Raw genomic sequence first — 201618 nt, forward strand, 5'->3', positions numbered from 1 at the left:
GCCGCCGTATAGGCTGACCCTGCGGTAGGCAGGGCGGAGGTCAGTTCCGCGTAACACAGGGCGCTGAGCGCCGCCGCCAGCCCCGCCACCACGAACGCCAGCACCACTGCTGGCCCGGCCAGCGGCGTCGCTACGCCAAAGATGAAAAAAATGCCCGTGCCGATGGTGCTGCTGACGCCAATGAGCGCCAGCCGCGTTACGCCCAGCGTGCGCCGTAACGGGCTCTTTTCGCCGCTCTCGGCGTAAACCGCCGCCACGCTTTTGCGCCGGAAAAAATCTGGGGCGGCTGCTGGAGTGCGGGCATCCCGCGCAATGTTGACCATGCCGGTATCCTGAAGTTAGCCATTGAGCCCCCCTCAGAGCCACGCACGCGACTGCCCCCGCCAACGCAGCGCGTGACGGCGCGCGCCCTCAGGCGCCGCCGGTTGCGCGCGACGCCTCCTTGGCGTCGTCACTTTCGGCAAAGACCTGCTTGCCGTCGATATGGCCAAGATCACGTTCTGGCGCGATCTGGTCGCGGATCCGCTGCTTGAGCACCTTGGCGTCAGGAAAGCCGCCATCGCGCTTGCGCTCCCAGATGTCGACGCCATCAACACTGATGCGGAATGTCCCGCCGCTGGCGGGCCGCAACGCCACCTCGCCCAGGTCCTGTCCAAAGGTCGACAGCACCTCCTGGGCCATCCAGCCGGCGCGCAACAACCACTGGCACTGGGTGCAATAGGTGATCTCGACCCGTGGCCCGGGCTGGCGCACGATGCCCGGAGCCGCCTCGTTTGCCTGCATCTGTTGGCCGCTCATGAGCTGTCTCCCCTGCGCGCTGGCAAAGCGCATGACCGATGGGCGCCGGTTGCGGCTTTATTGCCGCTGGCTGGCGCTCCTGCCTGCGCAAGCGCACTCTCGTTACGCCACCAGGCGCGCCCTGCCCAGCCGCCAGTTGCGGACGTCGCGGCGCGTGGCCGCCTCAACCACCGCGCCATCCGCAGCCCGCGGGTGAGGCCGCGAGACGACTGGCGACGCCGCGGTGACCAACAGCCGGATCATGCGCCATGTTCCGCCTGCGCGCCAATCCGCGCGCCGGGCGGTTTGGCTGTGGGCGGCGCGACCCGGCTTTCGGCCGGGCGGCGCTTCCAGATATCCATGTCGATGCGCCCGGCCAGCTCCGGGAACGCCGCCGGATCGAACTCGGGATCGCGGCCTGCGTCGCGCTGGCCGAGATAGTCGCGCGCCAGTCGCACCACGAGGCCCGACAGCAGCAGGATGGCGGCGACATTGATCAGCGTCATCACCCCCATGGCGAGGTCGGCGAGGTCAAACACCGTCATCACCGGCGACACAGCGCCCCACAGCACGATCGCCAGCAGCAGCATCCGCAAGGTCCACAGGCCAAGCGGCCGGTCGAGACCGAGATAGACAAGAGCCCCCTCGGCATAAGCGTAATTGCCAGCGATGGAGGTGAAGGCGAAGAACAGGATGGCGAGGGCGACGAAGCCAGGCCCCCAGGCGCCAAAATGCACGCTCATCGCCTGTTGGGTCAGCTGGATGCCCGTCAGACCCGAGCCAGGCGCCACCTTGCCAGACAGCAGGATCAGCAACGCCGTGGCTGTGCACACCAGCAGCGTGTCGACGAATACGCCAAAGGCCTGGACAAAGCCCTGGGAGCAGGGATGGTGCGGATTGGGCGCCGCCGTGGCGGCGATATTCGGCGCCGAGCCCATGCCCGCCTCATTTGAAAACAGGCCACGTTTGACGCCATTCAACAACGCCGCCATCAGGCCGCCGATCATGCCGCCCGCCGCCTGATCGAGACCGAAGGCGCTGGACACGATCAGCCGCAACATGGCGGGCACGGCGCTGGCGTTCATCAGCAGTGCGCTCAGCGCAAGAAGCAGATAGGCGCAGGCCATCACCGGCACCACCAGCTCGGCGAAGCGGGCGATGCCCTTGACGCCGCCCGACACCACGAGGCCGGCGCATACGGTCACCACGAGGCCGGTCCACAATGGCGGCGCGCCAAACGCTCCAACCATGGCTTCGGCGATTGAATTGGCCTGAACCGCGTTGGACACAAGGCCAAAGGCGATGATCAGGCAGATAGAAAAGGCTACGGCGGCGGCGCGGGAGCCAAGGCCATTGGCAATGTAAAACGCCGGCCCGCCACGGTAGCGGCCGGCAGCGTCGCGCACCTTATAGGCCTGGGCCAGGCTGCTCTCGGCAAAGGCGGTGGCCATGCCGAACAGCGCCACAAGCCACATCCAGAACACGGCGCCAGGGCCGCCCAGATAGATGGCCACCGCCACCCCGGCCACATTGCCAGTGCCGATGCGGGCGGCGAGGCTGGTGCACAGGGCCTGAAATGGCGATATCCCCGCGGAATCGGCCTGCGCCGGCTGGGCGACCGTGCGCAGCATCTCCGCAAAGCGGACAAATTGCAGCCCGCCCAACCGCACCACAAAAATCACGCCGGCCGCAAGCAGCAGAAACACCAGAACATAGCCCCACAACAGCCCGTTCAGCTCAGCAATTAGCAACGCCAGGCGATCCATCAATGTTCATCCCTATAATTGCCCAGCACATATAAACAGAACAAGGCTCTGCTTCTCACGCTGCCGGAAAATAATTTTGCGTATGTTGAGGAAAATCAAAAATAATATCTGAATATTACGTTACGTATTCCGTAACGCCTCGTCAATGGGCGTCGCCGACTCAGGGGCACGCCCTGCGGCGGCGGGACTGGCGACGGCTGGCCAGGAGGCGCTTGAGCCGGCGGCGCTTGGCCAGAAGGCGCCTGGCCAGGAGGCGCTTGAGCCAGGAGACGCTTGGCCAGGAGGCGCTTGGCGAAGACCCGAGCGCTTGCCACTATGCGGCCAAAGGCAAACTGGAGAACGCCCCATGACGAACACCGCGCCGCGCACCTGGCTGATCACTGGCTGCTCAACCGGATTTGGCAAAATCCTCGCCCAGGCCGCGCTGGATCGCGGCGACAATGTCGTCGCCACCGCGCGCAAGCCGGAGACCCTCGCCGATCTGCGGGCGCAGGACGGCAAGCTCGCCATCGCCGCGCTCGACGTAACCCGCGCTGGCGACGCTGCAGCAGCCGTGGCGCTGGCGGAGCGGCAGTTCGGCCGGCTCGACATCCTGGTCAACAACGCCGGCTATGGATTTGTCGGCGCAGCTGAAGAGGCGACGCCGGACGAGTATCGCCCGATGTTCGAGACCAATGTGTTCGGGCTCATCGAGACGACGCGCGCCGCCCTGCCGGCGCTGCGCCGCTCGCGCGGCGGCCGCATTATCAATCTGTCATCGATCGCCGGCATCGTCGGTCGCGCCGGCTTTGGTTTCTACAACGCCAGCAAATTCGCCGTGGAAGGTTTCTCGGAGGCGCTGGCCCAGGAGGTCGCGCCCTTCGGCGTGCGCGTGCTGATCGTTGAGCCTGGCCCGTTCCGCACCGAGTTCCTTGGTCGTTCGATCAACGCCGCAGCCACTGTCATCGACGATTACGCCAGCACCGCCGGCGCCACCCGCGCCTATGCGGCGGCGGACGACGGCAAGCAGGGCGGCGACCCGCACAAGGCCATCGCCGTGATCCTCAAGGCCATGGACGCGGAGAACCCGCCGCTGCATCTGGTGCTGGGCAAGGAGGCCTATCCGCGTGCCCGGGGCAAATTGCAGGCGTTTCTGGCTGATCTCGACGCGTGGGAGGAATTTGGCGGCGCCGCAACCCATTACGTTGATTGATACCAGGATGCGAGGATGCTGACGCATCCGCATCCTGAAATGCTCAGGCGCCGCACGGGCTTAACCAGAACCCGATGAGTCATACGCTGCGGGTTCTGGTATGAGCGATGGCGCGGCGGCAACGGCGCGTCCACCGCCAGCCGCCGCGCCCGGAGGGGCGCGGGCGCCTCCGTCACGCGGCGCCACATATTCGCCTCCAGCGTGCGCCCGGCACGGAGCGGCGACAACGCGCAAAGGCAGCGCTTGTCCAGGCCATTGCCCACGCCTGTGCCCTTGCCAATTCCTTTCCCAAAGTCCCGTGCCTGCGACTTTTTGCAAGTGCACCTCGGAGGGCGGCCCGACGATCGCCCTGTAGCGCAGTTTTTGGGTCAAAAGCTCCGGCCCCGCCGTCCGCTGCGGAACGCAGCCCGCGCAGCTGGTGAGAAAGGCTTAACCTGAACGGTTGTTCACCATTGGCCGTTAACGTTCTGGCGAGGACAGGCGGCCATTGTGACGGCGCAACAGGAATCCCTTCCTGATAGCGGCGGGATGGCGCCGGGCGCCGGCGCCTGCTGGCGGGAAGGGATGCGATCCAGCGCAGGCGGCAAGGCGGGGGCCACGCCGGCTGCGCTTATGCAGGGGGATGTGGAGAGCGTGATGATTGCACAGGCCCTTGCGGCGTTTATCGATGAGGCGCTGGACGCCGCGCGGCTAACGGAAGACGACGTGGACCGCCTGACGCGGCAGGCGCTGCCGCAGGGCGTGCGCAATCGTGCTGAAGCCGATGCGCTGGTGGCGCTTGACCGGATGATCACCGAGCGTCCGGCATCGTGGGATGATGCCTTCGTCGATCTGGTGGCCACCTATGTGCTGGCGGAGACCACGCTGGCGGGGCCAGCGAACCGCGACGTCGCCAACTGGCTGATGACCAGCCTCGACGCCGCCGGCGGCGTCACCGACAACGGCCTGCGCATCGCCATTGAGGTGAGCCGCGCCGCGGCCCAGGCCGACCAGACGCTGATGAGCTTCGTGCTGCAGGCCATGCAGGCGCGGCGGCCAGCGATTGCCCAGGAGGCGGCGACGCCCTGCGCCCGGGTCGCCGCCTGAGGCTGGCTGCTAATGCAGCCACGCGCCTCCCTTATTTCTTCAGCGGGCTGACCATGTCTTCGGCGCGCACCCAGCGGCTGAAGTCCGCATCGCTGACATGGCCGAGTTCCAGCGCCGCGGCGCGCAGCGACAGGCCCTTGCGATGGGCGGTGAGCGCGATCTCGGCGGATTTCTCGTAGCCGATATGCGGATTGAGCGCCGTCACCAGCATCAGCGAGTTTTCGAGATTCTCGTTGATGCGCGCGATATTGGGTTCGATGCCCACGGCGCAATGGTCGGTGAAGGCGGCGCAGGCGTCGGCCAGCAGGCTGGCTGATTCCAGCACATTGTGCAGCATCACCGGCTTGTAGACGTTGAGCTGGAAATTGCCCTGGGAGCCGGCGAAGGCGACCGCGTGATCATTGCCGAACACCTGCACGCACACCATGGTCAACGCCTCACACTGGGTGGGGTTGATCTTGCCCGGCATGATCGATGACCCAGGCTCGTTCTCGGGAATGCGCAGCTCGGCAAAGCCGGCGCGCGGCCCGCAGGCGTAGAAGCGCACGTCATTGGCGATCTTCATCAACGCCCCGGCCAGCGCCCGGATGGCCCCGCTCGCCACCACCATTTCGTCATGCGCCGACAGCGCCGCGAATTTATTGGCGGCGGAGACGAAGGCAAAGCCGGTGTCGCGCGCCAGATTGGCGGCGACCAGATCGCCAAAGCGCGGATCGGCGTTGAGCCCGGTGCCGACGGCGGTGCCGCCGATCGCCAGCTGCAACAGACCCTGCAAGCCTGCCTCAACGGCGGCCATGCAGAAATCCAGCTGCGCCACCCAGCCCGACATCAGCTGACCAACCGTGAGTGGCGTCGCGTCCTGCAAATGGGTGCGCCCGATCATGACGATGTCGGCGTATGCGGCCGCCTTGTCGTTGAGCACGTCGCGCAACCGCTGCGCCGCCGGCAGCAGCTGGCGGGCGATGGTCTCGACCGCCGCCACATACATGGCGGTGGGGAAGGTGTCGTTGGACGACTGGGCGTGATTGACGTCGTCATTGGGATTGATGGGGGATTTCGAGCCGACGACGCCGCCCGCCAGCTGGATCGCCCGGTTGGCGATCACCTCATTGGTGTTCATGTTGGTCTGGGTGCCCGAGCCGGTCTGCCACACCACCAGCGGAAACTGGTCGTCGAGCTTGCCGTCGATCACCTCCTGCGCCGCCTGCACGATCAGGCTGACCTTGTCAGCCGGCAGCTCGCCCAACGCGCCATTGGCCTCGGCGGCCGCCTTCTTCAGCAGGCCAAGGGCGCGAATGACCGGGCGTCCCCAGCGGAAGCGGTCAACGCCGATGGGGAAATTACCGATGGAGCGCTGGGTCTGGGCGCCCCACAGCCGGTCGGCGGGCACCTGCACCGGCCCAAGCGCGTCCTTTTCGGTGCGGAAGCCCTGGGCCCCAGCGGCGGGCGATGCGTCATGGGCGGCGCCTGTCATGGCGAACTCCTGTGTTGCGGCGTCTGCGGCGCCCGGAACTGGCCGCCGCGCGCCGGCGGATGCGCGGCGATCATCGCAGAGTGTGGGGTGCAGCCTGCTGCTTTACCAGGCCCCTGGCCTGACCGGCTCAGGGCTGGCGAACCATCAGCCAGTATTGCCCGGATTGTGCCCGAGCCGAACCACACGACAACGCTCTCTTCCGGGATCGGCCTGTAATCCAGACAGGAGAACAGCTCAAGCAAAAACGGGTAATTGTGCATAAATTGTAGATCAGCGCCAATTTATATTTAGACGTATTACAAGTAAAACCTCGGCAGCTACGTCACGAGCAACCAAAGCAGACGCCCGGCCAGCGAGGCGTGCGAACGGCGGGTCGCCAGCAATTTCGGCGGCGCGGGCACGCCGCATTTGCTATCCTTGCCGCCAATCAAAACATATGCCGGAGCAAACGCCTTGCAATCACCCACACAGAACCGTGAAATCCGCCTTGCCGCCAGGCCTGTCGGCATGCCGACGCTGGAGGATTTCGCCCTCGCCGCCACGCCGTTGCGCCAGCCGGGCCCTGGCGAATTGCTGGTGCGCAACCAGTGGATGTCGGTCGATCCCTATATGCGCGGCCTGATGGTCGACCAGAAAAGCTATGCCGCGCCCTTCCAGGTGGGCGAAGTGCTGAATGGCCGCGCTGTCGGCGAGGTCATCGCGTCGCAACATCCGGATTTCGCCCCGGGCGACACGGTGTTTCACATGCTGGGCTGGCGCGACTACGCTACGGCTCCGGCAGAGGCGTTTGAGAAGATCGACGTCAGCCAGGCGCCGGCCCAGGCCTATCTCGGCGTGCTCGGCGCGCCAGGCCTCACCGCCTACACCGGCCTGTTCCGCATCGCGGCGCTGAAGGATGGCGAGAGCGTCTTTGTCTCCGCCGCCGCTGGCGCCGTTGGCTCCGTCGCCGTGCAATTGGCCAAAGCGCATGGCTGCCGCGTGGTCGGCTCAGCTGGATCCGAGGCCAAATGCGCCTGGCTGCGCGAGGTGGCGGGCGTCGATGTGGCGATCAACTATCGCACCTGCGGTGACCTTACCGCTGCCGTCGCCGCAGCATTCCCCAACGGCATCGATGTTGTCTTCGAGAATGTCGGCGGCTCCCATCTCGAGGCGGCGCTCAACCAGATGAACGTCGGCGGCCGTGTCGCGTTGTGCGGCATGATTGAGGGCTACAACAATGTTGAGCCTGCCCCCGGGCCGTCGAACCTGGCGCTGGCGATCATGCGCAGCCTGCGGATCGAAGGCTTTGTGGTGCGCAGTCACATGGATCTGCGGCCGCGCTTCCGCGAGGAAACCATCGCGCTGATCCGCGATGGCCGCATGCATGCCCAGGAAACCGTAGAGCATGGCCTCGCGCAGGCGCCGGCGGCGTTCCTCAAGCTGTTCACCGGCGAGAACACCGGCAAGATGCTGGTGCGGCTGGCGGATTAAGACCAGAACCCGATGAGCATGACTCATCGGGTTCTGGCCGGGTTCTGGCTAAGCGCGTGCGGCGCCTGAGCGTGCAGATCGCGCATGCATCGGTATTGTCGCGGTCAGCCAGAGGCAGGCGTTGTCCGCGCCATGGCGGACATCAAGGGCGGTGGGGCGCCACGGCCAACACATGGCGCGCAGTGTCGCGGCCCGTTACGTCACAGTTGACGTGCGTCATCGCCAGTTATCGACCACACATGGCGCCGCCTGTGCGCCATAATACAACAAGTGCTGGGGATTAGGCGGCGCGAACACTTTCGCGCCGCCATGGCCATGGCTACGCTTCATGCGCGCGCCATGGCCCGCCGTCAGCGCTCATCTGCGGCGGACGGGCGCGGAAATTGTGGCCATGCGCCGCCAGGCGCTGCTGGACGCCAAAGGATTACCCATGTTCCGTTCCCTGCCGCCGTCTGGCGCCCTCACCCGTCTGCGCGCTCGCCTCGTGTCGACTACCTGCGCCATTGGCCTGGGGTTCGGCGTGCTGGGCTTCGGCGCGCTTGCGCCGGCGCTGCCGGTTGCGCCCGTGGCCGAAGCCTGCACCAGCCTGCTGATCCCGACCAGCGACGGCAGCTTTGTCTACGCCCGCACCATGGAGTTCGCCGTCGACCTGCAAAGCCAGGCCCTGGTGATCCCGCGCAACTTCGCCATGAGCGGCACGGCGGCTGGCGGCAAGCCCGGCAAGCAATGGACGACGAAATACGCTGCGGTGGGGCTCAACGGCCTCGGCTTCAAAATTCTCGCCGATGGCATGAATGAAAAGGGCCTGGTCGGCGGCATCCTGTATTTCCCGGATTTCGCCGGCTATGTGGCGCCGGAGAAAGCCGACCCGGCCAAATCTGTCGCCCCATGGGAAATGCTGACCTGGGCGCTGACCTCCTTCGCCAGCGTTGATGAGGTGCGCGCCGCGCTCGATGGCATTGAGATCGTGGCGCTGAAGCCCGATTCCTTTCCGATCATTCCGCCGTTCCACTACACCTTCCATGACGCCAGCGGCCGTTCAATCGTAGTGGAGCCGGTGAATGGCGTGCTGAAGGTCTATGACAATCCCTATGGCGTCATGACCAATTCGCCGTCCTTCGACTGGCACCTGACCAATCTGCGCAACTATGTGAAGCTGTCGCCCAACAACGCCCCGCCGCTGACCGTGCGCGGCCATGTGATCAATTCGCTCGGCGAAGGCTCCGGCCTGCTCGGCATGCCCGGCGACGCCACCCCGCCGTCGCGCTTCATCCGCGCCTTTGCTTACGCCATGAGCGCCAAACCCGTGCCAAGCGGCGAACAGAGCGTGCGCCTCGCCGAGCACATCATCAATAATTTCGACATTCCCAAAGGATGGGTGCGTGGAAAGGGCGGTCAGCAGCCGGTGCTGGAATATACCGAGTGGTCATCCATCGCCGACATCAAGAACCGCAAATATTATGTGAAGACCTACGACAACCAGTCGCTGCAGGTGATCGACATGGCGCAGCTCGATCTCGACGCCAAAACGCTGCAGCTGGCGCCGCTGGCCCCGGCCAAGGCGCCGCAGGTCATCAGCTTCGGCAAATGACGCGGGCGGGCGCCGCCGGCTGTGTGGGTGTTCCCTCGCAGCGTGGCGGCGTCGACCTGGGTGTCGCGGTCGTGGCGCGTTTAGGCATTTTGGGGCGGTCTGGCGCGTGGGACTGTCTGCACGCGGATCGACGCCAATGGACGGCGCTGCCAGTGGACAAGAGCGTGGATGCCCGTGACGCGCACGGGCATGACGGCGCATGGGGTACGTCATGGGCGCGGGGTTGGCGTGGGTGGGGTGACGTTGCGCGATGTCATTGGCCGCCGCCTGGGGCCCGGTGAAGGCTAGGAGGGGCTTACCTGACGTACGGATGAACGAAATGTAATGTGCCGGCATCTTGCGGCAGGCATGGACATTCTTCGTCAGTTTTGAATCACTATAATTTATAGGGACATAGCAGCGGTTGACGCCAGCCTGACGAGCCGTCACAACACCGGCGCGTTCACCCACCAGAGCCATTGGTCCATCAGCTCTGGTCAGACCAGCCGCCAATGCTCTGGCGGCGCAGGCGTTTATCCGAATTGTCCATCCCCACCGACATCGCCAGCCCAGACGATTATGAGGCCTACGCCCGCGCCCGGCTGCCGGCGGCGGTTCAGGCCTATCTCGGCGGCGGCGCTGCGGACGAAATAACGCTACGGAACAATCGCGCCGCCTTTGCGGCGAGTCAGCTCTATGCCCGTGGGCTCGCCGACATCCGTCACGCTCATGCGGGTCGCCGCCTGTTTGGCTGCGACCTTGTGGCGCCGCTCATCGCCGCGCCCATGGCGTTCCAACGCCTGGCGCATCCGGAGGGCGAGACCGCCATGGCGGTGGGCGCCCACGCCGCCGGCTGCGGCATGACCGTCAGCTGTCAGGCCAGCCAGGACCTCGCCGTCATCGCCGCCGCCGCCCCGGCGCCATTGTGGCTGCAATTATACCTGCAGCCAGAGCGCGCCGACACGCTGCAGTTAGTGCGCAGGGCGGAGGCCACGGGTTATCGCGCCCTCGTGGTCACCATCGACGCGCCGGTCAATGGCGTGCGCTATGGCGAACAGCGCGCAGGTTTCGCGCTGCCGCCTGACGTCAGCGCCGTCAATCTCGCCGGCTTTCGTCAGGCGGTGGCCAGCCGCGCTGCGCCCGCCCGCAGCCCGGTGTTTCGCGGGCTGCTGGATCATGCGCCAGGCTGGGACGACATCGCCTGGCTGCGTGACCAGACCGCGCTGCCGGTGCTGATCAAGGGGATCACCCATCCGGACGACGCTGCAAGGGCGCTGGCGCTGGGCATGGACGGGCTGATCGTCTCCAACCACGGCGGCCGCACCCTCGACACGCAGCCCGCCAGCCTCGATCTGCTGCCTGCCGTCGTGCGCGCCGCAGGGGGGCGGGCGCCGGTGCTGCTCGATGGCGGCGTACGGCGTGGAACCGATGTGCTCAAGGCGCTGGCGCTCGGCGCCTCCGCCGTGATGGTGGGTCGGCCGCTGCTCTGGGCGCTTGCCGTCGCCGGCGCCGCTGGCGTCGCCCATGTGCTGGCCCTGCTCGCCACCGAACTTGAGGCGGCGATGGCCCTCACGGGCCGCGCCAGCCTCGACGCCATTGATGACACAGTGCTGTTCCGCGACGGGCCAGCTGCATGACAACCTCCACGGGAGCCTCACCCATGATGATTTCACGCAAAGCCTTCTGCGGCATGCTGCTCGGCATGGCTGCGCTCGCCGCGACGCCCCTGGCCGCAGCGCCAGTCACCGTGAAGCACGCCTCCGGCGAGACGGTGCTGAAGGACACGCCGAAGAAGGTGGTGGTGTTCGATCTGACCTCGCTCGACACGCTTGATGCGCTTGGCGTCGAGGTTGCTGGCGTGGCCACCGGCGGCAAGCCAGCCTATCTGGCCAAATACAATGATGACAAGGTCGCCAAGGTCGGCACGCTATTCGAGCCGAACCTTGAGGCGGTCAACGCGCTGCAGCCAGACCTGATCATTGTCGGCGGCCGTTCCCAGGCCAAATACGCTGACCTCGCCAAGGTGGCGCCGACAATCGACCTCACCGCCGACAACAACAAGCCGCTTGAGAGCGCCCGCGCCAATATCACCCAGCTCGGCGCCATCTTCGGCAAGGACGACAAGGCGAAAGCCCTGGTCGCCGATATTGATGCAGGCGTTGCTGCGCTGAAGCAGAAGGCGCAGAACCTCGGCAAGGGCCTGCTGGTGCTGACCGTCGCCAACAAGATGAGCGCCTATGGCCCTGGCTCGCGCTTCGGCATGTTGCACGACGTGTTCGGCGTGCCCGCCGCCGTGCCAGATCTGAAGATTGGTCGCCATGGCCAGCCGGTGACGTTCGAATTCATCCAGAAGACCAATCCGGACTGGCTGTTCGTGATCGACCGCGACGCGGCGCTCGGCAAGCCGGACAATGCGAAGAAGATGCTCGACAACGAGCTGGTGGGCCAGACCAACGCCTGGAAGAGCGGTCAGGTCGTCTATCTTGATGCAGCCAACTGGTACCTGATCGGCGCCGGCGCCCAGGCCATGAAGCAGAACATCGACCAGCTCAGCAAAGCGTTTGACGCCGCGAAGAAGTAAGGCGCGCCGACCCGCAGACGGCGCGGGGCCTGCCGCGCCGAATGTCTGCGGGAGCCAGATCTCCAGATATTCCGCCCGGGCCTCGCCATGCCCGGGCGATCGCATTCGCCAGTGGCGCGCGCCGCGCGCCCTTTGTGTGTTCCAGCGCGCCACGGCCCGCCCCCAGACCAGACAGCGCATGACCAGGATCAGGACGAGGACAGGGACGACGACAAGGACGCTTGTGGCGTTTGGCGTCTTCCTCATTCTCGCGATCGCCAGCCTGTTCATCGGGGTCGGCGATCTGTCTGTCGCGGACGTGTTCCGCGGCGACGCCGCCGCCATCCAGCTGATGCTGGCCAGCCGGGGCCCGCGCACCGTCGCCATCATTCTGGCTGGCGGCTCCATCGCCATCGCCGGGCTGATCATGCAGATGCTGGCCCGCAACCGTTTCGCCGAGCCGTCCACGTCGGGCACGGTCGACGCCGCCAGCCTCGGCATGCTGTGCGCCACGCTGCTGCTGCCGGAGCTGCCGGTGATGGGCAAGATGATGGTGGCGGCAGGCTTCGGCCTCGGCGGCGCCTTGCTGTTCATGGGCGTGCTCAGCCGCATTCCGCTGTCGTCGCCGCTGGTGACGCCGCTGGTCGGCCTGATGCTGGGCAATGTCATTGGCGCGGCGGCGACTTTCATCGCCTATCGCACCGACATGCTGCAGACCTTCCTCGTGTGGACCAATGGCGACTTCTCAACTGTGCTGCGCGGACGCTACGAGATGCTGTGGGTGGCGTTTGCGCTGGCGGCGCTGGCCTGGTTCACCGCAGACCGGCTGACGGTGGCCGGGCTCGGGCGTGATTTCAGCGTCAACCTCGGCCTTGGCTATCGCAGCACATTGTTTTTCGGCCTCAGCATCGTCGCCATGGTGACGGCGATGGTGGTGACCACCGTCGGCATGATCCCGTTTCTCGGCCTCGTCGCTCCCAATCTGGCCAGCCTGGCCCTGGGCGACAACATGCGACGCGCCATTCCCCTCACCGCCATGATCGGCGCCGGCCTTGCGCTGGTCTGCGATCTGCTCGGCCGCATCATCAACTACCCGTTCGAGGTGCCGATCGGCACGATGACGGGCGTGCTGGGCAGCCTCGCCTTCCTCGTCCTGCTGCTGAGGAGCCGCGCCCGTGTCGGCTAACCCATCCGCCTTTAGCTGGCCGCAGCGCCTTGGCGAGCGGCAAGTGCTGCTGCTGTTACTGGCTCTGGCGCTGATCGCCTGCGCCGTATTCATGACCATTGGCGTCAGCGGCGGCTGGGCCTTCGTGTTGCAATTACGCTCGGTCAAGCTGGCGTCGCTGGCGCTGGTTGGCTGCGCCATCGCCCTGGCCACGGTGATTTTCCAGACGGTGACGGCCAACCGTATTCTCACGCCGTCGATCATGGGTTTTGACGCGCTGTATCTGCTGATCCAGACGGCGGTGGTGTTCGCCGTCGGCGCCAGCGGCCTGAACATGCTCGACAAGAAGCTGATGTTCGTCGGCCAGGCCGCCGTCATGACTGCCTTCGCCGCTTTGCTGTACAGCTGGCTGTTCAGCGGCGCGATGCGCTCCCTGCACCTGTTGCTGCTGGCCGGCGTGGTGCTCGGCATGCTGTTCCGCAGCATCAGCTCGGTGTTGCAGCGGATGATCGACCCCAATGAATTTGTGGTGTTGCAGGACCGGTTCTTCGCCAGTTTCAACACCGTCGATCAGGCGCTGCTTGCCGTCGCCGCAGTGATTATCGCCATCTGCGCGGCGCTGATCTGGCGCATGCGGGCGGCGCTCGACGTGCTTGGCCTCGGGCGCGATACCGCGATCGCCCTCGGCGTGCCCTACCGGCGCGTCGCCATGGCCTGCCTGTTGCTGACCGCCGTGCTGACCGCGACCTCCACGGCGCTGGTCGGGCCGGTGGCGCTGTTCGGCCTTCTGGTGGCCAACATGGCCTATGCGCTGATCCCCTCGCAGCGGCATGGCTTTACGCTGCCGGCGGCGGCGCTGATCGCCGTCATTTGCCTCGTGGCCGGCCAGACCATCCTGGAGCGCGTCTTCGCCTTCAACACCGCCCTCGCCATTATCGTGGAGTTTCTGGGCGGGCTTCTCTTCCTCTACATGCTTGTGCGGGGCGCCGTCCGGTGATCGAAATCCGTCATGTGTCCAAGAGCTATGGCGACGCCAAAGTCGTCAATGACGTCAGCCTGACCCTGCCGCGCGGCGGCGTCACGGCGGTGATCGGCCCCAATGGCGCCGGCAAATCCACGTTGCTGACCATGATCGGCCGCCTGCTGCCCATGGACAGCGGCCAGATTCTCGTCGATGGCCTCGATGTCAGCGCCACGCCCAGCGGCGTGCTGGCCCGGCGCCTCGCCATCCTGCGCCAGGACAATCATATCGCCGCCCGCCTCACCGTGCGCGATCTGGTGGCGTTTGGCCGCTATCCGCATTGCCGCGGGCGACTGGGCAAGGACGATGACGCCCAGGTGGCGCGGGCGCTGGACTTCCTCGGCCTCACCCAGCTGTCGACGCGGTTTCTCGATGAGTTGTCGGGCGGCCAGCGCCAGCGCGCCCATGTCGCCATGGTGGTGTGTCAGGACACCGATTACATCCTGCTCGACGAGCCGCTGAACAATCTCGACATGAAACATGCGGTCGGCATGATGCAACTGATGCGGCGCATGGCCGACGACCTGGGCAAGACTGTCGTCGTCGTGCTGCACGACATCAATTTCGCCTCGGTCTATGCAGATCACATCGTCGCCATGCGCGATGGCCAGCTGGTGCGCCAGGGCGCGCCGGCCCAGATCATGACGCCGGAGGCCATGCGGGCGATCTACGACATCGACATGCGCATCGAGGATATCGCCGGCGACCGCATCGGCGTGTTCTATCGCCAGCCGCAGGCGGGCTGACAGCGGGCCGGGTCAGGCGTCTTTGCCTGCTGCGGCGCTGCTATGCCGCCTCCGCGCGGGCCAGAGCTTCGGCGCCGAGGCTGGCCAGCGCCGGATCGTCATGGGCGGCGAGCGCGTCGCCCATGGCGCGCCAGAAATCGGGAAAGCCGTGCTGCAGCGCCTTGCGTAGCCACGGCAGCGCAAGCGTGGTCTCGCCCGCCGCCGCCAGCAGGCGGCCGAGATTGAAAGCGCCCCAGCAATCGCCGCCATTGGCTGCGGCGCGATACAGCCTGGCTGCGGCGCGCAGGTCCGGGGGGCCGAATTTGCCGTCTTCCTGAAACAGGCCGAGCATGTTCAGCGCCTTGGCGTTGCCGCGTCGCGCCGATTCCGCATAGAGGTCGAAGGCGGCGGCGTCATCGCGCGCGACCCCATCCCCGCGCATGTACAGATCGGCCAGATTGAACATGGCCCAGCCATCGCCCATCGCCACGGCGCGGCGATAATAGCCCGCCGCAGCGACGGCGCTGCGGCTGACGCCCCAGCCATGCTCATGGCAGCGGCCCAACATGTTGAAGGCGCGGGCGTCGCCGCCGCGCGCCGCCGAGCGAAACCATTCCAGCGCGGCCTGGCCCTCGCCGCGATCGAGCGCGCTCTGGCCCAGGGCCAGCTGCGTCTCAATGGTCATCGCGGCGCGGTCTTCGCTCACAGGTCGGCCCAGCGCCGCAGCAGATTGTGGTAGTGGTTCACCAGCCCCAACGTCACCGGACTGTCGTCGCCCAATTGCTGGCGCGCGCCCATCACCGACACATCGAGATCGTACAGCATGGCGCGCTCGGTGTCGTCGCGCACCATGGACTGGGCCCAGAAGAACGACGCCCAGCGGCTGCCGCGCGTCACCGGCATCACCCGGTGCAGGCTGGAGGCCGGATAGACCACCATATGCCCGGCCGGCAATTTCACTGAATGCGTGCCGAAGGTGTCTTCGACCACCAGTTCGCCACCGTCATAGTCATCGGGATCTGACAGGAAGATGGTGGTGGAGACGTCGGCGCGCATGCGTGAGCCATCGGGCAGCATGCGGATCGAATTGTCGACATGGGCGCCGAAGGTCATGCCGACGTCATAGCGGTTGAACATGGGCGGTAGCACCCGCAGGGGCAGCGCCGCCGAGGTATAAGTGGCGTTGCGGCCCAGCGCCCGCAGAATGAGTTCACCCAGCTGGCGCGCCTCGGCGCTGTCGGTGGGGATCTGCAGATTGTTCTTGGCCCGCGCCGCCTGATCGCCAGCGGTGACCTTGCCGTCGACCCATTGGCTGCGCTCCAGCGTGTCACGGCAAAGTTTGACCTCGTCCGGGGTGAGAACGTCAGGAACCTGGACCAGCATGGCCGACCCTCCTTGCAGATGGCGCGCCCGCAAGCGACAGCTCATGCCAGGAAGCGAAGATGCTGACGCATCCGCATCCTGACGTGCTCAGGCGCCGCACGGGCTTGGCCGGCGCCCGGTGGGTCATGCCCATCGGGGCGCCGGTATGAACGAAAACGCCCGGACCAGGGGCCCGGGCGTGACAGTCAGGGCCTTCGCAGCCAGGGCCGCGCGCTGACCTTACGATACCTCGCGCTGGCCAGGCGACGGGCCTGGCCAACGCGCATGGCGTCAGAACGAGTTGAACGTGGCCGAGACGTTCAGCAGCACGGTGCGACCGGAGGCCGGCACGGCGCGCGCGGCGTTAAAGGCCGACACATAGTTCAACTCGTCGGTCAGATTATAGGCGTTCACCGACACGCGGATGTTCTCGTACTTCCAGGCGATCATCGCGTCGAGCGAGAAGGTCTCCGGCATGCGGGCGGTGTTGGCGTTGTCAGCCCAATAGGCCGAGGCATACTGCAGGCCGCCGCCGATGGTGATGACGCCCGGAATCTTCGTCACGTCCTGGGTCAGGTCGTAGCTGGTCCACAGCGTGAAGTTGTTACGCGGCGTGCCAGGAGCGACATTGCCAACCGTACCGTCGGTGGTGCGGGTGATCTTGCCGTCGAGGTAAGCGTAAGCCGCATTCAGCGACCAGTTCTCGGTGATCTTGCCGGAAGCGCCCAGCTCGAAGCCCTGGACGCGACGGCCCTGGCCGGCTTCGCTGAAGCCCGAGACGATCTCACCGGAGAGCGGATCGATGGTGTAGGAGTTCTTCTTGTCGACGTTGAACACTGCGCCGCTCAGGCCCAGCTTGCCTTCAAGCAGATCGACCTTGGCGCCGATCTCGAACACGTCCGAACGCTCTGGCTCAAGATTGGCGCCCGCCTGCGGCACCTCGCTGGCGACGCCGCCGACGGCGACGGCGATGTCAGCGCCAACCGGACGATAGGCCCGCGAGAACGAGGCGTAGATGGTGGTGTTCTTGAAGGGTTCCCAGATAGCGGCGACCGAGGGGCTGGTCTTGTAGGACTCAGCCGAACCACCCATGGTGTAAGGCACGTTGTTGAACTTCGAGCGGAAGTAGTCCCAACGCACGGCGGCCAGCACCGAGAACTGGTCGTTCAGCCACAGCCGGTTGTTGGCGAACACGCCGACATTGGTCGAATTGGCCAGGCGGCGGGTGGCGCCATAGGTCGCATACGCCGTCGGATAGGCATATTGCGGGTTGATCACGGTCTGGTTGCTGAAGCGGTTGGTCCACGTGCCAAGCTTGCGCTCGTCGTCCTGGTAATTGGCGTCGACGCCAACGATCAGGCGGTTGCGCATGCCGAGGATGTTGAAGTCAGCCTTCGCCGACAGCACGTCCTGGATGGCCCAGCCCTGCTGCTTGTAGGTCATGCCGCCGCCAGCGCCGTAGCTCATGGCGTAGTTGCGACCAGCGAAGATGGCGTCAGCGCAACGACCCGCGCAGGCGGCCGGATTGGTCGAGGACCAGTCGCGGTTGAACCAGGTGTAGCGGGTGTCGTTGGAGATGGTCAGCCAGTCGTTGACCTTGTGCTTGAAGTTCGAGGTGACGGCGTGAACATTGCTGTCGTCGCGGTCGGTGCTGCGCACATAAGACGTGCTGCGGCGGATGCCCGGGATGCCATATTCGGTGATCGGGCGGAAAATGCCGTCCTTGCCTTCCAGCATCGGCACGCCCTGCTCGGGCACGTCATTGTTGTGCTGGAAGCGGTAGTTGAGGCGCCATTCGGTGCCCGTGCCGATGCCGGTGGCGAAATCAAGCGCGAAGCCGGTGCGGCGGTTCTTGACGTGATCGCGGTCGGCGACATCCTGGTGGTGGTAGACGCCGTTAACGCGCACCGCCGTGGTGTCATTGATCTTGTAGTTGCCGTCGACCTGGGTGCGTGACAGCAGGCCCGTGCCGAGACCCTGCTCGACCGTGAAGAAGTTGCTGAGCTTGGCGCGCTTGGACGTCTGGTTGATCAGGCCGCCCTGATTGCCGACGCCAAAGCCCTCGCCCGACGGGCCCTTGATCACTTCGACGCTTTCGGTGTCGAAGCTGTCACGGACGTAAGCGCCGAAATCGCGCAGACCGTCGATGTACATGTCGCCCTTGGCCGAGATGCCGCGGATACGGAACTGGTCGCCGGTCTGGCCGCCATTGCCCTCACCCGTCGACAGGGTGATGCCAGGGACGTTCTTCAGCGCCTGCGCCAGGGTCGAGGCCTGCTGCTGCTGGATCAGCTCCTGCGAGACCACATTGATGGTCTTCGGCGTCTCACGCACGGTGTCGGGCAGCCGCGAAATGCCAAGGCTGGCGTTGTTGGCGTTGCCGGTAGCGGCGCCTGCGCCCTGCACGGTGATGGTGTCGAGCGCAACGTCAGCGCCGCCAGCCGCCGGGGCCGGAGCGTTAGCGGCGGCGGTCTGCGCCTGGGCGACGCCGGTCAGGCCAGCCATCACGCCAGTGGTCAGCGCCAGGCCAGACATCAAAGGGCGAAGGGAAGTGGAGGCGCGCTCCGCGGACATACAGCTACTCCTGGGCAAAACGACAGGTGCGAGCGAATCCGCTCGCGCATTGGCCGCTGCTTAGGAAGCCTGGCAAAGGGAGGCAAATGCTATGTTTGAGAACCGTTCAAAGGTAGGGCTTTTGCAATGGTTGATGGTCCTGACGCTACGTCGCTGACGGCGCCGCGCGACGCCCTGCGCCAGTCCATAACTGTTCCAGTTTGATCAAAATAGGGCGCGCCATCAGGCGGTTGATCCAACCATTACGCATGGGAATGCTGACGCATTGATGTTCGACGCGGTTACATGTGACGATTTCGCAACAATGACCAGAATAAGACGTAAAGGCGCCGCGCACCCATCCGCTGTGTGCCGACGTTGCTGCGTCGCCTGACGGGCGCGCCATCGCCAGATCTGGGCGCCCGCTATGCGGACAGACCAGGGCGCGTCTCCCATTGCGTAAGGGAATGCCCCCATGTTCATGGCTGTGCCAGCTGGGCCCGTTTCCGCTATCGTGCCGCGCTGGAGAGTGGGTGAGACATGGCGACGACAGCGCACGACGACGCGGCAGGGCGCGACGACGTTATTTCGGTTCTGCTGGTTGAGGACGATGCGCCGACGCGCGAGCGGCTGCGCGACGCGCTGGCCCGCGACCCGGGCTTCCATGTCCGGGCGGCGGCGACGCTCGCCGAGGCGCACGCCGCCCTCGGCCAGGCCGTTCCGCGGGTCTTGCTGACCGATTTACAATTGCCTGACGGCCATGGCGTCGATCTGATCCGCGAGACCCGCGCCGCTCATCCCGACACCGAGATCATGGTGATCTCCATTCTCGGCGATGAGGTCAGCGTCATCGCCGCCATCAGCGTCGGCGCCACCGGCTATCTGCTCAAGGATGCTTTCCCAGATGACATCGCCGCCACCGTGCGCGATCTGGTGGAAGGGCATTCGCCAATCTCTGCGTCCATCGCCCGCTTTATTGTGCGCCGCGCCCAGCGCCAGCCAGACGTCGCCGCGCCCGCCCAGTTGAACACCGCCCGGCTGACGCCACGTGAGATTGACATCCTGTGGGGCATCGCCAAAGGCTTCAGCTATGCCGATATCGCCGCGCACCTCGGCCTGTCGCGACAGACGGTGCCAGGCCATATCAAGAGCATCTACCGGAAGCTCGAGGTCAACACGCGGGGGGAAGCGGTGTTTGAAGCGGTGCAACAGGGGCTGATCAAGCTTTGAGCCTGGCCACGGCAGGCCGCGCCTCCGCCACTGCCGCCAGCGCCGCAGCCATGCTGGCGCTGCTGCAGGGCGCGCTGCTGCTGGTCTGCCTCCTTGTGGTGGCGACGCCGCTGCCGCAGCCTGATGGGCGCTACATGGTGCGACAGGCCGTGCTGCCCCTGCCAGATGGCGGCCAGCAAACGGTCAATCTGCCCGCCAGCTTTCCGGAGTTCGCGCCGCCGCAGGTCATTGGCCTTGCCGCGACGTTCCAGCTCGATGAATTGCCTCATGACGACTGGTCGCTGTTTCTTCCGCGCTTCACCAATGCGGCGGAGGTGTCGGTCAATGGCGCGCTGATCCTCGACACGCGGCGCATCTCCCACAACAACCGCATCGGACGCAATTCGCCTGACCTTGCGGTGATCCCGGGCAAATTGCTGCGTCCTGGCGTCAATGAGCTGGCGATCAAACTTGAGGTGTGGGGGCCGGTCAGCGGTTATCTGGACGCCATCTTCGTTGGCCCAGATACGGATCTGCGGCCGGCCTATAACACCCGGCTCGCCCTGTTCGACACGCTGCCGCTGGTGTTCTCATCCTGGCAGATGGTGCTGGCGATCGTGCTGGGCATCATGTGGCTCAAGCGTCGTCAGGACGCGGCTTACGGCGTGCTGGCGCTGGCGCTGGCCTTTGGCGCGGTGCATCCGTTCCTGACCCCGCCGGATGCTGGCAGCTGGCTGCCAGGTCTCAGGGCGGCGATGATTGGCACGGCCCCGCTGGAGAGCGGGCTGCTGCTGATCTTCATCATGCTGTTTATCGGCGTGCGTCTGACGCCGCTGACGATGGCGCTGGCGCTGGCCCCCGGTCTGTCGATCGTGCTGGCCGGGGTGTTCGGCGGTCCGGAGGCGGTGCGGCTGGCGTTTCTGGGCATCGGATTCCCCGCCATCGGCCTCAGTCTTGCGACCATGTGGTGGCTGACCAATCGCGCCGCCTGCCAGCGACGCACCCTGCTCAACATCCTGCTCGCCTGCGCTGCAACCATCTTGTGCGCCAGCTTCCTGTGGGACGTGCTGACAGTGGCCAATGTTCTTGCGGGAGAACGGATTTTCGTGTCGCGCAGCGCCTATGCGGTGGTGCTGGCGGTGATCGGCGGCTGCCTGACATGGCGCTTCGCCAGCGCATTGAACGAGGTCGACAGCTTCGCCGGCCGGCTGGTTGAGCAGGTGCGCGAGGCCGAAGACAAATTGCGCGCCAGTTTCGCCCGCGAAGAGCAGCGCAAGCGCGCCGCCGCGCTGGCCAGCGAACGCACCCGCCTGACCCGCGACCTGCACGACGGTCTGGGCGGACAATTGGTCAGCATCGTCGCGCTGGCCGAACGCAGCGACGTCAATGGCGCGCAGATTGGCGAAGCGGCGCGCAACGCCTTGCGCGATCTGCGCCTCGTCATCGACGCCATGGACGATATCGACGGCGATCTGATGCTGGCGCTCGGCGCGTGGCGCGAGCGCACGGCGGCGCGGCTCAGCCCGCACAATGTCCGACTGGAATGGCGGCCATTGTCGCCCGAAGGCCTGCCGCTGCATGAGGAGTTGCGCCCGTGGCACGTCATTCAGCTGCTGCGGCTGATGGATGAGGCGGTGACCAATACGGTCAAGCACGCCGGCGCCCGCTGCATCACCGTGAGCTTCGGCGCTGTTCGCCCCGAGGGCGCTGGCGCGGAGGCGCGGCCCCATGGCCGCATTATCATTCAGGACGACGGCCATGGCTTTGCGGCGGCGAGCGACCCGGCCCAGGCCGCCGCTGGTGGCAATGGTCGCGGCATGACCAATATGCGTCGGCGCGCCGAGCGCTGCGGCGCCAGCCTGCAGGTCGACGGCGACGTCCACGGCGTCAGGATCACCATCGACCTGCCGGAGGTCTTCCCGGAGAGCGAGGCCTGACGGCCAGCTCCTGCTGGCCGCGCAGCCTCAGAATTGGCGCGTCAGAACCTGCCGACGCGATCCACCGGACCGCCGCGATTGGTCGGCGTGCCGACAGGCGCGCGATAGGCTGGCCCGACCGGGCGCGGCGCAACCACGCGCGCTGGCGGCGCCACCACCACCGGGGCGGGCGCAACGACGACGGCGCCAGGCCGCGCCACGCACCCCTTGGGCACGCCGACAGTCTTGCAATACACCACGGCTGAAGCCGGCGTAGCGGCGGCGCCAGCCGCCATGAGCGTCGCCAGCAGCAGCCCGGCGCGATGCACGTTGATCTTCATGTTTCCCCCTCCAGCGCATTTATCCCGGAAATGTCAGAGATCCTGGGCCGATGCGCGCACAACAGGTCGAATGGCGCGTGATCCGCTACGGCGCTGCGCAGCCGCCAGTCGGTGGCCATTGCAGGCGCTGTCTGACGGGTCAGCAGACGCATGATCCTGTATCTGGCCAGACCGAGGCCATGCAGTCGCCCGGGCGCCATTCGCTCCGGTTCAGACCAATATGGACCATGACATCGGTGGTGCGCCGCGCCATAAATATGGCATAGGCTTGGCCGCACCCTCCGGTCATGGTGCCAGACGTCGTGGATGGGGCGATGGTCGCCCCTGCGCCGCGACCACCTCCAGATCGAAGCCAGGGTCAGGCGATGACCTCCCGGAGATCACCGATGCGTAAAGTCCTCATTCTCGCTTTCGCCATCGCCGCCGCCAGCAGCGGCGCCGCCCTCGCCGACGCCCGCTCGGCCTGCAAGGCCGACGCCCAGAAGGTGTGCTCCTCGTCCATTGGCGACAAGAACAAGGTGCTGTCGTGCCTGAAGGCCAACAAGGACAAGATCAGCGACGGCTGCAAACAGGCCATCGCAGCGCTCTGATCCGCTCCGTGCTGCCGGCGCCCGGCCTTCTGAGCCGGCTGCCCGTTGGCTGGCGGCAGCCCCGCTGGTGAGCGGCAGCCGCTTCTGGCAGGCGTGATGTCTGAAAGCCGGCGGCGCGCTCGCTTCACGGCTGGAGATGATCACTCTGGCAGCCGCCGCCGTTTCTGTTCCTGCGCGCGCCTTCCGCTCGCGCCATCTGGCCCCTTGTCGATGCGTCTGTTTCACCGCAGCCTGCTCGTTGCGCTCATCACCTGCGCCGCAGCCGCTTTGGCCGGCTGCGCCGGCCCCAGCCGGGGCCTGCTGACGCCTGTCGCGGGCGCTGGGGCGGCGGCGGAGCAGCGCGCCATTCTGGCGGTGACCACACGGGCGCCCGCCGCCCAGACGCCGCCTGGCTATGTGTTTTCCGGTGAGCGCGGCGCCGGCGTCAGTTTCGCCCGCCTCAACTTCGCCTTTCCGCCACATCGCGCGCCAGGCGAATTGCCAGTCGACGCGGATCATCCCGATCCGCAAAAGCATATCACCCTGGTGGATGCTGCGGTGCTCGACGCCCCAGGTTTCGCGCGCTCGCTCAACCAGATGGCCGCAGGCGCGCCGGCGCCGCGCAAGGCCCTTGTGTTCGTGCATGGCTACAACACCAGCTTCGACGCTGCGGCGATGCGGCTGGCCCAGATCGCCAAGGACACGGGCTTCAGGGGCGTGCCGGTGCTGTTCAGCTGGCCGTCGCGCGGCGGCGTCACTGACTACGGCTATGACCGGGCCTCCGCCGATTTCAGTCGCGACGCGCTCGAGGCGCTGCTGCGCCAGCTCAGCCGCGATCCGCGCATCAGCGGCGTGGACATTTTCGCCCATTCGATGGGCAACTGGCTGACCATGGAGGCGCTGCGCCAGCTCGCCATGTCTGGCGACGCCAGAGCGCTCGGCAAGTTGCAGAAAATCGTGCTGGCGGCGCCTGACGTGGATATGGACGTGTTCCGCAAGCAGACGGCGCGGCTCGGGCCGCTGGCCAGCAATATGACAGTCTATGTCTCGCGGGACGATTATGCTTTGCGGGTGTCGCGTCGGCTGGCTGGCGACAAGATACGCGCCGGTGAGAATACGGATATCGCGCAATTCACCGCCCTAGGCATGGACGCCCATGACCTGAGCAATGTCGCCGGCGGCATGGGGCGCAACCACGGCAAGGCGTTCGGCGACGGCGCCACCATCGCCGGCATTGGCGCGGCCCTGGCCAGCCCCCCGGAGCACCGCAAATCGGGCGAGCTGTTAGCGGGCGGACTGCACAGCCTCGGCCAGTCGGTCACCACCATCGGTCAGGCGCTATTGCCTGGCCAGCATTAGGCGGGGCGATCAACCGCCGTTGATCATCGAACGGCTCACGCTGCTCGCCTCTCGCCCGCCGGTTGCGAAAGCGCGTCTGTGTTTCGGCGCGATGGCGACGGCGTGCCGACGGCGTTGCAGTTGAGGGCGGATGCGAACGCCAGATGGATGCGCCGCTTTGGGTTCAGTCGGGAACGATCTGCGTAATGCCTGTGCTGCGAGATACTTGCGTCGCAAGAAAAATCCAGAATAACTGCGTAAGCGCGGCCACGGTCGACGCGGGGCGACGGCCCTGGCGGCTGGCGTCGGGGCGCGCAAAGGCTGGCGCGACGACCTGTTCTGATGGGGCGCAAGAACACTCTTGTGCAAACGCGGGGTCGCCGGCGCTGTATCGGGCATAACAATCAGGTCCGCCACGGACCATCGACGTCATCACGGCGTCAGCGTCGCCCCGGAACACTGCGGGCGTGGAACCAAAGCCCCTGGGGAGGCGTGTGTTGAGTACGAAGTCTGTGATCCGTTCGGCCGTACGGGCCCCCGTCGCTGTTCTGCTCGCGGCCGGCCTGCTGGCCGCCTGCAAGGACAGCAAGACAGCCGCCGCGCCGCCGCCGCCGACCGTGCTCACCGCAGCGCCCGTGGACCGGGTCGTCACCCAATATATTACCGCCACCGGCCAGGCCGTCGCCCTGCAGCAGGTCAATCTGGTGGCGCGCGTCCAGGGCTATCTCGACGCCATCAAATACAAGGACGGCGCGCTGGCGAAAAAGGGCGACGTGCTGTTCGTCATCGAGCAGGCCCAGTACAAGATCAGCCTTGATCTGGCCCAGGCGGCCCTGGCCCAGCAACAGGCGCAGCTGAAGAACGCCGAAACTGAGCTCGACCGCCAGAACCAGCTCTACGCGAAGCAGGCCGCCTCCGCCGCCGCCCGCGACGACGCCATGACCAAGCGCGACGCCGCCAAGGCCGCGGTGGACCAGGCCGCCGCCCAGGTGCGCCAGGCCGAGCTCAATCTGTCCTATACCGAGGTGAAGGCGCCGTTCGACGGCATCGTCACCAACCACCAGGCGGACATCGGCGCGCTGGTCGGCGTCGGCGGCCCCACCACCCTCGCCACCATCGTCGAATCCGTGCCGATCTATGTCGAATTCTCGCTGGACGAGCACCTCGTGCAGCGGATTCGCGAGGCGCAGCGGGCGCGCAACATCGCGCCAGGCGCTGCCGGCGGGCTGCCGGTCGAGATCGGTCTGATGGCCGAAAAGGGTTATCCGTGGCCGGGCAAGATCGATTACGTGTCGCCAGCCATTGATGGCACGACGGGCACGCTGATGGTGCGGGCGCTGGCGCCCAATCAGGGCAATGTCATCCTGCCAGGAAATTTCGTGCGTTTGCGGATACCGCTGCCCAACCCGGGCAAGTCGCTGCTGGTTCCTGACAGCGCGCTGGGCACAAGCCAGGGCGGGCGCTATGTGCTGCTGGTCGGCAAGGACAATGTGGTCGAAGAGCGCCAGGTGGTCCCGGGCCAGCTGGCCGACGACGGCATGCGCGTCATTGTCGATGGCCTGAAGGGCGACGAACAGGTGATCGTTGGCCAGGCCCAGGGCGCCATCCCCGGCGTCAAGGTCGCGCCCCAGGCCGCCGCTGATGCGAAAGCGGCCGGCAAATGACCAAATTCTTCATTGAACGGCCGATCCTGGCCAATGTCATCGCCATCCTGACCGTGCTGCTCGGTCTGGTGGCGGTGTTCAACCTGCCGGTGGCGCAATATCCCAATGTGGTGCCGCCGACGGTTCAGGTGACTGCGCGCTATCCCGGCGCCAGCGCCGAGGTGGTGGCGCGCGAGGTCGCGCTACCCATTGAGCAAAAGGTCAATGGCGTCGAGGGCATGATCTACATGTCCTCGATGAGCACCAGCGACGGCAATTATACGCTGACCGTCAGCTTCGCCATCGGCTCGGATCCGGACAAGAGCCAGATCCTCGTCCAGAACCGCGTGGCCACCGCCCTCGCCCAATTGCCCAGCGCGGTGCAGAGCCAGGGCGTGCAGACGGTGAAGCGCTCGACGTCGATCCTTGAGATCATTGCGCTGACGTCGACGGAGAAGCGGCACGACAGCCTGTTCCTGTCGAATTACGCCACCATCAATCTGGTGGATGAGCTGTCGCGTCTGCCAGGCGTCGGCTCGGTCAGCGTGTTCGGCGCCGGGCAATACGCCATGCGCGTCTGGCTCGATCCACAAAAGATGCAGGCGCGTGGGCTGACGCCCTCGGATATCGCCGCCTCGATCAACGCCCAGAACCGCGCCGTGGCCACTGGCCAGCTTGGCGCGCCGCCGGTCGCAGGCAAGAACGCCTTCCAGTACACGCTGACCGTCGAGGGCAGGCTGGAGGACGTGAGCCAGTTCGAGAACATCATCATCAAATCCGCCAATGACGACGGCGGCCGCGTCACCCGTCTGCGCGACGTGGCGCGGGTGGAGCTGGGGGCCCAGACCTACAGCCAGGACTTCCGGCTCAATGGCCAGGCCTCGGCGGGCGTCGCCATCTTCCAGTTGCCCGACGCCAACGCCCTGCAGGTGGCCGAGACGGTCAACGCCCGCATGACGGAGCTGGCCAAGGAATTTCCGCCTGGCATGAGCTGGTCGGCGCCGTTCAACACGACGCTGTTCGTTCAGGCCTCGATGACCGACGTGTACCACACGCTGGTGGAAGCGGCCGTGCTGGTGCTGCTGGTCATCCTGATCTTCCTGCAGGACTGGCGCGCCACGCTGGTGCCCGCCACCACCGTGCCGGTGACGATCATCGGCGCCTTCGCCGCCATGGCGGCCATGGGCTTCACCGTCAACATGTCGACGCTGCTGGCCATCGTGCTGGCCATTGGCATTGTCGTCGACGACGCCATCGTGGTGGTGGAAGGCGTGTCCAAGCACATGGAGCGTGGGCTGTCGCCGCACGACGCCACCATCCTCGCCATGAAGGAGCTGACCGGGCCTATTCTCGGCATCACTTTGGTGCTGATGGCCGTGTTCCTGCCGGCGGCGTTCCTGCCAGGTCTGTCGGGCCAGATGTACCAGCAGTTCGCACTGGTGATCGCCGCGACCGCGCTGATCAGCGCCATCAACGCCATGACGCTGAAGCCAGCGCAGAGCGCCCTGTGGCTGCGGCCGCCCAAGCATGTGCACGAGCGCAATATCGTGTTCCGGGTGTTCGAGCGCGGCTATCAGGCCTGTGAGAACGCCTATGTGCGAATGATGGCGCGGCTGGTGAAGCACTATCGCGTGGTGTTCGCCGTCACCCTCGTGCTGGTCGGCCTCTCTGGCTACGCCCTGAGCCGGGTACCGACCTCGTTCCTGCCGGTGGAGGACCAGGGCTATTTTATCGCCTCGGTGCAATTGCCTGATGGCGCAACGCTCGACCGCACCCGCCAGACGCTGGCGGTGCTGTCCGAGCGCTTCCAGAAGACGCCGGGCGTCGAGCAGGTGATCGCCATCTCCGGCATCTCCGCCATGAATGACAGCGCCAGCCTCGCCAATTCTGGCGTGCTGTACATCATGCTCAAGGACTGGAGCGAGCGCGGCAAGGATCAGGGCCTACTTGGCATGTACAAGAGCCTGTCCGCCACCGCCAAAAACCTGCAGGATGGCGCCGCCACGGTGTTGCCGCCGCCGCCCATCCAGGGCATCGGCAACGCCTCCGGCTTCACCATGAAGGTCGAGCTGCGCGACGGCACCTTCGATTACCAGAAGCTGCAGCGACTTGCGGACGGCATCGCCTCGCGCGCCATGGCGAGCGGCGACTTCGCGTCGGCGGTCAACACCTTCAGCGCCCAGGCGCCGCAGGTGAAAGCCAATATCGACCGCACCCGCACGGAGACGCTGGGCGTGCCGTTCAGCGCCGCCGCCGACACGCTGGGCGCCTACATTGGCTCCAGCTATGTCGGCCAGTTCATCAAGTTTGGCCGGGTGTTCCAGGTCTATACCCAGGGCGACGCCAGCCAGCGCATGGACGCCGACGTGATCGGCGGGCTCAAGGTGCGCAGCACCGAGGGCAAGATGGTGCCGCTCGGCGCCATCGCCGATGTGACCAACAGCGTCGGCCCGTCGCTGGTCAGCCTGTACAACATGTATCCGGCGGCGACGGTGGTGGGCTCGCCGGTGATGGGCTTCAGCTCCGGCCAGGCCATGGCCGAGCTGACGACGATCGCCGATGGCATTCTGCCGCCGGGCACGGGCTTCGACTGGAGCGCCCTGTCCTACCAGGAGGCGGCGGTGGGCAACCAGATCTTCATCGTCTACGCCATCAGCCTGCTGCTGGTGTATCTGGTGCTGGCTGGCCAGTATGAGAGCTGGTTTGCGCCATTGGCCATCATGCTGTCAGTGCCGCTGGCGCTGCTCGGCACGGCGTCGGGGCTGCTGCTGATCGGTGTCGCCAGTAATCTGTACACGCAGATTGGCCTCATCCTGCTCATAGCTCTGTCCGCCAAGAACGCCATCCTGATCGTTGGCTTCGCGCGGGATCTGCATCTGAAGGACGGCATGCCCGTGGTTGAGGCGGCGGTTGAGGCGGCGCGGTTGCGCTTGCGGCCGATCATCATGACCTCGCTGGCCTTTGGCCTTGGCCTTGTGCCGCTGGTGATGGCCGACAGCGCCGGCGCCAACGCCCAGCGCTCCATTGGCTTCGCCACGCTGACCGGCATGATCGGCTCGACGCTGCTGGCCATTACCGTGGTGCCGTCGCTGTTCATCGTGCTGCAGAACATCGAGAACCGTCGCAAGGCGCGCAGTGCGGCGAAGGCGACGCCCGCCAGCGTCTGAGGCTTAAAGGTCGCGGAGGCGGCGGCGTCTTCGCGGCCTGGTGACGAGGGCCGCAGCCAGCAAAACCAGAGGGCCCGCCGGCGAGACCGGCGGGCCCTTTTATGATCTGTAATACCAGGATGCGAAGATGCTGACGCATCCGCTTCCTGAAATGCTCAGGCGCCGCACAGGCTTAGCCAGAACCCGATGAGTCATGCTCATCGGGTTCTGGTATAAGGGGCGCTTTTGAAGTGCCCCTTCAGCGCAACCCGGCGCCAACCTCGGCCCGGCCAAGCGCGCCGCAGAATGCAGCCATCATTCGGCGGACGTCAGCAATGTGACGACGCCCAGCACGGACACGCAGATCAGCGTGGCGGCGGCGACGGTGCCCATACCCATAACATCCTCCGTGGCGCTGTTGCGACCACGGCTGTTGTAGGCCTGCGGCGAGGTGTGACCGGTGCGTCGGCGCACGCAGATAACGCTACGTAGTGGGCGGGCGCGCGAGCTATGTTGGCCGTGGACGCTGGGGGGCGCATGACGGGTTTGATCAACGCAGACAATCTGACGCTCAGGCTGGGACTGGCGCTGGCCATCGGCCTGCTGGTCGGGCTTGAGCGCGGCTGGCGTGAGCGCGCCGAGCCCGATGGAGGGCGCACGGCTGGCATTCGCACCTTTGGCGCCATTGGGCTGTTGGGCGGCGTGACGGCGGCGGTGGCGGCGAAACTGGCGGCGCCTTCGGTGCTGGCGCTGGGCCTTTTAGGTTTCGGCGCCGTGTTCGCCTGGTTCCGGCAGCGCGAGGGCGCGGCCGAGGGCAGTTTCAGCGTCACCAGCGTCGTCGCCGCCTTGCTGGTCTACACGCTCGGCGCGTTGGCCGCCGTGGGAGAGGTTCAGGCCGCCGCAGCCGGCGGCGCCCTTTTGGCTCTGCTGCTGGCCAGCCGCGAGGCCCTGCATGGGGCGGTGCGGCGGCTGAGCTGGGTTGAGGTGCGTTCGGCGCTGACACTGGCGGTGATGACCGCCGTTATCCTGCCCTTGCTGCCCAATCGGGCAATTGACCCCTGGGGCGGCTTTAACCCTTGGGAAGTCTGGCTGTTCACGGTGCTGATGGCGGCCATCTCCTTCATGGGCTACATCGCCGTGCGGCTGCTCGGTCCGTCGCGGGGGCTGGTGGTGAGCGGCGTCGCCGGCGCGCTGATTTCGTCAACGGCAGTGACGGTGGCGCTGGCGCGCAAGGCGGCTGGCGGAGAACCGGCCATGCCGCTGGCCGGGGCCGCCTGTCTCGCCGCGATGACCTCGCTGCTGCGGGTGACCGCGGTGGTGCTGGCGTTACAGCCCGCAGTGCTGACGGCCATGGCGCCGGGGGCGCTGGCGGCGGCGCTGACCTTTGCCCTGTGTGGCGGCGCCATGCTGTGGCGCGGCCAGGGCGGCGACCTTGAGGCGCCGCAGCGCAATCCGTTCGATCTGCTGGCGCTGCTCGGCTTCGCTCTGGCCTTCGCGGTGATTTCCACCATCAGCGCTGCTGTGGTCGGACGCTTTGGCGGCGGCAGTCTCACAGCTACCTCGGCGCTGTCGGGCATGTTTGATGTCGATGTCGGGGTGCTCAGCGCGCTACGCCTGATGGGCCAGGGTATCGCGCCTGGCCAGATCGGCCTCGCCGTGTTGGCGGCGCTCGCCGCCAATGGCGTCGGGCGGCTGGCGCTGGCCATCGCCGCCGGGCCAGTGCGGTTCTGGGCGCCGCTTGGGCTCGCTTCCGGCGCGGCGACCGCCGCCGGCGCCATGGTCTGGCTGGCGACGCCGTCTGGTTGACCAGCATTGGCTCCGGCCCGGCCAGCGCAGTCTGATGGCGGAACGTGTGGCGCCGCAGGGATGAGGCACGGCGGCACAGAATGGCCAACATGCAAACAGCGCCTCCCGCGAGACGGGGGCGCTGTTCAGGCAGACGCGCGGATCATGGCCGCAGGATGCTGACGCGTGTGCAGCCTGTAATGCTCAGGCGCCGCCTTGGCCCGACCAACCCTATGTGCGTGGCACATCGCGATCTGGCCCAAGGCTGGCGCGCAGCAAGACCGACCTGTCAGTCTGCCCCATCGCCTGATGCCTAAGTGCGGTGAGCACGACTTATCGCACTATGGTCAAACCCGTGCGGCGTCTGGGCAATCCAGGATGCGGATGCGTCAGCATCTTCACATCCTGGAGTGAACCGGGCGGACATCCTGCTTACTCGGCGGCCTGGCGGGCCGGCTTGGTCTGGAACACCTCGAAGCCCTCGAACTCCGGATGACCGGTGGTCATCGGGCCATTGCCAGGCTGGGCGGCGCGCTGGTGCGATTTCTTGAACTGGTCCGACTGGGTCCAGGCGTCAAAATGCGCCTTCGAGGCCCACAGTGTGTAGGACGCGTACAGGATGTGATCGTCCTTTTCAGCGCCACGCAACATGTGAAACTCAACGAAACCGTCGAGCTCATGCAGATAGGATTCCCGGTTCAGCCAGACCTGCTCGAAATCCGCCGCGCGATCCTTCAGAACCTTGAAGCGGTTCATGCCGATATACATACGTTTCTCCTGGTCGCCGGACGCGTCGTCCGTTGGGACAGCGTCATCATCAACATCCCTGACCGCCACTCAGCATACAGGGTGAAATCCATTGCGAAAACAGGCGCGGCGCGCCTGCCGTCGGCTTTGCTCAGTGCGAGGCGAACTTCACCGTCAGGCCGGCCTTGGCCTGCAGACCGGCGCTGGAGGTGTAGTTCAGATATTGCACGTAACGCTTGTCGAACAGGTTCTGCACCGAGACGTCGGCGCGCACCATGTCGTTGAACTTGTAGGACGCGAACAGATCCACCAGCGTGTATCCGGCGGTGGCGAGGCCAACGTCAGACGGCGCCAGATCGCGCCGGCTCTTGTCGAACACGCCGGTGACGCGGCCGCCAACCGTCAGGCGGTCCTCAAGGAAGCGGAAGCCGAGCGTGCCGCCGATACGGTTAGGCGGCACTGATGACAGGCCGTAACGGGTCTGCAGATCCTTGCCGCTGGTGGCCGTGCCGGTCACCGTGGCGAAGCCCCAGCCCCAATCGTAGGCCGCCTCGACTTCCGCGCCGGTGATCCGCGCCCTGGCGATGTTCTGGTACTGCTGGTCTGGCATCAGGCCGCACATCCGCGCCCGCAGCGATGGCTGCAGGAAATTGCAGACCATGTTGGGCATGCCCGGGATGAAGGCGACCAGGGTGGAGGTGGCGGCGTTCTCGAAGCCAATGAAATTGTCGATCTCGTTGCGGAACACCGAAATCTTGCCGCGGAAGCTGTCGCCGGCCCGGAGCACGTCATTGAACTTGAGGTTCACGCCGGCTTCGAGATTGTGCGCAACCTCAGGCTTGAGGTTGGGGTTGGGCAGCATTCGGAACGCCGGGAACGGGTGATAGCCCTCGATCAGCGTCTCGGTGATGGTGGGGGCGCGATAGGCCTCCGCATAGGTGCCGTAGAACTCAACGCCATTGAAGGGCGTCACGCCAATGGTGATCTTCGGCGACACCCGGCTGCCTTCGGCGCTGTTGGTGGCGCTGGATAACTCATAATGGTCGTAGCGCACGCCGCCGACCACGCGCAGCCAGCTCTCGAAGCGGATCTCGTCCTGGACATAGGCGCCATACATGCTGCGCTTGCCGCCGGGGGTGAAGGCCCCGCCATAGCCAGCGGCGGTGTCAAAGGTGTCGACCTTGTCCCAGACGCCGTCGCCGCCATAGGTCAGAGTGTGCGACAGGGCGCCGGTCTGGAAGCGCGAGGTGTTGAAGATGTCGAAGCCAGTGGTCTGCTGGTCGTAGATGATGCGGCTCATGCCAGGCACGGCCCCCAGCACCGAATAGGTGCGGTTGGGCGAATCCGCCATGTAGCGCTGCGACATGTGCGAGTCGGAGGCGTAGACCTTGACGTTCAGGTCGATCAGCTTGTTGTCCGGGCTGGCGAAGCGATAGCCGAGCGTATAATTGCCGGTGTTCAGCGTGTCCTGGAAGCGCGCGCCCTGGTTGCTCGAGCCGCTGTTGGAGAACTCATACTTCTGGCGCAACGCCGACACGGTGATCTCGTGGCCATCCGCCGGGCGGATGCTGGCCTTGAACAGGCCGGAGGTCACCTCATTGCCAGTGTCGTTGATGACCTTGCCGCCGCCATCCTTGTAATTATAGGTGTGGCGCGTGATGAACTGGCCAAACAGATCGACTGAATTGTTGATGCGCACGCCCGCCGAGGTGCTGGACATCAGGCCCGCGCCATTGGTCCCGCCGACAATCTTCTGCTGCACGCCGATCTTCTCATCTGGCTTGAGCAGATCATTGACGCCACGGGTATTGAACAGCACCACGCCGCCAATGGCGCCCGAGCCATAGATCGACGACACCGGCCCGCGGGTGACGTCGATGGTGCTGACCAGCTCCGGATCAAGATAAAACTGGCCATTGGCGTTGTGACCGCTGACCGCATAGTTCTGGCGGGCGCCGTCGACGAGAACTGCGACGCGGCCAAAGTCCTGAAGGCCCCGAATATTGATCGACTGCGCCGGGTCATTGGCGTTTTCCTGGGTCCAGACGCCGGGGATTTCACGCAACACGTCCGACAGGCGGCCGGGATTAAACCGCTCGATCTGGGTGCGGTCGACCACGCTGGAGGCGGCGAGCTGGTCAATAGCCTTCTGCTCGACGCGCGTGCCGGAGACCGAAATGGTGTCCAGGGCGATGTCTTCAGCGGTTGCAGCCGAAATCGCCAGCATTGAGCTGGTCAGGAGCAAGGCTCCGCAGGTCGCCGCGCGCATGGCAGGTCCTCATGATCGTCGTGTCAGGCCGCCGGCGGACAGATGCAAGGGTCCGGGCGGCGCACGACCACCCCTATGACCAAGTAAAATGGCTGTCAAATTCAATGTTTTTCAATAAATTGTAATGATTTTAAACTGATATAGTTGTTTTGAATCGTTTTAATTTAAACAAAGGGGGATAGTTGAGAACCAATCTAAAATATGACGCATGTTGAACGCCACGTCGCGCCACCCGACGGCGCGAACGCGCACGCGACGCGGCGGCGATGACCGCGCCGGCGACGTCGGATCATCACATTGTTTTGTCTAAAGAAATAGCGACTTAGACCCCACGCCTTGCTGACGCTCCACGCACTTTATCTGGCGCCGCCGCGCGGCGGCGAAGCAAAGTTTAATTGTCAGCGACCTCAGCTTTTCTGTATGGAAGCGGCGGCGCAAATTTTTCCCCAGCGCGCAACGGGACGCTCCTGATGACCCGCATGATGATGCTCCGCAGCAACACCTCACTCCGCCAGCCGACCCGACGTGCGCTGATGCGGCTCGCCATGGCCGGCGTGTTGGCGCTTGGCGCGCCCGGCGTGGCCCTCGCAGCCGACGCGCCCAAGCGACTGGTGACAGCCGGCGGCGCCGTGACCGAGATCCTGTACGCCCTGGGCCTCGATGACCGCATCGTCGGCGTCGACACCACCAGCACCTATCCGGCGTCGGCGCTCAAGGACAAGGCGCAGATCGGTTATGTGCGGATGTTGTCGCCAGAGGGCATCCTGTCGCTGCAGCCAGACGTGCTGCTGCTGCAGGAAGGCGCAGGCCCGCCATCGGCCGTCGCCATCGTCGAGCAGGCCGGCGTCCGCGTGGTCCGCGCCCCGGAAGCCTCGGGCGAGAAGGCGGTGATCGACCGGATCAATCTGGTCGGCCATCTGATGCAGGTCAGGGACAAGTCGGACGCGCTGGCGAAAACGGTGAGCGACAAGTTTGCAGCGCTGGCCGAACGTCGCAAAAAGATCACCAAACCCACCCGCGTGATGTTCATTCTCAGCCTGCAAAATGGCCGCCCCCAGGTCGCCGGCAAGGGTTCAGCTGCTGACGCCATGATCGCGCTGGCCGGCGGCGAGAACGTTGCGACCTACCATGGCTACAAGCCGATGACCGATGAGGCGGTGGTGGAGGCGGCCCCGGATGTCATCCTGATGATGACCGGTGGACCGCGCCAGCATGCAACCGAAGACATGCGCAAGCTCCCGGCCCTCGCTGCGACCCCGGCGGTGAAGAACAACCGCATTCTGGGCATGGACGGGCATTACCTGCTGGGCTTTGGCCCGCGTACGCCAGACGCCGCCAATGAGGTGTTCGACGCGCTTTATCCTGAGCTGAAGCAGGCCCGGTAAGCCGGCGCCCTGTCCGGGCCGCCCAAGTCCCGGACGAGCCCCATCGCGCCGCCACCGGGGGCGGCGACCCCAGACGTTGAGAACGGCGCGTCGGCGCCGGGATTGTGGATCATGCAGGTTTCGGATGCGGCCCCCTTCAGACCGGGACCGACACTGTTGTTCGTTGCACTGGGCGTCGCCATCGCCGCAGCCGTCCTGCTGTCGCTGGGCGCGGGCGCGGTGGACATCAGTCCGCTGCGCGTGGCGCAGATCTTTGCCGGCAAGCTCGGGCTGGGCGACCAGACTGCGACAGCGCGCGAGGCGCTGGTGCTGTTCGACATCCGGCTGCCGCGCACCCTGCTCGGGCTTTTGGTCGGCGCAGCTCTCGCCATGGCGGGCGCGCTGATGCAGGGGCTGTTTCGCAATCCGCTCGCTGATCCGAGCCTGGTCGGCGTGTCTTCCGGCGCAGCGCTTGCGGCGGCGTCCACCATTGTGGTGGGCGACCGCATCATCGCCGCCATCTGGCCAGAGGGCGGGGCCGTGCCCTTCGCCATCCTGCCCGTCGCCGCTTTTCTTGGCGGCCTTGTCACCACCGTGACGCTGTATCTGATCGCCACCCGCCAGGGCCGCACCTCAGTGGTCACCATGCTGCTGGCTGGCGTGGCGCTGGCGGCGCTTGCAGGCGCCCTCACCGGTCTGCTGGTCTATATCGCTGACGACCGGCAGCTGCGCGATCTGACCTTCTGGTCGCTGGGCAGCCTGGGCGGCGCCACCTGGGGCAAGGTCGCCGCCACCGCGCCCGCCGTGCTGCTGGTGATCGTGGCGGCCCCTGCCCTCGCGCGCGGCCTCAACGCCCTGTTGCTGGGCGAAGCCGAGGCCTATCACGTCGGCGTCGCCGTACAGCGCCTGAAACTCCTCGCCATTCTGCTGACGGCGCTGGCGGTCGGCGTCTCGGTGGCGGCCTGCGGCGCCATCGGCTTTATCGGTATCGTCGTGCCGCACGTCATCCGCATCGCCTGCGGGCCGGACCATCGTATCCTGCTGCCGGCCAGCGCGTTGCTTGGCGGCGCCTTGCTGGTCTGCGCCGATGTGCTGGCCCGGCTTCTGGTGTCGCCAGCGGAACTGCCCATCGGCATTCTCACCGCCGCCATTGGCGCGCCGTTCTTCCTGTGGCTGTTGCTCAGCCGGAGCCGGGGGACGTTCGCATGAGCCTGTTGTCGTTGCGCGGCGTGGGCTACGCCGTGCGTGGAAAGGCGCTGCTCTCCGGCGTCGATCTCGATCTGACGCCAGGCCGCCTGACCGTGGTCATCGGCCCCAATGGCGCCGGCAAATCAACCTTGCTGCGCGTCTGCTGCGGCGAGCTGACGGCGACCTCCGGCGCGACCCTGTGGGCCGGCGCGGACCTGGCGAAGACCCCCGCCTGGCGCCTCGCCGCAGCCCGCGCCGTATTGCCCCAATCCTCCAGCCTCAGCTTCCCGTTTACGGTAGGCGAGGTGGTGCGGCTCGGCATGGAGACGGTGGGGCGCAAGCTGCCCCGGCAGATCGTCAGCGAGATCATCCAGGACAGTCTGACCCGCGCCGACGTGCGGCATCTGCCGCATCGCAGCTATGAGACGTTGTCGGGCGGCGAGCGCCAGCGCGTGCATTTCGCCCGGTCGATCGCCCAGCTGGCGGCTGGACGCGCAGCCGCGGGGCGCTCCGACCAGAAGGCCCCGTCGCAGCAGTTTCAGCTGCAGCAGGCTCTGTTTCTGGATGAGCCGACCTCCAGCCTCGATATCCACCACCAGCTGTTGCTGATCCGCGAGGCGCGCAAGCTGGCGGATGAAGGCATGGCGGTGATGGCGGTGCTGCATGATCTGGCCCTCGCCGCCTCCTGCGCCGATGAGGTTTTGCTGTTGCGGCTTGGCCAGACCGTGGCGAAGGGAGCGCCGGGCGAGGTGTTGACCCCGGCCCTGCTGCGCGAAGTGTTCGGCGTCGACGCCGAGGTGCTGCAGGGGGCGCGCGGCGGCGCCACTTTCGCTTACAGCCTTCCGTAGCATCGCATGGCCTGACAGGGGCATGGCGCAGGCGGCGCTGTCCGGCGAGCCGCAGCTGCTGGCTGGCCTGAGCTGCGTGCGATGGGATGCGGTGGACAAGCCCCTTTCGCCATGCACAGACGCACGGCGCGTCCGTTCGCCTTGAACTGCCTACCAACTGAGCAATTGCTTTCCCGGCCAAATCTGCGAACCATGCCCCCAACGTACAAGGCTTAAGGGTTGTCATGGGGAAGCGTATCAAGCGGCTGATGGTCGCTAACCGGTCGGAAATCGCCATTCGCGTCTTTCGCGCCGCCACGGAACTGGGCATCGAGACCGTCGCGATCTATGCCGAGGAGGACCGGCTGTCGTTGCACCGGTTCAAGGCTGACGAGGCCTACCGGGTCGGCGCGGGCAAGGGGCCGCTGCAAGCCTATCTCGACATTGGCTCCATCATTGAGGTGGCCAAAAAGGCGCGGGTGGACGCCATCCACCCTGGCTATGGCTTCCTGTCGGAGAGCCCCGAGTTCGCCGAGGCCTGCGCCGCCGCCGGCATCATCTTCATCGGCCCCTCGCCAGACACCATGCGCCAGCTCGGCAACAAGGTGGCGGCGCGCAATCTCGCCATCTCCGTTGGCGCGCCGGTGATGCCGGCCACCGATCCCCTCCCCGACGATAACGCCGAGGTGCTGCGCCTTGCGGCTGACGTCGGCTACCCGGTGATGCTGAAGGCCAGCTGGGGCGGCGGCGGACGCGGCATGCGACCTATCACTGCCGAAGAGCAATTGCTCGACGCCGTGGCGGCGGCCCGGCGCGAGGCGGCGGCCGCCTTCGGCAAGGACGAGGTCTATCTGGAAAAGCTGGTGCGCCGCGCCCGCCACGTCGAGGTGCAATTGCTGGGCGACGCCCATGGCAATCTGGTGCATCTGTTCGAGCGCGACTGCACCATCCAGCGCCGCCACCAGAAGGTGATCGAGCGGGCGCCTGCGCCCTATCTCGATGACGCCGCCCGGCTGCGGCTGGCCGAGGCCGCTCTGGCCATCGGCCGCGCCGCCAATTATCGCGGCGCTGGCACCGTTGAGTTCCTGATGGACGCCGATAGCGGCGATTTCTATTTCATCGAGGTCAATCCGCGCATTCAGGTCGAGCACACGGTGACGGAGGTCGTCACCGGGCTGGACATCGTCAAGGCGCAGATCCGCATCGCCGAGGGCGGACGTATCGGCGAGATGGAAGAAACCGGCATTCCGCCGCAGGAGAAAATCCGCCTCGCCGGCCACGCCATGCAGTGCCGCGTCACCACTGAGGACCCCGAGCGCGGTTTTGCGCCGGACTATGGCCGCATCACCGCCTATCGCGGCGCCTCGGGCTTTGGCGTGCGCGTCGATGGCGGCACCGCTTATTCCGGCGCAGTGGTAACGCCCTATTACGACGCCATGCTGGAGAAGGTCACTGTCTGGGCGCCCAAGCCGCAGGAGGTGATCGCCCGCATGGACCGGACGCTGCGCGAATATCGCATTCGCGGCGTCGCCACCAATCTGCCGTTCCTTGAAGCGGTGCTGGCGCATCCTGACTTTCAGGCGATGAATTACACCACGCGCTTCATCGACGACACGCCAGCGCTGTTCAATCTGACGCCGCGCCGTGACCGCGCCACCAAATTGCTGCGCTCGATCGCCGATGTCACCGTCAACGGCCACCCCGAAATGAAGGGCCGCGCCATCAATGGCGAGCATTTGCGCACGCCTGTGCCGCCGGTGTTCCAGGGCGAAGCGCCGGCTGGCACGAAGCAATTGCTCGACCAGCTCGGCCCGCGCGACTTCGGCCGCTGGATGCGCGAGCAGAAGCGCATCCTGATCACCGACACCACCATGCGCGACGCGCACCAGTCGCTGCTGGCGACGCGCATGCGCAGCTACGACCTGATCCCGGCGGCCAGCGCTTACGCCACCGGCATGCCCAATCTGCTGTCGCTGGAGTGCTGGGGCGGCGCCACCTTCGATGTGGCCATGCGCTTCCTCACCGAGGATCCGTGGGAGCGGCTCGCCGCCATCCGCGCCCAGGCGCCGAACATTCTGCTGCAGATGCTGCTGCGTGGCGCCAATGGCGTCGGCTACACCAATTATCCCGACAATGTGGTGCAGTTCTTCATCCGCCAGGCGGCGGAGGCTGGCGTCGATCTGTTCCGGGTGTTCGACTGCCTGAACTGGGTCGAGAACATGCGCGTCGCCATCGACGCGGTGGCCGAGGCGGGCAAGATCGCCGAGGGCGCCATCTGCTACACCGGCGACGTGTTTGACCCGGACCGGGCCAAATATTCGCTGAACTATTACGCCGGGCTGGCGAAACAGCTCGACGCCGCCGGTTGCCACGTGCTGGCGATCAAGGACATGGCCGGCCTGCTGCGGCCGCCGGCGGCGCGGGCGTTGATCGCGGCGCTGCGCGACGTCACCGATCTGCCGATCCATCTGCACAGCCATGACACCTCGGGCGCCGCCAGCGCCACGGTGATCGCCGCCATCGAGGCGGGCGTTGATGCGGTGGACCTCGCTTCCGACGCCATGTCTGGCGCGACTTCGCAGCCCTGCCTCGGCTCGGTGGTTGAGGCGGTGCGCGGCACGGAGCGCGACGCCGGGCTCGACGCCGACGCCATCCGCCGCATCAGCTTCTACTGGGAAGGCGTGCGCGCCATGTATGCGCCGTTCGAGAGCGACCTGCGCTCGGGTGCGTCCGAGGTGTATCTGCATGAGATGCCCGGCGGGCAATTCACCAATCTGAAGGAGCAGGCGCGCTCGCTCGGCCTCGAGAGCCGCTGGCACGAGGTGGCCCGCGCCTATCGCGAGGCCAATGATCTGTTTGGCGATATCGTCAAGGTGACGCCCTCCTCCAAGGTCGTCGGCGACATGGCGCTGATGATGGTGGCCCAGGGGCTGACGCCGGAGGATGTGCTCGACCCTGAGCGCGATATCGCCTTCCCCGGCTCGGTGGTGGAGATGCTCAAGGGCGATCTCGGGCAGCCCGTCGGCGGCTGGCCAGAGGCGCTGCAGAAGAAGGCGCTACGCGGTCAGCAGCCGATCACCGTGCGGCCAGCCTCGCTGCTCGGCGCGGCGGATCTTGCGGCGGCGAAGGCCAGGGCCGAAGCCGATGTCGGGCGGCAGATCGACGACCAGGAGCTGGCGTCGTGGCTGATGTATCCCAAGGTGTTCACCGACTATGCGAAGATGGCGGACGCTTATGGCCCGCTGGCGGCGCTGCCGACGCCGGTGTTCTTCAACGGCATGAAGCCTGGCGATGAGATTGTCGCGGAGATTGAGCCAGGCAAGTCCCTGATCATCCTGCTGCAGGCGATCGGCGAGCCTGAACCCGATGGCCATGTGAAGCTGTTCTTCGAGCTCAACGGCCAGCCGCGGGTGATCCGGGTCGCCGACCGCAGTCGCGTGGTCGCCACGGCGCGGCGCAAGGCCGATGATGGCGACGCCAGCCATGTCGCCGCGCCGATGGCCGGCGCCGTGTCGTCCATCGCCGTGCGCAAGGGCCAGAAGGTGGAGGCTGGCGCGCCGCTGCTGACGCTGGAGGCGATGAAGATGGAGACGACGCTGAACGCGCCGCGCGCTGGCGTCGTCAGCGATATTCTGGTGGTGGTGCGCGACAGTATTGAGGCCCGCGATCTGCTGCTGGTGCTGAGCTAAGTGGTTTGGGGGCGGCTGGCGATGCGCCGCGCCGCCCCCACGTCCGACATTGCGGACGCGGCGCCGCCTGAACGGGCGCAGTTAATGGAAACCGTGGCAAAACGCCTTTGAAAAAAAGCTTGTCCAGAAAGACACATGCCGGTCCGAAGTCGCGCTTTAAACAATTGATTTTTAACAATAAATAAACAACCTGCCGGCCAATAATCCCCCTCTAATTTATCGGTTTCCGCCAAGGCGTCTGGTGCCAAACCGCACATCAGCAATGGCGCGAATCCGGTTGTATCGCCTCAAGCAATAATGCTTCCGGGGATCAGAAAATGAGCGCAATCAAATCCATTGGCTCGATCATGTTTGCAACGCCCATCGGCTGGGCGATCATGGCTGCGGCCCTGATCGTGGTGTTCGCCATGCAGCGTTGAGCGCCCCCGCGCTGCCGCCAGTGTGCATGGGGCGAACGTAGGCGCACAGGCGCTCGCCCCAACGCTAACGGGCTGGAACGGCGGTTGTGCGGGGTCACGCGCCAACCCGTCTCGCGCGACCCTTTGGACGTCTGCGCACCCCGCCAGGTCATCTGCAACGCCTCTGCAACTCCCGCTCCCTGTCTGAATTTTTTGTCGCGAGGGCCGTCGCCAGCAAAATCTGGCGACTGCGCCCACGCAGACAGCGGGTATTTTTCAAATAGTTTGCAAGGGGTTGATCGCAACGCCAACCGCCGACCACACTCCCTCCAACCCGCCAGCAGCGGGCGGTGTGGCAAGGTCGGGAGACTGGGGCGATGGCGCGCAAGGAGCAATTGCGGCTCGGGGCATTTCATTATCTGTCAGGCCATCACATCGCGGCGTGGCGGCATCCGCAGGCCTCCCGCGATGACACTCTCGCCGACCTGGTGCGTTTCGCCCGGCTCGCCGAGGAGGCCAAATTTGACGCCGTGTTTCTCGCCGACAGCGTCGACGTCAGGCTGCTGCATCCGGAAGGCGCCGCCCGCAAGGCGCACACTGGCGCCTCGCCCTTCGAGCCGCTGACGCTGCTGTCGGCGCTCGCCGCCGCCACCAGCCGCATCGGGCTGATCGGCACCGCCTCAACCAGTTTCAGCGACCCATACAATCTGGCGCGGCAGTTCGCGTCGCTCGATCATCTGAGCGGCGGACGCGCCGGCTGGAACCTCGTCACCTCCAATGACCCGGAGGCCGCGCTCAATTTCGGCCACAGCGCGCCCATAGCGCACGCGCAGCGCTATGCGCGGGCTGAGGAATTCGTCGACGTGGCGCGTGGGCTGTGGGACAGCTTTGAGGACGGCGCCTTTGTGCGCGACCGCGATAGCGGTGTGTATGTCGAGCTCGAGCAGATGCATGTGCTCGACCACCAGGGCGCCCACTTCCGCGTCAAGGGGCCGCTCAACACGCCGCGCCCACCGCAGGGCCATCCAGTGATCGTCCAGGCCGGCTCGTCCGAGCCCGGCAAGGAGCTGGCGGCGCGCACCGCCGAGGTGATCTTCACCGCCCAGCAGACGCTGCAGGAGGCCCAGGCGTTTTATGCAGACGTGAAGAGCCGCCTCGCCCGCTACGGCCGCCAGCCAGATGAACTGAAGATCATGCCAGGGGTGTTCCCGGTGATCGGGCGGACCCGGCAGGAGGCCCAGGACAAGTTCGACCAGTTGCAGGCTCTGGTGCAGCCGGACGTTGGCTTTGAGCTGCTGCGGGTGCAACTGGGCGTCGACCTGCGCGGTCACGATCCCGATGGGCCACTGCCGGAATTGCCGCCGACCCTCGCCAGCCAGAGCCGCCAGGCCCTGGTGGCGGAATTGGCTCGGCGCGAAAACCTCAGCATCCGCCAGCTCTATGAGCGCATCGCCGGGGCGCGCGGCCACTGGCAGCTGGTGGGCACAGGCGTCGATATCGCGGACCAGCTCGAAGAACGCTTCGTCAATTTTGGCGCCGATGGATTCAACCTGATGGCGCCGACCCTGCCTGGCGGGCTGGTGGATTTCATCACGCTGGCGTTGCCAGAGCTGCGCCGTCGCGGACTGTTCCGCACCGAGTATGCCGGCAGCACCCTGCGCGAGCATCTCGGCCTCGTGCGCCCGCCCAACGCCCTCGCCGCCCGCAAGCGTCGTGACGCTGACGCCGCCGCGTGACGCCGACCGTCGCGCCTCCCCGTCCAGAGCGGCGCGCCTTGCCGTGCCTTGCCTTGCCTCCGCCTTACAGTTTTTCGGGGACCCGCCATGTCCATTGCAGTCAATACGGTGCACGCGCTCAACAGCGCCAGACCAGATTTCCGCGCGCTGTTTGCTGACATCCGCGCTGGCGCAGCCCAGCGCGACAGTGAGCGCATCCTGCCGTTCGATATGATCGACAGGATCAGGTCCAGCCGGATCGGCGCGCTGCGCCTGCCCCAGGCCATCGGCGGCCACGGCGCCAGCAGTCGCGAGCTGTTTGAGGTGGTGATCGCGCTTGCCGCCGCTGACCCGAATGTGGCGCATATCCTGCGCAACCATCTGTCTTTCGTCGATCGCTTCACCCTGCCGCGCGGCGCCAGCGATGCGGCGGTGAAATATTTGCCGCAGATTGCAGCGGGGGCGATTGTCGGCCTCGCCATGACCGAGCAGGGCGCGGGCAAGGTCGGCGGCGGCGTCAGCACCTACGCCACGGCGCTGACGCCAGACGGCGACGGCTTCCGCCTGAACGGTCGCAAGTTTTACAGCACCGGCGCGCTGTACAGCGACATTCTGCTGGTGCGCGCTACTGGACCGGATGGCCGCAATCTGTCGGTGTTGCTGCCGTCTGACCGCACAGGCGTGGAGCTGGTGGACGACTGGGACGGCGCCGGCCAGCGCCTCACCGGCTCGGGCTCGACCATTTTGCACAATGTGCGCATTGAGGCGGATGAGGTGTTGCCCGACGAACCCGGCGCTGGCTTTGGACTGGCTTACAGCAATTCGCTGGCGCAATTGCTCGTCACCGCCATCGTCGCCGGCATTCTGCGCAATGTCGCCGAGGACGCCCGCGAGCTGGTGCTGAGCCGGCGCGACCGCAATTTCTATTATTCCAGCGCCGACAGGCCGCAGGATGATCCGCTGCTGCAGCAGATCATCGGCCAGCTCGACGCCGACGCCTGGACTGCGGAAACGGTGATCCTCGCCGCCGCCGACGCCCATGATGAACTGGCCGGCGCACGCAGCCGGGGCGACGACGATGAGGAGCTCGCCCATGCCTTCGCCGTGCAGTCATCCCGCGCCAAGCTGATCGTGGATGAGCTGGCCCTGCGCGGGGCGACGAAGCTGTTTGACGTCGGCGGCGCCTCCGCCACCCAGCGGGTGCGCAACCTCGACCGCCACTGGCGCAACGCCCGGACGCTGGCGTCGCACAATCCGACCACGCTGAAGGCCCAGGCTCTCGGCGCCTGGCGGCTCAGCGGCGAGCCATTGCCGCGCCTCGGCTTTTTCTGAGCCGGCATGGGCGCGGCAAGGCCCGCGTCAGCATCTTCGGGCGCGCGCCTCGCGCTGCGCGCCTGCCCTGTCGCACACGCATGCGGGAGACCCAGGCCATGGGCGAACGTCAGCTGCATCTTAACGTCAATATTCTCACCGCTGGCTTCTTCAACTCGGCCTGGCGGGTGACGCCCCAGGGCGCGAGCGCCTTTATCGATGTCGACCATTATGTGCGCGTGGCGCAATCTGCCGAGCGCGGCGCCTTTGACGCCATTTTCCTGGCCGACGTGCCGGCGATCACCGAGCGCCCGGCCTATCGCCCGTTTTACGCGCTGGAGCCCACGGTGGTGCTGGCCGCAGTGGCGCGGGCCACCAGCCATATCGGGCTGATCGCCACCGCCTCCACCTCCTACAATGAGCCGTTCAATATCGCCCGGCGCTTCGCCAGCCTCGACTTGGTCAGCAAGGGCCGCATCGGCCTGAATGTGGTGACCACCGCCGACCCGCAGGCGTCGCAGAATTTCGGCTTCGACACCGTGTCCGGCCATGCCCTGCGCTACCAGCGGGCGGCCGAATTCACCGAAGTGGTCAAGGGCCTGTGGCACAGCTGGGACGACGACGCCTTTATCGGCGACCAGCAAAGCGGCGTGTTCGCCGATGAGAGCCGCATTCACGAGCTGAATTTCCGTGGCCAGTTCTACACGGTGCGCGGTCCGCTGAACGTGCCGCGTTCGCCTCAGGGCCATCCAGTGATCGTGCAGGCCGGCGGCTCCGCTGATGGCCGCGAACTGGCGGCGCAGCACGCCGAGGCGGTGTTCTCGCTGGCCAACACCATCGCCGAGGGCAAGGCCTTCGCCGACGACATCCGCGCCCGCGCCGCCCATTATGGCCGCACAGGGGACGACATTGTCATCCTGCCCGGGCTGGCCACCGTGATCGGCGCCACCGAAGCCGAGGCGCGGGCCCGTGAGGACTGGCTCTGGTCGCTGGTGCCCGATGACGCGGCGAAATACCGGGTCGCCAGAATGCTTGGCGTCGCGCCGGAGGTCCTCGACCTCGACCTGCCCTTGCCGGCGGATCTCCAGATTGAGGCGGATGGCTCGCAGACATTCGCCCGCGCGCTGATCGCCCTGTCGCATGAGAAAAAGCTGAGCGTGCGCGCGCTGTTGCGCCATATCGGCGGCGGCATTGGCCATCGGCTGATCGTTGGCACGCCGCAACAGATTGCGGATGACATCGAGGCCTGGTTCCGCGCAGGGGCAGCCGATGGCTTCAATCTGATGCCGGATGTGACGCCGGATGGCCTCGACGTCTTCGTCGACGAGGTCGTGCCGCTGCTGCGCCGCAAGGGCATCTTCCGGCATGGCTATGACGGCGCGACGCTGCGGGCGCATTTTGGCCTGGCCCGGCCAGTGGCGCGGCGGGCGTCGACGCCAGCGGCATCCGCCGCAGCGTGACCTTGAATTTGTCCCCGACGGCCAGGACAAAATCGTGTGGCGACCAGCGGGACCCTGTGCCGCCGCAGATGCGAAAGTTGCGTTGACAGAGTAGCGGCGGCGCATGACTTGCCATTACAGTTGCAACCCTGAACGCCCAGCGCCAGGGAGGCCGCCATGACACGCCTGACCGCCAAGGACTTTCCAGCAGAACTGCTCGAACTCTACGACTTTTATGCGCATGGACGCATCAGCAAGCGCGACTTTCTTGAGCAGGCGGGGAAATTCGCCATTGGCGGCATGACCGCAGCGGCGTTGCTCTCCAGCCTCAGCCCGAACTATGCGCAGGCGCAGCAGGTTGCGTTCACCGACCCGGACATTATCGCCGAATACATCACCTACCCCTCGCCCGAGGGACACGGTGAGGTGCGCGCCTATCTGGTGCGTCCGGCAAAGGTGGAAGGGCGTGCGCCTGGCGTCGTCGTCGTGCACGAGAACCGTGGGCTCAACCCCTATATCGAGGATGTGGCGCGCCGCGTGGCCAAAGCCGGTTTCATTGTTCTTGCGCCAGACGGCCTCACCTCAGTCGGCGGCTATCCTGGCAATGACGAGAAAGGGCGCGAGCTGCAGCAGAAGGTCGACCCGACCCGGCTGATGAATGATTTCTTCGCCGCCATCACCTTCTTGCGCGCCGACCAGCGCGTCAACGGCAAGGTCGGCGTCACCGGCTTCTGCTACGGCGGCGGCGTGGCGAATGCGGCGGCGGTGGCCTTTCCGGAGCTGGCGGCCGCGGTCCCGTTCTATGGTCGCCAGGCCCGCCCCGAAGACGTTCCGCGCATCAAGGCGCCGCTGCTGCTGCACTTCGCCGAGAAGGACGCCAACGTCAACGCCACCTGGCCCGCCTATGAGGCGGCGCTCAAGGCCAATGGCGCCGTGTATGAGGCCCATATCTACCCAGGGACCAATCACGGCTTCCACAATGATTCAACGCCGCGCTACGACGAGGCGGCGGCGAAGCTCGCCTGGGAGCGCACGATCGCGTGGTTCAGGCGTTATCTGAGCTAGGGGGGCGGCGGGCTGTCGGCGACGCCGGAACGGGTGATGGCTGAGGGGCTCATCGAAATGCTCGCGGAGACAAGGGGTTGCGCCAAAGAGCGAACCGATCTCGCTCTGGCCAGGTCGTCAGCGACACGAGGATTTTCCGCATCGTAAAAGCGGATCGGTCGCGCATCTCCGGGGTTACCCAGAATCTCACCGGACGCACGTTCTGTCTAATGGCCCCTTGGCTCAGGCCAGGCCTTACGGCGCTAGCCGCCAGCCCGCTGGGCTATTGTTGCGGCTGCTCCCCTTGCCGCGCTGATTGTGCGTAACCAGTCAGCCCAGCGCCGACAACGCGTGGATGCCCGTGACAAGCACGGGCATGACGGAGGTTCCGGCGATCTGATTGAATGCGCAGAGCGAGCCATTTGGCCCAAACGTCGGCGACAATGTCCATGCGCCCGACGGCGGCGCCAGCGGCGCGCGGCAAAGGCGGCGCGCGGCAAGCGCGGCGCGCGGCAAGGGCGGCGCGGGTTGATCGACTGGCAAGCGCGAGACAAGCCAGTGTGCAGATCAGAATGTCAGGGCTGGATATGGATGGCGGAGAGGGGGAGATTCGAACTCCCGATAGGGTTGCCCCTATGCCGCATTTCGAGTGCGGTGCATTCGACCACTCTGCCACCTCTCCGCAAAACACGAGGTGCAAACCTGTGGTGTGGGCGCTAGGTACACGACGCTCCGGGAGGGATCAAGGGGCTTTGTGACGGGGGCGACACTTTCCCACATTCGCACACAGCTTCGCCCTGAGGCGCTGCCTGCAGCGCGCCGGCATGGGCCGCTCGTGTGCGCCACCATCGGCGCGGCGTTGCGAAGGCGCGCCGGGTCAGGATCCGGAAGGGTTGAGCGCGGGCTTCGCTCTTTCCCGCGCGCTCGTCCACGCCTGCTCGTCAGACCTACGCCTGTGATCAGCCGCGCGTGGTTCGGCGCGGGGCGGCACATGCATGCGCTGGCCTTGGGCAGCCGATCAAACTTACTGGCGCAAGCGCGCATTTCGGGAGCTGTCGTGCGTCAGGCGGCGTCAGAGCGGCGTCATGGCGACGGCGCAAAGGCCGCGGCGCCGATTTCACGGACGCCGTCCATCAACGCGCGCACCATGAAACGGTCTGGCCCGACCAGTGACTGGCTTTCATTGACGAACAGGCCGTTGATGCACACGAGGTCAACAGCCATGGCCGACAGATCCTCAATGCTAAGCCAGCCGACGCCATAACCGGCGACGCCAACGCTGAGGCCGAGAGCCTTCATCACTGCGAAATGCTGGGCGACGGCGCGCGGATCAAGGACGGTGGCGCGGCGCCCTGCGATGGCGGCCGCATGTGGGCCAGCGGGGTCATGGTTCACCCCGGAGACCGCATCTTGCTCCGCCGCGAGGACGTGCGACGGCGTATGCGCGGGTTCTGCGCCAGAAGGCGACGGCCGGAAGGCGCTCTCATCAAGGGTGATCGACAGCCGCCGCCCGACGCCAGGATTGGCCGCCAGCCACGCCGCAACGGCTCCGCGCCATTCCGCGCTCATCAAGGTGGTGGCCGCGACGCGCAGCATGATGTGGGCCGTTGCGTCCTGGGCGAGTAACCGGACCGCCTGCTCCAGCATGCGCTGGTCAAGCAACAGGGACAGGCCGGCCTGCCCGGCCGCCGGAACCAGAACGCCAGGACCCATCATTGCGCCGGCCTGTCCGCCGGCGCCCGTGGCGCAGCCGGCGATCGGCAGCGCCTCTTCCAGGCGCAGTCCGGCGCCGCCGAGCTCCACCATGGCGCGACGGCGCAAGCTCACGCCACGTCCGTTGAGCAGAGAAATCAGATTGGGAGCGACGGCTGGCTGGCGCGCTTTGGCGCGAGGCCGCGCCTGTGGCGCGAGCACTGCGAGCATCTGGCTGCCATCAGCCGCGATGCGCGCCGCCTGCTGGGCGCGCTCCAGCATGGCGCCAGCGCCAACCTCCCCCCCGGAGGCGGTGACAAGGCCGATATGGGCGACCACGTGCTCACAGCTGCCCTCGATACTGCGCGCGACAGCGATGGCGGCCTGTCGGCCCTGGCTGTCGTCGCAGCCATTGAGAATGATGGCGAACTGGCCGGGGTCGAGCGCCGCCACCACGTCGGTGCGGCGCAAGCGGCGCGAAATGGCCAGCGCTGCGGCGTCCATCACCTCAGGCGACGAGACGGTGACGCCAGGCTGCTGCGGCGACAGCAGGCAATGCGCCACCGAGACCGATCGCAAGCCACGCGCCGGATCATGCAGCATGGCGGCGAGGGTGCGCAGCACGATATCGCGCGACGGCTCCAGCCGGCGGGTCAACAGTTCAGGCTGCGGCTGCCGGCCGTCGATCGGCGAGGCCCGCATCACGCCCTCGGCGCGGAGCGGGCGGCCATCGGCGCCGGCAAACCAGCGGCCACGCTCTTCGATCAGCGTCAGGCCACGACCATTGTTAATGACATAGCGGCAACGAAACGGCGCGCCCTCGCCATGGTCGACGCCGTCAGCGCCGTCGATCACCGCGCTGCGGCTTTCGCCCGACCCCGGCACAATCAGCGCGCTCCATGCCTTGCCGCTGGATGGTTGCCGCCGCGCCGCGAGCGCCCGCGTCGCCGGGCCCCAGATCAGCTCATCAGTGGCGAGGTCCCATTCCCACGTGGTCATGTGGCAGGCGGCGAGGCCCTGGCGCGGATCGAGCGCCCGCTCTTCCGGCATGGGCGAAACCGGGCGTCCAACGGTGGCGGCGCTGGCCGCAGCCGCCGCGCCTCCCCCATCGCCATGTGGCTCGGGTCGCCTCAGCTGCAAGGTATGGCTGATTTTTCCGAATATGCCGCGCATCACCTGATCCCTTCGCAGGACCAGGGCGCCAGACGGTGAAGCGTCGCGCCGTCAGGGGGATCGCCGCCCCCAGTTGGTCATGCAAGATCCGCATGTTGGCCAGCGCAGTGCTAACAGCCCGTAAAGGCCTGGAAAAAACCACATATTGTCACCGCTGTCCCCTGGGCCGGCGGCTTCACAATCTGCTGAGAGGCTGAATCTAGCCTCAGACCATCATGCCGCCGCATTCCCTGGCCCGGCAGGCGGCGCAACGCCGGCGCGCCGCATGCCGCGCGGCACGCAAAGAAAAACCCCGCACGCGGAGCGGGCGGGGCTGACATGTCGGCCTCCCCAGGGACGGAGAGGCTTGCGGCGCGCGCGCCGGATCAGGCGTCCGAGCGGGCCTTCAGAACCTGGCGACCACGGTACATGCCGGTCTTCAGGTCGATGTGGTGCGGACGGCGCAGTTCGCCAGAGTCCTTGTCCTCGACATAGGTCGGGGCAGCGAGGGCGTCGGCGGAGCGGCGGAAGCCGCGCTTCATCGGCGAAGTCTTGCGTTTTGGAACGGCCATGTGAATCTCTCGAAGCGTTACAGTAACGTCGGCCCGTGCGGCGCCGTTACTGCGACCGCGATCAGAACCCGTTTCAATGGGGATGCGGGCTTATACAGGCTTCACGCGCCCTTGACCAGCCCCTCGCCCCTGAGCGCGCGATTCATTTGCCGTGCGGCGCGCGTCACGTCAAGTCGCAGGCGGCCACGCGACCGCCGTCACAGACATGGCAGGGTCTGCTGTCGCGCCCGCGCGGCGATCCGGCCAGTCCGCGTCGCCACATAACGCGATGGCTTGCCGGCGTTGTAGATGAGGGGATTGGGCAGCACGGCGGCGAGGCGCGCTGATTCCTGCGGCGTGAGCTGGCTGGCGCTTTTGTTGAAATAGCGCCGCGCCGCCGCCTCGGCGCCAAACACCCCATCCCCCCATTCGGCGACGTTGAGGTAGAGCTCCATGGTGCGGCGTTTCGACCAGACCAGATCCGCCGCCATGGCCAATGGCGCCTCCAGCGCCTTGCGTAGCGGCGAGCGACCAGACCACAGCAGCAGGTTCTTTACCGTCTGCATGGTCAGCGTCGAGGCGCCGCGCGTCGGCAGGCCATCTTCGTCCAGGGTTTTCAGCGCGTTACGCATCTCCACCCAATCGACGCCGCCATGCTGACAGAAGCGGGAATCCTCAGAGGCGGCGACCGCCAGGGGCAATGACGGCGCGATCCGTTCCAGCGGCGTCCAGATGCGGTTGACCGGTTCGCCAGTGAACCAGCGCGCCAGCATCAGATTGGAGACCGGCGGCGCCACGGCGTAGAGAAAAATCAGCCCTACAGGCACGGCTACAAGAATGGCGAGCACCAGCATCACGGCTCCGACCGCACGGCGCAGCAAAGAGCGTCGTCGTGGATGGCTCATGGGGCTTGCGCCGCCGTCCGTGTCGCTGCGTGCGTCGTCGCCTTGCGTCGCCGCCACGCGCGGCTGTGCACGGGCGCTGCGTCCCGCGCTGCTACGTTTAGCTGGTTCGCCCTGTTTTCTGGCCGCCACAAGCTGCCGCGCCTCCTGTCCATCAGCCTGATGGCTTCTGAAAGAAGCTCATCGGCGCCTTAAGTTTTTGCGATCGCCTGCAGCGTGGCGCATGTGCGCCCGAAGTCACCGCCAGCGCACCCCGGGTGCCCCCCGCAGCCGCTTTGCGCGGCCTTGGCCCAGCACGGCGCCACGTTCCGGCAAAGGAGGCCGCTCGCCTGCGGGAACTATGGCGGATCCGCCGGCGCCGTCCGACTTACGAGCGGCCTGCGAGCGACTTGCAGCCGACTTGGGGCCGAGGTTACGCCGGCCATTGCGCCATTGTCTTGCGTAAATGGCTGGCGTCCTTAACCCGGCGCCGCAACGGCATCGACGATGATACCAGGCTGCGAAGATGCTGACGCATCCGCATCCTGCAATGCTCAAGCGCCGCACGGGCTTGGCCAGAACCCGATGAGTCACGCTCATCGGGTTCTGGTATGTGCCTGGGCTTGACCCCATAACCGGGGTCCGGCAAGCCAGTGGTCTGCAATGGAGTTCCCCCCGTGTCGGCAACCAGTTCAAGCGCCAGTCCGTTCCACGATCGCCTCGCCGGGCGCGCTGCGATGATGGAGCGCGTGCTCGCGGATATCATCGCAAGCCACGGCGCCGCCCATCCGCGTCTGCGCGCCGCGATGCAGCATGCGGCGCTGGGCGGCGGCAAGCGGCTGCGGCCATTCCTGACCATCGAGGCGGCGGTGTTATGCGGCGCATCCGCAGAAAGCGCCGCGCCGGCGGCGGCGGCGACCGAGCTGCTGCATTGCTACTCGCTGGTGCACGATGATCTGCCGTCCATGGATGATGACGACCTGCGTCGCGGCCAGCCGACCGTGCACAAGGCCTATGACGAGGCCACGGCGATTCTGGCGGGCGACGCCTTGCTGACCCTCGCCTTTGAGGTGTTGGCCGGCGACCGCGCCCATCCCGATCCGGCGACGCGCGCAGCCCTGGTGCTCGGACTTGCGAGGGCAGGCGGCATGGCGGGCATGGTCGGCGGCCAGATGCTCGATCTGGGCGCCGAGGGGCGCTGGGGCGCACAGGGCCTGTCAGCCGCAGAGATCATGCGTCTGCAGGCGCTGAAGACTGGCGCCCTGCTGCAGTTCGCTGTCGAAGCCGGTGGCCTTGTCGCGGGCGCCGACGCCGCGACGCAGCAGCGTCTGGCACGTTATGGCAAGGCGGTGGGCGGCGCCTTCCAGATCGCCGATGACATTCTCGATCACGAGGCTGACGCAGCCACCATGGGCAAGCGCACCGGCAAGGATGCGGACAAGGGCAAGGGCACGCTGGTCACTTTGCTAGGCATCGACGGCGCCCGCGCCGCCTGTGATGATTTGATCGATGAGGCGATCACGGCGCTCGACGCCTATGGGCCTGAAGCTGAGGTGCTGCGCGAAGCGGCGTATTTTGTGGGTGCGCGGCGCTCCTGAGGCGGCGCGGCGAACCGCCGGATCGTCTGCAAACAATAAAGGGCCAGGTGCGATGCCTGGCCCTTCTGTATGTGTGGCGCGCTGCAGGCCCAGTTTGACGATGCCTGCGGCCGAACATCGCCTCAGGCGGCGAGGATTTCCTTCGACGCCACCGTGGTGTCGGCGTTGAGGCGGTAGACCAGCGGCACGCCGGTGGCCAGCTCCAGACCAGCGATGGTGTCGGTGTTCAGGCCATCCAGCACCATGATCAGCGCGCGCAGCGAATTGCCGTGCGCCGCGACCAGAATGCGCTCGCCGCGCATCACGGCGGGCAGAATCTCACGGATGTAATAGGGCAGCACGCGCGCGGCGGTGTCCTTGAGGCTCTCACCGCCGGGCGGCGGCACGTCGTAAGAACGGCGCCAGACATGCACCTGCTCCTCGCCCCAGCGCGCGCGGGCGTCGTCCTTGTTCAGGCCAGACAGCTCGCCATAGTCGCGCTCATTCAGGGCGATGTCGCGAGTGGTCGGCAGGTCCGACTGGCCGAGCTGGCCGAGGATGAGACCGGCGGTCTTCTGGGCGCGGGTCAGGCCCGACGTGTAGCAACGATCGAACGACAGGCCCTTGGCCTTCAGCCGGTCGCCGGCGGCCTTGGCTTCGGCGACGCCGAGTTCGGTCAGGTCCGGGTCTTTCCAGCCGGTGAACAGGTTCTTGAGGTTCCAGTCGCTCTGGCCGTGACGGGCGAGAACAAGAAGACGCTCGGTCATAGCTTACTCCGGTTGCGGCGCGCTGGCCGCGAGGCGCGGCGCCGTCTGTCTGAATGCGGGGGGCGAAGGCGTTGGCCAGCGAGGTCTTAGCCCACGCCCAGTACGTCTGCCATGGAATACAGGCCCGGGGCCTGGCCGCGGCTCCACAGCGCCGCGCGCAGGGCGCCGCGCGAAAAGATGCCGCGATCCTCGGCGTGGTGTGACAGGGTGATGCGCTCATGCGGTCCAGCGAAAATCACGCTGTGGTCGCCAACCACCGAGCCGCCGCGCAGGGTGGCGAAGCCGATGTCGCCAGCGGTGCGTGGGCCGGTGTGACCGTCACGCACGCGCACCGAGCGCTGGGCCAGATCGATGGACCTGCCCTGAGCCGCCGCCTCACCGAGCAGCAACGCCGTGCCGGATGGCGCATCCACCTTGTGGCGATGGTGCATCTCCAGCACTTCGATGTCGAAGTCCTCGCCGAGCGCCGCCGCCGCCTGGCGCACCAGCGCCGCCAGCAGGTTGACGCCAAGGCTCATATTGCCGGAGCGGATGATCACCGTGCGCTGCGCCGCGTCAGCCAGGGCGGCGAGGTCTGTCTCCGACATGCCGGTGGTGCCGATGACATGCGCCACCCTGTGCTCCGCCGCCAGCCGGGCCAGCGCCACCGTCGCCACCGGCGCGGTGAAATCGATCACCGCATCTGCGCCGGCGAGCGCCGCCGCAATGTCGTCGCTGACCGTGACGCCGAGCGCGCCGACGCCCGCCAGCACGCCTGCATCCGCGCCGATGGCGTCCGACCCTGGCCGGTCGGCGGCGGCGTGCAGCACGGCGCCAGGCGTCTCATGCACCGTGGCGATCAGCATGCGCCCCATGCGACCGGCGGCGCCGGCGATAACCAGCTTCATGTCGCTCATGACCAAAATCCCTGAAAACTCATTCGCCCGGTTGTGGGCCGTCATAACCTTCGATGACCACCATGTCGGCGACCGCATGGCCGTCGCGCAGCGCCTTGGCGCTCTGGTACTCCGGCGAATTCCAGCAATCGAGCGCCGCCTGGCGGCTGGGGAATTCAATCACTACATTACGGGCGCGAGCGCCGCCTTCGGCGATGTCAAAATCACCGCCGCGCACCAGGAATCGACCGCCAAATTTGGCGAAGGCAGCGCCATTGGCCGCCACATAAGCCTTGTAGGCGTCAGCGTCCGAGACATCGACCCGCCCGATCCAGTAACCCTTGGCCATCACATCGCCCTTTCGTTCAGCGCCTTTGCGCGCGTGCTCAGCTGCGGGCCAGCGCCGCGCCAATATCGTCGATGATCGCCGCCGCCACAGCCTGGGGATCGGCCGCTTCCGTCACCGGGCGCCCCACCACAAGATAATCGGAGCCATTGGCGATGGCCTGCCCAGGCGTCACGGCGCGCTTCTGGTCGCCCAGCGCTGCGCCGGCCGGGCGGATGCCCGGGGTGACCAGCAGCATGTCGTCGCCCGCAACAGGGCGGATATCGGCCACTTCTTCTGCCGAGAGGATCAGCCCATCAATGCCGGCGGCGCGGGCCTGAGCGGCGCGCAGCGCCACGGTGGGGCGCACGCCCTGGGCGTAGCCCGCCTCCAGCAGCTCCGCGTCGTCATAAGAGGTCATGACGGTGACGCCGAGAATTTGCAGGGCGCTGTCGCCGCGCCCGCGCGCCGCCGCCTTCATGGTCTGCGGGTAGGCGTGCACCGTGAGAAACCGGCCGCCAAGGCTGGCGATGCGCGCCGTGGCCTTTTCCACCGTGTTGGAAATGTCGTGCAATTTCAGGTCGACGAACACCTGCTTGCCCATGTCAGCGAGCTCGCCGACAAAAGGCAGGCCGCCGCCATAAATCAGCTCCATGCCCACCTTGTAGAACGACGCCGTGTCGCCGAGGCGGTGGACCATGGCGCGCGCCGCTGCGACGTCGGGAAAATCCAGCGCCACGATCAGGCGGTCGCGGGCAGGGATGGCGGAGCGGGGCGTGGAAGGAGCGCGGTGCGAAGTCATGACGCCTCATCGCATGGATGCGGCGCCGCGCTCAAGTGTGCGGCGCGACCGCCAGCGGCTTTTTGGCGTCAGCGACGCCCAGCGGCGCGCGCCCCTTCCGGACCGGCCTTGCGATAGGCCCAGACCCGCGCGGGCGGCAGGTTCCACCACACCCGACCCGACGGCTCGGAGGTGTAGTCCTGCGACTTCGGGATCGGCGACACCGGCGAATAGGTGAACTGGATAAAGGGCGCGCCCGGAGCCATGACGCCGAAGGCGTCATTGAGCAAGGCCATGCGCTGCGGCAGGGGTTTGGTGAACAGCGGCAGGCTGGAGACGGTGGCTGCGGCGGGACCGTTGAGCGCGTCTTTCAACAGCTGCGGGAACTTGTAGGCGTCGCCCTGCAACACCATGGCGGCGGGAAAGCGGCGCGCCAGCAGACGGCAAAAGTCCTCATTGTATTCAACGAGGATCAGACGATCTTCACTGACGCCGCGCCGCAGGATGGCTTCGGTCACCGGACCTGTGCCAGGGCCAAGTTCGACCACCTGACCAGGCGCAGACGGATCAAGATAGCTGGCCATGGTGCGGGCCAGCATCTTGCCTGAGGGGGTGACGGCGCCCGTCACCAGCGGCTTCTCGACCCAGGAGCGCAGGAAGCGCGCCTCGTCATCGATGCGAACCGGGGATTTCCCGAAAGTGCGTTCACGGGCCAAGATCAACGGGCTCCAGCGAAGCAGATGGCCGATGGACGGCTGCTGTGGTCGCTCGCATGCATGAGCAATCGGTGATCGCCAGTTGACATGGAGGTCCTTCCATCCGGGTAGAGGCCGACGCTGCAACAATCATTGCAGCGGCCCGATCTGGTTACACCCGTTGCGGGCCGACGCAAAGACCCCGGCTGTCACAAGACTGATGACAGCGGCTGGGTGAAGCGCACGCCTCACCGCCGCGAGGCAATGTGCAAGGCGCTGGCAAGCCACGCGCCGCAGCGCCAGTCGCCCGGCGGCTTCGGCTGTGCTCAGCCGCCGAGGCCGCCGAACAGTTCCTTGACGCGCGACAGGAAGCCGGCGCTCTCCGGATGGGTTTCGCCAGAGGACTCGCGCTCAAATTCCTGCAGCAGCTCGCGCTGGCGCTTCGACAGGTTCTGCGGCGTCTCGACCACAACCTGGATGTAAAGATCGCCGACGCTGCGGCTGCGCAGCACCGGCATGCCCTTGCCCTTGAGGCGGAGCTGGCGACCGGTCTGCGCCCCTTCCGGGATCGCCACCTTGGCCGGCTGTCCGTCCAGGGTCGGCGCATCGAACTCACCGCCCAACGCCGCCAGGGTCATCGACACCGGCGCGCGGCAGAACAGATCAGCGCCGTCGCGCTGGAAGATGGCGTGCGGCTGGATCGACAGGAAGATATAGAGGTCGCCAGGCGGGCCGCCGTTCGAGCCGGCTTCGCCCTCGCCCGACAGGCGGATGCGGGTGCCATCCTCGACGCCAGCCGGCACATTGACCGACAGGGTGCGCTCCTTGGTGACGCGCCCGGCGCCGTGGCAGACGTCACACGGATTTTCGATGACCTCGCCACGTCCGCCGCAGGTTGGGCAGGTGCGTTGGATGGCGAAAAAGCCCTGGGTGGCGCGGACCTGGCCGACGCCGCCGCAGGTGGCGCAGGTCTTCGGCCGCGAGCCGGATTTGGCGCCTGTACCTTCGCAAGTGTCGCAACGAATGGCCGTAGGCACGCGGATCGAGGCGGTCTTGCCGGCGAAGGCTTCCTCAAGCGTGATCTCGAGGTCATAGCGCACGTCAGCGCCGCGATTTCGGCCCTGACGGCCGCCGGCCCGGCCCCGACTGTCCCCGAAGAAATTGTCGAAGATGTCGGTCATGAAATCGGAGAAATCAGCGCCGAAGCCCGGCCCACCGCCGGCGCCGCCCTGCTCGAACGCAGCATGACCGTAACGGTCATAAGCGCCGCGTTTCTGGGGATCCTTGAGGACCTCGTAAGCTTCTGCGATTTCCTTGAATCGCACCTCGGCGGCGGCGTCGCCCTGATTCTTGTCCGGGTGCCATTTCATCGCCAGTTTGCGAAAGGCGACCTTGAGTTCGCCATCGGTCGCGGTTCGCTCGACCTCAAGGACTTCGTAATAGCAGCGCTTGGCCATCGGGCAATTTCCAGACCTGAATCCTGTGACGTGACGCGATATGGGCGCGTTGACTGGCGCGTAAGGCGACCTGCCGCGCCCGGGCGCGTCGTCGGATGTTGCTCCAGGCGTTGTCGTTTTGAGCAATTGTGTTCGATCGCTGCGACGCCCGGCATGGGGCGCGCAGAAATCATGCGGCTGGGGTCTGAGATAGCGACGCCAGGCACGCTGGTAAAGACGCAGGGGGCCGTGCGACGCGCGGCGTGCTTTGGCCGCAACAACTGCCCCGAACAGCGACGGGGCCGCGATAACGCGGCCCCGTCACCATCACGGCTTAGCCGTTCTTCTTGTTGTCGTCGACTTCCTGGAAATCGGCGTCGATGACGTCGTCGTCTTTCTTCTTCGCGCCAGCGTCAGCGCCATCGGCCTCAGAGGCCTGCTGGGCCTCATACATGGCCTGGCCAAGCTTCATCGACGCCTGCATCAGCTCATTGGTGCGCGCCTCGATGGCGGCGACGTCGTCACCTTCCAACGCCGTCTTGAGTGCAGCGACGGCGGTTTCAATGCCAGCCTTGTCGGTGGCCGAAACCTTGTCGCCATATTCGGCCACAGACTTCTCGGTCGAATTGATCAGGGCTTCACCCTGGTTCTTCGCCTCAACCAGCGCGCGACGCTTCTTGTCTTCCTCAGCGTTGGCCTCGGCGTCCCTGACCATCTTTTCGATGTCAGCATCTGACAGACCGCCCGACGCCTGGATGCGGATCGCCTGCTCCTTGCCGGTCGCCTTGTCGCGGGCCGACACATTGACGATGCCATTGGCGTCGATGTCGAAGGTCACCTCGACCTGCGGCACGCCGCGCGGCGCCGACGGGATGCCGACCAGATCGAACTGGCCCAGCGCCTTGTTGTCGGCGGCCATCTCACGCTCGCCCTGGAAGACGCGGATGGTCACGGCGGTCTGGTTGTCTTCAGCCGTCGAGAACACCTGGCTCTTCTTGGTCGGGATCGTGGTGTTGCGGTCGATCAGACGGGTGAACACGCCGCCAAGGGTCTCAATGCCCAGCGACAGCGGGGTCACGTCGAGCAGCAGCACGTCCTTGACGTCGCCCTGCAGCACGCCAGCCTGGACAGCGGCGCCGATGGCGACCACTTCGTCCGGGTTGACGCCCTTGTGGGGCTCCTTGCCGAAGAACTGCTTCACGACTTCCTGGACCTTGGGCATGCGGGTCATGCCGCCGACCAGAACCACTTCGTCGATCTGGCCAGCCGAAAGACCTGCGTCCTTCAGCGCCTTGCGGCACGGCTCGACGGTGCGCTGGATCAGATCGTCAACAAGGCTCTCGAACTTGGCGCGCGACAGCTTGAGCGCCAGGTGCTTCGGACCAGATGCATCCGCCGTGATGTACGGCAGGTTGATCTCGGTCTGCGCCGCCGACGACAGCTCGATCTTGGCCTTCTCAGCAGCTTCCTTCAGTCGCTGCAGGGCGAGTTTGTCCTTCTTCAGGTCGACGCCCTGCTCCTTCTTGAACTCGTCCGCGAGGTACTCGACCAGACGCATGTCGAAGTCTTCGCCGCCCAGGAAGGTGTCGCCATTGGTCGACTTCACCTCGAAGACGCCGTCGCCAATCTCGAGGATCGAGACGTCGAAGGTGCCGCCGCCAAGGTCGTACACGGCGATGGTGCCAGCAGCCTTCTTGTCGAGGCCATAGGCCAGCGCCGCGGCGGTCGGCTCGTTGATGATGCGCAGCACTTCGAGGCCGGCGATCTTGCCGGCGTCCTTGGTGGCCTGACGCTGGGCGTCGTTGAAGTAGGCCGGAACCGTGATGACGGCCTGGTCAACAGGCTGACCAAGGAACGCCTCTGCGGTTTCCTTCATCTTCTGCAGGGTGAAGGCGGAAATCTGCGACGGTGAATAGTCCTTGCCGTCGGATTCAACCCACGCGTCGCCGTTCTTGCCCTTGACGATCTTGTAAGGGACGAGGCCGATGTCCTTCTGGGTCATCGGATCATCGAACGAGCGGCCGATGAGGCGCTTGATGGCGAAGAAGGTGTCTTCCGGATTGGTGACAGCCTGGCGCTTGGCCGGCTGGCCGACGAGGCGCTCGCCATCGTCAGTGAACGCAACGATCGACGGCGTGGTGCGCGCGCCTTCCGCGTTCTCGATAACTTTCGGCGTCGAGCCGTCCATGACAGCGACGCAGGAATTGGTGGTGCCGAGGTCGATACCGATGACCTTACCCATGATTGATCCCTCACTCTTAAAGCAGACCGCCAGGCCCCGAAGCGACCCGGCCATGGCCCAGTCCGTCATCCATTTCGGCATGACGGCTGGAAACCCAGACGGTGTTCCCGTGCTCTTGCGGCTATATAGGAGCGCGCCACTGGCCTCGCAAGCCGATCGGATGCTGCATTTGCGTCATGGCTACCTGCCCCAGGGCAAGCTGGCGTCACGCAAGCGCATGCCTCCTGCTTGCAGGCACAGCCCTGCGTCGCATATTGCCTCCGCCCAATGTGTGGCCGACACGGTTGACGTGCATAGCGGTGTGACGCCTCACGCGTATCGCGTCTTCAACTGGCGGCGCGTGGCGCGATGCGCAAGATGTCGCGCACACATCCTTTCGCGACCGCATAAGGTCAGACGACCTTGCGCATGAAGCGCGCGTTAGCGAAGACGGATGCGCGGTGCGGCAGCCTGATCATCAGGCGGTTGGCTGGCCAGTAAAGGCGGGCGCCGCGCAGCCAACTACGCGCGCGCCGGGCTCATGGCCAGGGCCGCAGTTCGCCGCGGCGCGCCGCGCTGAGCGCGCCGGCGAGCGCTGCAGCGAAGCCCTCGCGCTCTTCTGCCGACAGCGCCTCGGCGACCGGGATCACGGCGCCGCGGGAGGCGAGGCTAAGCCGCAACAGACCGAACTCCTCATCGTGTTCGCGCAGCAGCGTGGTCCACAGAGGGTTGAGGCGCCACTCGGCCTGCTCGCCAGTGTGCGACACCTTGCGCAAAAACAGGCTGGCGTTATCGACCACGATCTCTTCGAACGCCCTGGCCCGATAATAGCTCAGCCGGAAGGCGACAAATAGCGCGAGAAGATCGAGGCCAAAGAAGCCAGCCACTGGCCAGGCGCCGATGAACACGAAAGGCAGGCTGCCCACGACGCTGCTGACCAGCACCAGGGCCATCACCAGCCTGAAGCCACGCGGGCCCAGCGAGCGATGCGGGGTGATGAGCGCGCGGAACTCGTGCACGGGGCCAGAGGCTGGACCGTGCGGCTGCGTGGAAGCGTGAGCGGTGATCATCGTTTCATTTGCCACGGGGCGCCCCCGTTTCGCGACGCTGGAGCATTTACCAGAAAGTGGAGCTTCGTTCTCGCCGGACCCATGCGTCATGGCAACGCGTCCCGACGATGGCTGAGTTTGCGCTTTCACAGCAAGGGGAAAGGCAGGCGTCCGTGCGCGGCGCGCCCAGCTGCCGCAGGCCACCGGCGACGATGACGAAGGCGCTCATTCAGCCTGCGCCAACGCGCCCTGTCGCGCCTGGCCGCCGCGCCAGGGGGCCGCGCCAAGGGGCCGCGCCAGGGGGCCGCGCATTGCCAATCGGCCAGCTCGCGCATTGCCTGTCACGACCGCTTTGATCATAACCGGGCCATGACCATCAGCAAATCCGCCTCCCCGCGTAAAAAGCCTGCAGGGCCACGCCCGCTGTCCAAGGCGGAAATCAATGCGGTGTTCGCGCGTTTTCAGGCCGCCAATCCCGAACCGGAGGGCGAGCTGGAATATGTCAACGCCTACACCTTGCTGGTGGCGGTGGCGCTGTCGGCCCAGGCCACCGACGTCGGCGTTAACAAGGCGACCCGAGCCCTGTTCGCCATCGCCGACACGCCGCAGAAGATGCTGGCGCTGGGCGAGGATGTCGTCCGTGACCACATCAAGACCATCGGGCTGTTTCGCGCCAAGGCGCGTAATGTCATGGCGATGTCGCAGATCCTGGTCGACAGGCACGGCGGCGAGGTGCCGGCTGATCGGGCGCTGTTGGAGGAATTGCCAGGCGTTGGCCGCAAGACGGCGAATGTGGTGCTGAACATCTTCTTCGGCGTGCCGACCATCGCTGTCGACACCCATCTGTTCCGCATCTCCAACCGCCTGCCGCTGGCGCCTGGCAAGACGCCGCTCGCGGTGGAGCTGGGGCTTATGAAGATCATACCGGAGCAATATCTGCTCCACGCCCACCATTGGCTGATCCTGCACGGCCGCTATGTGTGCAAGGCGCGCAAGCCGGAGTGTTGGCGTTGCCTGATCGCCGATCTGTGCCGCTTCGAACCGAAGACCCCGGCGCCCAACGCGCCGAAGGTCGCCATCCCGTTCGAGTCGTAACGCGGGCTCAGCCGAAGACAATCAGGCCGGCGAGGCCGGCTGCGCCAACGACGAGGCGCCAATAGGCGAACAGGGAGAAGCCGCGCTTCGAGACATAATCGAGCAGGCTGCGCACCACGAACAGGCCCGATGCGAAGGCCATGACGAAGCCGATGACGATCAGGGAGCCGTCGTGGAAGGTCAGGTGCTTGTAGTTCTTGATCAAATCCCAGGTGAAGGCGCCGGCCATGGTCGGCATGGCCAGCCAGAACGAGAACTCGGCGGCGGCGCGCTTGGACGAGCCCATCAGCATGGCGCTGACGATGGTGGCGCCGGAGCGCGACACGCCGGGGATCATCGCCAGGCACTGGGCCGCGCCAATGGCGAGATACATCTTCAACGGGAAGCTTTCGGCGTCGTCCTGTCGCACCTCCAGCCTGAGGTTGTCGACCACCAGCAGGATGAAGCCGCCGACGATCAGCGAGATGCAGACGATCCACGGGTTGAACAGCACGGACTTGATGAAGCCATGCAGCAGAACGCCAAGCAGGGCCGCCGGCAGGAAGCCAAGCAACACGCCGAGGATAAATCGCCGGGTCTCTGGCCGCGTGGGCAGGGTGCGCAGCAGGAAGACGATGCGGCCAGCGTAGACGGACAGGATGGCGAGGATGGCGCCGAGCTGGATCAGCACCTCGAAGGTGTGACCCTTGGATTCAAAGCCAAGGAAATGACCGAGCAACAGCAGATGCCCGGTCGATGACACCGGGAGAAATTCCGTCAGGCCCTCGACCAGCCCGAGCACGGCCGCCTTTAGCGCTTCAATGCCATCCATCACCATTGCTCCAGGCGCCAATTGTCCCATCGCGCCGGATGGTCGCCACATTCCGTGGCGATACCGGTTGAATCGCGCCGCCCGTTAACCTGGCGGCCAGCGCCCCCCGTTATCATGCCCCTGTTATGGGGCTGAAAGGCCCAAGGCAGTTACGCCTGAAGCGTTGAATGGACTGTTAATGGCCCCGCAAGACGCTGGAACCGCCAGACCACGATCCGGGACGCTGGTTGTCCTGGTCAAGCAGCCTGGGTATATGGGCGCCTTCCCCGTCACAATCTGGACCGGACGTCGCAAGACGCCGGAGTGGAACCGCCCCTGATGGCCACCCTGCACCATCACGCCTTCTGCCCGCACTCCCGTTTTGTCCGCCTGTTGCTGGGCGAATACGGCCATCAGCCAGAGCTGGTGGAAGTGAGGCCCTGGGAACGCCGGAATGCGTTTCTGATGCTCAATCCGGCCGGGGAGACGCCGGTGCTGCAGGTCACAGGCACGTTGCACCCGGATGGTCGCGATACGGATGACACGCCGCGCAATCTGACGCCGCTCACCCTCAGCGGCGCGGCGGTCATCAGCGAATATCTCGATGAATTGCTGGGCGAGAAGCATCCCGACCAGCGTTTGCTGCCTGGTGGGATTGCGGCGCGCGCAGAGGTTCGCCGCCTGACCGCCTGGTTCAATGAGAAATTCTTCTCGGAGGTCACGACCTATCTGTGCACGGAGAAGATCTACAAGCGCTTCATGGCCAGCGAACTCGGCGGCGGGCCGCCGGACATGAACGGCGTGCGCGCCGCGCGCAACAATGTGCGCTATCATTTGCGCTATATCGGCTATCTGCTGCGCGACAAGCCCTGGCTCGCCGGTGATCGCGTCACCTGCGCCGATCTGGCGGCGGCGGCGCATCTGTCCTGCGTCGACTATCTCGGCGACGTGCCGTGGAGCGAGGACGAGGCGGCGAGCGCCTGGTACGCGCGGATCAAGGCGCGACCGTCGTTTCAGACGCTGCTGCAGGATATGGTGCCTGGCATGGCGCCTGCTTCAGGCTACGCCCGGGTGTAAAACCAGAACCCGATGAGCGTGACTCATCGCGTTCTGGCCAAGCCCGTGCGGCGCCTGAGCATTTCAGGATGCGGATACGTCAGCATCTTCGCATCCTGGTATAAGAGGCTGGATACGCCTTGGGCAGCGCGCGGACGCCACCGCGCAGATGACAGCAAGGGAGCGCCTGACATGCCGTCTGACGTCGTCCCTGACCGGAAAACGCAGCCCCCCCGCCCCGTCGACGCGAACCTCACCAGGCGCAAGGCCAAAGCACCCATTCTTGCGGGCGATGCGCTCAAGCAGGCGGTGATTGCGCGGGCGCGGGCGGAAGGCTTTGACGTGGCTGGCGTCGCGCCTGCGGACGCCGTGCCGCAGACTGGCGCGCACCTGCAACAATGGCTGGCCGCCGGCTATCAGGGCGGCATGACCTGGATGGCCGACCGCATCGAGCGGCGGGTGGGCCCGCAAGGCATGTGGCCAGAGGCGCGCTCGGCGCTGGTGCTCGGCCTGAACTATGGCCCGGATCACAACCCGCTTGACGGGCTATTGGAGCGGCGACGCGGCCTGATCTCGGTTTACGCCCAGCGCCGCGACTATCACGAGGTCATCAAGGGCCGCCTGAAGCAGGTCGCCGCTTTCCTCGCGACGCGTGGCGGCGCCGACGTCAAGGTGTTCGTCGACACCGCGCCGCTGATGGAGAAGCCACTGGCGGCGCGCGCAGGGCTCGGCTGGCAGGGTAAGCACACTGTTCTGTTGTCGCGCGAGCTTGGCAACTGGTTGTTTCTCGGGGTGATTCTCACCAGTGCGGACCTGCCGCCCGATACGCCGGGCCGCCAGAGCTGCGGCTCGTGCCGCGCCTGCCTCGACATCTGTCCGACCCAGGCGTTTCCGGCGCCGTTCCAGCTCGATTCGCGCCGCTGCATATCCTATCTCACCATTGAGCATGACGGGCCGGTGCCGCCTGAGTTGCGCCCGGCGATCGGCAACCGGATTTTTGGCTGCGACGACTGCCTCGCCGTCTGCCCGTGGAACAAATTCGCCAAAGCCGGGCGGGATGCGCGGCTGGCTGTCGATCCACGGCACCATCTGCCGCCCTTGGCCGAGTTGCTGGCGCTCGATGACGCCGCCTTTCGCGCGCGCTTCGCCGGCACGCCGGTCAAGCGCACCGGGCGCGACCGGTTCATGCGTAATGTGCTGATCGCCGCCGGTAACTCGGGGGATGCGCAGCTCAGCGGCCAGGTCGCGGGACTGCTCCGAGACGCGGCCCCGCTGGTGCGCGGCGCGGCGGTGTGGGCGCTCGCGCAGCTGGCGCCGGCCATGCTGCGTGCGCTGGCGCCAGACTTTGCGGCAGAGGATGATGCTGCGGTGCGGGCTGAATGGCGCCTGGCGCTGGATGATACAGCGACAGATATCATCACCCGACAAGCATGACGCGACGGCTAATGGTCTTACCCGGGAGGCTTCTGCGCATTGCTGGTCGCAGATCGGTCAGCAACGTTGCGGCCTGGTATGATGGCTAACCACGAACGGGGAGGCATTTGAGCGGCGGCGGCGCCAGCGCTATGGTCACGTTCGAATGGAGAACGGCGGACATGGCGGAGCTGGTGGTGTTCGGGCTGGGCTTTTCAGCCTCGGCCTATGTGGCGGAATATGGCGGACGCTTTGATCGCGTCACGGCGACCCGCCGCCAGCCGGCGCAGATAGCCGGCGTTGACATCTACGCCTTCGACAGCGAGCAGCCAGATGCGCGCGCCGTCACCGCGCTCGGCGAGCGCCTGACCACCGCCACCCATGTGCTGATCTCCGCAGCGCCAGACGGGGCCGGCGACCCGGTGTTGCGCCATTTCGCAGACGCCCTGGCGATGGCGCCGAAGCTGCGCAGCATCGTCTATCTGTCGACCATCGGCGTCTATGGCGACCATCAGGGCGCCGTGATCGACGAGGATGCGGCGCTGCGGCCGGGCAGCGCGCGCAATCGCCAGCGCATCGAGGTGGAGCAGCAATGGCTGACGCTGGGCGCCGCCGCCAACAAGGCGGTGCATGTGCTGCGTCTGTCGGGCATTTATGGGCCGGGCCGCAATCAGCTGGTGAAGCTGCGTCAGGGGACCGCCCACCGGGTGATCCGCGCGGGCCAGGTGTTCAATCGCATTCACACCGCCGACATCGCCCAGGCGATGGACGCCGCCTTTGCGCGCGCGCAGGTCGAACAGCGGGCATGGAACGTCACCGACAGCGAGCCCTGTGCGCCGGAATTGCCGATTGAATTTGCAGCGGCGTTGCTGGGCGTCGCTCCGCCGCCAGCAATCCCTTTTGCTGACGCCAATTTCTCGCCCATGGCGCTCAGCTTCTGGGGCGAGAACAAGCGCGTCAGCAACCGGCGGATGCGTGAAGAGCTGGGTGTGAAACTGCGCTATCCCAGCTATCGCGAGGGGCTCACCGCTCTGGCGCAAGCCGGCGAGGGACGCTGATCCGCCCTGCCCTGGCTGTCAGACGGCTTGCCTTTTCGGGGCCCGATGACCGGACGCCGCCGCACCGCCGATCAGGCCTCGCCCGCGCCAGTGAAGTGATTGATGTAGCGCTGGCTAATCACGGACACTGGCAGCAGCACCAGCACGTCTGTGGTGCCGAACTGCCGGTCGACCACGGCGCCTGCGCCGAAGCTGGCGCCGAGCCGCAGATAGCCCTTGATCAGCGGCGGCAGGGCATGCATCGCCTTGCGGGGCTCGACCTCTTCCTTGGCCATACGGTTCATCGAGACCATGCGCGACGGCAGCGGCGTCACGTTCCAGTCGTCTGGCGCGGCGGCGAAATGGTGCAGGAAGCTGAGCGGCAAGGCGAGGCGATCAGGATCAATCCCGTCGAAGCTGGCGCAGCCAAACATCGCGTCGATGCGATGGTGGCGCACATAATTCCAGATGCCCTGCCACAGAAGCTCCACCGTGCGCTTGGTGCGATATTCCTTCAGCACGCAGGAGCGGCCGAGCTCCAGAAAACGCAAACCCTTGTGCCGCGCCAGCAATGGGGCGATGTCAAACTCGCTCGCCGTGTAGAAGCCGGAGTGGCGCTCGGCGACTTCCTGCCGCAGCAGGCGATAGGTGCCGACGACTGTCGGCCTGGCGTTGGCGCCTGCCGCAGGGTCGGCGTCGCCATAGTCGAGCACCAAAAGATGGTCGCAAATGGCGTCGAACGCATCCATGTCGCGACGCACAAGTCGCGCGGCCGGATTGGGTGCGGCGGACATCTCCTCGAAGAACACCCGGTAGCGCAGGCGTTGCGCCTGCTTGATCTGCTTGCGGGTGGTGGCGAGACGAACTTCAAGCGCGCCAATGCGTCCGAGCACCGGGGCGATACCGCCCAGGTCTGCGACCTCGTCTGGCAACGTCACATGCCCGGGAATCAGTTTCAGCGCCCCATTTCCTGCACGACGCGCCGGGTACAGCATGGCGGCTGACAATAGCGGCGCAAAACGCGTGATCAGTGGATTCGCCGTGGGGGGCAACGGGCCAGGCCTGTGACTTCTCATGGGAAGACGCGCCTCATCATCGCATCACAGGCCTAACCACGCCCCAGCCGGCGCAAGCCTGTCTCCAGGCCATGTATAAGCATATTGGCTGCGCTGAATTGTGACAATGGCGGCCCTTTGTGCACAACAGGTCGGGCCGCCTTTGCGTCAGCATGTGGCCGGCGCGTGGCGCAGCAGCGGATGATGGCGCAAACACCGGGCCAGTCAGAGTTTTGACCTGCGCCCGTGCCCGTGCCAGATGCGACGCAGGCTGCCCGGGCGCAGCAGGGAGAGGTGGCATGAACACAGATGGCGCAACAGCTTCCGGATGGCGCGGCGACCTGGACGGGCTGCTGGTGGTTTCGGTGGAACAGGCGGTGGCTGCGCCTTACGCCTCCAGCCGGCTCGCTGACGCCGGGGCCAGGGTGATCAAGATCGAGCGCGCCGAAGGCGATTTCGCCCGCCGCTACGACCGGCATGTGCACGGGCAAAGCAGCTATTTCGTCTGGCTGAACCGGGGCAAGGAATCCATCGCGGTCGATCTGCGCGACGCAGGCGACATCGCCATGATCCGCCGCATGGCGCTGAAAGCCGACGTGTTTATCCAGAATGCAGCGCCGGGGGTGCTGTCAGCGCTGGGGCTCGACATGGCAGGGTTGCGCGCCGCCAATCCGGCGCTGATCACCTGTTCGATATCCGGCTATGGCGAAGAGGGGCCGCTACAGCACCTCAAGGCCTATGATCTGCTGGTGCAGGGCGAAACCGGACTGGCCGGCATCACTGGCACGCCGGAGGGCTCCGGGCGCGTCGGCGTTTCGGTGTGTGATATCGCCGCCGGCATGACGGCGCATCAGGCGATCCTTCAGGCGCTCATTGGCCGGGCGCGCACCGGGATTGGACGTCACATCGCCGTCTCACTGTTCCACGCCCTCGCCGACTGGATGAACGTGCCCTATCTGCAGCATGTGCTGGGCGGCGCCGAGGTCAAGCGCATGGGGCTGAACCACCCGACCATCGCGCCCTATGGCGCCTATGCCTGCGCGGGCGACCGGGAAATCCTGTTCTCGATCCAGAACGAGCGGGAGTGGCGCACGCTGTGCGAGGCCGTGCTGGGACGTCCTGAGCTCGCGGACGATCCGCGCTTTTGCGACAATACCGCCCGCGTCGCCAACCGGCCGGCGCTGGACGCAGAGATTCTGGCGGTGTTCGGCGGATTGAGCCGGGAGGCCGTGTCGGAGCGGCTTGAATCTGCGCGCATCGCCTGGGGGCGCATCAATGGACTTGATGATCTGGCCAGCCATGCCCAGGCGCGCTTTATCGAGGTGGAGACCGCCCAGGGCGCGGTGACGCTGCTCGGGCCTGGCGCCTTGCACGACGGCGTCTCGCCTGTGGCGCGGCGGGTGCCGGAAGTGGATGAGCATGGCGCGGCGCTGCGGCGGGAGTTCGCTGGTTAGCGGATACGCCTGCGTCTTCTGGGCTTGCGGCAGGCCCAGGCGCAGTTCGCGCGAGGGATGAGGCAAGAGCGTGGATGCCCGTGACGAGCACGGGCATGCCGGAGAGGTTGCAGCGAGCGTGGGCTGTAGGCGCGACGGTCACGCTGCTGGCGAACGTCGCCTCCGTGTTTGCCCAGGTTTCCGGGCGGCGGTATTTGCCGCCCGTGTTGCCCTTGAGTTGCTCAGTCGATCCAGCGCAGGGCGCGTTCGAACAGGCTGACGGCGTGGGTGTGGAGCTTGTCGCCGGTGGCGACGGGGGCCTTGCCGGCGCAGGCGCGGGCGTGGGTGCCCTCGATGATGATGCCAAGCTTGTAGCAGGCGAGCACGCCATACCATTTGATGTGGGTCAGATCGCGCTTGCTGTGCTTGCCATAATGCTCGATCAGCTCGGGAATGGTCGGAAAACCCTTCCATGGCGTCACCGCCACATCGTCTGGCCGCGGCGTGTCGGTCTCGGACCAGGTGGCCATCAACCAGCCGAGATCGAGCAGCGGATCACCGATGGTGGTCAGCTCCCAGTCAATGATCGCCGCCAGCTCCGGGCTGTCATTGTGGAACATGACGTTGGCGAGGTGGAAATCGCCATGGATGATGCCTGGCTGGAAATCTGGCGGGATGTTGGTCGCCAGCCAGTCGGCGACGCGGGCGACGCCCGGCAGACAATCCGGGCCCGGCCAGCCTTCGTTTTCCTTGTAGCTGTCGAGCTGTGAGCGCCAGCGATCGACCTGGCGCTCAAGATAATTGTCGACCTTGCCGAAATCGGCGAGGCCGAGCGCGATGTAATCCTGGGCGCCAAGCTTCGCCACGGCCTCGACCATGGAGAAGCCCATGCGGCGGCGCACCTCTTCCGAGCCGGCGTGATAGGGCGGCAGGCCGGTGACCGCGTTGAAGCCGTCGATGGGCTGCATCAGATAGAAAAACGCGCCGAGGACGCTGTCATCGTCGCAGGAGGCGATGAAGCGCGGATGCGGCACGTCGGTGTCGGCGAGGGCGGCGAGCATGCGCGCCTCGCGCTGCATGGTCTTGTTGGAGTTGCCGCGCAGGTGCAGCGGCGGGCGACGCAGCACATAGCCGCGACCATCGCGGTTGAAGCGAAGCAGGATGTTTTGCGTGCCGCCCGCCAGGCTTTTGACATCGGTGATGGGCCCCGAGCCAAGCCCCTGGGTCTGCATCCACGCGGCCAGAGCCGCCAAATCAACGCCGTGTTCCATCGCTGCCCTCCCGTTGGCATCCTTCCTGACGACTGGCCAGGCGGCGACGCGGGTTGAGGCGAAAACCTGCCTTACTGCGCGACGCCAGTTTGTTCCAGCTGCAGAGCTTTTCAGCCCCGCGCCAGCTTCTGCTTTTCCATCTCGCGCAATTCACGGCGCATGATCTTGCCGGTGGTGGTCATCGGCATCTGGGTGATGAATTCGATGGCGCGCGGATATTCATGCTTCGCCAGACGTGATTTCACCGTCTCGCGAATCTCCTCCGCCAGCGCGTCCGACGGCTGGAAGCCCTCGGCCAGCACGATGAAGGCCTTGATCGCCTCGGTGCGCACAGGATCTGGCACGCCGACCGCCGCCGCCATCACCACCGCCGGATGGCGGGTGAGCGCGTCCTCGATCTCGCCGGGGCCGATACGGTAGCCCGACGAGGTGATGACGTCATCGCCGCGGCCCTGGTACCAGAAATAGCCATCCTCATCCATGGCGCCCATGTCGCCGGTCAGCAGCCAGTCGCCTGCGTATTTCTCAGCGGTGGCCTCGGGGCGGTTCCAGTATTTGAGGAACATCACCGGATGACCCCGACGCAGGGCGATATTGCCGGTCTCGCCAGCCGGCAACACCTGTCCGGCGTCATCAACGATGGCCGCCGTCATGCCTGGCACCGCCTTGCCCAGGGAGCCGAGGCGCGGCGCCAGCACCTGCCAGCTGTTGCCGATGCAGACGTTGCACTCGGTCTGGCCGAAGCCTTCATTGACCTGGATGCGCAATGCCGCGGTCGCCCAGTCGAGCAGATCGCGGCCCACCGATTCGGTGCCGGACACCACCGCGCGCAGGTTCACATCCTCAAGGTGCGGGGAATTGGCCTGGCGGATCAGCTTCAGCATGGTGGGCGTGAGCATGGCGACCCGCACCTTGTGACGCCCCATCAGGCGCAGCGCCTCGCCTGGATCGAAGCCTGGCGCGCGCCAGGTCAGCACCGGGATGCCGGCGCACCAGCCGCACATGAGGATGTTCATCAGCCCCGCCAGCCACGACCAGTCAGCCGGCGACCAGATCACGTCGCCCTGCTGCGGCATGAAGTCGAGCATATAGGAGATGCCCGGCATGTGACCGCGCACCACCCGGTGGGCGTGCAGGGTGCCTTTTGGCAGGCCAGTGGTGCCGGAGGTGTAGCTGATGAAGGCGGGCGTATCGGGGGTGAGCGGGCGGGTGTCGAAGCTGTCCGACGCCTTCTGCGCCGTATCCCAGAACGGCTCCGCGCCTGGCTCGGCGCCGTCGATGACAAAGACCTGGGTGACTGATGGCGCGTTGAGGCGCGCCTCCACGACCTTTGCGTAATTGGCCCGGTTGGTGATGACGATTTTTACGCTGGCGTCGTTGAGACGATATTCGATGGCGTCGGCGCCAAACAGCACCGAGGTCGGGATCGAAATCGCGCCCAGCTTCCAGCAGGCGACATGGCTGACGGCGGTCGCCGGGTCCTGGCCGAGCAGCACCATCACCCGGTCGCCCTGGCCTACGCCAAAATGGGCCAGCATGTTGGCGACGCGGTTGGCGGCGCGCTGGACGGCGCTGAAGGTCCAGGTCTGGACCTGCCCGTCGCCGAGTTCGTGAATCAGCGCGACATTATCCGGCGTGGCGCGGGCGTGCCGGTCGCACACGTCTTCCGCCATATTGTAGACGGCAGGGATATCGAACTGGAACGCGGCGCAGGTTTCTTCGTAATTATTCTTGCGTACAGGCAACATGTCAGCCCACCAGCAGGGTCTTGTCGGCTGCGCCCGTCATGGGCGGCGGCCTGGCGCAAGCCCTTGCGCTTGCGCCATTTTGCTTCGGTCGTCGTCCTGATCGGTCAGGCGATCAGGGCTTGCTCAGATTTTGTTGAGCCGGCTCAGTAAAGCGTCAGTCCGCCATCGACGACCAGCGTCTGACCGCAGACGTAGGAGGCATAGGGCGATGCGAGGAACAGCGCGGCGCCGGCCATGTCTTCCGGTGTGCCCATGCGGCCGACCGGGATCTTGGCCAGCGCGCCTTCGAGACGCTTCGGGTTCTGGGTGGTGACGCGGGTCAGCTTGGTGTCGACCAGGCCCGGCGCAATGCCGTTGACCCGGATGCCCTCGCCCGCCCAGGCGGCGCCCAGGGTCTTGGTCAGGCTGATGGCGGCCGCCTTGGAGGCCGCGTAAGCCGGATTGCCGATATTGGCGCGCTGGCCGGAAATCGAGCTGACCACGATGATGCTGCCACGGGTTTCGCTGAGCGTCTGGCGGAATTTGCGCGAGCAATCCATGACGCTGTCGATGTTGACGGCCATCACCTTGTCCCAGCCGTCGCGCTCGAACTCGCCGCGCTTGTAGACGACGATGCCCTGGCACAGCACCAGCACGTCGAGCGAGGCAAAAGGCAGGGTGGCGGCGGCGACTTCCTCTGCGCTCGACACGTCGACCTTGCTGTAGCCGAGGCCGGAGAGATCCGAGCCATCCTCTGCAGTGTAGTCACTTGCCGCGGCGCGCGTGCCCCAGACGTGGACATTGGCGCCATGCGCCCGGAACTGCTGCGCGACGCCATTGCCAATGCCGCTTGAGCCGCCCACAACCAGGACGTTACGGCCGGAAAAATCGAAACCGCTCATGTGCGTGCCCCCGTAGCGCCAGGCTGGGCGCCCGGCTCTGCTTATTGGTCTATTGGCGAACGGGACATCCGGCGCCAAATGGTTTATCCAAATGACCTAAACCTGACAGGAGGTGTCGTCAAGGTGGCGGAACATGTTGAAGAGGCGTCCGAAAGCGCGCGCGACACCATCAAGCACGCGGCCTGTGAGCTCTTCGCCCTGCGTGGCGTGGACGGGGTGACGGTCCGCGAGATCGTCGCGGCGTCGGGCCAGAAGAACCATGGCGCCCTGACCTATTATTTCGGCTCCAAGGACAATCTGGTGAAAGAGATTGTCGCGGACGGCGCGCGCGCCATCAACGACGCCCGCAACCACATGCTGGACCAGCTGGAGCAGGCCGGGGGGGCAGAGCTCTACGACGCGATGCGGGCGCTGGTGCTGCCGTCCTTCGTGCCCAATGGCGGTCCCCATGGCGAACGTGGCAGCTACACGCGGTTCATCACCCTGCTCTCGCTCACCCACCGTCGCCTGTTCATGGCGTCGCTGGCCGGCGATCTGAACTCGGGCTATTTGCGCTGCCTCGATTTGTTACGTCGGTTGACGCCAGGCATGGACGACCGGCTGCGCAACCGGCGGCTCGTGTTCATCGAGGCCTCGCTGGGCGCCATGCTGTCGCTACGCGAAAGCGCCCTCGCCGGCGGGCCGCCGCCAGGTCATATGTGGCGCGATCCGCTGGCGGTCGACGATGTGATCATGGCCTGCATGGCCATTCTGACGGCGCCGCCGCCTGGCGCGGCCGATGGCCAATCTGCAGGCGGCGCGCAGCTCTGAGGGAGTGCCCGCCCTGTCCATGGTCTGGTCGTCGCGCCGCGCAAGGCCTTGATCCAGCCTGCGCGCGCGACAGTGCGGGCCGCGCTTCAAACCAGGCCGCGAATATGTTGCGGCATCCGCGACCTGAAATGCTCGTCGGGTGCTGGTATCAGCGCCAGCCAGCGGGAGTGGCGGGAATGGCGACGCCGCGCAGATCGGCGATGGTAGGGAAGCCATTGACCGCCATCAGCAGATCCGCCTCCGCGAGAATGCAGCGGATGACATGGGCGACGCCTTCGACGCCGCCGATGGCCAGGCCATAGGCGTAGGGCCGGCCGATGCCGACAGCGGTCGCGCCAAGCGCCAGCGCCTTGACCACATCGGAGCCGCTGCGCACGCCAGAATCGAACAGCACTGGCGTTGAGCCCGCCGCCTTGACCACGCCGGGCAGCATGTCGATGGCGGCGACGCCGCCATTGGCCTGGCGTCCGCCGTGGTTGGAGCAGTAGATGGCGTCGGCGCCGCCGTCGATGGCGCGCCGGGCGTCATCGGGATGGCAGATGCCCTTGAAGATCAGGGGCAAGCGGGTGAGCGAGCGCAGCCAGGGCAGATCATCCCAGGTGAGCGGATTACCAAACACGCGGCCGAACATGCCGATCGCCGCGCGCGGATCTTCGTTCACCGGCCTGTCGAGCAAGGACTGGAACACCGGATCGGAGAAATAATTGGCGAGGCAGGCGCCGCGCAATTGCGGGAAGTTCGAGGTGGTGAGATCGCGCGGACGCCAGCCGGTGACCCAGGTGTCAAGCGTCACCACAATGCCCTTGAACCCGGCGGCTTCGGCACGGGAAACAAGGCTGGCGGCCAGATCGCGATTGGTCGGCGTGTAGAGCTGGAAGAAGTTCGGCGTGTCGCCAAACGCCTGCGCCACCTGCTCCATGGGATCCTGCATCAGCGTCGAGGCGACCATCGGCACGCCCATCTGGGCCGCCGCTTTGGCCGTGGCGATGTCGCCATGACCATCCTGGCCGCAAATGCCGATGACGCCGACGGGCGACAGGAACAGTGGCGACGGCAGCCTCATGCCGCACAGTTCCACCGACAGATCGCGCTTTGCAGCGCCGACAAACATGCGCGGAATAATGCCCCAGTGGTTGAATGCCGTGGCATTGTGGTCCTGGGTGCGCTCGTCGCCACAGCCGCCGGCGACATAGGACAGCACTGACGGCGGCATGGCGCTGGCGGCGCGCGCTTCTAGGTCGGCGAAACACATGGGCAGTTTGGGAACCTGGCCCATCAACCCGCCGAAATAGATTTCATTCTGAAAATCGCCGAAATGGGGCATTTCCTCATCCCTTTATCTGTTTGTGACGGGATGATAGGGGAGCGCCGCGCCGGCTCAAGTCACTTGTCGCAGCCGGCGGCGCGCCGGACCTGCCATTCACTTGAGCAATGGCTGCGACTGGCGCAAAGCTACGCCATGACTGAAGACGCTCCCATTGCGGCGCCGCAAGCGACGCTCTCCGTATGCGTGACGTGCAGGATGCGCTGCAATGCCCCGCCCGGTTATCGCGAGCCTGGTCGCGACCTCGTGGCCGCACTGCAGCAGCGGCTTGCTGGTTCGGCTGTCGCAGTCCGCGCCGTCCAGTGCTTCGCCGTGTGCAACCGGCCATGCACCATCGCGCTACAGGCCACGGGAAAATGGGCGTTGCTCACCGGCGATCTGACGCTGGAGCGCGATGTCGACGCCATTGTCGCGGTGGCGCTGATCTATGCCGCCACGGGCGATGGCATTGTGCCCTGGGCACAGACGCCCATGGCCTTCCGGCGCGGCGGCATTGCCCGGCTGCCTCCGGCGCCGTCGATGTAAGGCCTCCGACGGCACGGCCTTTTGGACAAGTGCAGTGTGCTGTGCGTCAGACATGGGACAAGCCCGGTTACGCCCAATGCACGTCGGCTGGCGCCGCCCAGTCGGCGTGAAGCACGGTCCGGCCTCTCTACATGGACCGTGCTTCATCCGCCTGATGGCGTCAGACGGCGCGCAATTGTTGCGCCAGCCATGGTCTGGCGAGGTCGAGATCGGCGTTGGTGAGGCCGTGCGCGGCGAGAACCGTCTCGGTCCGCGTGGAAACGCCTGCAGCTGACAGATCGGCGACGAGTTTATCGCGGGAGGTGGCGGGCACGATCGGATCCATGGCCCCGGAGATCACCAGGGCGCTTGCCTCGACTGGCGCGGGGCGGGCCTCATCAGGCGTGAACACCGGACCGGCGAAGGGCGCCATGGCGCGCAGCAGCAGGCCGCCCGCCAGCACGCCGCTGTGACGCATCAGCAGCGCCGCCGCGATATTGGCCCCATTGGAAAAGCCCAGGGCTACGGGGGCCGGGAGGTGGTTGGCGGCGCAGGCGCGCTGGACGAAACCAGCGAGGTCAGCCGCCTGCCGGCGCAGGTCCGCCTCGTCAAGCCGGCCTTCGGCGAAGCGACGAAAGAAACGCGGCGCGCCGCCCTCCAGCACCTTGCCGCGCACCGACAGCAGCGGCGCGCCAGGGGCCAGCTGCTGCGCCAGCGGGATCAGGTCCCGTTCGTCTCCGCCGGTGCCGTGCAGCAGCAGCAACGGTCTGAGGTCTGCGGCGCCGGGCACGACAATATGGATGAAATCTCCAGCCTGGGCGGCTGTGTTGACCTGGGCCATGGCGGCCTCCTTTCTCGTGACGCGGCATGTCACGCGGTTCCGTAGCGCCAGCTTCAACCAGCGCCGTGAAACGCCGGCGAGGCCGCCGCGGCGCGTCTGGCGCTGGTGGGCGCCAGACGCTAACGCGGATCAGCTGTCGCCAAGGCTCGGCAGCGCCGCCTGGATGGCGTCACGGTGCGGTTCGAACTGCTGCGGCAGCTTCAGCGCTTCGCCCAGGGTTTCCAGCGGTTCATCTACCGTGAAGCCTGGCTCGTCGGTTGCGATTTCGAACAGCACGCCGCCAGGCTCACGGAAGTAGATCGAGCGGAAATACTGCCGGTCACGCTGCGCGGTGGGCCGCAGGCCGTGCTCGTCGATGAGCTTGCGCGCCAGTTCTGCCTGCGCCGCGTCATCGGCGGACCGGAAGGCGATGTGGTGCACGCTGCCGCGCCCCTGGTGGCCGCCCATGAAGTTGCCGGCTTCATGCAGATCAACCACCGAACGGCCGGCGCCCTCGCCCACCACATATCGCGTCACCGCGCCCTCGCGCCCGGCCTCGTGGAAGCCGAGGACATCGGTGAGGATGCGGGCGGTCGGACCGGCCTCACGCAGCAGAAGGGTGACGCCGTCAATGCCCGAGATGGCGTTGCTGGCTGGCACGCCGCCACCTTCATCGACAGCGCCCTCGGCGTCCGCGTCCCCCACAGGCTCGCCTGTCGCCACCAACGACAGCAGGGCCCCATCGGGATCCTGGAAGTCGAGAACGGTTTCGCCAAACCTGCGGCTGACGGTTTCGTGGGCGACGCCTTTTTCAAGCAGGCGATGCGCCCAATAGCCGATGGACCCCTGCGGCGCCCGGAACGTGGTGCGCAACGCATCGCCGATGCCGGCCCGACCAGCAGTGGCATTGGCCCAGGGGAAGAAGGTCATCAATGTGCCAGGCGCGCCGGAGCGGTCGCCAAAGTACAGATGCCAGTTCGCAGGATCGTCGAAATTGACCGTGCGCTTGACCAGGCGGAGCCCCAACACATCCACGTAAAACCGGCGGTTGCGCGCGGCGTCCCCTGCGATGGCGGTGACGTGGTGAATACCGTGGTTGGCCATGGCTCAGTCCTTTCATGGCTGGCGACAGTCCGTGTCGCCCGATTGGCTTGGGCGACATTTGAGCAGCCGAGGGCGTGATTGAAAGGTGCGGCTCCTTGCATCGGAGCAAAGCGACGATTGCGCTGGCGCGTCGTGGTTGACCCAGCCCAATCGAAGGCTGCACCAGGGCACTGGTGCTGTCCGGCCATCGCCGTAAGCAAGCTTGACAGCCTGGCAGGCCCATGCACATCATTATGATATAACATATAACAGTTATGGTTTGGGAGGACGCCTGATGCCGAATGTCACCCGCCGGACAATCATGTCCGCTGTTATGTCCACAGCTCTGGCAGTGGGCCTCGCGGCGCCAGGGCTCGCCCAGGACAGCAAGCCGATCCGCATCGGCGTTCCCACCGCAATCCAGCTGCAGATTGGCCGCGACGCCCAGACGGGCGTGCAAATGGCTATTGACGAGATCAACGCCGGCGGTGGGCTGCTTGGCCGCAAGCTGGAGATGGTGGTCGCCGATGAGACCGAGAATCCGGAGCAGGGCATCGCCGCCATCAAGAAACTGACAGCGGATGAAAAGGTCGATGTGCTGATTGGCGGCTACACCAGCGGCGTCACCCTCGCCCAGCTCCCTCACCTTGCCCGGTCCAAGACTATCTACATGGGCATTGGCGCGGCCTCGCCGGCGATCACCGCCCGGGTAAAGAGCGATTACGACAATTACAAATATATCTTTCGCTCCTTTCCGGTGCACGCTGGCCACCAGGCCCGTGGCCTCGTGGACTTCATCAGCGGCAAGCTGAAAGGTGAGATGGGGCTGTCGAAGATCGCCATCGTCGGCGAGAACGCCAAATGGGTGCAGGATCTCGCGCCAATTCTCAAGAAAGGGGCCATCGACGCTGGCGCCGAGGTGACGTTGACGGAGTTCTTCGACACCACGACGTCAGACTTCTCGCCGCTGCTGGCCAAGGTGAAGAACAGCGGCGCGCAATATCTGATCATCGTCCTGTCCCATGCCTCATCAGACGTGTTCGTCAAGCAATGGCATGACGCCCAGGCGCCGTTTCCGATCGGCGGCATCGATGTGAAGGGGCAGGATCAGGATTTCTATTCCCGCGTCAGCGGCAAGGCCCTGTCCGAGACCGTGGCCAATTTCACGGTGCGGGCCGACATCACGCCAAAAACCATCAAATTCTGGGATGAGTTTGTGAAGCGCGCAGGCACAGCGCCCGTCTACACCGGCGTCGGCGGCTATGATGCGGTTCACATTTACGCCGAGGCCGTGAAGCGCGCCAACAGCGTCAAACCTGAGGACGTAATCAAGGAGCTGGAAAAGACCAGCTACACCGGCGTGGCGGGCAAGGTCGAGTTCGATGAGAACCACGACGTAAAGGCCGGTCCAGGCTTCATCAACATGCTGTTCGCCCAATGGCGCGACAAAGGCGAGCGGGTGATCGTCTGGCCGAAAGCGCTGGCCAATGGCGAGATGATCCCGCCGCCCTGGCTCAAGAAATAGCCGGCATCGCCCGACGGCGCGGGCCCTGATCAGGTCGTAATGACCTGTGCGCCCACGCCGGCCGGAGTCGCGGGTTCGCCTGGCGCGGTGAGGCCAGGGGTCATCGCCAGGGGGCATCGCCAGGCGCCCGCCCCCCCGACCATGCTGCTCCGCCGACGCAGCGACACCAGCCGGCGCGACCATGCGGAACGCCGCATTCCACCAGTCGCCCAACGCGCCGCCCGGCGAACCGCAGGCAGGCTGTCTCCCGCATCCTTGCGCCGCCACCAAGGGGTGTTCATGCTCCAGATACTCATTTACGGCGCGGTGACCAGCGCCATCTACGCCATGCTGGCGGTCGGCTTTACGCTGATCTTTGGCGTCGCCCGTATCCTCAATCTGGCGCATGGCTCATTCTACGCCCTCGGCGCCTATTCCGCCTTCTTTCTGACGTCCGTGCTCAGCGTGCCGCTGCTGCCCGCCGCCGTGATCTCGGTGATGTTCGTGGCGTTGTTCGGCGTCGCCATGGAGCGCTTCCTGGTGCGTCCTTTGCGCAGCTCGCAACTGGCGGTTCTGATGATCACGCTCGCCGTGTCGCTGGCCGTCGAGCAGGCGCTATTCCTGATCTTCGGCTCAGAGTATCGCAACGTGCCGTCTTTCGTCGCCGACAAGGTGAGCCTGTTCGGGGTCGACATCTCCGGCCAGCGCCTGCTGGCGCTGGGCGTGGGCGTGGTGGTGCTGACCAGCCTGTGGCTGTTCATTCAGCGCACCCGGCTGGGCGCCGCCATCCTCGCCATCTCGCAGGATGCGGAAGCCGCCCGTTACATGGGCATTCCCACCGATCGCATCTTCTCACTGGTCATGGCGATCTCCGCTGGCACGGCGGCGCTGGCCGGCATCCTGGTGGCGCCGTTTCTCACCGTGCAGCCGACCATGGGGCTTCTGCCCATGGTCAAGGCTTTCGCCATCGTCATTGTCGGCGGGCTTGGCTCGATCCCCGGCAGCATCGTTGCAGCGCTCATGCTCGGCTATTCGGAGACCATCGTGGCCTATCTCATTTCCACAGCCTGGACCGAACTGGTGTCCCTGGTCGCGGTGGTGTTGACGCTGGTGCTAAGACCGGCCGGCATTTTTGGCCGCAGGGCGGCGTTCTGACATGAAGGCGCGCCCTGTTGATCTCGCCGGCGCCGCCGCGGTCATCGCCATCCTCGCCATCGCCCCCGTGCTGGCTGGGTCCAATTATCTCACTGGCGTTCTCACCGTCTGCCTGATTTACGCCATCTGGGCGAGCAGCTGGGATTTCATGTCCGGGCTCACCGGGCGGGAGAATTTCGGCCACGCGCTGTTCATTGGCGCCGGAGCTTACACCGCCGGCTTTCTCAGCAGCATCTGGCTGGCTAACCCGTGGTACAGCCTGCCGTTGTCCGTGGTTGTGGCGGCGGCGTTCGCGGTGCTGGTCGGCTTCCCGACCCTGCGGCTGCGCGGGCCGTATTTTGCCCTCGCCATGCTGTCCACCGCCGCGATCATGCAGCGGCTGATGCTGATTTTCTGGGAATACACCGGGGGCGAAGAGGGCATTTACGGGTTGGAGCCACTGATCCACGATCCCCTGCATTACTACTGGTTTGTGCTGGCCATTCTCGTCGTCACGGTGGCGTTGCTGACCATCGCCGCCCGCTCCAACTGGGGCCTGCTGCTCCGGGCGATCAGAGGCGACGAGGCGTCCTGTCAGGCTTCCGGCATCAACGTCACCTTCTACAAGATCACCTCGCTGATGGTCAGCGCCGGTTTCGCCGGCCTCGGCGGGGCGCTCTACGCCCACTACCAGCTGCAGGTCAGTCCGCCGCTGTTCTCGGTGGTGACATCCATCACGGTGATCATCATGGTCTATGTCGGCGGCATGGGCTCGATCTGGGGGCCGGCGCTGGGCGCCATCCTGCTGACGCTGCTGACGGAGATGCTGCGCGGCTTCGGCGAATACCGGCTCTGGGTCTATACAATCGTCCTGATCCTTATCCTGTTTTTCCTGCCCGGCGGGCTCGTGGCGCCGCTGTGGCGCCGTCTCACAGGAGGCCGGAGATGAGCGCCCCACTTCTTGAAGCGCGCCAGCTGCGCAAACGCTTTGGCGGCCTGGTGGCGGTCAAGGACGTCAGTTTCAGCGTTGATCAGGGCGAAATCGTCGGCATCCTTGGCCCCAATGGCGCCGGCAAGACCACGCTGTTCAACCTGATCACCGGCTTCATTCCGCCCGACAGCGGCGATGTGTTGCTGGAAGGGGCCTCGATCAGGGGCCTCGCCCCGTGGCGCGTCGTCAACCGGGGCCTCGCACGGACCTTTCAGCTCACCCGACCGTTTCTGGGCATGAGCGTCATCGAAAACCTGCTGGTCGCCAGCCAGGCGCCGCGCGTGCGCCACAAGGCCCATGGCGAGGAGCGGGCGCTGGCCATCCTCGACCAGGTCGGATTGCGAGATAAGGCCTACGGCCCGGTTGAGGTGCTGCCCTATGGCGATCTGCGGCGGCTGGAAATCGCACGGGCGCTGGCGACAGAACCGCAATTGCTGCTGCTCGACGAGCCATTTGCGGGCCTGGGTTCCAGCGAGATCACACCGCTGTCAGAGCTTATCCGGCGACTGCACCGGGATGAGGGACTGACCATCCTGATTATCGAACACAAATTGCGGGAGTTCATGGCCCTGACATCCAGGATCATCGCCCTCGACTTCGGCGAGGTCATCGCCGTCGGAGACCCCGCCGCCATCGTGCGCGATCCACGTGTGGTGGAGGCCTATATCGGACGCAGGGAGGGTGAAGGTGACGCTGCTTGAAGTTGCGGGCCTTCAGGTTCGCTATGGCAAGGCGCTGGCCGTTGAGTCCATCTCCCTGAAGGTGGCGGCCGGAGAGCTGGTCGGTGTGCTTGGCCCCAATGGCGCCGGCAAGACGACGCTGCTACGGGCCATCTCTGGCATGCTGCCGTTTGGGGGGCGCATTCGCTTTGATGGCGCTGACATTGCCGGCGTGCCGGCGCACCAGCTGGTGGGACGCGGCGTCTGCCATTGTCCCGAGGGGCGTCGGCTGTTTCCCGAACTGACCGTGCTGAAGAATCTCGAACTGGGCGCCTATCTGCGGAGCGATCGCGACGGCATCCGCGCGGATCTGGACATGATCTACGGGCTATTTCCAGTGTTGCGCGACCGGCGCAGCCAGCAGGCCAGCACCCTGTCCGGCGGCGAGCAGCAGATGGTGGCGATTGGCCGGGCGCTGATGGGCCGGCCGCGCTTGTTGCTGCTGGATGAGCCTTCTGTCGGCATCGCCCACAAGTTGAAGATGCAGATCTTTGACGCCATCGCCGAGATCCGGCGGCGCGGCGCGGCGATCCTGGTTGTCGAGCAGGACGCGGCCTCGACCCTAGCGATCGTCGATCGCGCCTATGTTCTCGAGCACGGTCGCGCCGTGCGCGAGGGCAGCGCGACCGAGATGCAGGGCGATGACTACATCAGGCAGGTCTATCTCGGCGTGTAGCTGTGCTTGCGCATGACCCCCAATCGCCTTTGGCGCCCGCCCCAGGAGCCCTGCGCAACCCGGGGGCGCAGCCTTTGGCAGCCTGCTTCGCGAGGGGCCGCCTTTGCCGGGTCCAGTCCGCCGCCCGCCTGGCCATTTGCGGCTGCCTCTGACCTATTGAATACGCAGCGACGCATCAAAAAAGGCCCGGGCTGATGTGCCCGGGCCTCCCTGTCGTGTCGTGCTGGCGCAGCGTGTTCAGCCGCGCTTGCGGTCCATGAAGGCGTTGAACTCGCCGACGATGCCGCGACGGAATAGCAGCACGCAGATGACGAAGATCGAGCCGATCACCACCGGAACCGGGAGCGACGAGGTCGCGAGGTAGTTCTCGAGGCTGACCACCAGCACGGCCCCGACGATGGGACCCATCAGCGTGCCAATGCCGCCGAGCAGGGTCATCAGCACCACTTCGCCCGACATCTGGAAGCCGACGTCGGTCAGCGAAGCCAGCTGGAACACGATCGCCTTGGTGGCGCCGGCGAGGCCAGCCAGCGCCGCCGAGATGACGAAGGCGCCTAGCTTGTAGCGCGAGACGCGATACCCCAGCGAAATGGCGCGCTGTTCGTTCTCGCGAATGGCCTTCAGGATCGAGCCGAAGGGCGAATGCACCACGCGCCAGATGATGAAAAAGCCGATGACGAACACCGCGGCGACGAAATAGTACATGTTCAGCGAGCTGGAGAGGTCGATGAAACCGAACAGCTTGCCGCGCGGCACGCCCTGGATGCCGTCTTCGCCGCCGGTGAACGGCGCCTGCAGGCAGAAGAAGAAGAACATCTGCGCCAGCGCCATGGTGATCATGGCGAAGTAGATGCCCTGACGCTTGATGGCGACATAGCCGAACACCAGGCCCATGGCGGCGGCGAACGCCGTGCCGCCGAGGATCGCCAGCTCGGGCGGGAAGCCCCAGGCCTTGATCGAATAAGCGCTGATGTAGGCCGCGCCGCCGAAGAAGGCGGCATGACCGAACGACAGGAGGCCGACATAGCCAAGCAACAGGTTGAACGCCGCCGCGAACAGGGCGAAGCACAACACCTTCATGACGAAGACGGGATAAATCAGGAAGGGCGCGACGAGGATCAGCAGCAGGCCGATGATCAGCAGCGCCACCGTGCGCGACGAGGTCTTGTTACCGATAGCCACATCTGCAGCGTTCGGTGAAACGGCTTTCGTAGCCATTGATTATTCCTTCCCGAACAGGCCAGCCGGGCGCAGCAGCAGCACCAGCACCATGATGACGAAGATGACCGTGCTCGACGCTTCCGGATAGAACACCTTGGTCAGGCCCTCGACCAGACCCAGCATATAGCCGGTGACGACGGCGCCCATGATCGAGCCCATGCCGCCGATCACCACCACCGCGAAGACGATAATGACGATGTTCTGACCCATCAGCGGGCTGACCTGGTACACCGGGGCAGCGAGCACGCCGGCAAGGCCAGCGAGACCGGCGCCAATGGCGTAGGTCAGGGTCAGCAGGCGCGGAACGTTGACGCCGAAGGCCTGCACGAGGGTCGGGTTCTCGGTCGCGGCGCGCAGATAGGCGCCGAATTTGGTCTTCTCGATCAGCAGCCAGGTCGCCAGACAGACGACGATCGACGCCACGATCACGAATGCGCGGTACTTCGGCAGGATCATGAAGCCGAGATTGAACGCGCCCTGGAAGGTGGAGGGGATCGAATAGGGCTGACCCGAAGTGCCATACCAGTGGCGGAACAGGCCTTCGATCACCAGCGCCAGACCAAAGGTCAGCAGCAGGCCATACAGATGGTCGAGCTGGTAGATGCGCGACAGCAGCAGTTTCTCGATGACCACGCCGACGAGCGCGACGCCAAGCGGGGCGAGCACTAGCGCCGGCCAGAAGCCGATGCCAGCATAGCGCAGCAGGAACCAGGCGAAGAATGCGCCCAGCATGTACTGCGCGCCGTGCGCGAAGTTAATGACGCGAAGCATGCCGAAAATGACCGCGAGGCCAAGGCTCAGCATGGCGTAGAAAGAGCCGTTGATCAGTCCGATGAGGAGCTGCCCCATCAGGGCCGGCAATGAAATTCCAAAGACGGTTACCATGAGCGGGGCGCCTTACAGACCGAGAGTTTCGTTGAGGCTTTCCATCCGGCCCTCGAGTTCATCCGCACGGAATGAATCGATCATGTGGCCGTCTTCCATCACATAGAAGCGGTCGGCCACCTTGCGGGCGAAACGGAAGTTCTGCTCGACGAGGAGGATGGTCATGCCCTTTTCCTTGAGGGCGCGAATGACGTCGCCGATCCGCTGCACGATCACCGGCGCGAGGCCTTCGGTCGGCTCGTCCAGCAACAGGATATTGGCCCCCGTGCGCAGGATGCGCGCGATCGCCAGCATCTGCTGCTCGCCGCCGGAGAGCTTGGTGCCCTGGCTGTAGCGGCGCTCGGCGAGGTTTGGGAACAGCTGGTAGATCTCGTCGAGCGAAAAGCCGCCATCCGCCACCTTGGGCGGCAGCATCAGGTTTTCATGCACATTGAGACCCGAGAAGATACCGCGCTCTTCCGGCACGAAACCCAGGCCGGCATAGGCCACGTCGTGCAGCGGCATGGCCATGAGGTCCTTGCCCTGCAGGGTTATCGAGCCCTGGCGCTTGCGCAGCACGCCCATGATCGACTTCAGCGTCGTCGTCTTGCCGGCGCCGTTGCGGCCAAGCAGCGTGACGGTCTCGCCGCGATGCACCTTCAGGTCAACGCCGTGCAGCACATGGCTTTCGCCATACCAGGCCTGAAGGCCTTTCACCTCAAGCAATGGCTCAGTCATGCTCGGACCCCATGTAAGCTTCGCGGACGCGCGGGTCCTGGCTGACGGTCTGATAGTCGCCCTCAGCGAGGATCTCGCCACGCTGCAACACGGTGACCGCATCGCAGAGGTCTTCGACCACATGGAGATTGTGCTCGACCATGACGACCGTGCGCCCCTGGGCCGCCTGGCGGATCAGGTCGGCGATATGGCCAATGTCCTCATGGGCCATGCCCGCCATGGGCTCGTCGAGCAGCATCACGTCGGGCTCGAGCGCCAGCGTGGCGGCGAGCTCAAGCGCGCGCTTGCGTCCATAGGGCAGCTCGCCGGCGGTGTGACCGATGAAGCTTTCAAGGCCAACCGATTTCACCAGCTCATAGGCGCGGTCATTCAGCACCGAAAGGCTGCTGTCCGGCTTCCAGAACTGGGTGGCGAGGTTGCCGGGCCGCTGCAGGGCGATGCGCACGTTCTCCAGCACGGAAAGGCTGGGGAACACCGCTGAAATCTGGAACGAGCGCACGACGCCGAGGCGGGAAATCTCCGCCGGCGCAAGGCCGGTGATGTCGCGCCCGCGATAGGTGATGACGCCGCGCGTCGGTTGCAGAAACTTGGTGAGCAGGTTGAAGCACGTGGTCTTGCCCGCGCCGTTAGGGCCGATCAACGCATGGATCGACCCCTCGCGCACCGCAAGATCGACGTCCTTGACCGCAACGAAGCCCTTGAACTCTTTGGTAAGCCCCTTGGCGGACAGGACAATGCCGCCGGCAGCCCCCCCGGAAGCGGAGCCGCCGTTATGATGGTGTGTGTGTGATGTCATCTCAGTTCGCCAGCGGGCAGCCGCTCTCCTTGACGGTCATGAAAGCCTGATCGCCCGGAATGGTCGCCAGGAGTTTGTAATAGTCGAATGGTTTGGTGCTTTCGGCAGGCTTCTTCACCTCGAACAGGTACATGTCGTGCACCATGCGGCCGTTAGGCAGCACCTTGCCGTTGCGGCTGAATGCATCCTCAACCGGCAATTCTCGCAATTTGGCGGCGACAGCATCGGCATTGTCCGTGCCTGCCGCCTCGATGGCCTTGAGGTACTGGCGGACAGCCGAATAGGTGCCAGCCTGGATCATGTTGGGCATGCGGCCTGTGGCCTTCATGTAGCGCTCGCCAAACGCGCGCGCCTTGTCATCAAGGTCCCAGTAGAAGCCCTCAGACAGAACCAGACCGTTGGCGGCTGGCAGGCCGAGGCCGTGCACCTCAGACAGAGTGACGAGCAGCGACGCCAGGCGCTGTCCGCCCTGGACGATGCCGAATTCCGCCGCCGCCTTGATGGCGTTCGACGTGTCCATCCCCGCATTGGCGAGGCCGATGACCTTGGCGCCGGAGCTTTGCGCCTGAAGCAGGAATGACGAGAAATCCGAGGTGTTAAGCGGGTGACGCACCTGCCCCAGCACCTTGCCGCCCTTGGACGTCACGAATTTTGCCGTCTGCTCCTCAAGAGAATGGCCGAATGCGTAGTCGGCGGTGAGGAAGAACCAGTCCTTGCCGCCCTGATCAACCAGCGCGCCGCCGACGCCCTTGGCCATGGCGTAGGTGTCGAACGCCCAGTGAAAGCCGTAAGGGGAGCACTGCTTGCCGGTCAGCTCCGACGTGGCGGCGCCCGTAACGATATTGATGCGCTTCTTCTCGCGCGTCAGCTGCTGCACCGCCAGCGCAGCCGAGGACGAGGTCAGCTCGACGATCGCGTCGACCTTGTCGGCGTCATACCACTGGCGGGCAATGCTGGAGGCGATGTCGGCCTTGTTTTGATGGTCGGCGTCGACCAGCTGCACGGGCACGCCCAGCACCTTGCCGCCCACATCCTCAATGGCCAGACGCGCCGCAGCGACCGAGCCCTTGCCGCCAAAGTCGGCGTAGACGCCGGACTGGTCGTTCAGCACGCCGATCCGGACAATATTGTCGGAGAACTTGCCTGTCTGGGCGCTGGCGCCTGGTTCCGCTGCGGAAGCCAAACCTGTCACCCCGACAGCCAGCGCCGCCGCGCACGCGAATCGACTGACCAGGGCGCATTTTCTGACCATTTCAGCCATTTTTCGCCTCCTCTACGGGCATAGCCCATCCAGCTGATCCGACCAGGGTTGACGTCAGCGCATAGATCAACCGCTTGGTAGAACCCTAATGACCTTGCTTTACAGCGACTTGTCAAGGCAGCCCGCCTTGAATCGGACACAGCTTCGACCAATTGATCAACAGCATGTTATTATTCCGCCGTTCGCCACAATTCGACGTTCTGGTCGGTTGTAAATTTCGGACAATCGTGAGTGCGTCCTGGCCCGTAAGTGATCTGGCCGCGTATTAAGGTTGCGCGATAGCAACCCTGCCCTCAATCGGCCAAAAAATCACGGTTTTGACGATCCGCAGTTTGAGCTTGCCATCGGACAGCCGCCGTGGCGCGCCAGGATGGATGGGCGAAGCGGCTCACGCTGCTGCAAGGGCAAGGGAGAATAGAGTGGCGGACAACAGCAAGCTGGAACCGAAGGCCCCGGCGGAGCCCTCCGCCAGCGCAGGCAAAGCCGCCGGCGCCTCGCCCGCATCGGAGACCAAGGCCGCAAAGCCAGCCGTGGCCGCCGCTCCGCCCAAAGCTCAAGCCGGGCTGACGACTGACCCGAAGGCGCCAACGGACCCCACGCTCCCGACCGCCGCTGGCGCAGGCAAGGCTGGCGCGACCAGTCCCCGCCATGGCGGAAAACCTGTGACCTCAGACTCCGCGACGCCCCCTTCAGGCTCACGCGCGGCAGATGTCGTTTCAGCGGCAGCCGGTGGGAGCGACACATCTGCTGTTACGACAAAGAACCAGGCGCCATCGCCTATGGTCGACGCGCGGGACCGGATCGGCGCTGGCGCAGCGCCGTCCGCCGCCGCAACCGCCACGGAGCCCGGTGCTGACACGAGCGCCCGAACCGAACCTTACAGACCATCGCAGCCACAATCAGACTGGAAGCCGGGCCAGCGCGGGGGCGACGCAGCCGCGTCCGCTCCGGCAAGTGCAGGCGCTTCGCCATCTACCGTCAAACCACTTGCGCTCGGCGCACTTGGCGGCGCCGCAATGGCGCTGCTGATCAGCTGGCTGGCGGCGCCCGGGCAGCCCGCCGCGCCGCAGCCGGCGGGCGACGGCAAGATCGCGACGGCGCTTGAGGAGATCGAGAAAGAGCGCGCCGCTACATCGTCCCGGTCTACTGCGGCTGAGCGTGCGGCGGCGGACCTCGCCGCGCGCATCACCGCCCTTGAGCAGAAGTCCGGCGGCGCCGATCAGCCGTCAGACCGCGTAGCCGCACGCGTCAAGTCCGTTGAAGACCGGATCACCGCGCTGGAAAGCGCTGATAAGGCCCGGTCAGCGCAGCCATCGGCGACGGCCAGCAATAGTCATCCAGACACTGTCGTCGCGCTCAACCGGCGCATTGAGGCGCTCGAGCAGCGCATTGCAGCCCTGGCGACACGGCCTGTGGATCCGTCTGCGCCATCGGCGATCGATCGTGACGGGCCGGCGCGGTTGCCGGCGCCTCCGGCCGCGACAGCCCATGGCGACAACGGCGTTGCAACACAGGCGCTCCGACCGCCAGCGCCGATCCCGGAGCCCCCGCTGACGGCGCCGGCGGCGCTGGTGCGCGGTTGGGTATTGCATAATGTGTCGGGGGGCGTCGCCGTGCTCGAAGGCCGTAGTGCTGGCGTGGTTGAAGTGCGGCGGGGCCAGAATGTCGCCGGTCTCGGCCGCATTATCAGCATCGACCGGCGCGGCTCGATCTGGGTCGTCGCCACCGAACGTGGCGTTATCACCGCGCCGGCCTATTAGAGGCCTCGCGCGCCAACGCCTGTCGCCTGTCAGGATGACAGCGCCAAGGCGCCAAAGCTGCTTGACGCTTACGCCTGTCAGGCGTAAGCCACGGGTACATCGTGGTGATTTGGCCGGCCGGCTTGCAGCCACGTTAAATAATTCGCTAAAGGGCCGTGGACGGTTTTTGATCGACCCGGCTTTTGTCAGGCCGGGTTTTTTCATGTCCGCCCGGGTCGCGGCGCGGAGCGTGTCACACGCTCCCACCCTGGCTCCGACGGAGCGATGCCAGCGTCTGCGCTGGATCAAGGGCCCTGCGGGGCCAAGCTGTCGGGAGACTATTGTGGCTATCAACCGCCCCCTCCGCCCTGAATCCCGTCTGGTGCACGCGGGAACCTTGCGCTCGCAGTTTGGCGAGACCTCCGAGGCGATGTTCCTGACCCAGGGGCATGTTTACCAGTCAGCTGAAGAGTGCGAGGCGCGCTTCAAGGGCGAATTGCCAGGGTTCCTTTACTCCCGCTTTTCCAACCCGACCGTGGAAATGTTTGAGCAGCGCATGGCTGCCCTGGAAGGCGCCGAAGCTGCGCGCGCCACCGCATCCGGCATGGCGGCGGTGACCGCAGCCCTGCTCGCCCAGGTCAGCGCTGGCGATCATGTGATTGCAGCCAAGGCGTTGTTCGGCTCGTCGCGCTGGCTCACCGATGAGCTGCTGCCCCGCTATGGCGTGGCGGTTTCGCTGGTGGATGGCGAAGACCTCGACCAGTGGCGGGCGGCAGTGCGCCCCAACACCCGCACAGCGCTGATTGAGAGCCCGGCCAACCCTACGCTCTCGATCGTCGATATCGCCGGTGTCGCGGAGATCGTCCACGCTGTCGGCGCCACGCTGATGGTCGACAATGTGTTCGCCACGCCGATCTGGCAGAGCCCGCTTGAGTTGGGCGCCGATTGCGTCATCTATTCCACCACCAAGCACATTGATGGCCAGGGCCGCTGCCTGGGCGGCGTCATCCTCGGCAGCCACGAATTCATCAACGCCCACATCTTCAACTTCCTGCGCCAGACCGGACCGGCGATGTCGCCGTTTAACGCCTGGGTCATGCTGAAGGGTCTTGAGACGCTTGCGGTGCGGGTGCGCCAGCAGACCGCCAACGCCGCCGCGGTAGCTGACGCCCTGGCGACGCACCCCAAGGTGACGCGTCTGGTGTATCCCGGGCGCGCCGACCATCCGCAGGCAGACCTCATCGCCAGGCAAATGCGCGCGGGGTCGACCCTGCTGGCGCTGGAGGTTGAGGGCGGCAAGCAGGGCGCGTTCCGCTTCATGAACGCGCTGTCGCTGGTCAAGATCTCCAACAATCTCGGCGACGCCAAGAGCCTGATCACCCACCCCGCCACCACGACGCACCAGCGCTTTGATGACGCCACGCGCGCGGCCATGGGCGTGTCGGATGGCCTGCTCAGGCTGTCGGTTGGCCTTGAGCACCACGACGACCTGATCGCTGACCTGACGGACGCGCTCGATCGCCTGTGACACCGGCCTTAGGGCAAGAGTGGGGCGCCGCCGCCCCTGCGGCTTGCCCCTCCTGGTCAGGCCCGCGCGGCGCTCTTTGCCGCCAGTGCGCCCGCTGTGTTAACACAGCGTGGCGCGCCGGGCCGTCGGACTGGCGCGCCTGTTCGAGCTGGGCGCGCCATGACTTCTGCGGAGCATGGTCCACCCGGCGACCGCGACGGCCAGACACAGGGCCGCAGACCTGACGTCATATGACTGTCGCGCCAGCCTGCCCTCGCGGCATGTGGCGCGGGGCGGCGGGTTCCAGGCGCCACCGTAAAGATGCGAGCCAACGCCATGCAGACCTTCTTCGTTCAGATCAAATGCAAGCTGGGCCAGACCTACGCTGTGGCCAGCGCCCTGGCTGATCGGGAGATTGCATCCGAGATTTATTCCATCGCCGGCGACTTTGATATTATCGCCAAGTTTCACGTCGATCGTGAGGTCGATATCGGCCATTTCGTCGCCGAGAAGGTTCAGCCCATCGCGGGCATCGCTGATACGCGAACGCTGATCACCTTCAAGGCGTTCTGAGCGCAGGCCTCACCCCGGGCTCGTCGGGAAGCCACGGCGGCAGCCCTGCGGGCATCACGGACGGCCACAGAGAGCACGATCTTGCAAGATACTCCCTCGCAGGGCGCCGTCAGTCGCCTGCCGGCCGCGCCAGGCACGATCGCCGACGTCCCTTCGCCGACCATCGCCTTCCTGATCACCGAGGACTGGTTCTTCTGCTCACACTTCCTGCCCATGGCGCGCGCGGCGCGCGAGATGGGCATGGATGTGGTGGTGATCACGCGGGTGCGCGCGCATCAACAAATGATCGAGGCGACCGGGGCGCGGGTCATCGCCCTTGAGGCCGAGCGAAAGAGTCTCAATCCGCTGGCCGTCCTGGCAAATATCGCCCGCCTCCGCGCCATCCTGCGCCAGGTTCAGCCCGATATCCTACATATGATCGCCCTCAGACCGATCCTGCTTGGCGGCCTTGCGGCGCGATCAACCGGCATTGCCCGACGCGTCTATGCCCTCACCGGCCTTGGCTTTCTCGGGGCGCGCCAGGATGCGCTGGGCATGACCGCCGCGCGAGCGATCCGCGCGCTGTTGCGCGGACCACTCGAAAACGCCACGACCCGCTATCTGTTTGAAAACCCTGACGACGCCGTGGGATTGCGGCTGTCGCCCAATGACCCGCGCGTCGTGCTGGTCGGCGGCGCAGGCGTCGATCCAGATGAATTCACGCCGACGCCGCAACCTGAAGGGGCCGCGCTGCGCGTCGCCATGGTCGCGCGCATGCTATGGTCAAAGGGCGTGGATCTCGCGGTGGCGGCGGTGCAGATGGCCCGAAACCAGGGGGCCGACGTGACGCTGTCGCTGTATGGCGCGCCCGATCCATCCAACCCCAAAGCGATTCCGGAGGAGACCCTGCGCCAGTGGAGCGCCCTCCCGGGTGTGACATGGCATGGCCGCACCAGTGATATCGCTGGCGTATGGCGCGACCATCATGTGGCGCTGCTGCCCTCGCGCGGTGGCGAAGGCCTGCCACGCACCTTGCTGGAGGCCGCAGCCTGTGGTCGGGGCATTGTCACCACCGATGTCCCGGGCTGCCGCCTGTTTGTTCGCGATGGCGTGGACGGCTTTATCGCGCCGCCTGACGATGCAAGGGCAATTGCCCACGCACTGACGCGGCTTGCCGATGACCGTGCTTTCACCCTTCAATGCGGCGAGAACGCTCGCGCGCGTCTGCTGTCTGGTTTCACCGAACGCCATGTGATGGATGCGGTGAAGGCTATGTACGCCGGATTGCTGGCGCAGAAACCCGGAGCCGCCTTTTGAACGCCACCACCGCCGCCCGCCTGATCGAGGACCGTGAGGCGTTCATCAGGACCCACACCGAGGTTACGCCAGTTCCGCATGCGCCGGAGATCTCGCTCCATCTGGCGACTGAGGCGACGGAGCTGTGGCGCAAGACTGAAGAAGAGCTTGGCGAGATCGGTTTGCCGCCGCCGTTCTGGGCCTTTGCCTGGGCGGGTGGTCAGGCGCTGGCGCGGCATGTCCTCGACCATCCCGAACTGGTGCGCGGCAAGAACGTGCTCGATTTCGCCTCTGGCTCAGGCCTTGTCGGCGTCGCCGCCGCGCGGGCGGGAGCTGTCATGGTGGAAGCAGTGGATATCGATCCGTTCTCCGCCAGCGCCATCGCCATCAACGCCGCCCTCAACAAGGTGGACCTGCGCGTGCGGACCGACAATCTGCTTGGCCGGTACAGCGGCGGCGGCTGGTCGGAACATGACTGGGTCGATGAGGGCTGGGACGTCATCCTGGCGGGCGACATCTGCTACGAACGTGATCTGGCCGCCCGGGTCATCGCCTGGCTTGAAGCCTTGGCGAACCGGGGGGCGGATGTGCTGATCGGTGATCCGGGCCGCTCCTATTTGCCAAAGCAGCGCCTTGAACAGATCGCTCTGTATGAAGTGCCGGTGACGCGTGAGCTGGAAGACAGCGAGGTGAAGCGCACCTGCGTGTGGCGGCTGAAGCGGGCCTGACATGGAGCAACGCCACAGCTGCTCGAGCTGTCGCCGGGCAGCCGGCGGTTGCGTGGCATCGGGCGGCTCCCCATTGTATCAGCCACAGGCCAAGTTCGATTACCGCTCAAAGGGTGGCACTGGCGAGCGGTTGGCTGCCATTTGGCGGTGACCAGCGATGTCGCGTCTCGCGGCGCGCTGGCGCCACACGGACGCGCGCTCGGGTTCTGTGGTACCGTGTAGGCGGGACTTTGGGCCTAGGGGCAGGACGCCCTTGGGAAGAAAGCCCTTGGCTAGGACGCGCTTGGGTAAAACGCCCTTGGGCAGGCTCGAACTGATGGGACCATGACAATGGGACGCGGCCACAGCGACACGGACCACAGCCCTGCGCCTTCTCAGGCGTCGCAGGGATACGGGTCGCACGGCCATGGTGAGCACTCACACCATAGCCATGGCCCCGATGCCGGGCATGCCCATGGTGACTGCGCCCATGCCGCCGAGCGCGCGGAGCAGGCGCCCCGCGCCCTGGCGGATGCGGAGCGGCTTTGCCTCGAACGCGGCGTCAGGCTGACGGAGCTGCGACGCTCGGTGCTGGCGGCGCTGTATGAGACGCACCGTCCGTTGGGCGCTTACGATCTGGCTGAAATCCTCGCCGACCGTACGTCGAAGCGTATCGCGCCAATCAGCGTCTATCGCGTGCTCGAGTTTTTGACCGAGCAAGGCTTCGTCCATCGGCTGGTGACGCGCAACGCCTTCATCGCCTGCCCGCATCAGCACGCGGCGGATGATGTGACGGTGTTTCTGATCTGCTCGGCATGCGGTGGCGTCGACGAGATTGAATCGTCCGGAATCAATGCCGCCATCAATGGCGTGCTGAAATCGTCCCGCTTCCGGCCTGCGGCCAAGATCGTCGAGATTGACGGCGTTTGCGCCCATTGTCAGGGGCCGGAAGCGCAGGGCACCAGCGCTTGAGCCGAACTGATTGCGCCACATTTGACCGCGAACGAGCAGCAAGGCACAACGCGGCCCTTCATGTTTTGGCGCTGGAAGGGATCGTCGGGATTTTTTCCAACTCTGGTCAGGCGCTACGGACAGCTTCGCTGTCAGATTTAAGTCGATGCGCCGGGAGGGCCGCCGGGCAATCAGCTGGTTTGCTCCTGTCGCCCGGTTATTTGGCTCACGCGCGGCGCGTGACGACAGCCGCTGGACACCATGATCATGCTTTCTCAGTCCGTTTCGGCCACTGGCGCCGCTCACGCAGGGCGGCTTCCGCCCTTTGACGCTGGATTTGGCGTTTATGTGCACTGGCCCTTCTGCGCGTCGAAATGTCCGTATTGCGATTTTAACAGCCATGTCCGGCGCGCGCCGGTCGATGAAGCGCGCTTTGTTGGGGCGTTCAGGACCGAGCTGGCGCATCGCGCCGCTATCGCGCCCGGGCGACGGGTGACCAGCATATTCTTCGGCGGCGGCACCCCTTCACTCATGCAGGGCGCGACCGTGGCGGCGATCATCGACGCCATCGCAGAATGCTGGAGCGTGGCGCCGGATGCCGAGATTACGCTCGAAGCAAACCCCACCAGCGTCGAGGCCGGGCGGTTCCGGGATTATCGCGCCGCCGGGGTCAACCGGGTGTCGCTTGGCGTGCAGGCGCTCAACAATCCCGATCTCAAGCGGCTCGGCCGCCTCCATAGCGCCGAGGAGGCGCTGGCGGCGGTGCGTGTGGCGGCCAGCATCTTCGCGCGCTATTCGTTCGACCTGATCTACGCCAGGCCGGAACAGACGGCGGAGCAGTGGCGGCAGGAGCTGGAAGAGGCGATCTCGCATGCCGTGGAGCATCTGTCGCTGTATCAGCTAACCATTGAGCCAGGCACCTGGTTTGATCGTCTGTACCGCGCCGGCAAACTGACGACGCCAGACGAGGAGCTGGCCCGGGCGCTGTGGGATGTGACCCAGGAGGTTTGCGACCGGCATGGCATGCCAGCCTACGAGGTCTCCAATCATGCCCGCCCAGGCGCCGAAAGCCGCCACAACCAGGTGTACTGGCGCTATGGCGAATACGCTGGCGTCGGCCCAGGCGCCCATGGTCGCCTGTTTGGGCCTGAGGGACGCCTCGCCATGTCGACAGAGCTGTCGCCCGAGAAATGGCTCGATATGGTGGAGGCGCAAGGCCATGGCCTCACCGAGAACGAGCTGCTCGACCCAATCGCCCAGGGCGATGAATATCTGGTCATGGGCTTGCGGCTGCGGGAAGGCATTTTGCCTGCGCGCTACAAGGCGCTATCTGGCAGGACGCTGGACGAGCGGCAGCTGGGCTATCTGCTTGAAGATGGCCTCGTCAGGCTGAACGGTGATCGCCTCGCGATCACCGACAAGGGCTTTCCCCTGCTCAACGCCGTCATCAGCCAGCTGGCGCGGTAGCCTGCCCCCATCATCGCGCCGGGAGCGTGGTCAGACCTTTGTCAGCGCGCGTGAGTCAGCAGGGTTATACGCACCGATCGATGTGGCGCATCCGTCGGATGGGAAAGCGCGTGATCGCCGTGCTATGACTGGCGGCGGGCCTTTGTCGCGCCCGGTGCTGCCTGCTGCAGGCGATAGCGGCGCAGCCGTGCCTGACCAGGCCCCTCGCGATGCAGCACCTCTTTACTTTTCTGGGCAGTGCCTGCGGGCGCCGGAGAGCACATGACAGATTCGGCCAGATCGTCTTCCAGAACAGGCGCTACACGCGAGCAGTCGCCCGCCCGGTTCACCGCCTTCGGCCTCGCCGCCGAGGCCGAGCGGATCGCCCCAGGCCTGCATCTGGTCGCCACGCCAATTGGCAATCTCAAGGACATTTCGTTTCGCGCCCTGTCGACGCTGGCCGCCGCCGACGCCATCCTGGCCGAGGACACCCGCGTCACCCGTGTGCTGCTCGCCCATTACGGCATCACCACGCCGCTGCTGAACTATCACGAGCACAACGCCGCCCAGATGCGGCCAAAGATCATGGCGCGGCTTGAAGAGGGCAAGGCGCTGGCGCTGGTGTCCGACGCAGGAACGCCGCTGGTCTCCGACCCCGGACACAAGCTGGTCGATGAAGCGCTGGAGCGGGGCTTCAATGTCACGGCAGTGCCCGGCGCCTCAGCGGTCCTGACCGGCCTGGTCTTGTCCGGGCTGCCCATGGATGCCTTTTTTTTCGGCGGCTTCCTGCCGACAAAATCGGCGGCACGCAAACATCGTTTGCTTGAGCTGGCGGCCATCCCGGCGACGCTGGCGTTCTTTGAATCGCCGCAGCGGGTCGGCGACATGCTTGCGGACGCCGCCGAGGTGCTCGGCGCCCGGCCAGCCGCCGTGGCGCGCGAGCTCACCAAGATGTTCGAGAATGTGCGGCGGGGAACGCTGGGTGAGTTGGCCCGCCGCTATGCCGAGGACGGCCCGCCGCGCGGCGAGATCGTCGTGGTGATTGGAGGACCGGATCGGGCGCAGGCGGCGCTGGACGCCAGTGCGACGATTGATGATCGCCTGCGCGCCCTGCTCGGTGATCATTCGATGAAGGAGGCGGTGGCGCTGGTCACCGCCCAGACCGGCCTGCCGCGCAAGGAAGTATATGCCAGGGCCCTGCTTCTGGCGCGGGCCAGCGAGACTGATTGATGGCGCCCGCGCCGGCCCGCCGCTCCTCCACTGGGCCGCGCCGGCGCAATGACAGCGCCCTCACCGGTCAGCGTACAGAAGCGTTGGCGGCGTGGCTGTTGCGGGCCAAGGGTTATCGCATTCTGGACCGGCGCTTTCGCGCCGGTTCGGGTGAAATTGACCTGATCGCTGCGCGTGGCGGCACCATCGCCATCGTCGAGGTCAAGGCCCGGCGGCAGATGGATGAGGTGCTCGCCGCCATCAGCCAGGACAAGCTGCGGCGCATCGCCCACGCCACCGCCATCTGGCTGGCCCGTCACCCCAGCCTTGCACAGCGCACTATCCGGTTTGACGCCATCTTCGTCAGCGACGCGTCGCTGCGCGCATTTCTGGATGGCTCATTCCGGCTGCCGCGACACATCCCCAATGTTGCAAGCCTGCCATTGCGCGGCTGATCATGACGGTGGCGGCAGGCATGTGCGCGCTGCGTCCCATGCTCATTGCGCGCAGCCGTGCGGACCGCCATAACTTTCTCAGGCGCCACATCGGCGCAACCGGCAACGCAGTCACGAGAGGCCGACATGGTCCTGAATGTTGCGGTCCAGATGGACCCGATTGAGCGCATCAATATCGCAGGCGATTCCACCTTCGCCATGCTGCTCGAGGCGCAGGCCCGTGGTCATCGCCTGTTTTATTACACGCCGGACAGCCTCTCGATGCGCAATGGCGTCGTCAGCGCGCCAATGCAGGCGCTGCAGGTGCGCGACGTCGCTGGTGACCATGTCACCCTTGGCGACCCCGAGCGCATCCCGGTTGAGCAGATGGATGTGGTGCTGATGCGCCAGGATCCGCCATTCGACCTGGCCTATATCACGGCGACGCATCTGCTGGAGCGCGTTCACCCAAAGGTGCTGGTGGTCAATGATCCCGCCCAGGTGCGCAACGCGCCTGAGAAAATCTTCGTGACGCAGTTCCCGCAGCTGATGCCGCCCACGCTGATCAGCCGCAACAAGGCGGAGATCGAGGATTTCCGCAAGGAATACGGCGCCATCGTCATGAAGCCGCTGCACGGCCATGGTGGCGCGGCCGTGCTGCGCGTTCTGCCGGAGGACCCGAACTTCGGCTCGATGTTCGACCTGTTCTCCGTGACCTTCAAGGAACCCTGGGTCATCCAGCGCTTCGTTCCGGAAGTGACCGAGGGCGACAAGCGCATCATTCTGGTCGAGGGCAAGGCGCTTGGCGCGGTTAATCGCGTACCGGCGCCCAATGACATCCGCTCCAATATGGTGCGCGGCGGCGCGGCCAACGCCACCGAACTGACTGAGCGGGAGCGGGAGATCTGTGAGGTGATCGGCCCGGAGCTGGCGAAGCGCGGTCTGATCTTCGTGGGCATCGACGTCATCAATGGCAATCTGACCGAGATCAACGTCACCTCGCCTACGGGCATCCGCGCCATCCGTCGCATTGGCGGCCCGGATCTTGCTTCTGCGATGTGGAATGCGATCGAGGCGCGCAGGTCCTGATCGCCCGCCATGCAGCGCCAGGCGCCGTGCTGACGGGTGGTGCGCGCCCACAACGGAGAACGCCAGTTGAGCCTCGGGTCTGAAGTCGCCGACGTCGCCACGCCAAAAACGCAAAGTGATCTGTCCGCAGCCGTGATGGCGCTGGCGCAGCACTATGGCCCGGACCACAATGGGCTGCGCAAGGCGATGCTGGCGCTGATCAAGGACGCGCTGGCCGAGGGTCGCGCCGAGGCGCATGCCCGCCTGCTTGAAGAGCGGGACGGCCTGTTGTGCGCCCGCCGGCTGTCACGGCTGACCGACAGCATCGTCACGGCCCTGCACACGGTCTACACCCAGCATGTGTTCCCGGTCAGCAACCCGTCGACCAGCGAGCGCCTGTCGATCATCGCCACGGGCGGCTATGGACGCGGCGCCATGGCGCCTGGCTCCGATGTCGACCTGCTGTTTCTGACGCCGTGGAAATCGACGCCATGGAGCGAGAGCATCGTCGAGGCGGTGCTGTACTTCCTGTGGGATCTGAAGCTCAAGGTTGGGCACGCCACCCGCTCGATCGACGAGAGCATTCGCGAAAGTCGCGGTGATCTCACCATCCGCACCTCCGTGCTGGAGGCTCGGCTGCTCTGCGGTGACGCGGCGCTGTTCGAGGAGATGGAGCGTCGCTACGACGCCGAGGTGGTGCAGGGCACGGCCACGGAGTTCGTCGAAGGCAAGCTGAGCGAGCGGGACGCCCGGTTGCGCCAGGCCGGCGCCGTGTCGCGCTATGTGGTTGAGCCGAACATCAAGGAGGGCAAGGGCGGTCTGCGCGACCTCAACACGCTGTTCTGGATCGGCAAATATGTTTACCACGTGCGCGACGCCCGCGAGCTGGTGCGGGCCGGCCTGTTCCTGCGCCAGGAATATGCCCGCTTCGCCGAGTGCGAGGAGTTCCTGTGGCGCGTGCGCTGCCACATGCATTTCATCACCGGCCGGGCGGAAGAGCGCCTGTCGTTCGACCTGCAGCCCCAGGTGGCGGCGGCGCTGGGCTATACCGACCATGGCGGGTTGAGCGGGGTTGAGCGCTTCATGAAGCGCTACTTCCTGATCGCCAAGGAGGTGGGCGACCTCACGGCCATTGTCTGCGCCGCCATGGAGGCGCAACACGCCAAAAAGCGCCCGATGCTGAACCGCTTCATCACCCGCCTGAAGCGCCCCGCCAGCCTGAAATCGCCGGATTTCGTCATCGACACCGATCGCATCACCGTGCGCACCGACGACGTCTTCCGCAACGACCCGGTCAATCTGGTGCGGCTGTTCTGGCTGGCGCAGCATCACAATCTGGCGCTGCATCCCAACGCCAGCCGCCTCGTCACCCGCTCGCTCAAGCTGATGACCAAGGAGATCCGGGAAGACGCCGAGGCCAACCGGCTGTTCCTGGAAATTCTGACTTCCCCCAACTCGCCTGAGGCCGTGCTGCGGGTGATGAATGAGACGGGCGTTCTGGGCCGCTTTATCCCGGAATTTGGCCGCATCGTCGCGATGATGCAGTTCAACATGTACCATCATTACACGGTGGATGAGCATTTGCTCCGCGCCGTCGGCGTTCTGTCGGAGATCGACGCCGGCCACATGAAGGACGAGCACCCCGTCGCCAATCGCATCATTCATACCGTGCAGAACCGGCGCGCGCTCTATGTGGCGGTGTTCCTGCATGACATCGCCAAAGGCCGCCCCGAAGATCATTCAACCGCCGGGGCAAAAGTCGCCCGCCGCCTGTGCCCGCGGCTCGGCCTGAGCCGTGCCGAGACCGAACTCGTCGCCTGGCTGATCGAACATCATCTGTTGATGTCGATGACGGCGCAGAGCCGCGATCTCGCCGACCCGGTGACCATCAACGGCTTCGGCTCCGTGGTGCAGACCATGGAACGGCTGAAGATGCTGATGATCCTCACCGTCGCGGACATCAAGGCGGTCGGTCCGGGAGTGTGGAATGGCTGGAAGGGCGAACTGATCCGCTCACTATATTTCGAGACCGAAAGCTACATCACGGGCGGCCATGGCGACACCGCGCGCAGCGAGCGCATTCGCAACGCCCAGGAGGCGCTGCGCGCCCAGCTTTCCGACTGGGACGACGCGACCTTCGCCGCCTATGCGGCGCGCCACTATCCAGCCTATTGGCTCAAGGTGAATCCGGAGCGCAAGGCGCGCCACGCCGAGTTCATTCGCCGGTCAGAGGCCGCTGGGCTCACCACCGCCTCGATGGTGGTCACCGACCAGTTCAAGGGCGTCACCGAACTGACGGTGATGGCGCCTGACCATCCGCGCCTGCTCGCCATCATCACAGGCGCCTGCGCGGCTTCAGGCGGTAACATTGTCGACGCGCAGATCTTCACCACCGCTGATGGCATTGCGCTCGACACCATGTTTATTTCCCGGGAGTTCACCGAGGATGAGGATGAGTTGCGCCGGGGCGAACGGATCGGCGAGGCCATGGTGAAGGCGCTGAAGGGCGAAGTGAAAATCGCCGACCTGGTGGCGGCGCGCGGTTCACGCAGCCGCTCCCGGCCGTTCAAGGTCGACCCTGAGGTGGTGATCGATAACAGCCTGTCGAACCGCGAAACGGTGCTGGAAGTGTCCGGCCTCGACCGGCCAGGCCTGCTCTATGATCTGACGACGGCGATCGGCACGCTCAATCTCAACATCTCATCGGCTCATATCGTCACATTCGGGGAGCGGGCCGTCGACACATTTTATGTCACCGACCTCACCAACGCCAAAGTCGTTGCCCCGTCACGGCAGAACGCCATCCGCAAGCAACTGACCGAGGTGCTGGCGAACACCGCGCAGGGCGGCGCGACAGGCGGTCGCAAGACAGTCGTCCGGATTTGAGGTCCTTGATTTTGGGCTGCGGTCATCTGATATGGCCTTCAACACCTCTTTTAACGATCAGAGTGACATGAACCAGAAGCCAAACGATCTTGAGGACGTCAACGCCTCCTCTGCGGCCCCGGAAAGCGCCGAAGCCCATGCCGAAGCTGTTTCCGACGCCGAAGCGCAGCGTGACCCGGCCGATGTGATCGCAGCCCTGGCCGCCGAGAACGCCGAACTGAAAGACCGGGCGCTGCGCGCGCTCGCCGATGTCGAGAACATGCGTCGCCGCACCCAGAAGGAGGTGGCGGACGCCAAGGCCTATGGCTCGACCAATTTCGCCCGCGACATGCTTTCGGTGGTCGACAACCTCAGCCGTGCGCTTGACGCAGCCCCAGAGGCGGATCGGGCGGCGATGGATGAGAAGGCGCGCAGCCTGATCGAGGGCATTGAGCTCACCCAGCGCGACATGCTGAAGACCCTGGAACGCCACGGCGTGAAGATGGTGGCGCCGCTCGGCGAGCGCTTTGACCCCAATCTGCATCAGGCCATGTTTGAGGCGCCCGATGCCTCCGTGCCCAACGGCACGGTGGTGCAGGTGCTGCAGGTTGGTTACACCATCGCTGATCGCGTGCTGCGCCCTGCTCTCGTTGGCGTATCCAAGGGGGGGCCGAAGGCCTCGGCGGAAGGGCAGTCCGGACAGGCCTGAACTGGCCGTGGCTTTTGCCGACGTCGCACAGATCATCACCGCCGATGGCCAAATGACCAGAGGCGCTCCCGGCGGAGCATTTCTGTCCGACCATGCATAAATAGACCACCCGGAGGCTATATGCCGCCGGGTGTTTTTGTTTGGATATCTGACCCCACGCACGTGGCAGGCGCCGGTCGCGCCGCGCCGGGGGGCGGCAGCCATCTGGCTGCGGCGTCAGCCATCGCGCCGCTGGGCGCCTGCGCCAAACCGGCGCTCGATATAGTCCTCAACCATCACACGGAAGTCGCTGGCAATTGTCGGCCCGCGAAGGGTTGTCGCCTTGGCGCCGTCGACAAAGACCGGCGCCGCCGGGCTTTCGCCCGTCCCCGGCAAGGAAATGCCGATGTCCGCATGCTTGGACTCGCCCGGCCCGTTGACGATGCACCCCATCACGGCGACGTTCAGGTTCTCGACGCCCGGATAGCGCTCGCGCCACGCCGGCATGGAGGTGACGATCCAGTCCTGGATATCGCGCGCCAGCTCCTGGAACACGGTGGACGTAGTGCGCCCGCAACCCGGACAGGCCGCGACCAGCGGTACGAAGGTGCGGAACCCCATGGTCTGCAGCAATTCCTGAGCCGTGCGCACCTCGACAGTGCGGTCGCCGCCGGGTTCGGGAGTCAGCGAAAAGCGGATGGTGTCGCCGATGCCTTCCTGGAGCAGGATGCCGATCGCCGCCGATGAGGCGACGATGCCCTTGCTGCCCATGCCGGCCTCGGTCAGCCCGAGGTGGATGGCATAGTCGGAGCGTCGCGCCAGTTCACGATAGACCGCGATCAGATCCTGGACCGCCGACACCTTGGCGGAGAGAATAATCCGGTCACGACCCAGCCCCATCTCCTCGGCGCGCACGGCGGAACGCAAGGCTGACTGCACCATGGCCTCGCGGGTGATGGCGCGGGCGTCGCGCGGCCTCGCGGCGGCGGCGTTCTCATCCATCAGCGCCGTGAGAAGCTCCTGATCGAGCGACCCCCAATTGGCGCCGATGCGCACGGGTTTGTCGTGCTTCAGGGCCATGTCGATGATCGCGCCGAATTGCCTGTCGCGCTTGTCCCTGAAGCCGACATTGCCGGGATTGATGCGATATTTGGCCAGCGCCTCGGCGCATGCCGGATGATCGGCCAGCAATTTATGACCAATGTAGTGGAAGTCGCCGACCAACGGGACCGTGACGCCAATGCGCGCCAGCCGGTCACGGATGCGGGGCACGGCGGCGGCGGCTTCGTCGCGGTCGACAGTAATGCGCACCAGCTCCGAGCCGGCGTTGGCCAGGGACGCAACCTGCCGCACGGTGGCGTCGATATCCGCCGTGTCGGTGTTGGTCATCGATTGCACCACGATCGGCGCGCCGCCACCCACCTGCACGTCTCCCACCATCACTGGCACTGTGACGTGACGCGACGCGGGCCCGGCGACATCAACATCGCTGGCAGCATCGAGAAGCTTTTCGGCAATTGGCTGGTCGGCTTGCATGGTGGCGTTGGTCACGGGAGCATCCTGGTCCGCGTCATGTCCGGGCGCCAGGCTGGCGTCCCCAGGAGCGGAATATGGGCGCGTTATAGCGCTGTTTCGATCGGCGTCACAGGTTTCAGACAGCCCGCCTATGTCGTCGCCGTATGGCTCCGCTCAGGTTTGGCGCAGTCACCCCGTTTATGACGCAAGGTTTTCAGGATTGTATGACAATAATTAACATGAAGAAGCGTCTTGAATCCCGGTTCAGCGCGCACAATCTGATAATCTGGTTCTGATTGTGGAGATGACCATGTCCAACACCGCCTCAACCTCGTGGGAGGGCGCGCGGACCGGGGGTAAAACCTGCCGTCCCCCAAGGCGCGCGCTGGAAATCGTCGGTATTGTCTTTGCGTTTATCTGGTTCTGGCCGCTTGCGGTCGCTTACATCGTCTGGAAGCTGATGGGGTATCCCGTGCCGAACGAATTCGTCGCTTTCATGGAGCGCAATTTCACCCGTTTCCGCGGCTTTCCGTTCTCGGGTAGTCAGGGCGCCTCCGAGACCCGCGCCGCGTCGACGGCTGGCGGTTCGACAGGCAACAGCCATTTCGACGCCTATCGCCGCAGCGAGCTTGAGCGCCTGGAGGCCGAGCGCCGGCGTCTTGACGATGAGGCGCGCGAGTTCCACGCCTTTGTCGAGGAACTGAAGCGCGCCAAGGATCGTGAGGAGTTTGACGCCTACATGCGCAAGCGGCGCGCCGTATCGCCCACCAACATGTGACGGCGACAGCCATCCTTGCCGACCTCATGCGAAAGCCCGGGCCCGCGCCCGGGCTTTCTTGCGTCAGACCTGCCGTCTCAGCGCTGCAACAAGGCGCGCGCGAGGGTCACAAAAGCGCGGGCCCGGTGGGATAATCCGCCGGGCTCACCGTGCGCCACAGCGTTCCAGTCGACGCCATGCTTGGCGTCCGAGTCCATCTCGCCAAAGGTCGCCTGATGCCCGTCAGGGCGGAAGATTGGGTCATAGCCGAAGCCGCGCTCGCCGCGTGGCGGCCACACCAGATCGCCAAACACCCGGCCTTCGAACAGCGCCTGCTCCCCGTCTGGCCAGGCGACGACCAGCGCTGAGACGAAATGGCCACGGCGCCGACTGTCAGGACCGAGGCCTCGGGCGGTCAGCTCATGGTTGATGCGCGCCATGGCGGCGGCGAAATCCTTCTCCGGCCCACCCCAACGGGCAGAGAAGATGCCGGGGGCGCCATCCAGCGCCTCGACGCAAATGCCCGAATCGTCAGCCAACGCCGGCAGCCCGGACGCTGAGGCGGCCGCGTGGGCCTTGATCGCGGCGTTCTCTGCGAATGTGGTTCCGGTTTCTTCAGGCTCGGGCAGACCAAGCTCGCCGGCTGAAACCGCCTCGACGCCCCAGGCCGCCAGCAGCTCCCGCATTTCGACCAGCTTGCCAGCGTTGTGCGTCGCGATCACCACCCGACCCGTCAATGGTCGCGCATTGGCCATATCTGCGTTCATTTGCCGATCGCCTGCTTCTGGATCGCCACAAGCTGGTTAGCGCCGAGGCGCGCAAGGCGCAGGAGTTCGAGCAGCTCTTCATCGGTGAACGGCTTGCCTTCCGCCGTCCCCTGAATCTCAACGATGCCGCCAGAACCCGTGAGAACAAAATTGGCGTCCGTTTCGGCGGCTGAATCTTCTGCGTAGTCCAGATCAAGCACCGGAGCACCCTGGTGGATACCGCAGGACACCGCCGCCACATGGTCTTTCAGCGGATGGGTGTTGATGATCGAACGCGCGCGCATCCAATCAATGCAATCGTGCAGCGCCACCCAGGCGCCGGTGATCGCCGCCGTACGGGTGCCGCCGTCCGCCTGGATGACGTCACAATCGATGGAGATCTGCCGCTCGCCGAGCGCAGGCAGATCAACGACGGCGCGCAAGGAGCGACCGATTAGCCGCTGGATCTCCTGCGTCCGACCCGAAGGCTTGCCGGAATTGACCTCGCGGCGGGTTCGCTGGGCGGTGGCGCGCGGCAGCATCGAGTATTCAGCGGTCACCCACCCCCGTCCCTGGCCGCGCAGCCAGCCGGGAGCGCGGTCCTCGAGCGAGGCCGTGCAAAACACATGGGTTTCGCCGAAGCGGACGATGCAGGAGCCTTCTGCGTAGCGCGCCACGCCGCGTTCCAGCGTGACCTGTCGCAACTCATCGGGGGCGCGTTTAGATGGCCGCATGGCGCATTCCTGTCGGTGGGGAGTTAAAGCACAGGCTTTCTATAGCCGCGCAGCGACGCCCCTGTAAGGGGCAAGCCCGGCATATCATGCGCAACTGCTGGTCGGGCGGCACTGGAGAAGTCCGGCATACCCCACTACATTTGTGGACGGGCTCGCGCGCTGGGCCCGTGGTGCAGCACAGCGCAATCAGTCGGGAGCGATTGGACGGTGGGAGCGTTTCAGGACAGCGCAGCGCACACGACCCTGAACGACAGGTCTCGCGAAATATTTCGCCAGATTGTCGAGAGCTATCTCGCCACTGGCGAACCGGTCGGATCGCGCAACCTGTCGCGCATCATTCCAATGCACCTGTCGCCTGCCTCGATTCGCAATGTGATGTCCGATCTGGAGCATGCCGGGCTGATCTATGCGCCCCATACGTCTGCCGGCCGTCTGCCAACGGAGAGCGGCCTGCGCTTTTTTGTCGACGCCATGCTTGAGGTGGGTCATGTCGCTGACGAGGAGCGCAAGCGGATCGAGCAGGAAATGCGCGCCGCCTCCAACGATAGCTCGCTGGAAACCGTGCTGTCGCAAGCCACGCAGGTGCTATCCGGCCTGTCGCGCGGCGCAGGGGTGGTGCTGACAACCAAAAGCAACGCCCGGTTGCGACAGATCGAGTTTGTGCGCCTCGGGCCGCAGCGTGGTCTCGTCGTTCTCGTCAGCGACGATGGCAATGTGGAGAATCGCCTGCTTGACCTGCCCGACGGCTTGCCGTCGTCGGCGCTGGTTGAAGCGGCCAACTTTCTGAACGCCCGGATTTCAGGACGCACGCTTGACGATCTGGTCAATGACGTCGCCAACCAGCGGCTGGCGATCGAGCAGGAACTCGACACGCTCACAGCGCGGCTCGTGGAGGCAGGCCTCGCCATCGCCGTCGGCGGCTCCACCGAATCACGCCAGCTCATCGTGCGTGGCCAGGCCAACCTGCTCGAAGATGTGACGGTTGGCGCCGATCTGGAGCGGATGCGTCTGCTGTTCGCCGACCTCGAGACCCAGAAAGATGTCATTGATCTGCTGGCGCGGGCCGAACAGGGCGAAGGCGTTCGCATCTATATCGGCTCGGAGAATCAGCTGTTTTCGCTCTCCGGCTCGTCAACCATCGCTGCGCCATTTCGCGACGCCGAAGACCGCATCGTTGGGGTAGTGGGGGTGATTGGGCCGACGCGGCTCAATTATTCGCGCATCATACCGATGGTGGATTACACCGCGCGCGTGGTGTCGCAGCTGTACAGGGGGCGGTGAGCGCCCCATCGTTGGCGTGGTCTTGCGCCGTCTCATCATCACCGCAATAGCGAGCACATCGCGCCCGGCGATGGCCTAAGGGCGGTCGTCGAGGATCTTCTGCATCCACAGCAGATCGATCCAGCGGCCGAACTTGCGACCGACCTGCGGCATCAGGCCGGTTTTCTCAAAACCGAATGCCGCATGCAGCCGGATCGACGCCTCATTGTCGGAGGTGATCGCGCCAACCATGACGTGCTTGCCGCAGGCCCGCGCCGCGTCGATCAGCGGCGGCATCAGGGCGCGCGCGACCCCGCGGCGATGGGAGCATGGCGCCACATAGATTGAGTGCTCGACCGTCGCGGCGTAGCCGTCGAAATGGCGGAAGTCTCCGAAGCTGGCGTAGCCTGCGATAGCGCCATCCAGCTCAGCAACGAAGAATGGGTACCCCCTGGCCGCACGCTCGCGCATCATCGCAAGGCGGTTGTCCAGCGTCACCGGCGTCTCCGTCCAGACCGCGAGGGTCTCAAGCACGGCGTAGTTAAAGATGTCGAGGATGGCCGGGGCGTCGGCCTCCGTTGCGGGCCTTGTCAGAACGGAGGAGGCCTCACCACTCATTGTCGCGCTCTCCAGTAACCTCGCAAGGCGCGGTGCGAGGTCTCACGCCAGAGGATGACGCCGTGGCATGGGACCGGCACTTTGCCCTTGAATCAGGCCGCCACAGACGTGCACATGGAGCAACATCCTGGCGAACGGCCAGCAATAAACGGGCGGGAGGACATATGAGCAAGCTGTTTTCACTCGAGGGGCGCGTCGCCCTCGTCACAGGCGGCTCGCGCGGCATCGGCAAGATGATCGCCAAAGGCTTCATCGACAGTGGCGCGAAAGTCTATATCAGCGCCCGCAAGGCCGCAGCATGCGACGCCACGGCCGCGGAGCTGTCAGCCAACGGCGGACAGTGCATCTCCATTCCGGGCGACATTTCGACGGTGGAAGGCGCGCGCGCCCTCGCAGCCGAGATCGCGCGGCGCGAGGACCGGCTCGACATTCTGGTGAACAACGCCGGCGCCGCCTGGGCGGCCGCGTTCGACACCTTCCCAGAGAACGGCTGGGACAAGGTGATGAACCTCAACGTCAAATCACCATTTTTCCTGACCCAGGCGCTGGCTGAAATGCTTCGCAAGTCCGGGACGGCGGCGCGCCCCGCCAAAGTGATCAACATCGCCTCGATCGACGGCATCTTCGTCAACCCGCTGGAGACCTACTCCTATGCGGCGTCCAAGGCTGCGCTGATCCATCTGACCCGTCGCATGGCGGCGAAACTCATTGCCGACAACATCGTGGTGACGGCCATTGCGCCTGGCCCGTTCAGCTCTGACATGAACACGGCGGCGCGCGACGAGGCGGATGGCGTGGCGAGGCGTGTTCCGGCAGGCCGGATTGGCGATGATGACGATATGGCGGGCGCGGCGATCTATCTGGCGTCACGGGCCGGCGACTATGTGGTGGGCGTCACCCTGACTGTCGATGGCGGCGTCGCCTACGCCAAGCCGGGGTTTGACGGCGACAGCTGGTCCGCCGATCATTGATGGGAATGCGGCGACCGGTCCTGGCTTCCTGATCGGTCGACCGCTCCTTGCATGATTTGGCGGCGCAGGTTCGGCGCGGCTCCAGCTATGTACCCCGCCTTGCCAATTGCCTGCGCGCCGCCCCTTCGCTAGCCCGTCCGGGCTCTACACTTGGCGAAGCCGCCTGACGCTGCTATTGCCCTTCAAGGCCTTGAGCACCTTGTCTGCCGCTGAACTGTCAGCGCCGCAGCAGCCGCCCCAGAGAGAGCATGGCGACCCATCCCTTTGACAACATTCGCAACTTCTCGATCGTTGCGCATATCGACCATGGCAAATCCACGCTGGCGGACCGGTTGATCCAGGAAACCGGAACGGTGGCGGCGCGCGATATGGGCGAGCAGATGCTCGATTCCATGGACATCGAGAAAGAGCGTGGCATCACCATCAAGGCCCAGACCGTGCGGCTTGAGTACAAGGCGCAGGATGGCAAGGATTATATCCTTAACCTGATGGACACCCCCGGCCACGTCGACTTCGCCTATGAGGTGTCGCGCTCGCTGGCGGCCTGCGAGGGTTCGATCCTCGTGGTCGACGCCTCGCAGGGCGTCGAGGCGCAGACGCTGGCCAACGTGTATCAGGCGCTCGACGCCAACCACGAGATCGTGCCGGTCCTCAACAAGATCGACCTCCCCGCCGCCGAGCCGGACCGGGTGAAGGAGCAGATTGAGGACGTTATTGGCATCGACGCCTCCGAGGCTATCGCCGTGTCGGCCAAGACCGGCCTCGGCATCCCGGATGTGCTGGAGGCGATCGTCAGGAAGCTGCCGCCGCCGAAGGGCGATGAGACGGCGCCGCTGAAGGCGATGCTGGTCGACAGCTGGTATGATTCCTACCTCGGCGTCGTCGTGCTGGTGCGCATTATTGACGGCGTGCTGAAGAAGGGCATGACCATCCGCATGATGGGCTCCGGCGCCAATTACGGCGTCGACAAGGTCGGCGTGTTCCGTCCCAAGATGACAGACATGCCGCAACTTGGTCCGGGCGAGGTCGGCTTTTTCACCGGCTCGATCAAGGAAGTCGCCGACACCCGCGTCGGCGACACCATCACCGAGGAACGACGCCTGACCGCCGAAGCGCTGCCCGGCTTCAAACCCGCGCAACCGGTGGTGTTCTGCGGCCTGTTTCCGGTCGATGCGGCGGACTTCGAGAATTTGCGCGCCGCCATGGGCAAGCTTCGGCTCAATGACGCCAGCTTCTCCTATGAGATGGAGACATCGGCTGCGCTTGGCTTCGGCTTCCGTTGCGGCTTCCTGGGCCTGCTGCACCTGGAGATCATTCAGGAGCGGCTTGAGCGCGAGTTCAACCTCGACCTGATCTCGACGGCGCCGTCGGTGGTCTACAAGCTCAACATGGCCGACGGCTCGCAGATCGATTTGCACAATCCGGCGGACATGCCTGATGTGATGAAGATCTCTTCGATCGAGGAGCCGTGGATCCGCGCCACCATCATGACGCCGGACGACTACCTCGGGTCGATCATCAAATTGTGCCAGGACAGGCGTGGCGAGCAGGTCGACCTGAACTATGTCGGCAAGCGCGCCATGGTCGTCTACGACCTGCCGCTCAATGAGGTGGTTTTCGACTTCTACGACCGGCTGAAATCGGTATCAAAGGGCTACGCCTCGTTTGACTACGCCATTTCGGAATATCGCGAAGGCGACCTGGTCAAGATGTCGTTGCTGGTCAACGCTGAGCCGGTTGACGCCCTGGCCATGCTGGTGCATCGCACCCGCGCCGAGGCGCGCGGTCGCGCCATGTGCGAAAAGCTGCGCGAACTGATCCCCCAGCACATGTTCCAGATTCCGATCCAGGCGGCGATCGGCGGCCGGATCATCGCGCGCGAGACCATTCGCGCGCTGCGCAAGGACGTGACGGCCAAGTGCTATGGCGGCGACGCCTCGCGCAAGCGCAAGCTTCTGGACAAGCAGAAAGAGGGCAAAAAGCGCATGCGGCAGTTCGGCAAGGTCGAAATCCCGCAGGAGGCGTTCATCGCCGCCCTCAAGATGGACGACTGATCAAAGGATACCCGGCAAAATTCAGGGGCGCCCCTCCGGAGCGCCCCTTTTGCATTACACAACCCGGCTTACCCCGGCCGGCGCCGATAACCAGCCCGATCAGTCAGGTTCAAATGTCGTAGCTACGCCATTGATGCAGTAACGCAGTCCGGTGGGTGGCGGACCATCGGGAAAGACATGGCCAAGGTGGCCGCCGCAGCGGCTGCAATGCACTTCAGTGCGCACCATGCCGTAGCTACGGTCCTCCGACATCTCAATCGAGCCAGGCTCCGGACTGTCAAAACTGGGCCAGCCGGTGCCGCTGTCAAACTTTTTGGCGGATGAGAACAATTTTTGGCCGCATCCGGCGCAGACAAATGCTCCTTGCCGCTCTTCATGCAACAATGCACAGCTGCCGGGGCGTTCCGTGCCATGACCGCGCAAAACAGCATATTGTTCCGGGGTCAGTCGCTGCCGCCACTCAGCTTCGGTGAACGCTACTGGATAGGATTTGCCGTCTCCGCGCATAATTTGATGCTCCGCATGTTCGGCCTGCGCCCTGAAGGGGCGGCCCCTGATGATGGAGATCATGGTTCACGCAAGCGGATGCAAGTGCAACGCCGTGGTGGCTCAGGACATTGATGTGAGGCAAGGGCAAATGGACCTGCTCGTCTGCAATAGTAGCCAGTCGACGCCGCGCCACGTCCATTGCGCATGCGCCGGAGGCCGCGCGCCATGACCGCCTCTGACGGTCCATTCCGCACGCCGCCAGAGCAACCCAGCCAGTTCAGGCGTCGCCTCGCCGTTATTATGGCGGCGGATGTCGCCGGTTATTCACGCCTGCTCGCCACGGGCGAAGAGCAGGCCCTGGGGCTGTTTAACCAATGCCGCGCCATTTTCGACGCCGAGGTCACACGATACGGCGGCCGGATCTTCAACACGGCTGGCGATTCGGTGATGTCCGAATTCGTTTCGGCCGTGGAAGCTGTGCGGGCGGCGATGGCCATTCAGCACGCTCTCGATGCGGTGAACCAGACCGTCCCAGCCGAGAGAAAGGTATTGTTTCGGATCGGTGTGCATGTCGGCGACGTCGTCGAAAGTGACGGCGATCTGCTAGGCGATGGCGTCAATATCGCCGCGCGCCTCGAGGGCGCCTCGCGTCCGGGCGGCGTGTGCATATCGCGTGGCGTGCATGATGCGGTGGTGGGCAAGGTCTCAGCCGACTTCCGCCCGCTTGGCGCCCTGTCGCTCAAGAACATTCCGACCCCGGTCGAGGCCCATTGCATCATCCTCTCTGACGGCGACCGGGGTGCTTCCGACGCCCCGGTTGTCAACGCCCCGGCTGCGGCCGCGCCATTGCCAACGAGCGCGGCGCGGCGCGGCCAGCGCCGCCGCAAACGCCTTTACCGTCTGGCGCTGATCGCGCTTGCCATCACAATCGCCGTTCCCACAGTCAGATTTGCCCGGCAGCAGCTGGAGACACAGCTGGGGTTGCGGCTGGGCAAGCCCGCTACAGAACGCGCCGTGCAGAATGTGGAGCCGCTGCCGTCGCCTGGCGGTGAACAGCGGGCCGAAGCTGGGAGCCAGCCCAGGCCAGACGCGGCGGCGGCTGCACGGACGCTGTTGCAACGCGGACGCCAGGGCGAAGCGGCGGGTGACGCTACGGCAGCGCGAAAGGCATATGCGGACGCCGCTTTGCTCGGCGCCGGCTACATCGAGCCAGCCTCTAGCCTCGCGGCCCTGGTTGGGGCGCGGGAAGGCGTATCGGCCGCCAGGGACGCGATCTCCAGCCTCGCCGCCAGCGTCAAGGACAGCGCTGTCAAAATGGTCCTTGCCCAGCAGGCGCCAGCTGCCGAGCGCGCAAACCGGCTGAGGCGGTTACTCGACGAGGACAAGGCGTTCTTGCCAGCCTGGTTCGCTTATGGGCTGGCTTTGGGCGACGTGGGCGCGGGGCCCCCTACCCTCGCGCGCCTGCAGGTAGAAAAGGCCGCGTTTGAGCAGTTCCTCGCGGCCGCCCGCCCGGACGCGGCCCACCGCCATTTTCTCGAGGAAGCGACGCTTGAGGACTGGTCCCGGCGCGCCACGAGGCGTGTGCGCGACATTGAGGCGTCGCTCAACGGACGGCAATTGCGCCCGACTCTGTCCTATACGCTGACGCCAGCGCATATCAGTGTGCAGGTCGGGTTGCCGGAAGACGCCAGCGCCGTGCAATACCGTTTGGGAGACAAGGGGCGCTTCTCACGCGCTGACCTCAGTCTATCGAAGGGCGCTGGAACTGCGCGCAGCGCATCCTTCGCTTTACCCGCCAGGGCTGGGAAAACCTCCATCCAGATCACCTATACCGATCAAGGCGGACTACAGGCCGGGCCGTTCGCCTTTCCATTCGACGCAACGGAACTGGCGGGTGCGCAGGAACGCAACGTGTTGACGGCCACATCAGGTTCCTGGGTCACCTGGGCGGCGGACAGGGATGAGCTGTTCTTCCCCTATTTACTTGGATATCGCTGCGTGATCGACACGGCGCTGGTGGGCTTTGACGGCGCGGAGCCGGACATCGCGCTGCCCCTGCCGCGTGACGGCTGCGACCAGGGCCTGCCGCCGCCAGCCGGCGCCCAAAGCAGCATTCCCGCGCCTCATGACGCCAGAAGCGTGCTTGTCAGGCTGACGCTTAACAATGGCGTGAGCCCGCCCGGCGTCAGCCTGAACCGTGATCAGTAGGCCGCCACGCCCTGTTTATTTTCAACCTCTTCAGCCATAAGACAGGGGGCGTGATGGCCTGGCTGCTCAGGCTGGCTGAACGGAGCGTCATCCACCCAAATGCAGCGCATGGCCAGGTCCAGTTCATCTCCTCGATACAGCCTGCAGATGGTCGTCGCCTTGACCTTTGCGGCGATCATTGTGCTGATCGTCGGTGGCCTGTCGTGGCTCAATCACCGCAGCATGGCACAGCTTGCCCATCGGGAAGCCCAGGAGCGTTTCCGCGACATTTCACGGCTGATCCGTGACGAGGCCAACGATCAGCTCGCCACAGCGCATATTTTCCTCAAGACCATAACCGATACGGCCGCTCCATCAGCGCCCGATGAGGGCCTTGGCAAGCTGTTGCTGGGACTGCAGCGCACCCTTCAGGAGACGACGCCAGCCGTTCTGGCCTTGCTGGCCGGCTGGCCAGACGGCTCCCTGGTCATGAGCCAGAGGATCACACGGCCCCTGCCGGGGGCGCCGCCCGCCGCCCAGTACCGCATTCTGGTCACCCGCCCCGATGGCGATGGCGGTCAGTTTCGCCGCACTGGCGTTTACGCCGACAGCAACGGCGGAATCATTGGTCGGTTCACGCCTGAAGCCACTGATTACGATGTCAGGACCAGATCCTGGTATCGTATGGCGATGGAAAGTCGGACGCCGGTGACGCCAGCGCCTTATCGCTTCGCCACAACGCCAGAAATGGGCGTAACGGTCGCGCAAAGGGCGGCGCTTTTGCCTGGACTGGTGTTTGGCATCGACGTGCTTCTGTCTGACCTCGACGATGTTCTGGCGCGAATGAAAGCGCACGCGCGGCAGGAACTGGTGCTGTTCACCGTGGATGGCGAGTTGGCGGCCCATCCGGCTGGACGCAAGTACCGGCGCGGCGATGCGCCTACGGGCCCCAATGGTTTGCCGCTGATCGCCGGACTTGGCTCGCCATTGCTCAAGGCCGTAGCGGAGTCCTATCAACTTGATCGATCGCCTGGCGACCGCATGGTGAGCGCCGGAGGCGAGAGCTATCTTGTGCACTTCGAGCAGGCGCTGGCTGGCACCGGCATGGTCACCGCCATCGCCATTCCGCAATCGGCCATTCTTGGCGCTGCCAATGACATGGCGCGGCGCTTGCTGGCGATGGGCCTGCTGGCGCTACTTGCGGCCTTCCCCATCGTCTATTTCGCTGCCCGCAGCATCACCAGCCCGCTAAAGGCGCTGACCCGGCGGGTGAGCAAGATTGTCGCGTTCAACGGTGATTCAACGCCGCCGCCGCCGACGCGCATCACCGAAATCCAGGAGCTGTCGGGCGCCGTCACGGGCCTCGAACGCGCCATGAACAACTTCATGCGCTATGTGCCGAGCCAGATTGTCCGCAGCATCGTTGCGGACGGCGTGCAACCCACCCTCGGCGGCGTGAGACAGCCGACGACCGTGGTGTTCACCGACATCGCAAATTTCACAGGCATCGCTGAACGGCTCGAGCCTGAGGCGCTCATGCAGCTGACGTCACGCTATTTCGCGGTGATGGGCGGGGCGCTGGTGGATCATGGGGCGACGATCGACAAGTTCATCGGAGACAGCGTTATGGCCTTCTGGAATGCGCCTGAGCCCCAGCAGGACCACGTCAGGCTGGCCTGTTGCGGCGTGCTCGCCGCCGCGCAGGCGCTGCAATGCCTCAACCAGGAGTTCGAACGTGAAGGGTTGCCCGCCCTGCACACCCGCTTCGGCATTCACACTGGCGAGGCCGTTATCGGCCATGTCGGTTCCTATGATCGTCTGAGCTACACCGTGCTTGGCCATACGGTGAACGTCGCTTCTCGGCTTGAGGCGCTCAACAAGCAGTTTGGCACATCCATTCTGGTGACCAAGGCCGTGGTTGATGGCGCAGGCCCAGGCTTCGCGTTCCGGGAAGTGGGTATCGCCACAGTCCGGGGCGCCAGCGAGCGCATCACGACGTACGAATTGTGCGGCCTTGGGAACGATGGAGGTCTGACGACAGGATCGGCGGAGACAACTGCCGTCGAGGATCCGGTCAGCAGCTAGACCGGCATGCTTTTTTTCACCGCACCTGAAAACGATGTTCAAACCAGTGTTCAAGGCGGCGTTCAAGCATGGACGACGTGCAAATGGAAAGCGCGCTAAAACCCACCGATGGCTTGCCTGTGGGTTATCGTCAGCGCTAAACCCATCTTAACCGCCAGATGGGCGCATTTCAGGCGCTGCGTGTTGCGACCACCAGGTCCGGCACAGGGAGATTGACGTGGCGCAACTGCAGCAAGGCCAGTCACCGCGATCGCGTGCCTCTGACATTGAGCGCGCCTGCAAGGAGCGGGGTCTGCGCATGACCGGCCAGCGGCGCATTATCGCGCAGGTGCTGGGCGAGATGGACGACCATCCTGATGCCGAGGAACTGCATCGCCGCGCTATGCAGCTTGATGCGCGCATTTCACTATCGACCGTATATCGTACGGTCCGCCTGCTGGAAGATGCTGGCATCCTCGCCAGGCACGAGTTCGGCGATGGCCGGGCCCGCTATGAGCGTGCGGCGCGCCAGCATCACGATCATCTGATCGATATACGCACCGGCGCCGTCATTGAGTTCCAGTCTGAAGAGATCGAGCGGCTGCAAGCGATCATCGCGCGTGAGCTTGGCTATCGCCTGGTGCGGCACCGACTTGAGCTTTACGGGGTGCCGCTGGGCGATAATGCGCCGGTGGAAGCGGACGATGACGGCCCGGCTGATTGAGCCATGGGCAATTTGCGCGCTTACGCCATCATTGGCGCCCTGGGTGCCCTGACCGTCATTGCAGCGCCGGTGCAATGGCTGGCCCTGCGTTGTGGCTTCAGGCCCGTCTACCGGCTGTTACCGGTCTATTTTCACCGCATCGTCTGCAGGCTTATCGGCATTCGCGTCCGGGTCATCGGTCAGCCTCCCAGGAACCAGGCCACATTGCTGGTGTCCAACCATGTCTCCTGGGCGGACATCACAGCCATATCCAGCGTGGCGCCGCTGTCCTTCATCGCCAAGTCGGAAGTCGCCGGCTGGCCGATATTTGGCGCCTTCGCCAGGTTGCAGCGCTCGGTTTTCGTCGATCGCTCGCGCCGTAGCGCCACCGCTGAAGTGAATGATCTGGTTGCGCGGCGCCTGGAGAGCCGCGAAGCCATCGTATTATTCGCTGAAGGCACAACAGGAGAAGGGCTGAGAGTTCTGCCGTTTCGCTCGGCCCTTGTCGGCGCGGTGCGCGATCAGGCAGGAGCGCAGACAATGCGCCTGCAACCGATGAGCATCACCTATGTGCGACGCAGCGGCCTGCCCCTTGGACGTCGCAATCTGCCCCAGATCGCCTGGTATGGCGATATGGATCTGGCGCCGCACCTCATGGACTTGTTACGACGCGGTCATGTTTATGAGGCTGTCATAAGCTTTGGCGATCCTGTTCCGGCAAATGGCGGCATCGATCGAAAGACGGCGACCCGAACGGCAGAAGGATTTGCCAGAAACGCCGTGCGCGCACAGCGGCGTCTGGGGCGATGATCTGGCGTTGTGCGACAAGAACGCCATCACCTGGTTTGACCTGTGCCAATAGTTGGCGACATACGCTATTATGGCGCTGTGCTGGCGGAGCGCCACAATAACCAGGCCATCGCCACCTTGTTATAAGGCGATCGGCCCAGGCCGCGAGGCATGGCTGGCCAGCCGCACCGGTGCAGGCCCTAATGTGAAAGTGTTTGGCTAACGTGAAAAAAGTTCACGTCAAATCATATGGTTGCCAGATGAATGTCTACGACGCCGAGCGCATGGCGGACGTTCTGGCGACCGAGGGATATGTCGAGACAGCCAGCATTGATGATGCTGATCTGGTGATCCTGAACACCTGCCACATCCGGGAAAAGGCCGTTGAAAAGGTCTATTCGGAACTTGGCCGGGTACGGACCAATAAGGCTTTGCGCGCGCGCGAGGGCAAGGAGACCCGCGTGGTGGTCGCTGGCTGCGTGGCGCAGGCGGAAGGCGCAGAGATCATGCGCCGCGCCCCGGTCGTTGATGTTGTGGTCGGCCCCCAGAGCTACCACCGCCTGCCGGAGCTTCTGTCAGCACGCCGCAAACAGGACGCCGTCGACACCGACTTTCCCGTGGAAGACAAATTCCGGCAGTTGCCGCAGCGTCGGCAGGCGCCGCAGGCGAACCAGCCGATCTCCGCGTTCCTGACGATTCAGGAGGGCTGTGACAAGTTTTGCACCTTCTGCGTCGTGCCTTACACGCGGGGCGCCGAATCGTCGCGACCGGTCGCGGCCTTAATGGGCGAGGTCCGTCGGCTTCTCGGTCTTGGCGTGCGGGAATTCACGCTTCTGGGCCAGAACGTCAACGCCTGGCACGGCGAAGGCCCCGATGGAAAGACCTGGTCGCTGGGGCGACTTCTGCGCCATTTGGCTGACATCGACGGCATTGAACGTCTGCGCTACATGACCAGTCACCCTCGCGATATGGATGATGAACTGATCGCCGCCCACCGCGATGTCCCTCAGGTCATGCCCTATCTCCATTTGCCCGTTCAGTCCGGCGCTGACCGCATCCTGGCGGAGATGAATCGCAAGCATACCGCGGACGAGTATCGTCGCATCATTGACCGGGTGCGCGCCGCCCGACCAGACATTGCGCTGTCTTCGGATTTCATCGTCGGCTTTCCGGGCGAAACGGACGCGGATTTCGCCGAGACCATGCGCCTGGTCAACGACATAGGCTTCGCCAGCGCGTTTTCCTTCAAGTACAGCCCACGACCAGGCACGCCAGCGGCGGGCCATGCGGTCCAGATCGATGAGCAGGTAAAGTCGGATCGCCTTGCCGAGTTGCAGGCCGCGCTTGAACGTGATCGGGCCGCCTTCAACCAGAACATGGTCGGACGCGTTATCGATGTGCTGGTTGAGCGCCATGGGCGGACGCCAGGCCAGATGGCCGGCAAGTCACCTTATCTGCAGGGCGTGCATTTTGATGGACCCGCCAATCTGATGGGCACGAGCGTCCCGGTAGAGATTATCGAGGCAACCGCTGGCAGCCTGCACGGCCGGCTCGCCGGCTGGCAAGCGGCTGCGAGCGGCGCTCCCCAAACCGGCGCGGCGCTGCCGCCCGAAGGTTTTTCCGCGCCGCAAGGCGCGTCCATGCCGCTAACCTCCCAAGGAAGCGTGAATGCCGCGTGATGACGTCGACCACCCGGGCGCTGCGTCCAGTCGTGAATGGTCTCCCCTGCAGGCGGGGGCAAGGGGCGGCCCAGCGTCCCGATCAGGTGAACGCCCGACGGAAGTGACGCTGGCGCTAGACGACAACCGCCTCGCCAGCCTGGTCTTCGGCCAGTTTGACCAACATTTGGCGCATATCGAACGCCGCCTCGACGTGCAGTGCACGGCGCGTGGCGCGAGAGTGGTTATTACTGGCGACGCAGAAGCCGCCAAGAAGGCGCGCAAGGTGATTCTGGCGCTCTATGAACGGGCGCGCCAGGGCGAGGGCATCACCCCTGGCGACATCGACGGGGTTATTCAGGAGATCGCGCTGCAAGGTAATCTGTTTCCTGGCGAAGACGGCGGCGTGGCGCCAGGGAATTTCCGCCAGATCGTGACCCGAAAGCGTGGCGGCGTGCGCGCGCGCAATGCAGCGCAGGATGACTATCTGCGAACCTTGCAAGGCAATGAACTGGTCATCGCTGAGGGTCCCGCAGGCACCGGCAAGACCTGGCTCGCCGTGGGACACGCCGTTTCGCTGCTCGAACAGGGCGTGGTGGAACGACTTGTGTTGTCTCGCCCAGCTGTCGAAGCAGGTGAGCGACTCGGCTTTCTGCCTGGCGACATGCGCGAGAAAATCGATCCCTACCTGCGTCCTGTTTATGACGCCCTGTACGATTTCATGGACGCGCGCACGGTCGAGCGCGGGCTCACCACCGGCATGATCGAAATTGCCCCCCTCGCCTTCATGCGCGGACGCACGCTGACCCGCGCCGCCGTTCTGCTGGACGAGGCGCAGAACTGCACCACCATGCAGATGAAGATGTTTCTCACCCGGTTGGGTGAAGGCTCACGCATGATCGTGACTGGTGATCCGTCGCAGATCGATTTGCCGCCCGGCCAGCAGTCCGGCCTGGTGCAGGCCTCAAGAATCCTCAACGGTGTTGAGGGTGTCGGCCATGTTCGCTTCGCTGACAGCGATGTCGTGCGCCACGATCTGGTTCGACGCATCGTGACCGCATATGAAGACGACGCCCGCGAGCAACTCGTGCGCGGCGCAGGAGCGCCGCCGCCTCGCCGCACGGGACACGCAGAATGAGCGCGGCGATTTCAGTCGACGTCGACGCGGACAGCCCACTTTGGGCAGCATTGCCCGACGCCACGCGCCTGGCTGAGCGCGCGGCGCTGGCGGCTGTCGCTGCGGGTGACGTCGCGGTGATGCCTGGCTCAGAGCTTTCGGTGCTGCTGGCGGATGACGCGACGCTGCGCGAACTCAACCGCACCTGGCGGGACAAGGACAAGCCTACCAATGTCCTGTCGTGGCCGGCAGCAGACCCGGACGATCTGGCTGATTCGCCGGTGCTCGGCGATATCGCCCTGTCATGGGAGACGCTGATCCGCGAGGCCGGGGATGAGGGCAAAGCCGTCGCTGACCATTTCACACATCTGATCGTGCATGGCGTGCTGCATCTGCTAGGCTATGATCACGAAACGGATGAAGAAGCCGACGAGATGGAGATGCTCGAGGTACAGATTCTTGCAGGCCTTGGGGTCGGCGACCCTTACGCAGGCACGGAGCCTGATGGCGGCTCAGCGCCGGAGGCGGTAGCGCGATGAGTGACGACCGGAGCTCACGACAAAGCCGCGCCGCTCAGGGCTGGCTCGATCGCTTCCTGGCTCGCGCAAGGCCCCGCGCGGCGGGATCGGTTCGCGACGACCTCGAGGACGTGCTGGAGCACAGTGCCCCGACAGACGAGTTCTCGGCTACGGAACGCGCGCTATTACGTAACGTTCTTACACTCAACGAGATGCGCGTCGCGGACGCCATGGTGCCGCGCGCCGACATCATCGCCATTCGCGAAGACGCGCGTATAGCGGAGTTGTTGAGCCTGTTTCGCTCGGCGGGACATTCTCGCCTGCCCGTTTACGCCGGCTCGCTCGATGATCCACGCGGCATGGTGCACATCCGCGATTTCCTCGACTATCTGGCGTCCGGGTCTGAGAACGGGCCCGACGTGTCCGCCCCACCCAGCTTCGCCTCGGTCGATCTGAACACACCGCTGACAGACACGCGTCTTGTTCGACCGGTGCTGTATGTGCCGCCCTCTATGCCGGCTGTGGATCTGTTGGTGCGCATGCAGTCCAGCCGCATTCATATGGCGCTGGTGATTGACGAATATGGCGGGATCGATGGCCTGGTCTCCATGGAAGACGTCGTCGAGCTCATCGTGGGCGACATTGAGGATGAGCACGATCTCGAATCCGGTCCGATGATTGGCGCAGTCGGCAACGACGCTTTCGACGCCAACGCCCGCGCTGATCTTGAAGAAACCTCAGTGGCCCTGGGCGTTCAACTCAACGTCGACGATATAGCGGACGAAATTGACACCTTGGGTGGGCTGGTGGCCCATTTGGCGGGTCGCATCCCAACCACTGGCGAATGTATTGCCGGACCACATGATCTGGTGTTCGAGGTGCTTGAGGCTGATCCTCGCCGGTTGAAGCGAATTCGTATCCATCGGGGCGCTGGCGCTGCTGAAAAGCGCGCTGTTACGGAAGCCGGATTGACTGCTCCGCCGACTGATCCGTCTGAACAGCATTGATGCGCGCTTTCATTTGCCGGTACGCTGGCGCCAACCGCTGGCTCCAGCGCGGCGTGATGTTCGCAGCCGGCGCCATGGGGGCGCTGGCTCTGCCGCCCTATAGCTTTTTCCCGGCGCTTTGCGTCGCCATGACTGTCGGCGTGTGGGCCATAGATGCGGCCACGCTCAGCCACGGCTGGCATGTAAAGGTGCGCGCCGCGGGCGCCTCAGGCTGGTGGTTTGGCTTCGGTTATTTCGTCGCCGGGCTGTGGTGGCTCGGAGCGGCGTTTCTGGTTGAGGCGGAGCAGTTCGCCTGGGCGCTGCCATTGGGCGTGCTGGGCCTCCCCGCCGTGCTGGCCCTGTTTCCTGCAGCCGGATTTGCGCTCGCAGCCGCCCTGTGGCGCAGTGGGCCACAACGCGTTCTGATTTTTGCTGGCGCTCTGGGACTCAGCGAGTTTCTGCGTGGCACGCTCTTCACCGGCTTTCCATGGAACGCCTATGGCATGGCGCTCGGCGACCATCTGTGGACCGCCCAGATCGCCTCCATTCTCGGCCTCTACGGGCTGACCACACTCACTGTGGCGCTGGCCGCGGCGCCAGCGACGCTGGTGTGCCCACCAGGAGCGCAACAGCCCGGCGGCCGAATCGCGCGACTGTTGCCGACAGCTATCGCCGCAGCCGTGCTGGCGGGCGTCGCGGCCTATGGGTTCGCGCGCATTCCTCAGGGGCCTGCTCCAAGTGAAGCTGGCGTAAAGCTGCGGATCGTGCAGCCGTCGATCACCCAGGACACGACAGTATTTAATTGGGACAATCGCGAGCGCATTCTCAACCAGTACGTGCGCCTGACACAGGGCCTGCCGGGCGCCTCTTTGCAAACCGCGAAGGTCACCCATGTGGTGTGGCCCGAATCGGCCTTCCCCTTCCTGCTAGCTGACACCCCTGAAGCCCTGCGCACTATTGGCGACATGTTGCCGGACAGCGCCGTCCTTGTGACTGGCGCCGCCCGTGCGGAAGCGAAGGCCCCAGGTGGGCGGCCGAGTGTCTTTTACAATTCGATGCAGGTCGTCGATCACCATGGCCGGGTAGTCAGCGCCTATGACAAGTCGCATCTGGTGCCGTTCGGCGAGTACATGCCTTTCGCCAGTCTGCTGGATCGCATTGGCGTCCGGCAGTTCGTCCAGATACCTGGCGGCTTTACCCCAGGCGAGGCTGGCGGCGACCTTAAGGCTCCGGGGTTGCCGCATGTGAGCCCCCTCATCTGCTACGAAGCGATCTTTCCAGGCTTCGGCCCAGCCCGTGGCCCGTCTGGCGTCATCCTGAATGTCACCAATGACGGATGGTTCGGCAACACGCCTGGCCCATGGCAGCATTTCGCTCAGGCGCGCCTGCGGGCGATCGAGACCGGGCTCCCGCTGGTGCGCGCCGCCAACACGGGCATCTCCGCCGTGGTTGATCCATGGGGTCGAATCGTCAGCAAATTAACTCTTGGAGAGACCGGCTACATCGATTCGCCGTTGCCATCTGCGATCTCTCCGACGACTTATGCCCAAAAGGGCAATTTAGTTTTCGCCTTGCTTCTGATTTTCTGCTTCTCTTGGTGTGTGTTGCCCCCGGGCGCAGGGACAGCGCCCAGACGACTTGATGTTGGTCCATGACGCCAACGGAGACAGATGGTGAGCAAGGCCCGCAATCCTATCGACCAGTATGTCGGCAGCCGGGTTCGCATGCGCCGCATGTTGGCGGGGCTCAGCCAGGAAAAACTCGGCGACGCGCTGGGCGTGACCTTTCAGCAGATCCAAAAGTATGAAAAGGGCGCAAATCGCATCGGAGCCAGCCGGCTGCATCAGATCGCCCTGGCGCTAGAGGTGCCCGTTTCGTTCTTCTATGACGGCGCCACTCCAGCGGCCGAGCGCTCCGGAGGCTTTGCCGAGAGCCTGGGCGCGGACAATGTCAGCAATTTTCTCGCCACATCAGAAGGCCTGCAACTGAACCGCGCCTTCGTCCGTATCAAGGATCCCAGCGTACGACGCAAAATCGTGGCGCTCGTGGAATCCATTGCTGGAGCGCAACCCCCTGCCGGACCTGACACTACTGGCAAACCGGAGAAGGTTATTCCCTCTCCCTGACAGACGCTTGACGTCCTGGAGCCAGTAACCTACGCAAGCGGCGTATCCATTTGGTCTGGAGGCTCGGGTGTCGCGTCAGAACTACCTTTTCACCAGTGAGTCGGTGTCCGAGGGTCATCCGGACAAGGTGTGCGATCGCATTTCCGATACCATTGTCGATGCGTTTCTGGCGGAAGATCCGGAGGCGCGCGTCGCCTGCGAGACGCTCGCCACGACCAATCGGGTGGTGATCGCTGGCGAAACGCGTGGGCCTGCGACGCTGACCCATGAATATCTGGCGCATCTGGCCCGGCTCGCCATTCGCGACATCGGCTATGAGCAGAGCGGCTTCCATTGGGAGAACGCTGACATTGAAGTTCTGCTGCACGCCCAGTCCGCCGACATCGCTGTCGGCGTCGATGCGGCTGGCGAGAAGGACGAGGGTGCTGGCGACCAGGGCATCATGTTTGGCTATGCCTGCCGCGAGACGCCTGAGCTGATGCCCGCGCCCATCTATTACGCGCACAAAATTCTGAAGCGGCTTGCCGAAGCGCGGAAGTCCGGGGAATCGGGCGTGCTCGGCCCGGACGCCAAGAGCCAGGTCACCGTTCGCTACGAGAATGGCAAGCCCGTTGCAGCGACCCAGATCGTGGTCTCGACCCAGCATCTGGACGAAAGTCTGACGTCGCACGACGTTCAGGCCATCATCGAGCCTTATGTCCGCGAAACGCTGCCTGAGGGCTGGATTTCTGACTCCACCGTGTGGCACGTCAATCCGACTGGCAAATTCGTCATCGGCGGTCCGGACGGCGACTGTGGCCTGACGGGCCGCAAGATTATCGTCGACACCTATGGCGGCGCAGCGCCGCACGGCGGCGGCGCCTTCTCGGGCAAGGATCCGACCAAGGTCGATCGCTCGGCGGCCTATGCCGCGCGCTATCTCGCCAAGAATGTGGTGGCGGCAGGCCTTGCTGAGCGTTGCACGATTCAGCTGTCCTACGCGATCGGCGTCTCACGCCCTCTGTCGCTCTATGTCGATCTGCATGGCACTGGCCAGGCTGACGAGGGCAAACTCGAACAGGCCTTGCTGAATGTGATGGATTTGTCGCCGCGCGGCATCCGCAGTCATCTGTCGCTAAACCGGGCGATTTATGCCCGCACTGCGGCTTATGGCCACTTCGGTCGCGCGCCAGAGGCAGATGGCGGGTTCTCGTGGGAGCGCACCGATCTCGCTGACGCGATCCGTAAGGCTGTCGCGGGCTGACAGCACGCTTCATGCCGTGACCTCACGCCGCCTCACGGGGCGGCGTTTGTTTTGGTGCATGAGCACACTGGCAGCGCCTGTCCCTGCCGGTGATCGACGGCTGTCGTTGCGCCGTTGGCGCGCGCGCCGTCCAACTTTACCACTTGCGCCAGCTCCGGAAGGCAAGACCTGATGACGACGGAACAGCCCCGCTCGGGCTTATTCTACGGCCGCAGAAAGGGCCACCCGCTACGCGAGCAGCAAGCCCGCCTCATGGATGAGGTATTGCCGCGCGTACGCGCGCCCGCAGGCACCATTCCCGACATCCAGCAGCTATTCGCCCGCCAGGTGGAGAATGTGTGGCTTGAGATCGGGTTTGGCGGCGGCGAACATCTCCTGCACCAGATGGCGCTCAATCCCGATACTGGCTTTATCGGTTGCGAGCCATTCGTGAACGGTATGGCCAAGCTGATGGCGGGCGAACCCGACCTGTCGCGCATCGCTTTGCATGACGCTGACGCCACCGAACTTCTGCCCCGGCTTCCGGCCGCCAGTATCGAGCGCGTCTTTGTACTCTACCCCGACCCATGGCCGAAACGCCGGCAACGCAAACGCCGCATCATCAGTCCCGAAACTGTGACGCAGCTCGCGCGCGTGCTCAAGCCAGGCGGCGTCTTTCGCTTTGCGACGGACATCGACGATTATGCCGCATGGACCCTGGCGCGGGTACTGGGGTCGGAACAGTTCGACTGGGCGGCGGAGCGCGCGGATGACTGGCGTCTCGCCTGGCCGGACTGGCGCACTACCCGTTACGAGCAGAAGGCCTTCCGGGAAGGTCGCGTTCCAAGCTATCTGACTTTCGTCCGGCGCGAGGACGCCCCGTTAGCTGCGAGCGTCTGATTACTTGCGACCGCCAGACCTGATGCGCCCGGAATATGCCCGTTCATGCCCCATGCGGCGCGTTTGGCATGACCGCATGGGCGTGGGATGCTTCTGCGCAAGTTCTGGCGCAGAAGCCAATCCCGTCCTTGCAATTAGCGCGCGCAAAGCGTATTTGTGGAATATTCCAACATTCCAGAACGATCCGGAAACGGGTCGAGCCGGAGAGTGGGCTCCTGACGGGGTCCGCTCTTTTTTGTTTTAGCCGGTTGAGATTTTGCGGCTGAGGGCCGCATGACCGGCTCGAGGAAGGTCAAAGACGATGGCCGAGTTGTCGGACAAGCGGGTAGTGACGGAATCGGGTGTGGCGGCGCGCGTCGCCGCCATCGTTGAACCGGTGATCGAAGACCTTGGTTTTGTCCTGGTGCGGGTCAAGGTGTCTGGTCTCAATGGCTGCACGGTGCAGATCATGGCCGAGCGCCCCGACGGCACCATGACTGTCGATGATTGCGAGATCATCAGCAAGGCGGCCTCGCCGGCCCTCGACGTTGATGACCCCATCGACCGGGCATATCACCTTGAAGTCTCGTCGCCGGGCATTGACCGGCCGCTCGTGCGCCAGTCGGATTTCATCCGCTGGTCAGACTATGACGCGCGGATTGAGCTGAACGCGCTGGTGTCGGGCAGACGGAAATATCGTGGCGTCTTGCGTGGCGTTGATGAGGGCCATGTTCTGATCGAGCGCCCCGACGCCGGCGCCGATGAAGAACGTATTGCTCGTCTGGCGCTGACGGACATCCTTGAAGCGCGCCTTCTGCTCACCGATGCTGTGATTGAGGAAGCGCTCCGCCGCGAAAAGGCTGCGCGCAGCCTGCGTGGAGAAGATGCTGACGACGACCTGACGCTTGATGACGACGTGGAGGTCCAAATCGACGCCGCGACGGACAAGCATCACTGAACTCGCTCACGCAGTTTGGGCGCCCAGGTTCGCTGGGCGCCCCATACCCATTCACGCTCGCTACGTTTTGGCGTGCGCATACCGTAACGAGCCCGGCGGTGGGGCGTTTCCCCGCGCTGGCTCCCGATAGACGCCCGACCTGCGCAACGCCCCAGGCTAACGCGCAGCCTTGGTAGAGAAGGAGAGGCTCATGGCCATCAGCGCCAACAGGCTCGAACTGCTGCAGATCGCCGATGCGGTGGCGCGCGAGAAGGTTATCGATCGACAGATCGTTCTTGCTGCGATGGAAGACGCCATCCAGAAGGCGGCCCGTTCGCGCTACGGCAGCGAAACGGAGGTCCGCGCGGAGATCAATCCGAAAAGCGGCGAGATCCGGCTGTCGCGCCTCCTGCTGGTGACCGATGACGTCGAGAATGACGCCATCCACATTTCGGTCGACGATGCGCGCAAGCGCAATCCGGCTGCGCAGATTGGCGACTACATCGCCGAGACCCTGCCGCCCTTCGATTTTGGCCGCATCGCCGCCCAGTCCGCCAAGCAGGTCATCGTCCAGAAGGTGCGTGAGGCTGAGCGCGACCGTCAGTACGAAGAGTTCAAGGACCGCATTGGCGAGATCGTCAACGGCCTGGTGAAGCGCGCCGAATATGGCAATGTCGTCATCGACCTCGGCCGCACCGAGGGCATTATCCGCCGTGACGAACTGATCCCGCGCGAAGCGTTTCGCCCTGGGGACCGGGTGAGGGCTTACGTTTACGACGTGCGTCGTGAAACCCGTGGCCCGCAGATTTTCCTGTCACGCACTCACCCGCAGTTCATGGCGAAGCTGTTTGCGTCTGAAGTGCCGGAAATCTACGACGGCGTAGTTGAGCTCAAGGCGGTGGCCCGCGATCCTGGCTCCCGGGCCAAAATCGCTGTCGTCTCCCGCGACAGCTCCATCGACCCGGTCGGCGCCTGCGTCGGTATGCGCGGTTCGCGCGTGCAGGCTGTGGTGGGTGAGCTTCAGGGCGAGAAGATCGATATCATTCCGTGGTCTCCGGACAACGCCACGTTCATCGTCAACGCCTTGCAACCAGCTGAGGTGGTCAAGGTAGTGCTCGACGAAGAGAGCGAGCGCATCGAGGTTGTTGTTCCCGACGACCAGCTGTCGCTGGCGATCGGCCGTCGCGGCCAGAACGTGCGCCTTGCTTCCCAGCTGACGGGCTGGGACATCGACATCATGACCGAGGCTGAGGAATCCGAGCGCCGCCAGAAGGAGTTCGCAGAACGCACCACGCTGTTCATGGAAGCGCTGGATGTCGACGAAGTGGTCGGCCAGCTTCTGGCTTCGGAAGGGTTCAGCTCGGTGGAAGAACTGGCGGTGGTCGATCTGCAAGAGCTGTCCTCTATCGAGGGCTTTGATGAAGACACAGCCCAGGAAATCCAGACCCGCGCGCAGGAGCACCTTGATCGTTTGGAAAGCGAGCGAGACGCACAGCGCATTGAGCTTGGCGTCAGCGACGACCTGCGTCAGGTGGACGGTGTGACCACCGCCATGCTCGTGGCCTTTGGCGAGAACGATATTCGCTCGCTGGAGGACCTGGCTGGCGCAATTCCAGACGATCTGTGCGGCTGGGCAGAGCGCAAGGACGGTGAAGTCGTCCGCCACAAGGGCGCACTGGATGGCTTCGAAGTGTCGCGCGTTGAAGCTGAAGCCATGATTATGGCGGCGCGCGTGCTTGCGGGATGGATCGAACCAGAACCCGTCGAGGAAGAAGTCTCCGAAGCTGATGATGGCGGCGATGATGGCGTAGCTACTGAACAGGACCAGGGCTGATCGAACGCCAGCCCCCTGCGGTTTACGCTGTAGTCTGATCAATACTCTCTCGCGGTCGCCACCTTGGCTCCCCGCGAGAGACGCCGGCGACGGCTCAGCTTTGGCAGTCGGCCCAGTGCAACGCCCTGGTATTCGCCGGGCTCACGGCTTTATCGTCAGCCCGGCGAACACCAGGTCGCCTTTTGACCGAAAAGTCGGTCATCTGCGAATGCACCCTGGCGACCAACAATGGAAATGGGACAGGTATCGGCGTGGCGCACAAGCGCGAAGAAGATGATCGGGGGCCAGTGCGGCTCTGCGTGGTGTCTCGGGAAACCGCGCCGCCCGAAGAGATGCTGCGCTTTGTCGCCGGCCCCGACGCCCAGCTGATCGCCGATCTGAGGCGTAATCTGCCTGGACGCGGGGTATGGGTGAAGCTGTCTGCAGCGCACGTCCGCCAGGCGATAAAGCGCAAGGCCTTCGCCCGCAGCCTCAAACAAACCGTCCACGTCAGCGACGATCTGCCGGAGCAGATCACCACCCAGCTCCGGAAGGACGCAATCCAGGCGCTATCGTTCGCCAATAAGGCAGGCGCTGCGGTTTCGGGTTTTTTCAAAGTGGAGAGCGCGCTGAAGAGTGGGCGGGTTGCAGTGATTTTGCACGCGCAACAAGCTGCGCCGGATGGCGTCCGCAAGCTTCGCCAGGCGATCCGCCGCAGCGCAGAAGGCGGCGCGAGAGACGTTTTGGTCATCGATGAATTTGACTCAGGTGATTTGAGTTTGGCATTAGGGGGGGAACATGTGATACATGCTGCCCTGGAGGCCGGTCCAGCTACCGCAGGATTTCTGACGCGCTGGGCCAGGTTCAACGCATTTCGAGACGAGCCCGAGAATTCGGCGCAGCCTCAGATACAGCAGCCGGGCGACGACAAGCCCGATTGATTGCAGCGTGATCCCCCAATTTGGCGCCCGGGTTTTTGACCCAGGAGCAAAAGACACACCGCCGCTGGCGCGCCTACAGGCGCCAGCAGGACCAGATTTTCAGATTCTGTCGGCCGGTTCATCGAGAACCTGACCTCCGGCAGATTGACAGGCGCATGGTTCAAAGCCATGCACCTGGACGAACTATATGCGGACAGGCGATCCGGCATACGAGCGGCAGGAACGGAATGAGCGATAGCAAGAACCCGGGCGACAAGACGAGCGGCGGTCAGAACAAGACGCTGACGCTCAAGCGCCCGGTCGAGCATGGTACGGTGAGACAGAGCTTCTCTCATGGCCGCAGCAAGTCTGTGGTCGTCGAGAAGGTGAAGCGTCGCGCCGTCGGACCAGGAGAGGCCAAAGAGGCCGCGCCTGCGCCAGCCGCCACGCCGCGTGCCCCTGCCCCGGGAGCCACGGCGCCGAAGCGTCCTGCAAATCAGCGCCAGACCGGCGTGGTGCTTCGCACATTGACCGAGGAAGAGCGGGAGGCGCGCATTCGCGCCCTGGCGCTCGCCAAGGGCCGCGAAGTGGAAGAGCGCAAGCAAGCCGAGGACGAAGAGCGTCGTCGTCTTGAGCGCGAAGCAGCCGAAAAGGCCGAACGCGACGCCGCCGAAACCAGGCGCCGCGATGATGAGGCGCGTCTCGCGGCTGAAGCAGAAGCGGCGAAAACCAGCGCCGCAGCTGCAAAGCCTGCTCCAGCCGCGCCCAAACCTGCTGCTGCGGCGCCGGAAACCGCGCCTGTCCCTGCACCGGAAGCGACGCCACGCTATGAGACTGGCCCGGCCACCCCGACGGCCATTGTGGCCCGTCCGCGTCCGGCCGGTTCGCGTCCTCCTGTGTTGCTCTCGCCCCGCCCACCGGCGCCGCCCAAGCCTGCAGAACCTGCCAAGCCAGCGGCTGCCGCAACGGCCCAGCCCGGGGCGCCCGCGCGTCCTGCTTCGACTGGCGCTCCTACACCTCGCCCGGCTCAGACCGCAGAAGACGACGCGCCTCGCGCCCGGCGCCCCGGCGCCCTGCGCCCGGTCGCCGCGCCGAAGCCTGGCAAGACGGCTGGCGCGGACGAACGCCGGCGCGGTCGCCTGACGATCAGCACGGCGCATAGCGCTGGAGAAGAGCGCACGCATTCCGTCGCCGCTTTCCGCCGCCGTATGCAGCGCATGAACCGCGGCGCTGCGCATGAGCAGAAGGAGCGCCTGTCACGTGAAGTGATCATTCCTGAGACCATTACGATCCAGGAGCTGGCCAACCGTATGTCGGAGCGCGGCGTAGACGTCATTCGTCTGCTGATGCGCCAGGGCCAGATGCACAAGATCACTGACGTGATCGACGCGGACACCGCGCAGCTGATCGCCGAGGAACTTGGCCACACCGTTCGCCGCGTGGCGGAATCGGACGTGGAAGAAGGTCTGTTCAGCGAGAACGACGCTGACGAGACCCGTCTGCCGCGCCCACCGGTTGTGACGATCATGGGTCACGTCGACCACGGCAAAACCTCGCTGCTTGACGCCTTGCGTAAGACGACTGTTGTGGCGGGCGAGGCCGGTGGCATTACCCAGCACATCGGCGCCTACCAGGTGACCTCGCCGCTTGGCGGCAAGATCACCTTCATCGATACCCCTGGCCACGCCGCCTTCACCTCCATGCGTGCTCGCGGCGCCAAGGTGACGGACATCGTCGTGCTGGTGGTGGCTGCTGATGACGGCGTCATGCCGCAGACCATTGAAGCCATTGACCACGCCCGCGCCGCTGGCGTGCCGCTGATTGTGGCGATCAACAAGATCGACAAGCCCAGCGCCGATCCGCAGCGCGTACGTAACGAACTTCTGCGCCATGACATCCAGGTGGAGTCCATGGGCGGCGACACGCTTGAATTCGAGGTTTCGGCAAAGGCCGGCACCAACCTCGACAAGCTGCTGGAGGGCCTGCAGCTGCAGGCTGAAATCCTCGACCTTCGGGCGAACCCAGACCGTTCGGCGGAAGGCAATGTCATCGAGGCCAAGCTTGACCGTGGGCGGGGACCTGTGGCGACTGTTCTCGTCGATCGCGGCACGCTCCGCGTTGGCGACATCGTTGTGGCGGGTTGCGAATGGGGTCGCGTTCGCGCCCTGGTCGCCGACAATGGCGCGCAGATCAAGGAAGCTGGTCCGGCGGTTCCTGCCGAAGTCCTCGGCTTCAATGGCACGCCAGAAGCTGGCGATCGCGTTGCGGTTGTCGAAAACGAAGCGCGGGCGCGTGAAATCACCGACTTCCGCACCCGCCAGCGTCGCGAGAAGCTGGCTGCGCGCGGCGCAGGCGCCGGACGCTCGCTTGCCGACATGATGCGCGATCTGCGCGAAGGCGGCGGCAAGAAGGAACTGGCGATCGTCGTCAAGGGTGACGTGCACGGTTCGGTGGAAGCCATTCGCGGCGCCGTTGAGAAGCTCGGCAATGACGAGGTCACAGCGCGCATCCTGCACGCAGGTGTTGGCGGCATCACCGAATCCGATGTCACCCTCGCCGGCGCGTCCAAGGCGACAGTGATGGGCTTCAACGTCCGCGCCAACAAGGAAGCGCGCGAGGCGGCCGATCGGGCTGGCGTGGAAATCCGTTATTACAACATCATCTACGATCTGATTGATGATGTGCGTGACGCGATGTCCGGCCTGCTGGCGCCGACACTGCGCGAGCATCGCCTCGGCGAAGCGACCGTGCAGGAAGTGTTCGACGTGTCCAAAGTTGGCAAGGTCGCGGGCTGCCGCGTCACCGAGGGTGTCGTGGAGCGTGGCGCTCACGTCCGCATCATTCGCGACAACATCGTCATTCACGAAGGCAAGCTCAGCCAGCTCAAGCGCTTCAAGGACGACGCCAAGGAAGTCGGCTCCGGCCAGGAATGCGGCATGTCGTTCGAACGCTTTGAGGACATGCGCAAGGGCGACATCATTGAGTGCTATCGCGTCGAGGAAATTCGCCGCACGCTCTAAGGCCTTTCGCGGCGCGCATCGGATGCGCGCCGCGCCTTTCTGATCTTTTGCCGCGGAGGCGCTGGCGCGTCGCCAGTCGGCCTGCGGCCTGTTGCAGCCATAGTGTATTCCGGACCTTGCCCGCCGCTAATCCGTGTTTGGTCGGGGATGTGGACAGAACGCTATCTGCCGCCATCCCCCGGAAAACCCATTACCTGATATGGCCAAACGCCCGAATACTCCCGCCACCGGTCCCTCGCAGCGCCAGTTACGCGTCGGCGAACTTATCCGTCATGCGCTCGCGGAAATCCTCGCCCGCGGCGAGGTTCAGGACGACGCGCTGCTTGGCAATGTCGTCACCGCGCCTGAGGTCCGCATGTCGCCGGATCTCAAGCTTGCGACGTGCTACATCATGCCCCTCGGTGGAAAAGACGAAAAGCCGGTCCTCGCGGCGCTTGAGCGGCACAAGAAGTATCTTCGCCATGAGGTCGCCCGTCGCGTGAACCTCAAATTCGCACCGGAACTCCGTTTCCGGCGCGATGAGACATTTGATGAGGCTGGCCGCATTGATCGCCTGCTGCAGTCACCGAAAGTGCGAGCCGACATCGATCGCCGGGCGGACGACGAAGGCTGACGCCATTAGGCCCCTGTCCATGCGAACATTCAGGCAGCGAGCGCCTGCCCCTCATGAGCGGGCCTGAAGGCGACCCTGGCCTCAGACTCATTGCCCCGGGTGATTTCAGACACCCGTCGACTCAACATGGATTTTGAATGACCGAGGAAACCGAAGCCCGAATCGTTGCTTCTGTGGCGCCGCGCCCCAAAAAACGTGACGTCAACGGCTGGGTCATTCTGGACAAGCCTGTCGGCATGACCTCCACCCACGCTGTCGCCGTGGTGAAGCGACTGTTCCGCGCGAAGAAAGCGGGACATGCCGGCACGCTCGACCCGCTGGCCTCAGGCATCCTGCCTATCGCGCTCGGCGAGGCGACCAAGACCGTTCCCTATGTCATGGACGGTCGTAAGGCCTATGCGTTTACCGTCGCGTGGGGCTCTGAAACAAGCACGGATGATGGCGAAGGCCATGTCGTCAGTGAATCCCCGATCAGGCCCGAACCTGATGCGATCGCTGATTTGCTCCCCCGGTTTACCGGGACCATTCTCCAGGTTCCTCCAAAATTCTCCGCCATCAAGGTTGACGGCGAGCGCGCCTATGATCGCGCAAGAGACGGCGAGGACGTCCAACTGCAACCGCGCGCGGTGACGATTGACGCCTTACGGCTCGTGAAACGCACGGACGATCTGGCGCTATTCGAGGCCGAATGCGGCAAGGGGACCTATGTCCGCGCCATCGCGCGCGATTTGGGCAGAGGCCTTGGCTGCTTCGGCCATGTTTCCGCCCTGCGCCGCACCAGGGTTGGCCCGTTTGCACTGGGCGATTGCGTGACGGTGGAAGCGCTTGAGAGCCTCGTCCGTGCATCCGCCGACGGTCTACCCGACGCTGCGCTTAAGAACGTGGCTTGCGCTCTTTCGGAGCTGCCGAGTGTCAACGTCGGCACAACCGAGGCCGCCCGGCTGGCGCGCGGTCAGAGCGTCCTGCTGCGCGGCCGTGACGCGCCGGTTCTTGACGGCGTGATCGCCGTCATGGCGGTGGGGAAACTGGTCGCCCTCGCCGACATGGAGCGTGGCGAATTGCATCCCAGACGCATCTTTAACCTGTGAGCCGACACCTTTCGCCGACGGGTAAGTATAAGTAATAACCGGGCTTTGCCGATGGCCTAGCCAAACAAGGCGATTTAGGGCATAAGCCCGCATTGGCGGGCCTCCGGCCTTTGCGCAGTCGCTCGCCATGTGTCCGACCTTGCTGGACGACATCCCGGCAAGGCCATCATTTCCAACCGAAAGGAACGACTGATGTCGATTACTCCCGAGCGCAAGCAGGAACTGATCAAGGAATACGCAACCACGGCTGGCGACAGCGGTTCGCCGGAAGTGCAGGTCGCCATCCTGACCGAGCGTATTGTCAACCTCACCGAGCACTTCAAGTCCCACGCCAAGGATAACCATTCCCGTCGTGGCCTGCTGAAGATGGTGTCGCAGCGCCGTAAGCTGCTTGACTATGTCAAGGGCAAGGATGAGGCTCGCTATCGTTCGCTGATCGAGCGTCTCGGCATTCGCCGCTGATTTTTCGCGCTTTTCCCGGCCGGGTGGCGACATCTGGCCGGTGACACAAGATGCGCCTGGCGCTTTGACCAGCGTCCGGCGTTCGCCACGTAGGCGCGCTGTAGCGTGGGGCGAAAGCAACCTCCCTGGCGCAATGCCAATGTTGGCGACTGGCGCGGGCAAGATGCTCCGGCCATCTGGTGGCCGAGCCGCCATAGCCGCCACGTGAGTTTGTGACAGGCGTACCCTCGCCGTCAAAGCCGGCTCCGCTGAGCCGCCCCGTAGGGGAACCGTCCCCACCCGATCCGGCCATGCCGGAGCAGGATCGCCGGATGCTCGGGCCGCTTTGCGCGGCCCCACACGAGCATCCCGTCATCTTGCTCATGGCGTACGGCAGCCGGACCGCATCCATGGAAAGAAGATATGTTCGACATTCAACGTGAAGAGCTGATCTGGGCCGGCTCCAAGCTGACGCTTGAGACCGGACGCATCGCGCGTCAGGCCGACGGCGCCGTGCTGGCGACCTACGGCGAGACCACTGTGCTCGCCACGGTCGTGGCCGCAAAAGAGCCGAAGCCTGGCATCGATTTCATGCCGCTGACGGTCAATTACCAGGAGAAGACCTTCGCAGCTGGTCGTATTCCAGGCGGCTATTTCAAGCGCGAAGGCCGCCCGAGCGAGAAAGAAACCCTGGTCTCGCGCCTGATCGACCGCCCGATTCGTCCGCTCTTCGCCAACGGCTGGCGCTGCGACACCCAGGTGATCATCACCGTGCTGTCGCATGATCTTGAGAATGATCCGGACATCGTGTCGATGGTCGCCGCTTCTGCGGCCCTCACCCTGTCTGGCGCGCCGTTCATGGGCCCGATCGGTGCAGCGCGCGTCGGCTACGTCGACGGCCAGTACAAGCTCAACCCGACCTTCGCAGAGCGTGAGTCGTCGGTGCTCGACCTCGTGGTCGCCGGCACCTCGGACGCGGTGCTGATGGTGGAATCCGAGGCTCGTGAGCTGTCGGAAGATGTGATGCTTGGCGCCGTGATGTTCGGCCACAAGCATTTCCAGCCGGTGATCGACGCGATCATCCGCCTTGCCGAGCGGGCCGCCAAGGAGCCGCGCGACATCGCAGTGGCCGACACCTCCGAGATCGAGAAGATTGTGCTCGAAATCGCCGAGGCGGATCTGCGCAAGGCCTACCTCATCACTGACAAGCAGGAGCGCTATGCCGCCGTCGACGTCGCCAAGGCGAAGGTGTTCGCGACGCTGCTGCCAGAAGGTGAAGAGCCACGCTTCCCGGCCGAAACGGTCAAGGGCGTCTTCAAGGAACTTCAGGCCAAGATCGTTCGCTGGAACATTCTTGACACCGGCGCCCGTATTGACGGTCGCGACGTACGCACCGTGCGCCCGATCCTCTCTGAGGTGGGCTTCCTGCCGCGTACGCATGGCTCGGCCCTGTTCACGCGCGGCGAGACCCAGGCCCTGGTCGTAGCGACCCTTGGCACCGCCGATGACGAGCAGTTCATCGATTCGCTGGAAGGCACCTACAAGGAAAACTTCCTGCTTCACTACAACTTCCCGCCCTATTCGGTTGGTGAAACCGGTCGGATGGGCTCGCCGGGCCGCCGTGAGATTGGCCATGGCAAGCTGGCGTGGCGCGCTGTGCGGCCGATGTTGCCGGCCAAGCATGAGTTCCCCTACACCATCCGCCTCGTGTCGGAGATCACCGAATCCAACGGCTCATCGTCGATGGCTACGGTTTGTGGCTCCTCGCTGGCCCTGATGGACGCAGGCGTCCCGCTGCGCGCCCCGGTGGCAGGCATCGCCATGGGCCTGATCCTGGAAGGCGACCGTTACGCCGTGCTGTCCGACATCCTTGGCGACGAGGATCACCTCGGCGACATGGACTTCAAGGTGGCTGGCTCTGCTGCGGGCATCACCTCGCTGCAGATGGACATCAAGATCGCCGGCATCACCGAAGAGATCATGCGCGTGGCGCTTGATCAGGCGAAGGGCGGCCGCGAGCACATTCTCAATGAGATGGCCAATGCCCTGACCAGCGCGCGCAGCGAGTTGGGCCAGTATGCCCCGCGCATCGAAACCATGAAGATTCCGCAGGACAAGATCCGGGAAGTCATCGGTTCGGGCGGCAAGGTGATCCGCGAGATCGTTGAGAAGACCGGCGCCAAGGTCGACATCAGCGACGATGGCACCATCAAGATCGCTTCGGCGGACCTTAAGTCCATTGAAGCCGCGATGAACTGGATCAAGTCCATCGCCTCCGAGCCAGAAGTCGGCGTGATCTATGACGGCACCGTGGTCAAGACCACCGATTTCGGCGCCTTCGTCAACTTCTTCGGCGCCAAGGATGGGCTCGTTCACATCTCCCAGCTCGCGTCCCAGCGGGTCGCGAAGGTCACTGACGTCGTCAAGGACGGCCAGAAGGTGAAGGTCAAGCTTCTCGGCTTCGACGATCGCGGCAAGGTGCGCCTGTCAATGCGCGTCGTAGATCAGGTGACCGGCGAGGACCTTGAAGCCAAGCAGAAGGCTGAGCGCGCTGCTGAGGCCAAGGACTGACGTAGCAGCGACGTCCTCTCACAAAAAAACAAAGGCCGCCCGGAGCATATCCGGGCGGCCTTTTTTGCGTGCTGTCTAGGCAAGGTGATCAGCCGGCCCGGGCCGTGTTACCCAGCTGCCGCAGCCTGGAAACGAGCTCCCGCCCCGAGCGAACCGGCTCTGGAAATGGCAGGCGAGCAATCTCATCCCCCAGACGCAAATCCATTCCTTCCGGATCGACGCCCGTCATCCTCCAGGCGCCTGGCTGCAGGCCAAGTAGCCGTGTGGCATACAGTCCCAGCGCATCAGCGTGGTCCTCGTTCATATGCGCCACAGCGCTCTCCTCGGCCTCGACCAGGTCTTCAGCGCCAGAGAGGTCGGTAGTGAGGTCTGCGGCGCTGAGGTCAACAATCCGGCCGAAACCGGCGACCAGATGTGCGCCCAGTATGGTGAGCTTGCGGAAACTGAAATCCGGAAAGTCGGCGTACATGGCGGCGTCAGGATTACGCGCCAGAAAGCGGCGACGGACCGAGGCCTCGTCGCTTATCTCGACGCGCGCCGATATGCTGATACGCGGCGATACCAGCGGGTCTCCGCCGCCAACGCTCGCCAACAACAAAGAGGCGCGGTTGTCCCGAGCCAAATTCTGCGTGTGAAGGGCCAGGCCGGAAATCAGTGTGATGGGCGAGCCATCCATGGTCGTGGCGAGACTTACCAGAGACGCATAGGGGCTCCCGTCTGCGTTGCTGGTGGCCAGGGCGCCATAACGTGACTCACGCAGGAGTTTCTTGGCGTCGACGATCGATTGACTGATGCTCATTCCCCCTCCACCCAATGATACCGGGCATGTGATAACCGTGACTGGTAAAAATTGTCAGAAACCTTATGATAGAATGCCTGATCAACGGCCAGCACGCGGCGCCTGTCGCAAGTGACGCATCTGGCGTCTTGCGGCGAGTGGGGCGTTGAGCCGCTTTTTCGTTCGGCTCCTGGCTGGTCGCCGCGCCGATGGCCTGGTCCCATGGCTGCACGAAAGTATTCGACCGCCTTGTTTCGGCCTTGTTGGAGCGCAAACTCCAGTTTGATCTCAACCAGCGGTTGGCGTAACGCCAGATCGCGACATCCGGGAACATGACGCCACAATGCCAACGATCGCACTCGTTGATGACGACCGAAACATCCTCACCTCCGTTTCCATCGCTCTGGAATCGGAAGGATACCGCATCCTGACCTATACGGATGGCGCGTCGGCGTTGGATGGCTTCAAGACCAATCCGCCCGATCTCGCCATACTGGATATCAAGATGCCGCGCATGGACGGCATGGAGCTGCTGCGCCGCCTCCGCCAGAAGAGCGATCTGCCGGTGATCTTTCTCACGTCAAAGGACGAGGAGATCGATGAGCTTTTCGGGCTGAAGATGGGAGCCGACGACTTCATCAGGAAGCCGTTTTCGCAGCGTCTGTTGGTTGAGCGCGTGAAGGCGGTGCTGCGCCGCGCCAGCCCGCGCGATCCAGCGGCGATCAGGGAAAGCGATACGCGGGCGCTGGAGCGCGGCGCGCTCAAGATGGATCCAGAGCGGCATACCTGCACTTGGCGCAACGAGCCTGTGACCCTGACCGTCACCGAATTTCTGATCTTGCAGGCTCTGGCCCAGCGGCCCGGCGTGGTGAAGAGCCGCAATGCGCTGATGGACGCCGCCTACGACGACCAAGTTTATGTCGACGACCGCACCATCGACAGCCACATCAAGCGCCTGCGTAAGAAGTTCAAGGCGGTCGACGACAATTTCGAGATGATTGAAACGCTGTATGGCGTTGGCTATCGCTTTAAGGAAGCTTGAGGGCGACGCCCTCGGCGACTGACGCATTTCCTCCTGCCTGGCCGAGTCCAGGCGGCGACCTGTCTGACGACCTCGCGCCATTACGGACGCGAGGTTCGTCCCGAAGGCCCCCGATGGACCAGACATCCCGCAACGGTATGCGCACGAGCGCCAGGTCCACGGCTGCAGACAAAACCGACGAAGCTGGAGAGGACATTCCGCCTGGTCTGGTTGCGCGTATCGGACAGTCAGCGCGCTTCCTGCTTGGCCGGATGTCGTCCAGCCTCACGCGCCGCATTGTCATGCTCAATCTGGCGGGGCTCGTCGTCCTGCTCGTGGGGTTCCTCTACCTTAACCAGTTTCGTGAAGGACTGATCGAGGCACGGGTGCAAAGCCTGCTGACGCAAGGGGAGATCATTGCCGGCGCTATCGCGACGTCGGCGACGGTCGAAACCGATGCGGTCCTCATCGACCCGGACAAACTGCTGCAGTTGCAGGCCGGCGAGAGTTCTGGCTTCGGCGAAGAGGTCCTGTCGCCGCTCGAGTTCTCGATCAATCCAGAGCGGGTGGCGCCGTTGTTGCGACATCTGGTGACGCCGACCGGCACCCGGGCCCGGGTCTACGACCGGGAGGGGCAACTCCTGCTCGATTCCCAGTCGCACCTGGTTCGCGGCGATGTGCTGCGCCTGGATTTGCCTCCCATCCCGCGCGAACCTCCCAGCCTGCCAGACCGTATCTGGGAATGGTTCAGGTCGCTCAGTCGGCCAGGTGGACTGCCGGCGGAGGTGCTCACCACGGCAAGCGGCCGTTCACTGCCCGAGGTCGCCAGCGCCATGGCGGGCAAGCCAGCGTCGGTCGTGCGGGTGAACAGCAATGGCGAGACCATCGTGTCCGTCGCCGTGCCAGTGCAACGGCTCAAGTCCGTGCGCGGCGTGCTGCTGCTGTCGACGCAAGGCGGCGATATCGACCAGATCATTGCAAAGGAGCGCCTGGGCCTCTTGCAGGTGTTTCTGATCGCCGCGCTGGTGATGGTGCTGCTATCCTTCCTGCTCGCTGGCACGATCGCCGGTCCGATGCGTCGACTGGCTGAGGCTGCGGATCGCGTCCGTAAGGGCGCGCGGTCGCGGCATCACATTCCTGACTTCACCAATCGCGCCGATGAGATCGGCCATTTGTCGGGCGCACTGCGCGACATGACCACAGCCATGTATAACCGCATCGACGCCATCGAGAGCTTTGCCGCCGATGTGGCGCACGAGCTCAAGAACCCGCTCACATCACTGCGCAGCGCTGTTGAAACACTGCCGCTGGCCCGCAACGACGAGTCGCGTGGTCGCCTGCTTGAGGTTATCCAGCACGACGTAAAACGCCTCGACCGCCTTATCAGCGATATTTCTGACGCCTCCCGGCTCGACGCGGAATTGTCACGGGAGGATTCCGAGCCAGTTGACCTGGCGAGGCTGGTCACGAGCGTCGCCGCAATCGCCAATGAAGTGCGGCGTGATGATCAGGCGCCGATCAAACTGTCGATCGAACCCAATGCGCTCGGTCAGGACGCCTTTCTCGTCATGGGCCACGGCGGACGGCTGGGGCAGGTGGTGACCAATCTCGTGGACAACGCCCGATCGTTTTCACCCGATGGCGCCAGCGTCCGCATATTCCTGAGGCGGTTGCGCAATGACATCGAGTTGCGGGTCGAGGACGATGGGCCCGGCATTCCGGAGCATGCGCTTGAGCGCATTTTCGAGCGGTTTTACACGGATCGGCCCGAAGGCTTTGGTCAGAACTCCGGGCTTGGACTGTCGATCTCCCGGCAAATCATCTCCGCGCACAAGGGCTCGATCACCGCACATAACCGCATTGATCCACTGGACGAGGACGACATTGACCCGATTATCGCCGGCGCGTCTTTCGTAGTGCGATTGCCAGCCCTGGCTCCCGCCTAGAATTATGCGGCAAACGAGATGTTTGCGTGGCAAGGAGCTGAGAGCCAATGGCCGCCGCTCATGAGGCGCACACCGCTGTTCCTGCAGATGGTCTCGCACTGCACGCCTCTTGCGTCGTGGTGGGAGAAACTGGCGTACTGATCCTTGGCCCAAGTGGCTCGGGCAAGACCAGCCTCGCCATGGCCATCATTGAAGCGGGCGAGACCAAAAGAGCTTTTACGCGCCTGGTGGCCGATGATCGCACCCTGATCAGCCTGCGCAACGGTCGACTGGTGGCGCGCCCACACCCGCTGATCGCTGGCCGATACGAGCTTCGGGGCTCTGGGGTGCGCGCTGCCCGGCACGAAAGCGCGGCCACGCTGCGGCTGGTGGTTCAATGCCAGGTGGAAGGCGCCATGCGGCTGCCGGAACCTGGGCAACTCTGGACATATGCTGGCGTCTCGCTCCCGAGCATCAGCGTCGGCCTCCATGATCAGCGATTGCAGATACTCGAGGCGCTTGTTGGTGATGTTGAGACCGCGCTCTCACAGACTTCCGTGAGGAGAGGCTCGCTATTTTGAGTGAAATGGTCGCACCCGACTTGCGCTTATCCGTGCGATGCTCAAAATATCTGCTCTTCTGGACGCGGCAGGCGCCCCACAGGCACCCAGGGACCGGCGTCGTGAATGGGAAGCTAAATGATCGGTCTTGTGCTTGTGACGCACGGGTGTCTGGCCACGGAATTTCGCTCCGCGCTGGAGCATGTCGTCGGTCCCCAAAAACAGGTTGAAACCATCACCATCGGGCCGGAAGACGATATGGACACACGTCGCCAGGACATCCTGGCTGCGGTGCGCCATGTCGACAGCGGCTCTGGCGTGGTGGTGCTCACTGACATGTTTGGCGGCACCCCCTCGAATCTCGCCATTTCCTGTATGGCTGGGCTTCAGGTTGAGGTCATCGCCGGCATCAATTTGCCGATGCTCATCAAGCTCGCCAGCGTACGTGAAGACTTGCCCCTCGCCGACGCCGTGCTTCAGGCACAGGACGCGGGCCGCAAATACATCAACGTCGCCAGCCGCGTCCTGGCTGGCAAGTAAGGGTTGCGCAGCTTGGATCAGGACCCGGAATTTCCCGCTCCCGCCGTTCCGGATGGCGCGCTCTGGCGTGAGTTGCCGATTATCAATCGCAAGGGCCTGCACGCGCGCGCGTCGGCCAAGTTTGTGCAGACGGTCGATCGCTTCGCATCCGACATTACGGTGAGCCGCTGCGGCGAGACTGTTGGAGGACGCTCCATCATGGGCCTCCTCACTCTCGCCGCCGCCAAAGGCACCAGCGTGGTCGTCACAGCCCTTGGCGACGACGCTGAACAGGCGCTTGACGCATTGGAAGCGCTGCTGGCTGACCGGTTCGGCGAGGAAGAGTGAGCTTAACTGCGTCCGTCAGGCGCCACGCCTGACTGCGTTCGCACGTTGCCTGGAGCCTGCAGCAGGCTACCTGGCGCCGCCAGTCGCTAATGAGGTCGCCGTAGCCGGCTACCGCGACCGTTAGACGCTTGCCGACAATTGCAATCTCTGCACACAGGCGCGTAGAAACCGTGACAGTTTTCTGTCATAGGAACCGCATCTAATTGATTGTTGCGGCCGTCTCTGGCTTGACCAAGCCCACGGAACGGCCCCTCAGGAGGACGTTTCGTGGAAAACGTGGGCGTATTCAATAAAGCGCATGGCGCTGAGAGCTTCGGTTTTCGTGGCCTGAAACAGGTAAACTGGAATCTCGAAGCTGCCCGACTGTACGAGGAAGCTCTTGCTCGCGGCGAGGCTCAGCTCGTGCGCGGCGGCGCTTTGCTGGCCGAGACCGGCGTGCACACGGGCCGTTCGCCAAAGGACAAGTTCGTTGTCCGCGACGCCAACACCGAGAACGCGGTGTGGTGGGACAACAACGGCGCAATTACCCCCGCGCAGTTTGACACGCTCCTCGCCGACTTCATTGCCCACGCTGAAGGCAAGGAGCTGTTCGCCCAGGACCTTTTTGGCGGCGCCGATCCGTCGCACCGCGTCCGCGCGCGGGTATTCACGGAATTCGCCTGGCACTCGCTGTTCATCCGCAACCTGCTGATTCGCCCCGAGCGCAGCGAGGTCGCCAGCTATGTGCCAGAGATGACGATCGTTGATCTGCCGTCCTTCAAGGCGGATCCAGCGCGCCATGGCGTGCGGTCGGAAACCGTCATCGCTATCGACTTCACGCGCCGCATCGTGCTGATCGGCGGCACCAGCTACGCTGGTGAGATGAAGAAGTCGGTCTTCACCTACCTCAACTACGTGTTGCCGACCGTCGGCGTGATGCCGATGCATTGCTCCGCCAACGCCGGGCCTGATGGCGACGTTGCGGTGTTCTTCGGCCTTTCCGGCACCGGCAAGACCACTCTCTCCGCTGATCCCAAGCGCACCCTCATCGGCGACGACGAGCATGGTTGGGCGCCGTCGGGCGTGTTCAATTTCGAGGGCGGTTGCTACGCCAAGACCGTGCGTCTGTCGCGCGAGGCCGAGCCTGAGATTTACGCCACCACCGAGCGCTTCGGCACCGTGCTGGAGAACGTTGTTGTCGATCCGCTGACCCGCGAGCCAGACTTCGACGACACGTCCAAGACCGAGAATACCCGCTGCGCCTACCCGCTCGATTTCATTCCGAATGCGTCGCTCACTGGTCGGGCCGGCATTCCGAAGAACATCATCATGCTGACCGCAGACGCCTTCGGCGTGATGCCGCCGATCGCCCGCATGACGCCAGCGCAGGCGATGTACCACTTCCTGTCGGGTTACACCGCCAAGGTCGCAGGCACCGAAAAGGGCGTCACCGAGCCTCAGGCCACGTTCTCGACCTGCTTCGGCGCGCCGTTCATGCCACGCCATCCCTCGGAATATGGCAATCTGCTGCGCGAGCTTATCGCCAGGCATGACGTCACCTGCTGGCTGGTCAACACCGGCTGGACGGGCGGCAAGCCAGGCGTCGGCAGCCGCATGCCAATCCGCGTGACCCGCGCCCTGCTCACCGCCGCTCTGGATGGTTCGCTGAACAACGCCTCGTTCCGCAAGGACGCGTATTTTGGTTTTGAGGCGCCGGTGGCCGTACAGGGTATCGAGAGCGATATTCTTGACCCGGTGAAGACCTGGGCCGACAAGGCCGACTTCGCCGCCACGGCTAATCGCCTGGTCGGCATGTTCCACGAGAACTTCAAGACCTTCGAGCCGCACGTCGATGCGGCGGTTCTCGCTGCCGCGCCGGTAGCACGCTAACCTGCTGTGGGCGCGGGTTGACGCGCTCACATATCGACAGCAAGCAGCGTCGTTGGCGATCGCCAGATCGCCAACGTTCTGGCCCACCGGGCGCGCACTAGCGGCTATCCGTCATTATGGTGCAAAGGCTTGCCAGAGCCCTGCAGCCCGGCACGACAATTGAAGTGAATGCGGCGCCATCCTGAATGGGTGACGCAATCACGAATGGCATGACAGCCATGGGGGCTTCCGGATCACACGGTCGCTACGATAAGGCCCGCGTCTCACGACGCGGGCCTTAGATTTATCTGGCTATCACTGGTCAGGATCCCCACGCGGACAAGTTTAGTGTCATCAGCAACGCCGTGGCGCGATCGCCATTGGCTTTCCGGTAGTAGCCCTTGCGCTCACCAGTGCGCTCAAACCCGAAGTGGTTATATAGGCTGATCGCTGGCGAATTGCCGTCCTCAACCTCCAGATGCACGGTCTGGACCTGGCGGCCTGCCAGCCGCGTCAGATGATGCTGTAGCAACTGGATCGACAGCCCCCGGCCACGCTGCCTGCCGTCGATGGCAATGGTCAGAATCTCGGCCTCGTCCAGCACACACCGGCTGAGGACAAATCCTGTTGGCGGCGCGTTGACGGCGGTTGCAGGAAACACGCCGGCACTTTCAATCATTGGATCGAGCAACATCGCCGCGATGGTGGGCTCGTCCCAGCCGTGGGCGAAACTCGCACAATGGATGTCTGAGAGGCACGGAGCGTGTTGAGGCGTCAGATCGCCTACAACCATCGACGCCTCCGGGACGGGCCTCCACGGCCAGCGCAATGAGCTCATGTGGCCTCCTGACGTCGCAAACTGCGAGAAGGTCGTCACTGCCGAGGCAGCGCGCCTCCCTCCTGAGGCTTCGCATCCGGAGCACGAAGATAATAGGGTTTCGGCAAAGCGGTCGCCGGATCGGCGACAGCGCCTAGCCGCGCAAGCCACAAAGGCTCGGGGAAGAGCGCGTTCTCGGCCACCTCAGCGTTCATGCCCACGGACCAGGCCTCATTGGCCAGCAGGCCAGCGCCAGAGCCCGCAATCGTGATGTTACCTGAGCCAAGTAGGCGCGCAGCTTCCCGAGCCGGCGCAAGCCGCGCTGGCACGACCACGCGGCCGCCAGGCGCGACCGCCTGAATGAAAACCTGGCCATGGCGCGCGTCGATCGCAGCGACAGCGACCCGATCACCGGCAGTAGCCACAATCGGGCTGAGCAACGCCGACAGACTGGTTACGCCCACCACCGGAACTTTCAGCGCAAGACCGATGGCGCGGGCGGCGGAGATGCCGATGCGCAAGCCAGTGAAGCTGCCTGGCCCAACGGTGACCACAACCCGATCAATCCCGGTAAAACCGCCCGGGGTTCGGGCCATGACCCGCTCCAGCAGAGGCATGAGCGCTTCCGCGTGGCCGCGCTCCATGACCATCGTTTCTCCCGAGATAGCTGTATTTGCCCCCTGCTCGGCGACACAGGCGGAACAGGCGCCGAGCGCCGTATCAATGGCCAGAACGCGCAACCAACTCTCCCCGGCGTAGCGTGTATACGTTTCACGCGCCTTCAGCGTGCGCGCTCCTCAGATCGTCAAACGGCCTCGACAGCCTGCACGTCAGGCAAGAAGTGCCGGAACAAATTCTGGATGCCGTGCTGCAGGGTCGCGGTTGACGACGGGCAACCCGCACAGGAGCCCTTCATCGACAGATACACAGTGCCTTCGCGATAGCCCACGAAGGTAATGTCGCCGCCATCAGCCGCTACAGCGGGCCGCACCCGCGTCTCCAGCAGATCCTTGATCGTCTCGACAATACCGGCGTCCTGCTCATCAAAGAACTCCTCGCCATCCTCGGCCTGGATCGCAGCCCGATCCGTCACCACCGGCGCGCCGGACTGGAAGTGCTCCATGATGGCGCCAAGCAGCGCTGGCTTCAGATGCGGCCACTCCCCCCCAGACTTGGTCACAGTGATGAAGTCGCCGCCGAGGAACACAGCTGCAACGCCATCGACCCGGAACAGTCGCTCAGCCAATGGCGAGAGCGAGGCGTCATCAGCAGTGCGGAAGTCAAGCACGCCATCTGACATGACGGTGCGCCCGGGAAGAAATTTCAGCGTCGCTGGATTGGGCGTGGCTTCTGTCTGAATGAACATAAGGTAACTCCTCACACGCTGGTTCAAGGCCAGCGGCAGGCTTTCGGAACAGGCTTGACCGACACGGGCGCAATTCGTCCCGCCGTTACGACGACATCGCCGTACGCTCCAATAAATATGGTGTCGTCGCGGAATATTGGCAACGCGCCCCAAAACAGGCGCGTCACGAACCGGGCGTCACTGAATGGTTCAGCGGGACCGGATAAAGCCGACGATATCCTTGACATCGCGGATGGTCTGATCGGCGATCGTCCGCGCCCGGTCGGCGCCATCGACCAGCACAGCATCGATATAGGACACGTCAGCCACCAACCGCTGCATCTCCGAGCCGATTGGACCGAGGTGCGCGACAGACAGGTCAACCAGCGCCGATTTGAACACCGAGAACTGGCTGCCGCCAAACTCGGCCAGCACCTCAGCCTTCTGTCGGCCAGACAGGGCCGCATAAATCCCAACCAGATTGTCGGCTTCGGGCCGGTTCTCGAGCCCGGCCTCTTCCGAAGGCAGCGGCTCGGCATCGGTCTTGGCCTTACGCACCTTCTGCGCGATGGCGTCTGGGCCATCCGACAGGTTTATCCGCGAATAGTCTGACGGATCAGACTTCGACATCTTCTTCGCGCCGTCACGCAGGCTCATCACACGGCGCGCTGGCCCCTGGATCAGTGGCTCTGGCAATGGAAAATAGGCATCGCCAAAGCCACTGGCTGCGATGGATTCACTGAAGTCGTTGTTGAACTTCTGCGCAATGTCACGGGTCAGTTCAAGGTGCTGCTTCTGGTCCTCGCCGACCGGAACATGTGTGGCGCGATACAGCAGAATGTCGGCGGCCATCAGGTCCGGATAGGTGAACAGACCAACAGAAGCATTCTCCCGATCCTTGCCCGCCTTTTCCTTGAACTGGGTCATGCGATTGAGCCAGCCCATGCGCGCGACGCAATTGAACACCCACGCGAGCTCCGCGTGTCCGCTCACCTGGCTCTGATTGAAAACGATATGCCGCTTGGGGTCGATGCCACAGGCCAGGAACGCCGCTGTCACCTCCCTGATCTGCCGCGTAAGCTCAGCGGGCTTCTGCGGCACGGTGATGGCGTGCATGTCCACCACGCAATAGATGCAGTCGTACTGCTCCTGCAAGCCAACGAACCGCTGGATCGCGCCGAGATAGTTCCCGAGGTGGAGGTTACCCGTGGGCTGCACGCCCGAAAACACTCGCTGGCTGATCGGCGCCATTCTGCTTCACCATCATCGGCGGTTGCGACCCGGCGGCCTCCCATTGTAGCAGCTGGCAGCTGCTCCATGCGGAAGTTCACCGTTGAAATGTGGGCTCAGATCGCGGCGCTTCGAGCTCAAAGCTGCCGGATCAGGGCCTGATGTGCCTTAGCCGTTACCGGCGCCTGCAATGTGGCGCTGGGCGACGTAAGGCCGTTGATGGCTGCGGCGACGCCTGGCGGCTCGCCATTCCCGACCGCTCTGATCCGGAACAGCTTGCCTTGGGCGGCTATGCGCATCCAAGGCCGTGGTTATGGCCCCCGTGACGGGAGCGTGCAAGCAATAACCCGCGGCGACAGCCTCCAGGGTCCCGGCTTGCCGAAGCTGGCCGACGGCGGCTATGTGCACAGCTCAGGCCCCTTGAAACTGCCCTCGAACGCCTGAGGGCGATGCAGCGGCGACAGGAGACACGCATATGGGTGTTTGGCGGTACGATGTATTGGGCATCGGCAACGCGTTGGTGGACGTCCTCGCCCGCACCGATGAAGCTTTCCTGCGTCAGCACGGCATAGCCAAGGGCAGTATGCAGCTCGTTGATCAGGATGGGGCCGACAGGCTCTACGCCGCAATTGGCGCCACCACCACCGTCTCCGGCGGCTCAGCCTCCAATACCATCGCCGGCATAGCCGCACTCGGCGGCACGGGCGCGTTGATCGCCAAGGTGCGTGACGATGAGCTTGGCGCGGCCTTTGCGCATGATCTGCGCGCCATGGGCGTCGCTTTCCCGACCACTCCGGCCGTGTCAGGCCCCGGCACTGGTCGCTGCATCGTGCTGGTGACTCCTGATGGCGAGCGCAGCATGTCCACCTATCTCGGCGCCGGACAGCAGCTGGGGCCGGATGATCTGGACGAGGATATGATCGCCGCGGCCCAGATTGTGTATCTGGAAGGCTATCTGTGGGACCCACCGCAAGCCAAGGCGGCCTTCCTGCGGGCAGCCGATGTGGCGCATGCCAATGGCGGCAAGGTCGCGATCACGCTGTCAGATGCATTTTGCGTCGACCGCTACCGTGACGAGTTTCGCGATCTGATTGACCGTCGCGTCGTCGACATCGTTTTCGCAAATGAAAGCGAATTGTTGAGCCTTTATCAGACCGCCAGTTTTGAAGCGGCACTGGAGGCGCTGGCCCAAAGTCAGGTTCTTGGCATCGTCACCCGCTCTGAGCAGGGTTGCGTGGTGATTGACGGCGCCAGCCGGCTTGATGCGCCGGCCGAGGCGATCGACACACTTGTCGACACCACCGGCGCCGGCGATCTGTTCGCCGCAGGATTTCTGTTCGGGCTGGCGCGCGGACTACCGCATGCCATCTGCGCCCGCCTCGGCGCCATCGCTGCGGCAGAGGTGATCCAGCATATGGGCGCCCGCCCGATAGCCGATCTCAGGCAACTGGTCAGTCAGTCTGGACTTGATGTCTGAGGCGGGGGACGGCTCACGCGCTGGGACAATAGGGGCGGCCTCTCGGTCGCCCTTTTTCGATTGGCGCAAAATTTATAGCTTGCGCAGCGAAACCTCTTCAATCAGGTGGCTGCGGCCTTTGCGCAACACCAGATCCGCCCGCCTGCGGGTGGGCAGCACGTTCTCGCGCAGATTGGTCAGATTGATTCGACTCCACAGTCGCTCGGCCATCTGCAGGGCTTCGCCCTCGCTTACACTGGCATATTTACGGAAATAGGACTGCGGATCACGAAAGGCGGTCTCGCGCAAATGCATGAAGCGCGTGACATACCAATCATGCAGCAAGTCTTCGTCGGCATCGAGATAGATCGAGAAATCGAAGAAATCGGAGACGAAGGGGATGTCACTGCCGTCGCGCGGCAGACGCGCCGGCTGGAGCACATTCAGGCCCTCAAGAATCAGGATATCGGGCCGATCGACCTGCACTTCCTCACCTGGCACCACGTCATAGACCAGGTGGGAATAGACGGGCGCCACGACGTTACGCTTGCCCGCCTTGATGTCCGACAGGAAGCGCAGCAATTTTTGCGTGTCGTAGCTTTCCGGAAACCCCTTACGCTCCATGAGCCCCTGACGCTCGAGTTCTGCGTTTGGCTGCAGGAAGCCGTCGGTGGTGACGAGGTCAACCTTGGGCGTATTGGGCCAGCGCGCCAGCAGCGCCTTGAGGATACGGGCGGTAGTGGATTTGCCAACCGCCACCGAGCCGGCGATGCCGATAATGTAGGGCGCCTTGGTCTCCTGCTCGGCCAGCAGGAAGCGTTGCGTCGCCTTGAACAGACCCTGCGTCGCCGCGACATACAGCGACAGCAGACGCGACAGCGGCAGATAGATCTCAATGACCTCCTCTAGTGAGATCGGGTCATTGAGCGACTGCAGCTTCATCACCTCTTCGCCGGTCAGGGTCAGCGGGGTATCAGCGCGCAGACGCGCCCACTCGGCGCGGGTAAACTCCCGGAACGGCGAGACCGCCTGCTCAAGATCAGGGAGCACCCCGGCGTGATTTTCTGACGTCATCTTCGTTCCCGCTTCCCCGGCGTCGACCACTGCGTCAGGGCGCCAATGCCGCGGCGCGCCTGCCTCCCACAGCCCGACCACTTGTTTTTGTCATTGAATGAGCCCTGAGGCCCGGGATTGCTCTCCTACCAGGATGCGAAGATGCTGACGCATCCGCATCCTGAAATGCTCAGGCGCCGCACGGGGCTAGCCAGAACCCGATGAGTCACGCTCCCCGGGTTCTGGTATCAGCCTGCGCGCGAGGCCTTCTCCTGCAAACCGGATTGCGCCGTCCGGCGCTGGAGTTCGTCAAGCACCGCCTGCACCGGGATTTCTGCGCCGCGCAGCACCACCAGAAGGTGATACAAGACGTCGGCCGCCTCGGCCGTCAGATTGTCCCTGTCGCCAACCACCGCCGCCAGCGACGCTTCCACCGCTTCCTCGCCCAGCTTCTTGGCTGCTTTCATAGGTCCGTCCACAAGCAGTCGGGCGGTATAGGACACCTCGGGGCTGGCCTCCGCCCGCCTGGCGATAATCAGTTCGAGATCCTGCAGCGAAAATGCGCTCATCAGACGATCCTTACCGGAATGCCAGCCGCCGCCATGTGGCCCTTGGCGTCCCCCACCGTATAGGCGCCGAAGTGGAAAATCGACGCCGCCAACACCGCGCTCACGCCGCCTTCGGTCACGCCTTTTACCAGATCATCAAGCGTTCCGACGCCACCTGAGGCGATGACAGGCGCGGTCACCGCGCTGGAGATAGCCTTCATGAGCGGCAGATCATATCCCGAGCGTGTGCCGTCGCGGTCCATCGACGTGACCAGCAATTCGCCGGCGCCCAGCGACACAACCTCCTGCGCAAACGCAATCGCGTCGATGCCAGTCGCCTTGCGCCCGCCGTGGGTGAAGATCTCCCACTTTGCCGGCGCGCCTTCCGGTGACACCCTCTTGGCGTCGATCGCCACGACAATGCACTGATCGCCAAATTTCTCCGCCGCTTCGCGCACGAACTGGCGATTGCTTACGGCGGCGGTGTTAATGGACACCTTGTCGGCGCCGGCGAGCAACAGCCGGCGAATATCCTCGACGGTTCGCACCCCGCCACCGACCGTCAGCGGGGTGAAACAGGCTTCTGCGGTCCGCTGCACGACGTCGAGCAGCGTGCTGCGATCTTCATGGCTTGCCGTGATGTCGAGGAAGCACAACTCATCGGCGCCCGCCGCATCATAGGCGCGCGCGGCTTCAACCGGATCGCCTGCGTCGACGAGGTCAACGAACTGTACGCCTTTGACGACTCGGCCGTCCTTGACGTCGAGACACGGAATGATGCGAACTTTAAGCATGGTCTCAGTGTCCTGCTGACTTGAGCAAAGCCAGCGCTTCAGCAGGGTCCAGACGGCCGTCATACAATGCGCGGCCAGAGATGGCCCCCTCCAGAATCGCGCAGTCGGGTTGCGTCAGACGCCGTACGTCTTCAATGGACGCCAGACCGCCGGACGCAATGACGGGGATCGACACGGCGCGCGCAAGCGCGAGCGTCGATTCGATATTAAGGCCGCCCATAGCGCCGTCCCGGCTGATGTCGGTAAAAATAATCGCGGCGACGCCGGCATCCTCAAACTTTTTGCCAAGCTCTTCTGCGCCGATCTCGGACAGGCTCGCCCAGCCTTCCACCGCTACCCTGCCGTCACGCGCGTCAATGCCGACGGCGATTTTTCCCGGGTGGAGTCGCGCCGCCTCGCGCACAAACGCCGGATCGCGCACCGCCGCGGTGCCGATGATGACGCGCGACACGCCCTTGCCAAGCCAGCCTTCGACCGTCCGCATGTCGCGAATGCCGCCGCCCAGTTGCACCGACATGCCAGGAGACTGGCTCAGGATGGCTTCGACGGCATCGGCATTGATCGGACGACCTGCGAAGGCGCCGTCGAGATCAACGATATGCAGCCAGTCGAACCCCTGGGAGCGGAACGCTTTGGCCTGGGCGCCTGGGTCGTCATTGAATACCGTCGCCTGGTTCATGTCGCCGTGTACGAGGCGGACACACTGGCCTTCCTTAAGGTCAATTGCAGGAAACAGGATCACGGACGCCACCTGATAAAGTTGGAAAGCAGCGCAAGGCCAAAGCCCTGGCTCTTCTCGGGATGAAACTGGCTGCCGGCGACATTGTCCCGGGCGACAAAGGCTGTGATCGGCCCACCGTAATCGGTGGTCGCCACCACATCGCCGACATGCGACGGCGTCAGCGCATAGGAATGGACGAAATAGGCGTTTCTCGAGGCGCCGCCACCCAGCAGATTGTCCAGCAAGGGGTGGGGCCGCGCCAGAATGAGATCGTTCCAGCCCATATGGGGTATTTTAAGCGCGGGATCAGACGGCCGGATCGGCGCAACGTCGCCGCCGATCCAGTCCAGTCCGGCGGTCGTCTCATACTCGAGGCCACGGGTGGCGAGCAGTTGCATTCCGACGCAAATGCCGAAGAACGGGCGGCCCCTGACCTTCACAACCTCGGTCAACGCATCAACCAGACCATCGACGGCGTCGAGCCCCCGACGACAGTCCGCGAAGGCGCCGACCCCGGGCAAGACCACGCGGTCTGCCGTCATTACGCGCTCCGGATCAGAGGTCACCTCGACACGGACGGCGTCGGAGACGTCAGACGCCGCCTTCTCCAACGCCTTGGCGGCCGAGTGGAGATTGCCTGAACCATAGTCAATAATAACAACGGTGCTCACCGACGGATCTCCGGCTCAGGAAACAGACCAACAACATCGGCTCCGGCAATCGGCGTGCTCCGGACCGCAGGCGCCGTGGCGACATGGTCAGGGCCAGCATCGCGGGCCATCCTCGAAATCAGCGCGTGCTCGGCGGCGCTGTAATTGCGCGCCACGACCACATCGACCATGCTCAATCCCCTGCGCCGCAGCGACCTGCCCCACACAGCGCCGGCTTCAAGGCCGGCGAAGGTGTGCGCAGCAGTCAGGGCGAGCAGCGGGTAGGCAATCGGCGTCTGCAAGAACCGCGCCAGCACGAACAACGCTAACGTGGCCATGAACATCGCCAGCGCTGCTAACCAGCAGCGGTGGTAGAGGAACCATGGAACCGGAGCAATAAACGCCAGCCACGAAAACCCATCTGGCACCACCGTCGCGCGCGCGGCGCGGGTCTCAAGCGCAGCCATCCCGGTCGCAGGGGCGAAGAGCAGAAACGATTTCATAGCCTTGTCACCCGCAGCATGGAGACGCTCAGGTCCGCTTCAGTGGCGGCCTGTCGCCAGGCGCCGAACGCGCCGGTTGCGCCCGCTGGCAGCGACGCAAAACGCGCCGCAGTTTAGAGCGCCCCCTTGGTCGAGGGAATGCGATCACCTTCACGCGCGTCCAATGCAACAGCCTTGCGCAAGGCGCGCCCCAGGCCCTTGAAGCAACTCTCAGCAATATGGTGGCTGTTGACGCCGTAGAACGTTTCCACGTGTAGGGTCAGGCCCGCATTCATGGCGAACGCCTGAAAAAATTCCCGCACCAGTTCGGTGTCAAATGTGCCGATCTTCTCAGACGTAAAGTCCGTGCGAAATACCAGAAAGGGACGCCCCGAGATGTCGACGCAGACCCTTGAAAGGGTCTCATCCATCGGCAGATGCGCGTCCGCATAACGGACGATACCGCGCTTGTCGCCGAGCGCCTGCCTGAACGCCTCGCCAAGCGCGATGCCGCAGTCCTCAACCGTGTGGTGATCGTCGACATACAGGTCGCCCTCGGCTTGCACAGTCACATCGAACAGGCCATGGCGCGTAAACAGGTCGAGCATGTGATCAAAGAAGCCGACCCCGGTAGAGACATTCGCCTTCCCCTCACCGTCCAGATTGATGCTGACCGAGATTTTTGTCTCGTTGGTCGCTCGCGCAATTTCACCCACACGCATCGGCGTGTTCTCCTGTCCGGGACGTCGACCATCGCTCTGGCCGGCCACGTTATAAATCCCCTGCCTTGCAGAAGCCAGCGACAGCCCGCGCCGCGCTTGCGGCGATCCTGGAGCGCCGACGCCGGTTTGGCGCATATCAATGCGTCAATCAACTGGGTCCCGGCCTTAACGACAGATGAACTGGCCGGTCCATGTTGGTGCGAAACACGGTGGCTCTGGACTTATACCAGGATGCGAAGATGCTGACGCATCCGCATCCTGCAATGCTCAGGCGCCGCACGGGCTTAGCCAGAACCCGATGAGTCACGCTCATCAGGTTCTGGTATTACGCCGCGAGGCGCTGACGCATGTCGTCGACCTGTCCGCGCCACCATCCAAACGCCAGATTGATCGCCGCCAGATCATCGGCGGACAACTCGCAGCGCGCCGCCCGTTCGAAGACCGACGCCATGATGTGATCAACCTGCGCCTCGCTCGCCTCCAGTTCGGTGAGCGACACGGCGCTGGACACCGCGTGACCCAGCGACTGCAAATCATGCAGCACATTCATCACCCTGCGACGTCGCCGGATAGACATCTGTGCGGCGATGGCGGTCGCAACTGACGCCAGGCCGCCAGCGACAAAAAAGCCGAGATAAAGGAAATCGCCGTAGCGGTCGAAAAAGCCCACGCTTTCGCCATCACGGAAAGCGCGCGCGCCCTGATGGACCAGCACCGGCGATTCCTCCGGATCGGGAACTTCGAAGTGCTCATAGCCTGGCGCGGCGCGCCGGATTGCCGATCGCGCCGCCAGGAATTGCTGCAACAATGTATACACGGTGCCATCATCGACATTTTGACTGGCAAGCAGGCGGACAGGGATAGCCACAGTGTCCTTTTTCTCTGCCGGGAGGGCGGGATTGCCGCGGAAAATGCCAACTGGAAGCTGAACCGTCTCTATTTCGCCGACGCGTTGGGCTAGCGCTTCAGCATCAGGAATGCCGACGATGGAGTCTGATGCGAATTTCTCGTTAATCCGTCGCACCGCCGCGGCCACAGCAGGCGCAGTCGCTGGCCCCAGCAAAGCGATGACATCAAGCGCGTCGTCAGAAATGGCTTCGGATAGCTGACCCGGCTGGACCACCTTCATGTTGGCGGCGTCCCGCGGCAGGCCATAGAACTCAAGAAAACCGGCGAGTCGCGCAGAGGAATCCATCGACCCGAAAGGCACGATCGCCAGCCGCCTGCCTTTTAGCGCGCTGATTGAGGCGTCGGTCGGCGCGTCGCGCGCCAGAATGATCAGGGCATCGCGCCGCAGCACCAATACGGCTTCTGCGGATGTGTTTGCTGCGCTATCCGGGCGCAGCGCCGCCAGATCAATAGCGCCCGCGCCGAGCGCGGTCGCCACCTCATGGGCATTCCTGTAAGTCACCGTTCTGAGACGAATGGATTTCTTTCGCTCACGGAACACGCCATCAGCAGCCAGCAAGACCTGCCGGCTGCCAGGATCATCTGATGCGACCCCAACCCGGAGGTGTGTTGGTCGTGTGGCGAGGTAAAACAGACCGCTCACCCCCGCGACACACAGCAGGGCAGCGGCGAACAGCATCCTCAGACCCAGCATCGCCCCCCTCCAATGAACTAGCGAAAACTCGGGAAGAGGTCGTCCTGCGCCACGTCCGGACAGACTTAAGCCCGTCCGGACGGCAATTTGATGGTCAACTCAGGTTCGCCAGAGCCGGGGATTAGGCGGCGTCGGCGCTCAGAAGTCCGCCGAGGTCGGACAGCACGGCGAGGTGATGGTCCGCATCGCCGAAGACCGCGTCAATCATGGTCAACCGCTTGAAATAGTGACCAATGGCGAACTCAATGGTGACGCCCACGCCGCCATGCAATTGTACGCCATTCTTGCTGACCACGCGCCCGGAACGACCAACCTGAACGCGGGTTGCGGCCATGGCGCGCGCGCGCTCAACCGCATCCTCATCCTGCGCCATCATGGTCGCGTACATCGCCATGCTGCGCGCCTGCTCCAGCGCGGTGAACATGTCGACAGCCTGGTGCTGCAGCGACTGGAAATTGCCGATGGGCTGGCCAAACTGGCTACGCGCCTTGATATACTCGACGGTCAGCTCCAGGGCGCGCTGCATGCCGCCCACCGCTTCGGCTGCGGTTGCGGCGATCGCATCATCATAAACCCGGCGAATGACAGCGACTCCGCTGGCCTCATCGCCGAGCAACGCATCGGAGCCAACGGGCACATCCGCCAGCTTGATCGTGGCGGCGCGCTGGCTATCCTGGGTCGCATAGCCCTGACGCGTCACGCCAGCAGCGTCTGCGGGCACGAGAAACAGCGCTACGCCGGCTTCGTCCGACTGCGCGCCAGAGACCCGGGCGCTGACCACCAGCACATCAGCGCTGTCGCCATGCAGCACCGCAGATTTCTCGCAGTTCAGCACCCAACCATCGCCGTCACGCGTCGCAGTGGCCGCGACGTTGGCCAGGTTGTAGCGGCTCTGCGGCTCGGCATGCGCCAGCGCCAGCTTGATGCTGCCATCGGCGATCCTGGGCACGAGGTCCTGCTTCTGCGCTGCGGAGCCTGCGCGACGCAAGGCGCCGCCACCGAGCACCACCGTAGCGAGGTAAGGCTCCACGACCAGAGCCCTGCCAAGCGCCTCCATAACGATCATGGTGTCGACAGGACCACCGCCGAAGCCGCCATCTTCCTCGGAAAACGGCAGGCCAAGGATGCCGAGTTCGGCATACTGCGCCCAAATGGCGTCGCTGTAGCCCTTCGGCTCCGCCGCGTAGCGCTTGCGCTGTTCAAAATCATAGCGGTCGGCGACCAGGCGCTCGACGCTGTCTTTCAGCAACCGCTGCTCTTCACTCAGGTCAAAGTCCATAGCTCAATCCATTCACATCGGCTCAACGGCGCGCAGCGCCGGAGCCTGAAACCCGGGGAGGTCAGACCATCAAAGGCCGAGCACCTGCTTGCTGATGATGTTCTTCTGAATTTCGTTGGAGCCGCCGTAGATGGAGACCTTGCGATAATTGAAGAAATTCGGCGCAGAGGTCAGCGCCCACTCCGGCGCAACGCCTGGCTCATTGCGACCATCGCCATCATGATGCGGCTGATAGGCAAGCGCCTCTGGACCGGCCAGCTCCACCATGAGCTCCGTCAGGGTCTGCTGGATCTCAGACCCCTTGATTTTCAGGATAGAGGAGGCCGGATCAGGCTTGCCTTCGAGCTGGGCCATGTTCGCGACGACCCGCATCTGGGTCATTTCGAGGGCCTTCAGTTCGACCTCCACCGCCGCGAGCTTCTCACGGAAGCGGGGGTTGTCGAGCATAGGCGGGTTGCCATGGCGCGATTCAGAGGCGATGCGCTTGATGCGCCGCACGCGCTCCTTTGAGGCGCCGACACGCGCGATGCCGACGCGTTCGTTGCCGAGGAGGAACTTGGCGTAGTCCCAGCCGCGGTTCTCCTCACCGACCAGGTTCTCGACCGGAACGCGCACGTCATCGAAGAACACTTCGTTGACCTCGTGGCCGCCCTCGATGGTGATGATGGGGCGCACGGTGATGCCAGGCGTCTTCATGTCGATCAGCAGGAAGCTGATGCCGCGCTGGGGCTTCGCCGTCGGATCGGTGCGGACAAGGCAGAAGATCCAGTCCGCATGCTGGGCGAGCGTCGTCCAGGTTTTCTGGCCGTTGACGACATAGTGGTCGCCGTCGCGACGCGCTGAGGTCTTGAGCGAGGCAAGATCCGACCCGGAGCCTGGTTCGGAAAAGCCCTGACACCACCAGTCGTCAAGGTTCGCCATGCGCGGCAGGAAGCGCTTTTTCTGCTCCTCTGAGCCGAACTGGATAATGACGGGGCCACACATGCTGGCATTGAAGGCCAGCGGCTCTGGCGCCGGCGCCGCCATCAGTTCCTCGCGGAAAATGTACTGACGCACAGGATCCCAGCCGGTGCCACCCCACTCAACCGGCCAATGGGGAACTGCCCAGCCCCTGGCGTTGAGGATACGCTGCCACTCGACCTGCTCTTCCTTGCTGACGTGGTGGCCAGCCTGCAACTTGGTGCGAATCCGCTCCGGGAGGGCCGAGCGAAAGAACGCCCGCACCTCTTCGCGGAAGGCCTGCTCTTCAGAGGTAAAGCTCAGATCCATCCTGTTTCCTTCCGTGTGCCATGTCGCCGCATCACCAGCTGCAAGCGCCGCCGTGCGACAGTCATTTCTCGCTGTGCGTCAGCCGCCCTGCCGGGGCCCGGGGCGCCGGTCCCTAGCGCCCCAAAAGCAGTATGTCGCCAAACCTCGCTAATGGCGCAGCCACAGCCTCCAAAAACAGCTTCGACGCCAGTGTTAAGCGGGGGCAATGAGCCTGCCAAGTAGCAATTGGACCTGTCACGGGTCATCGCAGGGTCGCGCCTGGCGCAGGCATATGCGTCGCCTTAGCAGGCGCGGCGCATGAAGTTGCGTCTGTAACTCTTGGGAAATATTGCTTCCTGTCCGGTCGATGCGATCGACGGGGGTTGTGCTTCAGCCGTGTCCGGTGCATGTAGCGCCTGCGTCCGCTTTACATCGAATATATCAAATCACATCCCGCTGACGCGGCGGGAGAAACGTGTCGTGATGTCCGCAATCCAGAAGCAGTCCGAAGAGCCCCTGTCCCGGGAGAGCCTGAGCAATCAGGCATATTTTCGCCTGAGGCGCGACATTATGGGCGGACGGTTTCTCCCTGGAGAGAAGCTTAAACTGCGCGACATGGCGGCTGAGCTTGGGGTAAGCCCCACGCCAGTACGCGAAGCCTTGGCGCGACTGGTGGCGGATATGGCTGTCGCCCAACTGGATCATCGCTCGGTGCGGATCCCGCACATTGACCCCGAGCGGTTCAGCGAAATTTGCACCCTGCGGATGGATGTGGAGGGTCGCGCCGCGGCGCGGGCGGCGGAGCTGGCCACCAGCAGCCAGATCGCCGAGCTTGAAGCCATCCATGAGGAGATGATTGCGCTGAAGAAGGCGAAGCAGTTCAAGGAATCCTTCGCGGAGAACCAACGCTTCCACGCTGCATTTTGTGCGATCGCCGACATGCCGCTGCACTATCGCATCGCCGAGACATTGTGGCTGCAGATAGGGCCGCTGATGAACGCCTTGCTTGTCCACCGGCCAACGACCCTGCCCCAGCGCCACCCGCACCACACCCTGCTCGAGGGCCTGCGCAAACACGACCCAGGCCTGGCGCGGGAAGGCGCGGAGATGGATATCCGCATTAATGCCGAGCCAATGCTGGCGTTCTTGCGCAATGTCGACACGGAGCCGCAGAAGCTGGCCTGAGCGCATCAGGCCTCCATCGGGTTGCTGAACAATAATCGCCAGCGTCAGACCCCTGATCGGCGAACTCCAGGGCGATCGCCTCACCGGTTGCAAAAATTCTGTAGGGGAGCTGCTGCGGCAGCTCCCCTTTGTCATGGTTATACTGTGCCAATAGGCGTAGTTGGAGACCCCACTGCGCCAGTCAGGCGAAGGGGCGGCGCGGTGAGGAAGAAGCGGTTGCGGCCATTGGCGCGCAGCCAGTCCGCCAACGGCGTCAGGTGCCACAGTTCGCCCAAATGGACGCCGAGCTTGAACAGGCAGTGTTCATGTAGCGGCAGCATGGCGCAGCAGTCCCCGCCAGGTCGTGCAGGATAGGCTTCGACCGAATAGTTGTCCGCAATCAGCGCCGACAGGCCGCTGTCCGTCACCCATTGCAGCAGGCGCTGGTCGCGGCCATCGAGGAGCGCACAGGCGTTCTCGACCGCAAAGTGGGTCGGATTGCCGCCCAGCTCAAGCAGGAACGCGCCGAAACCGGTGTGCAGGCACACCATATCGCCCGCCTCGATGACGACCTTGTCCGCCTCGATAATGCGCATCAGCTGGTCATAGCCGATAATTTCACGGGCGCGGCCGACATGCGCATGCAGATCGATCATGACAGCCCGGCCTTGCATGCCCTTCACCGCCATGTTCTCCACGCCCAGCTTCCGGGCGCTGGAGGTGCTCGGTCCATGGCCATCCGGCGCCCCAGAATCAGCCGGATTGGGAGAGGCTACGATGTCCTCCCCTGCACGGTAGCCGTTGTAATAGAGCGGCTCAGGCACGCCGTCGCCGTCGGCGTCAAACATTGACCCAACATGAGCGAAGCTGTCCCACTGCGTTGAATATTGCAGATGCAACAGAACCAGATCATCACACAGGACGTCGGTTGCGCCCGTATGATCCTTGCCGAGTTGGTAGTTCATGTTGACCGCTTCGCCGCGCCGCGTCGGTCGCAACACAGGCGGTAGCCGTCGGGGATTGAGGACATTGCCGCCTGGATATTCCAGCGGCAGGCTGAGGCAGAATGACAGGCCTTCACGAATTTCCGCGGCGCCCTGCTTCACTTTGTCTGGCGTGATCAGATTCAGCCGCCCCAGCTGATCGTCTTCTCCGAAGTCACCCCAGGTGGAACCGTCAGGCCGGTGACGCCATCTCCTGTTTTCAGTCAAAGCGATTCCTCTTATTTTTATGCTGTGATGTTTCACGAGAAACATGCGCTCCTCGCGCCCGTTCGCGAAGCGCGCGACCGGCGAGGCTCATGCGCCGCTCACGCATGACCAAAACCCGATGAATCATACTCACCTGGTCCGGGCCTGAACGACGCCCTTTCGTTGTGTTCAGGGCTTCTTAACCAGCGGACAGCGCGATTGCGCCAGCGGTTGAAACGCCTGATCAGCAGGGATCGTCTGCAGAATCTTGTAATAGTCCCACGGCTGCCTGCTCTCTGCAGGAGATTTCACCTCGGCCAGATACATGTCGTGCACCATGCGGCCGTCCTCACGAATACGACCGTTGGTGGCGAAGAAATCGTTGACCGGGGTCTCGCGCATTTTTTTCATCACCGGGTCCGTGGCGTCAGTCCCGGCAGCCTTCACCGCGGCCAGATAGTGCATGGTCGCCGAATAGGCGCCGGCCTGGGACATGCTGGGCATGCGTCCTGTCCGCGCAAAATAGCGCTTGGCCCATGCGCGTGAGGCCTCATCGCGATCCCAGTAGAACGCAGTTGTCAACACCAGCCCCTGGGCCTTGTCGAGACCAAGACTGTTAATGTCGGAGAGAAAGATCAGCATGCCGGCGAGCTTCTGCCCCCCTTGCACCACCCCGAACTCCTGGGCTTGTTTGACCGAGTTGACCGTATCATTGCCGCCATTGGCCAATGCGATGATTTTGGCCTTTGAGCCCTGGGCCTGCAGCAGGAATGACGAGAAATCGAGGGTGTTGAGCGGCGCCCGAACCGAGCCAACGACCTTGCCACCACCCTCCTGCACCACTTTGGTGACATCGCGCTCAAGGTCTGTGCCAAAGGTGTAATCGGCGGTGACAAAGAACCAGCTGTCATAGCCTTGCTTGACTGCGGCGCTCCCCGTACCATGCGCCAGAGCGTAAGTGTCGTAGGTCCAGTGCACCGTGGTCGGCGTGCAGGCCTCATTGGTGAGGCGCGCTGAAGCAGGGCTGGTGAACACCACGATCTTGTTGCGCGGCTTGGCGATCTCGATCACGGCTAGCGACGGCGCGGTCGCAGCCACATCCATGATGGCGTCGACCTTCTGGGCGTCGAACCACTCGCGGGCTTTTGCTGCGGTAATGTCAGGCTTGTTAAGTGTGTCGGCGCTCACAAGCTCAATGTTCTTACCAAGAACCTTGCCGCCAAAATCCTCGATCGCCATCTGCGTTGCGGCGACGGTGTTGGGTCCTGTGATGTCGGCGTAGGGTCCGGACATGTCCAGCAAAAGACCAATCTTGACGACATCGTCCGATATGGCTGCGGCATTCTGAGCGCTGGCGCCGGGAGATAAAGCCAGGACAAAGCTTGCTCCCGCCGCCATGGCGCCACGCTGCGCCAGATTTTTGGTCGACAACACACAATTTAAGAGCGCCGCAAGGCGGCCTTGTGCTTCGGACATGCAACCTCCCATGCTTTGTTATGCTGGAAGTGAAGCAGATCACCTCGAACATATATAGTAAAAATACATTACATCTCCGCGACCATGGGGCGTGGCGGAAAATATCAAGACAATGGCGCGTTTAGCCCTTGATGGAGACGTCGTGGCGCCGCTTCCTGTTGGGACTGAAATGGCTCGTTCGCGCGGTGTCGCCGGCGGCCTTGCGGAAGGGGATGCGAAATCTGGCGCGCCCCCAATGACATACCCCTGCGCTGAGGCGCAGCGCTAGCAATGTTGGAGCCGGCGCCAGAACCGGCGCAGGAGGAATTGATGAGCTTGCCCAAGGTCCTGTCCGAGCGGCTGTCGCTCCCGGCGATCGCCTCGCCCCTGTTCATTATCTCGGGTCCCGAACTGGTGATCGCCCAGTGCAAGGCGGGTATCGTCGGCAGCTTTCCCGCGCTGAATGCGCGCCCAAAGGAACTCCTGGACGAATGGCTGCATCAGATCCGCGAGGAACTGGCGGCGCATGACCGCGATCACCCCGACCAGCCTTCGGCGCCATTCGCCGTCAACCAGATCGTTCATCGCTCGAATAACCGGCTCGATTACGATGTTGAGCTGTGTGTGAAACACAAGGTGCCGGTGATCATCACCTCACTTGGCGCGCGTGAGGATCTCAACCAGGCGATCCATGGCTACGGCGGCGTCACCCTGCATGACGTTATCGACAACCGCTTTGCCCGGAAGGCTATTGAGAAGGGCGCCGACGGCCTCATCGCTGTCGCAGCAGGCGCAGGTGGCCATGCGGGCACCATGTCGCCCATGGCCCTGTTGCAGGACATCCGGGAGTGGTTTGACGGCCCACTGGCGCTTTCGGGCGCTATCGCCAGTGGTCGCTCGATCCTGGCGGCGCAAGCAATGGGCGCGGATCTGGCCTATATCGGCTCGGCCTTCATCGCGACGCGGGAGGCCAACGCCAATGAGAATTACAAGATGGGCATCGTCGAGGGCGATTCCTCGGGCATCGTGTACAGCAATCTGTTCACGGGCGTGCACGGCAACTATCTGCGCAAGTCAATCGAACTCGCCGGTCTGGACCCGGAAAATCTGCCGACGTCCGATCCCTCCAAGATGAACTTTGGCGATGACGGCAAGAAGGTGAAGGCCTGGCGCGACATCTGGGGCTCCGGCCAGGGCATCGGCCCAATCAAGGAGATTCTCGGTGCGGGTGAACTGATAGCGCGCTTCCGACAGGAATATGCAGAAGCTCTGAATGACCTGAACGCTCGGGCTTCGCATTACAGCCGCCTGCCGCTCGCCGCAGAATAAGCGACTGCCTGGCTGCGGCCAGCCGCGTGCGTCGTCAAACGTTGCAGCGCCACTTTCGGAGTCTGCCGGAGCACACCGCCCCGGCAGGCTCTTGCATTGCAGCGGATGATCCTGATCTTGTTGTGCCGCCAGGGCGCGAACGCGCCGATGACAACAATGCGAACTGGCGCGCTACAGGGAGAAACCGCCATGACCGATGAGGTCGTAACGTCTGTGCAGGACGGCGTGCTGCTTATCCGCATCAACCGTCCCGACAAGAAGAATGCGCTTAACCGCGCCATGTACCTCAAAATGACCCAGGCGCTGCAGGACGCGGATGCCGACGCTTCGGTCAAGGTTGCGATCATAACCGGGGTGGCCGACAGCTTCACCGCCGGCAATGACCTGAAGGACTTCCTCGCCGCCAAGCCGGGTGAAGAGAGCGGCGGCACAATTTTCATTCGCGCCCTCCCCCAGTTCAGGAAGCCGCTCATCGCCGCAGTCAACGGTCTTGCCGTGGGCATCGGCGTCACCATGCTGCTGCACTGTGACCTGGTCTATGCATCCACGGACGCGCGCCTGCAGACCCCATTCGTATCGCTGGGTGTAGTGCCAGAGGCGGCGTCCAGCCTGTTGCTGCCCCGTCTGGTCGGCCATCAACGCGCATCAGAATTGCTGCTTTTCGGTGACTTCTTCAGCGCCGAGCGCGCCGAGCAGCTCGGACTGGTCAATGCGGTGACGACGCCGCAGGAGCTGGAGGCCACGGCGATGGCCGCCGCCAGACGGATCTGTGAGCAGCCGGTGGCCTCGGTGCTCGCCACCAAGGCGTTATTGCGCAGCCGCAATACCCTGACCCCGCTGGAGCGCTTCAAGGAAGAAGGCGAAGCGTTCGAGGTTTGCCTGCATTCCCCGGAGTCCCGCAACGCCATGCGCGCCCGCCTCGACCGGAAGCGCGCCAGCTGAAGTTTGGCTTGATAGCTGGATTGATCGACGGTCAGGCCCTACATGCAGGGGCGACAGCTCCTGCATGCGTAGGGATATTCTGATGCACACTGACGGCCCCGCCGTATTTCACGCCACCACCATCTTGATGGTTCGCAAGGGCGACAAGGTAGTTATGGGAGGTGACGGTCAGGTCAGCCTCGGCCCAACCGTAATCAAAGGCAACGCGCGCAAGGTCAGGCGGCTGGCCGGTGGTCAGGTCATCGGCGGTTTCGCCGGCGCTACTGCCGACGCCTTCACGCTGTTTGAACGGCTTGAGGCAAAGCTCGAGCAATACCCGGCGCAGTTGACGCGCGCCTGCGTCGATCTTGCCAAGGACTGGCGCACCGACCGCTATCTGCGCCGCCTGGAGGCCATGATGCTGGTCGCCGACAGGAATGTCAGCCTGCTGCTTTCTGGCACGGGCGACGTGGTGGAGCCTGAAGCGCATCCCGAAGGGTCAGTGATGGCGATCGGTTCTGGCGGAAATTTCGCCCTGGCGGCAGCCCTTGCGCTCCTCGACACTGACAGGGACGCTGAAGCGATCGTGCGCAAATCCATGGCGATCGCGGGGGACATCTGCGTTTACACCAATCGCAATCTGGTCATCGAGACTCTCGACGTCGCCCGCTGACCCAATCGCCACGACACAAGAAGAGCGCCATGACCAGTTTTTCACCCCGAGAGATTGTCTCAGAACTCGACCGTCACATCGTCGGCCAGAAGGACGCCAAGCGCGCGGTCGCCATCGCCCTGCGCAATCGCTGGCGTCGTCAGCAACTCGAACCGGCGTTGCGTGATGAGGTGATGCCCAAGAACATTTTGATGATCGGCCCAACCGGCTGCGGCAAAACGGAAATTTCGCGTCGGCTGGCGCGGCTGGCCGGCGCGCCATTTCTGAAAGTCGAGGCGACGAAATTCACTGAAGTGGGTTACGTCGGCCGGGACGTCGAACAGATTGTCCGGGACCTGCTCGAAGTGGCGATCGGCCTCGTGCGTGAAACGCGTCGACGTGATGTGCTGGCGCGCGCGCAACTCGCGGCCGAAGAGCGCGTGCTCGACGCACTTGTCGGCGCGACAGCTGGCGCCGCCACCCGCGAATCGTTTCGCCGCAAGCTGCGCGATGGCCTGCTCGATGACAAGGAAATCGAGATCGAACTGCAGGCGCCGGCTGGCGGTGCGCCGATGTTTGAGGTTCCCGGCATGCCTGGCGCCTCCATGGGCGCCATTAATATTGGCGATATTTTTGGCAAGGCGCTCGGTGGCCGCACCAAGAGTCGTCGCGTCACCGTCAAGGAAGCGCATGACCCGCTGGTCGCAGAAGAGAGCGACAAGCTGCTCGACCAGGATCAACTGATTCAGGAGGCGATTCGGCAGGTCGAAAACGATGGCATCGTATTTATCGACGAGATCGACAAAATCTGCGTGCGTGAGCACCGCTCCGGCGGCGACGTGTCTCGCGAAGGCGTGCAGCGCGATTTGCTGCCCCTGATCGAGGGCACGACCGTCTCGACCAAACACGGCCCGGTGAAAACCGACCATATCCTGTTCATCGCCTCCGGCGCCTTCCACGTCGCCAAGCCGTCTGACCTTCTGCCTGAATTGCAGGGCCGACTGCCGATCCGCGTGGAGCTGACCTCGCTTGATGAAGCCGATTTCCGACGCATCCTGACGGAGACGGAGGCCAATCTGATCCGTCAGACGGTGGCCATGCTGGCGACAGAAGGGGTAAAACTGACGTTTACGGACGACGCTATCGACGCGCTGGCGCGCATCGCAGTAGAAGTGAATGCGACGATCGAGAACATCGGCGCCAGGCGCCTTCAAACTGTGATCGAGCGGGTGATCGATGACATTTCCTTCACCGCCGCAGATCGGGCTGGTGAGGAGGTGAAAATCGACGCCGCCTATGTTGAAGGGCGGCTGGGCGAGCTGGCTCGCAACGCCGACCTGAGCCGATTTATCCTTTAAGGCTGGAAGCCAACCTCATCTGACGGAGACCTTGGGTAAACATCCATTTTGAGGCAGCCCACTGGGGCGAGTTTCATCTCGGACTGGACGAATTGAGCTTTGGCCGATCGCTGGCGGCCAAAGCGCATGTCTGCCTTATGTCGTCCCGTCTGTGACGAGGCGTTGGCAAGGTGTTCAGCTGGCAGCGCCATCGGGCTGCGCGGAATTAATCAGGTCGGCGACGCAAGCGCGTCACAAACCAGATCACCAACATGGGGGTCAGTACGGCGGCGGCGATCAGCCCGGGCTGGCCGCCCCAGCGGTCGAAAGCTGGCCCCACGACCGCCACGCCGATTGTCTGACCAATGAACAGCGCTGAAGCGAACAAAGAGACAGCTGCCCCGCGCGCCTCGGGCGCCATCTGGGTCGCGTTGGTCTGTAGCGTGTTGTGCAGCATATAGAACGAAAGCCCGCACAACGCCGAGGCGATTGCGGCGCCCGCAAGCACAGGCGTCGCCACAATGGCGAGAAACGCCACCGCCAACCCGAAACCGCCGCCGAGCACAAGCCCACGCTCACCGAAGCGTTTGACCATGCGGCCGGCGTTCAGCGCATAGACGAGGCCCCCCAGACCGAACACGCCGAGGATGGCGCCCGCGACGCCAGCTCCTATGCCGAAGCGCCGCTGCAGTTCGGAGCCCACATATGCCCAACTGCCAAAGACGATGGCCCCTTCCAGAAACACCATGATGATCACCGTTCTCGGCCACCATCGGCCGAGCAGTGACAGCATGCTGGCAATTCCCTTGAGGATATCGCCGTTGCCCGATCTCACCGCTGGCGGGTGATCCTTACGCATCAGGTTGGCGGCCAGGCCTGCAGCAGCCAGCACATAGAGCAGGGCCAGCACCATAAACACCTGGCGCCAACCCATGACCTCGCTGAGCATCCCGCCCACCGCCTGGCCAAACACCAGCCCAAGAATCTGGCCGGTCATGAATTTGGCCAACACTGACTGGCGCTCGGCATAGGGCACCACATCGCCGATCCAGGCCATGGACAGCGGGATGATGGCGGCTGCCGTCGCGCCCGACAGCAAGCGCGACACCGCCAGCACGCCTAGCGATCCGGCGAAGGCGCAGGCCATGACGCCCACAGACGACAGAAAGGTGGCGATCGCCACCATGCGATATTTGCCGAGCACATCGCCGACCGGGCCGTAAACCGCCTGGAGCAAACCGTAGGAGATCGAGAACGCTGCGACGACCATCCCGGCCTCGCCGGGCGTCGTGGAGAACTCCATACCGATGTCGGGCAGCAAGGGATCGGCGACGCGCGCGGTGGCGGCGCTGACAAATGACGCTAGGGCAAGTAAAAAAATGGCGCGGGAGACAGCTCGCGAGGACGTTGCAGCGGAGAGCTGCGCCTCTGCGTTATTCGTTGTGCTCATGATATTCCGGATTCCGGCAGTGAGCGAAGCATGGGCGCCCTGTGCCGCAAACTGCGTGACAGGCGCCCTGCCTGCGATCATAGAATGGCGCGCATGATGCGACATGCATGCGCCTTATCGGGCTGTGGCGCAATCTCTACAGGGCGCAGGCCTGCCTGTGGGGACGGCGTTGCTGACCGCTGCGGCAGGCTGGCGACCCCGAGCTGTTCAGAGACCAGTTTCCTTGCCCCGGAGAACCACCCGATGTCTGACGCAGCGCCGGTTGACCAGCCATGAGGCGCATTCCGTCGAGCGTGGCCGTCGCTGGGGCCGCGATGGTCTCGCGTGTGTTTGGCTATGCCAGAGATGTTCTCGTCGCCAATATTTTAGGCGCGGGCCCGGTAGCCGAGGCCTTCCTTGCGGCGCTGCGCGCGCCGAATGCCCTGAGGCGCATAGTGGGTGAAGGCGGCTTCAATGGCGCCGTCATCCCGCTCTATATGCGGCTCAGGCAGCGCGATGGCAGCGGAGCAGCGGCAGATTTCGGGCGCGACTTTCTCGCGCTCGCCACTTTACTGCTCTCTTTGGCGAGCGCCGCACTGGCCTTCGCCGCCAGCGCAGTCATTGCTCTGTCTGCGCCTGGTCTGGATGCGAGATCGCCGGATTTTGCCCTCGCCAGATGGTGCTTCCTTTTGATGACGCCGTTTATGGCGACGACAGCGCTAGCGCACGTGGCCGGGGCATTTTTGAACGCCGAGCGGTGGTTTTTCTCCGCCGCGCTCGCCCCTGCGGTCGTGAACTTCGCCCTGGTCGCTGCATATCCTGCGATCGGCGCACTCGATCTGCCATCCCGCGACAAGGCCCTGCTCATGGCTGCGGCGCTGAGCGTTGGCGGCGCCTTGCAGTTACTGCTGACCGTGCTGCCTCTGGCGCCTCTGCTCGGGTTAGCGCGTAACTGGTTCAAGCCAGCCGCAATGGCGCAGGTCATGCAGGCGATGCGCCTGCTTGGACCCGTGCTACTGGCGACGGCCAGTGTCCAGATTATTGGTCTGGTCGCCAGCGCCATCGCGTCTTTCGACAGCGGCGCACTGGTCTGGTTCTATTACGCCGACAGGTTGATCCAGTTGCCGCTCTCACTGGGCGGCGTCGTGATCGGTTCGGTAGTGCTCACTGACATGAGCGAGCGGCGACTACTGCTGTCACAAGACGTGGCATCCGTAGACGTGCAGCGGGCTCTGAACGACGCGGTGTCACTGTCATTCGCCTGGGGTATCCCCGCCGGCATCGGGCTGGCGGTTCTGAGTTCGCCAATTGTCGCAACCCTTTTCGGCCATGGCGCGTTCTGCCGGGCAGACGTCGAGGCTACAGCGATGATGCTTGCGACGATGGCGTTTGCCCTCCCCGCCGCGCTGGCGGCGCGCGTGCTGACGCAGGACATGCTGGTGCGGGAAGCAAGTTGGCTCGCAGCGGCGTCTGGCTGGCTGGCGGTGCTGGCTACGCTGATTGCGTGCGTGATCTTTCAGCAGATGGTGGGACCGCTTGGGGTAGCGATTGGCGTGGCCATCGGGCTCTGGACGCTATTCGCCATAACAGCAGCGCTTATGCTGCGCCGTGGCTGGTGGATACCATCGGCGCAGTTAGGATGGCAGATCACCCGGCAAGTCGCCGCAGGAGCCGCCATGGCGCTCGTCGTCGGACTTATGCACCCCAGACTTGAAGCGCTGTTTGGCGGCGGCGCTCACTGGGGGCGCGCAGCCGCTCTTGCCCTTTCCTGTCTCACTGGCGCGGCAGTCTACGGGCTTCTGGCGGTACTCATAGCCGCCATGCCAAAACGCAAACAATCGTCATGACCTTGCGGGAGCGACCAACGGGGATCTGTGAGCCGCCCGTATTGCAGGGCGTGCCACGCTTGCAAGGCCCTGTCGCTCACCAATCCCCCTGGCTCTTTTTGCGCAATCGCACGTAGAGCGCGCCGACACCGCCATGACGTGGATCAGCCGGCTCATAGCCGAGCACAATGTCACGCATGTCGGGCGAATCCAGCAGCATTGGCGTGAGCCGGCGCAATACGCCCCGCGCCTGCCGCTCTCCGGTCCATAGGTGCGCCTCGCTGTGGTCCGCGCCACCCTTGCCAGTGACAATCAGGACGGTGCGGCGTCCTGCAGCGGCAGAACTTATCAGGAAACGTTTCAGAGCGCCGTGCGCCTCAGCCTGTCGCATACCGTGGAGGTCGAGTTTTCCCTCTATGGTGACGCGGCCACGAACGATGGCCCGGCGCTCTTTCCGGGCGAGCATTTGCATGGTCGGCGCTGGTACATCATTTTTTGAGATTTTTGGGTGGGCAGCGGCGACAACAGCAGATGTCGCCAGCGGTTCGGTAGTGGCCTGCGGCGCAGGTAACTCGCTCATAGCTGGCGACGTTGCTGCTCCAACCCGCCGCAGTGGCGTTACCCGGCTGGTCACCACATCCCACAATAGCCGTTCTTCCGGGGCGAGTTCGCGTTTGCGCTTGCGCGACATCTGTCGCTCCTGAGACTGAAACGCCCGGGCGCCGCGTGGCGCAGGCGGCGCCGCATGGGCCGCTGCCGCGGCAGCCGCCTGGCCAATTGGCGCCTGTGCGGAGTGTTCTCACCTCCGCCGACGCTACGCACACTCACATTCGATTACGGCGGCGATACAACATCGAGCAGAACTTCACGCCGGAGGACAACCCAGGTAAGGCGCCTTGACTAACGCTGGCGCGCCATCGATGGCGTATGACCCTGCCCCGGCCGGCGACCAGTCCACCCGGAGCCTTTGTCAGCGTGGCTGACCATATGGCTCAGGCGCTGCCCTCCGTCGCGACGAGGCGCCAGTTCGGATCAGCGCTCCCGAGGGTGCGCGCAAATGTCCAGACATCCGTGACATCGACCACTGCTTCAGGGTCGCCATCAACGATGGCGCCAGAGCGATCCCGTGTGGCGGCAATGAGCTTGGAATTAAACCGCAGCGTCAATTGCGCCACGCCGCCACTCACCTCAGCCTCTGTGATTTCTGGCTGCGCGATCGCCACAAAGGTCGTCTCTGGCTTTTCACCGTTCTTTTCGCGTTCGCTGATCACCCGCTCGAAGCCCTCGTAGACTTCGTCGGACAGGAGCGACTTCAGCGCGGCACGGTCAGCCTGGGAGAAGGCCAGCACAATCGCTTCATAGGCCGACTTGGCCCCTTCCAAAAATTGTCTGGGGTCAAAACCCGGCTCTGCATCGGCGATTTTGTCCAACCCAACAGCGATGGGCGAACCCTTCGGCGCGATGTCGTTCCACTCCGCCCGCGCAGTCGCCCTGTCTCGTTGCGGCGCGCCCGCGCCTGGCAACGGGATCACGTTGTCATCGTTGACAGCGGACGCCGGCGCCTTGTCCTCATTTTTGGCGGAGTCCTTGCGCGTGCAGGGGTCGTAAGGTGGGCGCTCGTTGCCGGTGCGCTGGCCGAGCACGGAGCGGAGTTTCCAGAGAACGAAAACCGCCAGTACCAGAAAGACTATGGTGAGCGGGTCAAACGAATCCTGCATGAAACTGGAAACCTGCTGTTCGGCGCTGGGGCCGGTTGTTGGCGCTGGGCGGACTGACGGGAGACGACGGCGGCCAAAGCCCGCAGGCGCCGACCACACACGATCTTTTCCCAATCATATGGTGTGCTAATCTCTTACATCCAGCCCTTTCAGCTTCTATTCAATTAGAGCCGCCCGGGCTAGCCGTGCGGCGCTTGTACCTGTCACAGTTCCATGTTAGCGCGCGGCAGTTTCGCGGTTCCATGGCGCGACCGCCATTCTCGAATCGCCCTCGCCGCGCCACGGCGGCGCTGCATCAAGGCGAAGCATCCTGGAGAGGATCACTGAAAATGTCCGACACTTCGGTAAACGGCGGCCAGCAGCCGCAAGACGGCGCCCCGCTGCTTAACGGTCTCGCTCAGTATACCCGCGACCTGTCGTTCGAAAATCCCAACGCGCCGCGCTCGCTCACCCCGCAGGAAAAAGCGCCGCAGATTTCCATTCAGGTCAATGTCGGCGCCCAGCAGCTGTCCGAAACGGACTTTGAGGTGGAGCTGAAGCTGGAGGGTAACGCCAAGGTCGACAATGACACGCTGTTTGCGTTCGATCTGACCTATTGCGGCATCTTCCGGGCACAGAACATCCCGGCTGAGGATCTTCACCCTGTCATCATGATCGAGTGCCCGCGCCTGCTGTTCCCCTTTGCACGCCAGATCGTCGCTGACGCGGTCCGCGGCGGTGGCTTCCCGCCGCTGTATGTCGATCCGATTGACTTCGCCGCGCTTTACCGCGAACGCGCCCAGCAGTTCGCAGCCGGCGCCACCCAGGCGCAGTAAGCCTGCGCTGCGGCCCCTAATCGGGTAATCTTGTCAGAGGCGATGGCCACCGGCCGTCGCCTTTTTTATTATTGCGGCGGGGCGTAATCGAGCCAGATGGCTTTATCGCCCATACTGGCGACGAGCGCGCGATGCCGCTCCAGCACCTCCTCCGATAGAGGCGACGCCAATTGCTGCTCGCGGACGCGTGGCGCACTGTCGAGCTGGATGGCCGGCGTGACCACCACGTCTACGACCGTGCTGGCCTCGACACTGAGGTCGAGGCCGGTCTGGCGACCACCGCGCAGCTCCAGATAAACCTCTGCGAGGATCTCCGAGTCCAGCAGCGCGCCGTGCTTGCTGCGCCGGCTGTTGTCGATGCCATAGCGCGAGCAAAGACCGTCCAGGGTGTTATTCGCGCCCGGATGCTTCCGGCGCGCAATCACCAGCGTGTCGACGATCCGCGCTGGATCCAGCGCGGGCAGGCCCAGGCGGGCAAACTCGGCGTTGAGAAAATTCGCATCGAACTGGGCGTTATGAGCGACGAGTGGCGCATCCCCGATGAAAGCCAGGAATTCATCGGCAATCTGCGAGAAGACGGGCTTGTCCGACAGGAACGCCGCACTTAGCCCGTGCACCGCAAAGGCTTCCGCCGGCATGTCGCGTTCGGGATTTATGTAGCAATGGTAGGTGCGGCCCGTCGGCAGATAGTCGACGATCTCGACGCAGCCGATTTCGACGACCCGGTCCCCCTTGTGAGGCTCCACGCCAGTGGTCTCGGTATCGAAGACGATTTCCCGAATTTTGTTCACGGCATACTCCGCTGGTCACTGGCCTCCCGCTGCTTCAAACGCTCGCAATAATCTTTGCCGTCGCATTGCCCTGCCGCGCCGACACGACTGACATGATGTCGGCGACTTGGCGACGCGCATGGTCGAAGCCCTGGCCCGTGTCGATGATGAAATCAGCGCGTCGCCGCTTCTCTGCGTCTGGCATCTGTTTCACGTGAATCAATTCAAACTTTTCGGGCGTCATTCCCGGACGGGCCAACACCCTCTCCCGCTGGATATCCGCCGAGGCAGATACGACGGCGACTGCGTCGCAGCGCTGATCGCCGCCGGTTTCGAACAGCAGCGGCACATCCATCACCACAACCTGGACGTTCTCGCTGACCGCGTTTCGGACGAGTTCGAGCTGATGTTGGCGCAGCAGCGGGTGAACGATGGACTCGAGTTTCTTCAGGGCATCCGGATTACCGAGCACCGCGGCGCCTAGCTTTTCCCTGTTAACCACGCCCTGCTCGGCCACGCCCGGAAACGCAGCCTCAACCAGCTGTGTCGCTGGTCCAGCATAAATCTCGTGAACGGCGGCGTCGGCGTCATACACCCAGGCGCCCATGTCGCGGAACATCGCGGACGTCGCAGATTTCCCCATGCCAATGGATCCCGTCAGCCCAAGAATGAAGGTCATGCCGCCCGTCCAGTCATCTGGTTAATAATCAGGTTTCGCAGGTCATCCGTGACCTCAGGAAGCACGCCGAACCAGCGCAAGAAGCCGGGCGCCGCCTGGTACAAAAGCATGCCCAGCCCATCCACTGCCGTACGTCCAGACACGCGGGCAGTCCGCAACAGGTCTGTCTCCAATGGCGCATAAACGATGTCATTGACCACCGCATCGAAGGGCAAGGCCGCCAGATCAATGTCAAGCGGCGGTTGACCGCTCATGCCTAACGTCGTCGTGTTCACCAGAACATTGGCGCCATCCAGAGCCGTGGACCGGTCATCCCAGGGGATGACCTTAAGGTCGCCACCTGCGCCGTCAGCCAGTTCTTCCGCTAGCTGCCTGGCACGCGCCGCTGAGCGGTTGCAGATAGAGATCGTTGCAAAGCCCCGTTGCTGCAGACCATAGACGATAGCCCGCGCGGCTCCGCCAGCGCCGAGCACCACAGCCTTGTCACGGCGATTGTCCCAGCCCGCCTGTCGGTCATCCAGATTGCCAAGAAATCCGGCGACATCCGTATTGTCGCCGCATAGCGTACCATCCTGCATCCAGACTGTATTGACGGCGCCAAGCGCCTGCGCAGTCGGCGTGCGCTGATCAACCATGCGCGCCACTGCTTCCTTGTGCGGCGTGGTGACGTTGCATCCGGCAAGCTGTCCCTTACGGATGAGGTCAAGAAAATCGGTCAATTCATCTGTGGCGACCCGCCGTTTGTCGTAGGCGCCATCGATGTCGTAGCGCGCGAGCCAATGCCCATGGATCGCCGGTGACCTCGAGTGAGATATAGGATCACCAATTACGCATGCCTGTTTGGTCAAAAGCCGCCTCCCCGCTGCAACATGCATCTCAACGCGCCAGATGTCCCATCGCGCGCATTTCCTCCAGTAGCGGCAACAGCGGCAAGCCAAGCACCGTAAAGTGATCGCCATCGATCCGCTCAAACAGCTGCACGCCCAGGCCTTCGAGCTGGTAGCCGCCCACGCTGAGCAGGACATTGTCTCCAGCCTCTCGCGCGTAGGCGTCAATGAAGCTTTCCGAGAGCATCCGCATTGTCAGCGTCGCCTTACTCTGCACGCGCGCGATCACCACTCCGTCCAGCGCCAGCGCGGCGGCTGCGTGCAACACATGCTCCCTTCCGGAGAAGGTGCGGAGCCTTGTTAGCGCTTCCTCAAGATTCAACGACTTGTCATACTGCTGGCCAGCGCAGGACAGGGTCTGATCCGCGCCAAGCACGAGCCGGCCGGGGCTTCGCGCGGAAACCTCTTCAGCTTTCGCAGCCGCCAGCAGCACCGCTACTTCATCCGCCCCAGCTCCATTGCGCCGGGAATTGGCATCCACAACGCGTTCATCGATATTGGCTACACTGACTTCTGTCGGTATCCCCGCTGCCGCAAGCATCTGCCTGCGGGTCACGCTTCCTGAGGCCAAAAGCAGTGGCGATGTGTTGAGCCACAGTGCGTTCATAACCGGCGCCTTTCGCGCAAAATTGTTAGGGAACATCCCGGCTATCCCACCCGCGGGTTTGCCGCTGTTTATGGTCTCGGTACAGATCCATGATCGCCGCCGCAGTTTCTTCAATCGATCGCCGCGTCACGTCAATGACAGGCCAACGCTGCCGCGCGCAGATGCGGCGCGTCTCGGTGATCTCGGCTGCGACGGCTTCCTGATCGACATAGGCTGATGCGTCCGAGGCATTCAGGCTCAACAGCCTGTTCTGGCGGATCTGGACAATGCGCTCCGCGCTGGCCACCAGTCCGACCACCAATGGTCCCCGCACTGTGGTGAGGTTTTCCGGCAAGGTCGCGCCGGCGACGAACGGCACATTGGCCGTCTTCACGCCGCGATTGGCCAGATAGATGCTGGTTGGCGTCTTGGAGGTCCTGCTGACGCCAAACAGGATGACATCGGCTTCCGCAAGCCCCCCCACCATCTGACCATCGTCGTGCATCATGGTGTAGTTCATGGCGTCGATGCGCTTGAAATAGTCAGCGTTCAACGAATGCTGCGCCCCAGGCCGGCCACGGGACGAAGCCCCCAGATAGGCTTCGAACATATGCATTACCGGCGAGAGCACCGACAGGCAGGGCGAACCGCTCTCCATGCACACCCGCTCCACTTCGATCGCCAGTTCGGGATCAACCAGAGTGTAAAGCACCATGCCCGGCGCGGCCTGAATGCCGCTGATGGCGCGATCCAGTTGGGCTCTTGAGCGAACCAGCGGATAGACATGTTCGATTGCCGACAGGCCCTCATACTGGGCTCCAGCGGCCCGTGCGACTGCAATGAGCGTCTCGCCGGTGGAATCGGAAACGAGGTGCAGATGAAAATAACTGCGCTGCATATGCCACGACCTCCGGTCAGTAACCGGGCGGGGGCAACCCGCCGCGCTTCAAACGGCGCCTCAGCCTAACGCGGTCGGGGCCCGGGGGGAATCCATGTGGAGCCGTGTGGACGGAGGGCCGGTTTCGGGCATCCCGCCGGAAGCCGTTGTCCTGACTCACACATTCGCATCAACACCCGCGCACATGTGGGATGAATCTGGCTGGTGGTCGCCACTTCGTTAACAACTCGTTAACACCCGACCGCCTCATTCGTTAACGAACCCTTAATTTCCCGACGTTTACGAGGCATTAACCATCTGGCGCCCTGGCCCCGTTTTGCGGGCCCGTGATGGGGATGCTATGTGGATCATCTTGGTCGACGGGTCTTCCCACGCCTAACAAGATAAAAAGATTCAAGATTCAGGATTCTCTCTTTTTAAGGATTGCCTGTGCGCACTCACTCCGACGCATCGCTCTTCATGCAGGCCCTGTCAGGCGAGGTCACGTCACGCACGCCGCTCTGGATGATGCGTCAGGCCGGGCGCTATCTGCCGGAATACCGCGCAACCCGTGCGCAGGCCGGAAGCTTCCTCGATCTGTGCTATAATCCTGAACTGGCGACGGAAGTGACGCTGCAACCAATTCGGCGGTTCGGCTTCGATGCAGCGATCCTGTTCAGTGACATTCTGGTCATTCCACATGCCCTGGGTCAGAACGTGTGGTTCGCCGAGGGCGAGGGCCCGCGGCTCGATCCGGTGACACATATGGACCAATTGGCGATGCTAAAACGTCCGGACGATCTCTCGCGCCTTGATCCGGTGCTTGAGACGGTCGCCAGGGTGCGAAAGTCTCTTCGGGAGACCACGGGTGGCCAGACAGCCCTGATAGGCTTCTGTGGCGCTCCCTGGACAGTTGCGAGCTATATGGTGGCAGGAAAGGGTACACCTGACCAGGCGCCTGTCCGGCTGCTCGCCTATCAGGATCCGGATTTCTTGCAGGCCATGATTGATCTGCTCGTCGCGGCCTCAATCAACTATTTGGTGGCGCAGGTAAGGGCGGGGGCCCAGGCCATCCAGATTTTCGAGAGCTTCGGCGCGGCCTTGCCGCCGGCGTTGTTCAGCCGTTGGAGCCTGGAGCCAATCAGTCGCATCGTCAGCGGCGTTAAGGCTGTCGCTCCGGAAGTCAAAATAATTGTTTTCGCAAGAGGCGTAGGTCCGCGGCTCAAGCAGGTCGCTGCGCTTGACGGCGTTGACTGTGTCGGCCTCGACTGGGGCGTGGATGTGGCTTGGGCAGCAGAGGAAATCCAGCCGCACAAAACCGTGCAAGGAAATCTCGACCCGCTCGCATTGATGGCTGGTGGCGATGCTCTCGTGCAGGGCGTGGACGCCATCAGGCGCAGGCTTGGGCAACGCCCGTATGTGTTTAACCTTGGCCATGGAATCCAGCCCACGACGCCTGTGATTCATGTCGAGAAACTGGTGCAACTTGTCCGACAGGCATGAGTGGTTATGCTCTATCTCTGGATCAAGACCTTTCACATCGTCGCCGTGATTTCCTGGATGGCCGGACTGTTGTACCTGCCACGGCTTTTTGTATACCACGCTGAGGCGAGAAAGGGTGGTGAGTCCGCCCGGACGTTTGAAGTTATGGAACGCAAGCTGCTACGTGGGATCATGAACCCTGCGGCCGCCACCTCTGTTCTGGCTGGCGCCTGGCTTGCGTGGGATGCCGAACTATGGCGCGATCCATGGTTCCACGCGAAGGTGGCGCTCGTCTTGGGGCTACTCGCTATCCATATGTTCCTTGCACGGCAAAGAAAGCTGTTTGCAGCCGACCGCAACGTGCTGTCGAGCCGTGCCTATCGGGTGATCAATGAGGTTCCAGCGGTCCTCATGCTCGGGATAGTGGCGCTGGTCGTGATTAAGCCCTGGATGTGAGCAGCGCCTCTTGAAATGTGAGCCTGGTTTCGTTAAGCGTTAACTCCCTCCAGGCCGCCAGCTATAGGCAAGACCTACCCTCAAGCGTCGACGGCTCCAGTTACGGTCCCACTAGGCTGATCAATCCGGTCATCCTGACTGCGCAGATTGCGACCACGTCGCATGCCCGGACCTATCCCCCATCCCTTGCTCCCCTCGGGAGCCCGAATTGATGAGAGTTCCCCCATGCGGGAGATCAAACTTCAGGACCTGAAGTCGAAGACGCCAACCGAATTGCTCGCGTCGGCCGAAGAACTGCAGGTGGAAAACGCGTCCATCATGCGCAAACAGGAGCTGATGTTCGCTATCCTGAAGCAGCTGGCGGCGCAGGAAACGGACATTATCGGCGAGGGCGTTGTTGAGCTGTTACAGGATGGGTTTGGCTTCCTGAGGTCGCCGGATTCGAATTATCTGCCAGGTCCTGATGATATCTACATCTCACCATCGCAAATTCGCCGCTTTGGTTTGCGGACTGGTGACACGGTTGAGGGCCCGATTCGCGGGCCAAAGGAGGGTGAAAGGTATTTCGCGCTCCTCAAGGTAAACACCATCAATTTCGAGGATCCGGAGAAAATCCGGCACAAGGTGCACTTTGACAATCTGACGCCGCTCTATCCTTCAGAGAGGCTGAAGCTTGAGATCGAGGATCCCACGCGCAAGGACTTTTCCGCGCGTATTATCGATGTGGTGGCGCCAATCGGCAAAGGTCAGCGCGGCCTGATCGTTGCGCCGCCACGCACCGGTAAGACCGTTTTGTTGCAAAACGTTGCCCAGGCGATCACTACGAATCATCCTGAATGCTACCTGATCGTGTTGCTTATTGATGAGCGGCCCGAGGAGGTGACGGACATGCAGCGGTCTGTAAACGGCGAGGTCATTTCCTCGACGTTTGACGAGCCGGCCGCTCGTCATGTCCAGGTTGCTGAGATGGTGATCGAGAAGGCAAAGCGCCTTGTCGAGCATGGTCGCGACGTCGTCATTTTGCTCGACTCGATTACCCGTCTCGGACGGGCCTATAACACTGTCGTGCCTTCGTCGGGCAAAGTGCTAACCGGCGGCGTTGATGCAAACGCACTTCAGCGTCCAAAACGGTTCTTTGGCGCCGCACGCAATATTGAAGAGGGCGGTTCGCTCACCATCATCGCGACGGCTTTGATTGACACCGGTAGCCGCATGGACGAGGTGATCTTTGAGGAATTCAAGGGCACCGGTAACTCGGAAATCATCCTCGACCGTAAGGTTTCCGACAAGCGCGTCTTCCCGGCGATCGACATCACCCGCTCTGGCACACGTAAAGAGGAGCTTCTGGTTCCAGCTGACGTTCTCAAAAAGATGTACGTGCTGCGGCGGATTCTCAATCCGATGGGGACGGTCGATGCGATTGAGTTCCTCCTGGACAAGCTGCGGCAAACCAAATCGAATGCTGACTTCTTCGATTCAATGAACACCTAAGCCAGCCGCGCTGATTCACGTGAAACATGATGCCAGGCGAATGCCTGGCATTTTTATGGGCCCAATGATTCACGTGAAACATGGACCTGTAGGCGATTGACATGTCACCCAATGACACCATTTTCGCGTTGGCCACGCCCTATGGCCGCAGTGCGCTTGCAATCATAAGACTGTCCGGCCCCGCTGTTCGTCAGGTTCTGACAAGGATGGCTGGGAAAGTACCTTCGGCGCGCCTGCTGACATTGTGCAAGTTGCGTGCGCTCAATGATGATCTTCTTGATCAGGCTATGGTCGTCTTCTTCCCGGGTCCCAAGAGCGCCACTGGTGAGGATACGGCTGAGTTTCATATACATGGCAGCCTGTCTGTCATTGATGCCGTGTCGGACTGTCTTACGTCGCTGGGTGTGCGCTTAGCTGCGCCAGGCGAGTTTACCAAACGCGCTGTGCACAATGGGAAACTGGATCTCCTTCAGGCCGAGGCCCTCTCGGATCTGATTGAATCAACCACCGAACGCCAGCGTTCACAGGCTGTTTTCCAGTTGTATGGCACCAGCTCTGATCCCATTAACGATTGGCGAAACAGGCTACTCGACGCGTTGGCCTTGATAGAGGTGCTGCTCGATTTTTCAGATGAGGGTGATGTTGACGAGGGCGCCATCTGGCTTTCCGCCCGAGTTGCAGTTTTCCAAATTCACACTGAGCTGGGTCGACAGTTGGCGAGGCCCCCAGTAGGGGAGCGTATACGGGCTGGATTTCGGGTTGTGATTGGCGGTCCCCCCAACGCGGGCAAATCGACGCTGTTAAACTATCTTGCGGGACGGAACGTGGCATTGGTTACACCCTTGGCGGGAACCACGCGAGACGCTGTAGAAGTCCAGTTGGATATGCGGGGCTATAATGTCAGTCTGGTTGACACCGCTGGCATCCGATCGACAAGTGAACCCGTGGAACTGCTCGGTATCGAACGCGCACAATTAGAGTGGGCCAACGCTGACGTTCGTTTGTGGCTTGTTCCTATCGCCGAAGCATCGCCCGGTTTGCTTATGGAAGCAAAGAGCCTGCACCCCGATAGTATCCTGGTGCTCACACAAACGGACCTTGACCCCAACGCATTGAGTTCGATGGAAGGTAGTTTTGACTGTGCCATTTCCGCCCATGCTGCTACTGGTATGGAGTGCCTGGTCGACTCAATTGTTCAGCGGATTCAGGTGGGAGATAGCGAGGAGCCTGTGGTGGTGACTCGGTCGAGGCATAGGATGGCTCTCAACGGGGCTAGAGCTTGGCTCGACGATGCGACGGCGCTGTTTTCGGGCGAGTATAGGCCGGAGAATTTGGCTCTCGCTTCCGAGTGTCTTCGCGGTGCTCTGCACCAGATGGACGTCGTTGTCGGGTTAGTCCGGCCCGACGATGTACTGGATCGTATATTCTCGTCATTTTGCATCGGCAAATGATATGTTTCACGTGAAACACAGGTGAGATCAGTGAGCGCATTCGATGTCGTGGTCATTGGCGGAGGTCATGCTGGCGTTGAGGCCGCTGCGGTAGCCGCGCGCATGGGAGCTCGAACGGCGCTTGTCACGTTAAGCGCAAACAACTTGGGTGTAATGTCCTGTAACCCGGCGATTGGGGGATTGGGCAAGGGACATCTAGTCAAGGAAGTTGATGCGCTGGATGGGCTTATGGGCCTGGCTGCTGACCGGGGAGGCATTCAGTTTCGGGTGCTGAACCGGAGAAAGGGACCAGCCGTTCAAGGACCCAGAGCGCAAGCAGACCGCAAGTTGTTTGCGCAGGCCGTCCGTAGCCTGACTTCAGCTATGGGCAGCAATCTGAGCGTCATCGAGGGAGAGGCTTCACGTCTTAAGTTGTCCGACCGACGGCTTACCGGTGTGGAGCTAGTTGACGGTAGGGAACTTGTTTGCGACGCCTGCGTGATAACCACTGGCACGTTTCTCAACGGGTTGATCCATATTGGCAGTCACAAGCAACGCGCTGGCAGGATTGAAGAAGCTCCATCCGCGCTATTGGCCGAGTCTCTCAGATCACTTAACCTCTCTTTAGGCAGGCTTAAAACTGGCACACCAGCCCGCATCTATCGTGAATCCATAGATTGGGGCTCGCTAGAGATGCAGGCAGGAGACAGCTGCATCGAGCCCTTCTCAAGCCTGACCGATGCGATTACCACGCCTCAGATTGAGTGCGGAATCACACGCACTAATGATAGAACGCATCAGCTCATTCGCGACCATTTGCATCTGGCGCCGATGTACTCCGGTGATATTGTCGGACGTGGTCCCCGCTACTGCCCTTCGATTGAAGACAAGGTAGTGCGATTTGCTGATCGCTCAAGTCATCAGGTTTTTCTGGAGCCAGAGGGCCTTGATAGCCCGCTCGTGTATCCAAACGGGATATCAACGTCGCTCCCAGCTGATATCCAGCTTGAATTCATACGTACTATGGCTGGCCTGGAAAGGGCGGTTATTGAGAAGCCGGGCTATGCGGTGGAGTACGATTTCGTTGATCCGCGTTGTCTGGCTCATGACCTTTCAGTCAAGACTGTCACGGGCCTTTTCCTGGCCGGACAGATCAATGGTACGACGGGTTACGAAGAGGCTGCCGCCCAAGGAGTTGTGGCCGGGATTAACGCTGCGCGTATGGCTGGTGGGTTACCCGCGGTCTATTTCGACAGGACGCAGTCCTACATTGGCGTGCTGGTTGACGATTTGATCACAAACGGCGTGTCTGAGCCATATCGGATGTTCACATCGAGGGCAGAGTTCAGGTTGAGCCTGCGCTGTGACAACGCAGATGAGCGGCTTACCCCCATCGGTATTGAGGTTGGATGTGTGGGAGCCCGACGCGCAGCTGTCTTTCGAGACAAGCTTTCGGGTTTGGAAGACGCCCGGCGTGTCCTCTGCAATTTCACCCTGTCACCTAATCAGGCTGAGGGGTTCGGCATACGGGTGAATAGGGATGGCGTACGCAGGTCGGCATTCGAGCTGCTTGCGCGTCCGGACTGCACTTTCGAAATGATCGCGAAGGCTCACGGTGACATCGCGAGCATCCCCGACAGTCTACGCGAGCAACTTAAGACGGACGCCACATATGCTGTTTATCTCCACCGGCAGTCTTCCGAAATCGCCTCTTTTAAGCATTCGGAAGAAATGACGATACCTCAAGGCTTCAGCTATGAACTGCCCGGACTTTCTGGCGAGCTGCGCATGAAGCTGGAGGCCGTACGTCCGGCGTCTATTGGTCAGGCGAGTAGGGTGGAGGGAATTACTCCGGCGGCGCTTACACTGCTAGTGGCGATGGTTAGGAAATTTGGGCTGGGAGCGTCAGCGTGATTGTTCAGACATTGGATGATGAGGTGCGCCACCAGCTAGGAGAGATCGGAGCTGTTTCACGTGAAACTATAGATAGGCTCCAGCTGTTTGTCACAGAACTGGGGCGCTGGCAGCAGGCCAAGAATCTCGTCAGCGGCCCGACCCTTGCGAAGGTGTGGTCTAGGCACATCATCGACTCAGCGCAATTGTATCCTTTGGCTGGTGGTCGACGCCTCTGGCTAGACCTTGGTTCGGGCGGTGGACTGCCTGGCGTCGTTCTTGCCATCCTACTATCAGAGAGTGGCGGGCATATTGATTTGATAGAGGCCAATGCGCGTAAGTGCGCCTTCCTTCGACATGTTATCAGGCTTACCGGCGCAGCCGGCCATGTGCATTGCGGGCGTATCGAAGACCGCATTGGCGAATTCGCGGGTAAAGTTGACGTTGTGACCGCCCGTGCTTTGGCTCCGCTTCCGCAACTGGTAGACTGGTCAAGAGAGGTGTTGAGAAGCGGCGCTATCGCATTGTTTCCAAAGGGACAAGATGTTGTGTCTGAGTTGACCGCAGCCTCAATATCCTGGAATATCGAGCACGATTTGATTCCCAGTCGTACCGACGATTCCGGTCGCATCGTGCGGATATCGTCTATCTCCATGGCAGGATGAAATTTATGTCGCCTGATGACGTCATTCAAAGAGGACCGGACGAGGCGCTCGTTGATTTGACCAATCGGTTGCCACCCCGCGTGCTGGCTCTGGCCAATCAGAAGGGGGGCGTCGGCAAGACGACCACGGCGATTAATCTCGGCACCGCATTGGCTGCCATCGGCGAACGCGTGTTGATCGTTGATCTCGATCCGCAAGGCAACGCTTCAACGGGCCTGGGCATAGACGTTAAGTCCCGCAAGCTGTCGACCTATGATGTCCTTATGGACGGGGTCGCTTTGGGCGAGTGCGCCCAGCCCACCGCCGTGCCAGATTTATGGGTCGCGCCATCCACGCTAGACCTTCTGGGTGTTGAGCTGGGAATTGCAGCCGATCGGGACAGGGCGCTTCGATTGAAGAACGCGATCCATGGGTTGTCTGATATACAGCATGGGCGCGATTTCTCTTACGTGCTCGTCGACTGCCCTCCATCTTTCAATTTGTTGACGATAAACGCGCTAACCGCATCCGATTCCGTAGTCGTTCCGTTGCAGTGCGAGTTCTTCGCGCTGGAGGGATTAAGTCAGCTCCTGAAGACGGTTGAGCAAGTGAAAGCGGCCTTGAATCCTGGGCTCGCCATTCATGGGGTCGTGCTGACGATGTTCGACCCGCGAAATAACCTGTCCAACCAGGTCGTGGATGACGTGCGGCGGTACATGGGGCCGAAGGTCTACGATACTGTCATCCCTCGCAACGTGCGGGTTTCCGAAGCCCCTTCCCACGGCAAACCAGCTCTCCTGTACGACTTCAAGTGCGCCGGATCGCAGGCCTATCTGAAGTTGGCTTCAGAGGTTATCGCGCGTGAGCGCATGCTGCGCGCAGCGTAGACGGCAAGATTTCAACAGGGACAACTGCCATGGCTGAAGATCCACGCCCACGGCTAGGCCGCGGGTTGGCGGCGCTGATTGGCGACGTCAACGCCGATCCAGTGGTTACCGATGTTGCAGAGGTGAGGGGGCAAAGGCGCGTTGCTATCGAGTTCGTGCGCCCAAATCCCCGTAACCCGAGGCGCAATTTCGCCGAGAGCGATCTCGAAGAGCTGGCCGCGTCGATCGCCGAGCGTGGGATCATCCAGCCTGTCGTCGTGCGGCAGCTGGCTAATCTGCCTGACGCCTTCGAGATTGTGGCCGGTGAGCGGCGGTGGCGCGCCGCACAGCGCGCTGGCCTCAGTGAGGTCCCCGTCGTTGTCATTGAAGCTGACGACAAGCTTTCACTCGAGCTGGCAATCGTCGAGAACGTTCAGCGCGCGGATCTGAACCCAATCGAAGAAGCGATGGGTTATGATCAGCTTATGGGTGAGTTCAGCTACACCCAGAATGACCTCGCCAAGATTATAGGCAAGAGCAGAAGTCATGTCGCCAATACCTTGCGCCTTCTCAAACTACCGGAATCCATTCAGAAACTCGTGAATAATGGAGATCTGACCGCAGGACATGCGCGGGCCCTGTTGTCTGTCGCCAATCCGGAGGCTGTCGCACAACAGATCATTGAACAAGGGCTCAATGTCCGGGAGGCGGAGCGGATCGCGCAGAATGAGGCCGAGACCGCCAGTGAGGGGGAGAGTGAACGTTCACGAGCGCGCGCGCCGAAGGATGCGGACACGCGAGCACTCGAGAAGGCGCTGGAGGAAGTGTTGGGGGCGAAGGTTCGTATCGCCCATAAGGGAGACAATGGCGTGCTCAAGTTGACCTATTCGTCACTCGGTCAGCTCGACATGATTTGTCAGCGCCTGCGAGGCTGATCGCCTCACGCAGGTCTCACGACATCGCCTTCCGGGCACAAGAGCCGAGCGGTGCTCTGCCGCAGCTGCACAGGGTAGCGTGCTGTCTGAACTGTTCCGCCGCGGTGTGTAGCAGGCATGCCGTCATGGCCCCTGCTGGACCGAGGTGTTGTCAGGTGCGCTGGGAACGAGCAGCGGCCCGCATGGCTACACTCCACAGGGCGACCCGGCCGACCTCTGGCGCGACCAGCGCGTTTCTTCTGCTACGCGCTACAGCAGCGGTGAGCTCGCGAACAGCGGCCTGAAGCTCACTCGACGGCCAAATCCGGATCTGGCGTTCGACAGCATCCTTGCGCTTGAAGTGGACACGCGACTGGTCAAGGACGGTTTGAACCGGGACGCCATCGTCAGTTCTGCGGCGCGCCGCAATTAGCATGAGGCCGTGCCTCACCATTGCGGAGAGCAATACGCCGGCCTCGGCGCCATCAGCGAACTGACGCACCGAAAAGTCATCAAGCGCGGCCAGGCGCCCAAGAAAGACGCTGTCCACCAGACCATCCATGGCAAGGACCGATGCGTCGCCGCAGACCGCGTCAATGTCATCAATGGTTACTGTAGCCTGGCCGCGGGCATACAGCGCGAGCTTCTCTATCTCATTGCGAGTCGTCTGCCGATCGGCGCCGAGATAAGTCAGAAGATGGGCGCGGCTATCCCGATCCAGCTTTAACCCAAAATCGCCCATAATCGCGTCAGCGAGCACGGCGAGCTCTCTGGGGCTATCCGAGTAGCAGGGAATGGCTAATGCCTGCCCTGAGCGCTCGCAGAGCGTTCTAAGTGGGGCTGTTCGCGCAAGGTCACCCGCACGGATGAGCGTGAGGGAATCACGTGGCGGCGCTTCAAGCAACGGCTTGACCGCGCCTGTAATGTTCCTGCCGCCGGCCCGGACGATGATGACCCGGCGGTCGCCAAACAGCCCAATCGTATTGGCCTCGTCGGCCAGACGACCGGAATCCTGGACCAGCGCATCTCCATCGATTCGCACGACAGCGAATGGATCGGGGTGATCGCCGAGCGCCAGTCGCATCAATGCAGCTATACGTTCGTCTACGAGGCCTGCATCCGGTCCATAAACGAGCACGACCGGAGCTGTCGGGGGCCTGTTCAAAACGGTGTTGACGTCAGCTGGCTTGACCGCAACCATGATCCACCATTCAGCCGCGAAAACCGGACTCGTGGAGCCGGGCTGCAACCCGGTGGCGAACGCAAACTGTCAGCGCGCTCGCTCCCCAGCCGGATTGCCATGCGTCAGCGCCGCCCGGCGAACCAGCCAGCCATTCTTGTCTGAAGTTGTTCGGCCAGAACCTTGGAGGCTCGCAACTCTGCGTCACGCGCCGCTCGCAGATTCGAGAAACGTTGCGGCGTGCGATCATAGCCTGCTGATGCGGTGGCGGAGCCGCTGGTCAGCACCTGGCCGCCGGCGGCATCCACCAGCTTGTAAGATGCTGTCAGCCGCACGATGGCCGCAACGGCCTGGCCAGTCGCCTGATTGATGGAGGACGTCACCACGTCTTGCGACAGTGACAACTCCAGGCGGTAGGCCTTGGTCACGGGGCGTCCGCTGCCGTCGAGAGCGAAGCGCAGTTCCTGGTCGAGATAATGCGACAAACGCTCCTGGCCCGTGCGGGGGACGATCACCACGTCCACCGATGCAAGTCTCGACGCTACGTCAGCGCCAGAGGCAGATGGACCGTACATCGGTCGAAAGCACCCACCCAGGGCAAGTGTCGCGCATACTGCCGCAATGGTGAGCCACCGGCGGGACCGATGGCTGCGCGCGTCGCGCAGGTTGTTAAATGACGACATTCACAATCCTTTGCGGCACGATGATGATCTTCTTCACGGCTGCCTCGCCAATGGCGCGCCTGACGCTATCCTGGCCCAGGGCGGCGGCTTCAATGGTAGCGCGGTCGGCATCCCGGGCAACGGTAATATCTGCGCGCCTCTTGCCGTTCACCTGCACGGGCAGCACGATCTCATCCTCAACCAGCATGGCGGGATCATGGACGGGCCAAGGCGCCGTGGCGACCAGATCGTCCTGGCCGAGGACTTCCCAACAGCTTTCAGCCAGGTGCGGCATCATCGGCGCAAGAAGCTGGATTAGCACCGCGGTCGCCTCCCGCAGGGCGTCGATCACTTCTGCGGAGCCATCTCCGGCCTCGGTTGCGGCATTGACGCCGGCCTGGATCGCATTGGCCAGTTCGTAGAGCTGGGCGACGCAGCGATTGAACCTCAGGCGCTCAATGTCTTCCGTGACAGCTGCGATAGCCCGGTGCGCGGCCTTGCGCACCGCCTTCGCTGCCCCCGCAGACGCGCCGGGCGCTCCCTGCGGCAGGGACGCAACTTCATTGGCGATACGCCAGACACGCTGGATGAAGCGCCAGGCGCCCTGCACACCTTCATCGGTCCAGATAACGTCACGTTCCGGCGGCGAATCGGACAGGACGAACCAGCGTGCGGTATCAGCGCCATATGCGGCGATGATGTCGTCGGGGTCGACTGTGTTCTTCTTCGACTTCGACATCTTTTCGATGGAGCCGATTGTGACCGGTTTGCCTGTCGTGACGTGGACCGCGCGCCGATCTGCTCCAGCGCCTTCGATCCTCACATCGCCAGGCTCCATCCACCTGCCATTCGCGTCACGATAGGTTTCGTGCACGACCATGCCCTGGGTGAACAGGCCAGTGAACGGTTCATCAAGCTGGATGTGTCCGGTCGCCTTCATGGCGCGGGTGAAGAAGCGCGAGTAGAGCAGGTGCAGGATCGCGTGCTCAACGCCGCCGATATACTGGTCGACAGGCATGAACTTGGCGACCGCGGTTTCGGTGGTCGGCGCATCGGCGTTCCACGGGTCGGTGAAGCGCGCGAAATACCAGGACGAGTCCACGAAGGTGTCCATGGTGTCGGTTTCACGACGCGCGGCCGCGCCACAGTGCGGGCAGTCGACCTTGCTCCATGTGGGGTGGCGGTCCAGGGGATTGCCGGGCTTGTCGAAACTGACGTCTTCCGGAAGCGTGACCGGGAGTTGCTCCACGGGCACGGGGACAACGCCACACGCGTCACAATGGATCATGGGGATAGGGCACCCCCAGTAGCGCTGGCGCGAGATACCCCAGTCACGCAGGCGGAAATTCACCTTGCGCTCGCCGGCGGGCGCGCCAAACAGCTGTACCGCTTCGAGGCGGCGGGTCACTTCCTCACGCGCTTCCGTCACGGTCATGCCGTTGAGGAAGTCTGAATTGATCAGGCGACCCTCTCCGTCATAGGCGTCGCGGTCAATGGTGAAGTCGGCTGGCTCGACATCCGGTGGGCACACTACAGGCGTCACGGGGAGCCCGTAGGCGCGCGCGAAGTCGAGATCGCGCTGGTCGTGAGCCGGACAGGCGAAAATTGCGCCCGCGCCGTAATCCATCAGGACGAAATTCGCGACATAAACCGGCAACTCCCATGCCGGATCGAATGGGTGGGTCACCCGAAGGCCGGTATCGAAGCCGCGCTTGTCGGCCTTGTCGATGGCCTCCTGGGCGGTGCCAGTCTTGCGAATATCGTCAATGAACGCGGCGAGCTCGGCGTTGTGAGCAGCCAGTAACCGCGCCAGCGGGTGATCGGCGGCGATGCCAATGAATGAGGCGCCAAACAGCGTATCTGGACGCGTCGTGTAAACGCGCACTGTCTCGTGCTCGCCTGCGCCGGCGATAGCGCCGCCATTGGCGACGGCGAAGCGCAACAGCAGGCCTTCTGAGCGGCCGATCCAGTTCCGCTGCATGGTGCGGACCTTCTCCGGCCAGCGGTCCAGCCCGTCGAGCGCGCTGTCCAGCTCATCTGCGAATTTGGTGATGCGCAGGAACCATTGGGTGAGCTCGCGCTGCTCCACAAGGGCGCCGGAGCGCCAGCCGCGGCCGTCGATCACCTGCTCATTGGCCAGAACGGTGTGATCCACCGGGTCCCAATTGACCTTGGCGGTCTTGCGGTCCACCAGCCCGGCCTTGAAAAAGTCGATGAACAGCCGCTGCTGATGGCGATAGTAGGCGGGATCACACGTGGCGAACTCCCGGTCCCAGTCGAGCGACAGGCCAATCGGCTTCAACTGCTTGCGCATGCTTGCGATATTGGCCCAGGTCCACTCGCCGGGGTGAACGTTGTTCTGCATCGCGGCGTTTTCGGCTGGCATCCCGAAGGCATCCCAGCCCATGGGATGCAACACCGAGAACCCCTGGGCGCGCTTGTAGCGGGCGAGAACATCGCCAAGCGTATAGTTCCGGACGTGCCCCATGTGGATGCGCCCGGAAGGGTAGGGGAACATCTCAAGCACGTAATAGGCAGGACGCTCATCATCGTTGGAGGTCGCAAACAGCTTCCTGTCTTCCCAGGCAGCTTGCCAACGTGCTTCAGTTTCCTTCGGATTATAGCGCTCGCGCGTCATGTCCTGCCTGGTCCAGTTCATCGTGTGACTGCAACAACGATGGCCTCGCCCCTGGGAACGGACAGAACTTGTCCCGGACGGGCAGGGGCGCGGCGCAACTCGTCAATTTTGCCGGGACTAGGACACGATTGCGATCGGGGGTCAATGCAGGCGGGCGTCCCCGTCAGGCAAAACCCGCGCCGGCGCCGCAGAGCGCCGTTATGCCGCTACGGTGCGGGGGATTTTCCCGAGGGGACAAGGTGCTGTATCTGTCCCGCAGACCCGCTCGCAGGAACCGCCAGATATGAACCCTGACCGCCCGACATCCATGTCGTCTGAACAGGCTGCAACGCTCGAAAGGCTGGCGCAAGTCCGCGCCGGATGCGCGCGCGCGGCGCTCGAAAGCGGAAGAACACCCGCTCAGGTATCATTGATATGCGTATCGAAGACATTCGATGCGACGGCGATCAGGACGGTTCTGGAGGCGGGCCACCGCGTTTTTGGTGAGAACCGTGTCCAGGAAGCTTATGGAAAATGGCCTCAGCTGCGGGAGGAATACTCCAACGTGGCGTTGCACCTCATCGGGCCGTTGCAGAGCAACAAGGCCAGGGACGCGGTGGCCCTGTTTGACGTCATCCATACGCTGGACCGTCCCTCACTCGCGGCTGCCCTGGCGAAAGAGATCGAACGGGCTGGTCGCGCGCCGACATTGCTCATCCAGGTGAACACTGGCGAGGAGCCCCAGAAGGGTGGCGTTGCTCCGCGTGACGCCGACCGCTTTATCCGGCAGTGCCGGGAGGAATTTGGCCTCGCGCCTGCGGGCTTGATGTGCATACCGCCAGCCAGTGATGCGCCCAGCCCCCATTTCGCTCTGCTATCCATAATCGCACAACGAAATGGCCTGGGTTTGCTGTCGATGGGTATGAGCAGCGATTATGAGCAGGCGATCATGCTTGGAGCGACACACGTGCGCGTTGGCAGCGCCATCTTGGGCGCACGCTAAAACAGAGCTCTTTCCTTGCGTTCATGCACAGCGACGCCTCTTCGCGCAAATGTGAAGCAGGCTTTGGAAGGCGTCGTGTGAGTTGCAATGTCGCGCCAGCGCGTCATCGCGTTGGCCACACGTCGATGACCGTATCAACGGTCAGTAGGCGTAGTAGTCGCGACATTCCTTGACGGGTAAGCGCCACGCATCCTTCCGTTGCACGAAGGTCGGGTCTGGTCAGGTGCATGAAGACGGCGCTGCCACGCCCCTGAATGCGCGGACACGTGTTGTGATCAATTTCGACAACGATGTCATAGACATGATCTTCGCGCCACATCGACTCGTGACTGTCCCGGAAAGGCTTTCGCACCAGCCGGTTGTAGGCGCCTGACCCAACGGCGTCGCACCAGCCGTCGTCTGGGCGCAATGGACGTACCGGAAGGCTGGTCAAGGGGCGCGCAACACGATCGGCGCGATAGAACACCCGACGGGGCTGAAAACGACCGATAGGCGTAGCGCCATCCCCCTCCTTTTTGAGGGCCTGCAGCCGCAGTCCGCTCCGCCCTATGACGCATTGTAACTTCAGCCCACCTGCGCAAAGAGTCGCCCTGTTATGGCAATGTAGCGCCGGGTAGAGCATAACATGCGTTACCTTGGTCATATCTTTCGCCAGAGTTGCACAGGCCCACGGCCAGCTGATCTAAGGTTAGGCCAGTTGCTTGGCGAGCCATGGGATGGTTTACCTGATGGCGGGCCCATCCGGGGGAGAATCGCTTGAGTCATCGTAGCCACATTCTCATCGTCGATGACGAGAAAGAATTGCGCGACACCCTGTCCGAGCAGCTTCTGCTCAATGACGAGTTCACGGTCGAAAGCGCAGATACAGCGGGCGGCGCCATTGAACGTGTGGCCAGCCGGCGCGTTGACCTCGTCGTCATGGATCTGGGGTTACCGGATATGGACGGGCGGGACGCCGTGAAGCTGATGCGGCAGAACGGCTTCAAGAGTCCCATCATCGTCCTGACAGGCTATGACACCGACACCGATACGGTGCTCAGTCTCGACGCAGGCGCCAATGATTTCGTCGTCAAGCCATTCAAGTTCGCGGTATTGCTGGCGCGTATAAGGGCGCAGCTACGTCAGCACGAAGCCAGCGAAGACGCCGTGTTTACCATCGGGCCATATACATTCCGCCCTAGCGCAAAGCTGCTGGTCAACGGTCGTGGCTCGAAATTGAAGCTAACGGAAAAAGAAACCGCCATCTTGCGGTTTTTGTATCGGGCGGACCGGCGGGTCGTCACCCGTGAAACACTTCTTCAGGAAGTTTGGGGCTATAACGCCACGGTTACGACCCATACGCTTGAGACACATATCTACCGGCTGCGACAGAAGATCGAGGAAGACCCTGCGCGTGCAAGGATCCTTGTCACCGAAGCTGGAGGATATCGACTGGCGCCCTGAACATCAGGCTGCACCCGTGTCTGCAGGCGAGGCAGGTGTCGTCTGGCTCAGGGTCCTTTCTGTTGATGTCACTTGATCACGAAGTCGCTCTTCTCGCCCGTTGCCCAGCCTTGCGCAGCTATGAGGCTGACGCGCTGCGTCTCGTGGCCTTTGCTGCGGAGCGCCTGTCCTGGCAAAAGGGCGAGGTCCTGTTTCGCCCCGGCGATGTGGCCAAGGGCGCTATCGTTATTCTGGACGGCCAGCTGCGACAGCATACGGGCGATTCCCCCGGCGCGCTGGACCTTGGCCCTGGCGAGGTCATTGACGAAATGGCCATGTATATCGACTGCGAGCGCGGAGATGAGGTCGTCGCATTGCGCGCCGCCAGCGGCATGTTGTTATCGCGGGACATGATCCGCCGCGTACTGCTCGAGTTTCCGCAATCAGCCATCGCTGTCCGGCGCGATGTGGCCGCGCGTCTCGATCATCTCTCGGGCGAACTTGCCACGGTGGGCCAGCGCCTGTCTGCGATAGATGAGGCGGCGGGCTGACCTGCCCGGTAATCAGGTTGGACTTATGCCTCGATGAAGGTGACTTCTGTCCGTCAGCAAGACATGGTCCGCTATTGGCTCGCAGCGCGGCCTACCGCTTGGTCACATCGCCGACAAATCGAGCCTGACCGTGACGGGAACATGGTCGGAGGGGCGCTCCCAACTACGGGCGTCCTTGTCGACCGAATATCCACGCAGCGCCGTAGATACGCTGGGCGACAGCCAAATATGGTCGAGGCGCCGTCCACGATCGTTGACGGTGTGGTCTTTGGAGCGATAGCTCCACCAGGTGAAGATCCGTTCTGGCTCAGGGACGAGCATGCGGATGGCGTCGATAAAGCCGCTGGATGTCCTGAAGCGCTCAAGCGCCTCCGTCTCAACTGGCGTGTGGCTGACGACGCCGAGTAAGGCCTTGTGGTTCCACACGTCGGCTTGATAGGGCGCGATATTCAGGTCGCCGACGAGAATGGCGTTGCGGTCTGCAGGTCGCTCGGTCTCGCCCCAGGTCTGAAGCTCGGCAAGAAAGTCGAGCTTGTGCCTGAATTTGGGGTTGAGTTCCGGATCTGGCGCATCGCCGCCCGCAGGCACGTAAAAATTGTGAATCTCGATGTTGCGAAACGCGTCGGGAAGGCGCACCGCGATATGGCGACAATCGTTCTGGCCACAGAAGGCCATGGTGCTGGTGTCCGCAAATGGCACGCGCGACAGGATCGCCACCCCATGATAGCCCTTTTGACCGTTCATCGCGATGTGGCTGTAGCCCTTGCTGCGGAACACGGCGGTAGGAAAATGATCGTCCGGGCACTTGGTCTCCTGAAGGCAGACCACGTCGGGGCTCACCTCGTCCATGTGCCGGAGGACATGGTCGGCGCGCAGCCTTACCGAATTGATGTTCCAGGTCGTTACGGTCAGAGCCACGGCTTATCCTGAGGTTCAGTCAAATCGGCGCCAGCGCCCGACACGATGGTCAGGCGTGTTCGTGCCTCTAACAATGTTCCTGGCGGCCGTCCAGATTGAGCACCTGCAACTCAGCGAGGGGTGGCTCGCAGATTGTAGAGCGCTACTGTGGTCTCATAGCCTTGAGGATCGACGATATTCCACTGCTTCAGCTGGTTGGCGCGGGAATCAAAGATCAGCGTGATCTTCGACGTGCCGCCTAGCGTTGACGAATCCGACAGCGCGACCCGCACTACGCCCTGGGCGTCGGTTGAGACATTGAGCAGCTTCGAGTCCGACGCCAGATTGACGCGGTCCTTGACGAGGAATTTCAGCGGCGTCTGGCCGATCGAATAGACGTCGTTGGTCCGCAGCTTGCTGTCGCGCACGGCGACAGATTTACCATCAGCGACGATCTCGAGCGTACTAGGCGGGTCGTATTTAAACACCAGCTGGCCGGGCCGCTGCACATATAGCGCGCCCTCAGCCTTCTGCCCCTGGGCATTGTGCTGGACGAACCGCGCCTGGATTGACGCGAATCCGTTGAGCCAGTCGTTCACCCGGGCGAGCGCTTCGGTGGCGCTGGCCGGAGCCGGGTGTGCGCCCGATTGGTTCGCGGCCTTTGCCGCTTCAACGGCCGCCGCCTGTGAGCCTGACGCAGAGTTTCGATCACGCACAGGCGGCGTCGCGGCCGGGCTTCCTGCGACCGTCGAGGCGCCCTGCAAGTTGGTGGGCCGGGGTGGCGGCAAGGGAGCAGACGTCGCCAGCGCTGGCGCAGCTGGTTGAGCCGTCGGTCGTACTCCGGTCGTGGGTGCGGCTCGCGCGCCATCGGGGGGGGGCGTAGACAATGAGGGTGGCGGCGGCGCAACTGGGATGCGCTGGCTGTCTGGCGCAGGTTGCGCCTGCTTGCCGAAGCCGGGTTTGAACGGGTTCCACTGGATTTGCGCGGATGCGGTGTCTGCAAAAGCCGCCACCGCGACCAGCAAGGCCGCGCCACCGGCCAGCCCACGGTGACGGTGCAGGGGAAATCGGCCCCTGGCTGGTCCACTGCCCTTGATTGCGTCACCCGTCACGCTGGATCGTTCCTCGTCAAACCGTGCTGGCGCAGATCTGCGCCAGCAGCCAATCACATCAATATAGGGTTGGCGCAGCCAGATTGTGAGCGGTTCCGTTGCACATCAGTCGTGCTCGTGATCCCCTCCGGCCTGGGCAAGGATTTCCCGCTTGCCGGCGTGGTTGGCCGAGCCGACGATGCCTTCCAGCTCCATCCGCTCCATGAGTGACGCGGCTCGGTTGTAACCGATCTGCAGGCGGCGCTGGATGTAGGAGGTCGAGGCCTTCTGATCGCGCAGAACGATAGCCACCGCCTGTTCGTAGAGGTCGCCAGCGCCTGACGAGCCCATGGCGCTCTGGTCAAACACCGATCCGCCTTCCTCGGCTTCGTTCTCGTCCATGGCGGTGACCGCATCAAGATACTGCGGCCTGCCCTGGGACTTGAGGTGCGCGACGACCTTTTCGACCTCGTTGTCGGATACAAATGGTCCGTGGACGCGCGTGATGCGACCGCCTCCGGCCATATACAGCATGTCGCCCTGTCCGAGCAGCTGCTCGGCGCCCTGTTCGCCAAGGATGGTGCGGCTGTCGATTTTCGAGGTCACCTGGAAGGAGATGCGGGTTGGGAAGTTTGCCTTGATGGTGCCGGTGATCACATCGACCGACGGGCGCTGGGTCGCCAGCACGACGTGGATGCCAGCTGCGCGCGCCATCTGGGCAAGTCGCTGGATGGTGCCTTCAATCTCCTTGCCCGCAACCATCATCAGATCGGCCATCTCGTCGACGATCACCACGATGTATGGCAACGGATCAAGATCCATCGCCTCTTCTTCGAAGATTGGCTCGCCGGTCTGCTTGTCGAATCCCGTCTGCAAGGTGCGCGTGATGATTTCACCCTTGCGCTTGGCCTCGCCGACGCGCGCATTGAAGCCGTCAATGTTGCGCACGCCCATCTTGGACATTTTCTTGTAGCGGTCTTCCATCTCCCGAACAGCCCATTTCAGGGCCACGACCGCTTTCTTCGGGTCGGTCACTACGGGCGTAAGCAGGTGCGGGATACCGTCGTAGATCGACAGTTCGAGCATCTTCGGATCGACCATGATCAGGCGGCATTCGTCCGGGCGGAGCCGGTATAGCAGCGACAGGATCATGGTGTTGATGGCGACGGACTTGCCGGAGCCGGTGGTGCCGGCCACCAGAAGGTGTGGCATGCGGGCCAGATCCGCGATCACGGGCTCGCCGCCAATGGTTTTTCCGAGGCAGAGGCCGAGCCGCGACTTGGAGGAGGAGAAATCCTCGCTAGCTAGCAGCTCCCTGAGATAAACCGTCTCACGGTTGGTGTTGGGGAGTTCGATGCCGATGGCGTTGCGGCCTGGGACAACGGCGACGCGCGCTGAAATCGCGCTCATCGACCGTGCGATGTCGTCCGCAAGAGAGATGACGCGTGACGATTTGGTGCCAGGGGCCGGCTCGAGCTCATACAGGGTTACGACCGGGCCGGGCCGGACGTTGATGATCTCACCGCGCACACCGAAGTCTTCCAGCACGCCCTCCAGGAGCGTCGCGTTCTGTTCCAGCGCTTCGACAGACAGCATGCTGCTGGCGGCGGGCCGGCGCGGCTCGGCCAGCAAGGGCAGACCGGGAAGCTCATAGGCGTCGGGCAGCGGGAACTGGGGCGCCAGGGGCGCGGTGCGAGTCGGAGCCACGCCAGAGGCCGCGCTTTGCGGCTTTGCCGGAGGCGCTGCTCCATCGTCATTGGCCGGTCCCGTCGCCCTCAGGGCCTGCGGCACGCCGACTCGCAGCGAATGGGCGGGGAAGTCGGGAGCGCGCGCCGCAATGGCGCTCGCAGGCGCTGCCTGCGCCGGCGCCACCGAAGGCGCGTCGTCTGGTTCAGCCTGTTCCTCGATCAACTCCGGATCCGCTGGGTCCAGTTCTTCATTGACGTCGTGTGCGGCGCGCTTGCGGTGCAGCACGAATGGGGCCTGAGGCGCCTGCTCCTGCGCGCTGAATTCGGCCTGTTGCGGCGCCTCTGGCTCCTCAAGGTCCGTCGTCTCGTCTACGGCTGGCTGACTCTGCTTGCGGCGTACCCGCGCGGCGAAGCGCGAGGACAGCTCCGCGGCGGCGGCTATCGCCGCGGCGGTTGGCGTCACCTTCTCGATCATCGGCGCGCGGGCCGTCGCAGCGATTGGCGCCATGGCTGCGCCCACGACATCCATTGCAACATCGGCAGCATACTGCGTATCCCGCCGATGGGGAGCTGCAACGGCATCGTAGGCGACGGATTGGGGAGCCGGCGCAGTCTGTTCGAACTGCGTTGCATAAGCAGGGTGTTCCTGCGCAAGCGCCGCCGTCGCCAGGGCAGCGGCTGGCGTTTCGACACGCCGGTTGGTTGGGGCATAGGCCTCGTGCACCGGGAGAGGAGCGCTCTCCTGCGCCCATGGCGCGGCGTCGGCGCGGGATTCGGCGATCTCACGCTCAGGTTGCCAGGACGGCGGCATGCGCACGCGCGACCTCGTCGGCTCTGGCGCGGCCGGAGACTGGGCGGCAGGCGACATTGGTTGAGGAAATGCCGTTGGCTCAATGCGCCCCGGCCGAGCGCTGGGCGACTGCGGCGTGACTGCGCCAGCCATGGCCGCGCCCGTCGCCAGTTTGCGCGATCGGCGCCGTCCAAGCGCCGACTTGAACATCATCATGCCATGCACCAGGGCGCCGAGTGATATGATGCCGATTCCGGGCTCATCCGCCTCGGCGGGCCCGGTCGCGGACCGCCGCCATGACCCGACGTCGTCCTCATCATCCCCTGCTGCGTGATCGTCAAAGCCGTAGCCACAGGCGGCGCTGAGCGCCAGGATCGCGCCCGCTGCACAGACGAGGCCGGTCGCGAGCCGCCCAAGCGCGCCCATGAATCCAAACAAGGTATTGCCAAGGCCAAGCAGCGCGTCGCCAATGACGCCTCCGAGACCGGTCGGGAGGGGCCAGCCACCCGGCGCCGGCATGGCGCTGGCGAGGCCCGCGGCTGCGGCGGAGCCAACAAGCCACAAGGGCACCCGCCATTTCATGCCTGGCATGGATCGGTGGGAGGCTAGCGAGATGCCCCAAACGGCGATCGGCAGCAGCCATGCCACTGAGCCGAGACCCAGCAATTGCATGGCGATGTCGGAGAAAATGGCCCCAGGCGCCCCCAACCAGTTTGAGATCCGGCCTTCAGTGGCATGGGTGAGGCTGGGGTCGCGCACCGACCATGTCACCAGTGCGATCGCCGTGATGATGGCGAAGACGATCAGGGCGATCCCAAGCAAATCGAAGGCGCGCCGCTTCATGAAGCTGCGAAACGCCAACGAGAGATCGTGGGAGGGCGAGGTAGTACGTCTGACGGTGCGCATGCCGACCTGGAGATTGGAGACTCACGACCCCTACGGTAGCCAGGACCGGGTTAAGGCGCGCTTAACCTTGTATGGTAGCTGGCAGAACAAGGGTTAGGGGTGGGAATGGAGCCCATGCGCCTTATGTGAAACCTCCACCGTCTGCGCACAGCGCCATCTGATCTGGCGTGCGTTCGCCTTGCCCCCCAGCAGGAGGCGAGCGCGATCTTGCCCTGGGAGTTAACGTTTGCCGGCGTGGGATTAGGGGCGGGCCGCTAACAGCCCCTCGGACGAAAAGACATCACCGATGCCTCGTCGTTCATGTGCGTTTCTGAAAGTCCGAAAAAACAATCCCCCTCACAGCTGAGCCGTGAGGGGGACCAGGATCGATCCGAACAGGGCGGAGGAGCGCCCGTCGACTGGGATCAGTAGTTGTAAGCCCGTTCGCCGTGATCGGCGATGTCCAGACCTTCGCGCTCTTCTTCAACGGAGACGCGCAGGCCGATCACCAGGTCAACGATCTTGAACAGGATGGCCGAGCCGACACCCGAGAACACGATCGTGAACAAGACGCCTTCGATCTGCGCCCACACCTGCGTCGCCATGACATAAGCGGCGGGCGAAGCCGAGCCAGGATTGGTCGCATAGTCGACCAGGCCGACGCCGCCGAGGGCCGGCGCGACCAGCACGCCAGTGGCGATGGCGCCGACGATGCCGCCGACACAGTGGACTCCGAAAACGTCAGCCGTATCGTCGTACTTGAACGTGTTCTTCACCGTGGTGCAGAAGAAGAAGCAGATCGGGCCAGCAATCAGGCCGAGCACGATGGAGCCCATGGGTCCAGCGAAGCCTGTTGCAGGCGTGATCGCCACGAGGCCCGCGACAACGCCGGAGACCAGGCCAAGCAAAGACGCCTTGCCCTTCACCGCCCATTCGACCAGCAGCCAGCCGAGGCCAGCAGCGGCGGTGGCGAGGAAGGTGTTCAGGAAGGCGAGGGCGGCGCCGCCATTGGCCTCAAGGTTGGAGCCGGCGTTGAAGCCGAACCAGCCAAGCCACAGCAGCGAGGCGCCGATCATGGTCATGGTCAGGGAGTGCGGGGCCATCAGTTCGCGGCCATAGCCGATGCGCTTGCCGATCATCAGGCAGCCAACGAGGCCAGCGATACCAGCGTTGATGTGCACCACGGTGCCGCCAGCGAAGTCCAGCGCGCCCCACTTGAACAGGATGCCAGCATCGGCGTTGACGGCGTCAAGCTTGGCCTGAGCAGCAGCCCTGGCGCTCTCGGTGGTCGCGGCAGCCAGCTCCTTGGCCGCAGCGGCGATGGCGTCGGGGCCAGCCCAGTACCAGACCATGTGCGCCATCGGGAAGTAGATGAACGTCAGCCAAAGCGCGGTGAAGACCAGGACGGCCGAGAAGCGGACGCGCTCTGCAAAGGCGCCGACGATCAGCGCCGGAGTGATGCAGGCGAAGGTCATCTGGAACGCCAGATAGATGTATTCCGGGATGACGACGCCGTTGGAGAAGGTGCCCACGGTGCTCTCCGGGGTGACGCCCGAGAGGAACGCCTTGGAGAACCCGCCGACGAAGTTGTTCATCGCGCCGCCATCGGTGAAGGCGAGCGAGTAGCCATAGCAAACCCAGATCAGGGCGGCGAGGCAGACGATCGCCATTACCTGGGTGAGCACTGACAGCATGTTCTTGGTGCGAACCAGGCCGCCGTAGAACAGCGCCAGGCCGGGGATGGACATCGCCAGCACCAGGATGGTCGAAACCGCCATCCACGCTACGTCACCCTTGGCAGGCGTCGGATCGGCGGCGTAGGCCGCGCCGGTGGCCAGCAGCGATGCGGCCAGGCCCGCCATTGCAGTCGATGCGATCCGTGAGGCCCGCCAGGAGCCCCCCCAATTGCGCATGATGCTCATAATCTCTTCTCCAGAACTGTATGCCGTCGGGCTCAGAGCGCGTCTTCGTCGGTTTCACCGGTACGGATGCGCAGGGCCTTCTCAATCGCCGTAACGAAAATCTTGCCGTCGCCGATCTGGCCGGTGCGCGCAGCGTTGGCGATCGCCTCAACCGTGGCGTCGACAAGCGACCCTGGGACCGCCACCTCAATCTTGATTTTGGGGAGGAAGCTCACGGCGTATTCGGCGCCGCGATAGATTTCAGTGTGGCCACGCTGACGGCCATAACCTTTGACTTCGGTCACGGTCAGACCATGGACACCCATGGAGGTGAGCGCATCGCGCACTTCCTCGAGCTTAAACGGCTTGATGATCGCCACTACGATCTTCATCGCTTTCCCCTGTCCTTTTGAGCACCGGGACAGCGCCTCTGCCAGCCGGTGCACGTTACCCCCATGGGACCCTCCGGATTGGGAGAGTCATGGCTTCAGAAGGCTTCAAGCAAGACAGGCGCCAGTTAGGAGAGCCAGTGCAAAAAAAACGATGAGCCTGATCAGGCGCGCCCGGAATCAACGACTTCCGCCGATGGTGTGAATGGTGAGACGTCGTCGCAACGCGGCGAGGAGGTGTGACGCTCCAAAGCCATGCGCCATGAAAAAGGGCGCCGAAACTTTCGGCGCCCCATGCTCGTCTAATTAATAGGCATTTTGCGTGCGAAGTGCGCAGGCGCCTTGACGCGCTCTAACCGGACCGTGTTTCGACAAGGCCTCATCCGAGGTCGGGGCGCGGGCGGATGAGGCCTTCCTGCGCAACGGAGGCAATCAATCTGCCGTCCCGCGTATAAATGTTGCCACGCGACAGACCACGCGCGCCGCCGGCAACCGGGGTGTCCTGCACGTACAGTAGCCACTCGTCGGCGCGGAAGGGTCCGTAAAACCACATGGCGTGGTCGAGGCTTGCGCTCTGGATGGTGGGTTCGATCACGCTGCGCCCATGCGGAAACAGGCTGACGTCGAGCAGCGTCATGTCAGACGCATAGGCCAGCACGCACTGGTGGATGGCGAGGTCGTCCGGTAGCCGGTTGGCTGCCCTGATCCAGACGCAAAACGGCAGGGTCGTCGGCTCTCGGGCGAAATAGCGTGAAAAATAGTGCTGGTAGTCGACGGCCTTGATCTCGATGGGCTGCGCCGTGGCGTAATAGCGCCGCTGATTTTCAGGCATGCGCGCCAACAGCGCCGGGTCTATGTCCGACTGGCTTGGCAGATCCTCCGGTTGAGGCACGGCTGGAGGGGGCTCGGCGTGCTCAAGGCCTGTCTCGTCGACGTGGAATGACGCAGTTAGTGAAAAGATCGGTCGGCCGTGCTGGATCGCGCTTACGCCCCGTGTCGTGAAGCTGCGACCATCGCGAATTCTGTCGACTTCATAGACGATTGGCACGCGTGGGTCGCCGCCAAGCAGGAAATAGCAGTGCATGGAGTGCAGCGTGCGCTGATTCACGGTTCTGCAGGCGGCGACAAGCGCCTGTCCGATGACCTGCCCGCCGAAAACGCGCTGCCACCGGTCTTGCGGGCTTCTACCACGGAACAGATTTACCTCGATCGGCTCAAGATCGAGGATCGCCAGCAGGTTGTCGATGGCTTTGCTCATGTCGCCTCCCAGCGTCACAGGGGACCTGCGCGGGCACGCAGCACAATGCTCCCCGGCAGCTCTTGCTGATATTTTTTAATGTGACAGTCCGGGCACGTCGAGGCAGTTGGCCGGGCTCCTGCACTAGCGCATATATGTAGCGCTGCGGGAGGCAGTCGATCAGGAGGATCAAAGTGTCGACATTTCAGCAGACCATCCTGATTGGCGGCGCGGGCATTGTCGGCCTCGCAATGGCGGTGGCGCTGAAGGCGAGGCTTGGGGCGGGAGCCGTCGTGGTCATCTGTGATCCCGCGTTTGCGTCTGATAGGCCGGCGGGTGCAGCGAGCGGAATGCGGGTGTCAGCGGTGGCGCCCGACGCGCGACAACTCCTGGAGGAATTGGGTGTCTGGAAACAGGTAGCCTGCCTGGCCCAGGCGGTGGACACCATGGAACTGACGGATGGTTCACCTGGTGATCCGGTTCCACATGAGCTGTTTACACTGGGCGCCGGTGGGGAGAATGATGCGCCGCTGGCCCATATCATCGCCAATGACGATCTTGTCGCGGCGCTGAGCCAGGCAGCGGTAAGCGCCGGAGCAGTCCTGCGTCCAGTCAGCGTCAACCGTTGGTCAGGCGCCGATGTCGCCGCCGGGAAGCGCGGCGAAGCCATCCTGTCTGATGGATCGCGACTGACGGCAGACCTTCTGGTCGCCGCCGACGGGGCCACGTCCAGGTTGAGATCTCTTGCGGGAATTGGCTGGTACGGCTGGAGCTATGAGCAGTCGGGCATTGTGGCGACAATAAAGCATGCGCGCCCGCACCATGGGCGCGCCACCCAACACTTTTTGCCATCTGGTCCATTTGCGATCCTGCCATTGACGGGCAATCGCTCATCCATCGTCTGGACCGAGCGCAATGACAACCTGCCTGCCTTGCGCGCCCTTGATCAGGACGAGTTTCTGGGGGAGATCCGCCGCAGGTTCAGGTTGGATCGTGGCGATATCGGTTTGGCGCATTTTCCGCCCGGAGTTTTCCCCCTTGCGCTCGGCCTGGCGCGCCGTTTTCACGCGCCGGGGATGGCGTTGATTGGAGATGCTGCCCATCTCATTCATCCCTTGGCGGGACAAGGATTGAATCTTGGACTGCGCGATGTTGAGGTGCTCAGTCGGCTTGTGGCGGATGCAGTATGTGTTGGTCTTGCGGCGGCAAATGATGAAACGCTGCATGCATACGATAAGCTACGTCGACCAGATGTGCTCGCCATGGCGCTTGCCATGGAGGGGTTGAACTGGCTGTTTGCGAACGATCTGGCGCCAGCCCGTCTGGTCCGTGATTTGGGCGCACGGTTGTTGGGTCGCAGTTCAAATTTCCGTAGCCTGATGGTGAAGATTGCTTCTGGCAGCA

174 protein-coding genes, 1 tRNA gene, 2 pseudogenes and 1 riboswitch are annotated in these 201618 nt (G+C 64.1%); of the genes and pseudogenes, 99 read left to right on the top strand and 78 right to left on the bottom strand.

The window, feature by feature from the left end; genetic code table 11:
* From AC6A67_RS09630 to AC6A67_RS09640, 3 genes and pseudogenes are all read right to left on the bottom strand, one after another.
* A pseudogene (locus AC6A67_RS09630) lies at positions 1-323 on the bottom strand (amino acid permease); the annotation flags it as partial.
* Positions 324-411: 88 nt separating this feature from the next.
* On the bottom strand, positions 412-783 hold the full coding sequence (locus AC6A67_RS09635) for an Rdx family protein (RefSeq protein ID WP_498036495.1): 372 nt from the start codon (positions 781-783) through the stop codon (positions 412-414).
* A gap of 254 nt (positions 784-1037) precedes the next feature.
* Complete coding sequence (locus tag AC6A67_RS09640; protein ID WP_498036496.1) at positions 1038-2534, bottom strand: alanine/glycine:cation symporter family protein; 1497 nt, start codon at positions 2532-2534, stop codon at positions 1038-1040.
* A 355-nt stretch (positions 2535-2889) separates the two neighbouring features.
* Here AC6A67_RS09640 and AC6A67_RS09645 point away from each other — a divergent pair, with 355 nt between their 5' ends.
* On the top strand, positions 2890-3735 hold the full coding sequence (locus tag AC6A67_RS09645) for an oxidoreductase (protein WP_498036342.1): 846 nt from the start codon (positions 2890-2892) through the stop codon (positions 3733-3735).
* Positions 3736-4371: 636 nt separating this feature from the next.
* Positions 4372-4821, top strand: a complete 450-nt coding sequence (locus AC6A67_RS09650; RefSeq protein WP_498036343.1) for a hypothetical protein — start codon at positions 4372-4374, stop codon at positions 4819-4821.
* 31 nt (positions 4822-4852) lie between these two features.
* Here AC6A67_RS09650 and fumC read toward each other — a convergent pair whose 3' ends face one another.
* Entirely contained in the window at positions 4853-6295 is a 1443-nt protein-coding gene (fumC, locus tag AC6A67_RS09655; RefSeq protein WP_498036344.1) for a class II fumarate hydratase, read from the bottom strand.
* Between the two features lie 453 nt (positions 6296-6748).
* On the opposite strand from fumC, the gene AC6A67_RS09660 reads away from it, so the two are divergent.
* The 7 genes from AC6A67_RS09660 to AC6A67_RS09690 all read left to right on the top strand — a co-directional run bounded on the left by AC6A67_RS09660 (position 6749) and on the right by AC6A67_RS09690 (position 14827).
* Positions 6749-7765 carry an NADP-dependent oxidoreductase gene (locus tag AC6A67_RS09660; RefSeq protein WP_498036345.1) on the top strand — a complete coding sequence of 339 codons (1017 nt, stop codon included), beginning with the start codon at positions 6749-6751 and terminating at the stop codon, positions 7763-7765.
* A gap of 430 nt (positions 7766-8195) precedes the next feature.
* Positions 8196-9356 (top strand): linear amide C-N hydrolase, encoded by a 1161-nt coding sequence (locus AC6A67_RS09665; protein ID WP_498036346.1) that lies wholly within the window; start codon positions 8196-8198, stop codon positions 9354-9356.
* Between the two features lie 521 nt (positions 9357-9877).
* A complete protein-coding gene (locus tag AC6A67_RS09670) occupies positions 9878-10972 on the top strand; it encodes an alpha-hydroxy acid oxidase (RefSeq protein ID WP_498036347.1) in 1095 nt (364 codons plus the stop codon).
* Between the two features lie 26 nt (positions 10973-10998).
* A complete protein-coding gene (locus AC6A67_RS09675) occupies positions 10999-11916 on the top strand; it encodes a siderophore ABC transporter substrate-binding protein (protein WP_498036497.1) in 918 nt (305 codons plus the stop codon).
* A 178-nt stretch (positions 11917-12094) separates the two neighbouring features.
* Positions 12095-13081, top strand: coding sequence for an ABC transporter permease (locus tag AC6A67_RS09680; protein ID WP_498036348.1), 987 nt, complete (start codon positions 12095-12097; stop codon positions 13079-13081).
* Complete coding sequence (locus AC6A67_RS09685; protein WP_498036349.1) at positions 13071-14057, top strand: iron chelate uptake ABC transporter family permease subunit; 987 nt, start codon at positions 13071-13073, stop codon at positions 14055-14057. Before AC6A67_RS09680 ends, AC6A67_RS09685 begins: the two co-directional genes overlap by 11 nt.
* Positions 14054-14827 carry an iron ABC transporter ATP-binding protein gene (locus AC6A67_RS09690; protein ID WP_498036350.1) on the top strand — a complete coding sequence of 258 codons (774 nt, stop codon included), beginning with the start codon at positions 14054-14056 and terminating at the stop codon, positions 14825-14827. The genes AC6A67_RS09685 and AC6A67_RS09690 overlap by 4 nt, the downstream gene beginning before the upstream one ends.
* A gap of 40 nt (positions 14828-14867) precedes the next feature.
* Here the strand turns inward: AC6A67_RS09690 and AC6A67_RS09695 are convergent, their stop codons facing one another.
* The 3 genes from AC6A67_RS09695 to AC6A67_RS09705 form a co-directional block, all read right to left on the bottom strand.
* Positions 14868-15491, bottom strand: coding sequence for a tetratricopeptide repeat protein (locus AC6A67_RS09695; RefSeq protein ID WP_498036351.1), 624 nt, complete (start codon positions 15489-15491; stop codon positions 14868-14870).
* 17 nt (positions 15492-15508) lie between these two features.
* Positions 15509-16189, bottom strand: a complete 681-nt coding sequence (locus tag AC6A67_RS09700; protein ID WP_498036352.1) for a Fe2+-dependent dioxygenase — start codon at positions 16187-16189, stop codon at positions 15509-15511.
* A 270-nt stretch (positions 16190-16459) separates the two neighbouring features.
* Entirely contained in the window at positions 16460-18742 is a 2283-nt protein-coding gene (locus AC6A67_RS09705) for a TonB-dependent receptor (protein ID WP_498036353.1), read from the bottom strand.
* Positions 18743-19261: 519 nt separating this feature from the next.
* Between AC6A67_RS09705 and AC6A67_RS09710 the strand changes: the two genes are divergently transcribed.
* Together AC6A67_RS09710 and AC6A67_RS09715 are read left to right on the top strand one after the other, a co-directional pair.
* Positions 19262-19951, top strand: coding sequence for a response regulator (locus AC6A67_RS09710; RefSeq protein ID WP_498036354.1), 690 nt, complete (start codon positions 19262-19264; stop codon positions 19949-19951).
* Positions 19948-21867 (top strand): sensor histidine kinase, encoded by a 1920-nt coding sequence (locus AC6A67_RS09715; RefSeq protein WP_498036355.1) that lies wholly within the window; start codon positions 19948-19950, stop codon positions 21865-21867. The genes AC6A67_RS09710 and AC6A67_RS09715 overlap by 4 nt, the downstream gene beginning before the upstream one ends.
* Before the next feature lie 41 nt (positions 21868-21908).
* Here AC6A67_RS09715 and AC6A67_RS09720 read toward each other — a convergent pair whose 3' ends face one another.
* Positions 21909-22187 (bottom strand): hypothetical protein, encoded by a 279-nt coding sequence (locus AC6A67_RS09720; protein WP_498036356.1) that lies wholly within the window; start codon positions 22185-22187, stop codon positions 21909-21911.
* A gap of 386 nt (positions 22188-22573) precedes the next feature.
* Here AC6A67_RS09720 and AC6A67_RS09725 point away from each other — a divergent pair, with 386 nt between their 5' ends.
* From AC6A67_RS09725 to AC6A67_RS09740, 4 genes are all read left to right on the top strand, one after another.
* Positions 22574-22777 carry a cysteine rich repeat-containing protein gene (locus AC6A67_RS09725; RefSeq protein ID WP_498036357.1) on the top strand — a complete coding sequence of 68 codons (204 nt, stop codon included), beginning with the start codon at positions 22574-22576 and terminating at the stop codon, positions 22775-22777.
* A 210-nt stretch (positions 22778-22987) separates the two neighbouring features.
* Complete coding sequence (locus AC6A67_RS09730; RefSeq protein WP_498036358.1) at positions 22988-24115, top strand: alpha/beta hydrolase; 1128 nt, start codon at positions 22988-22990, stop codon at positions 24113-24115.
* A gap of 476 nt (positions 24116-24591) precedes the next feature.
* Positions 24592-25758, top strand: a complete 1167-nt coding sequence (locus tag AC6A67_RS09735; RefSeq protein ID WP_498036359.1) for an efflux RND transporter periplasmic adaptor subunit — start codon at positions 24592-24594, stop codon at positions 25756-25758.
* Complete coding sequence (locus tag AC6A67_RS09740; RefSeq protein ID WP_498036360.1) at positions 25755-28904, top strand: efflux RND transporter permease subunit; 3150 nt, start codon at positions 25755-25757, stop codon at positions 28902-28904. The genes AC6A67_RS09735 and AC6A67_RS09740 overlap by 4 nt, the downstream gene beginning before the upstream one ends.
* Before the next feature lie 294 nt (positions 28905-29198).
* Here the strand turns inward: AC6A67_RS09740 and AC6A67_RS09745 are convergent, their stop codons facing one another.
* On the bottom strand, positions 29199-29357 hold the full coding sequence (locus tag AC6A67_RS09745; RefSeq protein WP_498036361.1) for a hypothetical protein: 159 nt from the start codon (positions 29355-29357) through the stop codon (positions 29199-29201).
* Between the two features lie 63 nt (positions 29358-29420).
* Here AC6A67_RS09745 and AC6A67_RS09750 point away from each other — a divergent pair, with 63 nt between their 5' ends.
* Complete coding sequence (locus AC6A67_RS09750; protein WP_498036362.1) at positions 29421-30689, top strand: MgtC/SapB family protein; 1269 nt, start codon at positions 29421-29423, stop codon at positions 30687-30689.
* Between the two features lie 411 nt (positions 30690-31100).
* Here the strand turns inward: AC6A67_RS09750 and hmuQ are convergent, their stop codons facing one another.
* Together hmuQ and AC6A67_RS09760 are read right to left on the bottom strand one after the other, a co-directional pair.
* Positions 31101-31436 (bottom strand): heme-degrading protein HmuQ, encoded by a 336-nt coding sequence (gene hmuQ, locus AC6A67_RS09755; protein WP_498036363.1) that lies wholly within the window; start codon positions 31434-31436, stop codon positions 31101-31103.
* A 130-nt stretch (positions 31437-31566) separates the two neighbouring features.
* Entirely contained in the window at positions 31567-33684 is a 2118-nt protein-coding gene (locus AC6A67_RS09760) for a TonB-dependent hemoglobin/transferrin/lactoferrin family receptor (protein WP_498036364.1), read from the bottom strand.
* Positions 33685-34154: 470 nt separating this feature from the next.
* On the opposite strand from AC6A67_RS09760, the gene AC6A67_RS09765 reads away from it, so the two are divergent.
* The 8 genes from AC6A67_RS09765 (at position 34155) to yghX (ending at position 46680) form a co-directional block, all read left to right on the top strand.
* Positions 34155-35069 (top strand): heme/hemin ABC transporter substrate-binding protein, encoded by a 915-nt coding sequence (locus AC6A67_RS09765; RefSeq protein WP_498036365.1) that lies wholly within the window; start codon positions 34155-34157, stop codon positions 35067-35069.
* A 111-nt stretch (positions 35070-35180) separates the two neighbouring features.
* The gene (locus AC6A67_RS09770) at positions 35181-36257 is read left to right on the top strand and encodes a FecCD family ABC transporter permease (protein ID WP_498036366.1); all 1077 of its coding nucleotides are present in this window, start codon (positions 35181-35183) and stop codon (positions 36255-36257) included.
* Positions 36254-37084: a heme ABC transporter ATP-binding protein gene (locus tag AC6A67_RS09775; protein WP_498036367.1), complete on the top strand. Its 831-nt coding sequence runs from the start codon at positions 36254-36256 to the stop codon at positions 37082-37084. Before AC6A67_RS09770 ends, AC6A67_RS09775 begins: the two co-directional genes overlap by 4 nt.
* 224 nt (positions 37085-37308) lie before the next feature.
* A complete protein-coding gene (pyc, locus tag AC6A67_RS09780; protein ID WP_498036368.1) occupies positions 37309-40752 on the top strand; it encodes a pyruvate carboxylase in 3444 nt (1147 codons plus the stop codon).
* 775 nt (positions 40753-41527) lie between these two features.
* Entirely contained in the window at positions 41528-42886 is a 1359-nt protein-coding gene (locus tag AC6A67_RS09785; protein WP_498036369.1) for an LLM class flavin-dependent oxidoreductase, read from the top strand.
* Positions 42887-42973: 87 nt separating this feature from the next.
* On the top strand, positions 42974-44197 hold the full coding sequence (locus tag AC6A67_RS09790) for an acyl-CoA dehydrogenase family protein (protein ID WP_498036371.1): 1224 nt from the start codon (positions 42974-42976) through the stop codon (positions 44195-44197).
* Positions 44198-44295: 98 nt separating this feature from the next.
* Positions 44296-45636: an LLM class flavin-dependent oxidoreductase gene (locus AC6A67_RS09795; protein WP_498036372.1), complete on the top strand. Its 1341-nt coding sequence runs from the start codon at positions 44296-44298 to the stop codon at positions 45634-45636.
* 156 nt (positions 45637-45792) lie between these two features.
* A complete protein-coding gene (gene yghX, locus AC6A67_RS09800; protein ID WP_498036373.1) occupies positions 45793-46680 on the top strand; it encodes a YghX family hydrolase in 888 nt (295 codons plus the stop codon).
* 571 nt (positions 46681-47251) lie between these two features.
* Here the strand turns inward: yghX and AC6A67_RS09805 are convergent.
* The 4 genes from AC6A67_RS09805 to mtgA all read right to left on the bottom strand — a co-directional run bounded on the left by AC6A67_RS09805 (position 47252) and on the right by mtgA (position 50908).
* Positions 47252-47341 (bottom strand) — tRNA-Ser (locus tag AC6A67_RS09805).
* A 401-nt stretch (positions 47342-47742) separates the two neighbouring features.
* Positions 47743-49524 carry a hypothetical protein gene (locus AC6A67_RS09810; RefSeq protein ID WP_498036374.1) on the bottom strand — a complete coding sequence of 594 codons (1782 nt, stop codon included), beginning with the start codon at positions 49522-49524 and terminating at the stop codon, positions 47743-47745.
* A gap of 365 nt (positions 49525-49889) precedes the next feature.
* Complete coding sequence (gene rpmF, locus AC6A67_RS09815; protein ID WP_498036375.1) at positions 49890-50075, bottom strand: 50S ribosomal protein L32; 186 nt, start codon at positions 50073-50075, stop codon at positions 49890-49892.
* A 197-nt stretch (positions 50076-50272) separates the two neighbouring features.
* A complete protein-coding gene (gene mtgA / locus AC6A67_RS09820) occupies positions 50273-50908 on the bottom strand; it encodes a monofunctional biosynthetic peptidoglycan transglycosylase (protein WP_498036376.1) in 636 nt (211 codons plus the stop codon).
* Between the two features lie 764 nt (positions 50909-51672).
* Between mtgA and AC6A67_RS09825 the strand changes: the two genes are divergently transcribed.
* Entirely contained in the window at positions 51673-52533 is an 861-nt protein-coding gene (locus AC6A67_RS09825) for a polyprenyl synthetase family protein (protein ID WP_498036498.1), read from the top strand.
* A gap of 122 nt (positions 52534-52655) precedes the next feature.
* Here AC6A67_RS09825 and AC6A67_RS09830 read toward each other — a convergent pair whose 3' ends face one another.
* The 8 genes from AC6A67_RS09830 to AC6A67_RS09865 form a co-directional block, all read right to left on the bottom strand.
* Entirely contained in the window at positions 52656-53279 is a 624-nt protein-coding gene (locus AC6A67_RS09830; protein ID WP_498036377.1) for a 2,3-bisphosphoglycerate-dependent phosphoglycerate mutase, read from the bottom strand.
* 86 nt (positions 53280-53365) lie between these two features.
* Positions 53366-54166 carry a 4-hydroxy-tetrahydrodipicolinate reductase gene (gene dapB, locus AC6A67_RS09835; protein ID WP_498036499.1) on the bottom strand — a complete coding sequence of 267 codons (801 nt, stop codon included), beginning with the start codon at positions 54164-54166 and terminating at the stop codon, positions 53366-53368.
* A gap of 28 nt (positions 54167-54194) precedes the next feature.
* Complete coding sequence (locus tag AC6A67_RS09840; protein ID WP_498036378.1) at positions 54195-54503, bottom strand: DUF1330 domain-containing protein; 309 nt, start codon at positions 54501-54503, stop codon at positions 54195-54197.
* Between the two features lie 37 nt (positions 54504-54540).
* A complete protein-coding gene (gene pyrF, locus AC6A67_RS09845; RefSeq protein ID WP_498036379.1) occupies positions 54541-55281 on the bottom strand; it encodes an orotidine-5'-phosphate decarboxylase in 741 nt (246 codons plus the stop codon).
* Positions 55282-55349: 68 nt separating this feature from the next.
* Positions 55350-55976 (bottom strand): class I SAM-dependent methyltransferase, encoded by a 627-nt coding sequence (locus AC6A67_RS09850; protein WP_498036380.1) that lies wholly within the window; start codon positions 55974-55976, stop codon positions 55350-55352.
* A gap of 305 nt (positions 55977-56281) precedes the next feature.
* On the bottom strand, positions 56282-57412 hold the full coding sequence (gene dnaJ / locus AC6A67_RS09855; protein WP_498036381.1) for a molecular chaperone DnaJ: 1131 nt from the start codon (positions 57410-57412) through the stop codon (positions 56282-56284).
* Between the two features lie 313 nt (positions 57413-57725).
* On the bottom strand, positions 57726-59633 hold the full coding sequence (gene dnaK, locus AC6A67_RS09860; protein ID WP_498036382.1) for a molecular chaperone DnaK: 1908 nt from the start codon (positions 59631-59633) through the stop codon (positions 57726-57728).
* A gap of 518 nt (positions 59634-60151) precedes the next feature.
* Positions 60152-60697 carry a DUF2244 domain-containing protein gene (locus AC6A67_RS09865; protein ID WP_498036383.1) on the bottom strand — a complete coding sequence of 182 codons (546 nt, stop codon included), beginning with the start codon at positions 60695-60697 and terminating at the stop codon, positions 60152-60154.
* A 333-nt stretch (positions 60698-61030) separates the two neighbouring features.
* Between AC6A67_RS09865 and nth the strand changes: the two genes are divergently transcribed.
* Positions 61031-61756, top strand: a complete 726-nt coding sequence (gene nth, locus AC6A67_RS09870; RefSeq protein WP_498036384.1) for an endonuclease III — start codon at positions 61031-61033, stop codon at positions 61754-61756.
* Positions 61757-61763: 7 nt separating this feature from the next.
* Here the strand turns inward: nth and AC6A67_RS09875 are convergent, their stop codons facing one another.
* The gene (locus AC6A67_RS09875) at positions 61764-62567 is read right to left on the bottom strand and encodes an undecaprenyl-diphosphate phosphatase (RefSeq protein ID WP_498036385.1); all 804 of its coding nucleotides are present in this window, start codon (positions 62565-62567) and stop codon (positions 61764-61766) included.
* A 318-nt stretch (positions 62568-62885) separates the two neighbouring features.
* Here AC6A67_RS09875 and AC6A67_RS09880 point away from each other — a divergent pair, with 318 nt between their 5' ends.
* From AC6A67_RS09880 to AC6A67_RS09890, 3 genes are all read left to right on the top strand, one after another.
* The gene (locus AC6A67_RS09880; RefSeq protein WP_498036386.1) at positions 62886-63623 is read left to right on the top strand and encodes a glutathione S-transferase family protein; all 738 of its coding nucleotides are present in this window, start codon (positions 62886-62888) and stop codon (positions 63621-63623) included.
* 171 nt (positions 63624-63794) lie between these two features.
* Positions 63795-65036, top strand: a complete 1242-nt coding sequence (queG, locus tag AC6A67_RS09885) for a tRNA epoxyqueuosine(34) reductase QueG (protein WP_498036387.1) — start codon at positions 63795-63797, stop codon at positions 65034-65036.
* Positions 65037-65197: 161 nt separating this feature from the next.
* Positions 65198-66073, top strand: coding sequence for an SDR family oxidoreductase (locus AC6A67_RS09890; RefSeq protein WP_498036388.1), 876 nt, complete (start codon positions 65198-65200; stop codon positions 66071-66073).
* Between the two features lie 71 nt (positions 66074-66144).
* On the opposite strand, the gene olsB is transcribed toward AC6A67_RS09890, so the two are convergent.
* Entirely contained in the window at positions 66145-67128 is a 984-nt protein-coding gene (olsB, locus tag AC6A67_RS09895) for a l-ornithine N(alpha)-acyltransferase (protein WP_498036389.1), read from the bottom strand.
* Between the two features lie 278 nt (positions 67129-67406).
* Here olsB and AC6A67_RS09900 point away from each other — a divergent pair, with 278 nt between their 5' ends.
* On the top strand, positions 67407-68561 hold the full coding sequence (locus tag AC6A67_RS09900) for a CaiB/BaiF CoA transferase family protein (protein WP_498036390.1): 1155 nt from the start codon (positions 67407-67409) through the stop codon (positions 68559-68561).
* 221 nt (positions 68562-68782) lie between these two features.
* On the opposite strand, the gene AC6A67_RS09905 is transcribed toward AC6A67_RS09900, so the two are convergent.
* From AC6A67_RS09905 to AC6A67_RS09915, 3 genes are all read right to left on the bottom strand, one after another.
* Positions 68783-69811 carry a phosphotransferase family protein gene (locus AC6A67_RS09905; protein ID WP_498036391.1) on the bottom strand — a complete coding sequence of 343 codons (1029 nt, stop codon included), beginning with the start codon at positions 69809-69811 and terminating at the stop codon, positions 68783-68785.
* Between the two features lie 110 nt (positions 69812-69921).
* Complete coding sequence (locus AC6A67_RS09910) at positions 69922-71559, bottom strand: AMP-binding protein (RefSeq protein WP_498036392.1); 1638 nt, start codon at positions 71557-71559, stop codon at positions 69922-69924.
* Between the two features lie 143 nt (positions 71560-71702).
* The gene (locus AC6A67_RS09915) at positions 71703-72440 is read right to left on the bottom strand and encodes an SDR family NAD(P)-dependent oxidoreductase (RefSeq protein WP_498036393.1); all 738 of its coding nucleotides are present in this window, start codon (positions 72438-72440) and stop codon (positions 71703-71705) included.
* A gap of 123 nt (positions 72441-72563) precedes the next feature.
* Here AC6A67_RS09915 and AC6A67_RS09920 point away from each other — a divergent pair, with 123 nt between their 5' ends.
* Positions 72564-73250 (top strand): TetR family transcriptional regulator, encoded by a 687-nt coding sequence (locus AC6A67_RS09920; RefSeq protein ID WP_498036394.1) that lies wholly within the window; start codon positions 72564-72566, stop codon positions 73248-73250.
* Positions 73251-73398: 148 nt separating this feature from the next.
* Here the strand turns inward: AC6A67_RS09920 and AC6A67_RS09925 are convergent, their stop codons facing one another.
* Positions 73399-74574, bottom strand: coding sequence for a lactate 2-monooxygenase (locus tag AC6A67_RS09925; protein ID WP_498036395.1), 1176 nt, complete (start codon positions 74572-74574; stop codon positions 73399-73401).
* A 135-nt stretch (positions 74575-74709) separates the two neighbouring features.
* On the opposite strand from AC6A67_RS09925, the gene AC6A67_RS09930 reads away from it, so the two are divergent.
* Positions 74710-75099: a DUF1636 family protein gene (locus AC6A67_RS09930; RefSeq protein WP_498036396.1), complete on the top strand. Its 390-nt coding sequence runs from the start codon at positions 74710-74712 to the stop codon at positions 75097-75099.
* 160 nt (positions 75100-75259) lie between these two features.
* Here AC6A67_RS09930 and AC6A67_RS09935 read toward each other — a convergent pair whose 3' ends face one another.
* On the bottom strand, positions 75260-75919 hold the full coding sequence (locus tag AC6A67_RS09935) for an alpha/beta hydrolase (RefSeq protein WP_498036397.1): 660 nt from the start codon (positions 75917-75919) through the stop codon (positions 75260-75262).
* Positions 75920-76048: 129 nt separating this feature from the next.
* Complete coding sequence (locus AC6A67_RS09940) at positions 76049-77002, bottom strand: ring-cleaving dioxygenase (protein WP_498036398.1); 954 nt, start codon at positions 77000-77002, stop codon at positions 76049-76051.
* Between the two features lie 301 nt (positions 77003-77303).
* Between AC6A67_RS09940 and AC6A67_RS09945 the strand changes: the two genes are divergently transcribed.
* From AC6A67_RS09945 to AC6A67_RS09965, 5 genes are all read left to right on the top strand, one after another.
* On the top strand, positions 77304-78506 hold the full coding sequence (locus AC6A67_RS09945; protein ID WP_498036399.1) for an ABC transporter substrate-binding protein: 1203 nt from the start codon (positions 77304-77306) through the stop codon (positions 78504-78506).
* Between the two features lie 279 nt (positions 78507-78785).
* Positions 78786-79640 carry a branched-chain amino acid ABC transporter permease gene (locus AC6A67_RS09950; protein ID WP_498036400.1) on the top strand — a complete coding sequence of 285 codons (855 nt, stop codon included), beginning with the start codon at positions 78786-78788 and terminating at the stop codon, positions 79638-79640.
* A gap of 1 nt (position 79641) precedes the next feature.
* On the top strand, positions 79642-80568 hold the full coding sequence (locus AC6A67_RS09955) for a branched-chain amino acid ABC transporter permease (RefSeq protein WP_498036401.1): 927 nt from the start codon (positions 79642-79644) through the stop codon (positions 80566-80568).
* Positions 80565-81311 (top strand): ABC transporter ATP-binding protein, encoded by a 747-nt coding sequence (locus AC6A67_RS09960; protein ID WP_498036402.1) that lies wholly within the window; start codon positions 80565-80567, stop codon positions 81309-81311. Before AC6A67_RS09955 ends, AC6A67_RS09960 begins: the two co-directional genes overlap by 4 nt.
* Positions 81304-82005, top strand: coding sequence for an ABC transporter ATP-binding protein (locus tag AC6A67_RS09965; RefSeq protein WP_498036500.1), 702 nt, complete (start codon positions 81304-81306; stop codon positions 82003-82005). Before AC6A67_RS09960 ends, AC6A67_RS09965 begins: the two co-directional genes overlap by 8 nt.
* 237 nt (positions 82006-82242) lie before the next feature.
* Here AC6A67_RS09965 and AC6A67_RS09970 read toward each other — a convergent pair whose 3' ends face one another.
* The 5 genes and pseudogenes from AC6A67_RS09970 to AC6A67_RS09990 form a co-directional block, all read right to left on the bottom strand.
* Positions 82243-83223 (bottom strand): branched-chain amino acid ABC transporter permease, encoded by a 981-nt coding sequence (locus AC6A67_RS09970; protein WP_498036403.1) that lies wholly within the window; start codon positions 83221-83223, stop codon positions 82243-82245.
* 3 nt (positions 83224-83226) lie between these two features.
* Complete coding sequence (locus AC6A67_RS09975) at positions 83227-84111, bottom strand: branched-chain amino acid ABC transporter permease (RefSeq protein ID WP_498036404.1); 885 nt, start codon at positions 84109-84111, stop codon at positions 83227-83229.
* 12 nt (positions 84112-84123) lie between these two features.
* Positions 84124-84828: an ABC transporter ATP-binding protein gene (locus tag AC6A67_RS09980; protein WP_498036405.1), complete on the bottom strand. Its 705-nt coding sequence runs from the start codon at positions 84826-84828 to the stop codon at positions 84124-84126.
* Positions 84821-85605 (bottom strand): annotated as a pseudogene (locus tag AC6A67_RS09985) (ABC transporter ATP-binding protein). The gene AC6A67_RS09980 and the pseudogene AC6A67_RS09985 overlap by 8 nt, the downstream one beginning before the upstream one ends.
* 20 nt (positions 85606-85625) lie before the next feature.
* Positions 85626-86807, bottom strand: coding sequence for an ABC transporter substrate-binding protein (locus AC6A67_RS09990; protein WP_498036406.1), 1182 nt, complete (start codon positions 86805-86807; stop codon positions 85626-85628).
* A gap of 1094 nt (positions 86808-87901) precedes the next feature.
* Between AC6A67_RS09990 and AC6A67_RS09995 the strand changes: the two genes are divergently transcribed.
* The 12 genes from AC6A67_RS09995 to grpE all read left to right on the top strand — a co-directional run bounded on the left by AC6A67_RS09995 (position 87902) and on the right by grpE (position 101368).
* Positions 87902-88645: a hypothetical protein gene (locus AC6A67_RS09995; RefSeq protein ID WP_498036407.1), complete on the top strand. Its 744-nt coding sequence runs from the start codon at positions 87902-87904 to the stop codon at positions 88643-88645.
* 91 nt (positions 88646-88736) lie between these two features.
* Positions 88737-88814: riboswitch (SAM riboswitch) on the top strand.
* A 153-nt stretch (positions 88815-88967) separates the two neighbouring features.
* The gene (locus tag AC6A67_RS10000; protein WP_498036408.1) at positions 88968-90152 is read left to right on the top strand and encodes an O-succinylhomoserine sulfhydrylase; all 1185 of its coding nucleotides are present in this window, start codon (positions 88968-88970) and stop codon (positions 90150-90152) included.
* A gap of 315 nt (positions 90153-90467) precedes the next feature.
* Positions 90468-90704 carry an Lrp/AsnC ligand binding domain-containing protein gene (locus tag AC6A67_RS10005; protein ID WP_498036501.1) on the top strand — a complete coding sequence of 79 codons (237 nt, stop codon included), beginning with the start codon at positions 90468-90470 and terminating at the stop codon, positions 90702-90704.
* An 81-nt stretch (positions 90705-90785) separates the two neighbouring features.
* Positions 90786-92000, top strand: a complete 1215-nt coding sequence (locus AC6A67_RS10010; protein ID WP_498036409.1) for a glycosyltransferase family 4 protein — start codon at positions 90786-90788, stop codon at positions 91998-92000.
* Complete coding sequence (locus tag AC6A67_RS10015) at positions 91997-92707, top strand: class I SAM-dependent methyltransferase (protein WP_498036410.1); 711 nt, start codon at positions 91997-91999, stop codon at positions 92705-92707. The genes AC6A67_RS10010 and AC6A67_RS10015 overlap by 4 nt, the downstream gene beginning before the upstream one ends.
* A 330-nt stretch (positions 92708-93037) precedes the next feature.
* Positions 93038-93658: a Fur family transcriptional regulator gene (locus AC6A67_RS10020; RefSeq protein ID WP_498036502.1), complete on the top strand. Its 621-nt coding sequence runs from the start codon at positions 93038-93040 to the stop codon at positions 93656-93658.
* A gap of 246 nt (positions 93659-93904) precedes the next feature.
* Entirely contained in the window at positions 93905-95104 is a 1200-nt protein-coding gene (gene hemW, locus AC6A67_RS10025; RefSeq protein ID WP_498036411.1) for a radical SAM family heme chaperone HemW, read from the top strand.
* 261 nt (positions 95105-95365) lie between these two features.
* A complete protein-coding gene (rsmI, locus tag AC6A67_RS10030) occupies positions 95366-96313 on the top strand; it encodes a 16S rRNA (cytidine(1402)-2'-O)-methyltransferase (RefSeq protein WP_498036412.1) in 948 nt (315 codons plus the stop codon).
* On the top strand, positions 96313-96747 hold the full coding sequence (locus AC6A67_RS10035) for a YraN family protein (RefSeq protein ID WP_498036413.1): 435 nt from the start codon (positions 96313-96315) through the stop codon (positions 96745-96747). Before rsmI ends, AC6A67_RS10035 begins: the two co-directional genes overlap by 1 nt.
* Positions 96748-96873: 126 nt before the next feature.
* On the top strand, positions 96874-97815 hold the full coding sequence (gene gshB, locus AC6A67_RS10040; protein WP_498036414.1) for a glutathione synthase: 942 nt from the start codon (positions 96874-96876) through the stop codon (positions 97813-97815).
* Positions 97816-97950: 135 nt separating this feature from the next.
* Positions 97951-100680 carry a [protein-PII] uridylyltransferase gene (locus AC6A67_RS10045; RefSeq protein WP_498036503.1) on the top strand — a complete coding sequence of 910 codons (2730 nt, stop codon included), beginning with the start codon at positions 97951-97953 and terminating at the stop codon, positions 100678-100680.
* 67 nt (positions 100681-100747) lie between these two features.
* Positions 100748-101368: a nucleotide exchange factor GrpE gene (gene grpE / locus AC6A67_RS10050; protein WP_498036415.1), complete on the top strand. Its 621-nt coding sequence runs from the start codon at positions 100748-100750 to the stop codon at positions 101366-101368.
* A gap of 216 nt (positions 101369-101584) precedes the next feature.
* Here the strand turns inward: grpE and ispG are convergent, their stop codons facing one another.
* A complete protein-coding gene (gene ispG, locus AC6A67_RS10055; RefSeq protein ID WP_498036504.1) occupies positions 101585-102883 on the bottom strand; it encodes a flavodoxin-dependent (E)-4-hydroxy-3-methylbut-2-enyl-diphosphate synthase in 1299 nt (432 codons plus the stop codon).
* Positions 102884-103172: 289 nt separating this feature from the next.
* On the opposite strand from ispG, the gene AC6A67_RS10060 reads away from it, so the two are divergent.
* Positions 103173-103640 carry a DUF2852 domain-containing protein gene (locus tag AC6A67_RS10060; RefSeq protein WP_498036416.1) on the top strand — a complete coding sequence of 156 codons (468 nt, stop codon included), beginning with the start codon at positions 103173-103175 and terminating at the stop codon, positions 103638-103640.
* A 77-nt stretch (positions 103641-103717) separates the two neighbouring features.
* On the opposite strand, the gene AC6A67_RS10065 is transcribed toward AC6A67_RS10060, so the two are convergent.
* On the bottom strand, positions 103718-104374 hold the full coding sequence (locus AC6A67_RS10065) for a non-canonical purine NTP pyrophosphatase (RefSeq protein ID WP_498036505.1): 657 nt from the start codon (positions 104372-104374) through the stop codon (positions 103718-103720).
* Positions 104375-104382: 8 nt separating this feature from the next.
* Positions 104383-105099, bottom strand: a complete 717-nt coding sequence (rph, locus tag AC6A67_RS10070; protein ID WP_498036417.1) for a ribonuclease PH — start codon at positions 105097-105099, stop codon at positions 104383-104385.
* Positions 105100-105306: 207 nt separating this feature from the next.
* Here rph and hrcA point away from each other — a divergent pair, with 207 nt between their 5' ends.
* Positions 105307-106380 carry a heat-inducible transcriptional repressor HrcA gene (gene hrcA / locus AC6A67_RS10075; RefSeq protein WP_498036418.1) on the top strand — a complete coding sequence of 358 codons (1074 nt, stop codon included), beginning with the start codon at positions 105307-105309 and terminating at the stop codon, positions 106378-106380.
* 75 nt (positions 106381-106455) lie between these two features.
* On the opposite strand, the gene AC6A67_RS10080 is transcribed toward hrcA, so the two are convergent.
* Positions 106456-106977: a GNAT family N-acetyltransferase gene (locus AC6A67_RS10080; RefSeq protein ID WP_498036419.1), complete on the bottom strand. Its 522-nt coding sequence runs from the start codon at positions 106975-106977 to the stop codon at positions 106456-106458.
* 164 nt (positions 106978-107141) lie between these two features.
* On the opposite strand from AC6A67_RS10080, the gene AC6A67_RS10085 reads away from it, so the two are divergent.
* Positions 107142-107948: an SDR family NAD(P)-dependent oxidoreductase gene (locus tag AC6A67_RS10085; protein WP_498036420.1), complete on the top strand. Its 807-nt coding sequence runs from the start codon at positions 107142-107144 to the stop codon at positions 107946-107948.
* A 248-nt stretch (positions 107949-108196) separates the two neighbouring features.
* Positions 108197-110002: a translation elongation factor 4 gene (gene lepA / locus AC6A67_RS10090; RefSeq protein ID WP_498036421.1), complete on the top strand. Its 1806-nt coding sequence runs from the start codon at positions 108197-108199 to the stop codon at positions 110000-110002.
* Positions 110003-110101: 99 nt separating this feature from the next.
* On the opposite strand, the gene msrB is transcribed toward lepA, so the two are convergent.
* Complete coding sequence (msrB, locus tag AC6A67_RS10095) at positions 110102-110509, bottom strand: peptide-methionine (R)-S-oxide reductase MsrB (RefSeq protein ID WP_498036506.1); 408 nt, start codon at positions 110507-110509, stop codon at positions 110102-110104.
* Between the two features lie 207 nt (positions 110510-110716).
* On the opposite strand from msrB, the gene AC6A67_RS10100 reads away from it, so the two are divergent.
* Positions 110717-112699, top strand: coding sequence for an adenylate/guanylate cyclase domain-containing protein (locus AC6A67_RS10100; RefSeq protein ID WP_498036422.1), 1983 nt, complete (start codon positions 110717-110719; stop codon positions 112697-112699).
* On the opposite strand, the gene AC6A67_RS10105 is transcribed toward AC6A67_RS10100, so the two are convergent.
* Positions 112693-112878 carry a hypothetical protein gene (locus AC6A67_RS10105; protein ID WP_498036423.1) on the bottom strand — a complete coding sequence of 62 codons (186 nt, stop codon included), beginning with the start codon at positions 112876-112878 and terminating at the stop codon, positions 112693-112695. The genes AC6A67_RS10100 and AC6A67_RS10105 overlap by 7 nt on opposite strands.
* A gap of 1 nt (position 112879) precedes the next feature.
* On the opposite strand from AC6A67_RS10105, the gene AC6A67_RS10110 reads away from it, so the two are divergent.
* The 19 genes from AC6A67_RS10110 to pnp all read left to right on the top strand — a co-directional run bounded on the left by AC6A67_RS10110 (position 112880) and on the right by pnp (position 136143).
* The gene (locus AC6A67_RS10110; protein WP_498036424.1) at positions 112880-114763 is read left to right on the top strand and encodes an adenylate/guanylate cyclase domain-containing protein; all 1884 of its coding nucleotides are present in this window, start codon (positions 112880-112882) and stop codon (positions 114761-114763) included.
* Between the two features lie 265 nt (positions 114764-115028).
* Positions 115029-115466, top strand: a complete 438-nt coding sequence (locus AC6A67_RS10115; protein ID WP_498036507.1) for a Fur family transcriptional regulator — start codon at positions 115029-115031, stop codon at positions 115464-115466.
* Between the two features lie 3 nt (positions 115467-115469).
* The gene (locus tag AC6A67_RS10120) at positions 115470-116255 is read left to right on the top strand and encodes a lysophospholipid acyltransferase family protein (protein ID WP_498036425.1); all 786 of its coding nucleotides are present in this window, start codon (positions 115470-115472) and stop codon (positions 116253-116255) included.
* 203 nt (positions 116256-116458) lie between these two features.
* The gene (gene miaB / locus AC6A67_RS10125; protein ID WP_498036508.1) at positions 116459-117913 is read left to right on the top strand and encodes a tRNA (N6-isopentenyl adenosine(37)-C2)-methylthiotransferase MiaB; all 1455 of its coding nucleotides are present in this window, start codon (positions 116459-116461) and stop codon (positions 117911-117913) included.
* Positions 117903-119030 (top strand): PhoH family protein, encoded by a 1128-nt coding sequence (locus AC6A67_RS10130; RefSeq protein ID WP_498036426.1) that lies wholly within the window; start codon positions 117903-117905, stop codon positions 119028-119030. Before miaB ends, AC6A67_RS10130 begins: the two co-directional genes overlap by 11 nt.
* Positions 119027-119548 carry an rRNA maturation RNase YbeY gene (gene ybeY / locus AC6A67_RS10135; protein ID WP_498036427.1) on the top strand — a complete coding sequence of 174 codons (522 nt, stop codon included), beginning with the start codon at positions 119027-119029 and terminating at the stop codon, positions 119546-119548. The genes AC6A67_RS10130 and ybeY overlap by 4 nt, the downstream gene beginning before the upstream one ends.
* Positions 119545-120534 carry a hemolysin family protein gene (locus AC6A67_RS10140; protein ID WP_498036428.1) on the top strand — a complete coding sequence of 330 codons (990 nt, stop codon included), beginning with the start codon at positions 119545-119547 and terminating at the stop codon, positions 120532-120534. Before ybeY ends, AC6A67_RS10140 begins: the two co-directional genes overlap by 4 nt.
* Entirely contained in the window at positions 120534-122168 is a 1635-nt protein-coding gene (lnt, locus tag AC6A67_RS10145) for an apolipoprotein N-acyltransferase (RefSeq protein WP_498036429.1), read from the top strand. The genes AC6A67_RS10140 and lnt overlap by 1 nt, the downstream gene beginning before the upstream one ends.
* A gap of 15 nt (positions 122169-122183) precedes the next feature.
* Positions 122184-122639: a helix-turn-helix domain-containing protein gene (locus AC6A67_RS10150; RefSeq protein ID WP_498036430.1), complete on the top strand. Its 456-nt coding sequence runs from the start codon at positions 122184-122186 to the stop codon at positions 122637-122639.
* A gap of 67 nt (positions 122640-122706) precedes the next feature.
* The gene (gene metK, locus AC6A67_RS10155) at positions 122707-123882 is read left to right on the top strand and encodes a methionine adenosyltransferase (protein ID WP_498036431.1); all 1176 of its coding nucleotides are present in this window, start codon (positions 122707-122709) and stop codon (positions 123880-123882) included.
* A 171-nt stretch (positions 123883-124053) separates the two neighbouring features.
* Positions 124054-124761 (top strand): tRNA (guanine(46)-N(7))-methyltransferase TrmB, encoded by a 708-nt coding sequence (trmB, locus tag AC6A67_RS10160; protein ID WP_498036432.1) that lies wholly within the window; start codon positions 124054-124056, stop codon positions 124759-124761.
* A 301-nt stretch (positions 124762-125062) separates the two neighbouring features.
* On the top strand, positions 125063-125698 hold the full coding sequence (gene rimP, locus AC6A67_RS10165) for a ribosome maturation factor RimP (protein WP_498036433.1): 636 nt from the start codon (positions 125063-125065) through the stop codon (positions 125696-125698).
* A gap of 190 nt (positions 125699-125888) precedes the next feature.
* Positions 125889-127511 carry a transcription termination factor NusA gene (gene nusA, locus AC6A67_RS10170; RefSeq protein WP_498036434.1) on the top strand — a complete coding sequence of 541 codons (1623 nt, stop codon included), beginning with the start codon at positions 125889-125891 and terminating at the stop codon, positions 127509-127511.
* 182 nt (positions 127512-127693) lie between these two features.
* The gene (locus tag AC6A67_RS10175; protein ID WP_498036435.1) at positions 127694-128431 is read left to right on the top strand and encodes an RNA-binding protein; all 738 of its coding nucleotides are present in this window, start codon (positions 127694-127696) and stop codon (positions 128429-128431) included.
* A gap of 227 nt (positions 128432-128658) precedes the next feature.
* Complete coding sequence (gene infB / locus AC6A67_RS10180; RefSeq protein ID WP_498036436.1) at positions 128659-131430, top strand: translation initiation factor IF-2; 2772 nt, start codon at positions 128659-128661, stop codon at positions 131428-131430.
* Between the two features lie 199 nt (positions 131431-131629).
* On the top strand, positions 131630-132043 hold the full coding sequence (gene rbfA, locus AC6A67_RS10185; protein WP_498036437.1) for a 30S ribosome-binding factor RbfA: 414 nt from the start codon (positions 131630-131632) through the stop codon (positions 132041-132043).
* A gap of 137 nt (positions 132044-132180) precedes the next feature.
* Complete coding sequence (gene truB, locus AC6A67_RS10190) at positions 132181-133131, top strand: tRNA pseudouridine(55) synthase TruB (RefSeq protein ID WP_498036438.1); 951 nt, start codon at positions 132181-132183, stop codon at positions 133129-133131.
* A 192-nt stretch (positions 133132-133323) separates the two neighbouring features.
* Positions 133324-133593: a 30S ribosomal protein S15 gene (gene rpsO, locus AC6A67_RS10195; protein ID WP_498036439.1), complete on the top strand. Its 270-nt coding sequence runs from the start codon at positions 133324-133326 to the stop codon at positions 133591-133593.
* Between the two features lie 402 nt (positions 133594-133995).
* Positions 133996-136143, top strand: a complete 2148-nt coding sequence (gene pnp, locus AC6A67_RS10200; protein ID WP_498036440.1) for a polyribonucleotide nucleotidyltransferase — start codon at positions 133996-133998, stop codon at positions 136141-136143.
* Positions 136144-136231: 88 nt separating this feature from the next.
* On the opposite strand, the gene AC6A67_RS10205 is transcribed toward pnp, so the two are convergent.
* Complete coding sequence (locus AC6A67_RS10205) at positions 136232-136942, bottom strand: HugZ family pyridoxamine 5'-phosphate oxidase (RefSeq protein ID WP_498036441.1); 711 nt, start codon at positions 136940-136942, stop codon at positions 136232-136234.
* 322 nt (positions 136943-137264) lie between these two features.
* Between AC6A67_RS10205 and AC6A67_RS10210 the strand changes: the two genes are divergently transcribed.
* The 6 genes from AC6A67_RS10210 (at position 137265) to AC6A67_RS10235 (ending at position 143163) form a co-directional block, all read left to right on the top strand.
* On the top strand, positions 137265-137963 hold the full coding sequence (locus AC6A67_RS10210) for a response regulator transcription factor (RefSeq protein WP_498036442.1): 699 nt from the start codon (positions 137265-137267) through the stop codon (positions 137961-137963).
* Positions 137964-138076: 113 nt separating this feature from the next.
* On the top strand, positions 138077-139888 hold the full coding sequence (locus AC6A67_RS10215; RefSeq protein WP_498036443.1) for a stimulus-sensing domain-containing protein: 1812 nt from the start codon (positions 138077-138079) through the stop codon (positions 139886-139888).
* Between the two features lie 47 nt (positions 139889-139935).
* Entirely contained in the window at positions 139936-140448 is a 513-nt protein-coding gene (locus AC6A67_RS10220; protein WP_498036444.1) for an HPr kinase/phosphorylase, read from the top strand.
* 117 nt (positions 140449-140565) lie between these two features.
* On the top strand, positions 140566-140967 hold the full coding sequence (locus tag AC6A67_RS10225) for a PTS sugar transporter subunit IIA (RefSeq protein ID WP_498036445.1): 402 nt from the start codon (positions 140566-140568) through the stop codon (positions 140965-140967).
* 12 nt (positions 140968-140979) lie between these two features.
* Positions 140980-141294, top strand: coding sequence for an HPr family phosphocarrier protein (locus AC6A67_RS10230; protein ID WP_498036446.1), 315 nt, complete (start codon positions 140980-140982; stop codon positions 141292-141294).
* A 267-nt stretch (positions 141295-141561) separates the two neighbouring features.
* A complete protein-coding gene (locus AC6A67_RS10235; protein WP_498036447.1) occupies positions 141562-143163 on the top strand; it encodes a phosphoenolpyruvate carboxykinase in 1602 nt (533 codons plus the stop codon).
* A gap of 301 nt (positions 143164-143464) precedes the next feature.
* Here AC6A67_RS10235 and AC6A67_RS10240 read toward each other — a convergent pair whose 3' ends face one another.
* From AC6A67_RS10240 to trpS, 4 genes are all read right to left on the bottom strand, one after another.
* Entirely contained in the window at positions 143465-143980 is a 516-nt protein-coding gene (locus AC6A67_RS10240; protein WP_498036448.1) for a GNAT family N-acetyltransferase, read from the bottom strand.
* A gap of 35 nt (positions 143981-144015) precedes the next feature.
* On the bottom strand, positions 144016-144699 hold the full coding sequence (tsaB, locus tag AC6A67_RS10245; RefSeq protein WP_498036449.1) for a tRNA (adenosine(37)-N6)-threonylcarbamoyltransferase complex dimerization subunit type 1 TsaB: 684 nt from the start codon (positions 144697-144699) through the stop codon (positions 144016-144018).
* A 65-nt stretch (positions 144700-144764) separates the two neighbouring features.
* On the bottom strand, positions 144765-145325 hold the full coding sequence (locus tag AC6A67_RS10250) for a NifU family protein (RefSeq protein WP_498036450.1): 561 nt from the start codon (positions 145323-145325) through the stop codon (positions 144765-144767).
* A gap of 189 nt (positions 145326-145514) precedes the next feature.
* The gene (gene trpS / locus AC6A67_RS10255; protein WP_498036451.1) at positions 145515-146555 is read right to left on the bottom strand and encodes a tryptophan--tRNA ligase; all 1041 of its coding nucleotides are present in this window, start codon (positions 146553-146555) and stop codon (positions 145515-145517) included.
* A 454-nt stretch (positions 146556-147009) separates the two neighbouring features.
* On the opposite strand from trpS, the gene AC6A67_RS10260 reads away from it, so the two are divergent.
* Complete coding sequence (locus AC6A67_RS10260) at positions 147010-148011, top strand: adenosine kinase (protein ID WP_498036452.1); 1002 nt, start codon at positions 147010-147012, stop codon at positions 148009-148011.
* 72 nt (positions 148012-148083) lie between these two features.
* Here AC6A67_RS10260 and coaA read toward each other — a convergent pair whose 3' ends face one another.
* The 10 genes from coaA to pimC form a co-directional block, all read right to left on the bottom strand.
* On the bottom strand, positions 148084-149064 hold the full coding sequence (coaA, locus tag AC6A67_RS10265; protein WP_498036453.1) for a type I pantothenate kinase: 981 nt from the start codon (positions 149062-149064) through the stop codon (positions 148084-148086).
* A 227-nt stretch (positions 149065-149291) separates the two neighbouring features.
* Positions 149292-149612, bottom strand: a complete 321-nt coding sequence (locus AC6A67_RS10270; RefSeq protein ID WP_498036454.1) for a phosphoribosyl-ATP diphosphatase — start codon at positions 149610-149612, stop codon at positions 149292-149294.
* Positions 149612-150385 carry an imidazole glycerol phosphate synthase subunit HisF gene (gene hisF / locus AC6A67_RS10275; protein ID WP_498036455.1) on the bottom strand — a complete coding sequence of 258 codons (774 nt, stop codon included), beginning with the start codon at positions 150383-150385 and terminating at the stop codon, positions 149612-149614. The genes AC6A67_RS10270 and hisF overlap by 1 nt, the downstream gene beginning before the upstream one ends.
* Positions 150386-150389: 4 nt before the next feature.
* Positions 150390-151136, bottom strand: coding sequence for a 1-(5-phosphoribosyl)-5-[(5-phosphoribosylamino)methylideneamino]imidazole-4-carboxamide isomerase (gene hisA, locus AC6A67_RS10280; protein ID WP_498036456.1), 747 nt, complete (start codon positions 151134-151136; stop codon positions 150390-150392).
* Complete coding sequence (hisH, locus tag AC6A67_RS10285) at positions 151124-151777, bottom strand: imidazole glycerol phosphate synthase subunit HisH (protein WP_498036457.1); 654 nt, start codon at positions 151775-151777, stop codon at positions 151124-151126. Before hisH ends, hisA begins: the two co-directional genes overlap by 13 nt.
* Complete coding sequence (locus AC6A67_RS10290) at positions 151774-152259, bottom strand: DUF2628 domain-containing protein (RefSeq protein ID WP_498036458.1); 486 nt, start codon at positions 152257-152259, stop codon at positions 151774-151776. Before AC6A67_RS10290 ends, hisH begins: the two co-directional genes overlap by 4 nt.
* Before the next feature lie 113 nt (positions 152260-152372).
* Positions 152373-152960, bottom strand: a complete 588-nt coding sequence (gene hisB, locus AC6A67_RS10295) for an imidazoleglycerol-phosphate dehydratase HisB (protein ID WP_498036509.1) — start codon at positions 152958-152960, stop codon at positions 152373-152375.
* Positions 152961-153285: 325 nt separating this feature from the next.
* Positions 153286-154548 carry a TAXI family TRAP transporter solute-binding subunit gene (locus tag AC6A67_RS10300; RefSeq protein WP_498036459.1) on the bottom strand — a complete coding sequence of 421 codons (1263 nt, stop codon included), beginning with the start codon at positions 154546-154548 and terminating at the stop codon, positions 153286-153288.
* Positions 154549-154684: 136 nt separating this feature from the next.
* A complete protein-coding gene (locus AC6A67_RS10305) occupies positions 154685-155842 on the bottom strand; it encodes an acyl-CoA dehydrogenase family protein (protein ID WP_498036460.1) in 1158 nt (385 codons plus the stop codon).
* A 69-nt stretch (positions 155843-155911) separates the two neighbouring features.
* Positions 155912-157111 carry a pimeloyl-CoA dehydrogenase large subunit gene (pimC, locus tag AC6A67_RS10310; protein ID WP_498036461.1) on the bottom strand — a complete coding sequence of 400 codons (1200 nt, stop codon included), beginning with the start codon at positions 157109-157111 and terminating at the stop codon, positions 155912-155914.
* 462 nt (positions 157112-157573) lie between these two features.
* On the opposite strand from pimC, the gene AC6A67_RS10315 reads away from it, so the two are divergent.
* Positions 157574-158275 (top strand): GntR family transcriptional regulator, encoded by a 702-nt coding sequence (locus AC6A67_RS10315; RefSeq protein ID WP_498036462.1) that lies wholly within the window; start codon positions 157574-157576, stop codon positions 158273-158275.
* Positions 158276-158412: 137 nt separating this feature from the next.
* Here the strand turns inward: AC6A67_RS10315 and AC6A67_RS10320 are convergent, their stop codons facing one another.
* Together AC6A67_RS10320 and AC6A67_RS10325 are read right to left on the bottom strand one after the other, a co-directional pair.
* Positions 158413-159465, bottom strand: a complete 1053-nt coding sequence (locus AC6A67_RS10320) for a cyclase family protein (RefSeq protein WP_498036463.1) — start codon at positions 159463-159465, stop codon at positions 158413-158415.
* Between the two features lie 168 nt (positions 159466-159633).
* Positions 159634-160842, bottom strand: coding sequence for an ABC transporter substrate-binding protein (locus AC6A67_RS10325; protein ID WP_498036510.1), 1209 nt, complete (start codon positions 160840-160842; stop codon positions 159634-159636).
* A gap of 387 nt (positions 160843-161229) precedes the next feature.
* Here AC6A67_RS10325 and AC6A67_RS10330 point away from each other — a divergent pair, with 387 nt between their 5' ends.
* The 4 genes from AC6A67_RS10330 (at position 161230) to hslU (ending at position 165159) form a co-directional block, all read left to right on the top strand.
* Complete coding sequence (locus AC6A67_RS10330) at positions 161230-162228, top strand: NAD(P)H-dependent flavin oxidoreductase (RefSeq protein WP_498036464.1); 999 nt, start codon at positions 161230-161232, stop codon at positions 162226-162228.
* A gap of 189 nt (positions 162229-162417) precedes the next feature.
* Positions 162418-163170, top strand: coding sequence for an enoyl-CoA hydratase (locus AC6A67_RS10335; protein ID WP_498036465.1), 753 nt, complete (start codon positions 162418-162420; stop codon positions 163168-163170).
* Positions 163171-163252: 82 nt separating this feature from the next.
* Positions 163253-163822, top strand: a complete 570-nt coding sequence (hslV, locus tag AC6A67_RS10340) for an ATP-dependent protease subunit HslV (protein ID WP_498036466.1) — start codon at positions 163253-163255, stop codon at positions 163820-163822.
* 29 nt (positions 163823-163851) lie between these two features.
* Positions 163852-165159 carry an ATP-dependent protease ATPase subunit HslU gene (gene hslU, locus AC6A67_RS10345; protein ID WP_498036467.1) on the top strand — a complete coding sequence of 436 codons (1308 nt, stop codon included), beginning with the start codon at positions 163852-163854 and terminating at the stop codon, positions 165157-165159.
* 205 nt (positions 165160-165364) lie between these two features.
* On the opposite strand, the gene AC6A67_RS10350 is transcribed toward hslU, so the two are convergent.
* The gene (locus tag AC6A67_RS10350; protein WP_498036468.1) at positions 165365-166588 is read right to left on the bottom strand and encodes an MFS transporter; all 1224 of its coding nucleotides are present in this window, start codon (positions 166586-166588) and stop codon (positions 165365-165367) included.
* A 272-nt stretch (positions 166589-166860) separates the two neighbouring features.
* Between AC6A67_RS10350 and murJ the strand changes: the two genes are divergently transcribed.
* Entirely contained in the window at positions 166861-168414 is a 1554-nt protein-coding gene (murJ, locus tag AC6A67_RS10355; RefSeq protein WP_498036469.1) for a murein biosynthesis integral membrane protein MurJ, read from the top strand.
* 76 nt (positions 168415-168490) lie between these two features.
* Here the strand turns inward: murJ and AC6A67_RS10360 are convergent, their stop codons facing one another.
* Positions 168491-169084 (bottom strand): Smr/MutS family protein, encoded by a 594-nt coding sequence (locus tag AC6A67_RS10360; protein ID WP_498036470.1) that lies wholly within the window; start codon positions 169082-169084, stop codon positions 168491-168493.
* Positions 169085-169385: 301 nt separating this feature from the next.
* Positions 169386-170111, bottom strand: a complete 726-nt coding sequence (locus AC6A67_RS10365; RefSeq protein WP_498036471.1) for a Tim44/TimA family putative adaptor protein — start codon at positions 170109-170111, stop codon at positions 169386-169388.
* A 329-nt stretch (positions 170112-170440) separates the two neighbouring features.
* Here AC6A67_RS10365 and secB point away from each other — a divergent pair, with 329 nt between their 5' ends.
* The gene (secB, locus tag AC6A67_RS10370) at positions 170441-170926 is read left to right on the top strand and encodes a protein-export chaperone SecB (protein ID WP_498036472.1); all 486 of its coding nucleotides are present in this window, start codon (positions 170441-170443) and stop codon (positions 170924-170926) included.
* A 68-nt stretch (positions 170927-170994) separates the two neighbouring features.
* Here secB and dnaQ read toward each other — a convergent pair whose 3' ends face one another.
* Genes dnaQ through AC6A67_RS10395 form a run of 5 tightly spaced genes read right to left on the bottom strand, consistent with a single transcriptional unit; the run spans position 170995 to position 174746 of the window.
* Positions 170995-171708 (bottom strand): DNA polymerase III subunit epsilon, encoded by a 714-nt coding sequence (gene dnaQ, locus AC6A67_RS10375; RefSeq protein ID WP_498036511.1) that lies wholly within the window; start codon positions 171706-171708, stop codon positions 170995-170997.
* A 43-nt stretch (positions 171709-171751) separates the two neighbouring features.
* A complete protein-coding gene (coaE, locus tag AC6A67_RS10380; protein ID WP_498036473.1) occupies positions 171752-172375 on the bottom strand; it encodes a dephospho-CoA kinase in 624 nt (207 codons plus the stop codon).
* Positions 172372-173223: a shikimate dehydrogenase gene (locus tag AC6A67_RS10385; RefSeq protein ID WP_498036474.1), complete on the bottom strand. Its 852-nt coding sequence runs from the start codon at positions 173221-173223 to the stop codon at positions 172372-172374. The genes coaE and AC6A67_RS10385 overlap by 4 nt, the downstream gene beginning before the upstream one ends.
* Positions 173224-173251: 28 nt before the next feature.
* Positions 173252-173869: a Maf family protein gene (locus AC6A67_RS10390; RefSeq protein ID WP_498036475.1), complete on the bottom strand. Its 618-nt coding sequence runs from the start codon at positions 173867-173869 to the stop codon at positions 173252-173254.
* Positions 173870-173894: 25 nt separating this feature from the next.
* A complete protein-coding gene (locus tag AC6A67_RS10395; RefSeq protein ID WP_498036476.1) occupies positions 173895-174746 on the bottom strand; it encodes a pyruvate, water dikinase regulatory protein in 852 nt (283 codons plus the stop codon).
* A 459-nt stretch (positions 174747-175205) separates the two neighbouring features.
* Here AC6A67_RS10395 and hemE point away from each other — a divergent pair, with 459 nt between their 5' ends.
* From hemE to AC6A67_RS10435, 8 genes are all read left to right on the top strand, one after another.
* Positions 175206-176228 (top strand): uroporphyrinogen decarboxylase, encoded by a 1023-nt coding sequence (gene hemE, locus AC6A67_RS10400; RefSeq protein ID WP_498036512.1) that lies wholly within the window; start codon positions 175206-175208, stop codon positions 176226-176228.
* Between the two features lie 6 nt (positions 176229-176234).
* Positions 176235-176663, top strand: a complete 429-nt coding sequence (gene hemJ, locus AC6A67_RS10405) for a protoporphyrinogen oxidase HemJ (protein WP_498036477.1) — start codon at positions 176235-176237, stop codon at positions 176661-176663.
* 225 nt (positions 176664-176888) lie between these two features.
* A complete protein-coding gene (rho, locus tag AC6A67_RS10410) occupies positions 176889-178154 on the top strand; it encodes a transcription termination factor Rho (RefSeq protein ID WP_498036478.1) in 1266 nt (421 codons plus the stop codon).
* Between the two features lie 101 nt (positions 178155-178255).
* A complete protein-coding gene (mnmE, locus tag AC6A67_RS10415; protein ID WP_498036479.1) occupies positions 178256-179605 on the top strand; it encodes a tRNA uridine-5-carboxymethylaminomethyl(34) synthesis GTPase MnmE in 1350 nt (449 codons plus the stop codon).
* Positions 179606-179635: 30 nt separating this feature from the next.
* Entirely contained in the window at positions 179636-181498 is a 1863-nt protein-coding gene (mnmG, locus tag AC6A67_RS10420; RefSeq protein WP_498036480.1) for a tRNA uridine-5-carboxymethylaminomethyl(34) synthesis enzyme MnmG, read from the top strand.
* Positions 181495-182142, top strand: a complete 648-nt coding sequence (gene rsmG / locus AC6A67_RS10425) for a 16S rRNA (guanine(527)-N(7))-methyltransferase RsmG (RefSeq protein WP_498036481.1) — start codon at positions 181495-181497, stop codon at positions 182140-182142. Before mnmG ends, rsmG begins: the two co-directional genes overlap by 4 nt.
* A gap of 5 nt (positions 182143-182147) precedes the next feature.
* Positions 182148-183008 (top strand): ParA family protein, encoded by an 861-nt coding sequence (locus AC6A67_RS10430; RefSeq protein ID WP_498036482.1) that lies wholly within the window; start codon positions 182148-182150, stop codon positions 183006-183008.
* Between the two features lie 29 nt (positions 183009-183037).
* A complete protein-coding gene (locus AC6A67_RS10435; protein WP_498036483.1) occupies positions 183038-183922 on the top strand; it encodes a ParB/RepB/Spo0J family partition protein in 885 nt (294 codons plus the stop codon).
* Between the two features lie 151 nt (positions 183923-184073).
* On the opposite strand, the gene holA is transcribed toward AC6A67_RS10435, so the two are convergent.
* The 3 genes from holA to leuS all read right to left on the bottom strand — a co-directional run bounded on the left by holA (position 184074) and on the right by leuS (position 188381).
* Positions 184074-185102 carry a DNA polymerase III subunit delta gene (gene holA, locus AC6A67_RS10440; protein WP_498036484.1) on the bottom strand — a complete coding sequence of 343 codons (1029 nt, stop codon included), beginning with the start codon at positions 185100-185102 and terminating at the stop codon, positions 184074-184076.
* 104 nt (positions 185103-185206) lie between these two features.
* Positions 185207-185656: an LPS assembly lipoprotein LptE gene (gene lptE, locus AC6A67_RS10445; RefSeq protein ID WP_498036485.1), complete on the bottom strand. Its 450-nt coding sequence runs from the start codon at positions 185654-185656 to the stop codon at positions 185207-185209.
* 94 nt (positions 185657-185750) lie between these two features.
* The gene (gene leuS / locus AC6A67_RS10450; protein WP_498036513.1) at positions 185751-188381 is read right to left on the bottom strand and encodes a leucine--tRNA ligase; all 2631 of its coding nucleotides are present in this window, start codon (positions 188379-188381) and stop codon (positions 185751-185753) included.
* A 283-nt stretch (positions 188382-188664) separates the two neighbouring features.
* On the opposite strand from leuS, the gene AC6A67_RS10455 reads away from it, so the two are divergent.
* Positions 188665-189363, top strand: coding sequence for a YggS family pyridoxal phosphate-dependent enzyme (locus AC6A67_RS10455; RefSeq protein ID WP_498036486.1), 699 nt, complete (start codon positions 188665-188667; stop codon positions 189361-189363).
* Between the two features lie 103 nt (positions 189364-189466).
* On the opposite strand, the gene AC6A67_RS10460 is transcribed toward AC6A67_RS10455, so the two are convergent.
* On the bottom strand, positions 189467-190006 hold the full coding sequence (locus AC6A67_RS10460; protein WP_498036487.1) for a L,D-transpeptidase family protein: 540 nt from the start codon (positions 190004-190006) through the stop codon (positions 189467-189469).
* A gap of 113 nt (positions 190007-190119) precedes the next feature.
* On the opposite strand from AC6A67_RS10460, the gene AC6A67_RS10465 reads away from it, so the two are divergent.
* On the top strand, positions 190120-190806 hold the full coding sequence (locus tag AC6A67_RS10465) for a response regulator transcription factor (RefSeq protein WP_498036488.1): 687 nt from the start codon (positions 190120-190122) through the stop codon (positions 190804-190806).
* A gap of 68 nt (positions 190807-190874) precedes the next feature.
* On the opposite strand, the gene AC6A67_RS10470 is transcribed toward AC6A67_RS10465, so the two are convergent.
* Positions 190875-191060 carry a hypothetical protein gene (locus AC6A67_RS10470; RefSeq protein WP_498036516.1) on the bottom strand — a complete coding sequence of 62 codons (186 nt, stop codon included), beginning with the start codon at positions 191058-191060 and terminating at the stop codon, positions 190875-190877.
* Here AC6A67_RS10470 and AC6A67_RS10475 point away from each other — a divergent pair.
* A complete protein-coding gene (locus AC6A67_RS10475; RefSeq protein WP_498036514.1) occupies positions 191013-191336 on the top strand; it encodes a cyclic nucleotide-binding domain-containing protein in 324 nt (107 codons plus the stop codon). The genes AC6A67_RS10470 and AC6A67_RS10475 overlap by 48 nt on opposite strands.
* 102 nt (positions 191337-191438) lie before the next feature.
* On the opposite strand, the gene xth is transcribed toward AC6A67_RS10475, so the two are convergent.
* The 6 genes from xth to AC6A67_RS10505 all read right to left on the bottom strand — a co-directional run bounded on the left by xth (position 191439) and on the right by AC6A67_RS10505 (position 200235).
* Positions 191439-192254 (bottom strand): exodeoxyribonuclease III, encoded by an 816-nt coding sequence (gene xth, locus AC6A67_RS10480; RefSeq protein WP_498036489.1) that lies wholly within the window; start codon positions 192252-192254, stop codon positions 191439-191441.
* A 110-nt stretch (positions 192255-192364) separates the two neighbouring features.
* Positions 192365-192949: an outer membrane lipoprotein carrier protein LolA gene (locus tag AC6A67_RS10485; RefSeq protein WP_498036490.1), complete on the bottom strand. Its 585-nt coding sequence runs from the start codon at positions 192947-192949 to the stop codon at positions 192365-192367.
* Between the two features lie 501 nt (positions 192950-193450).
* A complete protein-coding gene (locus AC6A67_RS10490; RefSeq protein ID WP_498036491.1) occupies positions 193451-196663 on the bottom strand; it encodes a DNA translocase FtsK in 3213 nt (1070 codons plus the stop codon).
* Between the two features lie 449 nt (positions 196664-197112).
* The gene (locus AC6A67_RS10495) at positions 197113-198549 is read right to left on the bottom strand and encodes an ammonium transporter (RefSeq protein WP_498036515.1); all 1437 of its coding nucleotides are present in this window, start codon (positions 198547-198549) and stop codon (positions 197113-197115) included.
* Between the two features lie 92 nt (positions 198550-198641).
* Positions 198642-198980, bottom strand: coding sequence for a P-II family nitrogen regulator (locus AC6A67_RS10500; RefSeq protein WP_498036492.1), 339 nt, complete (start codon positions 198978-198980; stop codon positions 198642-198644).
* Positions 198981-199356: 376 nt separating this feature from the next.
* Positions 199357-200235, bottom strand: coding sequence for an acyl-CoA thioesterase (locus tag AC6A67_RS10505; RefSeq protein WP_498036493.1), 879 nt, complete (start codon positions 200233-200235; stop codon positions 199357-199359).
* A gap of 173 nt (positions 200236-200408) precedes the next feature.
* On the opposite strand from AC6A67_RS10505, the gene AC6A67_RS10510 reads away from it, so the two are divergent.
* Positions 200409-201618, top strand: a 1210-nt coding sequence (locus tag AC6A67_RS10510) for an FAD-dependent monooxygenase (protein WP_498036494.1), incomplete at its 3' end; no start/stop codon positions are given.

The sequence above is a fragment of the Camelimonas sp. FR25 genome, assembly GCF_059740505.1.

What these genes read in the sequence shown, in the direction of transcription:
- AC6A67_RS09635 (WP_498036495.1), bottom strand. Translation starts at nt 783, where the DNA reads ATGCAGGCAAACGAGGCGGCTCCGGGCATCGTGCGCCAGCCCGGGCCA.
- AC6A67_RS09645 (WP_498036342.1), top strand. Translation starts at nt 2,890, where the DNA reads ATGACGAACACCGCGCCGCGCACCTGGCTGATCACTGGCTGCTCAACC.
- AC6A67_RS09650 (WP_498036343.1), top strand. Translation starts at nt 4,372, where the DNA reads ATGATTGCACAGGCCCTTGCGGCGTTTATCGATGAGGCGCTGGACGCC.
- fumC (WP_498036344.1), bottom strand. Translation starts at nt 6,295, where the DNA reads ATGACAGGCGCCGCCCATGACGCATCGCCCGCCGCTGGGGCCCAGGGC.
- AC6A67_RS09665 (WP_498036346.1), top strand. Translation starts at nt 8,196, where the DNA reads ATGTTCCGTTCCCTGCCGCCGTCTGGCGCCCTCACCCGTCTGCGCGCT.
- AC6A67_RS09675 (WP_498036497.1), top strand. Translation starts at nt 10,999, where the DNA reads ATGATTTCACGCAAAGCCTTCTGCGGCATGCTGCTCGGCATGGCTGCG.
- AC6A67_RS09680 (WP_498036348.1), top strand. Translation starts at nt 12,095, where the DNA reads ATGACCAGGATCAGGACGAGGACAGGGACGACGACAAGGACGCTTGTG.
- AC6A67_RS09695 (WP_498036351.1), bottom strand. Translation starts at nt 15,491, where the DNA reads ATGACCATTGAGACGCAGCTGGCCCTGGGCCAGAGCGCGCTCGATCGC.
- AC6A67_RS09700 (WP_498036352.1), bottom strand. Translation starts at nt 16,189, where the DNA reads ATGCTGGTCCAGGTTCCTGACGTTCTCACCCCGGACGAGGTCAAACTT.
- AC6A67_RS09705 (WP_498036353.1), bottom strand. Translation starts at nt 18,742, where the DNA reads ATGTCCGCGGAGCGCGCCTCCACTTCCCTTCGCCCTTTGATGTCTGGC.
- AC6A67_RS09710 (WP_498036354.1), top strand. Translation starts at nt 19,262, where the DNA reads ATGGCGACGACAGCGCACGACGACGCGGCAGGGCGCGACGACGTTATT.
- AC6A67_RS09720 (WP_498036356.1), bottom strand. Translation starts at nt 22,187, where the DNA reads ATGAAGATCAACGTGCATCGCGCCGGGCTGCTGCTGGCGACGCTCATG.
- AC6A67_RS09725 (WP_498036357.1), top strand. Translation starts at nt 22,574, where the DNA reads ATGCGTAAAGTCCTCATTCTCGCTTTCGCCATCGCCGCCGCCAGCAGC.
- AC6A67_RS09730 (WP_498036358.1), top strand. Translation starts at nt 22,988, where the DNA reads ATGCGTCTGTTTCACCGCAGCCTGCTCGTTGCGCTCATCACCTGCGCC.
- AC6A67_RS09740 (WP_498036360.1), top strand. Translation starts at nt 25,755, where the DNA reads ATGACCAAATTCTTCATTGAACGGCCGATCCTGGCCAATGTCATCGCC.
- AC6A67_RS09750 (WP_498036362.1), top strand. Translation starts at nt 29,421, where the DNA reads ATGACGGGTTTGATCAACGCAGACAATCTGACGCTCAGGCTGGGACTG.
- hmuQ (WP_498036363.1), bottom strand. Translation starts at nt 31,436, where the DNA reads ATGTATATCGGCATGAACCGCTTCAAGGTTCTGAAGGATCGCGCGGCG.
- AC6A67_RS09760 (WP_498036364.1), bottom strand. Translation starts at nt 33,684, where the DNA reads ATGCGCGCGGCGACCTGCGGAGCCTTGCTCCTGACCAGCTCAATGCTG.
- AC6A67_RS09765 (WP_498036365.1), top strand. Translation starts at nt 34,155, where the DNA reads ATGACCCGCATGATGATGCTCCGCAGCAACACCTCACTCCGCCAGCCG.
- AC6A67_RS09770 (WP_498036366.1), top strand. Translation starts at nt 35,181, where the DNA reads ATGCAGGTTTCGGATGCGGCCCCCTTCAGACCGGGACCGACACTGTTG.
- AC6A67_RS09775 (WP_498036367.1), top strand. Translation starts at nt 36,254, where the DNA reads ATGAGCCTGTTGTCGTTGCGCGGCGTGGGCTACGCCGTGCGTGGAAAG.
- pyc (WP_498036368.1), top strand. Translation starts at nt 37,309, where the DNA reads ATGGGGAAGCGTATCAAGCGGCTGATGGTCGCTAACCGGTCGGAAATC.
- AC6A67_RS09785 (WP_498036369.1), top strand. Translation starts at nt 41,528, where the DNA reads ATGGCGCGCAAGGAGCAATTGCGGCTCGGGGCATTTCATTATCTGTCA.
- AC6A67_RS09790 (WP_498036371.1), top strand. Translation starts at nt 42,974, where the DNA reads ATGTCCATTGCAGTCAATACGGTGCACGCGCTCAACAGCGCCAGACCA.
- AC6A67_RS09795 (WP_498036372.1), top strand. Translation starts at nt 44,296, where the DNA reads ATGGGCGAACGTCAGCTGCATCTTAACGTCAATATTCTCACCGCTGGC.
- yghX (WP_498036373.1), top strand. Translation starts at nt 45,793, where the DNA reads ATGACACGCCTGACCGCCAAGGACTTTCCAGCAGAACTGCTCGAACTC.
- AC6A67_RS09810 (WP_498036374.1), bottom strand. Translation starts at nt 49,524, where the DNA reads ATGCGCGGCATATTCGGAAAAATCAGCCATACCTTGCAGCTGAGGCGA.
- rpmF (WP_498036375.1), bottom strand. Translation starts at nt 50,075, where the DNA reads ATGGCCGTTCCAAAACGCAAGACTTCGCCGATGAAGCGCGGCTTCCGC.
- mtgA (WP_498036376.1), bottom strand. Translation starts at nt 50,908, where the DNA reads ATGCTGGTGCTCGCCATTCTTGTAGCCGTGCCTGTAGGGCTGATTTTT.
- AC6A67_RS09825 (WP_498036498.1), top strand. Translation starts at nt 51,673, where the DNA reads ATGATGGAGCGCGTGCTCGCGGATATCATCGCAAGCCACGGCGCCGCC.
- AC6A67_RS09830 (WP_498036377.1), bottom strand. Translation starts at nt 53,279, where the DNA reads ATGACCGAGCGTCTTCTTGTTCTCGCCCGTCACGGCCAGAGCGACTGG.
- dapB (WP_498036499.1), bottom strand. Translation starts at nt 54,166, where the DNA reads ATGAAGCTGGTTATCGCCGGCGCCGCCGGTCGCATGGGGCGCATGCTG.
- AC6A67_RS09840 (WP_498036378.1), bottom strand. Translation starts at nt 54,503, where the DNA reads ATGGCCAAGGGTTACTGGATCGGGCGGGTCGATGTCTCGGACGCTGAC.
- pyrF (WP_498036379.1), bottom strand. Translation starts at nt 55,281, where the DNA reads ATGACTTCGCACCGCGCTCCTTCCACGCCCCGCTCCGCCATCCCTGCC.
- dnaJ (WP_498036381.1), bottom strand. Translation starts at nt 57,412, where the DNA reads ATGGCCAAGCGCTGCTATTACGAAGTCCTTGAGGTCGAGCGAACCGCG.
- dnaK (WP_498036382.1), bottom strand. Translation starts at nt 59,633, where the DNA reads ATGGGTAAGGTCATCGGTATCGACCTCGGCACCACCAATTCCTGCGTC.
- nth (WP_498036384.1), top strand. Translation starts at nt 61,031, where the DNA reads ATGACCATCAGCAAATCCGCCTCCCCGCGTAAAAAGCCTGCAGGGCCA.
- AC6A67_RS09875 (WP_498036385.1), bottom strand. Translation starts at nt 62,567, where the DNA reads ATGGATGGCATTGAAGCGCTAAAGGCGGCCGTGCTCGGGCTGGTCGAG.
- AC6A67_RS09880 (WP_498036386.1), top strand. Translation starts at nt 62,886, where the DNA reads ATGGCCACCCTGCACCATCACGCCTTCTGCCCGCACTCCCGTTTTGTC.
- queG (WP_498036387.1), top strand. Translation starts at nt 63,795, where the DNA reads ATGCCGTCTGACGTCGTCCCTGACCGGAAAACGCAGCCCCCCCGCCCC.
- AC6A67_RS09890 (WP_498036388.1), top strand. Translation starts at nt 65,198, where the DNA reads ATGGCGGAGCTGGTGGTGTTCGGGCTGGGCTTTTCAGCCTCGGCCTAT.
- olsB (WP_498036389.1), bottom strand. Translation starts at nt 67,128, where the DNA reads ATGAGAAGTCACAGGCCTGGCCCGTTGCCCCCCACGGCGAATCCACTG.
- AC6A67_RS09900 (WP_498036390.1), top strand. Translation starts at nt 67,407, where the DNA reads ATGAACACAGATGGCGCAACAGCTTCCGGATGGCGCGGCGACCTGGAC.
- AC6A67_RS09905 (WP_498036391.1), bottom strand. Translation starts at nt 69,811, where the DNA reads ATGGAACACGGCGTTGATTTGGCGGCTCTGGCCGCGTGGATGCAGACC.
- AC6A67_RS09910 (WP_498036392.1), bottom strand. Translation starts at nt 71,559, where the DNA reads ATGTTGCCTGTACGCAAGAATAATTACGAAGAAACCTGCGCCGCGTTC.
- AC6A67_RS09915 (WP_498036393.1), bottom strand. Translation starts at nt 72,440, where the DNA reads ATGAGCGGTTTCGATTTTTCCGGCCGTAACGTCCTGGTTGTGGGCGGC.
- AC6A67_RS09925 (WP_498036395.1), bottom strand. Translation starts at nt 74,574, where the DNA reads ATGCCCCATTTCGGCGATTTTCAGAATGAAATCTATTTCGGCGGGTTG.
- AC6A67_RS09930 (WP_498036396.1), top strand. Translation starts at nt 74,710, where the DNA reads ATGACTGAAGACGCTCCCATTGCGGCGCCGCAAGCGACGCTCTCCGTA.
- AC6A67_RS09935 (WP_498036397.1), bottom strand. Translation starts at nt 75,919, where the DNA reads ATGGCCCAGGTCAACACAGCCGCCCAGGCTGGAGATTTCATCCATATT.
- AC6A67_RS09940 (WP_498036398.1), bottom strand. Translation starts at nt 77,002, where the DNA reads ATGGCCAACCACGGTATTCACCACGTCACCGCCATCGCAGGGGACGCC.
- AC6A67_RS09945 (WP_498036399.1), top strand. Translation starts at nt 77,304, where the DNA reads ATGTCCGCTGTTATGTCCACAGCTCTGGCAGTGGGCCTCGCGGCGCCA.
- AC6A67_RS09950 (WP_498036400.1), top strand. Translation starts at nt 78,786, where the DNA reads ATGCTCCAGATACTCATTTACGGCGCGGTGACCAGCGCCATCTACGCC.
- AC6A67_RS09955 (WP_498036401.1), top strand. Translation starts at nt 79,642, where the DNA reads ATGAAGGCGCGCCCTGTTGATCTCGCCGGCGCCGCCGCGGTCATCGCC.
- AC6A67_RS09960 (WP_498036402.1), top strand. Translation starts at nt 80,565, where the DNA reads ATGAGCGCCCCACTTCTTGAAGCGCGCCAGCTGCGCAAACGCTTTGGC.
- AC6A67_RS09970 (WP_498036403.1), bottom strand. Translation starts at nt 83,223, where the DNA reads ATGGCTACGAAAGCCGTTTCACCGAACGCTGCAGATGTGGCTATCGGT.
- AC6A67_RS09975 (WP_498036404.1), bottom strand. Translation starts at nt 84,111, where the DNA reads ATGGTAACCGTCTTTGGAATTTCATTGCCGGCCCTGATGGGGCAGCTC.
- AC6A67_RS09980 (WP_498036405.1), bottom strand. Translation starts at nt 84,828, where the DNA reads ATGACTGAGCCATTGCTTGAGGTGAAAGGCCTTCAGGCCTGGTATGGC.
- AC6A67_RS09995 (WP_498036407.1), top strand. Translation starts at nt 87,902, where the DNA reads ATGGCGCTGCTGATCAGCTGGCTGGCGGCGCCCGGGCAGCCCGCCGCG.
- AC6A67_RS10005 (WP_498036501.1), top strand. Translation starts at nt 90,468, where the DNA reads ATGCAGACCTTCTTCGTTCAGATCAAATGCAAGCTGGGCCAGACCTAC.
- AC6A67_RS10020 (WP_498036502.1), top strand. Translation starts at nt 93,038, where the DNA reads ATGGGACGCGGCCACAGCGACACGGACCACAGCCCTGCGCCTTCTCAG.
- hemW (WP_498036411.1), top strand. Translation starts at nt 93,905, where the DNA reads ATGCTTTCTCAGTCCGTTTCGGCCACTGGCGCCGCTCACGCAGGGCGG.
- rsmI (WP_498036412.1), top strand. Translation starts at nt 95,366, where the DNA reads ATGACAGATTCGGCCAGATCGTCTTCCAGAACAGGCGCTACACGCGAG.
- AC6A67_RS10035 (WP_498036413.1), top strand. Translation starts at nt 96,313, where the DNA reads ATGGCGCCCGCGCCGGCCCGCCGCTCCTCCACTGGGCCGCGCCGGCGC.
- gshB (WP_498036414.1), top strand. Translation starts at nt 96,874, where the DNA reads ATGGTCCTGAATGTTGCGGTCCAGATGGACCCGATTGAGCGCATCAAT.
- AC6A67_RS10045 (WP_498036503.1), top strand. Translation starts at nt 97,951, where the DNA reads ATGGCGCTGGCGCAGCACTATGGCCCGGACCACAATGGGCTGCGCAAG.
- grpE (WP_498036415.1), top strand. Translation starts at nt 100,748, where the DNA reads ATGAACCAGAAGCCAAACGATCTTGAGGACGTCAACGCCTCCTCTGCG.
- ispG (WP_498036504.1), bottom strand. Translation starts at nt 102,883, where the DNA reads ATGCAAGCCGACCAGCCAATTGCCGAAAAGCTTCTCGATGCTGCCAGC.
- AC6A67_RS10060 (WP_498036416.1), top strand. Translation starts at nt 103,173, where the DNA reads ATGTCCAACACCGCCTCAACCTCGTGGGAGGGCGCGCGGACCGGGGGT.
- AC6A67_RS10065 (WP_498036505.1), bottom strand. Translation starts at nt 104,374, where the DNA reads ATGGCCAATGCGCGACCATTGACGGGTCGGGTGGTGATCGCGACGCAC.
- rph (WP_498036417.1), bottom strand. Translation starts at nt 105,099, where the DNA reads ATGCGGCCATCTAAACGCGCCCCCGATGAGTTGCGACAGGTCACGCTG.
- AC6A67_RS10080 (WP_498036419.1), bottom strand. Translation starts at nt 106,977, where the DNA reads ATGAGTGGTGAGGCCTCCTCCGTTCTGACAAGGCCCGCAACGGAGGCC.
- AC6A67_RS10085 (WP_498036420.1), top strand. Translation starts at nt 107,142, where the DNA reads ATGAGCAAGCTGTTTTCACTCGAGGGGCGCGTCGCCCTCGTCACAGGC.
- lepA (WP_498036421.1), top strand. Translation starts at nt 108,197, where the DNA reads ATGGCGACCCATCCCTTTGACAACATTCGCAACTTCTCGATCGTTGCG.
- msrB (WP_498036506.1), bottom strand. Translation starts at nt 110,509, where the DNA reads ATGCGCGGAGACGGCAAATCCTATCCAGTAGCGTTCACCGAAGCTGAG.
- AC6A67_RS10100 (WP_498036422.1), top strand. Translation starts at nt 110,717, where the DNA reads ATGACCGCCTCTGACGGTCCATTCCGCACGCCGCCAGAGCAACCCAGC.
- AC6A67_RS10105 (WP_498036423.1), bottom strand. Translation starts at nt 112,878, where the DNA reads ATGATCGCCGCAAAGGTCAAGGCGACGACCATCTGCAGGCTGTATCGA.
- AC6A67_RS10120 (WP_498036425.1), top strand. Translation starts at nt 115,470, where the DNA reads ATGGGCAATTTGCGCGCTTACGCCATCATTGGCGCCCTGGGTGCCCTG.
- AC6A67_RS10130 (WP_498036426.1), top strand. Translation starts at nt 117,903, where the DNA reads ATGCCGCGTGATGACGTCGACCACCCGGGCGCTGCGTCCAGTCGTGAA.
- ybeY (WP_498036427.1), top strand. Translation starts at nt 119,027, where the DNA reads ATGAGCGCGGCGATTTCAGTCGACGTCGACGCGGACAGCCCACTTTGG.
- AC6A67_RS10140 (WP_498036428.1), top strand. Translation starts at nt 119,545, where the DNA reads ATGAGTGACGACCGGAGCTCACGACAAAGCCGCGCCGCTCAGGGCTGG.
- lnt (WP_498036429.1), top strand. Translation starts at nt 120,534, where the DNA reads ATGCGCGCTTTCATTTGCCGGTACGCTGGCGCCAACCGCTGGCTCCAG.
- AC6A67_RS10150 (WP_498036430.1), top strand. Translation starts at nt 122,184, where the DNA reads ATGGTGAGCAAGGCCCGCAATCCTATCGACCAGTATGTCGGCAGCCGG.
- trmB (WP_498036432.1), top strand. Translation starts at nt 124,054, where the DNA reads ATGACGACGGAACAGCCCCGCTCGGGCTTATTCTACGGCCGCAGAAAG.
- rimP (WP_498036433.1), top strand. Translation starts at nt 125,063, where the DNA reads ATGGCCGAGTTGTCGGACAAGCGGGTAGTGACGGAATCGGGTGTGGCG.
- nusA (WP_498036434.1), top strand. Translation starts at nt 125,889, where the DNA reads ATGGCCATCAGCGCCAACAGGCTCGAACTGCTGCAGATCGCCGATGCG.
- infB (WP_498036436.1), top strand. Translation starts at nt 128,659, where the DNA reads ATGAGCGATAGCAAGAACCCGGGCGACAAGACGAGCGGCGGTCAGAAC.
- rbfA (WP_498036437.1), top strand. Translation starts at nt 131,630, where the DNA reads ATGGCCAAACGCCCGAATACTCCCGCCACCGGTCCCTCGCAGCGCCAG.
- truB (WP_498036438.1), top strand. Translation starts at nt 132,181, where the DNA reads ATGACCGAGGAAACCGAAGCCCGAATCGTTGCTTCTGTGGCGCCGCGC.
- rpsO (WP_498036439.1), top strand. Translation starts at nt 133,324, where the DNA reads ATGTCGATTACTCCCGAGCGCAAGCAGGAACTGATCAAGGAATACGCA.
- pnp (WP_498036440.1), top strand. Translation starts at nt 133,996, where the DNA reads ATGTTCGACATTCAACGTGAAGAGCTGATCTGGGCCGGCTCCAAGCTG.
- AC6A67_RS10205 (WP_498036441.1), bottom strand. Translation starts at nt 136,942, where the DNA reads ATGAGCATCAGTCAATCGATCGTCGACGCCAAGAAACTCCTGCGTGAG.
- AC6A67_RS10210 (WP_498036442.1), top strand. Translation starts at nt 137,265, where the DNA reads ATGCCAACGATCGCACTCGTTGATGACGACCGAAACATCCTCACCTCC.
- AC6A67_RS10215 (WP_498036443.1), top strand. Translation starts at nt 138,077, where the DNA reads ATGGACCAGACATCCCGCAACGGTATGCGCACGAGCGCCAGGTCCACG.
- AC6A67_RS10220 (WP_498036444.1), top strand. Translation starts at nt 139,936, where the DNA reads ATGGCCGCCGCTCATGAGGCGCACACCGCTGTTCCTGCAGATGGTCTC.
- AC6A67_RS10225 (WP_498036445.1), top strand. Translation starts at nt 140,566, where the DNA reads ATGATCGGTCTTGTGCTTGTGACGCACGGGTGTCTGGCCACGGAATTT.
- AC6A67_RS10240 (WP_498036448.1), bottom strand. Translation starts at nt 143,980, where the DNA reads ATGAGCTCATTGCGCTGGCCGTGGAGGCCCGTCCCGGAGGCGTCGATG.
- AC6A67_RS10250 (WP_498036450.1), bottom strand. Translation starts at nt 145,325, where the DNA reads ATGTTCATTCAGACAGAAGCCACGCCCAATCCAGCGACGCTGAAATTT.
- trpS (WP_498036451.1), bottom strand. Translation starts at nt 146,555, where the DNA reads ATGGCGCCGATCAGCCAGCGAGTGTTTTCGGGCGTGCAGCCCACGGGT.
- AC6A67_RS10260 (WP_498036452.1), top strand. Translation starts at nt 147,010, where the DNA reads ATGGGTGTTTGGCGGTACGATGTATTGGGCATCGGCAACGCGTTGGTG.
- coaA (WP_498036453.1), bottom strand. Translation starts at nt 149,064, where the DNA reads ATGACGTCAGAAAATCACGCCGGGGTGCTCCCTGATCTTGAGCAGGCG.
- AC6A67_RS10270 (WP_498036454.1), bottom strand. Translation starts at nt 149,612, where the DNA reads ATGAGCGCATTTTCGCTGCAGGATCTCGAACTGATTATCGCCAGGCGG.
- hisF (WP_498036455.1), bottom strand. Translation starts at nt 150,385, where the DNA reads ATGCTTAAAGTTCGCATCATTCCGTGTCTCGACGTCAAGGACGGCCGA.
- AC6A67_RS10290 (WP_498036458.1), bottom strand. Translation starts at nt 152,259, where the DNA reads ATGAAATCGTTTCTGCTCTTCGCCCCTGCGACCGGGATGGCTGCGCTT.
- hisB (WP_498036509.1), bottom strand. Translation starts at nt 152,960, where the DNA reads ATGCGTGTGGGTGAAATTGCGCGAGCGACCAACGAGACAAAAATCTCG.
- AC6A67_RS10300 (WP_498036459.1), bottom strand. Translation starts at nt 154,548, where the DNA reads ATGCTGTTCGCCGCTGCCCTGCTGTGTGTCGCGGGGGTGAGCGGTCTG.
- AC6A67_RS10305 (WP_498036460.1), bottom strand. Translation starts at nt 155,842, where the DNA reads ATGGACTTTGACCTGAGTGAAGAGCAGCGGTTGCTGAAAGACAGCGTC.
- pimC (WP_498036461.1), bottom strand. Translation starts at nt 157,111, where the DNA reads ATGGATCTGAGCTTTACCTCTGAAGAGCAGGCCTTCCGCGAAGAGGTG.
- AC6A67_RS10315 (WP_498036462.1), top strand. Translation starts at nt 157,574, where the DNA reads ATGTCCGCAATCCAGAAGCAGTCCGAAGAGCCCCTGTCCCGGGAGAGC.
- AC6A67_RS10325 (WP_498036510.1), bottom strand. Translation starts at nt 160,842, where the DNA reads ATGGCGGCGGGAGCAAGCTTTGTCCTGGCTTTATCTCCCGGCGCCAGC.
- AC6A67_RS10330 (WP_498036464.1), top strand. Translation starts at nt 161,230, where the DNA reads ATGAGCTTGCCCAAGGTCCTGTCCGAGCGGCTGTCGCTCCCGGCGATC.
- AC6A67_RS10335 (WP_498036465.1), top strand. Translation starts at nt 162,418, where the DNA reads ATGACCGATGAGGTCGTAACGTCTGTGCAGGACGGCGTGCTGCTTATC.
- hslV (WP_498036466.1), top strand. Translation starts at nt 163,253, where the DNA reads ATGCACACTGACGGCCCCGCCGTATTTCACGCCACCACCATCTTGATG.
- hslU (WP_498036467.1), top strand. Translation starts at nt 163,852, where the DNA reads ATGACCAGTTTTTCACCCCGAGAGATTGTCTCAGAACTCGACCGTCAC.
- AC6A67_RS10350 (WP_498036468.1), bottom strand. Translation starts at nt 166,588, where the DNA reads ATGAGCACAACGAATAACGCAGAGGCGCAGCTCTCCGCTGCAACGTCC.
- murJ (WP_498036469.1), top strand. Translation starts at nt 166,861, where the DNA reads ATGAGGCGCATTCCGTCGAGCGTGGCCGTCGCTGGGGCCGCGATGGTC.
- AC6A67_RS10360 (WP_498036470.1), bottom strand. Translation starts at nt 169,084, where the DNA reads ATGTCGCGCAAGCGCAAACGCGAACTCGCCCCGGAAGAACGGCTATTG.
- AC6A67_RS10365 (WP_498036471.1), bottom strand. Translation starts at nt 170,111, where the DNA reads ATGCAGGATTCGTTTGACCCGCTCACCATAGTCTTTCTGGTACTGGCG.
- secB (WP_498036472.1), top strand. Translation starts at nt 170,441, where the DNA reads ATGTCCGACACTTCGGTAAACGGCGGCCAGCAGCCGCAAGACGGCGCC.
- coaE (WP_498036473.1), bottom strand. Translation starts at nt 172,375, where the DNA reads ATGACCTTCATTCTTGGGCTGACGGGATCCATTGGCATGGGGAAATCT.
- AC6A67_RS10390 (WP_498036475.1), bottom strand. Translation starts at nt 173,869, where the DNA reads ATGAACGCACTGTGGCTCAACACATCGCCACTGCTTTTGGCCTCAGGA.
- AC6A67_RS10395 (WP_498036476.1), bottom strand. Translation starts at nt 174,746, where the DNA reads ATGCAGCGCAGTTATTTTCATCTGCACCTCGTTTCCGATTCCACCGGC.
- hemE (WP_498036512.1), top strand. Translation starts at nt 175,206, where the DNA reads ATGCAGGCCCTGTCAGGCGAGGTCACGTCACGCACGCCGCTCTGGATG.
- hemJ (WP_498036477.1), top strand. Translation starts at nt 176,235, where the DNA reads ATGCTCTATCTCTGGATCAAGACCTTTCACATCGTCGCCGTGATTTCC.
- rho (WP_498036478.1), top strand. Translation starts at nt 176,889, where the DNA reads ATGCGGGAGATCAAACTTCAGGACCTGAAGTCGAAGACGCCAACCGAA.
- mnmE (WP_498036479.1), top strand. Translation starts at nt 178,256, where the DNA reads ATGTCACCCAATGACACCATTTTCGCGTTGGCCACGCCCTATGGCCGC.
- AC6A67_RS10430 (WP_498036482.1), top strand. Translation starts at nt 182,148, where the DNA reads ATGTCGCCTGATGACGTCATTCAAAGAGGACCGGACGAGGCGCTCGTT.
- AC6A67_RS10435 (WP_498036483.1), top strand. Translation starts at nt 183,038, where the DNA reads ATGGCTGAAGATCCACGCCCACGGCTAGGCCGCGGGTTGGCGGCGCTG.
- holA (WP_498036484.1), bottom strand. Translation starts at nt 185,102, where the DNA reads ATGGTTGCGGTCAAGCCAGCTGACGTCAACACCGTTTTGAACAGGCCC.
- lptE (WP_498036485.1), bottom strand. Translation starts at nt 185,656, where the DNA reads ATGTACGGTCCATCTGCCTCTGGCGCTGACGTAGCGTCGAGACTTGCA.
- leuS (WP_498036513.1), bottom strand. Translation starts at nt 188,381, where the DNA reads ATGACGCGCGAGCGCTATAATCCGAAGGAAACTGAAGCACGTTGGCAA.
- AC6A67_RS10455 (WP_498036486.1), top strand. Translation starts at nt 188,665, where the DNA reads ATGAACCCTGACCGCCCGACATCCATGTCGTCTGAACAGGCTGCAACG.
- AC6A67_RS10460 (WP_498036487.1), bottom strand. Translation starts at nt 190,006, where the DNA reads ATGACCAAGGTAACGCATGTTATGCTCTACCCGGCGCTACATTGCCAT.
- AC6A67_RS10470 (WP_498036516.1), bottom strand. Translation starts at nt 191,060, where the DNA reads ATGCTGTCGCAGCTGGCCGTCCAGAATAACGATAGCGCCCTTGGCCAC.
- AC6A67_RS10495 (WP_498036515.1), bottom strand. Translation starts at nt 198,549, where the DNA reads ATGGCGGGCCTGGCCGCATCGCTGCTGGCCACCGGCGCGGCCTACGCC.
- AC6A67_RS10500 (WP_498036492.1), bottom strand. Translation starts at nt 198,980, where the DNA reads ATGAAGATCGTAGTGGCGATCATCAAGCCGTTTAAGCTCGAGGAAGTG.
- AC6A67_RS10505 (WP_498036493.1), bottom strand. Translation starts at nt 200,235, where the DNA reads ATGAGCAAAGCCATCGACAACCTGCTGGCGATCCTCGATCTTGAGCCG.